This is a genomic window from Streptomyces sp. NPDC031670, from assembly GCF_055580545.1.
The window spans coordinates 1-217,317 of the sequence record NZ_JBVILC010000014.1 but is presented as its reverse complement, the minus strand read 5'-3'; the positions used below and the strand labels follow the sequence as shown (position 1 = coordinate 217,317).

General features: G+C 70.0%; 209 protein-coding genes, 5 pseudogenes and 1 riboswitch. Of the genes and pseudogenes, 78 read left to right on the top strand and 136 right to left on the bottom strand.

Annotation, left to right across the window (positions count from 1 at the left end):
* Positions 1–124: 124 nt before the first annotated feature.
* Entirely contained in the window at positions 125–2,113 is a 1,989-nt protein-coding gene (locus tag ACZ5ID_RS25565; protein ID WP_468902156.1) for an acetoacetate--CoA ligase, read from the bottom strand.
* Between the two features lie 218 nt (positions 2,114–2,331).
* Between ACZ5ID_RS25565 and ACZ5ID_RS25560 the strand changes: the two genes are divergently transcribed.
* The gene (locus tag ACZ5ID_RS25560; RefSeq protein WP_468902153.1) at positions 2,332–4,689 is read left to right on the top strand and encodes a glycoside hydrolase family 31 protein; all 2,358 of its coding nucleotides are present in this window, start codon (positions 2,332–2,334) and stop codon (positions 4,687–4,689) included.
* 11 nt (positions 4,690–4,700) lie between these two features.
* Here the strand turns inward: ACZ5ID_RS25560 and ACZ5ID_RS25555 are convergent, their stop codons facing one another.
* A complete protein-coding gene (locus ACZ5ID_RS25555; RefSeq protein ID WP_468902150.1) occupies positions 4,701–5,228 on the bottom strand; it encodes an NUDIX domain-containing protein in 528 nt (175 codons plus the stop codon).
* Between the two features lie 92 nt (positions 5,229–5,320).
* Between ACZ5ID_RS25555 and ACZ5ID_RS25550 the strand changes: the two genes are divergently transcribed.
* The 4 genes from ACZ5ID_RS25550 to glpK all read left to right on the top strand — a co-directional run bounded on the left by ACZ5ID_RS25550 (position 5,321) and on the right by glpK (position 9,701).
* The gene (locus ACZ5ID_RS25550) at positions 5,321–6,127 is read left to right on the top strand and encodes a M15 family metallopeptidase (RefSeq protein ID WP_468902147.1); all 807 of its coding nucleotides are present in this window, start codon (positions 5,321–5,323) and stop codon (positions 6,125–6,127) included.
* Positions 6,128–6,232: 105 nt separating this feature from the next.
* Entirely contained in the window at positions 6,233–6,661 is a 429-nt protein-coding gene (locus ACZ5ID_RS25545) for a Zn-ribbon domain-containing OB-fold protein (RefSeq protein ID WP_468902205.1), read from the top strand.
* Positions 6,658–7,854 carry a lipid-transfer protein gene (locus ACZ5ID_RS25540; RefSeq protein WP_468902145.1) on the top strand — a complete coding sequence of 399 codons (1,197 nt, stop codon included), beginning with the start codon at positions 6,658–6,660 and terminating at the stop codon, positions 7,852–7,854. The genes ACZ5ID_RS25545 and ACZ5ID_RS25540 overlap by 4 nt, the downstream gene beginning before the upstream one ends.
* Before the next feature lie 335 nt (positions 7,855–8,189).
* Positions 8,190–9,701: a glycerol kinase GlpK gene (gene glpK / locus ACZ5ID_RS25535; protein ID WP_468902143.1), complete on the top strand. Its 1,512-nt coding sequence runs from the start codon at positions 8,190–8,192 to the stop codon at positions 9,699–9,701.
* A 95-nt stretch (positions 9,702–9,796) separates the two neighbouring features.
* Here glpK and ACZ5ID_RS25530 read toward each other — a convergent pair whose 3' ends face one another.
* Genes ACZ5ID_RS25530 through ACZ5ID_RS25515 form a run of 4 tightly spaced genes read right to left on the bottom strand, consistent with a single transcriptional unit; the run spans position 9,797 to position 14,015 of the window.
* The gene (locus tag ACZ5ID_RS25530) at positions 9,797–10,402 is read right to left on the bottom strand and encodes a GTP-binding protein (RefSeq protein WP_406555443.1); all 606 of its coding nucleotides are present in this window, start codon (positions 10,400–10,402) and stop codon (positions 9,797–9,799) included.
* Positions 10,383–10,820: a DUF742 domain-containing protein gene (locus ACZ5ID_RS25525; protein ID WP_406555444.1), complete on the bottom strand. Its 438-nt coding sequence runs from the start codon at positions 10,818–10,820 to the stop codon at positions 10,383–10,385. Before ACZ5ID_RS25525 ends, ACZ5ID_RS25530 begins: the two co-directional genes overlap by 20 nt.
* A gap of 10 nt (positions 10,821–10,830) precedes the next feature.
* Positions 10,831–11,271, bottom strand: a complete 441-nt coding sequence (locus tag ACZ5ID_RS25520) for a roadblock/LC7 domain-containing protein (protein WP_468902140.1) — start codon at positions 11,269–11,271, stop codon at positions 10,831–10,833.
* Positions 11,268–14,015, bottom strand: coding sequence for a sensor histidine kinase (locus tag ACZ5ID_RS25515; RefSeq protein ID WP_468902137.1), 2,748 nt, complete (start codon positions 14,013–14,015; stop codon positions 11,268–11,270). The genes ACZ5ID_RS25520 and ACZ5ID_RS25515 overlap by 4 nt, the downstream gene beginning before the upstream one ends.
* Positions 14,016–14,367: 352 nt before the next feature.
* On the opposite strand from ACZ5ID_RS25515, the gene ACZ5ID_RS25510 reads away from it, so the two are divergent.
* The 8 genes from ACZ5ID_RS25510 to ACZ5ID_RS25475 all read left to right on the top strand — a co-directional run bounded on the left by ACZ5ID_RS25510 (position 14,368) and on the right by ACZ5ID_RS25475 (position 25,557).
* Positions 14,368–14,802 (top strand): hypothetical protein, encoded by a 435-nt coding sequence (locus ACZ5ID_RS25510; protein ID WP_468902202.1) that lies wholly within the window; start codon positions 14,368–14,370, stop codon positions 14,800–14,802.
* Between the two features lie 18 nt (positions 14,803–14,820).
* Positions 14,821–15,621, top strand: coding sequence for an IclR family transcriptional regulator (locus ACZ5ID_RS25505; protein WP_468902134.1), 801 nt, complete (start codon positions 14,821–14,823; stop codon positions 15,619–15,621).
* 165 nt (positions 15,622–15,786) lie between these two features.
* Positions 15,787–18,249 (top strand): GcvT family protein, encoded by a 2,463-nt coding sequence (locus ACZ5ID_RS25500; RefSeq protein WP_468902132.1) that lies wholly within the window; start codon positions 15,787–15,789, stop codon positions 18,247–18,249.
* Positions 18,250–18,361: 112 nt separating this feature from the next.
* The gene (gene solA, locus ACZ5ID_RS25495) at positions 18,362–19,561 is read left to right on the top strand and encodes an N-methyl-L-tryptophan oxidase (protein ID WP_468902129.1); all 1,200 of its coding nucleotides are present in this window, start codon (positions 18,362–18,364) and stop codon (positions 19,559–19,561) included.
* A complete protein-coding gene (locus ACZ5ID_RS25490) occupies positions 19,558–20,700 on the top strand; it encodes an aromatic ring-hydroxylating oxygenase subunit alpha (RefSeq protein ID WP_468902126.1) in 1,143 nt (380 codons plus the stop codon). Before solA ends, ACZ5ID_RS25490 begins: the two co-directional genes overlap by 4 nt.
* Positions 20,701–20,814: 114 nt before the next feature.
* Positions 20,815–22,284 carry an aldehyde dehydrogenase family protein gene (locus tag ACZ5ID_RS25485; protein WP_468902124.1) on the top strand — a complete coding sequence of 490 codons (1,470 nt, stop codon included), beginning with the start codon at positions 20,815–20,817 and terminating at the stop codon, positions 22,282–22,284.
* An 80-nt stretch (positions 22,285–22,364) separates the two neighbouring features.
* Entirely contained in the window at positions 22,365–23,960 is a 1,596-nt protein-coding gene (locus ACZ5ID_RS25480) for an APC family permease (RefSeq protein ID WP_468902121.1), read from the top strand.
* Between the two features lie 19 nt (positions 23,961–23,979).
* On the top strand, positions 23,980–25,557 hold the full coding sequence (locus ACZ5ID_RS25475) for a GMC family oxidoreductase (RefSeq protein ID WP_468902118.1): 1,578 nt from the start codon (positions 23,980–23,982) through the stop codon (positions 25,555–25,557).
* Positions 25,558–25,611: 54 nt separating this feature from the next.
* Here ACZ5ID_RS25475 and ACZ5ID_RS25470 read toward each other — a convergent pair whose 3' ends face one another.
* The 4 genes from ACZ5ID_RS25470 to ACZ5ID_RS25455 all read right to left on the bottom strand — a co-directional run bounded on the left by ACZ5ID_RS25470 (position 25,612) and on the right by ACZ5ID_RS25455 (position 33,916).
* Positions 25,612–30,273 (bottom strand): hypothetical protein, encoded by a 4,662-nt coding sequence (locus tag ACZ5ID_RS25470; protein WP_468902115.1) that lies wholly within the window; start codon positions 30,271–30,273, stop codon positions 25,612–25,614.
* A gap of 55 nt (positions 30,274–30,328) precedes the next feature.
* Positions 30,329–31,174 (bottom strand): hypothetical protein, encoded by an 846-nt coding sequence (locus ACZ5ID_RS25465; RefSeq protein ID WP_468902199.1) that lies wholly within the window; start codon positions 31,172–31,174, stop codon positions 30,329–30,331.
* A 414-nt stretch (positions 31,175–31,588) separates the two neighbouring features.
* Positions 31,589–33,112, bottom strand: a complete 1,524-nt coding sequence (locus ACZ5ID_RS25460; RefSeq protein ID WP_468902112.1) for a hypothetical protein — start codon at positions 33,110–33,112, stop codon at positions 31,589–31,591.
* A 99-nt stretch (positions 33,113–33,211) separates the two neighbouring features.
* Positions 33,212–33,916: a GntR family transcriptional regulator gene (locus ACZ5ID_RS25455; protein WP_468902109.1), complete on the bottom strand. Its 705-nt coding sequence runs from the start codon at positions 33,914–33,916 to the stop codon at positions 33,212–33,214.
* A 189-nt stretch (positions 33,917–34,105) separates the two neighbouring features.
* On the opposite strand from ACZ5ID_RS25455, the gene ACZ5ID_RS25450 reads away from it, so the two are divergent.
* From ACZ5ID_RS25450 to ACZ5ID_RS25435, 4 genes are read left to right on the top strand one after another with little or no spacing between them, the layout of a single operon-like run.
* Positions 34,106–35,383, top strand: coding sequence for an MFS transporter (locus tag ACZ5ID_RS25450; protein WP_468902106.1), 1,278 nt, complete (start codon positions 34,106–34,108; stop codon positions 35,381–35,383).
* A complete protein-coding gene (locus ACZ5ID_RS25445) occupies positions 35,380–36,150 on the top strand; it encodes a LamB/YcsF family protein (RefSeq protein WP_468902103.1) in 771 nt (256 codons plus the stop codon). Before ACZ5ID_RS25450 ends, ACZ5ID_RS25445 begins: the two co-directional genes overlap by 4 nt.
* Before the next feature lie 14 nt (positions 36,151–36,164).
* A complete protein-coding gene (gene pxpB, locus ACZ5ID_RS25440) occupies positions 36,165–36,794 on the top strand; it encodes a 5-oxoprolinase subunit PxpB (protein WP_468902196.1) in 630 nt (209 codons plus the stop codon).
* Positions 36,791–37,684 carry a 5-oxoprolinase subunit C family protein gene (locus ACZ5ID_RS25435; RefSeq protein ID WP_468902100.1) on the top strand — a complete coding sequence of 298 codons (894 nt, stop codon included), beginning with the start codon at positions 36,791–36,793 and terminating at the stop codon, positions 37,682–37,684. Before pxpB ends, ACZ5ID_RS25435 begins: the two co-directional genes overlap by 4 nt.
* On the opposite strand, the gene ACZ5ID_RS25430 is transcribed toward ACZ5ID_RS25435, so the two are convergent.
* From ACZ5ID_RS25430 to ACZ5ID_RS25420, 3 genes are all read right to left on the bottom strand, one after another.
* Positions 37,672–41,247: a hydantoinase B/oxoprolinase family protein gene (locus ACZ5ID_RS25430; RefSeq protein WP_468902097.1), complete on the bottom strand. Its 3,576-nt coding sequence runs from the start codon at positions 41,245–41,247 to the stop codon at positions 37,672–37,674. The two genes, ACZ5ID_RS25435 and ACZ5ID_RS25430, sit on opposite strands and share 13 nt — an antisense overlap.
* A gap of 149 nt (positions 41,248–41,396) precedes the next feature.
* Complete coding sequence (locus ACZ5ID_RS25425) at positions 41,397–42,815, bottom strand: HEAT repeat domain-containing protein (protein WP_468902095.1); 1,419 nt, start codon at positions 42,813–42,815, stop codon at positions 41,397–41,399.
* A 257-nt stretch (positions 42,816–43,072) separates the two neighbouring features.
* A complete protein-coding gene (locus ACZ5ID_RS25420; protein WP_468902093.1) occupies positions 43,073–43,465 on the bottom strand; it encodes an ankyrin repeat domain-containing protein in 393 nt (130 codons plus the stop codon).
* 320 nt (positions 43,466–43,785) lie between these two features.
* Here ACZ5ID_RS25420 and ACZ5ID_RS25415 point away from each other — a divergent pair, with 320 nt between their 5' ends.
* Together ACZ5ID_RS25415 and ACZ5ID_RS25410 are read left to right on the top strand one after the other, a co-directional pair.
* On the top strand, positions 43,786–43,980 hold the full coding sequence (locus ACZ5ID_RS25415; RefSeq protein WP_067155558.1) for a hypothetical protein: 195 nt from the start codon (positions 43,786–43,788) through the stop codon (positions 43,978–43,980).
* Positions 43,981–44,016: 36 nt separating this feature from the next.
* Positions 44,017–45,570 carry an ATP-binding protein gene (locus ACZ5ID_RS25410; protein WP_468902091.1) on the top strand — a complete coding sequence of 518 codons (1,554 nt, stop codon included), beginning with the start codon at positions 44,017–44,019 and terminating at the stop codon, positions 45,568–45,570.
* A 72-nt stretch (positions 45,571–45,642) separates the two neighbouring features.
* On the opposite strand, the gene ACZ5ID_RS25405 is transcribed toward ACZ5ID_RS25410, so the two are convergent.
* Positions 45,643–47,139 carry an SCO1417 family PLP biosynthesis transcription factor gene (locus ACZ5ID_RS25405; RefSeq protein ID WP_468902089.1) on the bottom strand — a complete coding sequence of 499 codons (1,497 nt, stop codon included), beginning with the start codon at positions 47,137–47,139 and terminating at the stop codon, positions 45,643–45,645.
* Positions 47,140–47,203: 64 nt separating this feature from the next.
* On the opposite strand from ACZ5ID_RS25405, the gene yczE reads away from it, so the two are divergent.
* The 4 genes from yczE (at position 47,204) to ACZ5ID_RS25385 (ending at position 50,722) form a co-directional block, all read left to right on the top strand.
* Positions 47,204–47,923 carry a membrane protein YczE gene (yczE, locus tag ACZ5ID_RS25400; RefSeq protein WP_468902087.1) on the top strand — a complete coding sequence of 240 codons (720 nt, stop codon included), beginning with the start codon at positions 47,204–47,206 and terminating at the stop codon, positions 47,921–47,923.
* The gene (locus ACZ5ID_RS25395) at positions 47,920–48,684 is read left to right on the top strand and encodes a glycerophosphodiester phosphodiesterase (protein ID WP_468902084.1); all 765 of its coding nucleotides are present in this window, start codon (positions 47,920–47,922) and stop codon (positions 48,682–48,684) included. Before yczE ends, ACZ5ID_RS25395 begins: the two co-directional genes overlap by 4 nt.
* Before the next feature lie 56 nt (positions 48,685–48,740).
* A complete protein-coding gene (locus tag ACZ5ID_RS25390; RefSeq protein WP_468902193.1) occupies positions 48,741–50,093 on the top strand; it encodes an MFS transporter in 1,353 nt (450 codons plus the stop codon).
* A gap of 254 nt (positions 50,094–50,347) precedes the next feature.
* The gene (locus ACZ5ID_RS25385; RefSeq protein ID WP_067155573.1) at positions 50,348–50,722 is read left to right on the top strand and encodes an RNA polymerase-binding protein RbpA; all 375 of its coding nucleotides are present in this window, start codon (positions 50,348–50,350) and stop codon (positions 50,720–50,722) included.
* A 133-nt stretch (positions 50,723–50,855) separates the two neighbouring features.
* Here the strand turns inward: ACZ5ID_RS25385 and fxsA are convergent, their stop codons facing one another.
* From fxsA to ACZ5ID_RS25365, 4 genes are all read right to left on the bottom strand, one after another.
* Positions 50,856–51,437, bottom strand: a complete 582-nt coding sequence (fxsA, locus tag ACZ5ID_RS25380; protein WP_468902081.1) for an FxsA family membrane protein — start codon at positions 51,435–51,437, stop codon at positions 50,856–50,858.
* An 87-nt stretch (positions 51,438–51,524) separates the two neighbouring features.
* Positions 51,525–52,292, bottom strand: coding sequence for a polyprenol monophosphomannose synthase (locus tag ACZ5ID_RS25375; protein WP_358837701.1), 768 nt, complete (start codon positions 52,290–52,292; stop codon positions 51,525–51,527).
* A 412-nt stretch (positions 52,293–52,704) separates the two neighbouring features.
* Positions 52,705–54,384 carry an amidohydrolase gene (locus ACZ5ID_RS25370; RefSeq protein ID WP_468902076.1) on the bottom strand — a complete coding sequence of 560 codons (1,680 nt, stop codon included), beginning with the start codon at positions 54,382–54,384 and terminating at the stop codon, positions 52,705–52,707.
* Positions 54,385–54,393: 9 nt separating this feature from the next.
* Entirely contained in the window at positions 54,394–54,834 is a 441-nt protein-coding gene (locus tag ACZ5ID_RS25365; RefSeq protein WP_468902074.1) for an Lrp/AsnC family transcriptional regulator, read from the bottom strand.
* Positions 54,835–55,037: 203 nt separating this feature from the next.
* Here ACZ5ID_RS25365 and ACZ5ID_RS25360 point away from each other — a divergent pair, with 203 nt between their 5' ends.
* Positions 55,038–55,472: a hypothetical protein gene (locus ACZ5ID_RS25360; RefSeq protein WP_468902071.1), complete on the top strand. Its 435-nt coding sequence runs from the start codon at positions 55,038–55,040 to the stop codon at positions 55,470–55,472.
* Here the strand turns inward: ACZ5ID_RS25360 and ACZ5ID_RS25355 are convergent.
* The 6 genes from ACZ5ID_RS25355 to ACZ5ID_RS25330 form a co-directional block, all read right to left on the bottom strand.
* Complete coding sequence (locus tag ACZ5ID_RS25355) at positions 55,469–56,575, bottom strand: phosphotransferase family protein (protein WP_468902068.1); 1,107 nt, start codon at positions 56,573–56,575, stop codon at positions 55,469–55,471. The two genes, ACZ5ID_RS25360 and ACZ5ID_RS25355, sit on opposite strands and share 4 nt — an antisense overlap.
* A 61-nt stretch (positions 56,576–56,636) precedes the next feature.
* Positions 56,637–57,758, bottom strand: coding sequence for an Rv3169 family protein (locus ACZ5ID_RS25350; RefSeq protein ID WP_468902065.1), 1,122 nt, complete (start codon positions 57,756–57,758; stop codon positions 56,637–56,639).
* Between the two features lie 108 nt (positions 57,759–57,866).
* On the bottom strand, positions 57,867–59,039 hold the full coding sequence (locus ACZ5ID_RS25345) for an acyl-CoA dehydrogenase family protein (RefSeq protein WP_468902062.1): 1,173 nt from the start codon (positions 59,037–59,039) through the stop codon (positions 57,867–57,869).
* A 247-nt stretch (positions 59,040–59,286) separates the two neighbouring features.
* On the bottom strand, positions 59,287–59,916 hold the full coding sequence (locus tag ACZ5ID_RS25340; protein ID WP_468902059.1) for a TetR/AcrR family transcriptional regulator: 630 nt from the start codon (positions 59,914–59,916) through the stop codon (positions 59,287–59,289).
* 103 nt (positions 59,917–60,019) lie between these two features.
* Positions 60,020–60,181, bottom strand: coding sequence for an SCO1431 family membrane protein (locus tag ACZ5ID_RS25335; protein ID WP_107503676.1), 162 nt, complete (start codon positions 60,179–60,181; stop codon positions 60,020–60,022).
* Between the two features lie 91 nt (positions 60,182–60,272).
* Positions 60,273–61,655, bottom strand: coding sequence for a C39 family peptidase (locus ACZ5ID_RS25330; protein ID WP_468902057.1), 1,383 nt, complete (start codon positions 61,653–61,655; stop codon positions 60,273–60,275).
* Between the two features lie 174 nt (positions 61,656–61,829).
* Between ACZ5ID_RS25330 and ACZ5ID_RS25325 the strand changes: the two genes are divergently transcribed.
* Together ACZ5ID_RS25325 and ACZ5ID_RS25320 are read left to right on the top strand one after the other, a co-directional pair.
* Positions 61,830–62,459, top strand: a complete 630-nt coding sequence (locus ACZ5ID_RS25325) for a uridine kinase family protein (protein WP_468902054.1) — start codon at positions 61,830–61,832, stop codon at positions 62,457–62,459.
* Between the two features lie 359 nt (positions 62,460–62,818).
* Positions 62,819–64,705 carry an AAA family ATPase gene (locus ACZ5ID_RS25320; RefSeq protein WP_468902190.1) on the top strand — a complete coding sequence of 629 codons (1,887 nt, stop codon included), beginning with the start codon at positions 62,819–62,821 and terminating at the stop codon, positions 64,703–64,705.
* Between the two features lie 316 nt (positions 64,706–65,021).
* Here ACZ5ID_RS25320 and ACZ5ID_RS25315 read toward each other — a convergent pair whose 3' ends face one another.
* The 10 genes from ACZ5ID_RS25315 to ribD form a co-directional block, all read right to left on the bottom strand.
* Entirely contained in the window at positions 65,022–66,089 is a 1,068-nt protein-coding gene (locus tag ACZ5ID_RS25315; RefSeq protein ID WP_468902051.1) for a hemolysin family protein, read from the bottom strand.
* Complete coding sequence (locus ACZ5ID_RS25310; protein ID WP_468902048.1) at positions 66,086–67,426, bottom strand: hemolysin family protein; 1,341 nt, start codon at positions 67,424–67,426, stop codon at positions 66,086–66,088. The genes ACZ5ID_RS25315 and ACZ5ID_RS25310 overlap by 4 nt, the downstream gene beginning before the upstream one ends.
* 204 nt (positions 67,427–67,630) lie before the next feature.
* Positions 67,631–68,086 (bottom strand): PH domain-containing protein, encoded by a 456-nt coding sequence (locus tag ACZ5ID_RS25305; protein ID WP_468902187.1) that lies wholly within the window; start codon positions 68,084–68,086, stop codon positions 67,631–67,633.
* Between the two features lie 43 nt (positions 68,087–68,129).
* Positions 68,130–68,978: an ATP phosphoribosyltransferase gene (gene hisG, locus ACZ5ID_RS25300; RefSeq protein WP_468902045.1), complete on the bottom strand. Its 849-nt coding sequence runs from the start codon at positions 68,976–68,978 to the stop codon at positions 68,130–68,132.
* Positions 68,979–69,023: 45 nt separating this feature from the next.
* Complete coding sequence (locus tag ACZ5ID_RS25295; RefSeq protein WP_188275085.1) at positions 69,024–69,305, bottom strand: phosphoribosyl-ATP diphosphatase; 282 nt, start codon at positions 69,303–69,305, stop codon at positions 69,024–69,026.
* A 35-nt stretch (positions 69,306–69,340) separates the two neighbouring features.
* On the bottom strand, positions 69,341–69,826 hold the full coding sequence (gene ribH, locus ACZ5ID_RS25290; RefSeq protein WP_358836079.1) for a 6,7-dimethyl-8-ribityllumazine synthase: 486 nt from the start codon (positions 69,824–69,826) through the stop codon (positions 69,341–69,343).
* 50 nt (positions 69,827–69,876) lie between these two features.
* Positions 69,877–71,166: a bifunctional 3,4-dihydroxy-2-butanone-4-phosphate synthase/GTP cyclohydrolase II gene (locus ACZ5ID_RS25285; protein ID WP_468902040.1), complete on the bottom strand. Its 1,290-nt coding sequence runs from the start codon at positions 71,164–71,166 to the stop codon at positions 69,877–69,879.
* A complete protein-coding gene (locus ACZ5ID_RS25280) occupies positions 71,163–71,807 on the bottom strand; it encodes a nicotinamide mononucleotide transporter family protein (protein ID WP_468902038.1) in 645 nt (214 codons plus the stop codon). Before ACZ5ID_RS25280 ends, ACZ5ID_RS25285 begins: the two co-directional genes overlap by 4 nt.
* Positions 71,804–72,412 (bottom strand): riboflavin synthase, encoded by a 609-nt coding sequence (locus ACZ5ID_RS25275; RefSeq protein WP_468902035.1) that lies wholly within the window; start codon positions 72,410–72,412, stop codon positions 71,804–71,806. Before ACZ5ID_RS25275 ends, ACZ5ID_RS25280 begins: the two co-directional genes overlap by 4 nt.
* A 2-nt stretch (positions 72,413–72,414) precedes the next feature.
* On the bottom strand, positions 72,415–73,497 hold the full coding sequence (gene ribD, locus ACZ5ID_RS25270) for a bifunctional diaminohydroxyphosphoribosylaminopyrimidine deaminase/5-amino-6-(5-phosphoribosylamino)uracil reductase RibD (protein WP_468902033.1): 1,083 nt from the start codon (positions 73,495–73,497) through the stop codon (positions 72,415–72,417).
* Between the two features lie 160 nt (positions 73,498–73,657).
* Positions 73,658–73,788: riboswitch (FMN riboswitch) on the bottom strand.
* Between the two features lie 287 nt (positions 73,789–74,075).
* Here ribD and ACZ5ID_RS25265 point away from each other — a divergent pair.
* On the top strand, positions 74,076–76,493 hold the full coding sequence (locus ACZ5ID_RS25265) for a chitinase C-terminal domain-containing protein (protein ID WP_468902030.1): 2,418 nt from the start codon (positions 74,076–74,078) through the stop codon (positions 76,491–76,493).
* Between the two features lie 112 nt (positions 76,494–76,605).
* Here the strand turns inward: ACZ5ID_RS25265 and ACZ5ID_RS25260 are convergent, their stop codons facing one another.
* Positions 76,606–77,739, bottom strand: a complete 1,134-nt coding sequence (locus ACZ5ID_RS25260) for an ROK family transcriptional regulator (RefSeq protein WP_468902028.1) — start codon at positions 77,737–77,739, stop codon at positions 76,606–76,608.
* A gap of 121 nt (positions 77,740–77,860) precedes the next feature.
* Here ACZ5ID_RS25260 and ACZ5ID_RS25255 point away from each other — a divergent pair, with 121 nt between their 5' ends.
* A complete protein-coding gene (locus tag ACZ5ID_RS25255; protein ID WP_468902026.1) occupies positions 77,861–79,090 on the top strand; it encodes an MFS transporter in 1,230 nt (409 codons plus the stop codon).
* A 145-nt stretch (positions 79,091–79,235) separates the two neighbouring features.
* Here the strand turns inward: ACZ5ID_RS25255 and ACZ5ID_RS25250 are convergent, their stop codons facing one another.
* Positions 79,236–80,543: an alginate lyase family protein gene (locus ACZ5ID_RS25250; RefSeq protein ID WP_468902023.1), complete on the bottom strand. Its 1,308-nt coding sequence runs from the start codon at positions 80,541–80,543 to the stop codon at positions 79,236–79,238.
* Positions 80,544–80,731: 188 nt separating this feature from the next.
* Here ACZ5ID_RS25250 and ACZ5ID_RS25245 point away from each other — a divergent pair.
* Positions 80,732–80,887 (top strand): annotated as a pseudogene (locus tag ACZ5ID_RS25245) (nitrate reductase); the annotation flags it as partial.
* 86 nt (positions 80,888–80,973) lie between these two features.
* A complete protein-coding gene (locus ACZ5ID_RS25240; RefSeq protein ID WP_468902020.1) occupies positions 80,974–82,755 on the top strand; it encodes a recombinase family protein in 1,782 nt (593 codons plus the stop codon).
* Here the strand turns inward: ACZ5ID_RS25240 and ACZ5ID_RS25235 are convergent.
* The 3 genes from ACZ5ID_RS25235 to ACZ5ID_RS25225 form a co-directional block, all read right to left on the bottom strand.
* Positions 82,752–82,874 (bottom strand): hypothetical protein, encoded by a 123-nt coding sequence (locus tag ACZ5ID_RS25235; RefSeq protein WP_468902017.1) that lies wholly within the window; start codon positions 82,872–82,874, stop codon positions 82,752–82,754. The two genes, ACZ5ID_RS25240 and ACZ5ID_RS25235, sit on opposite strands and share 4 nt — an antisense overlap.
* A gap of 157 nt (positions 82,875–83,031) precedes the next feature.
* A complete protein-coding gene (locus ACZ5ID_RS25230; RefSeq protein WP_267830073.1) occupies positions 83,032–83,223 on the bottom strand; it encodes a DUF397 domain-containing protein in 192 nt (63 codons plus the stop codon).
* Complete coding sequence (locus ACZ5ID_RS25225) at positions 83,220–84,122, bottom strand: helix-turn-helix domain-containing protein (protein WP_468902014.1); 903 nt, start codon at positions 84,120–84,122, stop codon at positions 83,220–83,222. The genes ACZ5ID_RS25230 and ACZ5ID_RS25225 overlap by 4 nt, the downstream gene beginning before the upstream one ends.
* Positions 84,123–84,157: 35 nt before the next feature.
* On the opposite strand from ACZ5ID_RS25225, the gene ACZ5ID_RS25220 reads away from it, so the two are divergent.
* The 8 genes from ACZ5ID_RS25220 to ACZ5ID_RS25185 all read left to right on the top strand — a co-directional run bounded on the left by ACZ5ID_RS25220 (position 84,158) and on the right by ACZ5ID_RS25185 (position 89,332).
* Entirely contained in the window at positions 84,158–84,397 is a 240-nt protein-coding gene (locus tag ACZ5ID_RS25220) for a hypothetical protein (protein ID WP_468902012.1), read from the top strand.
* Complete coding sequence (locus tag ACZ5ID_RS25215) at positions 84,397–84,633, top strand: hypothetical protein (RefSeq protein WP_468902009.1); 237 nt, start codon at positions 84,397–84,399, stop codon at positions 84,631–84,633. Before ACZ5ID_RS25220 ends, ACZ5ID_RS25215 begins: the two co-directional genes overlap by 1 nt.
* A gap of 272 nt (positions 84,634–84,905) precedes the next feature.
* Complete coding sequence (locus ACZ5ID_RS25210) at positions 84,906–85,094, top strand: hypothetical protein (RefSeq protein ID WP_468902007.1); 189 nt, start codon at positions 84,906–84,908, stop codon at positions 85,092–85,094.
* Positions 85,095–85,516: 422 nt separating this feature from the next.
* On the top strand, positions 85,517–85,819 hold the full coding sequence (locus tag ACZ5ID_RS25205) for a hypothetical protein (RefSeq protein WP_468902005.1): 303 nt from the start codon (positions 85,517–85,519) through the stop codon (positions 85,817–85,819).
* Between the two features lie 333 nt (positions 85,820–86,152).
* Positions 86,153–87,367 (top strand): radical SAM protein, encoded by a 1,215-nt coding sequence (locus tag ACZ5ID_RS25200; protein ID WP_468902003.1) that lies wholly within the window; start codon positions 86,153–86,155, stop codon positions 87,365–87,367.
* Positions 87,364–87,975, top strand: a complete 612-nt coding sequence (locus ACZ5ID_RS25195) for a 3'-5' exonuclease (protein ID WP_468902001.1) — start codon at positions 87,364–87,366, stop codon at positions 87,973–87,975. The genes ACZ5ID_RS25200 and ACZ5ID_RS25195 overlap by 4 nt, the downstream gene beginning before the upstream one ends.
* Entirely contained in the window at positions 87,972–88,559 is a 588-nt protein-coding gene (locus ACZ5ID_RS25190; protein WP_468901998.1) for an AAA family ATPase, read from the top strand. The genes ACZ5ID_RS25195 and ACZ5ID_RS25190 overlap by 4 nt, the downstream gene beginning before the upstream one ends.
* Positions 88,556–89,332, top strand: coding sequence for an aldo/keto reductase (locus ACZ5ID_RS25185; RefSeq protein WP_468901996.1), 777 nt, complete (start codon positions 88,556–88,558; stop codon positions 89,330–89,332). Before ACZ5ID_RS25190 ends, ACZ5ID_RS25185 begins: the two co-directional genes overlap by 4 nt.
* A 59-nt stretch (positions 89,333–89,391) precedes the next feature.
* Here ACZ5ID_RS25185 and ACZ5ID_RS25180 read toward each other — a convergent pair whose 3' ends face one another.
* The 25 genes and pseudogenes from ACZ5ID_RS25180 to ACZ5ID_RS25060 all read right to left on the bottom strand — a co-directional run bounded on the left by ACZ5ID_RS25180 (position 89,392) and on the right by ACZ5ID_RS25060 (position 102,812).
* Positions 89,392–89,769 (bottom strand): Lsr2 family DNA-binding protein, encoded by a 378-nt coding sequence (locus ACZ5ID_RS25180; RefSeq protein WP_468901994.1) that lies wholly within the window; start codon positions 89,767–89,769, stop codon positions 89,392–89,394.
* 50 nt (positions 89,770–89,819) lie between these two features.
* A complete protein-coding gene (locus tag ACZ5ID_RS25175) occupies positions 89,820–90,227 on the bottom strand; it encodes a deoxycytidylate deaminase (protein ID WP_468901992.1) in 408 nt (135 codons plus the stop codon).
* A complete protein-coding gene (locus ACZ5ID_RS25170; protein ID WP_468901989.1) occupies positions 90,224–90,475 on the bottom strand; it encodes a thioredoxin family protein in 252 nt (83 codons plus the stop codon). Before ACZ5ID_RS25170 ends, ACZ5ID_RS25175 begins: the two co-directional genes overlap by 4 nt.
* Entirely contained in the window at positions 90,472–90,660 is a 189-nt protein-coding gene (locus ACZ5ID_RS25165) for a hypothetical protein (protein ID WP_267842183.1), read from the bottom strand. The genes ACZ5ID_RS25170 and ACZ5ID_RS25165 overlap by 4 nt, the downstream gene beginning before the upstream one ends.
* The gene (locus ACZ5ID_RS25160) at positions 90,657–90,890 is read right to left on the bottom strand and encodes a hypothetical protein (RefSeq protein WP_468901986.1); all 234 of its coding nucleotides are present in this window, start codon (positions 90,888–90,890) and stop codon (positions 90,657–90,659) included. Before ACZ5ID_RS25160 ends, ACZ5ID_RS25165 begins: the two co-directional genes overlap by 4 nt.
* The gene (locus tag ACZ5ID_RS25155; protein WP_468901983.1) at positions 90,887–92,710 is read right to left on the bottom strand and encodes a DNA polymerase; all 1,824 of its coding nucleotides are present in this window, start codon (positions 92,708–92,710) and stop codon (positions 90,887–90,889) included. The genes ACZ5ID_RS25160 and ACZ5ID_RS25155 overlap by 4 nt, the downstream gene beginning before the upstream one ends.
* 36 nt (positions 92,711–92,746) lie before the next feature.
* A complete protein-coding gene (locus ACZ5ID_RS25150; protein WP_030706525.1) occupies positions 92,747–92,974 on the bottom strand; it encodes a hypothetical protein in 228 nt (75 codons plus the stop codon).
* Positions 92,974–93,102, bottom strand: a complete 129-nt coding sequence (locus ACZ5ID_RS25145; RefSeq protein WP_468901981.1) for a hypothetical protein — start codon at positions 93,100–93,102, stop codon at positions 92,974–92,976. The genes ACZ5ID_RS25150 and ACZ5ID_RS25145 overlap by 1 nt, the downstream gene beginning before the upstream one ends.
* The gene (locus tag ACZ5ID_RS25140) at positions 93,092–93,526 is read right to left on the bottom strand and encodes a hypothetical protein (RefSeq protein WP_468901978.1); all 435 of its coding nucleotides are present in this window, start codon (positions 93,524–93,526) and stop codon (positions 93,092–93,094) included. Before ACZ5ID_RS25140 ends, ACZ5ID_RS25145 begins: the two co-directional genes overlap by 11 nt.
* Positions 93,527–93,659: 133 nt before the next feature.
* Positions 93,660–93,806: a hypothetical protein gene (locus ACZ5ID_RS25135; protein WP_468901975.1), complete on the bottom strand. Its 147-nt coding sequence runs from the start codon at positions 93,804–93,806 to the stop codon at positions 93,660–93,662.
* Positions 93,803–94,486 carry an FAD-dependent thymidylate synthase gene (gene thyX, locus ACZ5ID_RS25130; protein WP_468902184.1) on the bottom strand — a complete coding sequence of 228 codons (684 nt, stop codon included), beginning with the start codon at positions 94,484–94,486 and terminating at the stop codon, positions 93,803–93,805. Before thyX ends, ACZ5ID_RS25135 begins: the two co-directional genes overlap by 4 nt.
* Before the next feature lie 17 nt (positions 94,487–94,503).
* The gene (locus tag ACZ5ID_RS25125) at positions 94,504–94,644 is read right to left on the bottom strand and encodes a hypothetical protein (RefSeq protein ID WP_158754261.1); all 141 of its coding nucleotides are present in this window, start codon (positions 94,642–94,644) and stop codon (positions 94,504–94,506) included.
* A 72-nt stretch (positions 94,645–94,716) separates the two neighbouring features.
* On the bottom strand, positions 94,717–95,238 hold the full coding sequence (locus tag ACZ5ID_RS25120) for a hypothetical protein (protein WP_468901972.1): 522 nt from the start codon (positions 95,236–95,238) through the stop codon (positions 94,717–94,719).
* Positions 95,239–95,296: 58 nt separating this feature from the next.
* Positions 95,297–97,300 (bottom strand): ribonucleoside-triphosphate reductase, adenosylcobalamin-dependent, encoded by a 2,004-nt coding sequence (gene nrdJ / locus ACZ5ID_RS25115; protein WP_468901970.1) that lies wholly within the window; start codon positions 97,298–97,300, stop codon positions 95,297–95,299.
* Positions 97,301–97,310: 10 nt separating this feature from the next.
* On the bottom strand, positions 97,311–97,499 hold the full coding sequence (locus tag ACZ5ID_RS25110; RefSeq protein WP_030706512.1) for a hypothetical protein: 189 nt from the start codon (positions 97,497–97,499) through the stop codon (positions 97,311–97,313).
* Positions 97,496–98,062, bottom strand: a complete 567-nt coding sequence (locus tag ACZ5ID_RS25105) for a hypothetical protein (protein WP_468901967.1) — start codon at positions 98,060–98,062, stop codon at positions 97,496–97,498. The genes ACZ5ID_RS25110 and ACZ5ID_RS25105 overlap by 4 nt, the downstream gene beginning before the upstream one ends.
* The gene (locus tag ACZ5ID_RS25100; RefSeq protein ID WP_468901964.1) at positions 98,059–98,868 is read right to left on the bottom strand and encodes a hypothetical protein; all 810 of its coding nucleotides are present in this window, start codon (positions 98,866–98,868) and stop codon (positions 98,059–98,061) included. Before ACZ5ID_RS25100 ends, ACZ5ID_RS25105 begins: the two co-directional genes overlap by 4 nt.
* Positions 98,869–99,135, bottom strand: coding sequence for a DUF3310 domain-containing protein (locus tag ACZ5ID_RS25095; RefSeq protein ID WP_468901962.1), 267 nt, complete (start codon positions 99,133–99,135; stop codon positions 98,869–98,871). It lies immediately after the preceding gene.
* Entirely contained in the window at positions 99,132–99,818 is a 687-nt protein-coding gene (locus ACZ5ID_RS25090) for a toprim domain-containing protein (RefSeq protein ID WP_468902208.1), read from the bottom strand. Before ACZ5ID_RS25090 ends, ACZ5ID_RS25095 begins: the two co-directional genes overlap by 4 nt.
* A gap of 46 nt (positions 99,819–99,864) precedes the next feature.
* Positions 99,865–100,035, bottom strand: a pseudogene (locus tag ACZ5ID_RS25085) (CHC2 zinc finger domain-containing protein); the annotation flags it as partial.
* 1 nt (position 100,036) lies between these two features.
* Positions 100,037–100,285: a hypothetical protein gene (locus ACZ5ID_RS25080; RefSeq protein ID WP_468901959.1), complete on the bottom strand. Its 249-nt coding sequence runs from the start codon at positions 100,283–100,285 to the stop codon at positions 100,037–100,039.
* Entirely contained in the window at positions 100,282–100,710 is a 429-nt protein-coding gene (locus ACZ5ID_RS25075) for an endonuclease VII domain-containing protein (protein WP_468902181.1), read from the bottom strand. Before ACZ5ID_RS25075 ends, ACZ5ID_RS25080 begins: the two co-directional genes overlap by 4 nt.
* 65 nt (positions 100,711–100,775) lie before the next feature.
* A complete protein-coding gene (locus tag ACZ5ID_RS25070; protein ID WP_468901956.1) occupies positions 100,776–101,597 on the bottom strand; it encodes an AAA family ATPase in 822 nt (273 codons plus the stop codon).
* Between the two features lie 31 nt (positions 101,598–101,628).
* Entirely contained in the window at positions 101,629–102,471 is an 843-nt protein-coding gene (locus ACZ5ID_RS25065; protein ID WP_468901953.1) for a RecB family exonuclease, read from the bottom strand.
* The gene (locus tag ACZ5ID_RS25060) at positions 102,468–102,812 is read right to left on the bottom strand and encodes a hypothetical protein (RefSeq protein WP_453198081.1); all 345 of its coding nucleotides are present in this window, start codon (positions 102,810–102,812) and stop codon (positions 102,468–102,470) included. Before ACZ5ID_RS25060 ends, ACZ5ID_RS25065 begins: the two co-directional genes overlap by 4 nt.
* Before the next feature lie 535 nt (positions 102,813–103,347).
* Between ACZ5ID_RS25060 and ACZ5ID_RS25055 the strand changes: the two genes are divergently transcribed.
* Both ACZ5ID_RS25055 and ACZ5ID_RS25050 read left to right on the top strand, forming a co-directional pair.
* The gene (locus ACZ5ID_RS25055) at positions 103,348–104,196 is read left to right on the top strand and encodes a helix-turn-helix transcriptional regulator (protein ID WP_468901949.1); all 849 of its coding nucleotides are present in this window, start codon (positions 103,348–103,350) and stop codon (positions 104,194–104,196) included.
* A 31-nt stretch (positions 104,197–104,227) separates the two neighbouring features.
* On the top strand, positions 104,228–104,632 hold the full coding sequence (locus tag ACZ5ID_RS25050; RefSeq protein ID WP_453198085.1) for an acyl-CoA thioesterase: 405 nt from the start codon (positions 104,228–104,230) through the stop codon (positions 104,630–104,632).
* A gap of 98 nt (positions 104,633–104,730) precedes the next feature.
* On the opposite strand, the gene ACZ5ID_RS25045 is transcribed toward ACZ5ID_RS25050, so the two are convergent.
* On the bottom strand, positions 104,731–105,216 hold the full coding sequence (locus ACZ5ID_RS25045) for a hypothetical protein (RefSeq protein WP_468901946.1): 486 nt from the start codon (positions 105,214–105,216) through the stop codon (positions 104,731–104,733).
* Between the two features lie 671 nt (positions 105,217–105,887).
* Here ACZ5ID_RS25045 and ACZ5ID_RS25040 point away from each other — a divergent pair.
* The 25 genes and pseudogenes from ACZ5ID_RS25040 (at position 105,888) to ACZ5ID_RS24920 (ending at position 129,655) form a co-directional block, all read left to right on the top strand.
* Positions 105,888–106,217, top strand: a complete 330-nt coding sequence (locus ACZ5ID_RS25040; RefSeq protein ID WP_468901943.1) for an HNH endonuclease — start codon at positions 105,888–105,890, stop codon at positions 106,215–106,217.
* Positions 106,218–106,251: 34 nt separating this feature from the next.
* Positions 106,252–106,437: a hypothetical protein gene (locus ACZ5ID_RS25035; RefSeq protein ID WP_030706481.1), complete on the top strand. Its 186-nt coding sequence runs from the start codon at positions 106,252–106,254 to the stop codon at positions 106,435–106,437.
* Complete coding sequence (locus ACZ5ID_RS25030; protein ID WP_030706478.1) at positions 106,437–106,874, top strand: phage terminase small subunit; 438 nt, start codon at positions 106,437–106,439, stop codon at positions 106,872–106,874. The genes ACZ5ID_RS25035 and ACZ5ID_RS25030 overlap by 1 nt, the downstream gene beginning before the upstream one ends.
* Before the next feature lie 34 nt (positions 106,875–106,908).
* The gene (locus ACZ5ID_RS25025) at positions 106,909–108,468 is read left to right on the top strand and encodes a hypothetical protein (protein WP_468901939.1); all 1,560 of its coding nucleotides are present in this window, start codon (positions 106,909–106,911) and stop codon (positions 108,466–108,468) included.
* A gap of 88 nt (positions 108,469–108,556) precedes the next feature.
* Positions 108,557–109,993, top strand: a complete 1,437-nt coding sequence (locus ACZ5ID_RS25020; RefSeq protein ID WP_234323403.1) for a phage portal protein — start codon at positions 108,557–108,559, stop codon at positions 109,991–109,993.
* A 63-nt stretch (positions 109,994–110,056) separates the two neighbouring features.
* Positions 110,057–110,617, top strand: a complete 561-nt coding sequence (locus ACZ5ID_RS25015; RefSeq protein WP_468901936.1) for a hypothetical protein — start codon at positions 110,057–110,059, stop codon at positions 110,615–110,617.
* Between the two features lie 72 nt (positions 110,618–110,689).
* Positions 110,690–111,799 carry a phage major capsid protein gene (locus ACZ5ID_RS25010; RefSeq protein WP_199808011.1) on the top strand — a complete coding sequence of 370 codons (1,110 nt, stop codon included), beginning with the start codon at positions 110,690–110,692 and terminating at the stop codon, positions 111,797–111,799.
* Between the two features lie 35 nt (positions 111,800–111,834).
* On the top strand, positions 111,835–112,176 hold the full coding sequence (locus ACZ5ID_RS25005) for a hypothetical protein (protein ID WP_468901933.1): 342 nt from the start codon (positions 111,835–111,837) through the stop codon (positions 112,174–112,176).
* Positions 112,173–112,502 (top strand): hypothetical protein, encoded by a 330-nt coding sequence (locus ACZ5ID_RS25000; protein ID WP_468901931.1) that lies wholly within the window; start codon positions 112,173–112,175, stop codon positions 112,500–112,502. The genes ACZ5ID_RS25005 and ACZ5ID_RS25000 overlap by 4 nt, the downstream gene beginning before the upstream one ends.
* Positions 112,502–112,831 carry a hypothetical protein gene (locus ACZ5ID_RS24995; RefSeq protein WP_468901928.1) on the top strand — a complete coding sequence of 110 codons (330 nt, stop codon included), beginning with the start codon at positions 112,502–112,504 and terminating at the stop codon, positions 112,829–112,831. The genes ACZ5ID_RS25000 and ACZ5ID_RS24995 overlap by 1 nt, the downstream gene beginning before the upstream one ends.
* The gene (locus ACZ5ID_RS24990) at positions 112,831–113,214 is read left to right on the top strand and encodes a hypothetical protein (RefSeq protein WP_030706463.1); all 384 of its coding nucleotides are present in this window, start codon (positions 112,831–112,833) and stop codon (positions 113,212–113,214) included. The genes ACZ5ID_RS24995 and ACZ5ID_RS24990 overlap by 1 nt, the downstream gene beginning before the upstream one ends.
* Before the next feature lie 110 nt (positions 113,215–113,324).
* Positions 113,325–114,236, top strand: coding sequence for a phage tail tube protein (locus ACZ5ID_RS24985; RefSeq protein WP_063754706.1), 912 nt, complete (start codon positions 113,325–113,327; stop codon positions 114,234–114,236).
* 80 nt (positions 114,237–114,316) lie between these two features.
* Positions 114,317–114,607 (top strand): hypothetical protein, encoded by a 291-nt coding sequence (locus tag ACZ5ID_RS24980; protein ID WP_030706459.1) that lies wholly within the window; start codon positions 114,317–114,319, stop codon positions 114,605–114,607.
* Positions 114,608–115,019: 412 nt separating this feature from the next.
* Positions 115,020–116,546: pseudogene (locus ACZ5ID_RS24975) on the top strand (tape measure protein); the annotation flags it as partial.
* A gap of 3,768 nt (positions 116,547–120,314) precedes the next feature.
* Positions 120,315–120,560: pseudogene (locus ACZ5ID_RS24970) on the top strand (transglycosylase SLT domain-containing protein); the annotation flags it as partial.
* A gap of 441 nt (positions 120,561–121,001) precedes the next feature.
* Entirely contained in the window at positions 121,002–121,883 is an 882-nt protein-coding gene (locus ACZ5ID_RS24965) for a phage tail family protein (RefSeq protein ID WP_468901923.1), read from the top strand.
* Positions 121,884–121,885: 2 nt separating this feature from the next.
* On the top strand, positions 121,886–123,259 hold the full coding sequence (locus tag ACZ5ID_RS24960; protein ID WP_468901921.1) for a Gp37-like protein: 1,374 nt from the start codon (positions 121,886–121,888) through the stop codon (positions 123,257–123,259).
* A complete protein-coding gene (locus ACZ5ID_RS24955) occupies positions 123,259–124,329 on the top strand; it encodes a hypothetical protein (protein WP_468901918.1) in 1,071 nt (356 codons plus the stop codon). Before ACZ5ID_RS24960 ends, ACZ5ID_RS24955 begins: the two co-directional genes overlap by 1 nt.
* Positions 124,330–124,341: 12 nt before the next feature.
* Positions 124,342–125,109, top strand: a complete 768-nt coding sequence (locus tag ACZ5ID_RS24950) for a hypothetical protein (protein WP_468901916.1) — start codon at positions 124,342–124,344, stop codon at positions 125,107–125,109.
* A gap of 13 nt (positions 125,110–125,122) precedes the next feature.
* A complete protein-coding gene (locus ACZ5ID_RS24945; RefSeq protein ID WP_158754259.1) occupies positions 125,123–125,947 on the top strand; it encodes a hypothetical protein in 825 nt (274 codons plus the stop codon).
* A gap of 335 nt (positions 125,948–126,282) precedes the next feature.
* Positions 126,283–127,122 carry a hypothetical protein gene (locus tag ACZ5ID_RS24940; protein WP_468901913.1) on the top strand — a complete coding sequence of 280 codons (840 nt, stop codon included), beginning with the start codon at positions 126,283–126,285 and terminating at the stop codon, positions 127,120–127,122.
* A complete protein-coding gene (locus tag ACZ5ID_RS24935) occupies positions 127,123–127,692 on the top strand; it encodes a hypothetical protein (protein WP_030706444.1) in 570 nt (189 codons plus the stop codon).
* A complete protein-coding gene (locus tag ACZ5ID_RS24930; RefSeq protein WP_234323402.1) occupies positions 127,689–127,970 on the top strand; it encodes a hypothetical protein in 282 nt (93 codons plus the stop codon). The genes ACZ5ID_RS24935 and ACZ5ID_RS24930 overlap by 4 nt, the downstream gene beginning before the upstream one ends.
* A 307-nt stretch (positions 127,971–128,277) precedes the next feature.
* Entirely contained in the window at positions 128,278–129,375 is a 1,098-nt protein-coding gene (locus ACZ5ID_RS24925; RefSeq protein WP_468901909.1) for a LysM peptidoglycan-binding domain-containing protein, read from the top strand.
* Positions 129,365–129,655, top strand: a complete 291-nt coding sequence (locus ACZ5ID_RS24920) for a hypothetical protein (protein ID WP_453198126.1) — start codon at positions 129,365–129,367, stop codon at positions 129,653–129,655. Before ACZ5ID_RS24925 ends, ACZ5ID_RS24920 begins: the two co-directional genes overlap by 11 nt.
* 195 nt (positions 129,656–129,850) lie before the next feature.
* Here the strand turns inward: ACZ5ID_RS24920 and ACZ5ID_RS24915 are convergent, their stop codons facing one another.
* The 14 genes from ACZ5ID_RS24915 to ACZ5ID_RS24850 form a co-directional block, all read right to left on the bottom strand.
* Complete coding sequence (locus tag ACZ5ID_RS24915) at positions 129,851–131,299, bottom strand: YfjI family protein (RefSeq protein WP_468901906.1); 1,449 nt, start codon at positions 131,297–131,299, stop codon at positions 129,851–129,853.
* Positions 131,300–131,314: 15 nt separating this feature from the next.
* Positions 131,315–131,497 carry a hypothetical protein gene (locus tag ACZ5ID_RS24910; protein ID WP_158754258.1) on the bottom strand — a complete coding sequence of 61 codons (183 nt, stop codon included), beginning with the start codon at positions 131,495–131,497 and terminating at the stop codon, positions 131,315–131,317.
* A 77-nt stretch (positions 131,498–131,574) separates the two neighbouring features.
* Complete coding sequence (locus ACZ5ID_RS24905) at positions 131,575–132,333, bottom strand: histone-like nucleoid-structuring protein Lsr2 (RefSeq protein ID WP_468901903.1); 759 nt, start codon at positions 132,331–132,333, stop codon at positions 131,575–131,577.
* A 110-nt stretch (positions 132,334–132,443) separates the two neighbouring features.
* A complete protein-coding gene (locus ACZ5ID_RS24900) occupies positions 132,444–132,779 on the bottom strand; it encodes a hypothetical protein (RefSeq protein WP_468901901.1) in 336 nt (111 codons plus the stop codon).
* Positions 132,780–133,315: 536 nt separating this feature from the next.
* Entirely contained in the window at positions 133,316–133,771 is a 456-nt protein-coding gene (locus ACZ5ID_RS24895; RefSeq protein WP_468901898.1) for a hypothetical protein, read from the bottom strand.
* Positions 133,768–134,001, bottom strand: a complete 234-nt coding sequence (locus ACZ5ID_RS24890) for a hypothetical protein (protein ID WP_030706430.1) — start codon at positions 133,999–134,001, stop codon at positions 133,768–133,770. Before ACZ5ID_RS24890 ends, ACZ5ID_RS24895 begins: the two co-directional genes overlap by 4 nt.
* A 106-nt stretch (positions 134,002–134,107) precedes the next feature.
* Positions 134,108–134,641 (bottom strand): antirestriction protein ArdA, encoded by a 534-nt coding sequence (locus ACZ5ID_RS24885; RefSeq protein WP_051836229.1) that lies wholly within the window; start codon positions 134,639–134,641, stop codon positions 134,108–134,110.
* A gap of 220 nt (positions 134,642–134,861) precedes the next feature.
* Positions 134,862–135,197, bottom strand: a complete 336-nt coding sequence (locus tag ACZ5ID_RS24880) for a hypothetical protein (protein ID WP_158754255.1) — start codon at positions 135,195–135,197, stop codon at positions 134,862–134,864.
* A 13-nt stretch (positions 135,198–135,210) separates the two neighbouring features.
* Positions 135,211–135,435 (bottom strand): hypothetical protein, encoded by a 225-nt coding sequence (locus ACZ5ID_RS24875; protein ID WP_468901893.1) that lies wholly within the window; start codon positions 135,433–135,435, stop codon positions 135,211–135,213.
* Positions 135,436–135,470: 35 nt separating this feature from the next.
* Complete coding sequence (locus ACZ5ID_RS24870; protein WP_037805401.1) at positions 135,471–135,662, bottom strand: hypothetical protein; 192 nt, start codon at positions 135,660–135,662, stop codon at positions 135,471–135,473.
* A gap of 2 nt (positions 135,663–135,664) precedes the next feature.
* Positions 135,665–135,910, bottom strand: coding sequence for a hypothetical protein (locus ACZ5ID_RS24865; protein WP_158754251.1), 246 nt, complete (start codon positions 135,908–135,910; stop codon positions 135,665–135,667).
* A 97-nt stretch (positions 135,911–136,007) separates the two neighbouring features.
* Positions 136,008–136,817 carry a hypothetical protein gene (locus tag ACZ5ID_RS24860; RefSeq protein WP_468901888.1) on the bottom strand — a complete coding sequence of 270 codons (810 nt, stop codon included), beginning with the start codon at positions 136,815–136,817 and terminating at the stop codon, positions 136,008–136,010.
* 88 nt (positions 136,818–136,905) lie between these two features.
* Positions 136,906–137,073 (bottom strand): hypothetical protein, encoded by a 168-nt coding sequence (locus ACZ5ID_RS24855; protein WP_468901885.1) that lies wholly within the window; start codon positions 137,071–137,073, stop codon positions 136,906–136,908.
* Between the two features lie 1,264 nt (positions 137,074–138,337).
* Entirely contained in the window at positions 138,338–138,547 is a 210-nt protein-coding gene (locus tag ACZ5ID_RS24850; RefSeq protein ID WP_468901882.1) for a hypothetical protein, read from the bottom strand.
* 648 nt (positions 138,548–139,195) lie between these two features.
* Between ACZ5ID_RS24850 and ACZ5ID_RS24845 the strand changes: the two are divergent.
* Positions 139,196–140,491: pseudogene (locus ACZ5ID_RS24845) on the top strand (uracil-xanthine permease family protein); the annotation flags it as partial.
* Here the strand turns inward: ACZ5ID_RS24845 and ACZ5ID_RS24840 are convergent.
* Positions 140,473–141,657, bottom strand: a complete 1,185-nt coding sequence (locus ACZ5ID_RS24840) for a glycoside hydrolase family 6 protein (RefSeq protein WP_468901879.1) — start codon at positions 141,655–141,657, stop codon at positions 140,473–140,475. The pseudogene ACZ5ID_RS24845 and the gene ACZ5ID_RS24840 overlap by 19 nt on opposite strands.
* 108 nt (positions 141,658–141,765) lie before the next feature.
* Here ACZ5ID_RS24840 and ACZ5ID_RS24835 point away from each other — a divergent pair, with 108 nt between their 5' ends.
* Positions 141,766–142,533, top strand: coding sequence for a DUF5995 family protein (locus tag ACZ5ID_RS24835; protein ID WP_468901876.1), 768 nt, complete (start codon positions 141,766–141,768; stop codon positions 142,531–142,533).
* A gap of 95 nt (positions 142,534–142,628) precedes the next feature.
* On the opposite strand, the gene ACZ5ID_RS24830 is transcribed toward ACZ5ID_RS24835, so the two are convergent.
* From ACZ5ID_RS24830 to ACZ5ID_RS24815, 4 genes are all read right to left on the bottom strand, one after another.
* A complete protein-coding gene (locus tag ACZ5ID_RS24830) occupies positions 142,629–144,338 on the bottom strand; it encodes a flavin monoamine oxidase family protein (RefSeq protein ID WP_468901874.1) in 1,710 nt (569 codons plus the stop codon).
* 58 nt (positions 144,339–144,396) lie between these two features.
* Positions 144,397–145,194: a carbon-nitrogen hydrolase family protein gene (locus ACZ5ID_RS24825; RefSeq protein ID WP_468901871.1), complete on the bottom strand. Its 798-nt coding sequence runs from the start codon at positions 145,192–145,194 to the stop codon at positions 144,397–144,399.
* A gap of 184 nt (positions 145,195–145,378) precedes the next feature.
* Positions 145,379–145,834, bottom strand: coding sequence for an Lrp/AsnC family transcriptional regulator (locus tag ACZ5ID_RS24820; protein ID WP_406554686.1), 456 nt, complete (start codon positions 145,832–145,834; stop codon positions 145,379–145,381).
* Between the two features lie 10 nt (positions 145,835–145,844).
* Positions 145,845–147,329: an amino acid permease gene (locus ACZ5ID_RS24815; RefSeq protein ID WP_406554685.1), complete on the bottom strand. Its 1,485-nt coding sequence runs from the start codon at positions 147,327–147,329 to the stop codon at positions 145,845–145,847.
* 360 nt (positions 147,330–147,689) lie between these two features.
* Here ACZ5ID_RS24815 and ACZ5ID_RS24810 point away from each other — a divergent pair, with 360 nt between their 5' ends.
* A complete protein-coding gene (locus ACZ5ID_RS24810) occupies positions 147,690–148,721 on the top strand; it encodes a GDSL-type esterase/lipase family protein (RefSeq protein WP_468901867.1) in 1,032 nt (343 codons plus the stop codon).
* Between the two features lie 69 nt (positions 148,722–148,790).
* Here the strand turns inward: ACZ5ID_RS24810 and ACZ5ID_RS24805 are convergent, their stop codons facing one another.
* The 3 genes from ACZ5ID_RS24805 to ACZ5ID_RS24795 form a co-directional block, all read right to left on the bottom strand.
* A complete protein-coding gene (locus tag ACZ5ID_RS24805) occupies positions 148,791–150,233 on the bottom strand; it encodes a GuaB1 family IMP dehydrogenase-related protein (protein WP_468901865.1) in 1,443 nt (480 codons plus the stop codon).
* A gap of 137 nt (positions 150,234–150,370) precedes the next feature.
* Positions 150,371–150,715 carry a barstar family protein gene (locus ACZ5ID_RS24800; protein WP_468901862.1) on the bottom strand — a complete coding sequence of 115 codons (345 nt, stop codon included), beginning with the start codon at positions 150,713–150,715 and terminating at the stop codon, positions 150,371–150,373.
* The gene (locus ACZ5ID_RS24795) at positions 150,712–151,143 is read right to left on the bottom strand and encodes a guanyl-specific ribonuclease (RefSeq protein ID WP_468901859.1); all 432 of its coding nucleotides are present in this window, start codon (positions 151,141–151,143) and stop codon (positions 150,712–150,714) included. Before ACZ5ID_RS24795 ends, ACZ5ID_RS24800 begins: the two co-directional genes overlap by 4 nt.
* Before the next feature lie 58 nt (positions 151,144–151,201).
* Here ACZ5ID_RS24795 and ACZ5ID_RS24790 point away from each other — a divergent pair, with 58 nt between their 5' ends.
* The 3 genes from ACZ5ID_RS24790 to ACZ5ID_RS24780 are packed head-to-tail and all read left to right on the top strand — an operon-like array spanning position 151,202 to position 155,283.
* Entirely contained in the window at positions 151,202–152,746 is a 1,545-nt protein-coding gene (locus ACZ5ID_RS24790) for an ATP-dependent DNA ligase (protein ID WP_468901856.1), read from the top strand.
* Positions 152,747–152,750: 4 nt separating this feature from the next.
* Positions 152,751–154,079 carry a type I glutamate--ammonia ligase gene (locus tag ACZ5ID_RS24785; RefSeq protein ID WP_468901853.1) on the top strand — a complete coding sequence of 443 codons (1,329 nt, stop codon included), beginning with the start codon at positions 152,751–152,753 and terminating at the stop codon, positions 154,077–154,079.
* A gap of 1 nt (position 154,080) precedes the next feature.
* Positions 154,081–155,283: an amidohydrolase family protein gene (locus ACZ5ID_RS24780; RefSeq protein ID WP_468901851.1), complete on the top strand. Its 1,203-nt coding sequence runs from the start codon at positions 154,081–154,083 to the stop codon at positions 155,281–155,283.
* A 163-nt stretch (positions 155,284–155,446) separates the two neighbouring features.
* Here the strand turns inward: ACZ5ID_RS24780 and ACZ5ID_RS24775 are convergent, their stop codons facing one another.
* The gene (locus ACZ5ID_RS24775) at positions 155,447–156,499 is read right to left on the bottom strand and encodes a sugar-binding transcriptional regulator (protein WP_079125786.1); all 1,053 of its coding nucleotides are present in this window, start codon (positions 156,497–156,499) and stop codon (positions 155,447–155,449) included.
* A gap of 79 nt (positions 156,500–156,578) precedes the next feature.
* Positions 156,579–157,262, bottom strand: coding sequence for a ribulose-phosphate 3-epimerase (gene rpe / locus ACZ5ID_RS24770; RefSeq protein ID WP_468901848.1), 684 nt, complete (start codon positions 157,260–157,262; stop codon positions 156,579–156,581).
* A gap of 309 nt (positions 157,263–157,571) precedes the next feature.
* Here rpe and ACZ5ID_RS24765 point away from each other — a divergent pair, with 309 nt between their 5' ends.
* A complete protein-coding gene (locus tag ACZ5ID_RS24765; RefSeq protein WP_468901846.1) occupies positions 157,572–159,644 on the top strand; it encodes an MMPL family transporter in 2,073 nt (690 codons plus the stop codon).
* Positions 159,645–159,696: 52 nt separating this feature from the next.
* Here ACZ5ID_RS24765 and ACZ5ID_RS24760 read toward each other — a convergent pair whose 3' ends face one another.
* Positions 159,697–161,154 (bottom strand): RsmB/NOP family class I SAM-dependent RNA methyltransferase, encoded by a 1,458-nt coding sequence (locus ACZ5ID_RS24760; protein WP_406554817.1) that lies wholly within the window; start codon positions 161,152–161,154, stop codon positions 159,697–159,699.
* A gap of 89 nt (positions 161,155–161,243) precedes the next feature.
* Positions 161,244–162,173, bottom strand: a complete 930-nt coding sequence (gene fmt / locus ACZ5ID_RS24755) for a methionyl-tRNA formyltransferase (RefSeq protein WP_468901842.1) — start codon at positions 162,171–162,173, stop codon at positions 161,244–161,246.
* Positions 162,174–162,467: 294 nt separating this feature from the next.
* Here fmt and ACZ5ID_RS24750 point away from each other — a divergent pair, with 294 nt between their 5' ends.
* On the top strand, positions 162,468–162,998 hold the full coding sequence (locus ACZ5ID_RS24750; RefSeq protein ID WP_406554819.1) for a hypothetical protein: 531 nt from the start codon (positions 162,468–162,470) through the stop codon (positions 162,996–162,998).
* Between the two features lie 97 nt (positions 162,999–163,095).
* On the opposite strand, the gene ACZ5ID_RS24745 is transcribed toward ACZ5ID_RS24750, so the two are convergent.
* The 14 genes from ACZ5ID_RS24745 to pyrR form a co-directional block, all read right to left on the bottom strand.
* On the bottom strand, positions 163,096–165,243 hold the full coding sequence (locus tag ACZ5ID_RS24745; protein ID WP_468901839.1) for a primosomal protein N': 2,148 nt from the start codon (positions 165,241–165,243) through the stop codon (positions 163,096–163,098).
* A 99-nt stretch (positions 165,244–165,342) separates the two neighbouring features.
* A complete protein-coding gene (metK, locus tag ACZ5ID_RS24740) occupies positions 165,343–166,551 on the bottom strand; it encodes a methionine adenosyltransferase (protein WP_468901836.1) in 1,209 nt (402 codons plus the stop codon).
* Between the two features lie 241 nt (positions 166,552–166,792).
* On the bottom strand, positions 166,793–168,010 hold the full coding sequence (gene coaBC / locus ACZ5ID_RS24735; RefSeq protein ID WP_468901833.1) for a bifunctional phosphopantothenoylcysteine decarboxylase/phosphopantothenate--cysteine ligase CoaBC: 1,218 nt from the start codon (positions 168,008–168,010) through the stop codon (positions 166,793–166,795).
* Positions 168,011–168,089: 79 nt separating this feature from the next.
* A complete protein-coding gene (rpoZ, locus tag ACZ5ID_RS24730) occupies positions 168,090–168,362 on the bottom strand; it encodes a DNA-directed RNA polymerase subunit omega (protein ID WP_003970369.1) in 273 nt (90 codons plus the stop codon).
* A gap of 25 nt (positions 168,363–168,387) precedes the next feature.
* The gene (gene gmk / locus ACZ5ID_RS24725; protein ID WP_468901830.1) at positions 168,388–168,981 is read right to left on the bottom strand and encodes a guanylate kinase; all 594 of its coding nucleotides are present in this window, start codon (positions 168,979–168,981) and stop codon (positions 168,388–168,390) included.
* 38 nt (positions 168,982–169,019) lie between these two features.
* Positions 169,020–169,343 (bottom strand): integration host factor, encoded by a 324-nt coding sequence (locus ACZ5ID_RS24720; protein ID WP_016638838.1) that lies wholly within the window; start codon positions 169,341–169,343, stop codon positions 169,020–169,022.
* 275 nt (positions 169,344–169,618) lie between these two features.
* Entirely contained in the window at positions 169,619–170,458 is an 840-nt protein-coding gene (gene pyrF / locus ACZ5ID_RS24715) for an orotidine-5'-phosphate decarboxylase (RefSeq protein ID WP_406552614.1), read from the bottom strand.
* Positions 170,455–171,564 carry a quinone-dependent dihydroorotate dehydrogenase gene (locus ACZ5ID_RS24710; RefSeq protein ID WP_468901826.1) on the bottom strand — a complete coding sequence of 370 codons (1,110 nt, stop codon included), beginning with the start codon at positions 171,562–171,564 and terminating at the stop codon, positions 170,455–170,457. The genes pyrF and ACZ5ID_RS24710 overlap by 4 nt, the downstream gene beginning before the upstream one ends.
* A gap of 57 nt (positions 171,565–171,621) precedes the next feature.
* The gene (carB, locus tag ACZ5ID_RS24705) at positions 171,622–174,930 is read right to left on the bottom strand and encodes a carbamoyl-phosphate synthase large subunit (RefSeq protein ID WP_468901823.1); all 3,309 of its coding nucleotides are present in this window, start codon (positions 174,928–174,930) and stop codon (positions 171,622–171,624) included.
* The gene (gene carA, locus ACZ5ID_RS24700) at positions 174,923–176,062 is read right to left on the bottom strand and encodes a glutamine-hydrolyzing carbamoyl-phosphate synthase small subunit (RefSeq protein WP_468901820.1); all 1,140 of its coding nucleotides are present in this window, start codon (positions 176,060–176,062) and stop codon (positions 174,923–174,925) included. Before carA ends, carB begins: the two co-directional genes overlap by 8 nt.
* Entirely contained in the window at positions 176,059–176,649 is a 591-nt protein-coding gene (locus ACZ5ID_RS24695; protein WP_468901817.1) for a PH-like domain-containing protein, read from the bottom strand. The genes carA and ACZ5ID_RS24695 overlap by 4 nt, the downstream gene beginning before the upstream one ends.
* The gene (locus tag ACZ5ID_RS24690) at positions 176,646–177,932 is read right to left on the bottom strand and encodes a dihydroorotase (protein WP_468901814.1); all 1,287 of its coding nucleotides are present in this window, start codon (positions 177,930–177,932) and stop codon (positions 176,646–176,648) included. Before ACZ5ID_RS24690 ends, ACZ5ID_RS24695 begins: the two co-directional genes overlap by 4 nt.
* A 2-nt stretch (positions 177,933–177,934) precedes the next feature.
* The gene (locus tag ACZ5ID_RS24685; RefSeq protein WP_468901811.1) at positions 177,935–178,921 is read right to left on the bottom strand and encodes an aspartate carbamoyltransferase catalytic subunit; all 987 of its coding nucleotides are present in this window, start codon (positions 178,919–178,921) and stop codon (positions 177,935–177,937) included.
* A 94-nt stretch (positions 178,922–179,015) separates the two neighbouring features.
* Entirely contained in the window at positions 179,016–179,591 is a 576-nt protein-coding gene (gene pyrR, locus ACZ5ID_RS24680) for a bifunctional pyr operon transcriptional regulator/uracil phosphoribosyltransferase PyrR (RefSeq protein WP_358834420.1), read from the bottom strand.
* 228 nt (positions 179,592–179,819) lie between these two features.
* On the opposite strand from pyrR, the gene bldD reads away from it, so the two are divergent.
* Positions 179,820–180,320: a transcriptional regulator BldD gene (gene bldD, locus ACZ5ID_RS24675; RefSeq protein ID WP_067155757.1), complete on the top strand. Its 501-nt coding sequence runs from the start codon at positions 179,820–179,822 to the stop codon at positions 180,318–180,320.
* Positions 180,321–180,572: 252 nt separating this feature from the next.
* On the opposite strand, the gene nusB is transcribed toward bldD, so the two are convergent.
* The 14 genes from nusB to ACZ5ID_RS24605 all read right to left on the bottom strand — a co-directional run bounded on the left by nusB (position 180,573) and on the right by ACZ5ID_RS24605 (position 193,852).
* Positions 180,573–181,004, bottom strand: a complete 432-nt coding sequence (gene nusB / locus ACZ5ID_RS24670; protein WP_468901807.1) for a transcription antitermination factor NusB — start codon at positions 181,002–181,004, stop codon at positions 180,573–180,575.
* Positions 181,005–181,006: 2 nt separating this feature from the next.
* On the bottom strand, positions 181,007–181,573 hold the full coding sequence (gene efp, locus ACZ5ID_RS24665) for an elongation factor P (protein ID WP_329397139.1): 567 nt from the start codon (positions 181,571–181,573) through the stop codon (positions 181,007–181,009).
* A gap of 58 nt (positions 181,574–181,631) precedes the next feature.
* Positions 181,632–182,738, bottom strand: a complete 1,107-nt coding sequence (locus tag ACZ5ID_RS24660) for a M24 family metallopeptidase (protein WP_468901802.1) — start codon at positions 182,736–182,738, stop codon at positions 181,632–181,634.
* A 71-nt stretch (positions 182,739–182,809) separates the two neighbouring features.
* Positions 182,810–183,694: a Pro-rich N-terminal domain-containing protein gene (locus ACZ5ID_RS24655; protein ID WP_468901799.1), complete on the bottom strand. Its 885-nt coding sequence runs from the start codon at positions 183,692–183,694 to the stop codon at positions 182,810–182,812.
* A 126-nt stretch (positions 183,695–183,820) separates the two neighbouring features.
* On the bottom strand, positions 183,821–184,273 hold the full coding sequence (aroQ, locus tag ACZ5ID_RS24650) for a type II 3-dehydroquinate dehydratase (protein WP_468901796.1): 453 nt from the start codon (positions 184,271–184,273) through the stop codon (positions 183,821–183,823).
* Positions 184,270–185,364, bottom strand: coding sequence for a 3-dehydroquinate synthase (aroB, locus tag ACZ5ID_RS24645; protein WP_468901793.1), 1,095 nt, complete (start codon positions 185,362–185,364; stop codon positions 184,270–184,272). The genes aroQ and aroB overlap by 4 nt, the downstream gene beginning before the upstream one ends.
* Positions 185,361–185,879: a shikimate kinase gene (locus tag ACZ5ID_RS24640; protein ID WP_468901790.1), complete on the bottom strand. Its 519-nt coding sequence runs from the start codon at positions 185,877–185,879 to the stop codon at positions 185,361–185,363. Before ACZ5ID_RS24640 ends, aroB begins: the two co-directional genes overlap by 4 nt.
* Positions 185,876–187,060 (bottom strand): chorismate synthase, encoded by a 1,185-nt coding sequence (gene aroC / locus ACZ5ID_RS24635; protein WP_468901787.1) that lies wholly within the window; start codon positions 187,058–187,060, stop codon positions 185,876–185,878. Before aroC ends, ACZ5ID_RS24640 begins: the two co-directional genes overlap by 4 nt.
* A gap of 192 nt (positions 187,061–187,252) precedes the next feature.
* A complete protein-coding gene (locus ACZ5ID_RS24630) occupies positions 187,253–188,098 on the bottom strand; it encodes a shikimate dehydrogenase (RefSeq protein WP_468901785.1) in 846 nt (281 codons plus the stop codon).
* The gene (gene mltG / locus ACZ5ID_RS24625; protein WP_468901782.1) at positions 188,095–189,831 is read right to left on the bottom strand and encodes an endolytic transglycosylase MltG; all 1,737 of its coding nucleotides are present in this window, start codon (positions 189,829–189,831) and stop codon (positions 188,095–188,097) included. Before mltG ends, ACZ5ID_RS24630 begins: the two co-directional genes overlap by 4 nt.
* Positions 189,832–189,932: 101 nt before the next feature.
* On the bottom strand, positions 189,933–190,397 hold the full coding sequence (gene ruvX / locus ACZ5ID_RS24620) for a Holliday junction resolvase RuvX (RefSeq protein WP_468901778.1): 465 nt from the start codon (positions 190,395–190,397) through the stop codon (positions 189,933–189,935).
* On the bottom strand, positions 190,397–193,081 hold the full coding sequence (alaS, locus tag ACZ5ID_RS24615) for an alanine--tRNA ligase (protein ID WP_468901776.1): 2,685 nt from the start codon (positions 193,079–193,081) through the stop codon (positions 190,397–190,399). The genes ruvX and alaS overlap by 1 nt, the downstream gene beginning before the upstream one ends.
* Positions 193,081–193,422: a DUF6167 family protein gene (locus ACZ5ID_RS24610; protein WP_358831894.1), complete on the bottom strand. Its 342-nt coding sequence runs from the start codon at positions 193,420–193,422 to the stop codon at positions 193,081–193,083. Before ACZ5ID_RS24610 ends, alaS begins: the two co-directional genes overlap by 1 nt.
* 7 nt (positions 193,423–193,429) lie before the next feature.
* Positions 193,430–193,852 carry a DUF948 domain-containing protein gene (locus tag ACZ5ID_RS24605; RefSeq protein ID WP_406552000.1) on the bottom strand — a complete coding sequence of 141 codons (423 nt, stop codon included), beginning with the start codon at positions 193,850–193,852 and terminating at the stop codon, positions 193,430–193,432.
* A gap of 161 nt (positions 193,853–194,013) precedes the next feature.
* Here ACZ5ID_RS24605 and ACZ5ID_RS24600 point away from each other — a divergent pair, with 161 nt between their 5' ends.
* Complete coding sequence (locus ACZ5ID_RS24600) at positions 194,014–196,176, top strand: ATP-binding protein (RefSeq protein WP_468901771.1); 2,163 nt, start codon at positions 194,014–194,016, stop codon at positions 196,174–196,176.
* Between the two features lie 14 nt (positions 196,177–196,190).
* Here ACZ5ID_RS24600 and rpsD read toward each other — a convergent pair whose 3' ends face one another.
* Positions 196,191–196,805: a 30S ribosomal protein S4 gene (gene rpsD / locus ACZ5ID_RS24595; protein WP_101392271.1), complete on the bottom strand. Its 615-nt coding sequence runs from the start codon at positions 196,803–196,805 to the stop codon at positions 196,191–196,193.
* A gap of 243 nt (positions 196,806–197,048) precedes the next feature.
* Here rpsD and ACZ5ID_RS24590 point away from each other — a divergent pair, with 243 nt between their 5' ends.
* The gene (locus tag ACZ5ID_RS24590; protein ID WP_468902176.1) at positions 197,049–197,747 is read left to right on the top strand and encodes a DUF2470 domain-containing protein; all 699 of its coding nucleotides are present in this window, start codon (positions 197,049–197,051) and stop codon (positions 197,745–197,747) included.
* Positions 197,748–197,800: 53 nt separating this feature from the next.
* Here the strand turns inward: ACZ5ID_RS24590 and ACZ5ID_RS24585 are convergent, their stop codons facing one another.
* The 4 genes from ACZ5ID_RS24585 to ACZ5ID_RS24570 form a co-directional block, all read right to left on the bottom strand.
* On the bottom strand, positions 197,801–199,153 hold the full coding sequence (locus ACZ5ID_RS24585) for a replication-associated recombination protein A (RefSeq protein WP_406552003.1): 1,353 nt from the start codon (positions 199,151–199,153) through the stop codon (positions 197,801–197,803).
* Positions 199,154–199,254: 101 nt separating this feature from the next.
* Positions 199,255–199,887, bottom strand: a complete 633-nt coding sequence (locus ACZ5ID_RS24580) for a vitamin K epoxide reductase family protein (protein WP_468901767.1) — start codon at positions 199,885–199,887, stop codon at positions 199,255–199,257.
* Between the two features lie 193 nt (positions 199,888–200,080).
* Positions 200,081–201,343 carry a histidine--tRNA ligase gene (gene hisS / locus ACZ5ID_RS24575; protein ID WP_468901764.1) on the bottom strand — a complete coding sequence of 421 codons (1,263 nt, stop codon included), beginning with the start codon at positions 201,341–201,343 and terminating at the stop codon, positions 200,081–200,083.
* Positions 201,344–201,357: 14 nt separating this feature from the next.
* Positions 201,358–202,068 carry an MBL fold metallo-hydrolase gene (locus ACZ5ID_RS24570; RefSeq protein ID WP_468901761.1) on the bottom strand — a complete coding sequence of 237 codons (711 nt, stop codon included), beginning with the start codon at positions 202,066–202,068 and terminating at the stop codon, positions 201,358–201,360.
* Positions 202,069–202,217: 149 nt separating this feature from the next.
* Between ACZ5ID_RS24570 and ACZ5ID_RS24565 the strand changes: the two genes are divergently transcribed.
* Both ACZ5ID_RS24565 and ACZ5ID_RS24560 read left to right on the top strand, forming a co-directional pair.
* Positions 202,218–203,003, top strand: coding sequence for a peptidylprolyl isomerase (locus ACZ5ID_RS24565; protein WP_406552007.1), 786 nt, complete (start codon positions 202,218–202,220; stop codon positions 203,001–203,003).
* A 175-nt stretch (positions 203,004–203,178) separates the two neighbouring features.
* Positions 203,179–204,408, top strand: coding sequence for a DUF349 domain-containing protein (locus ACZ5ID_RS24560; RefSeq protein ID WP_406552008.1), 1,230 nt, complete (start codon positions 203,179–203,181; stop codon positions 204,406–204,408).
* A gap of 89 nt (positions 204,409–204,497) precedes the next feature.
* Here ACZ5ID_RS24560 and ACZ5ID_RS24555 read toward each other — a convergent pair whose 3' ends face one another.
* The 12 genes from ACZ5ID_RS24555 to ACZ5ID_RS24500 form a co-directional block, all read right to left on the bottom strand.
* On the bottom strand, positions 204,498–206,987 hold the full coding sequence (locus tag ACZ5ID_RS24555; protein WP_468901755.1) for a RelA/SpoT family protein: 2,490 nt from the start codon (positions 206,985–206,987) through the stop codon (positions 204,498–204,500).
* A gap of 290 nt (positions 206,988–207,277) precedes the next feature.
* Positions 207,278–207,820, bottom strand: coding sequence for an adenine phosphoribosyltransferase (locus tag ACZ5ID_RS24550; protein ID WP_468901752.1), 543 nt, complete (start codon positions 207,818–207,820; stop codon positions 207,278–207,280).
* The gene (secF, locus tag ACZ5ID_RS24545; protein ID WP_468901749.1) at positions 207,817–208,929 is read right to left on the bottom strand and encodes a protein translocase subunit SecF; all 1,113 of its coding nucleotides are present in this window, start codon (positions 208,927–208,929) and stop codon (positions 207,817–207,819) included. The genes ACZ5ID_RS24550 and secF overlap by 4 nt, the downstream gene beginning before the upstream one ends.
* A 1-nt stretch (position 208,930) precedes the next feature.
* Positions 208,931–210,718: a protein translocase subunit SecD gene (gene secD, locus ACZ5ID_RS24540; RefSeq protein ID WP_468901746.1), complete on the bottom strand. Its 1,788-nt coding sequence runs from the start codon at positions 210,716–210,718 to the stop codon at positions 208,931–208,933.
* Between the two features lie 144 nt (positions 210,719–210,862).
* Entirely contained in the window at positions 210,863–211,351 is a 489-nt protein-coding gene (yajC, locus tag ACZ5ID_RS24535; protein WP_468901743.1) for a preprotein translocase subunit YajC, read from the bottom strand.
* A 169-nt stretch (positions 211,352–211,520) separates the two neighbouring features.
* A complete protein-coding gene (gene ruvB, locus ACZ5ID_RS24530; RefSeq protein ID WP_468901741.1) occupies positions 211,521–212,606 on the bottom strand; it encodes a Holliday junction branch migration DNA helicase RuvB in 1,086 nt (361 codons plus the stop codon).
* Positions 212,607–212,661: 55 nt separating this feature from the next.
* Positions 212,662–213,267, bottom strand: coding sequence for a Holliday junction branch migration protein RuvA (gene ruvA, locus ACZ5ID_RS24525; protein ID WP_468901738.1), 606 nt, complete (start codon positions 213,265–213,267; stop codon positions 212,662–212,664).
* The gene (ruvC, locus tag ACZ5ID_RS24520; protein WP_468901735.1) at positions 213,264–213,809 is read right to left on the bottom strand and encodes a crossover junction endodeoxyribonuclease RuvC; all 546 of its coding nucleotides are present in this window, start codon (positions 213,807–213,809) and stop codon (positions 213,264–213,266) included. Before ruvC ends, ruvA begins: the two co-directional genes overlap by 4 nt.
* Before the next feature lie 118 nt (positions 213,810–213,927).
* Positions 213,928–214,680 (bottom strand): YebC/PmpR family DNA-binding transcriptional regulator, encoded by a 753-nt coding sequence (locus ACZ5ID_RS24515; protein WP_406554627.1) that lies wholly within the window; start codon positions 214,678–214,680, stop codon positions 213,928–213,930.
* A 62-nt stretch (positions 214,681–214,742) separates the two neighbouring features.
* Complete coding sequence (gene pdxT / locus ACZ5ID_RS24510; RefSeq protein WP_468901731.1) at positions 214,743–215,330, bottom strand: pyridoxal 5'-phosphate synthase glutaminase subunit PdxT; 588 nt, start codon at positions 215,328–215,330, stop codon at positions 214,743–214,745.
* A 19-nt stretch (positions 215,331–215,349) separates the two neighbouring features.
* Positions 215,350–216,264 (bottom strand): pyridoxal 5'-phosphate synthase lyase subunit PdxS, encoded by a 915-nt coding sequence (gene pdxS, locus ACZ5ID_RS24505; protein WP_358837583.1) that lies wholly within the window; start codon positions 216,262–216,264, stop codon positions 215,350–215,352.
* A gap of 160 nt (positions 216,265–216,424) precedes the next feature.
* Positions 216,425–216,970 (bottom strand): LemA family protein, encoded by a 546-nt coding sequence (locus tag ACZ5ID_RS24500; protein WP_406557580.1) that lies wholly within the window; start codon positions 216,968–216,970, stop codon positions 216,425–216,427.
* Positions 216,971–217,317: the final 347 nt, after the last annotated feature.

Here is a 217,317-nt window from a genome sequence, read left to right as displayed (position 1 = left end):
CAACCTCACCTACTCCTGGCCACATCCTCCTGCCCAGCCGTGGGGTCCACGAGAGGAAGGGACCGCTCCGGGTTCAAGGCCGACCCCAGAGGGCTCCGCGCGGAGCCGCCGGGGTGCGCTCTCGTCAGGCGCGGTTGCGCGCGACCGCCTCGTAGAAGCGCAGCAGATCCAGGTTGTCCACCGAGCCCGGGTTCACCGCCTTCTCCAGCGGGGTCCCCTGGAGCAGACGCTTGACCGGCACCTCGATGCGCTTGCCGGTGAGTGTGTGCGGCACGCCCGGGGCTTCGATGATCTCGTCCGGGACATGGCGGGGGGAGAGCTGCTCCCTGATCGCCTGCTTGACCTTCGCACGGAGGGCATCGTCCAGGACGGCGCCCTCGGCGAGGTGGACGAAGAGCGGCATCCAGTAGCCGCCGTCCGGCTCCTCCAGGCCGATGACCAGGGACTCGCGGATCTCGGGGAGGCGTTCGACGACCTCGTAGATGTCGGCCGAACCCATGCGGACGCCCTGGCGGTTCAGGGTGGAGTCGGAGCGCCCGTGGATGACCACCGAGCCGTGGTCGGTGAGGGTGATCCAGTCGCCGTGGCGCCAGACGCCGGGGAACATCTCGAAGTAGCTGTCGCGGTAGCGGCTGCCGTCCGGATCGTTCCAGAAGCGGATCGGCATGGACGGCATCGGGTTGACCACGACCAGCTCCCCCACCTCGCCCACCACGGGCTTGCCCTGCGGGTCCCAGGCCTGGAGGTCGGTGCCCAGGCAGGGGGCCTGGAGTTCGCCGATGTGCACGGGCAGCGTCGGGACGGCCCCCGCGAAGCAGGAGCACACGTCGGTGCCGCCGCTGACCGAGGCGATCCACAGGTCCTCGCGGACCTCGTCGTGGAGCCAGCGGAAACCGTCCGGCGGGAGCGGCGAGCCGGTGGTGGCGACGCACTTCACCCGCGAGAGGTCGTGGTCGCGGGAGGGGTGCACGCCCGCCTTGCGGCAGGCCATCACATAGGCGGCGGAGGTGCCGAAGAGGGTGGCGCCGGTCCGCTCGGCGACACCCCACTGGGCGCCGGTCTCCGGGAAACCGGGGCTGCCGTCGTACAGGACGACCGTGGTGCCGGTGAGCAGGCCGGAGACGAGGAAGTTCCACATCATCCAGCCGGTGGAGGTGTACCAGAAGAACCGGTCCTCGGGGCCGAGGTCGCAGTGGAGGCCGAGCTGCTTGAAGTGTTCGAGGAGGATGCCGCCCTGGGACTGGACGATGGCCTTGGGCAGTCCGGTGGTGCCGGAGGAGTAGAGCACCCAGAGCGGATGGTCGAAGGGAACTTGCTCGAAGACCGGCTCGTTGTCACTCTCAGTGAGCGATGACCATTCGAGGGTTCCTTGGGGGGCAGGGGTGCCGAGCAGCGGGATGTGGACGACGGCGCGCAGGGTGGGCAGTTCGCGGCGGAGCTCCGCGACGACATCGGTCCGGTCGTGCTCCTTGCCGCCGTAGCGGTAGCCGTCGACGGTGAACAGGACGACGGGTTCCACCTGCTGGAACCGGTCGAGGACGCTGCGCGCGCCGAAGTCGGGGGCACAGGAGGTCCACACGGCGCCGACCGCGGCGGTGGCCAGGAGGGCGGTGACGGCCTGCGGGATGTTCGGCAGATAGCCACTGACGCGATCCCCGGGGCGTACGCCGAGGGCGCGCAGCTCGGCGGCGAGCGAGCCGACCTGCCGGCGCAGCTCGGCCCAGCTGGTGGCGACGGGCTCGTGCGTCTCGTCGACGTGCAGAAGGGCGGCGTCCTCGGCGCGGGCCGGGTCCTCGGCGGTGCGCAGGGCATGCTCGGCGTAGTTGAGGGTGGCGCCGGGGAACCACTGGGCGCCCGGCATCGACCGGTCGGCGAGCACCGTCTCGTACGGGGTCGAGAAGCGCACGTCGAACCAGTCGGCGACGGCCTGCCAGAAGGTGGCGAGTTCGCTGACGGACCAGTGGTGCAGCGCCTCGTAGCCGCCGTCGGCCGGTGCGCCGTACCGCTCGGCGGCCCAGGTCTGGAACGCGGTGATCCGCGCCCCGGCGATGCGGTCGGGGCCCGGTTGCCACAGGGGCGCGGGCTGCGGCGCGGCGTTCGCTGGTGAGGTCATGGGTCGGCTCCCGGGCTGGTACGCGTGGTGTGCGTGTGCCGCGCGCACACGCGTAGGGGTGTGCGCATGCGGCGGCTCACAGGGACGATGCCATGTGATCGTCTTGCGCACCAGGGTGTGCCGCCCATAGTCAGGCACCTGTCCATGTGGTGCCACCACGGATGAACGGAAGTTGAACGGAGCACACGGCTCATGATCCGGATGGCAGGGTGAGCCGCATGGACGGCAATGACCTGGTGCGCTCGGTGAAGGCGGTCGGCTCGGTGCAGGGGCTGCGGGCGGTCCGCTCCGCCCTGCGGCGGCGCCGCGCGGACGCGTGGGGGCTGCCCGCGCGCGGCCCCGAGCGTGCGCGGGTGCCGGGTCGGGTGCGGGGCGCGGAGCCCCGGCCGGGCGGCGGAGTGGTGCGGTTCGCGCGCTCCGACCTGGAGGTGCGGGTGGCGGCGGGCGGCGCCGTGTTCTGGGGCTGGGACGGGGCCGGACCCGAGCCGTCCTACGCGCTGGCCGGGCCCGCGCCCGAGCCGGACGGGCGCGCGGTCCTGGAGCCCGACACGGACGGCGGCTGGCGGGTGGTGTCCGAACGGGTGATGGTGACCGTGTCGCGGTACGGGGCCGTGGAGGTGCGCACCCCCGGCGGGATGGTGCTCCGCCGCGAGCTGCCACCGCGCTGGTGGGAACCGGCCGATGGCGGCCCGGGGCGGTGGGTGCAGCGCTCCGAAATCGCCGCCGACGCGCGCGTGTTCGGGCTCGGCGGGCGCGCGCACGGCCCCCGGCTGCGCGACGGGACGTACCGGCTGTGGAACACCGACCCGCGCGGCGGTTTCGCCCCGGGCGACGACCCGCTGTACATCACGATGCCGGTGCAGCTGGTGGTGGCGGACGCCGGGACCCATCTGGCGTTCTACGACAACACCTGGGACGGCCGGGTCCGACTGCGCGAGGGCGAGGAGGGCGCCGGTTCCGGTCATGACCGGGCCGGACACAGCGAGGTGCGGATGGAGGGCGGCCCGCTGCGCTGCTGGGTGGTGGCGGGCACCCCCGCGCGCGTGCTGCGGGGGTGGACGGCGCTGACGGGCGCGCCCGCGGTACCGCCGTCCTGGGCACTGGGTCCGCAGCACGCGCGCTGGGGCTTCGGCAGCGAGGCCGAGGTCCGGCGGGTGGCCGCCGGGTACCGCGAGCACCGGCTGCCCCTGTCCGCGCTCCATCTGGACATCGACCACTACGACGCCCACCAGGTGTTCACGGTCGACCGGGAGCGGTTCCCGGATCTGCCGGGCCTCGCCCAGGACCTGGCCGAGGACGGGGTGCGGCTGGTGTCGATCGTCGATCCGGCGGTGAAGGCGCGGCGCGGCAACGCGGTGTACGAGAGCGGTCTCGCGGCGGACGCGTTCGTACGGGACGCGCGCGGGGGCGAGGTACGGGGTGTGGTGTGGCCCGGCGAGTGCGTCTATCCCGACTTCACCGAGCCCCGCGCGCGCGAGTGGTGGGGCGGGCTGTACCGGGAGCGGCTGGACCAGGGCTTCGCCGGGGTGTGGCACGACATGAACGAGCCGACGTCGTTCGCGCCCTTCGGCGATCCGACGCTGCCCCGCTCGGCGCGGCACGCGCTGGAGGGACCGGGCGGCGACCACCGCGAGGCCCACAACGTGTACGCCCTGGCCATGGCGCGGGCGGGCTACGAGGGGCTGCGCAGGCTGCGCCCCGACGAGCGGCCGTTCCTGTTCAGCCGCTCCGGCTGGGCCGGGATGCAGCGCTACGGAGGCACCTGGTCGGGCGATGTCAGCACCGGCTGGCCGGGGCTGCGGGCCTCGCTCGCCCTGGTGCTCGGGCTGGGGCTGTGCGGTGTGCCGTACTCGGGCCCGGACGTCGGCGGCTTCGACGGGAGTCCCTCGCCGGAGCTGTATCTGCGCTGGCTCCAGCTGGCGGCGTGGCTGCCGTTCTTCCGTACGCACTCGGCGCTCTGGGCCGGGCGCCGCGAGCCGTGGGAGTTCGGTACGGAGGTGCTCGGCCACGCGCGCGTGGCGCTCACCGAACGGGAGCGGCTGCGCCCGTACTTCATGACGCTGGCGCAGCTCGCCCGGCTGGCCGGGGCGCCCTACGTCCGGCCGCTGTGGTGGGGCACGCCGGGCGACCGGGCGCTGCGGGACTGCGAGGACGCGTTCCTGCTCGGTGAGGCGCTGCTGGTGGCGCCCGTCTTCGAGCGGGGCACGGACCGGCGGGCGGTGCGCCTGCCGCGCGGGCGCTGGTACGACACGGCGACCGAGAAGCCCCACGAGGGCTCCTGCCAGGCGCTCCTGGACGCGCCCCTGGCCCGTATCCCGGTGCTGGCCCGGGCCGGTTCCGTGATCCCGGTGCGCGGCGCGGACGGGGAGGTGGAGCTGGAGGTGTGGGCTCCGGCGGAAGGGCGCCCGGGTGGCGGACTGGTCGTACGGGACGCGGGCGACGGGTGGGAGCCGGCCGTGGTGGAGCGTTTCACCACGCGGATGGCGGGGGGCCGGGTGGTGGTGGAGCGCGTGACGCACGAGGGCGCGACCCGGGAGCTGGGGTACGCGGTGCGGATGCGGGGTGGGGGCGGGTGAGCCGGCCGCACTCACCGCCCCGCGAACCACCCCCGTACCACCTGCGTGTGCAGGGGGAACGCCAGCTCCTGCGGGCGGTGCAGGATCTGCCAGCCCGCGGTCTCGTCCGTCGGCGCGGACGGCGGGAGTTCGGCCGCCGGACGGGACGGGAGCAGGCCGAACAGGAGCACGTGGCGCGGGGAGCTGAGTGCGTCCGCGAGGCGGACATCGGCGGCGGATGCCTCGATCCCGGTCTCCTCGTACAGCTCGCGGACGACCGCCTCCTGCCAGAGTTCGCCGTCGTCGACGAAACCGCCGGGCAGGGCGAAGCGGCCGATGTGGGGTTCGATGGCGCGGGTGATGACGACCAGTCCCGTACCGCGCGCGTCCGTCACCGGAAGGAGGGCGACGGCGACGGGCAGGGGGTTGCGGTAGGTGACGGTCCCGCAGGCCGCGCAGAGGCGTGGCCAGCCGGCCGGGGCGGCGGGGTAGGGCGATCCGCACGCCGCGCAGTGCGAGTCCTTCACAGGCTGCTTCGAGGTCTTCGGGGTCCCGGTCACGCGCGGACTTTAACCGACGGTCTTCGGCCATCGGGTCACATTGCCCCAACTCCGCCTATCCGTCGCCCTGTTGTGTGCTGAAGGGTGTGCCCATGACGATTCGATCAACCGTGCGCGGCGTGCTCGCCGCTGCCGCCGCCCTGCTCGCCGTGACCGCCGCCTCGTCCCCCGCGCGGGCCGTGCCCGAACCGAAGGCGCCGGCCGAGTTCGTGGCGCTGGCCACCGTGGACCCGACGATCATCCAGGAGATGCGCTACATCACGCCGCACAACTTCGTGGGCCGACCCATCGACGGCTACCGCCAGCCGGTGTGCATCCTGACCCGCCACGCGGCCCAGGCGCTCCACCGGGCGCAGCTGAAGCTGCTCCGCGAGGGCTACTCGCTGAAGGTCTACGACTGCTACCGGCCGCAGCGGGCCGTGGACACCTTCGTGAACTGGGCGAAGGACCTCGACGATCAGAGAATGAAGACCGAATTCTATCCGCTTGTCGACAAGTCGAGACTGTTCGAGGACGTGTACATCGCGGCCAAGTCGGGGCACAGCCGGGGCAGTTCGGTGGACATCACCCTCGTCAAGCTGCCCGCGCGGCCGACGCCGCCCTACCGTCCCGGGCAGCCGCTCGTGCCGTGCTTCGCGCCGAAGGACCAGCGCTTCCCCGACAACTCCGTCGACATGGGCACCGGGTTCGACTGCTTCGACACCCTGTCGCACACCGACGACCCCCGCGTCCAGGGCGTCCAGCGCGCCAACCGTCAATTCCTGAAGGGCGCGCTCCAGGACGCCGGATTCATCGGCATCCCCCAGGAGTGGTGGCACTTCACGTACCAGCCGGAGCCGTTCCCGGAGACGTACTTCGACTTCCCGGTGGCCTGGCGTTCGGTGGCCGGGCACCGCTGAGCGACGCCCCCTGCCGGAGTGCGGCCACCCGTGGCACACTTCTGACGTCCCGTCAGAAATAGAGCTGCGAGCCGTGGAGGGGTTTTGACGCGCACGCGCACGCCCGTGGTGGCGGGCTGGTTCACGCAGGCGCAGGACCAGGAGTTCCGGCTGCTCGGCACCCGGTGCTCCGACTGCGCCTGCGTGTTCTTCCCCCGCGAGGACGTCCTCTGCCGCAACCCGGCCTGCGGCGGCCGGGAGTTGACCGAGGTGCCGCTGTCCCGGCGCGGGCGCGTCTGGTCGTACACCGACGGCCGCTACCGCCCGCCCGCGCCCTACGTCTCCGACCCGGAAGCACTCTGGCAGCCGTACGTACTGGTCGCCGTGGAGCTGGAGGCCGAGCGGATGGTGGTCCTGGGGCAGGCCGCGCCGGGGGTGACCACCGCCGGTCTCGCCGTCGGGATGGAGGTCGAGGTGGTGCCCGGCGTGCTCCACGAGGACGCCGGGACCGTCTGGACCACCTGGCACTGGCGGCCCGTGGAGGCTCAGGCATGAGCGGCACGCACGACATCGCGGTCCTCGGCGCCGGTCTGCACCCCTGGGGCAAGTGGGGGCGCGGCTTCGTCGAGTACGGGACGGTCGCGGCCCGGGCCGCGCTCGCCGACGCCGGGCTCGACTGGTCCGCCGTCCAGTCGGTGGTGGGCGCCGGTACCGTACGCGGCGGATACCCCGGGTATGTGGCCGGGGCGACCTTCGCGCGGGCGCTGGGCTGGCAGGGCGCGCGCGTGACGACCGTCTACGCGGCCTGCGCCTCCGGGGCCCAGGCGATCAGCACCGCGCGGGCGCAGATCCTCTCCGGCATGGCCGAGGTCGTCCTCGTGGTGGGCGCCGACGCCGCGCCCAAGGGGTTCTTCGCGCCCGCGGGCGGCGACCGGCCCGACGATCCGGACTGGCTGCGCTTCCGGGTGCTGGGCGCCACCAACCCGGCGTACTTCGGGCTGTACGCCCGGCGCCGCATGGCCCTGTACGGCGACACCGTCGACGACTTCGCGCGCGTGAAGGTCAAGAACGCGGCGGCCGGCGCGCTCAACCCGTACGCGCGCTACCGCAAGGCGGTGACCGCCGAGGAGGTGGCCGCCTCGGCGGTGGTCGCCGATCCGCTGCGGCTGCTCGACATCTGCGCGACCTCCGACGGGGCCGCCGCCCTGGTGCTGTGCGGCATGGACTACGCGCGCGGACACGGAGCCGCGGACCCGGTCCGGATCCGGGCCGTCTCCACGGTCACGCCCACCTACCCCAACACGGTCCTGGACCTGCCGGACATCGCCACCGACTCGGCGCTCGCGGTGGAGCCCCCGCCGTACTCCTTCCGTGCCTCCATCGCACGGGCCGCCTACGAGGAGGCGGGGCTCGGGCCCGAGGACCTGTCGCTGGCGGAGGTGTACGACCTGTCGACCGCTCTGGAGCTGGAGTGGTACGAGGATCTCGGGCTGTGCGGTGCGGGCGAGGGCGCGAAGCTCCTGCGGGAGGGCGCGACGGCGCTCGGAGGTCGTGTTCCGGTCAACGCGAGCGGGGGTCTCGCATCGTTCGGTGAGGCCGTGCCCGCCCAGGCGATCGCCCAGGTCTGCGAGCTCACCCGGCAGTTGCGGGGCACGGCGGGCGAGCGGCAGGTCCCCGGGGCGCGGGTGGGGATCACCGCCAACCAGGGCCTGTTCGGGCACGGCTCGTCGGTGATCGCGGTGCGCTGAGCGCCGGGCCGCCGGGCGCCGCGGGCCCCCGGCGGCCGGTGCTGTCGGCGACCTTGACGCTCCATCACGGCCGGTGAACACTTCCCGTTGTCTCTCGGCGTCGCCGTTCCCCGGCTCCCGGCCGCGTGCCCCGTACGCGGTCGCCGGGCCGCTCCCCCACGGGGCGATTCCGCCGGACGGGCACGCTCGTCACGGATGCCGGGCGGGGACCGACGGGCCCTCGTCCCCGGCTCCGCAGCCACGCACAGCGCCCACCCTGCACGGAGGACCGGGGCCTTCCCGGTCGGACCGGCCCGCGATCTCGGCCCGCGCAGCCTTCAGACCTAGGGGTAGCCATGACGGAGAAGTTCGTCGCAGCCATCGACCAGGGCACCACCTCCAGCCGCTGCATCATCTTCGACCGCGGCGGCGCCGTCGTCGCCGTGGACCAGCGCGAGCACCGCCAGATCTTCCCGCGGCCCGGCTGGGTCGAGCACGACGCCACCGAGATCTGGTCCAAGGTGCAGGCGGTGGTCGCGGGCGCACTGGCCAAGGCGGGGATGCGCGCCGACGAGCTGAGCGCGCTGGGCATCACCAACCAGCGCGAGACGACCGTGCTCTGGGACCGGGCGACCGGCAAACCGGTGCACAACGCCATCGTCTGGCAGGACACCCGGACCTCCGCGCTCTGTGCCCGGCTCGGCGGCGAGGACGGCCAGGACCGCTTCCGGGACGCCACGGGACTGCCGCTGGCGAGCTACTTCTCCGGCCCCAAGGCGGCCTGGCTGCTCGACGACGTACCCGGTCTGCGCACCCGCGCCGAGCGTGGCGAGATCGCGTTCGGGACCGTCGACTCCTGGCTCATCTGGAACCTCACCGGCGGCACGGACGGCGGTGTGCACGTCACCGACGTCACCAACGCCTCGCGGACCATGCTGATGAACCTGGAGACCCTCCAGTGGGACTCCTCGATCCTGGCCGCGATGAACGTCCCGGAGGCGATCCTTCCGGAGATCCGGTCGTCGGCGGAGGTGTACGGGACGGCGGTCGGCCGGCTGGCCGGCGTGCCGGTGGCCGCCGCGCTCGGCGACCAGCAGGCGGCGGTCTTCGGGCAGGCCTGCTACGACACCGGCACGGCCAAGAACACGTACGGGACCGGGAGTTTCCTGCTGCTCAACACCGGCGGGCGGCCCGTTCCCTCCAAGAACGGCCTGATCACCACCGTCGGCTACAAGATCGGTGAGCAGGCGCCGGTCTACTGCCTGGAGGGCTCGATCGCGATCACCGGCGCCCTCGTCCAGTGGTTCCGCGACCAGCTCGGTCTGATCCGCACCGCCGCAGAGATCGAGACACTCGCCGCGAGCGTCGAGGACAACGGCGGCGCCTACATCGTCCCCGCCTTCTCCGGCCTCTTCGCTCCCTACTGGCGCTCCGACGCGCGCGGTGTCGTCACCGGGCTGACCCGGTACGTCACCAAGGCGCATCTGGCCCGCGCGGTCCTGGAGGCCACGAGCTGGCAGACGCGCGAGGTGGTGGACGCGATGTACCAGGACTCCGGGGTGCGGATCACCACGCTCAAGGTCGACGGCGGGATGACCGTCAACGGGCTGCTGATGCAGCACCAGGCGGATGTGCTCGGTGTGCCGGTGATCCGGCCGAAGGTCTCCGAGACGACCTGTCTGGGAGCGGCGTACGCGGCCGGGCTCGCCACCGGGGTGTGGTCGGGCCTGGACGAGCTCAAGGCGCACTGGCGGCAGGACGTGGAGTGGCGGCCCGCGATGGAGGCCGGGGCGCGCGAGCGCGAGTACGGCAGGTGGCGCAAGGCGGTGGAGCGCAGCCTGGGCTGGCACGAGGAGGACACGCCCTAGGGCTCCGGGGCAGCCGCCGCCCCCTCACAGCGCACGGCCCGTACCCCGGTCGGCGGGGGTACGGGCCGTGTCCTCGCGTACGGGACGCGCGGGCCTCAGATCGAGACCGCCCGGCGGCGCCGCTCGGAGAGGACCATGGCGTGCTCCACGACCGCGACCAGGACGTCCTTGACGGCCTCGCGGTCGCGCGCGTCCGTCATCAGCAGCGGTACCTCGGGGTCGAGGTCGAGCGCGGAGCGCACCGCGTCGGCGGGGTAGCGGGCCGCTTCGTCGAAGCAGTTGACGGCCACCGTGAAGGGCAGCCCGCGGCGCTCGAAGTAGTCGATCGCCGCGAAGGAGTCCTCCAGGCGCCGGGTGTCCGCGAGGACCACCGCGCCCAGCGCACCCTGGGCCAGCTCGTCCCAGAGGAACCAGAAGCGGTCCTGGCCGGGTGTGCCGAAGAGGTAGAGCACCAGGTCCTCGCGGAGCGTGATGCGTCCGAAGTCCATCGCGACGGTGGTGGTGCTCTTCGTCTCCACCCCCGCGACGTCGTCGACCGGCCGGCCGGCCTCGCTGAGCCGCTCCTCGGTGCGCAGCGGCCGGATCTCGCTGACCGCGCCCACCAGCGTGGTCTTGCCGACGCCGAAGCCGCCCGCCACCAGGATCTTCAGGGTCACCGGTTCGACGGGCCGCTTTCTGCGGCTAGAGCGCCCGAAGGCCATTGATCACCTCGCGGAGAAGGGACTCGTCCGGCAGCTCGGCCGGCGGAACGGGTCGGGAGACGTGCACCAGCTGGTCCTGGACGAGATCGCCCACCAGGACGCGGACCACGCCGACGGGAAGGTCGAGTCCGGCGGCGAGTTCGGCGATGGACTGCGGGGTGCCGACGCAGCGTTCGACGATCTCGACGTGTTCGGGCGACAGCGAGTGGTCCCGCCCCGGGTCGTCGGCGGCCGGTTCGGGCACCACCACCGCGATCAGGTCGAGCCGGTGCTGTCCGACGCTGCTGGTGCGGCCCCGGGTCATCGCGTACGGCCGCACCACCGGTCCGGCGTCGTCGTCGAACCAGTGGTGCTGCTGGGGCACCCGGTCCGGCTGCTGCGGGCCACCGCCCGGCGCCCGCTGGTCTGCGTCACTCATACCGTCGCGCTCACCCTGCGGTGGGCAGGCCGGTCCGTGGTGCCGTGGTGAGGTGGGCCCCGACCCGCTTGACCATCAGGGTCATCTCGTACGCCACCTGACCGACGTCGGCCTCGGCGTCGGTGAGGACCGCCAGACAGCTGCCGTCCCCGGCGGCCGTCACGAACAGGAAGGCGTCGTCGAGCTCCACGACCGTCTGGCGGACACCGCCCACGTCGAAGTGGCGGCCGACGCCCTTGGCGAGGCTGTGGAAGCCGGAGGCGACGGCGGCCAGGTGCTCGCCGTCCTCCCGCGTCAGGTCCCTGGACGTGCCGGTGGGCAGGCCGTCACTGGACAGGACGAGCGCCTTGCGGATGGAGCCGACCCGGTCGACCAGCTCGTCCAGCAACCAGTTGAGTTCCCCGGCGCCCTTCTCGATGACGTCGTGTGCTGCGGACTTCGGTGCGGTCATCGACCGTCCCCCTCCGATGTGTTGCGTCGTACGCCGCCCAGGGCCTGGTCGGGCCCGTCGGCTGTGGTCTCTGCGCTGGTCATCGCGTTGTGCCGACGCCCGCGCTGCCAGCCACGCTGCATCGACGCCATACGGTTGCGCACTTCCTCTGCGTCGCGCTCGGGCTGCGGCTGAGCGCCCGGGCCGCCCGGCCCGGTGCGGTCCGCGGGCTCGGCGGAGGTCTCTTTGAGCTGCGGGGCGAGGCTGGCCTGACGGACCCGGCGGGGCAGGGCGCCCGGCGCGGCGGTCGCGTCGGCGCTCTCGCGGCCGGGGGCGGGCCGCCGCAGCGGCTCGGGCGCCGGGGCGGGCACGAGCCCGCTGGCGCGCAGCGCGTCGGCCCGTCGCCGCTCCAGGCCCGGCCCGACGGGGCGGAACGGCTCCGGCGCGGGCGCGGGGTGGTCGCGGCCCGGCTGGTCGTCGACCCGGCGCCCGTGGTCGCTGACCAGCGTCGGCGCGGGCGGACGGCGCCGGGGCAGCGGCACCGGGCCGAGGGCGTGGGCCGGTGCCCCGGCGCCCTCGTCGGCCGTCTGCTGCTGCCGGCGGCGCTCACCGGGGAACTCGCGGGCCGCGCCGGGGAAGCCGCCGTGCACGGCGTCGCGCTCGTCGGCGCCCTGGCCGTCCGGGGCGTCCAGCTCCAACGGGTCCACCGGAGCCTCCAGTTCTACCGGGCCGTCGAGCAGGGCGCGGTCGGGGACGCCCAGCGGGAGCGGGGAGAGCGCGCGGGGTCCGGCGTCCCGCTCGCGGCGCCGGGCCGCGTCGCCCTGGGCCGCCGCCTTGCGGTCGAGGCGGAAGCCGGTGCCGTTGGTGTCCGGCGCGTCGGTGAGCAGGACCGCCGGGATGAAGACGACGGCGGTGGTGCCGCCGTACGGGGAGGGCTGGAGCGAGACGCGGACGTTCTGCCGCTGGGCGAGCCGGCTGACCACGAACAGGCCGAGCCGGTCGGTGTCGGAGAGCTCGAACTCGGGGGTCTCCGCCAGGCGCAGGTTGGCGTCGAGGAGCGCTTCGGGCGTCATGCCCAGCCCCCGGTCGTGGATCTCCAGGGTGAAGCCGTTGGCCACCCGCTCGCCGTGCACCTGGACGGCGGTGTGCGGGGGCGAGAACACCGTGGCGTTCTCCAGGAGTTCGGCCACCAGGTGGGTGAGGTCGGCGACGGCCGGGCCGCCCACGCCGAGCCGGGGCAGCCGGCGGACCTCTATGCGCTCGTAGTCCTCGACCTCGGCCACGGCCGCCCGGACCACGTCCATCAGCTGGACGGGCTTGCGCCACTGGCGGGAGGGGGCGGCGCCGGAGAGGATCACCAGGCCCTCGGCGTGGCGGCGCATACGGGTGGTGAGGTGGTCGAGCCGGAAGAGGTCGGCGAGCTCGTCGGTGTCCTCGGTGCGGCGCTCCATGGTGTCCAGGAGCGTGAGCTGGCGGTGGAGCAGGACCTGGTTGCGGCGGGCCAGGTTGACGAAGACCTCGGCCACCCCGCGCCGCATGTCGGCCTGTTTGACCGCGGCCTCGACGGCGGCGCGCTGGAGGGTGTTGAGGGCCTGGCCGACCTGGCCGACCTCGTCCTTCTCGAAGTCCAGACGCGGTGCCTCGGTCTCCACGTCGACGTGTTCACCGGCGGCGAGGCGGCGCATGACGCTCGGCAGGCGCACGCCGGACACCTCGTGCGCCTCCTTGCGCAGCCGGGTGAGGTCGCGGATCAGTTCGCGGCCGATGCGGACGGAGAGGAAGAGCGAGAAGACGAGGGCGAGGAAGCCGAGGACGCCCGCGACGCCGGCCTTGATGAGGACGTTGAAGGCGACGGGGTGGACGCGGTCGCGGTAGCGGTCGTCGGCGTCCGAGACGGCCTGGGAGAGGCGGCCGAGCAGCGGGGTGGCCGTCTGCTGCCAGCGGGCCAGGTCGATGCGCGGGTTCTTGGTGGGCCCCGCGGTGATGATGCTCTGTTCGGCGGCGCGCAGCGACTCGGAGCCGGCGGCGGCCCAGAAGCGCTCGAAGATCTCGCGCTCGCCCCCGGGCAGGTTCTCCAGGCTGATCTCGTACAGCAGGGTGCGGTTGGCCACCAGGTTGACCACCTCGCGCAGTTCGTTCCAGGTGAACTGGGGCGGGGCGACGAGCGCGGAGGCGACGAGCGCGTCCTCGCGGGCCAGCATCTCGCGGGCCCGGGCGAGGCCGACGACCGCGCGGCCCTGCTTGTCCATGTCCACGTTCTCGAGCGCGTGGAGGTTGGTGAGGAAGGTGTAGCAGGGGTCGATGATCCCGCTATACGCCTCCAGGGCCCGGGCGCGGTTCACACTGCGCCGGTCGACCTGGCGGCGCAGATCGCCGATGCCGTCGAACTCCTCCAGGACGGTCTTCAGCCGCGCCCTGGCCGCCGGATGCAGATCGTCGCGGACCTGGGAGTCACCGGCGGCGGAACGAATCTTCGCCACGGCGCGGTCGGTGTCCCGGCGGCGGCCCTGCAGCGCGGCGAGCGCGTCGGCGGCCCGCTGGTCGGCGAGGTAGACGAGCGTCTGGCGGCGTTCCTCCTGGATCACCTGGACGGTGTCCTCCATCGGGGAGCCGACCTTGTCCACGATGTACGTGACGTTCAACAGCTCGTTGGCCTCGCGGCCGGTGATGTAGGTCGTGAATCCCCACAGGGCGGTGAGGGAGACGAGCGGCACCAGCAGCAACGCCACGATCTTCCTGCGGATGGACTTCCCGCGAAAGCGCATGGCCTCCCCCAGATCAACCGTCAACAAACGGCGTGAGCCTACTACTGCCACACAGCCGACTCGAAGGCACGTCCGGACGATTTTCGGCCGCGCTCAAGGGAGTTGATCATGGGTTGTCCTGGTATTACGTGAGATCACCTACCGGCGTTGGCCGAGTACGTCCCCCGGCCCGCCGGTTCCCTCCGCCGACCGGTTGGCTGGAATTCTGCCTTTCCCGTAAATCCCGGGAATCTTGGGGGAGTTTGGTTCGTCCTTCTGTACGGGGGTTGCGACGGGGATGTACGGACCCGTGCGAATCGGCACGCATCGATGCGCCGATGGTGGGGAGGGAGTATGCATGGGCACTGAAGGCATGTGTGCGGACGGTGAGACGGTTCGGGGCGCGCGAGGGGGTGAACTGCCGCCGCTGTGGGTGGAGGAGCCCGCGGTGCGGCCACGGCTGCCCGACCCGATCAGGGACGCGGCCGTGCGGTCGGTGCTGATCGTCGCGTTCACCCTGATCCAGGCGGTGATCGCGTTCCTGTGCACGATGGCGGGCTCCTGGCTGGCGTTCCCGATGGTCCTCAGCAGTGTGGCGAGCACGGTCGTGGCGACCTGGGCGGTCCTGGACGTCTGGGTCACCCGCCAGGTGTGGAACCAGCGCAACGGCGTGGTGTCGGTGCCGAGCAGCACCGCGCGCGAGCGGCGCCGGGAGCGGAGGCGGGTGCGCCACGCGGCCGGGGCGACCGAGCGGCCGGGCGCCGGCCGCATGGGGCAGCACAAGGCGGGCAGCCTCTCCCGGGCATAGCGGCCCCGAGGAGTGCTGGTGGGTGAGGTGCGGGAGCCGGACGCGGTCGCGGGCAGACGCCGGGGCGACGGATCACTGCGGTCGGTCGACCGCGCGGTCAGCGTGCTGGAGGCGCTGGCCCGGCTCGGCGAGGCCGGGGTCACCGGGATCGCCGATGAGCTGGGGGTGCACAAGTCGACCGCGTTCCGGCTGCTCGACGCGCTGGAGAGGCGGGGTCTGGTCGGCCGGGAGAAGGAGCGGGGGAAGTACTTCCTGGGCGCCGGGATGCTGCGGCTGGCCGGTGCGGCGGCCGTGCGGCTGGACATCTCCCAGGAGGGCGTCCCGGTCTGCCGTGCGCTCGCCGAGGCCACGGGCGAGACCGCCAACGTCGCCGTGCTCGACGGCGACGCGGCCGTCAACATCACGCAGGCGCGCGGCGCGGCTGCCGTCACGGCCTTCAACTGGCTGGGCCGGCGCACCCCTCTGCACGCGACGGCGAGCGGCAAGGCGCTGCTCGCCCACCTCCCCGAGGAGCGCCGGGAGGCGCTGCTCGGCCAGGGGCTGGCGCGCTTCACCGCGCACACCGTCACGGATCCGGCCGTGCTCCGCGCCGAGCTGGCCGAGGTGGTGGAGCGGGGGTATGCCCGGACGGCCGAGGAGTTCGAGGACGGGCTCAACGCCGTGGGCGCGGTGGTGCGCGGCCATGAGGGCTCGGTGGTCGGCTCGATCGGCGTCTCGGGCCCGGTGTACCGGCTGCCGGAGGAGACGCTCGCGGAGGTCGCCGGGCGCGTCCGGGAGGCCGCCCGGGACCTCTCGCGTCGCATGGGCCATCCCGGGTAACACGGGCCTGACCAAACGTCACAACCCTTTCCGGCCAGGCGCTTTCCCCCTCCCGGGACCCTTCGGCCGCGACCGGTCCGACCCTCTTGACGCTCCCCCGGGCCTTCCTCAGGATGTCTCACATCGCGCAACCGGTAGTGCTCTGCGCAACAGGAGGGTGAGGCCGTGTCTCACGAGGTCCGCACCACCCCCGCCCCCGACCCCGCCCACGCGCATGTGGTGATCATCGGCGCCGGGATCGTGGGCTGTTCGCTCGCCGACGAGCTCACCGCGCGCGGCTGGTCGCACGTCACCGTCGTGGAGCAGGGCCCGCTGCCCGCGCCGGGCGGCTCCAGCTCGCACGCGCCCGGCCTGGTCTTCCGCACACATGTCTCCCGGACCATGACGGCCTTCGGCGTGTACACGGTCGACACCCTCCGCGGGCTGAGCGTGGCGGGCGAGCCGTGCTTCCGCGCGGTCGGCGGTCTGGAGGTCGCCACCACCCCGGAGCGCTGGGCCGATCTGCACCGCAAGGCGGGGCTGGCCGCCGCCCACGGCGTCCGGGGCGAGCTGCTCACCACCCACCAGTGCGGGGTGCTGTGGCCGCTGCTCGCCGGGGAGAAGGTCCTCGGCGGCTTCCACACCCCCGACGACGGGATCGCCGACGCGCTGCTCGCCTCCCGGGCGCTCCAGGCCCGCGCCCAGGCCCGGGGCGCCCGGTTCCTGGCGCGCCACAAGGTCACCGCCGTCGAACAGGAGGACGGCCGGGTCACCGCGGTCGTCACCGACCAGGGCCGTTTCCCGGCCGATCTGGTGGTCTCGGCGGCCGGTTTCTGGGGCCCGGTGATCGGCCGGACGGCCGGGGTGGCCGTGCCGCTGCTGCCGCTCGCCCACCAGTACGTGCGGACCGCCCCGCTGCCCGGACTCAACGCGCGGGCGGCGGCCCTGCCCATCCTGCGCCACCAGGACCGCGACCTGTACTTCCGTACGCACACGGACGCCCAGGGAGCACGGCTGGGCATCGGCTCCTACGCCCACCGGCCGCTGCCGGTGGACCCGTGGGCGGTCCCGGCGTACGACGACGCGCCGGTCATGCCCTCCTCGCTCGCCTTCACCCCCGAGGACTTCGCGCCCAGCTGGGAGGACGCCACCGCGCTGCTGCCCGAACTCGCGGACAGCGCGGTCGCGGACGGCTTCAACGGTGTCTTCTCCTTCACGCCCGACGGTATGCCGCTGCTGGGCGAGTCCCGCGAGCTGCGCGGGTTCTGGCTGGCCGAGGCGGTGTGGGTGACGCACTCCGCGGGGGCGGCCAGGGCAGTCGCCGAGTGGATGACGTACGGGCGCCCCTCGCTCGACGTGCACGCCTGCGACATCCGGCGCTTCGAGGACGTCCAGCTCACGGACCGGTACGTCGGGGAGCGCTCGGCGCAGAGCTTCGTCGAGGTGTACGACATCGTCCATCCGCTCCAGCCGCCGGCTCGTCCGCGCCCGCTGCGGACGAGCCCCTTCCACCCGCGCCAGCGTGAGCTCGGGGCGTACTTCCTGGAGGGCGGCGGCTGGGAGCGACCGCACTGGTACGAGACGAACGCGCCCCTGGTGGACGGGCTGCACATCCCCGTGCGCGACGCCTGGTCGGCGCGGTACTGGTCGCCGGTCGCGGCGGCCGAGGCGAAGGCGACCCGGGAGCGGGTCGCGCTCTACGACATGACGCCGCTGCGGCGTCTGGAGGTGACCGGACGCGGCGCTTTGGCGTTCCTCCAGCGGATGACCACCAACCAGCTGGAGAGGAAGCCGGGTTCGGTGACGTACACCCTGATGCTGGACGGGGCGGGCGGTATCCGGTCCGATCTGACGGTGGCGCGTCTGGGCCCCGACCGCTTCCAGGTGGGCGCCAACTCCCCCGCCGACCTGGACTGGCTGCTCGCGCACGCGCCGGACACCGTCACCGTCCGGGACATCACCTCCGGCACCTGCTGCGTCGGCGTGTGGGGTCCGCTCGCCCGCGACCTGGTCCAGCCCCTGACCCGCGACGACTTCTCGCACAGCGCGTTCGGCTACTTCCGGGCGAAGGAGACGGTCCTCGACAACGTCCCGGTCACGGCCCTGCGGCTGAGCTACGTCGGCGAGCTGGGCTGGGAGCTGTACACGAGCGCCGATCTCGGGCTGCGGCTGTGGGACACGCTCTGGGAGGCGGGGCAGCGGCTCGACGTGGTCGCGGCGGGCCGCAGCGCGTTCGAGTCGCTGCGCCTGGAGAAGGGCTACCGCGCCTGGGGCCGTGACATGACGAGCGAGCACACCCCCTATGAGGCGGGGCTCGGCTTCGCGGTCCGGCCCGGCAAGGGCGAGTTCGTGGGCCGGGCCGCGCTGGGCGATCCGGCGGCGGTGACCCGCAGGCTCACCTGTCTGACCCTGGACTCCCGGTCGGCGGTGGTCCTCGGGGGCGAGCCGGTGCTGGTCGACGGTGTGCCCGCGGGTCATGTCACCAGTGCCGCGTACGGCTACACGATCGGCCGGTGCGTGGCGTACGCGTGGCTGCCCGTGACGGCGCCGGGCACGGCGGTCCATGTCGAGTACTTCGGTGAGAAGGTCCCCGCGACCGTCGCCGAGGAACCCCTGTTCGACCCGCGGATGACGCACCTCATGCGGTGAGGGCCGGGCCCGGCGGGTCCGGGCGCCGAGCGGCCCATGCGTGGAACGGCACCGCGTCGACCCGTAACGCGCCAGTCGGGTCCGGCCGGGCACCGACCCTCCGGGAGGAAACATGGCTCCGACGTACGACGTGATCGTCCTCGGCCTGGGCGGCATGGGCTCGGCCGCCGCCCGGCACCTCGCCGCGCGCGGGGCCCGCGTCCTCGGCCTGGAGCGCTTCGGGCCGGCGCACGCGCACGGCTCCAGCCACGGCGGCTCGCGCATCACCCGGCAGTCCTATTTCGAGGACCCGGCGTACGTGCCGCTGCTGCTGCGGGCGTACGAGCTGTACGAGCAGGTCGAGCGGGACTCCGGGCGCGAGATCGCGCTGCTGTGCGGCGGGATGATGGTGGGCCGTCCCGACTGCCGTACGGTCGCGGGCGCGGTGCGCTCGGCCCGCGCGTGGGATCTGCCGCACGAGATGCTGGACGCCCACGAGATCCGGCGCCGCTTCCCGACGATGAGCCCGCGCGACGACGAGGTGGCGCTCTACGAGACGCGGGCGGGGCTGCTGCGGCCGGAGGCCATGGTGGCGGCCCACCTCGGGCTCGCGGCCGGGGCGGGGGCCGAGCTGCGTTTCGAGGAGCCGGTGACCCGCTGGGAGGAGCTGCCGGGCGGCCGGGGGGTCCGCGTCCACACGGCCGGGCGCAGCTGGACGGCCGGGCAGCTGGTGGTCTGTCCGGGCGCCTGGGCGCCGGAGCTGCTGGCGGACCTCGGGGCGCCGGTCCGCGTCGAACGGCAGGTCATGTACTGGTTCGGGCCCGAGGGCGGCACCGAACCCTTCCTCCCCGGGCGTCAGCCGGTCTTCGTGTGGGAGGAGGCGGACGGGGTCCAGGTGTACGGCTTCCCGGCCATCGACGGGCCCTCGGGCGGCGTCAAGACCGCGTTCTTCCGCAAGAACGGCGCCCCCTGCACACCGGACACCCTCGACCGTACGGTCGCCCCGGCCGAGGCCGAGGACATGGCGTCGGCGATGCGCCAGGTGGCCCCCACCCTGCCCGGAACGTTCCTGCGGGCGGTGACCTGCATGTACTCGACCACACCGGACGAGCACTTCATCATCGGCCGGCACCCCGCGCACCCCGAGACCACCACCGTGGCCTGCGGTTTCTCCGGGCATGGCTTCAAGTTCGTGCCGGTGGTCGGCGAGATCCTCGCCGATCTGGCCCTGGACGGCGGCACGGCCCATCCGATCGGGCTCTTCGACCCGCTCCGGTTCGGCGCTGGCGCGGCTGCCGGGACCGGCGCGGGCGCGGCGGGGGGCGCGCGGTGACCGCCGGGGCCACCGAGCGCACGCTGAGCCTGCTGCGGACGCTGCCCGGCCGCTACTACTGCGACCCGGCCGTCTTCGCCCGCGAGCAGGAGCGGATCTTCGAGGCGCTGTGGTTCTGCGCGGTGCGCGCCGCCGACCTCGACCGGCCGGGCGCCTTCCGCACGGTCCAGGTGGGCCGCGAGAGCGTGCTGGTGGTGCGGACCCGCGAGGGCGCCCTGCGCGCGTTCCTCAACGTGTGCCGGCACCGGGGCGCCCGGGTGTGCGCCGAGGAGAGCGGCAGGGTCCGGCGCACCTTGCAGTGCCCGTACCACGCCTGGACGTACGACCTCGACGGGCGGCTGGTGGCGGCCCCGAACCTGGCCCGGATGCCGGACGTGGACCGCGAGGAGCGCGGGCTGCTGCGGGTCGCGCTGCGCGAGTGGCTCGGCTACGCGTGGGTGTGCCCGGCCGAGGAGCCGCCGTCGTTCCAGGACACGGTGGTCGGCGCCGCCACCGAGCGTCTGGGCGACCCGGCGGCGGTGGAGCGCTACGGGGCGGCGGAACTGGCCCTGGGCCGCCGGATCTCGTACGAGGTGGCCGCCAACTGGAAGCTGATCGTCGAGAACTTCATGGAGTGCTACCACTGCGCCACGATCCACCCCGAACTCACCCATGTGCTGCCGGAGTTCGCCAAGGGCTTCGCCGCGCAGTACTACGTGGGCCACGGCGCCGCCTTCGCACGCGGCGCCGAGGGGTTCACCGTGGACGGCGGCGCGGGCTTCGGACGTCTGGCGGGCCTCGCGGACGAACAGGACCGCCGCTACTACGCGATCACCGTGAAACCGCAGGTGTTCGTGAACCTGGTGCCCGACCACGTCATCGTCCACCGGATGTTCCCGCGGGCCGTGGACCGTACGGTCGTCGAGTGCGACTGGCTGTACGCGCCACGGGTGGTGGCGGACGGGGCCGACGTCTCCCGGTCGGTGGAGCTGTTCCACCGCGTCAATCTCCAGGACTTCGAGGCGTGCGAGCGCACCCAGCCCGCCATGGACTCGCGGGCGTACCGCGAAGGGGGCGTGCTGGTGCCCAGCGAACACCACATACGCGCCTTCCACCAGTGGGTCCTGGAGCACTTGGGACCCGACCCGGACGGCCCCTGAACACCGCGGTTCCCGCGCGGTTCCGCCGCTCAAACTATCGGCATCGTCACATGCCTGAAGTGTGCGTACCTGGGTAGCGGCGCCTCTGTTCGTGACCAGAAGTCAAGGAGCGTCATGCCTGATTTGTTCATCGGTGGCCGGTGGAGCGCCGCCGTCGACGGGGAGACCCGCGAGATCCGCTGTCCGGCGGACGGCTCGCCGGTCGCCGTGGTCGACGAGGGGGGTCCCAAGGACGCGGCGGCGGCGGTGGCCGCGGCCCGTGAGGCCTTCGACCGGGGCCCCTGGCCCCGGACGACGGCCGCCGAGCGGGCCGCGCTCCTGCTGCGCGTCGCCGGTCTCATCGAGCGTGACGCCGCCGCGCTGGCCCGCGCCGAGTCCCTGGACACCGGCAAGCGGCTGGTCGAGTCGGAGTACGACATGGCCGACATCGCCAACTGCTTCCGGCACTTCGGCCATCTGGTCGCCTCGCAGGACCCGGGCCGGGTCGTCGACACCGGCAACCCGGAGACCGACAGCCGTACCGTCGTCGAGCCGGTGGGCGTCTGCGCGCTGATCACGCCGTGGAACTACCCGCTGCTCCAGACCGCCTGGAAGGTCGCGCCCGCCATCGGCGCGGGCAACACCTTCGTCCTCAAGCCCAGTGAGCTGACCCCGCACACCGCGATCATCCTGATGCGGCTGCTCACCGAGGCAGGGCTGCCGGAGGGCGTCGCCAACCTGGTCCTCGGCACCGGCCCCGCGGTCGGCGCGCCCCTCACCGAGGACGCGCGCGTGGACCTGGTGTCGTTCACCGGCGGACTGTCCACCGGGCGGCGCGTGATGGCGTCGGCCGCGGCCACCGTCAAGCGCACCGCGCTGGAGCTCGGCGGCAAGAACCCCAACATCGTCTTCGCGGACGCCGACTTCGACACGGCCGTCGACTACGCGCTGACCGCCGTGTTCCTGCACTCCGGCCAGGTCTGCTCGGCGGGCGCCCGCCTGCTGGTCGAGGACTCGCTGCACGACCGCTTCGTCGACGAAGTGGTGCGCCGCGCACGGGAGATCAGGCTCGGCGGCCCCTTCGACGAGCAGGCCCGCTCCGGCCCGCTGATCTCCGCCGCCCATCTCGCCAAGGTCGAGGCGTACGTGGCGGACGGGCTCGCCGAGGGCGCGGTGCTGCGCTGCGGCGGCGCCCGCCCCGACGACCCGGCGCTCGCGAACGGCCACTACTACCTGCCCACGGTCCTGGACGAGTGCACGGCCTCGATGTCCGTGGTCCGCGAGGAGTCGTTCGGGCCGGTGCTCACCGTGGAGCGGTTCCGCGACGAGGACGAGGCCCTCGACCTGGCCAACGACACGATCTACGGCCTGGCCGGCGCCGTGTGGACCCGCGACGAGGCACGTGCGCGCCGCGTGGCGGCCCGGCTGCGCGCGGGCACGGTGTGGATCAACGACTTCCACCCGTACGTCCCGCAGGCCGAGTGGGGCGGGATGAAGCAGTCGGGGACGGGCCGCGAGCTCGGCCTCGCCGGGCTCGCGGAGTACCAGGAGATCAAGCACATCTGGCGCAACACCGACCCGCGCCCGCAGCGCTGGTTCGACTGAGCGGCCCGGCCGGCGAACGGCCGCCGTTCGCCGGCCCCCTGCCCCTCCCGCCGCCCGACCCCGTACGAGGAGTGATCCAGATGACCGCCACCAGTCCCCCGTCGCCCTCTCCCTCCCCAGCCCCGGCGGGCGCCGACGCCGATGACGCCGCGCTCGCCGAACTCGGGTACAAGCCGGGCCTCAAGCGCACCCTCGGCAACTTCCACACCTTCGCCGCCGGGATCAGCTACATCTCGATCCTGACGGGCACGTTCCAGATGTTCTACTTCGGCGTCAGCCTCGGCGGCCCGGCCTACTGGTGGTCGTGGCCGCTGGTCTTCGTCGGCCAGCTGATGGTGGCGCTCTGCTTCTGCGAGCTGGCCGCCCGCTACCCGGTGGCCGGATCGGTCTACAACTGGGCCAAGAACCTGGGCGGTCCGCACGTCGGCTGGCTGGCCGGCTGGATGATGACGCTGGCGAGCATGGTGTCGCTGGCCGCCGTCGCCCTGGCCCTCCAGCTGACGCTTCCTCAGATCTCCTCGTGGTTCCAGTTCGTCGGCGACGGCAGCGGGAAGTACGACGCGGCGGCCAACGCCGTGGTGCTCGCCTGCGGGCTGGTCCTCTTCACCACCCTGGTCAACGCCTTCGGCGTCAAGCTGATGGCCCGGATCAACACCGCCGGCGTCTTCATCGAGCTGGTCGCGGCCGTGATCCTGGTGATCCTGCTGGCCGCGCACATCACCCGCGGCCCCAGCGCCATCGTGGAGACCCACGGCATCGGCGCCGGCCAGAACCTGGGCTACTTCGGCGCCTTCCTCACCGCGTCGCTCGCCTCCGCGTACGTCATGTACGGCTTCGACACCGCGTCCTCGCTCGGCGAGGAGGCGGTCGACCCCAGCCGCAACGCGCCGCGCGCGATCCTGCGGGCGCTGATCGCCTCGTTCGTCATCGGCGGCCTCATCCTGCTGTGCGCGCTGCTGGCGACGCCCGACCTGAGCGCGCCCGAACTCTCCGTGGACGGACTCCAGTACGTCGTCCTGAGCACACTGGGCCACACCATGGGCCAGGCACTGCTGTGGTGTGTGGTGATCGCGGTCGTCGTCTGCGAGCTCGCCGTGCACACCGCCGGCATCCGGCTGATGTTCGCGATGGCCCGGGACAACAACCTGCCCGGCGGCAGCCGGCTCGCCCGGATCAGCCCGCGCTTCCAGACCCCGATCGCGCCCGCCGTGGTCTGCGGCCTCGTCGCCATCGGCATCCTGCTGGTCAACATCAAGCAGCCGCAGATCTTCTCGGTCGTCACCAGCATCGCGATCATCATGATCTACGTGGCGTATCTGCTGGTCACGATGCCCATGCTGGTCCGCAGGCTGCGCGGCACCTGGCAGCCCGCCCCCGGGCGCTTCTCGCTCGGCCGCTTCGGTCTGCCCGTCAACATCCTCGCGGTGCTGTGGGGCGCGGGCATGACGGTCAACCTGCTGTGGCCGCGCGCCGCCGTCTACAACGCGGCGGCCCCGTACCACTGGTACCTGCGCTGGGGCGGGGTGCTGTTCGTCGGCGCCGTCACCGTCGGCGGGTTCGCCTACTACTGGTTCGTCCAGCGCCACCGCACCGGCGTCCTGGCCGACCACGCCGCCGAGAAGCAGGACACCGACCCCACCGCCACCACCGCGAACCCCGCCGCCGCCACCGGCTGAAGCAAGGAGCGAAGCAATCATGAACGAGGCCAACACCCCTGTGGCCACGGAAGAGTTCGACTACGTCGTCGTCGGCGGCGGCACCGCGGGCAACGTTGTCGCGGCCCGGCTCAGCGAGGACCCCTCGGTGACGGTGTGCGTCCTGGAGGCCGGTCCCTCGGACGTCGGCGACGACAACGTGCTGCGCCTGGAGCGCTGGATGGGGCTGCTCGAATCCGGCTACGACTGGGACTACCCGGTCGAGCCGCAGGAGCGCGGCAACAGCATGATGCGCCACGCGCGCGCCAAGGTGCTCGGCGGCTGCTCCTCGCACAACTCCTGCATAGCCTTCTGGGCGCCCGCCGAGGACCTGGACGGCTGGGCGGCCGGGGGCTGTACGGGCTGGGGCGCCGAGGACGTCTTCCCGCTCTACAAACGGCTGGAGAACAACGACGCGCCGGGCGAGCACCACGGCCGCAGCGGTCCCGTGAAGCTGCGCACCATCAAGGGCGAGGACCCCTGCGGCAGCGCGCTGCTCGACGCGTGCGCCCAGACGGGCATCCCCACCACGCCGTTCAACACCGGCCGTACGGTCATCAGAGGCGCCAACTGGTTCCAGATCAACTCCGACGAGAACAACATCCGCCAGTCGTCGTCGGTCGCGTATCTGCACCCGATCATCGGCAAGCGTCCCAATCTGACCGTACGGACGGGAATCCGTGCCAAGCGGCTGGTGATCGGTGAGGACCGGCGCTGTACGGGCGTGGAGTACCTGGACCCCGACCTGATCCACACCCGTACCGTCTCCGCGCGGCGCGAGGTCGTCGTCAGCTGCGGCTCGATCGACACGCCCAAACTGCTGATGCTCTCCGGCATCGGCCCCGCCGACCATCTGCGCGAGGTGGGCGTCCCGACGCTGGTGCACTCCCCGGGCGTCGGCGAGAACCTCCAGGACCACCCCGAGGGCGTCATCATGTGGGACGCCAAGCGGCCGATGCCGACCCGCTCCAACCAGTGGTGGGAGATCGGCATCTTCGCGGACACCGAGCCGGGTCTGGACCGGCCGGACCTGATGTTCCACTACGGCTCGGTGCCGTTCGACATGAACACCGCCCGGCACGGCTACCCGACCAGCGAGAACGCGTTCTGTCTGACGCCGAACGTCACCCGCGCCAAGTCGCGCGGCACGGTACGGCTGCGCACCCGCGACTACCGCGACAAGCCGATGGTCGACCCGCGCTACTTCACCCATGAGCACGACGTACGGGTGATGACGTACGGGCTGAAGCTCGCCCGGGAGATCGTGGCGCAGCCCGCGCTCGCGGACTGGGCGGGCGCGGAGCTGGCGCCCGGCCCCGACGTGCGCACCGACGACGAGCTGTTCGAGTACATCCGCACCACGCACAACACCGTCTACCACCCGGCGTGCACGGTGAAGATGGGCGCCGACGACGACGCGATGGCCCCGCTCGACGCCCGGCTGCGCGTCAAGGGCGTCAGCGGACTGCGCGTCGCCGACGGTTCGGTGATGCCGGAGCTGGTCACCGTCAACCCGTGCATCACGACGATGATGATCGGCGAGAAGTGCGCGGACATGATGAAGGCCGACGCGGCCTGAGCGGGGCCGCGGGAGCGTGAGAAGAAGGGGGGCGCCGCGGCCCCCCCCTTCTTCTCACGCCGGCTTCCTGAACATGCGGGTCGCCGTGATCTCCCCGTGCACCGATCCGTCGGGGTCGGCCGGCAGACCCGGCCGCAGATGCTCCTCCACGCTGATGTACTTCAGCCCCGCCCGCAGGTCCGCGTCGTTGCGCAACCGGATGACCAGCGGGAACTCCGCGAGCGCCGTGGTGTCGAACAGACCCGTGGTGTACAGGAGCTGCACGCCCAGCGCGTCGGACACGGCCCGCTGGAGTTCGAGCAGATATGTGGCGTTGGCCCGGCCGATCGGGTTGTCCAGGAACAGCGTGCCCGCGTGGCGGTGCTTGTCGCGGCCCCGGTCGTTGCTGCGCAGCGCGGCCATGGTGCAGTACAGCGCGATCGCCGCGGTGAGCAACTGCCCGCCGGAGAACACATCGCCCATCTGCCCGACCGGGACGCGCTCGGCGCGCAGCACCGCGTCCGGCTTGAGGATCTCCACGGCGATGCCGCGCGGCTCCAGGGCGGCCGAAACTCCGCGCAGCAGCAAGGACATCCCGTCCCGGCGCATGTCCGAGTTCTTCTTCAGGGCCGCGCGCGTGGCCTCGTCGACGACCTCGCCCAGACGCTCGGTCAGCGTCGCCTGGTCCGGCTCCTCGAAGCGGATCCGCAGGAACTCCTGCCCCGACCACTCACCGAGCCCTTCCGGCAGCCGCGAGAGCCGCTGGGCCGAGCGCAGGGTGGTCAGCGCCGACTCGACGAGTCCGCGCAGCCGGTCCACGATCGAGTCGCGGTTGCGCTCCAGCTGCTCCAGTTCGTCGGTGAGGACCCGCAGCCGGGGCGCGAACGCCGTCGCCCAGGCCGCCGCGTGCTCGGGCAGCGCGGCGGCGGGCAGCTCCCGGATCTGCTGGCGGGCGGGGGTGCGCACCTGCTCGTAGCGGGTCGCGTTGGCGTGCCGGACCAGGATGTCCGAGGCCTCGCGGACGGCGGCCTCGGCGGCCGACAGATCCCCCGCGCAGCCGCGCAGCGACCGGCGTGCCTCGGCCGCCGACCGGCGCGCCTCGGCGAGGTCGCCGGGGAACGGCTCGGGTTCCCGCTCGTCCTCCTCCTGCTGGTGGTCGCGGAGCAGGTCGCGCAGGAGCGCGGCCGTCTCCTCGAAGCCCCCGGCCGCGTCCTCGGCGGCCCGGTGGGCCGTCAGGAGCTCGGCGTGCGCGGCCCGCGAGGTCTCCAACGCGTCGGTGCGGGCGGCCAGTTCCGCCGTGGCCGTCCGCAGGAGGGACTGTGCCTGCTCGGCGTCGCCGGGCACCATTTCCTCGGGCAGTTCGGTGTGGGCCGCGCCGTCCTCGGGGGCGAGGCGCTCGGCCTCGCCGCGCAGCCGGCCCAGTTGCTCGCTCGCCGCCGACGCCCTGGTCTCCAGGAGCTGGACGAGGGACTCGGCGCGGGCGGCGGCGGCCTGCCGGGACGGGCCGTCGGCGCCGTCGGTGCCCTCCAGCAGCTGGGCGGCGCGGGTGCGGACCTTGTTGGTGAGGCGGTCCAGTTCGGCGAGCGCGGCGCTCTCGTCGCTCTCCGCGCGCGCCTGTTCGGCGCGCAGGTCGGCGCCGACGCCGACCTTCTCGTACAGCTGGGACGCGGCCCGGTAGGCCTCGCGCAGGGCGGGCAGCGCGGTCCTGGGGGCGTCCGGGTCCGGTTCCGGCAGGGTCTCCGGGGCGCCCGCGATCTCGGCGCGCTCCGCGCGCAGCGCGCGCGCCGTGCGGTGGGCGTCGTCGGCGGCGCGCTGGGCGGCACGGCGGTCCTCGTCGGCGGCCCGGGCGCGCTCCAGGAGGGACTGGGCGCGGGCCTCGGACTCCGCTGCCTCGTCGACCAGTTCGCGCAGGGTGGCCTGCCAGCCGGCGCGCTCGCGCAGCCGGAAGGCGAGCCCGGCCAGCGCGTCGGCGGCGCGGCGGGCGCGCTGGGCGGCCTCCTGGCGCTCGTCGCGGACCCGGGCCGCCTCGGCGGCGGCCTCGTCGGCCTCCGCACGTGCCGTACGGGCCTCGGTGAGCTCCTCCACGGCGGTCCGGGCCGCCTCGCGCGCGTCCCGCGCGGCCGTGGCGAGTTCGTCGAGCATCCCGGGCGGGCAGTCGGCGCGCCAGGAGCCGAGCCGTGCGGCGAGGCCGCGGTCGCCCGCGAGGCGCGCGGCGAGGACCCGGATCTCCTCGTCGCGGGCGGCGGCGCGGGTGCGCAGCGCCTGCCGCTCCTCGTCGGCGGCGTGCTCGTCGTGCATGGCGGGGTTCGGCGGGACGAGGAAGACCTCACTGTCCCCCGCGCCCGCGCCCTGCCGGGGCACCGGGGCGAGCAGGGCGGCGGCGGTGCCGACGGCGACCGCCGACCGGGGCAGCAGCGCGGCCCCGGCCAGCACCTCGCGGGCCCGCACGTGCGAGGCCGGGTCGGTGATCACCACACCGTCGACCAGCTCGGGCCGGGCCGCGAGCACCGAGGCGTGGTCGGCCGGGTCGACGGCCTGGGCGAGGTAGCGCCAGCCCGGCAGCGCCGGGATGCCGTGCTCGCCCAGGTACTCCACGGTGGCCAGCACATCGGGGCCCGGCGGCAGCAGTCCGCCGTCACCGAGCGCGCCGAGGATGCGGGAGTCGTCGGCGGCGGCGGTCCGCAGCTCGAAGAGCTGCCGCTCGGCGGAGGCGATGTTCTGGTCCAGGAGCCGGCGCAGCTCGTCGGCCTGGCGGTCCAGCTCCTCGGCGGTCAGCGGGGTGTCCGCGCCGTCCGGGGCCGAGGGGGCGGGGGTGCCGCGGACCGCCGCGTGGACGGCCTCCGCCGCGTACATGGTCGCATTACGGGGCTGCGGGACCCCGGCCGCCGGGGCGGAGGGGAGGCCGAGGAGCTCGGCGAGGCGCTCTTCGGAGGCGATGGACTCGGCGGCGCGGCGCTCGGCGTCGTAGGCGTTGCCCGCCGCCTCGGCCGCGTCCTGGGCGCGGGCGGCGGCCAGTTCGGCGCGCGCCTCGGCGGCGGCGGCCTCCCGGGCGCGGTCGGCGGTCGTACGGGCGCTCTCGCGGGCGGTGTCCCAGGCGGCGACCGCCGTCTTCTCGGCGTCGCTGGCGGCGAGCGCGGCCCTGGCCGGGTCGGCGTCCGGGGCGCTGTCGTCCAGCCAGCCCGCCCGCACGGCCTCGGCGGTCTCCTGCTCGACCTCGCCCAGGCGCTGGCGCAGATGCCCTGCCTCGCTGCGGGCGCGCTGGGCGTCGGTGGCGGCGGCCGTGGCGTCGCGGTGGGCGGCCTCGCTCGCCTCCTGGAGCGCGGCGGACCGCTCCTCCTCCTCGGCCGCGAGCCGCTCGCCGTCCTCGGCGGCGGTGTGCAGCGCCCGTACGAGATCGGCGGCGGCGGTGGCGCGGGCGGCGAGCGCGGGCGCCGCGTCCCGCTCGGCCTCCCGGATCGCGGCGGCCACGCGCGCGGAGCGGTCGGCGGCGGCCCGGTGGCGCAGCACCGCCTCGGCGGCCTGCCAGGCGGAGTGCAGCGTCCGGGCGTCGGCCAGCTCGCGGCGCTGGGCGGTGGCGGCCTTCTCGGCGACGGCGAGCGCCAGCGAGGCGTGCCGGTAGGCGAGTTCGGAGGCGATCAGGGCGCTGCCGCCGCGCGCCCGCTCGGCCTCGGTGACGGTATGCGCGGCGGCGGTGACCCGGGCGGCGAGGTCGGTGGCGCGCCCGCGCTCCTGCCCGGCGCGCGCGGAGAGCCTGCGCGCCAGCGTACGGGTACGGCGCTCGGCCCCGGCGTGGATGTCACGCGCGCGGGAGCGGGCCTCGGCGGCCTCGACGATCTTGTTGAGCAGGTCCACCGAGCCCGCGGTGAAGTCGCGCTCCGCGGTCAGCTCGGCGCGCCGGCCCAGTTTGTTGCCGAAGCCGCTGACCAGGTCGGCGAGGCCGTCGGTGTCCCGGGTGTCGGTGACCGCGCGCAGCAGCAGGTCGGTGAAGTCGGAGTCCTTCTTGACCGCGAAGAGACCGGCGGCCTCGCCCTCGTCGGCGTTCATCTCGCGCTGGTAGCGGAAAAGTTCGGGGTCCAGGCCCAGGTCGCCGAGGTGCTCGTTCCAGCGGTCGTGGATCTCCTCCCACACCACGTCGAGGTGCGGATAGGCCTTGCCCGCCTCGGTGACCGCGTCGCGGAAGCCCTTCATGGTGCGGCGCCTGCCCTGGGCACCGGAGGCGCCCTCGGCGGTGGGGCGCATCGCGCTGGACTCGGCGACCGGCAGCGAGTCCAGGCTCAGGCCGGGGCCCGGCCGGAACGAGTACCAGGCCTCGGCGAACTTCCGCGGGTCGTTGGAGACCTGCCGTCCGCGCCACTCGCTGACCTTGCCGACGACGACCAGCTCGCCGGTGAGGGTGTGCTGCCACTCCAGGGCGACATGGCCGCAGTCGTCGGCGAGCAGGAACTTGCGCAGCACGCCGGAGCTGGCGCCGCCGAGGGTGTTGCGGTGGCCGGGCAGCATCACCGAGAAGATCAGCTTGAGCAGGACGGACTTGCCGCCGCCGTTCTCCAGGAACAGGACGCCCGCGGGGGCGGGGCGGCGGGGCGGGCCGACCGGCTCGTCCTCGAAGAACTCCGCCTGGGCGGGCGCCGGGTGGGGCACGGGCGCGCCCACGCCTCGCAGGTCCAGCACGGTGTCGGCGTAACGCGCACCGGCGGGACCGATGGAGTAGAGGCGGACCCGGGACAGCTCGTACATGGCGGACTCTCGTGGATGTGGCGGGTGGGTGGGCGTGGCGGCGGACGGGCGCCGGTCAGGCGTGGAAGGGGAGCCCGGCGTCGGCGGCCAGGTCGAGGTCGTCGCCGTCCGGGGGCGGCAGCAGGGTCGCGGTGCCGTCGCTGACCGCGACGACACCGAGCTCCAGGAGCTCGGCGAGGGCGGCGCTGCCGGCCATGTCGCGGACCTGGAGCTGATAGCGGGCGGTCGTGCGGTACGCGCCGCCCGCGTCGTCGCCGGTCCGCTGGAGGAAGCCGGACTCGGTGAGGAACGCGACGGCCTTGGCCACGATGCCGGTGGTGGAGCCGGCGAGGCGGCGGGCGTCCTTGGTGGCGCCGGTCGAGCTGCGCCGGGCGTAGATGCGCCAGGCGGCCTCCAGGCCGGGCGCGCCGGTCTCGGGGTCGGTGTTCTCGCCCTGCTCGGCGGCCTTCTCCTCCAGCCGGCGGCAGGCCTGGCGGACGAACGCGTCGACGCCGTTGACGGTGATCCGCCCGATGTAGCCGTCGTCGGCCAGGTCCTCGGGGCGGGGGAAGGCCATCGCGGCCACGGCGAGGTGCGCGAGGCCGTGCAGGAAGCGGTCGGCGGCGTCGGTGGCGGCGCGGCGGGCGTAGTCGCCCATCCGGACCGCGAAGACGGAGTCCTCGGCGGCGGTCACGGCCATGCCGGCGCGCGGGGAGACCTCCAGGACGACGAGGCCGAGCCCGGCGGCGACGGCGTCGGCCAGCCGCGCGAACGCGGGGTCCTCGCGGTGGCGGCGGAGCAGTTCCGCGTACTCCGCGTCGCGGGCGGGGAGCAGTTTGGGCTGGAGGCCGAAGGCGACGAGTCGGGCGGCGTCGGCGGCGTCGCCCGGGGTGATCCGGCGCTCGCCCCCGTCCCGGGACACCTCGACGAGACCGTCGCCGGCCTCGGGCTCGCGCTCGGGGTGGTGGTCGGTCACGGGGCTACTCCTTGCGGGGGGTGTGCGGTGGGGGGTGCGGTGCGGGGTGGGGGCGCCTGCGGCGTGTGCGTCGGTAGGTCGATAGGTCGGTAGGGGCTGGTCGCGCAGTTCCCTGCGCCCCTGAAGGAACGGGGCTCCGCCCCGGACCCCGCTCTCGGACGCCCGAGGGGCCGGAGGTGGCTGGGGCCGCTGTTGCCTAAGGGGCGCGGGGAACCGCGCGGCCAGTCCCCACCGGCCCGCAGGTCACCACAGAAGCGGGCCGCAGGCCCCGCAGAGGGGTCCGGGGGCGAAGCCCCCAGGGGACCGGCCTCACCCCCACCCACCCCCGGAGGGTCTCGGGAAGGGGCGGGGCGGTGGACATCACGCCGCCTCCCGGTCCGCCGCCATCCCCGCCGCGTCCAGCCGCGCCGTTCCGACGATCAGATCCGCCCCGCCGAACTCCGGGTCGTCCAGCTGCGTCCCGTCGTCCACGGCGAACAGCAGGCGCTCCTCGCCCTGGCGGTACGCCGTGCCGACCGGCGGGCTCGCGGCGTGGACCGCCAGCAGCGCGACCAGGTACGGCAGGTCGGGGTCGAGGCCGCGGGCCTCGGCGAGGAGGCCGGAGAGGCGGCGCGGCGCGTCGTGCTCCAGGTCGAGCAGCTCCATCGCCGCGGCGAGCTGCTCCTCACTGAAGCGGCTGTCGTCCGGCGTGGCGATCAGATCGGGCTCGGGCATCTCCGCGCCGAGGTGCTCCCGCTCCATCGGCGGCGTCAGCAGTATGTCGACGAGGTCGGCCACCCGCACCGAGACCGGCGTCCGCAGCCCCGTCCCGCGCGCGAAGAAGGCGTCCGTCACCCGCGACGCGTCCTCCACGGGCAGCGGCAGCAGGGGCGCGACCAGCTGCCCGTACAGATCGAGGCCGGTCCGGGCGGCCGGGCGCGCGAAGGCCTGGCGGTCCTGCTCGGCCCGGAACAGCGGCCCGGCCTCCAGCAGCCGCGACTGCAACTGGGTGTGGCGCCGGATGCAGTCCTTGACGATGTCGACGAGCTCGGCGGCCCGCCGCTTGTTCTCGGGCTCCTCCGCCTCGTCCCGCGCCTTGCGGATGTTGGTGAGGATCGCGTTCTCGTGCCGGTAGCGGTCGGCGACGTGGTCGAGCGCCTCCGCGATCATGTCCGGGACCGCGTTCAGCCAGTCGACCGCGCGGACGTTGCGCCGGGTCGCCTCCAGGGTGCGGCGCAGGGTTTCCGCGTACTGCACGGTGCGGTAGCGGGCCTGCTCGGCGGCGAGCTGGGCGTCGGCGAGGCGGCCCCGGCTGATCAGCACCTCCAGCTTCACCTCGGCGGCGATCTGGGCGCTGGTGACATCCGTGTCGAGCGCGCCCACCAGCACGTTCACGGCCTCGTCGGTGGTGCGGAGGTAGACGCTGCCCCCGTACCCGGGGACCTCCTCGATCAGCTTGAAGTCGTAGTCCCGGCGGACATAGACGCCGTCCGGGCTGAAGGTGCCGTACACCGCGCGGAAGCCGCGGTCCACGCTGCCGACGTTGATCAGGTTCTCCAGGACCCAGCGGGCCACCCGCTCGTGCTCCGCGGCCGGGCGGCCCGGCGCCTGGGCGGCGACGCGCGGGGTCAGCCTGGCCACGATCTGCTCGTGGTCGGCGCCGGTGTCGAAGTCCATGTTCAGCGTGACGAGGTCGATGGAGGCGAGGGCGACCTCCGCCATCGCGTAGACCGAGTACTCCCCCGCGAGGTTCGCCTTGCGCACGTCCAGGTCGTGCAGCGGGGCGGTGCAGGCGAGCGCGCGCAGCCGACGCGCCAGCCCCTCGTCGGCGGCCGGGCCCGCTGCGGGGCGCGGCCCCGCGCTGAGCTGGGGCGGAACGGGTTCCGTCGAGGCAGGCGAAGTCACGCTGCACAGATTAGGTCCTCGCACTGACAACGGTCGAAACGGCGCAGATACGACCGCCCGCCGCCCCCTGCCCCGCCCGGTCCCGGCCTCCCGCCGCGTCTAGCCGCTCTCCGCCACCCGCTCCGCGTACGCCTCCACCAACTGCTCGCGGGAGTCGTCGAGATAGCCGGCCAGCAGCCGGGCCACCGCGCTCCGGCCGCCCGCCCGGAGCGCTTCCAGAATCTCCCGGTTCCGTATGAGATAGGGCTGATGGAGCAGTTTCGGATCGTCCACCACATGGAAGGCGAGCCGCAGTTCGGCCAGGACCCCGCGCATCAGCTCGTCCGTGCGCGCGCTGCCCGCGAGGGCCACCAGCTCCCGGTGGAAGTGGATGTTGGCGGTGGACACGGCCTGCCAGTCGTGGCGGCGGGCCGCCCGCTCCCCGGCCGCCACCGCCGCGTCCAGCGGCTCCAGCGCGTACGGGGGCGCCCCGAGGCCCTGGACGACGGCGCACTCGACCAGGCGCCGGGTGCGGTAGATGTCCTCGACGTCCTCGACCGCCAGGATCCGTACGAAGACCCCGCGGTTGAGCTCGTGGACCAGCAGCCGCTCATGGGTCAGCAGCCGGAACGCCTCGCGCAGTGTGTTGCGCGAGACCCCGAGCGCCTTGCCGATGGCGTCCTCCGCGAGGCGTTCGCCCGGCGGGAAGTAGCCCTCCGCGATCCGGCCGCGCAGGATGTCCGCGACCCGCTCGGCGGTACTGGTGCGGCCGAGCAGCGGGCGGTCGTCCGCCAGCCCCCCGGCCCCGGACCCGGTGGTCCCCACGGCAACCTCACTCCCCCGCCGGGCTTCCGGCGACGCACTGCCCGCCATCGTAGAAGCGCCATCGTAGAAGAACGCGGCGACACGGCCCTTGTCGGATTGTTCAACGATCCTCTAGCTTGGGCGTCAGCCCGGAGCCCCCCACCCCTCCGCTCTCGACCGCACCCTCCCCCCTTCCCCTGCGAGGTGCAGATGAGCACAACCCAGGACCGGCCGAAGCAGGACGAACTGCCCGGCGGCGGCGGCCCGTTCGGCTGGCTGCACGCCCTCGGCCCGCGCGGCCGGCGCGCCTTCGGCGGCGCGTTCGGCGGCTACGCCCTCGACTCCTACGACTACTTCACCCTGCCGCTGAGCATGGTCGCGATCGGCGCGTACTTCGGCCTCGACCACGGCCGGACCGGTCTGCTCACCACCGTGACCCTGGTCGTCTCGGCGGTCGGCGGCGCGCTCGCCGGGATCCTCGCCGACCGCGTCGGCCGGGTGAAGGCCCTGATGATCACGGTGATCACCTACGCGGTCTTCACCGTGGCCTGCGGCTTCGCGCCCACGTACGAGACGCTCATGGTCTGCCGCGCCCTCCAGGGCTTCGGCTTCGGCGGCGAGTGGGCCGTCGGCGCGATCCTGGTCGCCGAGTACGCCTCCACCAAGGAGCGCGGGCGGACGCTGGGCGCCGTGCAGAGCGCCTGGGCGGCGGGCTGGGCGCTGGCCGTCCTCGTCTACACGCTGGTCTTCCACTACGTGGACGCCGACACCGCCTGGCGCGTGATGTTCTGGACGGGCGCGCTGCCCGCCCTTCTGGTGATCTACATCCGGCGCAACGTCAGCGACGCCCCCGAGGCCGCCGCGCGGCGCGCGGCCGACGCCACCCGCGGCTCCTTCACCGCCATCTTCAAGAAGGACCTGCTGCGCGCCACGTTCTTCGCGACGCTGCTCTCCACCGGCGTCCAGGGCGGCTACTACACGCTCGCCACCTGGGTGCCGACCTACCTCAAGACCGAGCGCGGGCTGACCGTCGTCGGCACCGGCGGCTACCTGACGTTCCTGATCTCCGGCGCCTTCCTCGGCTACCTCACCGGCGGCGTCCTCAGCGACCGGCTGGGCCGCAAGCGGAACATCCAGCTCTTCGCCGTGCTGTCGGCGCTCTGCATCCTGGTGTACACACACATCCCGTCCGGCGCTAACACCCTGCTGCTCGTGCTCGGCTTCCCGCTGGGCTTCTGCATGTCCGCGATCTTCAGCGGGTTCGGCTCGTTCCTCAGCGAGCTCTATCCGACGGCGGTACGCGGCACGGGCCAGGGCTTCACGTACAACAGCGGCCGGGCCGTCGGCGCCTTCCTGCCCACCTTCGTGGGCTACCTCTCGGACAGCTGGGGCGTGGGCGGCGCGCTGGCCCTGGGCGCCGTCGGCTACGCGCTGGCCGTCGTCGCCCTGTTCGGGCTGCCCGAGACCCGCGGCAAGGAGCTGACGTGACCCCGTTCCCCTCCCGTATCGACCTCAACGCCGACCTCGGCGAGGGCTTCGGGCGCTGGCGGCTGACCGACGACGAGCAGTTGCTCTCCGTCGTCACCAGCGCCAACGTCGCCTGCGGCTTCCACGCGGGCGACGCGGCCACCATGCGGCGCGTGTGCGCGCTCGCGGCCGAGCGCGGGGTGCGGATCGGCGCCCAGGTCTCCTACCGCGACCTGGCCGGGTTCGGACGGCGCAGCATGGACGTGCCGCCGGACGAGCTCGCCGCCGAGGTCGCCTACCAGATAGGCGCGTTGGAGGTCTTCGCCCGGGCCGCCGGCAGCCGGGTCTCCTATGTGAAGCCGCACGGCGCTCTCTACAACCGCGTCGTCCACGACGAGGAGCAGGCGGCGGCCGTCGTCGAGGGGGTGTCGCTGGCGGCCGGCGCGCTGCCGGTGCTCGGGCTGCCCGGCTCGCGCCTGCTGGAACGCGCCGCGAAGGCCGGACTGCCCGTCGTTACCGAGGCGTTCGCGGACCGCGCCTACACCGCGCGCGCCACCCTCGTCCCGCGCGGCCAGGAGGGCGCGCTCATCACCCAACCGGGCGCGGTCGTCCAGCGCTCGGTCGCCCTGGCCCGCAACGGGACGGTGACCGCCGTCACGGGCGAGAGCGTGGAGGTACGCGCGCGTTCGCTCTGTCTGCACGGCGACACCCCGGACGCCGCCTCGCTCGCCCGCCTGGTGCGGGCCGAACTGGAGGGCGCGGGCGTGCGGGTGGAGGCGTTCACGTGAGCCGTGCCCTGCCGATGCGGACGCTGCCGGTCGGCGACCGCGCGCTCCTGGTCGAGCTGGAGAGCGGTGAGGACGCCGAGGCCCTCCACGCCGAGCTGCTGCGCCGCCGGGCCGCCGGAAACCTGCCTCCCGTACGGGAGATCGTCCCGGCGGCCCGTACGGTCCTGCTCGACGGTCTGGAGGACCCGGCGCGGCTCGCCGCGCTGCTGCCCGGCTGGGAGGTCGCCGCGCCACGCGCGGACGCGGGCGCGGTGGTCGAGATCCCGGTCCGCTACGACGGCCCCGACCTGGCCGAGGTGGCGACGGTGTGGGGGGTCTCGCCCGAGGCGGCGGTACGGATCCACAGCGCGACCGCCTTCCGGGTGGCCTTCTGCGGCTTCGCGCCCGGCTTCGGCTATCTGACCGGTCTGCCCGAGCGGTACGCCGTGCCCCGCCGCGCCACGCCGAGGACCGCCGTTCCGGCCGGGTCGGTCGCGCTGGCGGGCCCGTACACCGGCGTCTACCCGCGCTCGTCCCCGGGCGGCTGGCAGCTCGTCGGCACCACGGACACCGTCCTGTGGGATCCGGGCCGCGAGCCCGCCGCGCTCCTGGCGCCGGGCACCCGGGTGCGTTTCGTCCCCCTGGGCGCGGCGGGCGCGGCATGACGGACCGGGCCTTGTGCGTGGTGCGGTCCGGCGCGCTCACCTCCGTCCAGGACGAGGGCCGCCCCGGCCACGCCCATCTGGGCGTACCGCGCTCGGGGGCGCTCGACCTGCCCGCGAGCCGCCTCGCCAACCGGCTGGTGGGGAACCCGGCGGGCGCCGCCGTGCTGGAGACGACGCTGACCGGATGTGCGGTGCGCCCCCGCCGGGCGGTCACGGCCGCGGTGACGGGGGCGCCCTGCCCGGTGACGGTCGACGGGCGCCCGGCGGCGTGGGGCGCGCCCGTGCGGGTGCCGGCGGGCGCGGTCCTGGAGGTGGGCGCGCCGGTACGGGGGGTGCGCTCCTATGTGGCGTTCGCCGGGGGGATCGCCGTCGAGCCGGTCCTCGGCAGCCGCTCCACCGACCTGCTCTCGGGGCTCGGCCCGGCCCCGCTGACGGACGGCGCCGTCCTGCCCCTGGGGCGTCCGGGCGGGCCCCACGCGCGCGTGGACGCGGTTCCCGCGCCGGGGCCGCCGGGCGAGCTGGTGCTGCGGATGCTGCCGGGGCCGCGTGCCGACTGGTTCACGCGGGCCGCCTTCGACACCCTCGCGCGCGGGCGCTACCGGGTCTCCTCCGCGAGCAACCGCATCGGCCTGCGCACCGAGGGCCCGGCGCTGGACCGGGCCGTCCACGGCGAGCTGCCGAGCGAGGGCATGGTGTGGGGCGCGGTCCAGGTGCCGCCGGACGGACGGCCGGTGGTGTTCCTGGCCGACCATCCGACCACCGGCGGCTATCCGGTGCTCGGGGTGGTCGCCGGCGCGGACCTGGCCGCCGCCGCGCAGGCCGGGCCCGGCACCCCGCTGCGTTTCGTGCCCGTCCGCCGGTCCTTCGCGCGGGGCCCTCAGGAGCCGTAGCCGCCGCCTCCGGGCGTACGGACGACCAGGACGTCCCCGGCCGCCATCTCGACCGTGTCCACGCCGTCCAGCGGCTCGACGTGGCCGTCCGCGCGCTCCACCTGGTTCACCCCGAGCGCGCCCGGCCCGCCACCCGCCATGCCGTACGGCGGGACGCGCCGGTGCCCGGTCAGCAGGGTCACCGTCATCGGCTCCAGGAAGCGGATCCGGCGCTCGGCCCCGCGGCCACCGCTCCACCGGCCCGTCCCGCCGCTGCCCTCCCGTACGGCGAAGGCCTCCACCCGCACCGGATACCGCCACTCCAGCACCTCCGGGTCGGTGAGGCGCGAGTTGGTCATATGGGTCTGCACGGCGTCCGCGCCGTCGAAGCCCTCGCCCGCGCCCGAGCCGCTGGCCACGGTCTCGTAGTACTGCACCCGCTCGTTGCCGAAGGTGACGTTGTTCATCGTGCCCGAGCCCTCGGCCTGGACTCCGAGAGCCGCGTAGAGCGCGCCGGTGACGGCCTGGGAGGTCTCGACGTTCCCGGCCACCGTCGCGGCCGGGTACCGGGGTGCCAGCATCGAGCCGGGCGGCACCCGTACCTCCAGCGGCTCCAGACAGCCGCTGTTGAGCGGGATGTCGTCGTCCACCAGCGTCCGGAAGACGTAGAGGACGGCCGCCATCACCACCGACCGGGGCGCGTTGGCGTTGCCCGGCCGCTGCGGGGAGGTGCCGGTGAAGTCCACCACGGCGCCGCGCTCCTCGCGGTCCACGGTGACCGCGACCCGGATGACGGCGCCGCTGTCCGTCTCGTACGTGTACGAGCCGTCCGTCAGCCCGGCCACGATCCGGCGCACGGACTCCTCGGCGTTGGCCCGCACATGGCCCATGTACGCCCGGACGACGTCCGCGCCGAACTCCTCGGTCACCCGGCGCAGTTCGGCGATGCCCTTCTCGTTGGCGGCGATCTGGGCGCGCAGGTCCGCGAGGTTGGTGCCGGGGTCGCGCGAGGGGTGGACGGCGCCGGTCAGCAGCGCCCGCGTCTCGGCCTCGCGCAGCCGGCCGTCGCGGACCAGCAGCCAGTTGTCGAAGAGCACGCCCTCCTCGTCGATCGTGCGGCTGAAGGCGGGCATGGACCCGGGGGTGATGCCGCCGATCTCGGCGTGGTGGCCGCGCGAGGCGACCAGGAACCGCAGCTCCTCGCCCTCGAACACCGGCGTGACCACGGTGACATCGGGCAGATGGGTGCCTCCGTGGTACGGGTCGTTGACCGCGTAGACGTCGCCGGGCCGCAGCGCGCCCTCGTTGCGGCGCAGCACCTCCTTGATGGACTCGCCCATCGAGCCCAGGTGCACCGGGATGTGCGGGGCGTTGGCGATCAGGTTGCCCTCGGCGTCGAAGAGCGCGCAGGAGAAGTCGAGGCGCTCCTTGATGTTGACGGAGTGCGCGGTGTTCTCCAGCCGTACGCCCATCTGCTCGGCGATCGCCATGAAGAGGTTGTTGAAGACCTCCAGCATCACCGGGTCGGCATCGGTGCCGACGGCCGTGCGGGTGGGGCGGGGGCGCGCCCGGGTCAGCAGCAGATGCCCGAGGTCCCCGGCGGCGGCCTGCCAGCCGTCGTCCACCACGGTGGTGGCGTCGGCCTCGGCGACGATGGCGGGCCCGGTGACGGCGGCGCCGGGCCGCAGTGCGGCGCGCCGGTACAGCGGGACCTCCCGGCGCTCGCCCGCCACGACCATGGACACCGTCGCCGCGGGTCCGTCCGCCTCCTCGCGCGCGTACTCCTCGGCCTCGGGGGCGCCGTGGGGCCCGGCGGTGCCCACCGCCTCCATCGACACGGCCTCCACGACCAGCGGTTTGTCCATGGTGAAGGCGTACCGCGCGCGGTGTTCGTCCTCGAACGCCTCCTTCATGGCGTCCGGCGTGTCCAGGTCGACCGGCAGGCTCGCGTCCGTACCGGCGTAGCGCAGCAGGACGCGCGCGTGGGTGGTGATCGCCTCGTCGGGGACGCCGTCGGCGCGCAGTTCGCCGCGGGTGCGTGCCGCGAGCTCCGCGCACAGCGCGCGCACCCGCCCGGCGCAGGCCGGGTCGAGCTCCGCCTCCACGGACCGCTCGCGCATCGCGGTCGCGTCCGCGAGGCCGATGCCGTACGCGGAGAGCACCCCGGCCAGCGGCGGTACGACGACGGTGCCGATGCCGAGCGCGTCCGCGACCGCGCAGGCGTGCTGGCCGCCCGCGCCGCCGAAGCTGGTCAGGGCGTAGCGGGTGACGTCGTGGCCGCGCTGCACGGAGATCTTCTTGACCGCGTTCGCCATGTTGCGGACGGCGATCTCCAGGAACCCCGCGGCCACGTCCTCGGGGGTGCGCCCGCCGCCGGTGCGCCGGGCGAGGGCGGCGAAACCCTCCCGTACGGCCTCGGTGTCCAGCGGCTGATCGCCGTCGGGGCCGAACACCGCCGGGAAGTGGGCGGGCTGGATCCGGCCGAGCATCACATTGGCGTCGGTGACGGTGAGCGGGCCGCCGCGCCGGTAGCAGGCCGGGCCGGGGGACGCGCCCGCGGAGTCGGGGCCGACGCGGTAGCGGCGGCCGTCGAAGTGCAGCACCGAGCCGCCGCCCGCCGCCACGGTGTGGACGCTCATCATGGGGGCGCGCATCCGCACCCCGGCGACCTGGGTGGTGAAGTCCCGTTCGAAGGCGCCCGCGTAGTGGGAGACGTCGGTGGAGGTGCCGCCCATGTCGAAGCCGATGACGCGCGCGTGGCCGGCCTGTCCGGAGGTGCGGGCCATGCCGACGACGCCGCCGGCCGGGCCGGAGAGCACCGCGTCCTTGCCCCGGAAGTGCGCGGCCTCCCGCAGACCGCCGTTGGACTGCATGAACATCAGCCGTACGCCGTGGAGCTCCTCCGCGACCTCGTCGACGTAGCGGCGCAGGATCGGTGAGAGGTAGGCGTCCACCACGGTGGTGTCGCCGCGCGGCACCAGTCTGATCAGCGGGCTCACCTCGTGGGAGCAGCTGACCTGGGTGAAGCCGAGCTCCCGGGCGACCGCGGCGACGGCCGCCTCGTGGTCGGGGCTGCGGTAGCCGTGCATCAGGACGACGGCCGCGCCGCGGAAACCCTCGGCACGGGCGGCCCGCAGCCGCTCGGTGACGGCCGCGAGGTCGAGCGGTCGGACGACGGCGCCGTGCGCGTCGACCCGCTCGGGCACCTCGACGACCTTCCCGTACACCGCCTCCGGCAGCTCGATGTGCCGGTCGAACAGGCGCGGCCGGTTCTGGTACGCGATCCGCAGGGCGTCCCGGAAGCCCTCGGTGACGACCAGGACCGTCGGCTCGCCGCGCCGCTCCAGGAGGGCATTGGTGGCGACGGTGGTGCCCATCTTGACGACCGCGATCCGCTCGGCGGGGAGGCGCTCGCCCGGCTCCAGCCCCAGCAGGAGCCTGATCCCGGCCACGGCCGCGTCCCGGTACCGCTCGGGGTCGTGGGAGAGGAGCTTGCGGCTGACCAGGCGCCCGTCCGGCCGTCGGCCCACCACGTCGGTGAAGGTGCCGCCGCGGTCGATCCAGAACTCCCAGCGCCCGGTCATCCCTCCATTCTGGCAAGGAGGGGCGGGCCCGGGGGCGCGCCGGGCGCCGCGCGCGCGGCGCCGGCCGGGCTCGTTCCACCCGGGGGCCCTGAGCCTTCAGCGGGCGCGTCCCGGGGGCGGCGCCCCCGGCCCGGCCGGGCCCGGGCGGCTCATATCGCGGGTGCGTCGGGGCCCATCCGGTTGTGGATGGCGCTCTGTACCTCGGCCTCCTCGGCCGGGTCGTCGGCCAGCCGGCGCAGCCGCTCGGCCACGCGCGCGTCGACGAGCTCGGCGTACTGCGCGGCCACCTCGCGGGTGGTCTCCTCGCAGTCCCACAGGCACTCGACGGCGAAGCCGGTGGCGAAGGAGGGGTCGGTGGCGGCGAGCGCGCGGGCGGTACGGCCGCGCAGTTCGGAGGAGGCGGTCTCACGGTAGAGGTGCCGCAGTACGGGGGCGGCGCAGCCGATGCCGAGCCGTCCGGCGCCGTCGACCAGGGGGCGCAGCAGGGGCGCGTCGGGCCCCTCGGAGCGCACGCACTCGCGCAGCGCGCCCAGGACCAGCTGGGCGTCGTCGGCCTCGCCCCGGCAGGCGAGGACTCCCGCGGCGGCGGCGCCGAGCGCGTCGGGCCGGTGCACCCAGCCGCGCGCCCGGTCGACGGCCTCGGGCCCGCACATCCGCTCGAAGGCCTGGACGGCGGTCTCGGCCACCGTGCGGGAGCCGGCGTCGACGGCTGTCTCGATGAGGTCGAGAACGCGGGGGTCGCGTGACTCGGTGAGGTAGTGCAGAGCGGCGCAGCGGGCGCCGTCCGCGCCGGCGCGTGCGGCCTCGACGATCAGGTCGCGGTCGTCGGGACCGGCGACCGCGCCCAGGCAGCGGGCGGCGGGCAGGGTGAGGTCCGCGCCCCGGTCCAGGCCCTCCTGGGCCCAGTCGAAGACGGCCCGCACGCTCCAGCCGGGGCGCGGCCCGGACGGCCGCAGCTGGCGCTGCCAGCGGTCGAAGGACCCGGTTTCCTGGGCGGCGCGCACCCGGGCGCCGACCGCGGCGCGGGTGTCCTCGGCCCACAGCCGCCAGGGCCGGGGCTCGAAGGCGTCGCGGACGGTGGCGGCCAGCTCGGCGTCGCCCTCGGGGGTGGCGGGGAAGCGGCCGAGGACGGCCTCGGCGAGGCCGCGCAGCCCCGCGTCGTCGTCACGCAGCGCGAGCTCGTCCAGGGCCCAGCCCCAGTTGGCGCCGCCCATGGCGTAGCGCCGCAGCAGCAGCAGCGCGTCGCGCCTGCCGTAGGAGGCGAGATGGCCGAGGACCGCGAGCGCGAGGCCGGTGCGGTGCTCGTCGGCGTCGAGGATGTCCTCGGCACCGAGGAGATGGGCCTCGATCTCGTCGAGTCCGCCGTCGAGATCCAGGTAGAGGCGCGCGTAGTACAGGGAGCGGTTCTCCACCTGCCAGTCCTGGCGGGGGTCGCTCAGCACACAGTGGTTCAGGGCCGCCAGGGCTTCTGGGCGCGGGGCGGCGAGCGCGTGCAGGGTGCCGTCGCCGCGGCCCCGCTGCAGCAGGCCGAGCAGCGTACCGCTCGGCGCTATGACCGGATCAAACATGGAAGTAGCCTCACATCAAGCTGTCGACGCAACCGGGAATCGTGCCCTGCCTAGTAGGCCGCGCGCCAACATGTTCGGCCGTCCGCCGTCTTCCGCTTGCCGTGGACCATCTTCCTGCCTCTCGTAGTCGGCCCCCGATGTAAGGACCCTGCCCCTGATGGAGGGGCTCGTCGTCATGATGACCCAGGCATTTCGCCACCGCGACCACATTTACGAGCCTCTCCCACCAGGTAGGCAGGGGATACCTGGCACAAACCTCAGCGGTCGCCGAAGAGTGCGAGCAGTTCCGTCTTGCCGAACATCCGTGCGGTGTCGAGCGCGGAGGGCATTCCGGCGGAAGGATCCGCTCCGCCTGCCAGCAGGGCCTTCACGACCCCATCCTCGCCCTTGAAGACCGCTCCCGCGAGCGGCGTCTGACCACGGTCGTTGGCGCGGTCGGCGTCGGCGCCGCGCGCGAGGAGCACGGAGACCGCCTCCGCGTGCCCGTGATAGGCGGCGAGCATGACCAGGGTGTGGCCTTTGTCATTGGTCAGGTCGGGCGAGACCCCGGCGTCCAGGTACGCGGCGAGCGCCTCCGCCTCTCCCCGGCGCGCCAGATCGAAGATCCGGCTCGCCAGTTCGACCACCTCGGGATCGAGGGCTTCGCTCATCGCACGGACCGCCTTCCACTGCGTGCGGCGCTCCTCGGAACGCCTGTGACCTGGCCCGTACGGCACCGGGGCCGTACGAGTGAATCGACAGGGTACTGCCCGTCGGCCGACATGGACCGGCTCGGCCGGGGCAGAGCTCACCGCGAGTGACGGCCCTCGGTCCGCCGGCCGCACAGTGTCCCTCCCGCGACCCGGATCCGTGTCCGCCACTCCAGTGAAAATCAGAGGATTTCACCCGGTTGCACCTTTTATCACATAGATACTTCCCGTGATCCTGGAAGAACTCATGGTGACTGTCCCCACAACCAGGAGAACTCCTCATGATCCTGTCCATCTCAGGCGTCGTCCTGCTCGGAATCATCGTCTTCCTCTTCTTCCGGAAAGACGGTCTCAAGGCCTCGCACGCCATGGTCTGCGCCCTGTTCGGTTTCTATCTCGCGGGCACCGCGATCGCCCCGAGCATCAAGGCCGGCGGTCAGAGCCTGGCCAGCCTGCTGGGCGGGATCAAGTTCTGACCTCCCGCAGTCCCGACCACCCCACAGGAGACCGACGTGGCCCGGCGACCACTCCCCCGCATTCTGAGCAGCACGAGCGCGCCGATCGCCCGCAGCCGCGAGCTGGCGCGCTCGGCCGCCGACAGCGCCACCGACGTCCTCCATCCGCTCATCACGATCAGCCGCGGCCTGCGGCTGATCGCCGCCGCCCTGGGCGGCAGGTGGACCGCCACTCCCAAGGAGCGCCGTGGTCCCGCGCTGTTCCTGGTGGCGGCCGTGGTCCTGGTGGTCGCGCTCATCCCGTACGGGCCGCTGCTCGCCCTGATCACGGTGATGGCCGCGGCTGCCTGGAAGGGCCGCGCGCGCGTCCCCGCCAAGACCGGCCCCGACGAGGCCGAGACCGGCCGCCTCCAGGCGCTCTACGAGGCGCTCGTGCCGTACTTCTCGGTGCCGGAGGACCCCGGCCCGCTCTTCTCCCACGGCGGCGACTGGACCGCCGTCTTCAGTGAGTACGCGTTCGACGAGGCCGGCCGCGTCACCCATCTCCTCATCCGCTACCCGGCGTACTTCACGGACGGCGAGCCCGAGGCGCGTGCCCGTATCGAACAGCTGCTGCACACCAAGTCCGGGCGCGGCCGGGAGTACCGGTTCGAGTGGGACGAGGAGGGCAACCAGCTCGTGATGCGCGTCCTCGACGCGCTGCCCACCTCCATCGCCGTCCAGCAATTCGTGGCCGGACCGGGCGAGACCGTGCTCGGGTTCACCGACGCCGACGCGGTGCAGCGGACCATGCCGGTCGCCGACGGCGAGGGCGTCCGCGACGCGCCCCCGGTCGTCTGGCGCACCGGGCCGCGCTCCACCGAGCCGCATCTGCTGGTGGTCGGCGAGCCCGGCAGCGGCACCACGACGCTGCTGCGCTGCATCGCCCTCCAGGCGCTCCAGCACGGCGATGTGCTGGTGGTGGAGGGCAGTGGCACCGGGGAGTACGCGTCCCTGGCCGGGCGCCGGGGCGTGCTCGCCGTCGAGTGCGGCCTCGCCGGGGCGCTCGCCACGCTGGAGTGGGCCGCGCACGAGACCGAGCGCCGTCTGATCGCGGCCAACCGTGCCCGCCAGGCGGGATACCCCGCCCCGGACGACATCAAAAGACCGCTGTGGATCCTGCTGGACCGGCCGAGCGTCTTCGGGCACCTGGCCGCCGCCGACGGGCGCCCCGAGCCGCAGCAACTGCTCCAGACCCCGCTGCGGCACGGCCGGGCGGCCGGGGTCACGGTGGTGGTCGCCGAGCAGTTCGACGGTCTGGAGGCGCTGACCGAACCGGTCCGTACGCACACCCGCGCGCGCGTGGTGCTCGGCCCCGCCACCGCGGCCCGGGCCGAGTGGGTGCTCGGCGTCCCGCCGCACACCACCCCGACCGCGACGGTCCCGCCCGGCCGCGGCTACGCCCGGCTGGGCACGGCGCCCGTCCTGCGCCTCCAGGTCCCGGCGACCCCGGACCCGTACGACGAAGCGACCAGCGAACAGCACCGCCAGGCGGTCCTGGACCTGCTCCCGGGGCGCGACCTGCCGTTGGAGGCGGCCCCGCACGCGCAGGCCGTACCGGCGGAGGGGTGAGACGGGACGGCCCGGTATGACCGGTCACCGACGGCCGCCGACGCCCCCGGCCCCGCGGGCCGGCGGCGCCCCTCACGCCACGAACGTCCGCGGTGACTCGCCCCCCGCGCTCACGCCCTTCTCCACCAGCCGCGCCGCCGCCGCGAGGCGGGCCGCCGCCTCCTCGGCGACCGGGCCGCTCACGGTGAAGGGGAGGCGTACATAGCCCTCGAACGCGCCGTCCACGCCGAACCGGGGGCCCGACGGCACCCGCACGCCGACCCGTTCGCCCACCTCCGCCAGGCGTGAACCGGAGACCCGGCCGGTGCGCACCCACAGCGTGAGCCCGCCCACGGGCACGTCGAACTCCCACTCCGGCAGCTCCCGGCGGACCGCCGCCACCAGCGCGTCGCGGTTCTCGCGCGCCTGGGCGCGGCGCAGGTCGACCGCCTGCTCCCAGCCGCCCGTGGCCATCAGCCACTTGACGGCCAGCTGCTCCAGGACCGGGGTGCCGAGGTCGGCGTAGGCGCGGGCGGCGACGAGGGAGCGGATGACGTCGGGGGCCGCGCGCACCCAGCCGATGCGCATGCCCGCCCAGAACGCCTTGCTCGCCGAGCCGACCGTGAGCACGGTCGCGCCCGCCGGGTCGAAGGCGCAGACCGGGCGCGGCATGTCGACGCCCTCGTCGAGCCACAGCTCGGACATGGTCTCGTCGACCACGAGCACGGTCCCGGCCGAGCGGGCGGCGTCCACCAGGGCCCGGCGCTGGTCCTCGTCGGCCAGCGCGCCCGTCGGGTTGTGGAAGTCGGCGACGACATAGGCGAGCCGGGGCGCGGAGTCGCGCAGCACCTGCCGCCACAGGGGCAGGTCCCAGCCGGCGAGCCGGTCGGCCATGGCGACCGGCACGAGCCGGGCGCCGGCCTCGCGCATCAGTTGGAGGATGTTGGCGTACGAGGGCGACTCCACCGCGATCCGCTCGCCGCGCCCGGCGAAGAGGTGGCAGATGGCGTCGATGGCGCCCATCGCCCCGGTGGTGACCATGATCTGCTCGGGCATGGTCGGGATGCCGCGCGCGGAGTACCGCTCGGCGAGCGTCCGGCGCAGCGCGGGCAGCCCGGCCGGATAGTCGCCGTGGGTGTGCGCGTACGGCGGCAGCTCCTCCAGGGCGCCCTGGACCGAACGGGTCAGCCAGGGTTCGGGCGCGGGCAGCGCCGCGCACCCCAGGTCGATCATGGAGCCCAGCGACTCCGGCGGCAGCGGCTCCAGGCCGCGCGCCGGCAGCGGGTTGCCCGCCGGTACTGCCGTCCAGCTGCCCGCGCCCCGCCGGGACTCCAGGAAGCCCTCGCCGCGCAGCGCCTCGTAGGCGGCGGCGACCGTGGTGCGGCTGACCGAGAGCGCCAGGGCCAGCTCCCGCTCGGCGGGCAGGCGCGCGGCCACCGGCACCCGGCCTTCGAGGACGAGGAGCCGGATCCCGTCGGCCAGCGCCCGGTAGGCGGGCGGCTTGCGGGCGCCCGCCGGACGGGGCTGCTGCTGTGCGTTGAGCTGCCGGGCGAGCTGGGCCGGCCCGACCGCTGAGGTCCACTGAGCCATGGAAGTCAGTCCACCTTCCCCGAATTGGCCATGGTTGGGAGAGGATTCCCAGCCACAGAGTGTCATGCATCGGTCCACCACCACCAGACAGGGGGGCGCTCACGTGTCCACACACCTCACCCGGAGGCTGCTCCAGCTCTATGTCGGCCTCACGCTGTACGGGGTGAGCTCCGCGCTGCTGGTGCGCAGCGGGCTCGGGCTCGAACCGTGGGGTGTGCTGCACCAGGGCATCGCCGAGCGGACCGGGCTGACCATCGGGGTCGTCTCGATCATCGTGGGCGCGCTGGTGCTGCTGCTGTGGATCCCGCTCCGCCAGCGCCCGGGCCTGGGCACGGTCTCCAACGTCTTCGCCATCGGCGTGGCGATGGACGCCACGCTCGCCCTGGTACCGGACGTCCACGGCCTCGCCGCCGAGATCCCGCTGGCGGCCGTCGGGATCCTGCTCAACGGTGTGGCGACCGGTCTGTACATCTCGGCGCGGTTCGGCCCCGGCCCGCGCGACGGCCTGATGACCGGGCTGCACCGGGTCACGGGGCGTTCCGTCCGGCTGGTCCGCACCTCGATCGAGGTGGCGGTGGTGGTGACCGGCTTCCTCCTCGGCGGTTCGCTGGGCGTCGGCACGGTCGCCTACGCCCTCGCCATCGGCCCGCTCGCCCAGCTCTTCCTGCGGGTCTTCGCGATCCCGGAGGCGGCGGGGGCCCGCGGGCGGGCCCCGGTCGGGGAGGCCCCGGTCGGGGAGGCCCCGGTCGGGGAGGCCCCGGCACAGGTGATACTGCCCGGGTGACTCGCGTACGCCACCCGTATCTGGACCATCCGACGCCGATCGCCTTCGCCCACCGCGGCGGGGCGGCGGACGGCATCGAGAACACCGCCGCCGCCTTCGGGCGGGCCGCTGCGGCCGGTTTCCGCTACTTCGAGACGGATGTCCACACCACGGTGGACGGCCGGCTGGTCGCCTTCCACGACTCCACCCTGGACCGGGTCACCGACGCCGTGGGCCGGATCGCCGATCTGCCGTGGGGCGAGGTGTCGCAGGCCCGGGTGGCGGGCCGGGAGCCGCTGCCGCTCTTCGAGGAGCTTCTGGAGGCGTTCCCCGAGGCCCGCTGGAACGTCGACCTCAAGGCCGAGTCGGCGCTCGTCCCGCTCGTGGAACTGATCCGGCGCACCGGCTCGTGGGACCGGGTGTGCGTGGGGTCGTTCTCGGAGGCCCGGGTCGCGCGGGCCGCGCGGCTGGCGGGTCCGCGCCTGGCCACCTCGTACGGGGTGCGGGGGGTGGCCGCCCTGCGGCTGCGCTCGCTGGGGCTGCCCGCGCCGCTGCGCCGGGGCGCGGTGTGCGCGCAGGTGCCCGAGTCCCAGAACGGCGTCCCGGTGGTGGACCGGCGCTTCGTGCGGACCGCGCACGCCCTGGGCCTGCAGGTACACGTATGGACAATCAATGATCCCGATCGGATGACGAAGCTCCTGGACCTCGGCGTGGATGGCATCATGACCGATCATCTGGAGACGCTGCGCAAGGTACTGACCGACCGGGGAACCGGGTTCTGAACTCCGCGCGCGCCCACGGGACGAACGGAAGGGCGCGGGGTTTGACCGCCGAGACCATGGGCCGGGCCGCCGCACAGGCGGTCCCGGACGCCGACCGCCGCCGCGAGCAACGCGGCTGGTACTTCTACGACTTCGCGTGCTCGGTCTACTCGACGACCGTCCTGACCGTCTTCCTGGGGCCGTACCTGACGGCCATCGCCAAGGACACCGCCGACGCGGACGGCTTTGTGCACCCGCTGGGCGTCCCGGTGCGGGCCGGGTCCCTCTTCGCGTACGCGGTGTCCGCCTCGGTGGTCCTCGCGGTGGTCCTGATGCCGGTGGTGGGCGCCGCGGCCGACCGCACCGGGCGCAAGAAGCCGCTGCTCGCGGCAGCCGCCTACACCGGAGCCGCGGCGACGGCGGGCATGTTCTTCCTGGACGGCCACCGCTATCTGCTCGGCGCGGTCCTGCTGATCGTCGCCAACGCCGCGCTGTCGGTCTCGATGGTTCTCTACAACGCCTATCTGCCGCAGATCGCGGGCCCCGAGGAGCGCGACCGCGTCTCCTCGCGCGGCTGGGCCTTCGGCTACACCGCCGGCGCTTTCGTCCTGGTCCTCAACCTCGTCCTCTACTCGGGCCACGACGGCTTCGGGCTGTCCGAGGGCACCGCCGTACGGATCTGTCTGGCCTCGGCGGGGGTGTGGTGGGGCGCCTTCACGCTCGTACCGCTGCGGCGGCTGCGGGACCGGCGCGCGCCCGCCGGGCACGTCCCGGCCGAGGGCAGGGTGGGCGCGGGCTGGCGCCAGCTCGTCGCGACCCTGCGCGACATGCGCGCGCGTCCGCTGACCCTCGCCTTCCTGCTGGCGTACCTGATCTACAACGACGGTGTGCAGACCGTGATCTCGCAGGCGTCGCTGTACGGCTCGGAGGAGCTCGGGCTCGATCAGAACACGCTGATCGTCGCCGTGCTCCTGGTCCAGGTGCTGGCGGTGGCCGGGGCGCTGGGGATGGGGCGGCTCGCCCGGACCCACGGCGCCAAGCGCACGATCCTGGGATCGCTGGCGGTGTGGGCGCTGATCCTGGGGACCGGGTACTTCCTGCCCGCGCACTCGCCGGTGCTCTTCTTCCTTCTCGCGGCGGCGATCGGCACGGTCCTCGGCGGCAGCCAGGCGCTGTCACGGTCGCTTTTCTCACACATGGTGCCGAGCGGCAAGGAGGCCGAATACTTCTCGGCCTACGAGATGAGCGACCGCGGACTGAGCTGGCTGGGGCCACTGGTGTTCGGGCTTGCGTACCAGCTGACCGGCAGCTACCGGGATGCCATCATCTCTCTCGTGATCTTCTTCGTGGCCGGCTTCGCGCTGCTCGCCAGGGTCCCGGTGAGGGCCGCGGTGGAGGCCGCCGGAAACCCGGTTCCGGCGCGGATTTAGACGTTGAAGTGAAAGGCCGGTAGTGTACGCCTTTGGCCTGCCAGGCGGACCGTTACTGCGTGCTCAACTAGTGAAGACGCTGGGTGACATCTGCTGCCAGATGTGACAAACCGGGCACTGGTGGGTACAACAAGGGGCGGCACGACGGCGACACATGACCCACAACGGGAATCTTTAACGCCGACCGGACGTTGACCGGATGACGACGACAGCGACACCTGTCCTGTGGGCGACAAGCCCGGGAGGCACGATTCATGAGTGAGCGAGCTCTTCGCGGCACGCGCCTCGTGGTGACCAGCTACGAGACCGACCGCGGCATCGATCTGGCCCCGCGCCAGGCGGTGGAGTACGCATGCGAGAACGGACATCGCTTCGAGATGCCGTTCTCGGTGGAGGCAGACATCCCGCCGGAGTGGGAGTGCAAGGCGTGTGGCGCCATGGCACTCCTGGTGGACGGCGAAGGTCCTGAGGAGAAGAAGGGCAAGCCCGCGCGTACGCACTGGGACATGCTCATGGAGCGGCGCACCCGCGAGGAGCTGGAGGAGGTTCTGGCCGAGAGGCTGGAGGTCCTGCGTTCCGGCGCCATGAACATTGCCGTGCACCCGCGCGACAGCCGCAAGTCCGCCTAAGCGCGCAAGCGCCGAAGCGCCCAAGTAGAAGAGGGCCGGTCCCACCGTTTTCGGTGGGACCGGCCCTCTTCTTGTGTCCGGTGCGACGCCGGACCGGATGCCCGGCGCGGCGGCGGCCGGCCCGTGCGGGCCGTCAGGTCAGCGGCGGCCGGGGGCCCCGCTCCTCGTGGTACGGGGAGGAGCCCGCGTCCTCGCGGATGACCTCGCCCCGCACCACCTTGCCGTCCGGCTGGTGGATACGGGCCTGCTGGAAGGCCTCGCCGAGGCCGCCGGGGCGGGCGGCGCGCATCCGCTTGTCCAGCGAGCGCTCCGCGTATCGGCCGAGCGCCCTGCGCACCGGCGGTACCAGGCAGAGCAGCCCCAGGACGTCCGAGAGCAGTCCGGGGACCATCAGGAGCAGACCGCCGAGCATCGTGAAGGTGTTGCCCTCGCTGCCGGGCCGCGGCCCGGCCTCCGGGCCCGCCGCCCCGGACTGCTGCCGCTGAAGCGTCTCGGTGAGGTTGCGGAAGGCCCGGCGCCCGGCCCGCTTGATGACGTATCCGCCGAGCACGGCGCCGGCGACCAGCAGGGCCAGCACGGTCAGCCCCCCGGCGGCGTCGGCCACCGCGATCAGCAGCGAGATCTCGGCGAGGAGCCAGGCGGCGATCCCCAGCGGAACGAGGGTACGCGCGCGGGAGCGCTTGGGCGGGGCGGAGGGCGGAGTGCCGGTCGTCATGCTCCCAGTGTGCCTGGGAGCACGACAGGACGGCGTAAGGGATCCGTCAGCGGTCGCCCGGCCGGGGCCGGAGCCGGAGCCGGACGCTCAGGAGGGCTTGCGCCCCATGAGCTTGTTGGCGCGCGAGCCGACGCCCCACGCGGTGACCCGCCACAGCGCCTCGACGATGATGTCGTTGCTCATCTTGGAGTCGCCGCGCTCGCGCTCGACGAAGGTGATGGGCACCTCGACCACGTGGTAGCCGGCGGCCACCGCGCGGCGGGCCAGGTCGACCTGGAAGCAGTAGCCCTGCGAGGCCACCTCGTCCAGGCCGAGGCCTTCGAGGGTCTCGCGGCGGAAGGCCCGGAAGCCGCCGGTGACGTCGCGGATGTCCACGCCGAGCAGCAGGCGGGAGTAGGTGGAGCCGCCGCGGGAGATGAACTCGCGGTGCTTGGGCCAGTTCACCACCCGGCCGCCCGGTACCCAGCGCGAACCCAGGACCAGGTCGGCCCCCTTGAGCGCGGTGAGCAGCCGGGGCAGTTCCTCGGGCTGGTGGGAGCCGTCGGCGTCCATCTCGACCAGGACGCCGTAGCCCTTCTCGACGCCCCAGCGGAAGCCCGCGAGATAGGCGGCGCCGAGGCCCTCCTTGCCCTTGCGGTGCAGGACGTGGACGTGGTCGTCCTCGGCGGACAGCTCGTCGGCGATCTTGCCGGTGCCGTCCGGGCTGTTGTCGTCGGCGATCAGGACATGGGCCTCGGGGACCGACTCCCGGACGCGGGAGACGATCGGCTTGATGTTCTCCGCCTCGTTGTAGGTCGGGATGATCACCAAGGCTCTGCCGAGCGGGCCGTATCGCCTCTGACCGCCGTCGTTCACTGCTGCCCCTTATTGTCCGTACGCAGGGCACCACCATAGCGAGCGGTGGGGGCACCGCCGCACCGCGAGGTCCCGGGGTGTCGGAATGGGGGCCCGGCGCCCTTCGGGCCGGCCCGGGGACCCGCTGGCTGCGGGCTGCCTGGAGCCGTTGTCTACTGAACGTCCGGGCCCCATCCGGGTCGCACGCTCCCCCGAGCTCCCGCGGAGCAGGGGGACCCCCCGGACGGCAGAAACCTTCTGTCGGCCGGACGTCCTGCGGTGGACCCGGCCGAACCTACCGGCCTCCCGCCGCGTTCTGTCAATAGCCGTTTGACCTGCGCAATCGTCCCGAACCAGCAGGTCAGCGAGGGAGATCCGCAGGTGGCGACGGCCCGGGGAGGGCAGCCTGACGGCCGTACGGAACGTCCTTACGTCACTCGTTCGGCCGGACGAAGACGGTGTGGCCGAACACCACCGTGCGCAGGCAGACCGGCAGCGCCGCACCCGGGCTCAGGTCGGGCAGCCCGGGCGTGCCCGAGCGCGGGTCGGTGGACCAGCGCGCCACCCGGTCGTCCGGCGCCTGCACCACCAGCTCGCCGGTGCGCCAGACCGCGTAGTCGGCGGGGGCGCCCGGCACCAGGGTGCCGGCGTCGTCCCGGCCGATGGCGCGCCAGCCGCCCCGGGTGTGGGCGGTGAAGGCGGCGCGGGCCGAGACCCGGTGCTCGGGGGTGCGGTGGAAGGCGGCTGCCCGGACGGTGCCCCACGGGTCGAGCGGGGTGACCGGTGAGTCGGAGCCGAAGGCGAGGGGCACCCCGGCGCGCAGCAGGGCCGCGTAGGGGTTCAGGGTGCGGGCGCGCGCGCCGCCGAGGCGCTCGGCGTACATGCCCTCCTCGCCGCCCCACAGCGCGTCGAAGGCGGGCTGCACGGAGGCGGTGAGCCCGAGCTCGGCGAAGGCGGCGATCGTCTCGGGGGTGAGCATCTCGGCGTGCTCGACGCGGTGGCGGGCGGCGCGGACACGGGCGAGGCCCACCTTCGCGGCGGCGGCCCGGACGCCCTCGACGACCGCGGTGACGGCGGCGTCCCCGATGGCGTGGAAGCCTGCCTGGAGCCCGGCCTCGGTGCAGGCGGTCACATGGGCGGCGATGTCGGCCGCGTCCAGGTGGGCGGTGCCGGTGTGCGCGGCGTCGGCGTACGGCTCGTGCAGACAGGCCGTGTGGGAGCCGAGCGCGCCGTCGACGAAGAGGTCGCCGGCCGCGCCGAGCGCGCCGAGTTCGCGGATGCGATCGGCGTCCTTGGGCCCGGTGACCTGCTCGGCCCAGTAGCCGAAGACACGCGGGCCGGCCTCCTCGCGGGCCAGGGCGAGCAGCGAGGTGAAGTCGTCCTCGTCGGAGATCTCGGGGCCGCCGCACTCGTGCAGGGTGCCGATGCCGAGGGAGGCGGCGTGGCGCAGCGCGGCCCGCTGGGCCTCCTCGCGCTGGCGCGGGGTGATCGCCGCGTGGGCGGCGGCCCGCACCGCGTGGTGTGCGGCGCCGGTCAGCGGGGCGTCCGGGTGGTAGCCGTCGAGGCCGGTGACGCCGGGGATCCGGTCGAGCAGGGCGGTGCCGGCGACCGCCGAGTGCACGTCGATGCGCGGCAGGTACAGGGGGCGCCCGCCGGTGGCCTCGTCGAGTTCGGCGCGGGTGGGCGGGGTCCGCTCGGGCCAGCGCGCCGCGTCCCAGCCGTGGCCGAGCAGCACGTCGTCGCCGGGGCGGGCCGCGGCGTACTCCCGTACCGCGGCCAGGGCCTCGGCGCGGGTGCGGGCGGTGGACAGATCGAGGCCGGTGAGCGCCAGGCCGGTGGCGGTGGTGTGCACATGCGCATCGGTGAACGCCGGGGTGACCAGGGCCCCTTCCAGGTCGACCACCTCGTCCACGCCCGCCGCGAAGGCGTCGGCCGCGCCCTCGGAGCCGACCCAGGCGATGTGCCCGCGTTCGACGACCATCGCCGTGGCGAACGGGTCGGCGGGGCTGTGGACCTCCCCACCGCGCAGCAGCACGGTGCGGTGGTCGGGCTCGCCGGCGGGCAGCGGGGCGACGGTTCGGGCCGGAAGGGCGGCGGCGCTCTCGGAACTCATGGGAACAGCCTAGATACGCGGCGGCCGTGCCTCGTACGGGGTCGAGAGAACGACGGTGGTCCGGGTGGAGACGCCGGCCAGCGAGCGGATACGGGTCAGCAGGTGCTCCAGCTCCAGCGGGGTCGCCACCCGCACCTTGAGGATGTAGTTCTCGTCGCCCGCGACGCTGTGGCACGCCTCTATCTCCGGCACCTCGGCCAGCCGTTCGGCGATGTCGTCGGGGGCGCTCGGGTCGAAGGGCTTGACCGAGATGAACGCGGTCAGAGGCAGCCCCACCGCCTCGGGGTCCACGACGGCGACATAGCCGCGGATGACCCCGCGCTGCTCCAGACGGCGTACCCGCTGGTGCACCGCCGAGGTGGACAGGCCCGTGGCCTTGCCCAGGTCGGTGTAGCTCATCCGCCCGTCCTTGACGAGCAGATCGACGATCTGACGGTCCAGCTCCTCCATGCCGGTCAACCTATTCCCCCAGGTCCCCTCCGGCACAGTCCGCGGCGACCGGAAGAGGCACCTGCGGCGGGCATGTGACGAATGCCACAGGTTTGTGACGCCCTGACGGGGGTCCACGCGGTTACGGACGGGGCGTGGCGGGAATTGCTTGCTGTGGTCGCGGCTACGGCGCCTTGCCGGCCCACCCGAGGGGGAGAATCCCAATGCAGAACATGAAGCGCGGCGGACGTGTGCCGAATGAACGCACCGACGAACGCACCGGTCCGGAGCTCGTCGCGCCTCTCGTCGAGGACGAGTACTCCGACGACGAGGCGGCGGACGCCTACGACACCTTCGAGATGTACCGGGTGATCTGCCCGGACTGCGCGCAGCCGATCGCGCTCCTCGCGGACGAGACGGTGCTGCCGGAGCACGCGCTGTGCCCGAGCCCCTGGAACCCGTTCGTCCTGACGGTGTGCGCCGGGACCGGCCGTCCCGCCTCCCAGAGCAGGCCCGCGGACATCTCCAAGGAGGTGCAGGAGCAGGACACCGCGCTGCTCCTGACGCTCCCGCAGGGCCTCGACTGGCGCACCCAGCCCTTCTCGCACGTCGGCGGCCCCGGCTCGCGCCCGATCCCGCGCATGCGCCGCGCCGCCTAGGCCGCGACCCCGCTCCAGTACGTTCCCCGCACCATCGCCTCCAGGCTCGCCCGGTGCAGGATCAGCGTGTCCGGGTCCTCGGGGACCCGGACCTCGCCGAAGTGCAGCTGACGGTAGGCGATCCTGAGCATCACCACCGCGTGCCGCAGGGCGGCGTAGAGCGTGTGGAACTCCATCGCGCGGGGCGTGTGGCCGGTCAACTCGGCGTAGCGCGCCTCGATGTGGTGGCGGGTCAGGAAGTCCGGCAGCCCCGGCTGGCCGAAACCCACCGTCAGATCCTGGAAGAAGCGGTGCAGGTAGACGGTCCAGCCGAGGTCGAGTTCGCGCGGGCCGAGCGCGGCCATCTCCCAGTCGAGGACGGCGGCGGGCTCGAAGCCGTCGTAGACGATGTTGCCGATCCGAGCGTCGCCCCAGCAGAGCACCGCCGGCCCTTCGTCGGCGGGCCAGTGCGCGTCGAGCCAGTCGAACGCGGACTCGATGAGCGGGGAACGCGGCAGGCCCTCCACCACCCAGGCGTAGTAGGCCCGTTGGGCTTCCACATGGCGCCGCAGGGGCGAGCCCTCGCCCCGCGGCAGCAGGAACGCGGCCTCCTCGGCCGGGAAGCCGTCGTGCAGCCGGGCGAGCACCGCGACGGTGGCGTCCTCCAGCCGCGCCCGCTCGGCGTCGCTCGCGGAGTGCAGCCAGTTCCCCTCGTACGTATAGGGCATGACGTCGGGCGGTACGCGCCCCTGCGCGCGCTCCATCACGAAGAAGGGCGCGCCGAGCGCGGCGGGGTCCTCTTCCAGCCAGAGCACCCGGGGCACCGGGACATCGGTGTGCTCGGCGACCAGGCGCATCACCCGGTGCTGACGGGCCATGTCGTAGACCGGGAAGACGGTGTACGCGGCCGGGTCGGCGGCGAGCCGCAGGGCGCAGGCGCGCACCGGCGCGTCGGGGTGGTCGAGGCCGAAGAGCAGGGTCTCGCTCGACATGCCGTTGGAGGACGGGGCCTCGACGCCGGTGACGCGGGCGCCGGGCAGCCGGGCGTCCAGCCAGCGGGCGAGCCTGCGGCCGATCTCCTCGGGGTCGCGCGTGGTGGTGCGGGGGCGTGGCGCCGTGGCCATGGGCGGTTCCCTTCTCGGGACGCGGAGGGGGCGGGGCGGGGAGGGGTCGGCGTTCGGACGGTCAGGGCGCGACGGAGCTGTACGTGGCGAAACCGCTGGGGTCGTGGCGGCCGAAGCTGCCGTGCTCGAAGATCCCGTACCCGGTCCGCCCTTCGAGGGTGAAGCGGGCGGCGTGGTCGGTGACGCCGTAGGCGGCCAGGGGGTGGGCGGCGGGGTCGGAGAGGTCGTGGACGCGGCGGTCGGTCCAGCCGCGCCCCTGCCAGGTGCCGTGCTGCCAGTCGTCCGCCGGCGGGTATCCGGCGCCGACGGCCAGCGGCGAGGAGGTGAGCACCTCGACGCCCAGCTCCAACGGCTCGCGGGCGGCGCCGGTGAGGTGGACCACCGCGCTTTCGGGGTGGCGGGTGCCGGAGCGGTAGGCGATGTCGGCCCGGGGCCAGCCGAGTTGGGCGTCCGGGTGACCCTCGCGCACGAGCACGGCTTCGTTGAGGGTGCGGTAGCCGTCGGCGTCCTCCTGGGCGATCACCATCAGGAAGCGGTCGTCGAAGCGGACCGGCACCCAGAGCCAGTGGAACCCCTCCGGCCGGTGCTCCTCGGCGCGCCCGTCGCTCTCGCCGGGGATCGGGCGCACCCCCCAGCTGCGGTCCCGGGTGCCGGTCCACTCCCCCGCCGCGACGGCGATCTCCTCGCCGCCGACGCGGATGGTTCCGGCGCAGTGGCCCGCCTGGACGAAGCGACGGCCTTCGAGCGTCAGCCGGTCGCCACGGCGCTGGACGTGGTGCGGCTCCCAGACGGCCGGGAAACCGGCCTGCCAGGTGATCTCGTACGAGAGCGAGGCGGGATCGGCCGGGTCGGGGGCGCAGTACAGGGTGAGGCGGCGCAGCGGCTCGTCGACGGTGATGCGCAGGGGGCCCACCGAGAGGTTCATCCGGTCGTCGGTGAGCGCGTCGCTGGCGCGGACGGCGTACAGCCGGTCGCCGAGGCGCAGGGTGGCGTAGGCGTCTATGACGCCGGTGTTGGGGTAGACGCCGAGGCCCGCGATCAGCAGGGCGCGGCCGTGGTGGTCGAAGACGTGGAAGATGCAGCGGTCGTAGGCGTTGCGGTCGCCGGTGGCGACGTGTTTCAGGGAGAGCGGGACCTGGTGGATCGGGTATTCGTCGAGTGCGATCGGACGGTCCTGGGACACGGCAACCTCCTGGACGACAGGGAAGTTGACGGTACGTCAGAAGCCGCGAAAAGCCAGCCCCCCGCGAGCCGGGGCGTACGGATCCGTACGCCCCGGACCCCCCAGGGGTCAGCGGGTCTCCGGACCCGCCAGATGGCGGGCGACGACCATGCGCTGGATCTGGTTGGTGCCCTCGACGATCTGGAGGACCTTGGCCTCGCGCATCAGGCGTTCGACCGGGAAGTCGGCGGTGTAGCCGTAGCCGCCGAGCACCTGGACGGCGTCGGTGGTGACCTTCATCGCCGTGTCCGTGCAGAAGAGCTTGGCCATGGCGGCTTCCTTGGAGAAGGGCCGTCCGGCGTCCCGCAGCCGCGCGGCCGACAGGTACAGCGCCCGGCCCGCCTCGATCTGGGTGGCCATGTCCGCGAGCATGAACCGCAGGCCCTGGAAGTCCGCGATGGGCCGGCCGAACTGCTGCCGCCCGGTCGCGTACGCCACGGCCTCGTCCAGCGCCGCCTGGGCGACGCCGACGGCGCAGGCGGCGATCCCGAGCCGGCCGGAGTCCAGCGCGGAGAGCGCGATGGCGAAGCCCTGGCCCTCCTCGCCGATCCGGCGGCTGTCGGGCACCCGGACCCCGTCGAAGTGCAGCTGGGCGGTGGGCGAGCCCTTCATGCCCATCTTCTTCTCGGGGGCGGCCGGGGTCAGCCCCTCGGCGTCGCCGGGAACCAGGAAGGCCGTGATGCCCCGGGACCCCTCGGCGCCGGTGCGGGCGAGGACGGTGTAGAAGTCGGCGACGCCGCCGTGGGTGATCCAGGCCTTGGTGCCGGTGATCACCCAGTCGTCGCCGTCCCTGACCGCTCTGGTGCGCAGGGAGGCCGCGTCGGAGCCCGAGGAGGGCTCGGAGAGGCAGTAGGCGCCGAGGAGACCGCCGCCGAGCATGGCGGGCAGATGGTCGGCCTGCTGCTGCTTGGTGCCGTAGCCGGCGAGGCCGTGGCAGGCCAGTGAGTGCACGCTGACGCCGAGGCCGACGGTCAGACGGGCGGCGGCGAGCTCTTCGAGGACCTGGAGGTACACCTCGTACGGCTGGTCACCGCCGCCGAACGCGGAGTCGTACGGAAGGCCGAGCAGTCCGGATTCGGACAGCAGTGAGAAGATCTCGCGCGGAAAGCGTCCGGCGTCCTCCTGCTCGGCGGCATGAGGGGCGATCTCCCGCTGGACGATGTCGCGTACCAGTGCGACAAGGTCCCGGGCCTCCTCGGTGGGCAGCTGTCGGTCCACCGGCTGTGGGGCGCGGTCGGGCATGGCGGCGCTCTCCTCCCTGTCGGGCGCTTCGGCGGTCGCGCGCGCAGGGTGTGGCCGCGCCGCCGGTGAATCTGCCGGACAGCCGATGCCTACCCTTCCGGATCACGGAAGCCGCAGGCTGGTGGCCGTGGCGCTGTGAGTATGCCCGATCGGACGCGTCCCGTCACTGGTTCCAAGATCACGGATTGCCCACCCGACGGTTACGGAACGAACCGCTTTCGCATGGGTGGCCGGGCGACCCGCGTCGTCAGCCGCCGGGCGCGGGCGAGGGGCAGGCCGGCTCGAACTCGGCGATGGTGTCCAGGGTCCGGCGCAGCATCCGCACCAGCAGTTCGCGTACGGTCGCGCGGTCGGGCTCCCGCGTCCGCAGCCACTCCAGGGTCACGCTCTCCACACAGCCCATCCAGCCGAGCAGCGCGAGCCGGGCGAGCACCGGGATGTCCCGTCTGCCGTAGGCGCCCTCCGCGATGGTGGCGACCAGCTCCTCGCGGACGGCGTCGCGTATCGCCTGGACCTGGGGGTCGAAGCCGACGCCGCCGGTGACGATCGTGCGGTACGCCGCCTGGTGGTGCTCGGCGTAGAGCAGATAGCCCTCCATCGTGCGGTGGACCCGGTCGGCGCGCGGCAGCTCGGTGTGGCCGGCGGCCCGGGCGACCAGATCGGCCACCGAGTCCTCGACGATGGCCAGGTAGTAGCCGCGCTTGCTCTTGAAGTAGTAGTAGATAAGGCCCTTGGCCACCCCGGCGTGCCGGGCGATGTCGTCCATCGACAGCGCGTCGTAGGACGTGTCGGCGAACAACTTCCGCCCCGTCGCGATGAGTTCGGACCGACGGACCTGCGATCGCCCGCTCGCGCCCCGCTGTTGACTGGTGCTCAAATCCGTCCCTGGTCTCCGACTGCCACAGGATCTCGGCAGTATGGCAGACCGCCCTACGGGCTGTCGGACGTGCCGGGCCGGCCTCGCGGAGCCGGCCCGTGGATCACAGCAGACCGGTCTGGGTGACCAGCATCGCCAGGACCACCACGAGGGTCCATCCCAGGAAGTGTTCCAGGATCTTGGGTCCGTCGTCCGGGCCGCCGGTACGGGCGCGGAGCTCGGCCAGGGCGCGCGGGTCGTCGGCGGTGGTGGCGTGCAGGGTCATGGGATCTCACTCGGTCGTCTGACGGTGGACGGTCCCCCCGGGTGCCATTTCAGAGTGCCAGCAGATGCGGGCGGCGAGGGGGAGACGTTGGTCACGCCCGTACGCCCACCGAGGCCAGCGCCCTGCGCCGGCGTTCTCCCTGGCGCGCGGGCCAGTACAGATAGCAGACGCCGCCGGTGCCGGAGACGACCTTGCCGGCGGCGTTGTACCGCTTGGTCCGCAGCCAGATGTTCTCGAATTCCCGCCGCCGGTAGACGCGGCGCACCTCCGGGTCGCCCGGCGACGCCGGGTCGTTGGCGATCACGTCGCCGTCTGCCGTGAAGCCGATCACCGTCATCAGATGGCCGGAGGTGCCGTAGCCGGCGCCGGTCAGCTCGGTCTTCAGGAACGACTGGGAGGTGATGGCCGGGACACCCGCCCGGATCAGCGTCTCCAGGTCGTTCAGGGAGCTCAGCCGGGTCACCACCGCGCTCATGTCCCGGTACGTGGCGGCGTACGCGGCGTTGAAGGGCCAGTTGCCGCAGCCACCGTACTGGTAGTCGTAGGTGTACCGGGCCGCGTGGCAGACCTGGGGGTCGGCGAAGGCCGGGTCGACCCAGGCGAGGTCCGCCCCCGTGGGCCCGCGGCCCCAGTACTCGATGATCATCTCCGAGGAGGTCGGGCTGCACCAGGCCTCGCCGCCGTTGTCGTACTGCGGGTACTGGCCCTTGTGGATCTCCTGCGAGTAGCGCGGGACGAGCAGCTCGCCCGAGTACGCCGGGGTGGAGGCGGGCACCGTGAAGCGGTCCGGGATGTCGGAGGCCATCGCCCCGAGCCGCCACACCGTGGGAGTGAGGCGGGTGCCGGGAGCGCGGTAGAGGGTCAGGCGGAGCCGGTAGGAGGCCAGGCGCAGGCCGCTCGCCGCGTCGTCGATGGCGAAGGTGTCGGTGTAGACCGTGCTCCTGCCGTCGCGCTGGCCGTCGACCGAGGTGCGCCGGATGTCGGCGTCGCCGTCGCCCGCGGTCCAGCGGCCCAGCACATACGCCGGGGTCGCGGCGCCGTCCGTATAGGTGCCCAGCAGCTCGACCTGGAGCCAGGTCCCGGCGGGGGTGTGCGCGTTCCAGTGGGCGATGGCCTCGGTGGCCGGGACGGGCGAGCGGTGCCGCGGCGAGGTCCAGGTGGCGTACTCCCAGGTGGCCGTCTTCCCGGTGTGCGGGTCGGTGTAGTCGATCCGGCCGGCGGGGCGGGCGATGACCAGGCCCGGGCGGCGGCCCGGGACGGCCCGCACCCCGTCGGCGTCGCCCGAGCGCCAGTCGGCGTGCGTGGTCCAGGCACGGTTGTCCACCAGGGAGGGGACGCCCTTCGCGGGCCGGCCCGGGGCGGTCCGCGAGGCCGAGGGGGCCGGGGCGGCCACCGCGGAGGCCGGGACGGCGGTGGCCGCCGCGGCGGCGAGCGCGGCGGCCAGGACGGTTCTGCGCGGAGTGGGACGGGTCATGGGCGGGACCCCCAGTCGGACGAGGATGGGGCGGTGGGCGCGGCCGTGGGCCAACTATCCCGGGTCCCGGGCGACTTCTGCCAGAGACGCGCGCCGGACCGCGCCACCAATATGGGTCTGGACCACTGATATGACCGGCGCCGCCGCCCGGGGCCGCCGATCTAGGGTGGAGGCATGGCAGAACTCGACGGAATCGCGGCGGCCGTGCGCGCCCTGCCGCCCTCCTGCGGACCGGTGCGGCTGGTCGCGGTGGACGGGCACGCGGGCTCCGGCAAGTCCACCTTCGCCGGACGGCTGGCCGCCGCGCTCGGCGGGGCGCCGGTCCTCCATCTCGACGACCTCGCCACCCACGAGGAGTTCTTCGCCTGGACGCCCCGGCTGCTCGCGCAGGTCATCGGGCCGCTGGCGCGCGGCGAGGCCGGGCGGGTCACGCCGTACGACTGGGACGCGCGCCGGTTCGGGCCGCCGGTTCCCCTGGCGCCGGCGCCCGTGGTGCTGATCGAGGGTGTGGGGGCGGGCCGGCGCGAGGTTCGGCCGTGGCTGGCGTTGCTGCTGTGGATGGAAATGGACGCCGAGGGGTCCTGGGCGCGCGGTCGCCGACGGGACGGAGCGGCACTTTCCGGCTTCTGGGACGAGTGGACGGCGGCGGAGATACGCCATTTCGCCGCTGATCCTTCTCTTCCGTATGTGGATGCGTTGGTACGACAGTGTCAGGAGGGATACGAGTGGCTGCCGAGGCGCGATTCCGCACCCCGCGCACACCGTTCCCTCACGGAGAGTGAGCGCTACCCCCCGTTGGGCTGAACCGTCGGAAAACCGCCCCTCGGACTCCCCCAACTCCGCTTGACCCGGGGGCCGTACAGGTCTTACGTTCTGAATGTGCGGCTTTCCGGAGTCGCCGCGGACGCGAAGCCCCCGGTTGTTCCCCCGTGATCGGGGGCTTCGTTCTGCCTTTTCCGGCCCTCTCACCGGGCATGTCAGCGGTTTTCGCTCACCCTCGGTCACCGGCCAGGTCGGGCTGCCGCTTGCCCCGCGCCACCCTTCGATCCGAGGCCCCCTCGCAGGTACGATGCGAGTGGTGCGGTCAGTTCCCGTCAATTCCTGCGGTCATTCCCTTGTGTGAATTGACGGTTCAGCACGGGGGCACGGTGGTGGGGGACGTGATGGACTTCGGCACGCAGGGCGCGCACGCCCCGGCCGATCTCGCCTGGCTGCGGGGCATCGACGCGTACACCATGGGCGCGTATCCGCAGGCCGAGGAGGAGTTCCGGGCCGCGGTGCGGATGGATCCGGGCATGGTGGACGGCTGGCTGGGACTGCACGCGCTGCGGGTGGACACCACCACGGCGCTGCTGCGCATGTACCGCCACCGGGAACGCTTCGGCGAACAGCGCGCCCGGCACCGGCGGACCCTCAACTCCTGGTACTGGCTGGGCTGGTGGGTCCAGCCGGTCCTGGAGAGCCCGCGCGATCTGCTGCTCGCGCACGCCTCGCACTGGCTGGACGGGCGCCATGTTCCCGAGCTGGACCGGGCGCTGGCCGGGCTGCCGCCGGTCGACGCCGACCCGCAGGTCCGCTTCCTGCACGCCTGCCGGGCGTACCTGGTCAAGGACTGGGACCAACTGGTGCGCCACACCGAGCCGTTGCTCGGCGATCCGCTGCTCGGGATCGAGGCCGGGCTGTTCGGCGGGATGGCCCGGGTGCGCCTGGAGATGTTCGGGCAGGCCGAGCCACTGCTGTCGGCGGCCCTGATGCGCTGCCGCAGCGAGCAGCCGCAGCGCAAGGAGCTGCGCTACTGGCTGGCCCGCGCCCACGAGGGCACCGGCCGCTCCGCCGCCGCGCTGCCGCTGTACCGGGCGGTGCACCGGGTCGACCCGGCGTTCATGGACACCTCGGCGCGGCTGGCCGCGATCACCGAGTCCGATGTCCTGGACGGGTCGTACGGGCCCGAGGACCCGGCCGATCTGGCGGCCGTCTCGCTCGCCGGGTTCGGCCAGGACGGCACGGTGGACGGCCCCGAGCCCGAGGCGGCTCCCCTGGAGCCGCCGGAGGGACGCGAGGTGCGGGCGCCGCTGGCCGGTCCGGCGGTGGTGGTGCCGCCGCCCGACGGCGTACGGGAGAAGGCCGGCATTCCCGCCCAGCCCGCCGCGCCGCCGGTGCCGGCCGGGCCGACCGACTCGGCGCTGCTCGCCCAGGCGCTGGCGGAGCTGGAGCGGATGGTGGGCCTGGAGCCGGTGAAACGCCAGGTGAAGGCGTTGTCCGCGCAACTGAACATGGCCCGGTTACGGGTCGGCCAGGGACTGCCCGTCCAGCCGCCGAAACGTCACTTTGTCTTCTCCGGCCCCAGCGGTACCGGCAAGACCACCGTCGCGCGCATCCTGGGCCGGGTCTTCTACGCGCTCGGTCTGCTCGGCGGCGACCATCTGGTCGAGGCGCAACGGGCCGACCTGGTGGGCGAGTTCCTCGGCCAGACGGCGGTCAAGGCGAATGAGCTGATCGACTCGGCCCTGGGCGGGGTGCTCTTCGTGGACGAGGCGTACAGCCTCTCCAACTCCGGCTACAGCAAGGGCGACGCGTACGGCGACGAGGCGCTCCAGGTGCTCCTGAAGCGCGCCGAGGACAACCGCGACCACCTCGTTGTCATCCTCGCCGGCTACCCCGAGGGCATGGACCGCCTCCTCGCCACCAACCCCGGTCTCTCCTCCCGCTTCACCACCCGGGTGGACTTCCCCTCCTACCGTCCCCTGGAGCTCACCGCGATCGGGGAGGTCCTGGCGGCGGAGAACGGCGACTGCTGGGACGAGGAGGCCCTGGACGAGCTCCGCTCGATCAGCGGCCACGTGGTGGACCAGGGCTGGATCGACGAACTCGGCAACGGCCGCTTTCTGCGCACGCTGTACGAGAAGAGCTGCGCGTACCGGGATCTGCGTCTGTCGACGTATCCCACGACACCGGGCCGCGAGGACCTGTCCACGCTGCGCCTGCCGGATCTGATGCAGGCGTACGGGGAGGTGCTGTCGGGCCGGGGCGGCCCGGTGGAGCCCCTGTAGTTTTTTTCCCCCGGCCGGGGGGACGGGCTACTGGGGGCTTCGCCCCCACACCCCCTTTTTTTGTCTGCGGCTCCGGTGGGGGTTGCTCACGCAGTTCCCCGCGCCCCTTGGGGGTTGCGGGCGCACGCAACTGCGCCAGGACCCGGCACGGCCAGCGGCCGAAAGACGCCGGGGGGATGCGGGGCGCAGCCCCCGCCAGGGGTGCAGGGGGCGCAGCCCCCGCTGGGGGTCCGGGGGCGCAGCCCCCGGGGCAAGACCCCCCTCCCCCGCCCCCGGAGGGTTTGGGGAAGGGGTGGGGAGGGGCCAACCCCTGTGCTCAGCCCGCCAGGGCCTGTTCCGCACGTGGCTGTACCGGGAACGGGCGGTGCGACGGGTCCCGTACCTCGCCCACCAGCATCTCCAGGACGTCCTCCAGGGCCACCAGCCCCAGCACCCGCCCCGACGCGTCCGCCACCTGCGCGAGGTGCGCCGCCGCCCGCCGCATCACGGTGAGCGCGTCGTCGAGCGGCAGCTCGGCCCGCAGCGTGACCAGCGGGCGCCACACCTGCTGCGGCACCGCCCGCTCCCGGTCCTCCAGGTCCAGTACGTCCTTGACGTGGAGGAACCCCATGAAGGCGCCCCCCTCCGCGCAGACGGGGAAGCGCGAGTACCCGGTACGGACCGTCAGCTCCTCCAGCTCCCGGGGCGTCACCGAGGAGCCGACCGTCACCAGGGACGACCGGGCGAGCAGCACGTCCGTCACCGGCCGGCTGCCCAGCTCCAGCGCGTCCTCCAGGCGTTCCATCTCCCGCGGGTCCAGAAGCCCCGCCTGCCCGGAGTCCTCCACCAGGCGGTTCAGCTGCTCGCTGGTGAAGACCGCTTCCACCTCGTCCTTCGGCTCCACCCGGAACACCCGCAGCACCAGCCGCGCGCAGGTGCCCAGCGCCACCGTCACCGGACGGCAGACCCGGGCGAAGGCGACGAGCCCGGGGCTGAACCAGAGCGCGGTCTTCTCGGGCGCCGCCATCGCCAGGTTCTTCGGGACCATCTCGCCGATGACGAGGTGGAGGAAGACGACCAGGGCGAGCGCGATCGCGTAACCGAGGGGGTGGACGAGTCCCGCCGGGACCCGCGCGGCCTCGAACACCGGCTCGAGGAGGTGGGCGACGGTGGGTTCGGCCACCGCGCCCAGCGTCAGCGAGCAGATGGTGATGCCGAACTGCGCCGCCGCCATCATCTGCGGCAGGTTCTCCAGACCGTGCAGCACCTGCCGCGCCCGCGCCGACTGGGACGCGAGCGGTTCGATCTGGCTGCGGCGCACGGAGACCAGGGCGAACTCGGCCCCGACGAAGAAGCCGTTCGCCAGCACGAGGAGCAGGGCGAAGAAGAGTTGCAACAGGCTCATCGCACGGCCTCCGCCACGCTCTTGACGTCGGCCGTACGGACGAAGCGCACCCGCTCCGCGCGGTACCGCTCGACCCGGCGGACCTGGATCCGCCAGCCGGGCAGCTCGGCGCGGTCACCGGGGACGGGGATGCGTCCGAGCAGATCGGCGACGAGTCCGGCGACCGTCTCGTACGGCCCGTCCGGCGCGTCCAGTCCTATCCGGCGCAGGCTCAGCACCCGGCAGCTGCCGTCGGCCTCCCACGCGGGGCGGCCGTCGTCGCTCGCCACGGCGGCGAGCTCGGGCCCGGTGTCGCCCTCGGCGTCGTGCTCGTCGCGCACCTCGCCGACGAGCTCCTCGACGATGTCCTCCAGGGTGACGACCCCGGCCGTGCCGCCGTACTCGTCGACGACCACGGCTATCGGCTGCTCGCTGCGCAGCCGCTCCAGGAGCTGCTGCACGGGGAGGGTCTCGGGCACCAGCAGGGGCGGCACGGCGATCCGCGCGGCCGGTGTGCGGTGGCGCTCCTGCGGCGGCACCGCGAGCGCGTCCTTGAGGTGGACCATGCCGACGACCTCGTCGATCCGCTCCCGGTAGACGGGGAAGCGGGAGAGCCCGGTGGCCCGGGTGAGGTTGAGGACGTCGGCGGCGGTCGCCGAGGTCTGGAGCGCGCTCACCTTCACGCGCGGCGTCATCACGTTCTCCGCGGTCAGCCGGCCGAGCGCCAGCGTGCGTACGAAGAGGTCGGCGGTGTCCTGCTCGATGGCTCCGGCCCGGGCCGAGTGGCGGGCCAGGGACACCAGTTCGCCCGGGGTGCGGGCGGAGGCCAGCTCGTCGGCCGGCTCCACGCCGAGCGCCCGGACCAGCCGGTTGGCGACGGTGTTCAGGAGGGCGATGACGGGCCGGAAGAGCCGGGAGAAGCGGCTCTGGGGGCCGGCGACGAACCGCGCGACCTGGAGGGGCCGCGACACCGCCCAGTTCTTGGGGACGAGTTCGCCGATCACCATCTGGACGGCGGAGGCGAGCAGCATGCCGATGACGACGCTCACGCCGGGCGCCACCCGGTCCGGCAGGCCGGCCGCGGTGAGCGGCCCGTCGAGCAGTCCGGCGAGCGCGGGCTCGGCGAGCATGCCCACGACGAGCGAGGTGATGGTGATGCCGAGCTGGGTGCCGGAGAGCTGGAAGGACAGCTCGCGCAGGGCCGCCACGACGGTACCGGCGCGGCGGTCGCCTTCGGCGGCGGCCTGCTCGGCGTCCGGACGCTCCACGGTGACCAGGCCGAACTCGGCGGCCACGAAGAACCCGTTGGCGAGGATGAGAAGGAATGCCGCGGCGAGCAGCAGCAGGGGGGTGGTCATGCCGCCGCCTCCTGCGAGGGGGCGGCGCGGGTACTACCGGACGATCCGTCCATTGCTGGAGGGAGTCACTCCTCGGGTCGTTGGTGCCCCGCAGGCCGATGGTGCCGCCTTCTGCGCGGGGCCGGCGCGTCGCGCGCCACGTCCACCAGGGTAGCTATTGAGATCGTCGCCGCAATGCTTGCCCCGGTGCTGAAAAGGGGTGGGTCAGCCGTCCTGGCGGGTGCCGTGCGACTCGGCGAGCGCGCGCAGCGCGCGGGCGTCGCGGATGGCCCGCTCCTTGGCGATGCCGGGCTGGATGCCGAGCGCGGGCAGGCTGGTGCCGTCGCTGAGGTCCAGGAAGACCCACGGGTCGCCGGGGCGGAGGTTGACGCGCAGGATCTCCGCCCAGGCGAGCCGCCGGGTCCGGGTGAGGTTGACGACGGTGACGCCCGTGTCGTCGGCGACGACCTTGGGGCGGCTCAGCAGCGCGAGGACCGCGAAGAAGACCGCGGCGGTGAACACGAAGCTGGCCCGCTCGCCCCCGCTCATGTTCTCCAGGAGCAGTGCGATGCCGGTGATCACGGCGAACATCACGGCGCCCACGCTCAGCAGTACGGCCCGGGTGCGGGTCGGCCGGAACGTGACCGGGAGAGCGGGGAGCTGGGGCGCGGGGGCGGACACGGGGAACGTCACTTCCGTACGGGAGTCGGGGGTCGGCGGCCGGTCAGAGCCGGCAGGCGTGGATGGCCGTGGTGAGGATGGCGCGGGCGCCCAGCTCGTACAGGTCGTCCATGATCCGCTGGGCCTCCTTGGCCGGGACCATGGCGCGCACCGCGACCCAGCCCTCGTTGTGGAGCGGCGAGATCGTCGGCGACTCCAGGCCGGGGGTGAGGGCGACGGCCCGCTCCAGGTGCTCGGCGCGGCAGTCGTAGTCCATCATCACGTAGCTGCGGGCGACCAGGACGCCCTGGAGGCGGCGCAGGAACTGCTGGACCTTGGGGTTCTCGGCGTCGGCGCCGGTGCGACGGATGACGGCCGCCTCCGACTTCATGATCGGGTCGCCGAAGACCTCCAGACCCGCGTTGCGCAGCGAGGTGCCGGTCTCCACGACGTCCGCGATGACCTGGGCGACGCCCAGCTCGATGGCGGTCTCCACGGCCCCGTCGAGGTGCACCACGGAGGCGGCGATACCGGCCTCGGCCAGGTGCTTGGCGACGATGCCCTCGTAGGAGGTGGCGATCGTCTTGCCCGCCAGGTCCTCGATGCCCGAGACGGTCCCGGGCTTGGCGGCGAAGCGGAAGGTGGAGCGGGCGAAGCCGAGCGGCAGGATCACCTCGGCGTCGGCACCCGAGTCGATCAGCAGGTCCTCGCCGGTGATGCCGATGTCGAGCTTGCCCGCCGACACGTAGATCGCGATGTCCTTGGGACGGAGGTAGAAGAACTCCACCTCGTTGGCCGGGTCGACCAGGACGAGTTCCTTGGACTCCTTGCGCATCTGGTAGCCGGCCTCATGGAGCATCGCCGACGCAGGTCCGGACAGTGAACCCTTGTTGGGGACGGCGATGCGCAGCATGAGGTCGGCTTCCTTCGCGTAAGGGGGTGGGGTATCGGGCTGTGCTCAGAGGTGCGCGTAGACGTCGTCGAGGGAGATCCCGCGCGCGACCATCATCACCTGGACGTGGTACAGCAGCTGCGAGATCTCCTCGGCGGCGGCGTCCTTGCTCTCGTACTCGGCGGCCATCCAGACCTCGGCGGCCTCCTCGACGACCTTCTTGCCGATGGCATGCACGCCCTTGTCCACCAGCTCGGCGGTGCGGGAGGTGGAGGGGTCGCCGTTGGCGGCCTTGAGCTGGAGCTCGGTGAAGAGCTCTTCGAAACTCTTGGAGGGTTTGTTCGCCATGATGCTTCTCAGGGTAAGGGGTGCGTCCCTGCCACTCAGCGCCAGGGTTCGCTGACGGTGCGCAGCGTGGCGGCCGTGGCGACGGCGGCGGTGACCGCTTCGTGGCCCTTGTCCTCGTTCGACCCTTCGAGGCCGGCCCGGTCCAGGGCCTGCTCCTCGGTGTCGCAGGTCAGCACGCCGAAGCCGACGGGTACGCCGGTGTCGATGCTGACCTGGGTGAGACCGTTGGTGACACCCTGGCACACGTAATCGAAGTGCGGTGTGCCGCCCCTGATGACGACGCCGAGGGCGACGACCGCGTCGTAGCCCCGGCCCGCGCAGACCTTGGCGACGACCGGGAGCTCGAAGCTGCCCGGGACGCGCAGCAGGGTCGGCTCGTCGATGCCGAGCTCGTGCAGGGCGCGCAGGGCGCCGTCGACGAGTCCGTCCATGACCTTCTCGTGCCACTGCGCCGCGATCACGGCGACCCGGAGGTCTGCGCAGTTGCGTACGGACAGTTCGGGTGCGCCCTTGCCACTCACGTGCTACTCCTCGGTGATCTTCGCTGTTACGGGTGTCGCTGCCGGTGCCGTCACTGGTTGCCGCAGGTCGACGCGGTCGCGTCCAGCCACGGCAGGTCGTGTCCCATCCGGTCGCGCTTGGTGGTCAGGTACCGCAGATTGTGCTCGCCCGCCGTGACCGGCATCGGCTCGCGGCCGACGACCTGGAGGCCGTGGCGGACCAGGGCGTCGGTCTTCTCGGGGTTGTTGGTCATCAGCCGCAGGCTGCGTACGCCCAGGTTCTGCAGGATCTGCGCACCGGCCGCGTAGTCGCGGGCGTCGGCGGGCAGGCCCAGCTCCAGGTTGGCGTCGAGCGTGTCGCGGCCCCGCTCCTGGAGCTCGTAGGCGCGCAGCTTGGAGAGCAGTCCGATGCCGCGCCCCTCGTGGCCGCGCAGATAGACCACGACGCCCCGGCCCGCCTCGGTGATGCGCTCCATGGAGGCCTGGAGCTGCGGCCCGCAGTCGCAGCGCAGCGAGTGGAAGATGTCGCCGGTCAGGCACTCGGAGTGGACGCGCACCAGCACGTCCTCGCCGTCACCGAGCTCGCCGTGGACGAGGGCGACGTGTTCGACGCCGTCCACGGTGGAGCGGTAGCCGTAGGCGGTGAACTCCCCGAAGGAGGTGGGGAGGTGGACCTCGGCCTCGCGGCGCACGGTCGGCTCGCTGGAGCGGCGGTAGGCGATCAGGTCCTCGATGGAGATGATCGTCAGACCGTGCTTGCGGGCGAACGGGATGAGCTCGGGCAGCCGCAGCATCACACCGTCCTCACCGGCGATCTCCACGATCGCGCCGGCCGGGGCGAGTCCCGCGAGCCGGGCGAGGTCGACCGCGGCCTCGGTGTGGCCGTTGCGGGCGAGGACGCCGCCGGGCTTGGCGCGCAGCGGGAAGATGTGCCCGGGGCGGACGAAGTCACCGGCCTGCGACTGCCCGTGGGCGAGCAGGCGCAGGGTGGTGGCGCGGTCGGCGGCGGAGATGCCGGTGGTGACGCCGTGCGCGGGGGACGCGTCGACCGAGACGGTGAACGCGGTCTTCATCGACTCGGTGTTGTGGTCGACCATCTGGGGCAGCCGGAGCCGGTCGAGCGCCTCGCCCTCCATGGGCGCGCAGATCAGCCCGCGGCACTCGCTCATCATGAACGCGACGATCTCGGGGGTCGCCTTCTCGGCGGCGACGACGAGGTCGCCCTCGTTCTCGCGGTCCTCGTCGTCCACGACCACGACCGGCCGGCCCGCCGCGATGTCGCGGATCGCCTGCTCGACGGGGTCGAGGGAGAGGTCCTCGCGGTTGTCGGTGGAGTACCAGGTGGGTGTGGTGGCGCTCATGCCGCCGCTCCTTCCAGGACGGGCTGCGCGCTCGTACGGGAGCGCAGCCACCAGTCGCGCAGGCCCCACAGGACGATTGCGCCGTAGATGACGTAGACGAAGCCGGAGAAGGCGAAGCCGTTGGCGAAGTTGAGCGGCACGCCCACGGCGTCGACGAGCAGCCAGGCGAGCCAGAACTCGACCATGCCGCGCGCCTGGGCGTACATGGCGACGATCGTGCCGACGAAGATGTACGCGTCCGGCCACGGGTCCCACGACAGCGTCGGGTAGGCGGTGAACAGGGCGCCGACCGCGAGGGTGCCGAGCGCCGCGCCCGCGACGAGCGCTCCGCGCTCGCGCCAGGTGGCGAAGCGCACCGCGATGGAGCCGTCCTGGCCCTGGCGCCGTCCGCCGCGCCACTGGTACCAGCCCCACAGCGCCACCACGATGACGACCAGCTGCTTGCCCGCGCTGCCGGAGAGGTGGGCGGTGCTGAACGCGGCCAGCAGGATGAGGCCGGACAGGAGCTGGGCGGGCCAGGTCCATATGGAGCGCCGCCAGCCGAGCGCGAGGGCGGCCAGACCGACCGTGTTGCCGATCATGTCGGACCACATGATGTGCTGGTCGAAGGCGGTGAACGCCTCGGAGTTGAGCCAGTTCACTTCGGGTCCTCCTGGCCGCGGGCGCCGAGCAGGCGCTCGACGTACTTGGCGATCACGTCGACCTCCAGGTTGACCGGGTCGCCGGGCTGCTTGCGGCCGAGCGTGGTCAGCGCGAGGGTGGTGGGGATGAGGCTGATGGTGAAGTAGTCGGGGCCGGCGTCGACGACCGTGAGGCTGACGCCGTCGACGGTGATCGAGCCCTTCTCGACGACGTACCGGGAGAGCTCCGCGGGCAGCGAGACCTTGACGATCTCCCAGTTCTCCGAGGGCGTGCGCGCCACGATGGCGCCGGTGCCGTCGACATGGCCCTGGACGATGTGGCCGCCGAGGCGCCCGCCCACGGCCATCGGCCGCTCCAGGTTGACGCGGGAGCCCACGTCGAGGGCGCCGAGGCTGGAGCGCTTCAGCGTCTCCTCCATGACGTCGGCGGTGAACTCGCCGTCGCCGCTCTCCACCACGGTCAGACAGACTCCGTTGACGGCGATCGAGTCGCCGTGCCGGGCTCCCTCGGTGACGACGGGGCCGCGCAGACGGAAGCGGGAGGAGTCGCCGAGCTTCTCGACGGCGGTGACCTCACCCAGCTCTTCGACGATTCCGGTGAACACGCTCAACGCTCCTTGGGAGTGGCACTGATACGGAGATCGGGGCCGATGCGGACGGTCTCGGTCAGTTCGAGCCGCAACGCCTCGGAGATCGTGGTGATTCCGCCGCCGGCCAGGGCCGCCGGGCCCGCGCCGAGCAGGACGGGTGCGAGGTAGCCGACGACCTTGTCGACCGCGCCCGCGGCGACGAAGGCTCCGGCGAGGGCCGGGCCGCCCTCCAGGAGCACGGACCGCACGCCCCGGCCGTGCAGGGCGGCCAGCAGCGCCGGGATGTCCAGACCTGTGGCGGCGCGCGGCAGCCGCAGCACCTCGGTGCCCGCCAGATGGGCGGTGTCGGCGTCCTCGGCGACCGCGATCAGGGTCGGCGCGGCCCCGTCGAGCACCCGGGCGCCGGGCAGTACGGCCGCGGCCTCGGTGTCGACGACGACCCGCAGCGGCTGGACGGCGCCGTCGATCCCGCGTACCGCGAGATGGGGGTCGTCGGCGCGGGCGGTGCCGGAGCCCACGACCACGGCGTCCGCCTCGGCGCGCAGCCGGTGGACGTCGGCGCGGGAGGCGTCCGAGGTGATCCAGCGGCTGCTGCCGTCCTCGGCCGCGATCCGGCCGTCCAGGGTCGCCGCGTACTTCCACAGGACGTACGGGCGGCCGAGCCGTACGGAGGTGAGCCAGGCGGCGTTGCCCGCCTCGGCCTCGTCCGCGAGCAGCCCCTGCTCTACCTCGACGCCCGCCGCCGCGAGCGTGTCGGCGCCCCCGGTGGCCTGCGGGTTCGGGTCGCCGACCGCGTACACGACACGGGTGACGCCGGCCTCGATGAGCGCCTGGGCGCAGGGGCCGGTGCGACCGGTGTGGTTGCAGGGTTCGAGGGTGACGTAGGCGGTGCCGCCCCGGGCCCGGTCGCCCGCGGCGGACAGGGCGTGGACCTCGGCGTGCGGGCCGCCGGCCTTCTGGTGGAAGCCCTCGCCGACGACGGCGCCCGAGGCGTCGGTGATGACACAGCCGACGACGGGGTTGGGGCTGGTGGAGCCGAGTCCGCGCGCGGCGAGCTCGACGGCTCGGCGCATGGCGTCTGCGTCGGCTGCGGTGGCCACCGGGTCCTCCTGCCTCTTCGGGCACGGACTCCGGGGCTGTCGATGAACGACAGAGAGCGGGAACAGGGCCGTACGGACAGCTCACGCATGGCCGAAGGACACCGATCGCCGGTGACGGCGATCAGCGGAACGGCCGGCATGAGCCCTCGGGGCCCGCCCGCCGCGCACTGCCTCCCATCCGGACTTTCACCGTCGGTCCAGGAATTCCACCTGGTCAACCGGCCACTGGATGCGGCCGGGTCGCGGACTATTACCGCCGGTTCGGAATTACACCGACCCCGGAGTGCGCTGCTGCTGGTACAGGGTCAGTGTGCCACGCCTGATCGTCGGCCATACGGGCGAACATCTATGGCCTGGGTCACAGTGTGGTCGCGGACGGTAGCCGAGGTCACCGTCCGTCACCTCGCCCGCTCTGCCGGAGCCCGGCATTGGTCCATACCTATTGACGCTTTGGTCTAGTCCTCTTAATCTCCGTGTCACCTCCGAGGTGAGGCCCGCCGGTGTGCGCACACCGGGGCCGACGCACGACCGCCCGCAGTCCGCCGTGTCACATCGACCTCCCCCAGGAGGAACAGACCGTGCTGTCCCCCACTCGTACGAGAGCCACTCTGCTCGCGACCGGTGCCGCGGTCGCGGGGCTGCTGCTCTCGACGCTCTCCGCGGGCGTCTCGCACGCCGCCGACAACGAGGTATGCCGCCCCGACGGGCTCTACCGGACCCCGGGCGTCGACGTCCCGTACTGCTCCGTGTACGACATTGAGGGCCGCGAGAAGATGGGCGCCGACCATCAGCGCCGGGTCATCGGGTACTTCACCGGCTGGCGCACCGGCCAGGACGGGACCCCTGCCTACCTCGCCTCCGACATCCCGTGGGACAAGGTCACCCACGTCAACTACGCCTTCGCGCACATCGGTTCCGACAACAAGATCTCCGTCGGCGCCGACGGCGAGAAGAACGCGGCGACCGGGATGACCTGGCCCGGCGTGGCCGGGGCGGAGATGGACCCCGCGCTCCCCTACAAGGGCCACTTCAACCTCCTGAACAAGTTCAAGAAGCAGCACCCGAACGTGAAGACGCTGATCTCGGTGGGCGGTTGGGCCGAGACCGGCGGCTACTTCGGGGACGACGGCAAGCGTGTCGCCTCGGGCGGCTTCTACTCGGTGGCCACCAACGCCGACGGCTCGGTCAACCAGCCCGGCATCGACACCTTCGCGGACTCGGCCGTCGCCTTCGTGAAGAAGTACGGCTTCAACGGCGTCGACATCGACTACGAGTACCCCACGACGATGAAGGACGCGGGCAACCCGCTGGACTGGACGCTGTCCAACGCGCGCCGGGCGGGCCTGGTCAAGGGCTACGCGGCGCTGATGAAGTCGCTCCGCGAGCGGCTGGACCGCGCGGGGGCGGCCGACGGCAGGCACTATCTGCTCTCGGTCGCGGCCCCCTCCTCCGGCTATCTGCTGCGCGGCATGGAGACCTTCCAGGTCCAGAAGTACCTGGACTACGTCAACATCATGTCGTACGACCTGCACGGCGCCTGGAACGAGTACGTGGGCCCCAACGCCTCGCTCTTCGACGACGGCAAGGACGCGGAACTCGCCGCGGCGGGCGTCTACTCGACCTCCCAGTACGGCGGGACCGGCTATCTCAACGCCGACTGGGCCTACCACTACTTCCGGGGTTCGATGCCGGCCGGGCGCATCAACATGGGCCTGCCGTACTACACGCGGGGCTTCAAGAACGTGACCGGCGGGACGGACGGGCTGTGGGGCCGGGCCGCCTCCACCAGCTGTCCGGCCGGGTCGGGGCTGACCAAGTGCGGTGACGGCGCGACCGGCATCGACAACCTCTGGCACGACCTCGACGACAACGGAAAGGAGGCCCCGGCGGGCTCCAACCCGATGTGGCACGCCAAGAACCTGGAGAAGGGCGTCGTCGGCGACTACGTCACCAAGTACGGCTTCCCCGCCGACACCAGGCTGACCGGCGCCTACGCGCGCCAGTACAGCTCGACGCTGGTCGCGCCCTGGCTGTGGAACGACCAGAAGAAGGTCTTCCTGTCCACCGAGGACGAGCAGTCGGTGAACGCCAAGGCCGACTACGTGGTCGACAAGGGCATCGGCGGCACGATGGTCTGGGAGCTCGCGGGCGACTACCGCTACAACGCCGCCAAGGGCCAGTACGAGCCGGGCTCGACGCTGACGTCCGCGATGTACGACAAGTTCAAGTCGGCAGCCCCCTACGGCGCCAGGCGCTCCTCGGTGACCCTGCCGACGCAGGCGCTCGACATCGGGGTGGACTTCGGGCAGTTCCCGCTCGGCGACTCCAACTACCCGATCAGCCCGAAGGTGACGCTCACCAACCGGACACGGGCGGCGCTGCCGGGCGGTACGGAGTTCCAGTTCGACTACGGCACCTCGGCCCCGGCGAACGCCAAGGACCAGTCCGGCTTCGGTACGACGGTCGTCCGCAGCGACCACAGCGGCAGCAACGTGGGCGGCCTGAAGGGTGACTACAACCGGGTCTCGCTGAAGCTCCCGGCCTGGCAGTCGCTGGCCCCGGGCGCCTCGGTGACGCTGGACTTCGTCTACTACCTGCCGGTGTCCACACCCTCCAACTGGACGGTGGCCTTCGGCGGCCGGACCTACGCGGTGACCGGGGACCTCACCCGGGGCGCGACGCCCACCGAGCCGGACACCGGCACGACCGGCGGCACCACGGGCGGGACGACCGGCGGCACCACGGGTGGCACGACCGGCGGCACCACGGGCGGGACCACCGGCGGCACCACGGGCGGGACCACCGGCGGGTCCACCGGGGGCACCACCGGCGGGGGCTCCTGTGCCGCGCCCGTCTGGTCGGCCACGGCCGAGTACGGCGGCGGCACGAGCGTCGCGTACAAGTCCCGCACCTGGAAGTCGAAGTGGTGGACGAAGGGCGAGGAGCCCGGGACCACCGGCGAGTGGGGCGTCTGGCAGGACCTCGGCGCCTGCTGAAGCCCCGCCCCCCGAACGCCCGGCGGCGCGACCTGAGGCCCTTGCCGCCCCGCCGGGCACCCGCCCCGGACACCCGCATCCCGGCCGGACTCCCCGGCCGGGGTGCGGTGCGTCAGGGCGCGAACAGCTCGTCCTGCGCCGCGTCCCGGGCCGCGAGCAGGGCACCGCGCAGCACCGCCCGGTCCCCGAGTTCGCTGGGCCGGACCTCGGCGTCGAGGGGGGTGAGGGCGGCGAGCCGGGTTCGCACCCGGGCGGCCAGCGACGCGCCGCCAGCGTGGCCGAGTTCGCCGCCCAGGACGATCAGACCCGGGTCCAGTACGGAGACCACGGCCGCCGCGCCGATGGCGATCCGCTCGGCGAGCGCGTCGAGGAACGGGCCGTCCGCCTCGCGCACCAGGGTCTCGGCGCCGCCCCTCAGCCCGTGCCGGGCGGCGAGCCGCACCACCGCCTCGGCGCCCGCGAGCGCGTGGAACCCGCCGTCGCAGCCGGTCGCGGACGGCAGCCGCCCGGTGCCCGGGACGGGCAGGAAGCCGATCTCGCCCGCGCCGCCGGAAGCGCCCCTGCGCAGCTTCCCGTCCAGGAAGACCGCGGCCCCCACACCCTGGCCCAGCCAGAACAGCACGAAGTCGGACTGGCCGCGCGCGGCGCCCAGGCGGTGTTCGGCCATCGCCGCCAGGTTCACCTCGTTCTCGACGAGGACCGCGGCCGACAGCCGTCCGTGCAGGGCCGGGACCAGGGCCCGGTGCCAGGCGGGCAGCCCCGTGCTGTCGCGCAGCTCGCCCGTCGCCGGGTCGATCAGGCCGGGCGCCCCGATCCCGATGCTGTGCAGCCGCTCGGCGCCCGCCTCCTTCGCGGTGCGCTCCAGGAGCGCCACCGCCTGTTCCACGGCCGGCCCCGTCCCGGCCTCGGCGTCGATCGGCAGGGCGGCCCGGGCGAGGGTCGCGCCGAGCAGGTCCGCCACGACGACGGTGACGCTGTCGGTGCGCACGTCGAGGGCGGCGAGATGCGCCCGGTCCGCGACGATCCCGTACAGCTTGGCGTTGGGTCCGCGCCGCTCGGCGCCGGACTCCCCCACGACCTGGACCAGCCCCGAACCCTGGAGCCGTTCGACCAGGTCGGCGACGGTGGGCCGGGACAGTCCGGTGAGCTTCTTGAGCTGACCCGCCGTCAGCGGCCCCTCGTCCTGGAGCAGACGCAGGGCGAGGCGGTCGTTGATGACCCGGGCGGTGCTCGGTGATGCGGGCATGCCGGAATCCTTCCAGACGACCGAAAGCCGATGGACGGCGGAGTATTTATCAGGCAGGGTTCCTGATAGTTTATCGCGGGCACCGGACCACAGCGACCATTTCCAGGGGAGGACCGGCCGGATGAGGACCGAAGCGAACGTCGGCGCACGGCAGTTGAGGCGGGCCAGGATCGCGATCGCCGCGGTGTTCTGCGTCCACGGCACCGTCACCGGGAACTTCGCCACCCGGGTCCCGTGGATCCAGGAGCACACCGGCATCTCCACCGGGCAGCTCGGTCTGGCGCTGGCGTTCCCCGCCATCGGCTCCTCGCTGCTGATGCCGCTCTCGGGCGCGGTCACGCACCGCTTCGGCGCGCGCCGGGCACTGCGCGGGCTGCTCGCCCTGTGGACCCTGGCACTCGCCCTCCCGGCGCTCGCGCCGAACCTTTACACGCTCTGTGCGGCGCTCTTCGTCCTCGGGGCGACGGCCGGCCTGTCGGATGTGGCCATGAACGCGTTGGGCGTGGAGACCGAGGACCGGCTGGGGCGGTCCATCATGTCGGGGCTGCACGGCATGTGGAGCGCGGGCGCCCTGATCGGCTCGACCGCCGGCACGCTCGCCGCGCACCTCGGCGTCGACGCGCGCGTGCACCACCTGGTCGCGGCGGCCGTCCTCACCGCGCTGGGCGCGCTCGTCTGCGGCGCCGTGCTGGATCTGCGCAGCGCGCCCGGCGAGGCGCCGCCGCCGCGCTTCACCCTGCCGCCGAGGACGGCGGTGGTGATCGGCCTCGTCGCGTTCTGCGCGGTCTTCGCCGAGGGGGCGAGCCTGGACTGGTCGGCGGTCTACCTGCGGGACACCCTGGACGCCTCGGCGGGGCTCGCCGCCGCCTCGACCACCGCGTTCACCCTGACCATGACGGTGGCGCGGATCGCGGGCGACCGGGTCGTGGACCGGTTCGGCGCGGTACGGACGGTCCGCTGCGGCGGCGTCCTGGCCACGGCGGGCGGGCTCGCGGTGGTCCTGGCGCCCGCGCCGGCCGTGGCGATGGCCGGATTCGCCCTGGTGGGCCTGGGGGTCGCGGTCGTGGTGCCGCTCGCCTTCGCGGCGGCCGGGCGCAGCGGCCCGAACCCGAGCCAGGCGATAGCGGGCGTCGCCACCATCACGTACACCTCGGGCCTGGTGGCCCCCTCGACGATCGGCGGCATCGCCGATCTGACCTCCCTGGTGGTGTCGTTCGGCCTGGTCACGGTGTTGGCGCTGGGGCTGGTGGCGGGCGCGGACGTGCTGCGTACCGGAGCGCGCGCCCGGAAGGCGGGCGGCGGGGACGCCGTGGAGGCGGCGCCGGCGCGGTCCACCGGCGCCGCCCCGTAGCCCGCGGCTGAACCGTATGGGGGGCGGTTCAGGCGGGACGCTCGTCGCGCGGCGGGTCTTTCCCTGTCAGGCCTCAGACATCCCCCGCGTCGGGCATCAGACATCGGGCACCAGACATAACGGCGTCGGGCGCTCGCGCTCCGCCTCAGCCGGCGATCGAGTCCAGTTGTTCGGCGGCGGGCCGCAGCGCCCACAGGTCGCCGCCGGGCGGGGCCTGGAGCCTCGGGACGGCCGCGCGGGCCCTCCGGTCGCCCGCGTCGGCCGCCGCGTGCACCACGTCGCTCGCCGCGTACCGGTAGAACTCCAGCTCCGGGTGGGGCCAGGCGGACGCCCCGGTGGCCGCGGGCAGCAGATAGTCCACGGCTTTGAACAGGCTCTGCCCCTGCGGCCCCCGATAGCCCCACAGGTCCACACCGACATGCCGGCCGATCGCGGCGAGCCTGCTGTACGCCACCAGGTCGAAGGCGGAGTAGTGCCAGCTGCGGGTGCGGGCGAGTTCCTGGGGCTGGCTGCCGTCGGCGGCGATCTGCGGATCGACCCTCAGCTTCGCGGCGGCCCGGACGGTGTCCGCGGCGAGCGCCCGGTCGCCGGTGGCGAGGGCGAGCGCGGCGATCTGCATGTCCTGGAAGGTGCCGTGGTTGTTCTTCGCGGCCGACTCCTCCTTGCCGAAGGGCGAGGTCAGCAGCCAGTTCAGGAACTCCTTGTTCCAGTCGCGCATCCGTGTGCTGTCCTCGGCCCGCCAGCCGGGCGCGCCCAGGTCGAGGACGGCGACCGCGTCCAGGACCCCGGTGTACTGCTGGGAGAAGTCGATGATGCCGATCGCCCGGCCGTCGTACTTGCAGGGGATGAACTGGCCGTGGTCGAGGTTGGGGTTCATCCGGGTCGCCGGGTCCAGGAACCAGGTGCGCAGGGCGGCCGAGGCCTGCTCGGCGTACCGGGCCCGGCCGGTGTAGTACCAGGCGAGGCTGAGCGTGGTCACCGAGCTCACCATCCTGCCGAGGTCCGGGCGGTCGGTGCCGGTGTCGACCTCGGGGTTGCGCTGCCCGTCCTTCTGTACGTACGGGCAGCCCCGGGGGTTGTCGGCGGTCCGGGGCCGGGAGGGCCACCAGTACGGCGCCTGGCTGAGGTAGTCGTGGGGGTCGCCGCCGGGTGCGGGCTCCGGTTTGTCCACCACCGTCCAGGGCCCCTGGCCGAGCCAGCCGTCGGCCGCCGTGGTCAGCTTCCCGACGGCGGTGCGCAGTGCGGGGTCGCCCGCGTCGAGCCGCAGCCGCGCCTCCCTCATACGCGCGCCGTCGACGACCACGGTGTGCGGGGCCCGGAGGGGGGCGGGACGGGGAGCGGCGGCGTGCGAGGCCGTCGGGACGAGCGCCGAGGCGACGGCCGCCGCGGCGGCCAGCAGGGCCACCAGCCGGCCGCGTGCCCTTCCGCCACCCATCTCGGATATTCCACCCATAGAGGCACCTTCCCCACCTAGGAACTTCACATGTATGAACTCTGTTCACGAGCAAGGCCGTTGGAGCGTAGGGCCCGCAGTTCCGGGTGACAATGCTCCGCGCGGAATTCACGGATGGGACCTGACCTCCTGGGTCCCACTACCATGGCGCTGATTCTTCTCAGCACGGAACGAACTGGAGCGAACCCATGGGCCTCGGCGTGCGCTGGACCCTGCACGGTGACGGGCGGACGCCCGCCCCCGGCGCCGTCGTCCGCCCGGACGAGCGGCTCTCCTGGCCCCGGACGATCGGGCTCGGCGCCCAGCACGTGGTGGCCATGTTCGGCGCGTCCTTCGTCGCTCCGAGTGTGCATCACGGGACCTAGGCACTGCCTGGTCGGGACTTTGGTCCGTCAGCGACGGGTGTATCCATCACCTATCGTTGGAGGACGTGACAACCGTGGTTCCCGCACCTGCCCCCATCCGACTCCGCCCCGCCGAGGACGACGGAATACCCGCATCGTTCCGGCGTAAGAAGCGCGGCATCATCTACGTCCGCGTATCTCAGGCTCGGGCGGACATGATCAGCCCGGAACTCCAGGTCGGCCACGGCATGAAGCTGGCCGATGCAAACGACATCGAAGTGACCATCGAGCCGATCATGGACCTCGGTGAGTCTGGCCGAGAGTTCGAGGACCGGAAGATCTCCGAGATCAAGGAGATGGCCCGGAACAAGGAATTCGATGTCCTGATCCTCTGGATCTGGTCGCGCTTTGGGCGCAACCTGCGTGAGTCGCTGCAACACCTTGACGATCTCCTGGCCTACGGGATCGAGGTCCGGGCAGCTCACGAGGACTTCGACGGCAAGACGACGATCGGCCGCTTCGCCATCGCTCAGATGCTCAACATTGCCGAGCTGGAGTCCAACCAGAAGTCGGACATGTGGAAGGCGGCCATCGAGCGCCGCAAGAATCACGGCCTCCCCCACGGTTCGGCTGGCCGCGGAAAGTTCGGTTACTACCGCTGCGACACATGCCCTACACCCGAACCGGGCAAGCCTATGGACAAGTGCCCGAACTGCAAGGACGGCGTCCTCAAGCGCGACAGGGTCACTAACCCCATCTACGGCCAGCTCTACCTTGACGCCATCAAGGGCAAGTCGGCACGGTCAATGGTTCTGTGGCTGCGCGCGAAGGGAGTCGTTCACTGGACGGGCCGGGAGATCGACGCCGGGGACCTCTACTCGATCTTGGATTCCGGCTTCGGGCTTGGCTACGTCCGGTACACGCTTCCGGAAGAGCTCCATGTCGTGATCACACGCGAGGACGGGACCACCAAGAAGAGGCGTAAGAGCGCGCACAGGGACATCACCTCGTACCTCTATTACCGAGGCAAGCATCAGGCGATCTGGGACGATCCTGTCTACTGCGAGCAGGTCTGGGATGCGTACGTTGCGCGTCGCCTCAAGGGCAAGCAGGACGACGACAAGGCCCACGACCACTCAGCTAAGTACGAAGTCTCGGGAGCCCTGACATGCTCGGGCTGCGGCAACAATATGCACGCCATGCTTCGCGCCAAGAAGGTCCAGAGGCCCTGGAAGGACGGGAAGCCCAACCCCTTCGACGTGCTGTTCCGATGCACACGGCAGATGAAGTTCAAGGACTGCCCTGGCGGGGGTGTCTACGTCTCGCTGGAGACGGTCATGACAGTCGTCAAGGACTGGCTGTTGAAGCGCGTTGAGGAAGATCCGCAGGGCGCTGGAAGCGTGCCGGCCCGCGTGGCTCAGCTCCAGGCGCAGCAGATCAAGGAGAAGGCCACCGAGGAGACGATTCGGTTGGATCAGATCACCCGGGAGCTGACGGAGCTACGGGCCAAGGAAGACAAGCTGACGGATGCCGTCCTCAACGAGTTGATCTCGGACGAGGCCGCCCGTCGCCGCCGGGCGGAATACGACGGTATGAAATACCGCCTCAAGGAGGAGCAGGCCACCCTCAAGAAGAAGATCAAGGACGCTCCGGTAATTACGCCGAAGCCCGAGATCGAGGACTTCGCGACGGTCATGAAGCTGCTGGAGGTGGCAGATGTGGCCGACCAGCGAAAGTTGATCAAGACCTTGGTGCGGGAGATACGGGTGAACCGTGGCCGGAAGGTCGCAACCAAGTGCACGATCTGGCCCATGTGGGTTCCGCCGCCGCCGAAGCCCGCCAAGAAGGACCAGGAGCTGGCGGCCTAGCCCTCCGCAAGGCGGTCGGCGTACTTGATGGTCAACTCGGCAACGGTCTGCCAGAAGGCGTCCAGGCAGTCTTCCTGCGTCACGACCTCGCCCCGGTCACCCACAGTGTCACATCCCAACTTTAACCGCTAAGCGAGGCCCCTCCCCAGGGAGGGGCCTCCGTGCATTTACGACCGTACCACGAATGTCACATTCCAACTTGCGGAGGTGAACTAACCCCCTCCGCGGCACTGGCTGCGGAGGGGGTCAGTTCGTTCATACAGACGTGACGGGGGCCTAGAGTTCGCCACCCTTGGCGTAGCCGAGGAACGCGGACCAGGCCGCAGGCGACGCCGTCAGCAGTCCCTTGCCGTGGTCCTTGGTGTCGCGCACGTGGACGACGGGAGCGTCGCCCGCAGCGACCTCAACGCAGTTGTCCGGGTCTCCACCGCTGTAACTGGACTTGCGCCACACCAGGTCAGCACTCACTTGCGGTACTCCTCAATCACTGCACGGATCAGTTCGATCGACCGAGTCTTCGGCAGCGCGCTACTCAGGACGCGATCGTAGAGGACAGCGTAGCTATCAGCCTCACTGCCTTGGAACATTCTTCCCGTTGACGGGCCTTCGGTGTAGGCCACCGTGGTACCGCTCCGCATGGTCAGTACGGACAGACTGCCCGTCAGGACTGCGGGGACGGTCTCACCGAAGGACAGCACGTGGACCTCAATCCGCGGCCTCTCGCTCAACTTGATCAGGTGCTCAAGCTGCTCAACCATCACCGACTTCGATCCGACCACACGTCGGATCGCCGCCTCGTCCAGGACGGCCAGGAACCATGGGGCAGAGGGGCCCGTGAGTATGGCCTGACGTTCGACACGACTTTCAGCCACGGCCACCGGGTCTCGGCCGTTCACGAAAGACATGGATTCAGCAAGGGCGAACGCGTAGTCGTGAGTCTGGAACAGACCAGGCACGACCTGCGAGTACTCCTGGATCTTTTTGGCTCGCTTCTGGTGGTCCAGAAATCCTTCGGCGTACTCAGTGACGGTCTTGATGGCCAGGAGCGGCCACAGCTCGTTCAGCTCGTCGCCGGCGTCGAAGACCTTGTCGAGCTTGGCTACCAGCCCTTCCGACGGACTCGCCTGACCCCGCTCCAGCTTCCTGATCAGGGATTCGTTGCTGAAAACCTCGTCTGCAAGCCGCTTCGGGGTCCACCCACGCGCGTCCCTCATTCGGCGCACTTTGGACCCGAGCAGTCCAGCAGGTGTCGACGTGTCCAGATCTAGTCGCGGTCGGCCGCGCGGAGCAGTCCCCATCTTTTCTGCCTTCTCCAACTCATCCCAATAAAACTCCTGTTCAGCGTAGCCGCGCGGGCCGAAGCTCATACCCAGACCGGGAAGATGGACGGAACGGAGCGACGATGCCCCCCACGGATATGCCCGCGCTGCCGATCAGGGCCGTCACGGAGCAGGAAGCCACGCAGGTCTTCGAGGAGCTTCGGGCGACCCTGGCGGCTGCTGGCTACGACACCCGCGACATGCGTCGTGAGGTGCTGCGGAATCACTCCGGACCGGACGCCTTCATGTTCAGCATCGGCCTCCTGTCGGTGACTGGTGCACGGAAGCTGGCCCGCGACTTGCAGGTTCCGAGGCGCCCCTGATGACGTACAAGAAGGGTGACGTCGTGGTTGACGGCCGGAGCATCGTGGGCGAGGTCGAAGCGGTCGACGTTGATAAGAGCCAGCTGACCCTCGTTCGACCGCCGGGGTCGCAGCGCTGGACGGTTATGGAAGTCCTGTGCCGGTACGCCTCGGAGGCGGAGGCGCAGACGATCCGCGGTGAGCCGGCCCTGCGAGTAATCGGGAACAACGAGCCCCCGGCTAGGAGGTCGTCATGATGCGCGTGGGCACCCGAATGATCACGCCCAGGAATCCCTTCCCGTTCAAGATCGGCGACCGAGTAATCGACACGGAACGAAACCGGCCCGGAAAGGTCGATGCGGTCGAACGTGGGGTTCTGTGGCTGCTGAGCGACGGCGGGGGGAAGTTCGCAGCCCGCACTGCGGTGTGCATTCTTGACCCCGGTGTAGAGGCTGCGCGAAAGCGAGCTCGGATCATCGCGGCCACCCCGAAGAAGAAGGACAAGGCTCCGAGTCGCCCCCTCCCCCCTGTGGGTACGACCAAGGCGCAGGTCCTTCCCTGGGACGTGCACATAGACGACTACCTGTACCTCGGCGGTCAGTTCCATCTCGTCAGGGACATGCGGGTACGGGGCGGTACCGGCCGGGTCCTTCTCTTCCGCACCCGCCCGCCGCTGGTGGTCGGCAAGCCCGTCGAGGTCTACCGCCGCAATTCCTAGGACTCCTCGCCCCGGCAATCAAGGCTTGCCATAACGCCGCCACAGCCCACGTCTGGCGTGTCGGCCGCCTTGATGGGAGGGCCATCCCCGCCGGGGCGAGGGCAAGACCCTGGCCGGGTCCAGATCACTCCTGCGTGGGCCCGGCCAGGCTCCAAAAGCAAGGAAGACCCATGCGCCGCAGGGACGACGACAAACTCACGGTCTTCTTGCAGAACTGCCTCACCGCCTTGTCCCTTACGGCCTTCGCCTTGGCTGCACTGCTCATAACGGCGCGCTAGGGAGGCCGCAGTGACGCTCGGGCGGCCCCCATGGGATCTCGTGCTGGACGGCAACAAGGTCTGGCACATGCGGGCAGCGCACAACGTATTTCGCCCCATCTAGGGGCCGACCAGGCCCCTTTCAAAGGAGAGAGGTAGCCGACTGTGGCCGCCTTCTGGAATCTCAAGCGCATCCGTTCCCTGATCGGACTTCGGCGCCAGCTCGGACGATACGACGAGATCGACGCCATGCTCGACATGCACCTGGAGTCCGACGACCCGGCAGAGCACGCCCAACTCCGCGTTTCCCTCTTTGGCTTCAAGGCCGAGGCCGGCGGTAAGACGGGTTTCGCCGCCTTGAAGGTTCTCCGCAAGGACAACCCCGTTCTGGTCCGCATCCTGTACGCCTACCTCGCTGTGCTCGCGTTCGTGTCCGTGGCCGCCGTCGTGGCTCTGGCTCGGAGGTGACGTGTCGATGCGTCTGCGCCAGCCGATGAAGGTACGTCGGAAGAGACCGCCCCTCACCAACTACGAACGGAATGTTCGGAGAATCCTCATCCCTCCGGTGCCGACCCTCCGCGACCGAGCCGGTCATGTGCTGTGGGTGCTGGTGACCTTTGTGTGTCGCCACGTAACCCATCGCGCCCTGTACCGCCGCCTCGACGCGGTGATCCCCATTTTGGATCGCGCGATTCTCCTCCAGCGCGAGTCGGACTTACTCAAAGCAGCACCCCCGCTGCCAGGACCGCAGCCATTCAATGAGCCCGGCGGGGACCTGACTGACCAGAAGAGGTGCACCTCATGACACAGACCGAGATCACCATGTCCCCGCTGCCGGCCTACGGCCGGAGGTTCCTGCCGCGCATGACCCCGGCTCAGATTGCACTGCTCCAGCCGGACCTGGCCGACCCGATCGAGTACCGGAAAAGCGGCCTGTCTCTGAACCACGTCATCGGCTGCCCGCTGGAGTGCGGATACTGCATCCGCCACCTCTACAAGAACTTCGACATGAAGGCGCCGCGGGCGTTGATGTCGGACGAGGACGCCGTGGCCGCCCTGACCGGTCACGGGTACTTCCGGCCGCACGTCACACCGATCCAGGTCTTCAACAAGGCGACGGACCCCATGCTCCCCGTGGTGAAGCCGCACACGTTCAACACGCTGCGCCTCTTGGACGAGCGCGGCCTGACTAACCACGTCCTGGTCATCACCCGGTGGAGGGTCGAGCCCGAGGACTGCGCCATCCTCAACTCGTTCAAGAACATCAAGGTGACGGTCCTGGTCACCTACTCCGGCATCCAGCACTCGGGCATCGAACCGGTGGACTCGAACATCGCCGCCAAGAGCCTCAAGACGCTCTATGCCCACGCGAAGTCGTACCGGACGATCTTTTACTGGCGGCCCATCGTGCCGGGCCTCAACGACACGGACGAGCACCTGGCCACGGCCAAGGACCTGTCCCAGTACGCGCACGCGTCGGTGTTCACCGGCTTGTTCTTCCGCGACGAAATCTCCGCGTACTACGAGGAGAACGAACTTCCCTCCCCGTACGAGGGCACTGCTCGCCGCAAGATCATGCCCGAGCAGCTTGAGGATCGCATCCTCAACCTGTTCCAGCGGCCGGCCGACAGCGAAGAGCCGTGGGGGCCGCTTTTCCGAAAGACCTCCTGCGCCGTCGCATACGCCCATGGCCTGGCTGACTACAACGGCCACTTCGGCATCAAGGATTTGTGCGACATCTGCCCGAAGCGTCAACTCGGGCTGTGCGCGGCAGCGTGGAAGGCGCCGTCGAAGGCTGACGCTGACAAGCTCGCTGCTGAACTGGGCGCCACAGGGCCGGTGGAGATTACCGAGCGGGCGATCATCACCGCCGGACTCAAGGAGCAGCCGCGCTACTTCATGCAGCACGGCTACGGTTTCCAGGTCCATGACCGTGCCCACCCCCACCGCGAACGCCGTCACGGCCGCGCCGAGATCGGCTGGAGCGGAGGGGAGCAAGGAGCCCCCGCCTCGTGAACTTCGCCTCCTGGCCTAGCCCACTGTTCGTCGTTGACGTGGAGGGCAACGGAGCTACCCCGCCCGACCTCGTGGAAGTAGCCGCCGTTCCCGTCCAAGACGGCCTTCCCCGGCCGGAAGCGACGCGCACCTGGCTGATCAAGCCGTCCACGCCCATCCCTCCGCGGATCAGCCGCATCCACGGCATCAGCAACGACATGACCGCCGAGGCCCCGGCATGGTCCGAGGTTGCCGAACAGGTACAGGAGCTACTGGACGGCGCCTGGATCTGCGCCCACTCGGCCACGGTCGAATACAGCGTCCTCACACGGCACATGCCTTCCTGGAAGCCCGCAGGGGTGATCGACACGCTTCGGCTGGCACGAGCCACCCTCACAGGCCACAGGGGTTTCAGCCTCGATGCATTGATCACCCACACCCGGATCAGTTTGGACGGAGTGGCCGGCACGCGACACCGCGCCGGGTACGACGCCCACGCCACCGCTCTCCTACTGCACAACCTCGCCGGTCACTACGGCTCGTGGCAAGACCTTGCCGCAAAGGCCGTACCGCCCGGCATGCCTGGCCTGTCCACTCACCCTGAACACGAGGAGCAAACACTGTGGTGACTACCCCCGTCCGGGTCGCTCTGACCGGCACTCACTCGACCGGCAAGACCACTCTCCTCAAGCGCCTGGAGATGGAGCTGCGGGCCACCGGACTCACCGTGGCCCGCACCCCTGCTTCCTTCGCTGCGAAGGCCGCCGAGCTCGGCTTCCCGAAGCTCCAGAAGCAGACGCCTGAGTGCACCGAGTGGATCATTGCCGCTTCTGCGGCGGCAGTTGCCGAGGCCACCCTGAACGCGGACGTCGTCCTGATCGACCGCTCCGCTATCGACCCGCTCGCCTACTACATGGCCGCGCTCGAACGCTCCGGTCAGGACCCGGACCCGAAGATCGCAGACCGGCTCCTGGGCCTGGTGAAGGCCCACGCCGACACGTACGACCACATCGTGGCTACCGTGCTGGACCCGGCGATCCCGCTGGGCGACACCCGAGACCGCGACCTGGAGTACCGAGCGGCCGTGGACCGCAACGTGCACTCCCTGATCTACAGCCTCAACCTGCCGCACAAGAAGCTCACGAGCGCCGACTACAACGGCGACGCCGTGACCGTGCTGGTCAAGCGCATCACGATCGGGATCGCGGCGTGACGCCTCCAGGCGGCACCATCGCCATCGCCGGAAGGACTGTCTCTCGCCTTGGCCTTGGCACCATGCGCCTGGCGGGACGCGACTCCTGGCACATGCCCGCTGATCGCGTCGGCCCGAGCATGGTTCTCCTGGAGGCCGTCCGCGTCCACGGGATCACGCACATCGACACCGCCGACGCCTACGGCCCCTACACGGTCGAGGAGCTGATCCATGACTGCCTGGCGCCCGCTCGGCTGGACACGGAGCTGCTGATCGCCACGAAGGTCGGCATGGTTCGGCCCGGCCCCAACATGTGGGCCCCTCTGGGCCGTCCGGCCTATCTGCGTGCGGCCGTGGAAGGCAGCCTGCGGCGTCTCGGCGTGGACCAGCTCGACCTGTGCTACCTCCACCGCAACGACCCCGAGGTGCCATTCCTGGATCAGGTCGGCGCGCTCGCAGAGCTTCGATCCGAGGGAAAGATCGCGCACATCGGACTCTCAAAGGTCGGGCCGGCCGAGATCGACCGCGCCACGGAAGTCATTCCGGTGGCAGCCGTCCAGAACAAGCTCAGCCTGGAAATGCAGGACGACCTCAGCACCGTCGAGCACTGCCGGAAGCTGGGTATTCCGTTCGTGGCCTACTCGCCTCTGGGTACCGGTGTGCTCGCAGAGCGCGGAGAGGCCGGGAAGGCTCTCCGGTGGCTCCTCGACCTCGGCCCACATGTCATCCCGATGCCGGGCACGAGCAGCCCCCGGCACCTCAGCGAGCTGGTTGACAGCCTCGCTGCGGGCTGAGTCCACCTACACAGAAGGGCCCCCTCCGCGGAGGGGGCCCTTCTCGTTTTCACTGACTGCTAGTCGCCCTGGTGCTCTGCGACCAACGCCTTGAGAGCAGCGCCAGACACCTTCTTCTCGTACGCCTCGTACAGCCAGTCCTTGAGACGGCCACGGTCAGGAACGGACACGCCCTGGTTGATCGCCCACGCCCGAACGTCGGACGTTTCAGGACCAGAGGCGGTTTTCTTCTTGGAGCTCACGGCAACCTTCGGAGCCGGGCTATCACGGTAAACGCGGTTCACCCCTGCCTCTTCGAGGACTGCGTGAAGCCCTTCGAGGGCCTTCTCGTAGGCGTCGCTCGCCTTCTGGATCTGGGCAACAGTCTTCGGGTCTTCGACGTGGCCCTCGTACTCCTCGCCCTCGACCTCAAGCTGAACTAGCTGTACTACCTTCATGCGGGGCTCCCAACCGCCATGCTTCACAAACTTGCGGTCACGATAGCGCATCAAATCACCTTACGACTCACCCTTTCGGCGGACGGGTAGACAACCTCCTCGATACCGGCAGACCGGATCAGTTTCATGCAGTCACGGCACGGTGCCCGTGTTATGTAGATCGTCGCGCCCTGGCAGTCAGCCCAGTCCGCGTAGAGGAGAGCATTCGCTTCGGCGTGGGTTTCAACACAGTCCTGGTATGAGGAGCCGGAGGGGACGCCCGAGAGGCAGCGCGGGCATTCTCCACGGCTACACGACGGGCCACCTGGATACGATCCGTTGTATCCCGTAGAGCGGATTCGCCGGTCAGGACCGACCACCACAGATCCGACGCGGCAGCGGCAACAATCACCCCGTGCAGCGACAGCCTCGGCGATTCCGAGGAAGTACGTGTCCCAGTCCGGGCGGTCATCCGTCAACTCGTTTCCTCGAAGAACACGATGAGGTCTGCCTGACTCTTGAGGCCGGTCAGGCGGCCGACCTCGCGACCGTCCTTCATGGCGAGAAGGGTCGGGACGCTGCTCACGTCCAGGACCTCGAAGAGGTCATCGGGGGTAACGACGTCAGACACGGTCACGTCGGCCGTGATGGATTCCTGGGCGATCAGGGACTTCATGCGCTGGCAGGGGACGCAGGCCGGCGAGGAGAAGAGGAGGTATGAGGTCACTCCGCGGCCTCCTTCTCCTTGTAGCCCCAGTGGGTCTTGGCCGCGTTCATCAGGTCGGTCAGAGTGACGTCGTTGTCGCCGCAGCATGAACAACCGCCCTCGGCGATCGGGTCGTCTCGGTCCTTCATCCAGAGGACGATGCCGCCGTTCTCCATGCCTTCGACAGTGAAGTGGTCGGTGTTCATTCGGTTGCCTCCACGACAGGGGTGCCGATCATGAGGAGCTGCCAGACATCGGCGCCCATGACTTCGGCCAGATCCTTTGGGACGCCCCAGTCCTTCGCCTCCTTGATGACGGTTCCTGCGATCCTGGCTGACTTGATGGCCGCGAGCCCGGTGTTCTCGATGACTCGTTCGTGGATCTCCTTACTGATTCCGCCGACGAGTTCGTCAAATGGGTCGTGTTCGTTACTCATTCATTCTCCTTGTGGATGGTGCCGCAGAGGTCGCAGTACTGGCCGGCGGCCATGTAGCCGCATCCCCAGCTCTTTCCGTAGACCGATACATCGGTATCGATGAGGACGCCGTTCATCGTTTCCTTCATGATTTGGGCGGCCTTGGTCGTCGCCTTCACGGCATGCTCTTCCGGAAACTGGAAGATCACCTCGTCGTGAACCGGGAGGAGACAGTACGGTCCGTATCCGGCTTTCTGGAGGCGCAGGATTGCCCGCCCCGTCACGTCCCGGCTGGCGCTTTGCACCGCATAGTTCAAGGCGGCGTACGGACGCCGCTTGTCGACCAGGAGCTGGCGTCCCGTGTTGGTGGTGATGAAGCCGGTGCGGCGCGCTTCCTTCTGGAGTTCTTCGGAGTACTCGCGAACCCTGGGGAAGGCGTCGAAGAATCCGTCGATCGCGCGGCGTGCTGTCTCTTCGCTGACTCCGGCCTGGGCGGCCAGGGCGGCCCAGCCGCCGCCGTAGACGGTGAGGAACCCGGCCATCTTGCCGGTGGCTCGGTCGACACCCGCCGAGTCCGCAGTGATTTGGTGAAGGTCGGCTCCTTCCCTGAACGCCCGCTTCATGGCCTTGTCTCCCGACAGGGCCGCCAGTACGCGGAGTTCCTGGGCCTTGTAGTCGACCGCGCAAACGAGGTGTCCTGGGTCGGCGACAAATCCGCGGCGGACCAGTGAATCCTTCGACGGGAATGTCTGGGCCGGTATCGCCCCGGAAATCGACATGCGGGCCGTGCGGGCGCCGGTCGAATTTATCGAGGCATGCAACCGATCTTCGCTGTCACGGTTGGCCAAGGCATTGTCGAACCAGGTCGACTTAGCCTTGGCGGCCTTCTTGCCCTGGTAGATGGCCTCGCACAGTGGGTCGCCGAGATGGGCCTTGAGGAGCTGGTCATCGACCTTGGGCTGTCCGGTGGGGGTCTTGCCGGTGGGCCGGATTCCCCGGCTGATGATCGCCTCCCCCACCTGCTTGGGAGAGTTGATGTTCTCCAGCCCGAGTCTGGCGGCCACTTCCTTGAAGTGGACCTCGGTGCGGGCCAGTTCATTGGCGCGAGCCTCGATGTACGGGACGTCCGCCTTGATGCCTGTGCGGACCATGTAGGCACATGCGGCGGCGAGCTGGTGTTCGTAGTCGAGGAGCTTTCGGGCAGAGGTCGGTATGAGGGGCTTGAGCTTGCGGGCCAGGCGGAACGCCAGGATGGGGTCCATGCCGGCGTAGAGGTTGAAGCCTTCATGTTCCAGCGGGACGATCGGCCACACCTCGGCCTTCTTGACCCTCAACTCCTTGGCGATGCCGGTCATGCTGCTCTTCACTTCATCGGCCACGTCTGCGGAGAGGTAGTGGCGGGTGAGTTCTTCGAGCGAGTGACCGACGCCGCCGTCTTTCCGGCCCCGGCTGTCTACGAGGTGGGCCACTATCCGGCTGTCGAGAAGCCGTGGAAAGACGGATTCGGCCTTGACTCCCCAGACCCGGTCCATGCAGAGGATGTCGTAGGTGCCGTTCTGCATGACGAGCTTCTGCACCCAGCCCACAGCCTTGATGGCGTCGTCCTGAAAGAGGCCGCCCTTCTCCACGGGAAGGACGTAGCTCTCGTGAGCGTTTCCGAACTGTGCGAGCCTGATTCGGAATCCGTCTTCCCACCAGGAGAGGCCATCGGTCTCGGTATCGAATCCGAGTGCGCGCCGATTGGTAACGATGAACTGGCGGAAATCGAGGAGATCTTCTTCGGTCTCGACCACATTGATTCGGATGCTGTCGCCGTTGAGGCTGTAGTCGATGACCTTCACATAGATCTCCCAGTGTCACATTCCAACTTTGAGCGCTTAAAGAGGCGGCTCCTTACCTCGGCGTCGATCCCGCTCGGCCACGAGGGCGTCATACCGAGCTTCGAGGCTGGTGTACTCGCGTACGGCGACGTCGAGTTCCCGTTCCAGCTCGTCTGCGTAGAGGTTGAGCCGGTTGGCAATCTGCTGGTGCTTCATCGCGGCACGCTGACTCAGCGCCAGCTCCGCTTGCACCTGTCGTAGCGCGGCAGCCTTTGTCCCGAACATCAGTAGGTGCCCTCCAGGATCGGCGGGAACTCCGACTCCTCGGTGATGGGGCCCACCCGCCGCTCGACGGTCATGTTGTTGTGGACGTAGACGTGAAGAGGGACCTCGTCCCAGATCTCAAAGAACACCGGCAGCTCGCAGAGCAGTCTGGATCTCGTCAAGGTGGGCTTGGGCGTCCGCGGCCCCGGCCCACCGCTTGTCGCGCTGAGCTCGCTCGGCGACGCCTTCGAGGGCGCGCTTGCGGTCCGAGAGGTGCTTGACGAGCTGCACGTAGCGGTGACCAGCCCCTTCGGTCTTGCGGGCGCGCTCCATCTCGTAGCGTCGTCGCCAGCTGGCCGAGACGCGCCTCTGGTCGTCGAGGCGCTGGGTCCAGTACTTCTGGCCGTCGGTCAGTTCCTTCACCTTGGCCTCGGCCAAGGCGAGCTGGTCTCGCAGGGAGGTGATCAGTGCCGTGTTCTCCTCCTTGACCTCGATGGTCACCTTGTCAAGAGGGACGTTCAGAAGGTCCATCTGAGAGTTCTCGCGCTCGTAGGTGGCGCTCCACAGGGTCATTCGTTGGCTCCAGGTATCTCGCAAGCCGTGCAGGCCGCGGGTTCTTCGGGGGTTTCGTCAGCGGAGTAGTCCAGGACGAAGGACATTCCGCAGGGGCACTGGTAGAAGGCCAGGAGGCTCACCAGCTCTGCCATCAGGGGAGGTGAATGACGCAGCGGGCCGGAGTGTCTCCGGCCTTCGCGTACGTCCACAGGCCGCAGGGGCCCTTGGTCCAGATCAGGAATGAACTAACTGCGGCCACGGCCAGAAGGAGCGCGGCCAGGGCGTTGCCGAGCCTCACGGCGCCACCCGGCCGTGCTGCACGAAGGTCTCGTGGGTCATCGGCATGTGAGCCTTGAAGTGCTCTTCCATCCGGTCCGCGACCATCTGAATCTCGGCCTGGGGAAAGCTCGGGTAGACGGCCTGGTCGCTCTTGGTCCGGAGCGAGAGGAAGTGCATGAGGCTCCGCGGATTGCAGGTGACGTAGAAGGTGGAGAACGTTCCGACCGGAAGGACACTGCGGGCGATCTCGCGGGCGACGCCTTCTCCCAGCATGGCCTGGTACTGGGTCCACGCCTCGGTGTAGGCCATCCGCAGGGACTCCGCGACAACGAGGGCCTGGCGGAAGGTGCCGGGCTTGTAGTCGTACGCGCCGGCCTTGCCGATCTGGACCAGGGCCCGGTCCCCTGCGGGGACGTAGAAGACGGGCTCCAGCTCGCGGTAGCGCCCGGATTCCTCGTTGTAGCTCATGCCGGCCCGGTGCCTCATGAACTCCCGGACGACGAAGATGGGGGCGGAGATCCGGAAGGTGAAGGTGCCGTGCTCGAAGGGGCTGCCATGCCGGTCTCGGACCAGAAAGTTGATCAGGCCCGCGTCCTTGTCGCGGCTGTGCGACTGGGCCTTGGCCCCGACCGTGGAGACCCGGGCGGCCGTGCACACCATCTCGTCGGTGGCGAGCTGCTGCACGAGCTCTACGTCCATGGCGCTCTTGAACTGGATCACGGGGCCTCCTCGTAGTCCGGGGCGCACCCGTAGCAGGCCAGTTCCTCCACGCCGTCGATGTCCACCGATGCCAGGTCTTCCGGCGGGTAGGTTGCGGCGCACACGTAGCACTGTTCGTGCTCGGTGTCGTAGCGCATTTGCTCTCCTCGGATACGGGGGCCGGACCGGTTGCCCGGCCCCCGGTTCTCACATTCCAACCTTGATGGCTGCTACTTCTGGACGTACTTGCCGGTCTTCTTGTCCAGGAAGGCCGGGGGGCACTGGTCGGACTTCTCGCGCTCGGTGCAGAACATCGCCTCCCAGTCGCCCTTCGCGAAGTGCTTGCGCCCGTGGGCGCAGGTGTCGCCGACGACCGCGTTGCCGCCCTCCTGCTGGACTCGGCCGCCGGAGAAGACGTTCTTGCCTGCGGCCTTGGCCGCGACGCTCTTGTCCTTGGTGTTCAGCTCGGTGTTGAAGGACTGGATCTTGGCCATCTTGCGGAGCATCGATGCGATGGCCGGCCCCTCCTCCTCCAGGAGGTTGTCCATGTCGGCGACGGTCGGGGCCCGCAGCACGGCGAGGGAGGCGTCGTAGCCGAGGCCGCCCTTGAAGGAGACGGTGACGCCCTCGGGCGCGGCGGTCGGGGCGGGGGCGGCAGTGGTCACAGGCGACTCCGTGTTGGTCTCGTTCGTGGTGGTGTTGTCGGTGGGTTCATCCCAGGGGGAACCGCTTCCGAAGGGGTTTTCACTCATGTCTTCATCCTCGCATTTCTTGTGTCACATTCCAACTTGATGGTGCGTGATCTAACTCTCAGATAGGGCAGGCGCCTGAGGCGCAGACCTCGTCGTATCCGGTATCCGCGACGACTTCTCCGATTTCGAACATGCGCTTCTCGTACTCCTCCTTGGAGATCCGCTCGTACGGGGACTGCGGGCGGCTCATCTCCGGGAAGATGGTGGTCCCCTTGAGGACCGGCAGGAAACCTCGCAGCGTCTCGTACACGTCCGTGACGGTGTAGGTCTCCGGGTTCACCGAGGCCGTGTAGGACACGGCCTGGTCGGCCCACAGCTCCTGGTACATCCGCTGTACCGAGAGCATCTGGTCCAGGGTCAGCTCCCCCGAGTGCTCGAAGGCGTCCGCGCACTCGGGATAGTCGGGCAGGAGCGGATCGACGGTCGGGATCTCGACCACAACCGTGTTGGCCGAGTACACGCACGGTTCGGTGCGGTAGCCCTTCCTCTCGTACGCCTCGATCTGGGCCTTCTCCGTGGGCTCGATGGACGAGAAGCGAATCCGGCGCAGGAAGAAGTCCGCGAAGGGCGGGTGGATGCCTTCACCCGAAGCGCTGGCCAGCTTGGATGTGGTCCCGGTTGGCGCGATCACCCTCTTCTTGATGGGTACGGGGATGCGCAGTTCGTTGGCGTATTCCGCGGCGGCCCGGTCCACTGTGTCCGCGAAGTGCGCCAGGTCGAATCGGACACTGGGGTTGTAGGGGGCCCGGCTGTACTTGATGCCCAGCTTGAAGAGGTAGTCCGCGAACCCGAGGTGTCCGACGCCGATTCGCCGGTACTTCTGGATGGCCTTGGCGGACTTAGGGTCCGCCACTTCGGCGAAGGTCGCTCGGATCAGGTAGCGGGTGGCAAGCCGGTGGGCGTCTTCAAGATCGGTGAAGTCAGCTTCCCCCTCATGAACGAACTTACCGAGGTTGACCGATCCGAGGTTGCACGGCTCCCACGGATTCAAGGTCGCCTCTCCACACGGGTTGGTGGTGTAGGTCCCATCCACCTCACCCTCGGCAGTCAGCGTCGAATTCCAGAACCCAGGCTCCCCATTCCCAAGGGCACCCTCGGCAATCGCCTTCATGATCTTCTGGGCACGAGGGTTCTTCTCGTCCAGGGCCTTCATGAAGGTCGCGTCGACCTCGACGGAGATATTCGTCGTCCACATCGCCGCGGTGTCCGAAGACTTGCACGTCAAGAACTCCTCGATCAGGGAGTCGTCCCAGTGCATGATGCTCATGCGGGCCGACCTGCGAACTCCGCCCGCGACGATGGCCATCGCGATCTGATGGTCTATCGCCATCGCGTCCATGCCGTTGAGCGGCCAACCGGCAGCCTCCGAGAGAATCTGGCCGACCTCGATCATCATCCGTGCGAACGGCTCGGGACCCGAAGCCGTTCCTCCGAAGCTGCGCAGCGGAGCTCCCTTGCCGCGGATGCGGCTGACGTCGAAGACGCGATTGTGGTGCTTCAACGCCGGCTCGTGGGCTGAGCGGATCAGGTCGCCAAGTGCCCAGGCCCAGCCTTCCCGCGAGTCCTCCACCGAGTAGGCCCCAGCCCATGCGTAGTCGTACTCGGTACTGATGAGCCCGGCCTTGTTCAGGTCCTCATAGTCGGGGTGTGCGGGGTCGCACACGATGTGCGTAGTCACGCAGTTCTCGACGGTAGGGGCGCGGTCGAGGTACCGGCCGCTGTAGTTGCTGCCGACGCCGCCACCCTCGGCCAGGCGCAGGAGCGTGAACGTGTAGTGCTCGGCGGGGTCCTCGGACCATCCGGCGGCCCAGCAGTTGTTCAACGCGAAATTGTTCACCCCGCTGCTCTTGAGGTGCCGGCCCGCAGGCAGGAACTTGAAGTTCTGGATCAGGTCGATGAGGGCCTGGCGCTCGTCGTCCTCGATGTAGCGGGGATCGACCAGGCTCAGGTTTCCGTCTACGACACGAGCGACGGTCTCGGGCCAGGTCTCCTGTGACCCATCGGGCTTCTTGCGGGAGTAGGTGCGGAGGAAGACGGTTTCGGCGGTTTCGGTCTGGAACAAGCGATATCCCTTAGCGGTTGGCCGCGAGAGCGGCGGTCAGCATTTCGATGACCTTGGGGAGGTCTTGGCGGTCGATGTTGAACTCCGCGCTCTCCGTTGCGTTATGGAGTCCCAGGTAGACGGGAGAGATGGTGCCGGAGTCGTAGATCACGTCGCAGACGGTGTCGTGTCGGCCGTAGTTGTGTCGGGTCTCGATCACTTCTGGATCTTTCGTCGGAGGGAGCGGTTCATCTCGTAGGAGAGGGCGATGACTGCCCGCTGGCAGGCTTTCTGGTCCGCGTCGGAGGCGAGGGGGATGCCGAGGACGTAGCGGCTGTGGAGGAGTCGCTGATACCGCTCGTTGATCCGCCTCATGGCGTCCTCGGCATCGAGGCGGGCCGTGTGCAGGTTCTCGCTCACGGTGCAGTGGTTGAGGTCGTCCTTCTTCCCGATGAGTCCGCTGAACTCCTCGGCGGTGTAGATCATCGTCAGGAGGGCGGTCTTGGCCTCGTCGGCGGTGTAGAAGTACTCACCGTCCACCAGGTCGCGGTAGAGCCGCTCCTTGGAGGCGTACCGCTTGCCGGCCGTCCAGAAGATCCGCTTGAGGAGGGCTTGGTCATCGACGGCGAGGGCGACGTTCTTCCGTTCCCGGATGGCGTGTTCCAGGATGGCCTGCTTCACGTCGTCGACCTCAACTATGTGCCAGCGTTCCGCGATGGAGTAGGCGACCTTCCCGGCGAGGTCTGCCAGGTAGGACCAGTCGAGTTCGGAGTGCTCTGTCACGCGGCGGCCTTCCTGGCGAACTGCCCGTTCTCTCCGCGGTGCAGGGCTCCGTAGCGCTGGCCTTCGACCGTGAAGGACCCGTCACTGGCCATGGGGACTAGAACCGGTGTCACGTCGCCGTACTTGCCGATGTAGAGCACGGTGAAGCCGGCCTGCCAATTCGTCGCTCCGCGCTTCAAGTAGGTCGCCTTGTTGATGTCCATGAAGTGACCCACCTCGACGCCGGTGAGCGTCTGGAGGTTGCCCTTGTAGCCGCGGCTTTCGTTGATGAGCCCGAGCTTGTGTACGTGGCCCATCACCACCGACTTGCCCATGGCCCGAGCTGCTGCCATGGCGGCGCCTCCGGCGTACCTGCTGGACGAGAAGCCGAGGTGCCCGTGTGTCGCTGTCCAGCCGTCTGTGAAGTCGTAGAAGTCGCCGAGATCGGTGATGTCGAGGTCGTCGTAGCCGAGCAGTTGCGGCTCATCGAAGGCGCCTGTCTTGGCCAAGGCCGGCGCGTACTTCCGGAGGTAGTCACGGGGTCGGTCGCCGTGGTTCGAGCGGAGGATACCGAACCGGCCGTCGAAGACCTCTCGCACGGGGGCGAGCACCTTCCGCTTGGTGTAGGCGGCCTGTTCGTAGACGTCGTCCTCGAACTCTCCGCGGCCTCCCTTGTTCCAGCGGGAGGGGGCGGTGAAGTCGCAGGTGTCACCGATCCCAAGGACTTCGTCCGGCTCGAAGTCCTTCACGAAGGCGATCCAGTTCCGGACCATGCGGGGGTCTTCTAGGGGTGCCTGAACGTCAGGCAGAACAACGATTCGCTTCATTCACTTCTCCACGGGGATGCTGGCGATGTACTTGTTCGCGTACCAGATGAGCTTTCGAAGGTCTTGATTTCCGCCGTCCTGGTGCTTGTGCTGGCAGCGCATCAGGTACTTGATCTGGTTGCCGAGGAGGTAGCCGAGGAAGGCTTCGTGGGTCATCGACGCCTGGATGATGTCGATGACTTCATATCGGCCCCGGGTGTAGTGCGATGGGTGATCAATCTCGGAACTGTCACATTCCAACTTCTTGTCCGTGAAAAGGGGACTCACGACAAACCACACTTCTCTCTGAGTGCTCGGGCGCCGAATTCGTTCACGAATCGGCACACGTCGTACTTCTTCTCGAAGTAGATGGGGACGAGGTTGGGCAGACGTTCGGCAAGCTTGGCTATGAACTGCTCCCCCGGACCGTCGCCGTCAGTGAACCCGAAGACCCTCTCGTACCCGAGGAAGGCTGGGTCGAAGTGGTCCCGCCAGGAGGACACGCCGGATGAACCGGCGCAGGGTATCTCGGCGATCTCCGACGCCATGGTGTCGAACTCTCCCTCGCTGATGCCGATGTACGGTGACGGCCGAATGAGGGCCCGGGTGTTGTAGAGCATGGGCTTCGAGCCCGGAAGGCTCTGGTACTTGCCGTGACCTTCGTGGTCCTCCTCGTCCCGCCAGGTGCCGTCAGGATGCTTGACGCATCGCTCGGCGATGCACCGAAACCGGATGGTCGCCACCCCGTACTCGCCGCCTGCGGGGCGGAGGTAGGGAATCGCGAGCCGGCCGTCCTGCTTCTCATGACCCGTAGCGGGGTGCTCGACGTAGCCGAGGCCCATCTTCGTTGCGATGCTGTCCAAACCTCGGCGCCTGATGTACTCCGCGGCTGGGCTTCCGGGGAAGCTCAGGCTGTAGCTCTGGGCTATGTCCACCAGCGAAGTGGAGGGTGGCGAACTCTTGAGCAGCACGGAACCCGATCCCTTCCTTCCTCATGATGACGTCGTAGCCGTCTTCGCTGATGTCGCAGACGAAGCACGACCAGCGACTCTTGAATGAACTAACTGACGCGCTGGGGTTGCTCTCGGCGTGCTCGGGGCAGTGGATCTTCTCCCAACCGCCTTTCCCCTTCACGTCGACCTCGGGGTAGTAGCGCCGGAAGACCTGGACGATGTCCGGCTTGGTCATCTCACATTCCAACCTTGAGGGCGGACTCAAGCCGGAGCTGAGCCACGATGTCCACCTCGGCGCGAACCAGCTCGGCCAGGGCGGGAATCCCCATCTCCTGACGCATGGCGTCCCGACGACCCTTGTAGATGGCCACGGCCCGCTCGTGCAGGCCGAGCTGAGCTTCGGCCTCCAGGAGCCGGAGGAGCTTGGTCAGGTTCGTCTTTCGGGTGAAGGTGACGTACAGGGTGCCGCCGTCGAAGCTGATCATTTGCCGTCTTCCTTGTGATATCGCTTGCCGATGATGCGGATGGCCGGCGGGTTGTCCAGGTAGTCAGCCGCGTTACGGAGAATCACCGGACTGTCCTGAGCGCCTTTTGCCAGCAGGTAGTTGTTGCAGCGGCGGCAGAGGAGTCCGCGACACAGCCCGGTTCGGTGGTCGTGATCAACACTGAGGCGCTGCTGTCGGGACTGGCGACAGATGGCGCACTTCCCGTCCTGGTCTTGAAACAGGACCGAGTATTCGCCCGGCCCAAGTCCGTAGGTGGACTGAACCCGGGCCTCATGGGAACTCGCACTGCGAGTGCGCTTCCTGCACGATGCACACACCTTGCCACGCGTGGAGGTGTAGAACTTCTCCGCCCGACTCCGGTCGCACTTCACGCACTTCCGGTAGCCCTTCCTTGGAGGACTCATTCCCCCGCCCTTCTTCTTCCAGTGTGTCACATTCCAACTCGGCCACCAAGCGGAGAGTCTGTGATCTAGAACTCGTCACTCAGGTCGGAGATTTGAAGGTTCGACGTGTTGACCTCGAAGGAGGCGTACGTCTCGCCAGAGGGGTCCGCGAACCCTTCACGATTTTTCACGGGCGACATATGCAAGGTGCGTCCGTTCATCCCATCAACCTCGGCATGGATGGTGCACACAAGCGCGGGTACACGGCCGATCTTCCCCTTGACTCCGTCAAGGGGAATCGGCTTGATTCCGGAGCTGTACTCACCAACGACGTGATGCATGGCCATCACGTGAGCGTGAGTCTCCCGCGCCATCTCGTTGAAGTAGTCGCAGAGCCCTTCGAGGCCGAACGTGTACTCCTCGGCGTTCGAGGAGCCGCCCCCGTCGACATTGGTGATGTTGTCCACGATCACCAGGTGCGGGTAGATGCCGAACACTTCCCGGTAGCACTCAAGGTGCAGCTCGATCTCCTTCGGAGTCGGCCGGGCCTGATAGTTGAACCGCAGCCACCAGCGCTTCGCGAGGGCGGCCTCGTACTCCGCGAACGACCCATCGTCGGCGACGAGCTTCTTCTTGATGTCCCGGGCGTTGTCACCCGTGATCATCGCCGTCGCGCGGGAGAGCTGGGTGGCCGCTGTGCTGTCGGCAGAGAAGTACATCGTAGGGACGTTCGACCAGACGGCCAGCCACAGCGCGGCGAGGGACTTTCCGGTACCGCCTCCAGCACAGACGACGGAGAAGTCTCCGCGACGGAACTCCACTTCGAGCTTGGAGAGTCCGGTAAATGGGTTCTTGAGGGGTTCGCCGGCCGCGCCACGGACGAGGATGGATTGATTCAGGCTGAACAATTCGACACCTCCATAATGTCACATTCCAACTTCAGCGCCGCGCAAATGCGCAGGCGTATGACACGTCGCAAAACCGGCATCCGAATCCGGGCTGAGGCGGGAAGTCGCCGGCCTTCACGCCCTGGTCCATCCGTACGATGCGCTCGGTGATTTCATCCGGATCTGCGTCAGCCAGCTTTACGGGCCGGGAGACCTTGCCGGTCTTGGCCAGGTACCAGTCCCCGTTCGTGACGGGAGCCTCTTCGGGGTACAGCTGGTTCACCGCGAGGCCATAGACCCAGAGCTGGAACTTCGACTTGGTGGAGCCAGTCTTGAGGTCCCGGACGCGACGACTCATGTCCGCGTTCAGGAGGACCTGGTCGATGAAGCCGCGGACCTTGACTCCTCCGAACTCGGCCATGAAGTAGAGCTCGACGGCCGGCGTGCCGTCAGCCACCTGCCAGACGCCATCCCGGTGGTGCTTCTTCGGGTGCCACAGCACGGGCGCGTTCTCCTGGACGTACGCCACGTACTCACGCGTCTGGCGTGAGCCCACCTCGTACCGCTCCTCCAGGTCGTCAGCGGCGCTGCCCTTGTTAGCCCTCATCCACTGTCCGATGTCGTTGAGCTTCCCCATGTCACGGTTGATGCCGTCGCAGTACTCGTCCTGGAAGACCCGCACCACGTCGTCCGCGGCCATCTCACGCCCGGACTTCTCGAACTCCTCGGCGGCAGTGTGGAAGGAGGTTCCGTGGGTACTCCAGGCCGCCGGCCGGGGCTCCACTTTCTCCGCCCGCTTGAGCCAGCCCTTGTACGGGCATTCTTCGTACTCGGTGATCTGACTGACCGAGCGGGGCATGCCCGCCCACCGCTCGTAGTTGGCCTCAACGGTCACGCGCTCTCCTCCTGAAAGATTCCGAACTGAATGAACGACGTGGACCCCTTCATCCTGGGGTGGGGCCATTCACAGATGTCGCTGTAGACGATGACGCAGTCCCGCAAGGGCCGCCCTGCCCCCTTTTCAAGAAGGGCGAGCTGCTGCTGCTCGACGGCTCCCATGGTGTTTCCGAGGGTCACCGTGGTGATCTTTCCGTAGCCGACCGCAGTGGTCGTCACTATTCCGGACGCGGTGGTTTCCGCGGGCGGCTCCGACCACTGCTCGCACTGCGCGAAGGCAGTGACAATTTCAGCAGCCCGAACATGGACCTTCACGCCTTCGAAGGTTTCGAACACCATGCTCCTCTTTCGCTTCCGACGGCACCGGCCGCCGCGCCTTGAACCCTACCGGCGCAGGTCAGCCTTGTGTCACATTCCAACTGTGTTGACGGTCACAAATCGCACGCCTTCACGTAACGATGCGACCGATCCGGCAGTGTGACGATCGCCACGGCAGCGCAAACGCATATCTCTCCCCCTGGGGGCATGCACCCCCCTAGCGGGCCGGCCTTCAAAACGGCCGGACCCTCACCCCGACACCAACTCCCCAAATACCGGGCGGAGTCGGCCGCACGGCGCCGGGGCGCTTCCATGATTCTTACCCATGCCGGACCGGAACGACGTTTCCGGAAGTCGCGCTCCGCAAGTTACCTGCGTTACATCTTCGGTTGAGCGCACAACCATCCCGCCTCCTCGATCGTCTTCGCAAAAATGCCTTCTGCCCAACGGGCTCGATCTGCCTTCCGCACGGCCAAAATCCTGAGCTGACTGTCAGTGGGCTCCGGTAGGGTCCTCGGTAAAGAGACGCTAAAACGACTCATGGGAGATAAAGCAAATGCAGGCTGGTTTGGCAGGGAGCTCTCACACCGACTCTGAATTCGGTGACGAGAATTCCGGTCTGCCTCGGTTCTTGCGCGCATGGCGGGCGGCAGCAGGTCAGAAGATGGGCCTCCACAAGCCCATGCCGCAGGCCCTTGTAGCCCAACGCTGCAAGATGAGCGACCGTTGGTACAGGGACATGGAGAAGGGCTACATGCCCCGACCCGACCGCGAGGCCATGGAGCGCCTGGCCGACGCCTTGCTCCTGGAGCCCGACCAGCGACTGACGCTCTTCCTCTACACCGTTGGCTGCACCCCGCCCGCAGGCGTGACGGCCATTCACGACTCTCCGGAGCACAGGGCCATACAGCTGGTTCTGGACCAGCAGGACCCCCGGCCGGCCTACGTCTCCGACGCCGACTGGAACGTCATCGCGTACAACCGGCCCATGGGCGAATGGTTCCCGTGGGTACGGGAAGAGGGCGCGAACCTGATGCACTGGGGGCTGATCAACCCCGAGTCCCGCGACCAGCTCGTGAGCTGGGAAAGCCATGCCCGCGTGTACCTGAGCATGATCCGTCTGGAACTCGCTCGGGGCCGCAGTACCAGCGTCCTGCCCCAGATCCTTGAGCAGGCCCTTGAAGACCCGCTGATCCGCGACTACTGGGCCGAGGACACGACCGTGGTCGCCAACCGGGACGGCCACCACTTCCGGCTCCGCATACCGCGGTTCCAGGGGGAGATCGACCTCATCTCCCAGGTCTTCATTCCCGCGCGCTTCGAGAACCTGCGCCTGGTCCTGCTCACCTGGCCCCACGAGGCGGAGAGCCCCACCGGCTTCATGGTTCCGCCCGTCATCGGCTGAACCTCACCCACACACAAGCGAGCCCTTCAAGATGAACGCATTCACCTTCCAGTGCCAGATTCGCTGGTCCGACATGGACGCGAACGGCCACGTGAACAATTCGGTGTACTCCCGGTACCTCGAAGAGACCCGCATGAACATGTTCGCGGACCTCGTCCCCGCGGACCCGGACGAACGTCTGGCAGCTAACTTCGTCGTCTCCGAGCAGTCGATGAAGTTCGTCCGACCGCTGGTCTACAGCACCGCCCCCGTGACCATCACCGCGCGGGTAACGGGAATGAAGGCCGTGTCCTTCTCGCTCGACTGCGAGATTCACGATGCCGATACCACCTACATCAAGGCCAGCACGCTCATGGTGGCCTTCGACTCGAAGGCGGGCCGGGTCCGCCGGATGTCGGACACCGAGCGGCACTCCCTTGAGCGGTTCATGAACTAACTAACCCGCGCCGCCGCATAGCAGGCAGACAGCCAACGGGCCCCCGGTACACACCAGGGGCCCGTTGCCGTGTCCGAAGGCCGGCTCGCGGCCGTGTCTCACTCGTCGGCGAGGGTGATCGCGTTCAGGTGCTCGCCCTCGGGAAGCTCGCGGTCCCTGGGCCACCGCACGATCAACGCACCGTCCGCTTCCGTCCTCGGCTCCAGGCCGAATCCCCCTGCGGCCTCACGGTCGTACGTGACGATCAGGTTCTTATCCCTGATCTTCTTCTCGAACCGGGCCGCTGCCAACAGGTGCGTCTCGTTGAGCTGGTCATCACCCAGCGCCGCCCGCAGATAGGCCCGCAACTGCTTCGCCAAGTAGGTGTTGTGGTGCGAGCCCTTCTCCTTGGTCGTCAGCACATCCCACGGGATCAGCTCCGTGATGACCGTCTTGGAGACCTGCCGCCGGTAGTACCCGCCCAAAGTGAGTGCCTTGTTCACGGCCTGGCCCGAGACCTCGTAGCGCTTCCCGATCTGCTCGTCGGTCAAGCCCTGCTGCGAGAGACGGATCAAGGTGTTGAGATCCGGCAGACGCTTCTCCACGGGCCCGACTCCTTCCATGTGACGTGCACCGAACGCGCTTACATGATCGAAGGTAGCACTGGGATCGACTCGCGAAGCGCCAGGAAGTTGCATCACACTCCAACCTGAGAGCCATGTCACATCCCAACTCGAATGTCCGTTCGATCGGTCGTTCGGTAGCGTGTGCCGCGTGTCACATCCCCACTTGGAGGTGTCCGCTTGCCATCCCCCGGACACCGACATAGTTAGTGAGAAGAAGAAAGAAGAGTCAGTAAAAGCTGATTCATTATCCCTAAGAAGCATCCTCTCTGACTTACAAGAGTCAGAGAGAGATTCCTTCCTGTTAGATCTCCTGTCGAGTATTCCAGTAGAGGTCCAGGAAGGCATTGGCCCCGGAGCCAGATCAGAAACCTCCGGGGCCTCTCATTCAACCGACCGAGAATGATCACCTTGAGTCGGCCAAGGCAAGGTAGCTCCTTGCTGGCGTGGTGGTGTACGGCCGCACCCCGACAATAGGGGCTTTGAAAGCCCCGACGATAGGAAGACCGGGTTCAACTCCCGGCCAGCGCACGAGCGGTACGGAGTCCTGACAGGGAAACCCGGCGTTGTCAGGCCCTCGCAAGGGAGCGGCCCCGAAAGGGGCAGCGGTTCGAATCCGCCCTACCGCCTTACAAGTTCACAGAGGAGGACCAATGCCGAGAGCCAAACAGATTTGCCTCGTGAGCGGGTGTACCTCTGTGACCATTCGTTCCGGCCGGTGTGAGGAGCATGCTCCCCCAGCCCGAAAGGGCTGGGACCGGCCTTCTGCCCGGAACCAGACCCGCCCAGGTGACTGGTCGTCCCGAAGGGCGAAGGTCCTGACCCGTGACCGGTTCACCTGCCAGAAGTGCGGGACGCGCGAAAACCTCCAGGTCGACCACCTCATCCCCGTCTCCCGGGGCGGGAGTTGGGAACTGGACAACCTCTGGACGCTATGTGGCCGTTGCCACGCGCTCAAGACCTACTACCAAGACCGAGGCTGAGCCCCGGTTAGTTCATGCATGGAGCCGTGATGTGATGACCGACCCCGAACCGTGGGATGCCTGGGCCGACGAACGCGACCAGGAGTACGCCCCGTACCGAGGGCGTCAGCCCTCGAAGGCCGCGGTGAAGCGGCGGTGGCACCAGGACGCGAGGACCGAGCTGCACGAGCTCGGCGAGCTGTACGGGGTCTCTCCTGACGTGGCGAACGGAGCGATCTGATGCCTGCTCGGCGCGGGCCTGCCCCGAACCCCAACTCCGCTCGAAGGAACACGGACCATGCCCTGGGCGAGCGCAAGCTGTCCGGCCAGATCGGTGCCGGCCGTGAACTCCCCAAGGCCCTCGGCATCACCACCTCCGGAGCCAAGCGCTTCTGGAAGACGTGGGCCTCAGCTCCTCAGACCGAGGACTGGATGGATACCGACTGGACCGAGCTGGAGATCGTCACGAAGCTCGTGGATGCCTTCTACCTCGGAGACATGAAGCTCGCCGGGGAGATTCGCCAGCGCGTGGGCAAGTGGGGCGCCACCACCGAGGACCGGGCCAGACTCCGGATGTCCTTCGACAAGCAGGCCCAGGGCGAGGCTGCGGGACCGCCCCAAACCACTTCGCACGCAGACATGGATGCGGAGCTGTTCAAGCTTCTCAGCGAGGGTTGAGCACAGTTCTCCCCTGATCCCGAGGGGAGTTCAGATGCAGACCGGAAACCTTCCCAAGGGTGTGCCGGCCCCTCACGAAACCCTCGGCTACGGCATCATCCGCTGGGCCCAGACCTACATCGTGCAGCCTGACGGAGACAGCGCGGGCGAGAGCTGGAAGTTCACGAACGAGCAGCTTCGCTTTGTTCTTTGGTTCTACGCGATCAACTCGGATGGGACCTGGAAGTACTCGGCCGGCACCCTGCGTCGGGCAAAAGGGTGGGGAAAAACGCCCCTGCTCGCGGCGTTGGCGATCGTAGAGTTCATCGGTCCCTGCCGGTTCAGTCACTTTGATGAGTACGGCCTTCCTGTCGGTAAGCGTGTTCCCTTGCCTGTCGTCCAGCTCGGCGCAACCGCGCTGGACCAGACACAGCAGACCCTCGACATGATCCGCGGAATGCTGTCCGAGTCTCCGGCCGAGAAGGAATACGGCCTGGAGATCTCGAAGTCGATGGTTCAGTTCAAGTCCGGCAAGCCGGGCTCGATCACGCCGAAGGCGACCAGCGGCCGAACAAACGAAGGTAACCGTCCAACTTTTATCGTGATGGACGAGGTCCATCACTGGGTGAGTTCCACAGGCGGCCCTGATTTCTATCAGGTGTTGAAGCGAAATGTCGAAAAAACCACGAAGGCTGGTAGCCGGTGGGTGACGACAACGAATGCATTCAACCCCAACGAAGACTCAGTAGCTCAGATCATCTTCGAATCCGACATGGTGGCCCAGGGTTATTGGCTCTACGACTGCCTTGAGGGCTCCCTAGAAGTAGAAGACATCCGGGACGAAGAGAAGGTGTCCGCAGCCCTTCGGGAAGCTTACGGGGATGCCCACTGGGCCGATATCGAGGGTCTGACGAAAACGATCCTCTACGACCGCACGACTCCCGACTCGACATACTTCCGCTTCTTCTTCAACCAGATCGCCGAGTCGAGTGATGGCTGGATGTCCAAGGCCGAGTGGGACGCCTGCGAAGCCGAAAACGACATCGAGGCCGGCGAACAGATAGCAATCGGTTTCGATGGAAGTGTCCGAGGCGACGGAACCGCTTTGGTAGGCGTCAGATTGCGCGATGCCAAACTGTTCGTCCTCGGCAAGTGGTTGCGCCCCGAGCACGCGAAAGATGACTGGGAAGTCGATGTCCTCTCGGTCGAAGCCGCCGTCAAACGGGCTTTCAACACCTATCGCGTGGAATGGATGTACGCCGACCCTCCATGGTGGCAAGAGAATATCGGCCGCTGGGCGGTGGAGTGGGGCGACGATTACGTTTTTGAGTACTGGACCAATAAGCCTACTCGCATGGTTCAGGCCGTCGAGAGATTCCGTACCGCTGTCATGGTCGGTGACCTCTCCCACGTTGGCGATCCCGAAATGACTCGCCATGTCCTCAACGCCGTTGTTCGTGAAGTCCCTCAAGGTGATCTGATCGTCAAGGACTCACCTCGATCTAAACGCAAAATCGATATCGCGGTGGCCGCCGTACTTGCACTTGAAGCACGCGCGGACGCGATTGCGGATGGGCGCCTCCAAATCAAAAGGAGGCGAGTAGTCGGTTTCTGAGCCCCGCTCGAAAGGGGTTCGGATGGTAGCTGCTCTTGATAAGTCGATAGGACAGGAAGGCGTGATGTCGCCTCCGTCCACTCCACAGATGTGGATGGACTACCTGTCATCGAAGCTCTCCTCCCGAGCAGGTCGCTTCAAGCGATTTGGAGAATATTACGACGGTAAGCATCAGAAGATGCTCTTCTCTCAGTCGAAGTATCGGACCGAGTTCGCCCATGTCTTCGACCGCTGGAACGACAACTTCTGCGGCTTGATCATCGACAGCGTCAACGAGCGTATGTTCATCGACGGCTTCCGACTGTCGAAGGAACCGGCGGAAGACGACCTTGCCCGAGAGATCTGGCAGCGGAACCGCATGGACTCGGAGTCCAACTCCGCCCACCTGGACGCCATGATCCAGGGAGCCGCGTACGCGGTCGTCTGGGGCGACGAGTCCGGCAAGGCCGTGATCTCCGTCGAGTCCGCTGAACACGTCGCGGTGCAGTACAAGCCGGGCTCGCGTCACGAGATCGAGGCCGCGGCCAAGTTCTACGTTGATGACTGGGGCCGCCAGTTCTGCACTCTTTGGCTCGCGAACTCCGTCCACGTCGGCAACTGGAAGATCGGCGGCTACACCATCGATGGGCCGGCCAAGCCGAACCCCCTTGGTGTCGTACCCGTCGTTCCCATCCAGAACAGAACGCGTCTCGTTGGCGAACCCATGTCGGACCTGGCCACGGTCATACCGATTCAGGACGCTATCAACAAGACCGTTTCAGACTCTCTTGTCGCATCCGAATACGCAGCCTGGCCCCAGCGATACGTAACCGGTCTTGAGATTCAGGAAGACGAGAACGGCAACCCGATTGAGCCCTTCAAGGTTGCCGTCGACAAGCTCCTCCAGGCCGAGGACCCGGCCGCCAGCTTCGGCCAATTCGAAGCCGCGAATCTCTCGAACTACGTCGACCTCGTGGACATGCTGACCATGCACATGGCCAGTATCGCGAGGGTCCCGTTCCATTACATGCTCAAGGGCGGCCAGCCTCCGAGCGGTGATGCGATCACTTCGGCCGAAGCCGGTCTGGTATCGAAGACCCGAGAGCGGATGCTGCATTTCGGTGAAGCATGGGAGCGCACCATGAGGCTCGCCATTGCCGTGGAGAATGGCGGGAAGCTACGCGAGGAGTATGAAGCCGCGGAGGTCATCTGGCGCGATCCGGAAAATAGGACCGAGGCCCAGCATATTGATGCGCTTCTCAAGCTCCAGCAGCTCAACGTTCCAAAGCAGCAGCTCTGGCAGGACGCTGGCTACACCCCTTCTCAGATCGCACGATTTGATCAGCTCCTGGAAGAAGAGGCCAAGACCGAAATGGAACGGGCCGACAAGTATCAGACCGATGCTCAGAAGCAGGAGCTTGCCATCGCCCAGCAGGGCGCCGACGACAAGTCGGCCGTCTCCGGCGCAAAGGCCAAGGCTCAAGCCATGAAGCCTGCGCAGGGGAACTCCGGCAATGCGAACCGTCAACGTTTCGAGAAGAAGTAGCAGAAACGTTCCCTCTACGGCCGCCGAAATGGTGGCCCTTCCCAATCCGAAATGGATGATCACATGAGCGACGACCAGACGACCACTGATACCGGCACCACGGTCAGCGTGCACGATGGTGCTGACGCTGCCGCGTTTCAGGCGGAGATCGACAAGTGGAAGGCCCTGTCCCGCAAGAACGAGGACCGCTTCAAGCAGGCGTCCACAGAGCTTGAGGGATACCGCCAGTCCCACATGTCCGACACCGAGAAAGCCATCGAAGCGGCTCGGGCGGAGGCCCGAAACGCGGCCCTCTCCGAGGTGGGGACCAAGCTCATCAGCGCAGAGCTTCGTGCAGCCTCCTCAGCGGCCGGAGTGACACTTCCCGGCGCCGAGTATCTGAACCTTGACTCGTTTCTCGGCGAGGACGGAAACCCGGACTCGGTACGTATCGAGGCGTTCGTGTCGTCCCTTCCCAAGCCGAGCACCACGCAGCCTTACGCGCAGGATCTCGGCCTCGGTCGTCAGGGGAGCCCGGCTGCCGGCCAGCTCACTCGTGAGGACCTTTCCCGCATGTCTCCGAGGGAGATCAACGAGGCCCGTAAGGCGGGCAAGTGTGAAGCCCTCATGCGAGGCGAAATCTAGAGCAGGCCCCTTTTTTGCGCTCAAAGTTGGAGTGTGAGATTCGGGCGCCTGCCTTTTCTCTAAGGAATCTATATGGCTGGTAACGACTTCACTACTCAGGCAGCTTCGGGCCTTCTGACCGGCGGCCCTGCTGGGCAGGACCCGACACTCAAGGGTCACGGCGTCTTCGTTCCGGAGCTGTGGACTGCCCAGCTCCTCCAGGACCTTGAGGACAATCTGATCCTCGGTTCCGCGGAGATCACCAACCGGAACTATGAGGGCGAGTTCCGGCGTGAAGGTGACCGCATCCGCATCCCTCACTTCGTCGACACCGTTGAGGACAAGGGCCTGGTGAAGGCTTACGGCGAGATCGGCGACAAGGACCACGCGGCTCTTGAGTACATTCCGATGACCGTAGGCAAGGGTTCCTCGTTCCACATCGAGATTGACGCACTTCACCAGCTCCAGACGAAGAGCGGCATCGACCTCATGTCGGAGCTGGTACGTCAGCGTGGCCGCCAGGCGGCCGTCTCCATCGACCGGATGCTGGCTCAGACCCTGACCGCGGCCGTCGTCGGCAAGGACCTGAACGGCGCGGAAGCCATGCCGGCCGACGCGTCCACCCTGCCCGCCCTTCACGGCAAGATCGACACGGTTACGCCGAACGCTCTGGAGTCCGAGGTCATCGGCGTCTATGACTACGTGGTGGCGATGCTGGAGAACCTGGACCTCAAGAACGCTCCCGACTCTCGGTACCTGTTCATCTCGCCGCGTCTGCGGTCGCTGCTTCTGCGCGACCCGAAGTTTGTCGACGCCAGCCACTTCGGTGGCGGCGCGGTCATGCCGTCCGGCGCCATCGGCACGATCCTCGGCATTCCCGTCCAGGTCTCGAACACCCTGGGCAAGGAGCGGCCGACCGAGGCCAAGTTCGTCAAGGGCCGCCGCCACGATGCCCTCAACAGCATCGACATGTTCATGGGCTCCACTTCGGCCACCAGCCTCGTCATCCCGTTCGCGCAGATGGAGGCGTACAAGCCGGAGAAGAGCTTCACCGACGCCATCAAGTCGCGCGTGATCTACGACGCCAAGGTGATCCGGCCGGAGCAGCTTCTCGTTGCCACGGGGGTCGAGAAGGCGATCGTGGACCACAACAAGGTGGCCGTGGAGAAGAACCGGACTGTGGCCGTGCAGGCAGCCAAGTAGCCCCCTTTTCTGTGCCCAAAGTTGGGATGTGACACATGAGCACCACCGTGGACGACATCTCTGTTCGCCTGGGGCGCACGATCGGGGACGACGAGAAGCCGAGAGTGGAGGCGTTCATTGAGGACGCCTCCGCCCTCGTGCAGGATTACTGCGGCAGTGGTTACGCGCAGACTGCGGGCATCAAGGCGGTGATCTGCGCCGAGGTCATCCGATGGCTTGCCGTTGCCCCAGGCATCGTGAGTGAGCGTGTCGGAGACATCCAGGTCGAGTTCGGATCCTCCGCGACCACCCAATCCCTCTCCCCAGCAGCCAGAGCCTCCCTCAAGAGGTACCGCAGGAAGCTCGCCTCCATCTCCCTGATCCGGGAGGCGGAATGAAGAACCTGTTCACCGATGAGGTCCAGGTCCTCCGCGCCGGCCTGACGGACACGGCCTACGGAAGGAAGCGGGACTGGGACCACGCGAACGTGGTTTTCAAGGGGCTCGGCAACGTCCAGCCTGACCGCTCCTTCGAGGTCCGCTCCCCGGAACGGGAGACCGCCCAGGAACGGATTCTGGTGTACCTGCCCTTCGGGGCCGACGTGGGTTCCGCGGATCGGATCCGTTTTGGATCACGGCTGTACGAGGTGGACGGTGTCCCGTCGCCCTGGGGGCACAGCTCCCTGCGGCACGTATGCGCTCGGGCCTGGCGGGTGGAGCACTGATGGCCGCCCGCGTCCGCTTGATCCTCGACGAGGCCGCCATTCATCGACTCATGTCCTCAACCGAGACGGCTCGGGTGCTCGCCCAGAAGGCGTCGGCCATCGCGGCGAGCGCCCGCGGATCTGCCCCCAAGAACCGCAGGGGCTCGTGGAACATGTACGCCCTCTCCCTCTCCGTCACCGCGTTCGAGGTCGAGGGGATCGTTCATTCAGCGGTGCAGGCAGACCGGCATGCCCTCCTCATTGAATACGGCTGGCGGGACAAGAGCGGCCGACGCCATCCCGGCAGTCACACCTTGAAGGACGCCCTGATGAAGGAGCGTGAGAGCTGATGCGCCTCGACCCCGTGTCGGTGGTCTTCGACTACCTCAAGGGCCTGAATGAACTAACCAACTTCGTGACCGGTGATCTGGTGGGACGCGAACCGGGAGACACCACGATCTACCTGGAGCACGCCGGGGGGCACCGCGTGATCCGGGCCCGCATGGACCGGGCCGACATCACGTACCAGGTGTACGCGAAGGATCGGGCCGAAGCCTCGGCCGTCGCCTACCGGGTCCGTGAGCTGCTGCTTGAAGACCTGCCGGCCCGCGTTGTGGGTGGCGCCCTGGTGCTCGACGTGGACGAGGCAATCAGCCCACGCTACTTCCCCGACGCGACATCCCGCGAGCACACCTATCAGGGCGAAGTGATCCTCTTCCTGACCGACGCGTAAGCCTGCGTACGGCCTCTCTTTTTTGCCCTCGAAGTTGGAATGTGACATTCGCGCCAGCTTCTCAGCCCCCTGCCCGGGGGCTTTTTTCATGCCCATTCACAGGAGGCCCCATGGCTGAGAACTCCGGCAATTCCAAGAAGATCCGCTTCGCACCCTCGGGCGAGATCTACGTCGCACCGGCCGAGCGGGTTGCGAACATCCTGCCCCGGGACACTGTCCCGTTCACCGCAGACGGCGACTTCCGTGCCCTGGGCTACGTGGACGAGGGCGGCGTGACCATTACCCCGTCCATCGAGACCGACCCGGTCAACGTGTGGCAGTCCGCAGTACCCGTCCTCTACAACGTGAAGTCCGCATCCTTCCAGGTCAAGGCAACCCTGATGGAAACGAATCAGCTCACGACCGAGCTGTTCTTCGGAGCCAAGTGGGTACCGGCCACCGACAAGGAGGGCAAGGTCATCGCGGGCACCTTCCGCCTCGACCTCAAGTCCACTCCTGAGCTTTCCGAACTCGCTCTCGTCGTGGACTGGTCGCAGACCGTTGATGGTCGGCCGGTCCGATACCGCTGCGTCATCGGTCGAGCCATGATTTCGGACCGTGGTGCAATTCAGCTCCAGCGGGCCGAGAACGGCAAGTTCGAGCTGACGATTGACGCCCTGGACCGCTCCGGAAACCTCGGCTACGTCCTCACCGACGACCAGGTCATCGATGGCCCCGTCGAGGTGGCCACCAAGGTGACCCTCCAGCCGGGAATCGTTGAGCAGAGCGGCCACTTCGATGTGGTCGGCCAGGGCTTCCCCAAGGGCGAGGCCGTCACCCTGACGTTCTCCTCCGAGACCGGCAAGTTCACCCGGACGGCCAAGGCCGTCGAGGAGAACGGCTCCTTCGTCGTACCGGTCACGGTCGCGACGGATACCCCGATCGGCCAGTACACCGTCAAGGCCAGCGCCGGATCGGTGGTCAACGTGGAAGCCATCGGCAAGCTGACGGTGAACGCCAAGCAGGCGGAGCCCGGCAAGTAGCAGAAACCTTTCCCCGTGGCGGGGAGGGATAAATCCCCGCCCCCTTCTCATCATCCCCACCTGTCATCCCTGGAGTTCCCATGGCCACTGCCAAGAAGACCACGACCGCCGCCAAGTCCGCCGAGGCGAAGGACCAGGACACTGCCTTCGAGTTCAAGGGCGAGCAGTTCCTCATCAAGTCCCCCATGAACCTTCCGGACGAGGTCCTGGACGTGATCGAGGAGGGTGCCGGCGAACGGGCCATCACGCGGGCCATCGTCGGCCCGGAGCAGTGGGCCAAGTACCGGGCTCTGCGCTGCACCATCGGCGAGTTCAACGAGTTCCTGGAGAAGGTCACCGAGGCCGCGGGCTTCGGTGAGCCGGGAAACTGATACAGACCGTCCGCATCCTGCACGAGTACAGCGACCCCCTTGAAGCCGACCTTCTGTCGCACTTCGGGGTTGACCTGCTCGACCTGTGGTCCGGGCGGCTGTCTCTGCGCCGTGTCCATGTCCTAATCCAGGCTCTCTTCAAGAAGCCTGGAGAATCGCTGCTTCTCATCGAGATCGATGACGCAACTTCCTGGACCGAGACGAATCACATTCTTGCCCGGATCTCCGATGGTCTCGAACTGTCGAACTATCTCTTCATCAAGGCCAACTCAGGCGAGGACGACGACCTCGCGCCCCCGGAGCCACTTCCCCGCCCTGGGCGGGTTGCAGAGAAGCCGAAGCCTCGCGAGTTCGCCTCCGGCGATGACGTGGCTTCGTTCTTCAACACCTTCGGCAACCCCTAGGAGGCTGCATGGCTACGCGAGGAAGGGCGCCGGTCAAGGTCGGCGCCGGTTACATCGAGATATACCCGGAGCTTTCGAAGACTGCGCTGGCACGGCTCCGAACGGACCTCACCACACAGTTGACCGCCATGGGTAAGGCCGGGGCCGCAGCCTTCTCCAAGGGCCTCACGGGCGGATTCCAGGGAATCGCCACTGCCACTTCCAAGGCAGCGAAGCAGGCCGGGAAGGCGACCGAGAAGGAAGCGGTCGACACCTCTAACAAGCTCCGCCAGATCGAACGGAGCTTGACCCGCTTCCACGGTGAGGAGGCCGGCACTCAGTTCCGCACCTATCGCAACCTGGCAAGGCAGCGCGAGCAGCTTGAGGAAGGTACCTCCCGTGTAACCCGTCAGGCGATTGCCGACACTGTTCGCGCAAACCGCCAGGCCACTCAGGACACAATCCGCCAGGCCCGCGAGGAGCAGGAACAGAAGGCCCGCCTCCAGCGCGAAGCCCTGGCCGAGACCCGTCGACGCGTCCAGGCGGAGCGGACCGAGGAACGGGCCCTGGCCCGCGATGTCGCGCAGGTCAGGCGCGAGCAGGCCACCGCGGCTCGGCAGGCTGCCGCTGAGCAGAGGGCCGCCCAACAGGAGCTGGCTGCCGCTGTGCGTCGGCGGCTCGCCGAGGAGCGCGCAGCCAATCAGGCCCGCGTCGGTTTTCTGCGTGATGAGCTGCGCGGTCTCCAGCAGACCCGCTCGGCGTACGCCGACACGATCACCAGCAACCGTCGCCAGGTAGCCACCTGGGACCGCGAACACCGCGCGTCCACGCGGTCCGCTGGAGAGCAGTGGAAGTCCCTCTCGCAGTCCACGGAAACCTACGGCCAGAACCTTGAGCAGGTCGGCCGGAGCATCACACAGAACCTCGTAGCCCCGCTGGCCATCGCCGCCGGATACGTCACCAAGATCGGTGCCACGAGCGCCGACATGCAGTTCTACTCCTCGGAGGGCCTGAACCGGGCCGGCTTCAACCAGAAGGAAGTAGCCAAGGGACTCCAGGCAATCCAGGACTTCGCGGTTCACACCCCGTTCTCGCTGGAGGACATGACCGACAAGTTCTCCCAGGTTGCGCGCAACTTCGAGTCCTACGGCAACTCGACTTCGGATTCCCTCAAGAAGTCCGAGCTGCTGATCAAGGGCATCGCGGACTACGCCGCCTCTTTCGGTGTCACCAGTCCGGAGAAGGTCAAGGGCGGCATGATGGCCGCCGACATGATGATGGACCAGGGCAAGCTGTCCACCCGGTACCTTCGTCAGTTCGTCCGAGGCACCGGTATCCCGATGAACGAGCTCGGCAAGATCGCCGGGTACAAGGGCGGTCCCGACTTCCTCAAGGAGGTCCAGGACCCCAAGGGCGGTGTGAACTCCAAGGAGTTCTTCGACAAGTTCATCAAGGCGTATCAGACGGCTCCCGGCGTGAAGGGCTCCGCGGAAGCTCTCGGCACTGGCTCCATCGGTGGACACTTTACGTCCGTCAAGGAACAGATGCAGTTGACCCTCGGCAAGCTCTTCGGTGGCTTCTCGGAGGAGACCGGGAAGTTCGAGTGGACCGAGCTCGGCAAGAACACACACAAGCTCGCCGACAGGCTCCAGGACCTCGTTGAGGACCCGGACTTCCAGAAGCTCGCAGGCGGCCTGTCCGGCAACCTGATCAAGGCCCTGAACCTCCTCCTCGGTGGCATCGAGAAGACCCAAGGGTTCTTGAACGACCATCCCTGGCTCAAGGATCTCGTGGCCAAGGCCGTCAAGGTCGTCGCAGTACTGGGGCCGCTGGCTATCGCCATCGGCCTGGCCACCAAGGTTCTCGGCAAGGTAGGAAAATCGTTCCTCCCGCTGATGAAGCTGACCGGTGGCCTGGCGAAGGGAGTACGCGGCGGCTACCGCACCGCGAACCAGTTCCTCTCCGGCGTCGCGGCCGGGCGGGGCAACTTCCGTGAGGCGTACCAGGCTCGACGCGCCGAGAACCACGACGGCGATGACCGGTCTCTTGCCCGGCGTGGCATGGACCGGATGCGGGGACAGGACAGCCGCTCCACCCGTCTGACGGTCGAGACGAGCGATGCCGAGAACGCCCTTCGGCAGGTGGATCAGCGAATTCAGCAGATCCAGAGCCGGATTTACAACCTCAACCGGGAACGGCTGAACTCGCTCGCCAACGAGCTGGGCGGCGAGGCCGGCACGAGTGTCCGCGGTGGTGCTCAGGGCGCTGACCGTGAGATCGATCAGACGCGCCTGTCGGTGCGGGAGCTGAACCAGGCCCCGCTGGCCGAACTGGGTCAGCGGCTCCTGTCCGTCAAGGAGAAGGCCGAGACGGCACAGTCCGGCATCAAGCAGGTCCGCCAGGCCGTGAACGACCTCAATGACGGCAAGCTCGGCATGGTCCGTCAGCAGGTCGAGTTCTTGAAGGAGAAGGCCGAGACCGCGAAGCGGTACATCGCGCAGGTGGCGTCCGCGGTGCAGGATCTCAACGGTCGTTCCCTGGACAGTCTCCGCGCGAAGTTCTCCTCGAACCTCACCCCTGCGATCAGGGAGTCGCACTCGGAGGCCAAGGACCTCAACGACCGGATCAAGGACATCAACGGGCGGGCCTTGGGGCAGATCACAGGCAAGGTTCGTACCCTGCGTGACGCGCTGGACCAGGCCGAGAACAAGGCCGGTGGCCTCGGCGGCAAGCTCGGCTCCGTCAACGAGCTCACCGGCTTCGGCGGGGGCGGCAACGGCAAGAACAAGGGCAAGGGTCACGCTCTCGGTGGCATCGTCCCCGGCTACGCGCCGGGGGTGGACAACTACCACGCGATCCTCTCCCCGGGTGAGGCGGTCCTCCGTCCCGAGGTCGCCAACGCCCTCGGCTCCGACACCATCAACGGATGGAACTCGGCTGCTGCTCGTGGCCGGATCACACGGCACGCGAAAGGCAAGGCCGGTAAGGGTTCCTCAAAGTCCGGGACTTGGCCTCTCAGCATCCTGGAAGAGCTGTACGACATCGTGAACGTGGGCCCCGGGATCGGGGCCTTCACGGGTGGTATCGGTATGGCGGGTGCCGGTCAGGCCATCGGTGGCGAGACGGGTTCGAACGTTCGCCACTGGGGTGCCCAGGCTGGCGGAGACGGGGCCGGCCGACTGGTGAACGACCGGTTCGGAAAGATGAAGGATTTCATCCTTGAGCGAGTTCCGTCGTTCCTGACCAAGGCTTCTACCGGTATCGGAAACCTGATCGGTATCGCCGCTGGCGGTATCGCACCGACGGCCGGTCAGCTTTTCTGGGATGACGTCTGGAAGGGTGACGGGAATATCCTCCAGCGTGGCGGTCACTTTATGACCGACATGGTGAAGGCGATACCTCAGATCCTAAAGGATCTCGTATCGAATATCTGGGATTCCGGTGCCGAAATCCTCGGCGCCTTGAAGGATGCGATATCCGATCCGGTCGGTTTCTTCGAGGACGCCTTGTCCTCTGTGAAGTCGATGTTCCAGGGCATGGTCGACCAGGTCAAGGAGATGGTCCGCCTACTCCAGGAAATCTGGTCGAATCCCTCCGAATATGCCGAGGAAGTATTCGACAATTTCGTCGTACGCGTCAAGGAACTGATGCCCAACACAAAGGGCCTATTCCAGTTCGCGGACGGCGGAGTCGTCCCCGGCTACTCTCCTGGCAATGACCGCGTTCACGCGATGCTGTCGCCGGGCGAAGCAGTCCTGCGCCCGGAGGCGGCCCGGTTCCTTGGCCACGCGGCCATCCAACGACTCAACGCAGGCGCCAAGTCGGGCTCTCTTTCCTCGCCCTCGAAGTTGGAAAGTGACACTTTCGCCCCCGATGCGAAGGCGTACGAGGAAGTAGTCGCCAAGATCATCGCGTCTCTGGAGGACCTGACAAAGGCCGTGGCGGCTCACCGCTTGGCGTCGGCCGCCGACTGGGACCAGGTAGCGGCGAAGGTCCGGACGGCAGTTGACGGCACGATCACCCCGGCACAGGTCAGGTGGGTCCAGCACATGTCCGGACCCCTGGCCCAGACGGAGCGGGTCTTCCAGTCCACGAACCAGGGCGTCTGGGTCAGCGTGGCGGCCCAGGTCTCCTCGTCAGTCTCGGACGTGTCCAGCTCCCTGACACGGCTCCGCGGCAACGTGGATGCGACCAAGCGGTTCTTCGAGACCTCCGGGTCTGAGATTCGGACCGCGTGGGGACAGGCCATGTCGTACGTGGACTCGTCCACCAGGAGCACGGTCACCGGCCCCTACAACAGGGGTGCTGTGCCGATGCTGTCCTCGATGGCGAAACTGGCCGGCACGGGGGCTCCCCTGTCTCCGGTGCAGTTCTCGACCGGTGGCATCGTGCCGGGCTACCAGCCTGGCGTCGATACGGTCCCGGCCATCCTGTCGAAGGGTGAGGGAATCCTTCGCCCCGAGGTCGTTCGGTCCCTCGGGCCGGACACCATTCTCCGCTGGAACGAGCAGGCCCGAAAGGGCGGCCACGTCTACGCGAAGGGCGGGATTGTCGGCCAGGCCGCGTTCACCGGCCCGACCGGTGCGGACTGGGTGGGCAAGCACAAGGAAGACGATTTCGACGGCTACACCTCCGCCCTCAAGGCCGGGTGGTCGTCGGTCGTCAAGCCGATGCTCGACACCGTGACCCGCACCTTCGGTGTTCCTGGGGACCTCAGCTCCAGGGGCTTCGAGAAGACGCAACCGTGGGCACAGACGTGGACCAAGTGGGTTGATGACCACACCTCCGGGGGTGGCGGTGCGGCCGTCAAGGTCGCCCTGGACGAGTTCCGCACCGAGGCCCCGATGGTGGGCGGCTCCAAGTACAGCCTCGGCACCGGGGAAGCCTGGTGCGCCGACTTCATTTCCTACGTGGTCGATAAGGCCGGGGCGAATACGGCGTACGGAAACAGTCCCCAGGGGGCGCCGCGGAATCGGTGGCCGGCCGTAGCTACCTGGAACGGGGCCATGCGTCACGTGCCGGTTTCGCAGTCCCAGCCGGGTGACCTGATGACCTACCAGGGCAACGGGCACATCAACATCAAGACGGGCTCGGACGAGACGGTTGGCGGCAACGAATCCAACTCGTTGAAGCGCAGTCGGGGCTACTGGCGCAACGCGACAGCGGCCCTGCGGCCCACGGGTGGAGTCGCCTCGACTGACGGTCCCGTATTGAACGCGTGGCCGGGCTCGATCCCGAAGTTCACCGGCACCCTCGGGGGTGGTGTGGACTCCGCGATCGGCCAGTACATCGCACAGGCAATGGGACTGACCAGCGTGAGCGGGCCGAAGTGGTCGGACGGCCTTGCGACGATCATCCGCCGTGAGTCCGGAGGCAACGTCCGGGCGGTGAACAACTCGGACTCCAACGCGAAGGCCGGGACCCCGTCCAAGGGCCTTGCCCAGGTGATCGATCCAACCTTCCGGGCCTACCACCAGGCCGGCACCTCGTGGGACATCTTCGATCCGGTCGCGAACATCTCTGCCGCGATCAACTACATCAAGGCCCGGTACGGCGACATCTCACGGGTTCAGCAGGCCGATCCCACCAAGCCCCCCAAGGGCTACTGGACCGGAACACCGTACGCGTCACCGGGCCTCGCCCTGGTCGGAGAACGAGGCCCCGAGCTGGTCGACTTCCGTGGCGGGGAGAGGGTCTACAACCACGGCGATACCCGAGACCTTCTCGGTAACCGATACGAAATCCACATCCACGAAGCCAAGGCCGAGGACACCACTCAGGCAGTGATTCGCGGACTTCAATACGTGGAGACCATGTACGGAATATAGCGGGAACGAAAGCCCCGGCCCCATCGGCCGGGGCTTTCGCTTGCCCCGAATTGAATGAGGTGCGCTATGCCAGTTCCGGGATACAGGCAACCCAAATGGGAAGAGAACATACCCGTTGTCGGGAAGCCCCCGTCCCCGGATGTCTGGGGGCACACCAACGTGACGATCACCGGGCACAGTGGTATGGGCGAGACCATCTCCCTCACCGACTTCTCCGGCCGGGCCTGGCCGGCCATCTTCCTCCAGGACGGCGCACAGGGCCTCGACATGCCTCCCATGGAGGTCTTCTCCGACACGAGCCCCAACCTCGACGGAGGCTCCTTCCGGTCCACCAAGGCCGCGGCTCGGGAAATCATGCTTCCGCTCTACCTGTACGGCGTGGACCGTAGGACTCTTCTCCGGTTGAAGCGGAACCTCACTCGGACCTTGAACCCGAAGAACGGGCACTGCGTACTTCGCTTCACCGAGGGCGACGGCACGTCCCGATACATCACCGCCTACTACAAGGGCGGCATGGAGGGCAAGGAAGGCCCCGACGACGCCGGGTTCACCTGGTGCCGGTACGGCGTCCAACTGACGGCCTTCGACCCCTGGTTCTACGGAGCCAACGAGGTCATGGCCGAGTGGAAGACCGGAGCGGGGAAGGTCTTCCTCAAGGGGCCGGGCAAGCCCTTCCTGCCCATGGAGATAAGCCGGGGCACGATCACCTCCTCGGGTGTACCGGTCAGCAATCCGGGCGATGTCGAATGCTGGCCCGTGTGGGAACTGGTGGGACCTATCCGGTCCTTCACCATATCCAACGAGGACGGGCAGAAGTTCGGCATCAACAAGGGAGACGGAACCAGGGACATCATCGCCGGAGATGAGGTCCTGACCGTCGACACCCGTCCAGGGTTCAAGACAGTCCGCAGCAGCACAGGTAAGAACTTCTGGCCCGATCTCGACAAGGCGCCGTCCCTGTTCTCAATCCCGTCTGGCGAATCCAAGGTCAGCGTGAAGATGAACCCGGGAGCATCCAGCGCGGCTCTTCGCCTACGGATGCTCCCTCGATACGAAAGCTACTGACCATGGGATACCGAATTGAGGTACGCGACAGGAACCTGAACCGGATAGGCGAGCTGGACACATGGATGAAGATGGACCTGGTCCTCCGTTTGAACCGGGCCGGCTCCTGGCAGCTCCTCGTACGCGATGGGACTCCACAGGCGAAGCTCCTGGAGAAGGGCGGGGGGATCGCCGTCTGGATGGACGAGCGCCCCGACAAGCCAATCTTCTCCGGACAGATCGAAACCTTCCAGAAGTACTGGACGACCGAACAGCACACCGGAGTTGGGTCCGTCTACGTCGGCGGGAAATGCGACAACAAGGTTCCCTACGGATACCTTGCCCTTCCTGGCACCACTGGCGAGGGCGACGCCCGCAAGGTACTGCCCGTCGACCAGCAGTGGAAGGGAGAGGACCGCCGGACCTACGGGTTCGAGGCGGGTCAGGCGTTGTGGGTCGAGTACGACTTCGCCTTCGGCAACCGCGGCCTGCCCGGCCGCAGGGTCCCCGGGGTGGACATGGGCCCGAAGCCCACCACGGCCGGCCTCCCCCCGAAGGTCGGCAAGCCGATCGGTGGGACCCTCCGCTACGACTCGATCGGCACCCTCGCGGAGAACTGGACCAAGGAAGGCGAGATCGCCTACCAGTTCCTCTGGAACCCGGACACACGAAAGATCGAACTAACCGTCTTCGCCCCTGCCGACAAGTCGATGGACGTCCGCTTCTCACCCGAGCTGGGGAACCTGCGCGAGTACATCGCGACCCTGACGGCGCCCCGCGTAACGCGGGTGGTCGTCGCCTGCCAGGGCGAGGGCCAGGAGCGCTTCATCAAGCAGTTCCCGGAGAAGTCCGCGCTGGACGACGACGGTCGGCCGCTGTGGGTGAACGACCTCACCGCGGACGAGCGGGAGTGGGGCTTCGTCATCGAGCAGTTCGTAGACCGGCGCGACGTACCGCTAAAGACAGGCAAGGACGGCGGGCCCGAGCTCGTCACGAAGCTCACGGACGGCAAGGAAGACCTCGGCACAGACCCGGATGGGAAGCCGTGGAAGGACAAACCCACAGCCGTGAAGCACTACCTGGACTCCATCAAGTCCGCAGCTGATGGCGTGTTCAAGGAAAACCAGAAGAACGGCAACTTTCAGGTATATCCCATCGAAACCCCGCAATGCAGGTTCGGACGGGACTACTACCTGGGAGACAAGGTCAGCGTCGATATCGACGGAGAGACCTATGTCGATGTGGTGCGAGAGGTAACCATAACCGTTGAGGACGGCGGTCGCGTCTCGACCGTTACGCCGAAGATCGGTGAACAGGGAACGGGTGAACCGCTCAACCTCTACAAGCATGTGAGTGAGCTTCGAGAGAAGCTGCGCAAGCTGGAAGCGAGACTGTAATGACGGAGACCAGTTACCCCTTCGAAAAGGATGCCGCGGGCGGTGGCCGTACCGCCGTCACCCAGAACGACTGGCAAAGCATGGCCTCGATGTGGTCTGGCGACCGGATCAACATGTTGCTGACCTCAAGCAACCTAGTGCCCGAGGCCATGCCGTTCTACGCTCGCGTGACCGACGTGAACACGATCACCGTGCAGCCGGGCGAGGCATTCGTGGGCGGCTTCTATTACAAGCTGGACGCCCCGGCCGCGATCCGCATCGACAGCAACCTGTCCAAGGACAAGGCCCGCGTCGACCTCCTTGTCCTCCGCGCAGACCTGGCGAAGGGGGCGGTGAACCTCGCTGTCCGACGCGGCGCCGAGTCCACCTCTCCGAAGATCCCGAAGCCGGCCCGACAGCCGGGCGGCGAATGGGAACTCCCCCTGTACGTCATCCGCGTTCCGAAGGGCGGGGGCGGCAACCCCGTCGCAGAGCCGGTCCACCCCTATATGACTGGCGACGACGCTGCCTCGGTCGCCCCTGCTCAGTCCGTCGCCTACCACCAGCCACAGGGCACCTTCATCCGATGCCTGGACCCGAAGAACCAGTACGAGGCATTCAACGGCTCGGACGGATACACCGTGACCCGGGACCTTGGAGCGACGAAGACCTACACGCCCAAGATCCTCAATACTCGCGTCAGCACGGATGACAAACTCCAGGCGCGAGGGCGGTGGAGGTGGATCGCCCCCAATACGATCTGGTACTCCGTCGACATCGCCAACAGCACGGCAACCGATTTCTGGAACAACGCCCAGGACGACTGCATATCGTTCACGCTTCCCATGCCGTTTCACGGCGACATCGGGCAAGTTCTGTCGGGACAGATGACGAACGGCGGATACGACGCGGGAATGTCCAACTTCGTTGACCTCCGCGGCTACACGTGGGGGGGCAACCGTACCAACGTCGCACGAATCCTCTATCAGAATCCCAAGTATCTCCATGAGGGACTTGACTATCTGCGGGTGTTCCCCCGAAATTCATACATCCTCTTCTCCGGCGTCTACGAAACGCAGGGACTCGCCTAACCAGGAGATCCGATGGCACGCAACTACTTCGGCGGTACCTCGGCTGACGTCGCAGAAGACGAGGCTGGTTCCCGACTTCCCAACCTCCCCGGCCGGGTATACCTGACCGCCACCGACCCCGACCCCGTCAAGGACGTCCTGGGCCCCAACGACGAGCCCCTGGACGGCCTCCTCTCCGACGAGCGCGGCATGATTCCTCAGTTCCAGGGGCCTGACGGAACCGAACAGCTCTGGGTTGACTTCGGCAAGGGCCGCACCATGCTGACCGCCAACAACGTCGGCCTGCGCTTCCGATCGCACCTGATGCCGAATGCCGACCCTCACGGCGACCGCGCCTACGCACGTGAGCTTCTGGATCAGGCCGTACTAAAGACCGGCCGAAATGACTGTCGGACGATCCCATCTGATGCACTGTTCAACGTTGATGTACCCGCCGGCACCAACGACGTAATCCGCATGAATCGTGACGGAAAGATAGGCACGAGCCTCAAGTCCAGTGGCGCTCTCTACCTTGATCCATTCAGCGATAACACTGCACTGGTCATTAACAGTACCAACATGACCGATGCCAAGCCGTTGATCACCTTGAACGGGAGCACACCTTCCACGCTCCGAGTCATGAAGAACGGTGACATCCGAACCAGCGGCGCCTTGATTTCCGCCTCACCGGTTCAGGCTCCGAATGTAGGCGACGCCCGCGTATTCTCCGGTCCTGCTGATCCCGCCACGCTGGGAATCACGCTCCGACCCGGTGACGTTTGGGTTTCCTATGGCGTCTAACTACAACCGCGTAATGCAGTGGACCGGTACAGCCTGGCGCGAGGGTACGAAGAAGATGTGGGACGGATCCAAATGGACCGACAAGCCCGCGGTGAAGGTCTGGGACGGACAAGCGTGGATGTTCAAGTACCCGGATCCAGTTCAGTATCCGTCCTTCCAGGCAGCCAACGGGGCACCCAAGGAAGACAGTGAGTATCGGACGTACAAGCTCCCCACAGGCGTCCGCCTTGGGGACTTGGTGGTATCCATCTGCGTCGCCAGGAACGATATGCCGCAGCTCCTGAACCCCACCCTGTCCATACCGCAGACGAAACGGCTGGCAACTGGGTCCTGGATCGCCTGCGTGGTCTTCCGGTACGACGGGCCACGGGAGCTGAGCGACGGCGAGTCAGTCAGGTGGCGCATCCCTGCGGGGGGTGACTCGACGGTCGTCAATTATGTATACCGGTTCGCGAGCACAATGAATCTTCCTGTCACCCCCCTACAAGAGATCAAGGAATACAAGAACGTATTCGAAGTGCCGATGAACTCTCCTCGCGGAAATACATCTCTCTTCACTGTCATTTCCGAGTCCAAGAATCTTTCTACAGTTCAGTTCCCGGAGGGTCTGATTTCGCGCCATTCCATCGGGGGAAAGTTCGGCGAGAATCAGATACGAGTCCACGCGGCTGACACACCGGGTTCAGGGGCAAGCGTAGGCACCGCAAAACTCGATACGACAGTGCCGGCCGCAGCGGTAGTCACCATCAAGATTCCCGGGGCTGATGACGGCCTCCCAACTTGGATCCTGGGCGACGCAGCGGCTTCTGTACTCGGCAAGACTACGTATCTCCAGTGAGGTGAACTATGCCTAAACCGACTCTCACGAAGTGGCAGTCCCGAGAGATTCCCAGCCCCGCCCTACTGAATGCCCGCCTGACGTTGCCGCAGAAGTACTACGCCAAGATGCCGTACTTCTCGGCCCGTGGCGTTAGCGTTGGAAGCTCATTCCCTGGTGGAGTTCCGCCGAATCAGGCCCTCATGGCGGGCCAGCGTCGGGATATCACCTGGGACAGTTCTCGACATAACCTAAACGGATTTACCAGTGGCGACAACATCCGATACCGAATACCCGAAGATGGCGTCTACCACATCACCTTCAACGCCTCAGTGTGGGGGAACACTGTCCGCAACGTGGGAGAGAACCTGAACGCCTACATCACCGCGGAGGGTTCGGCCGGGCAGGGCGCTACCGGAGTCATCGCTCATACGACGTACCAGCATCAGCAGGCCAACGGCTACACAACCATCCGCGTCAGCGTGACCGAATACTTCACCAAGGGAAGCTCTGTTCGCGCGCAGATCTATCTTGACTCAGGAGCTACGGGCACATGGGGAATCGCCGCTAACAACTACGACGCCAATTTCAATGGTTTCATGATCAGCCCGAGCGACAACGGCTGGGCACAGCCGGCCGTCAAGCCTCCCTCGCTGTCCGCATGGAAGGACGACAGGGTTGTAAGCGTCTCGGACATGAACGAGACAAGCCGCGATGTCTTTGCCCACCTAGAGAACAGACCACGCTTCACGGCCCGAGGCACGTCCTTCAATGTCGCATCCGGCCAGGAGAAGGTTGCCCTCTCCTGGTCCGGAATGTACGCCAACGATCCGGGTTTCGTGCTGCAACGGCTCACCGACGGATATGCGGACCAAACCGCAATCACAGTCCCCTACTCGGGGATGTATCTGATCCACTTCTTCTGTTCTGCGAAACACGCGGATGGCACGGAAGCTGCGTCTTACGGCTTTCAGTTCAAGATATACGGGAATAGCGATGAAGCCCGAATCCTTTCCCAGAATAGTACGACCCGCATCAACCAGGACTGTTCCGTTGCCGTGGACGACCTTGTCTACCTGACGGCCGGCGAAGTGTTGAACGTCCGCTTCTACGGCTGGGGGGCAAATACCCGCTGGGTGAGCGGGGACGGCGACGGCCGAATCAGCACCTTGGGAGCCGTCTACATGGGGGCCTAAATGCTCACTTACCCTTCCTGGTCCTCCCGGCAACTCCTGTCGGCGGTGGACATCAATCCGTACACCTACGTGAACAATCAGCAACTGACCAGTCCCAGCGCCTTCCGCGTGAAGGGTCTGGATTCTCTGGCCAACTTCTCCGCCAGAACCGAAGCTAAGTGGGACACCTGGGACTTCCAGAGGCAGGGTTGGACGTCTCCGAATATGGCCAAGTTCCGTTGCCCGTCGACTGGCACCTACTTCATCGCGTCCAACCTGACCTTTCGCCCGCCGAGCGACATGGACGGCAAGAAGTCCGCGATGCTCGACAGTGTGGTCACCGTTCAAGCCCCACAGGACGACAGCACGAATGACGTGCTCAAGGCTCTGAACAGCACGAAGATTATCGGTTCCTACTTGAGTATAAATTGCTCCGGTTTGGTCCACCTCATCGAGGGCTCTTTCGTGTCCGTCCGCGTGGCCGGCTGGGGTGGCGAGTGGACCAAGGCCGCCTCCGAGAACAAGAGCTCTTCCATGAACTCCTTCGCTGCGGTTCAAATCGCTCCCGACGCAAAGGGGTTGGCAGGTTGAACACCACCACACTCATTCTCAATACCTTCGGCCTATGCGGCATCCTCGCCACCATCGTCGGCGGCTTCGTTGTCGTGCGAGCCACGAAGGAAGCCAAGACCGCCGAAGTTTGGAAGGCCGAGGCCGAAGCGCAGAAAGCTCGCGGAGACCGGCTAGAGCTGGACCTGACCGAGATCAAGGACCGCCTCAAGCGGATCGAGCAGGAGAACGCCCGGCTCATCCAGATACTCACCGCGATCGATCCCGAACGGCTGGTCGTTCTGCGCCGAAACGAATGAACTAACTAACCGCTGCCGGTTAGTTCACGCATAGGGCTGCCCATCAGGGCGAGCCCTTTTTTCATGCCCGAAAGGCGGAAACATGAGTCAGGTTACGCAGGTTCTATCCATAGCGAAGAACGAGGTCGGCTACCGCGCGGAACGCGCAGCCGGTGAACGGCCCTCGGGCCACCAGAAGTACTCCCCACAGGTCCCGGGCCTTGAATGGTCGAACTATCAGCCTTGGTGCGCAACTTGGACGAGTTGGGTTGCCATGAAGGCTGGCGTCGCCAGTCTCTTTCCCCGTACCGCTAGCGTCTGGACCGCGATGGAGTGGTTCAAGCAGCGGGCCCGCTGGAGTGAGTATCCCGCTGTGGGGGCCCAGGTCATCTACGGCACCTCGGGCAGTACGCACACCGGACTTTGTTACGCGTACGACGACACCTACATCTACACCTACGAGGGCAACACCAGCCTCTCCAACGACGCGAACGGCAACGGCGTCATGGCCCGCAAGCGTCTTCGCCGAGATTCCTACGTCCACGGCTACGGTCTACCGCAGTACAGCGAGGGCATCGTCACCGCGGACCCCTCGAAGAAGGGCAAGCTTGGCTTCGCGTACGCGGCTACCGCTTCGACGCCGGCCTCCGACTCGGGCGGCTCCACTGGTGTCCCGAGCGGCAAGTACAAGGTGAGCAAGGGGCAGACTCTCGGGGCCGTAGCAGCCTTGCTCGGCGTCTCCCTGGCGGCCCTCCTTGCAGCCAACCCGGACATCAAGAACCCGGACGTGGTGTACCCGGACCAGGAGATCAACGTTCCGGCGAAGCCCGCTACGCCCACCCCGACCGAGAAGCCGACCGAGAAGCCGACCGTGCCTCCGCAGAAGCCGGAGCCTTCCACGCCTCCGGCCAGTGGGGGCACCTACACGGTTGCCAAGGGTGACTCACTCTCCTCGATCGCCGAGCGGTTTGGCGTGAGCCTGGCCCAGCTCACGAGCTGGAACGAGGGCCTGGCCGCCAACCCGCATCTGATCTACCCCGGCCAGAAGGTGAAGGTCCAGGCAGGCAAGCACGCTGCCACCCCGATCGCAGTGAAGGAACCGAAGACCCGTGAGTATGCCCGCCCCTCGAAGCCTGTTGCGCCTGCGATTCAGAAGCCCTCGCAGGATGACCGTTTGGCACGAATTGAGCGCGAGCTCCGAGAGGTCAAGGACAAGCTCAGCGAAGTCTCCGAGAAGCTCGACAAGGTGACCCCCAAGCCCGATCCGAAGCCTTCGGAAAGGCCGAAGCCGGATGTCGAGGCCAAGCCGAAGGAGCCGAAGCCGGACGTGCCAGCTCCGGTCCATCCCGAGGTCTCCAAGCCCACAGACGTCCCCGTTGTCCCCCAGCTCGTCATCCCGACCCCGGAGGTCACCCATGTTCCGTAAGCACGTCGTGCGCCTGCTTGGCGCCCTGGCCGCCCTCACTCCGTGGCTGGTAATCCAGTTCCCGGACATCCCCTGGGAGGCACTGATCCCGTTCTCGCTCGCACTGCTCGGTGGTGCCGAGGTCGTACAGCGCGTCGAGGACCGTAAGACGGAGACCGCACTCTTCGAGCCCTCCCCCGAGGAATCCGCCTCCGCCGCACACCTTCGACTCGCCCTCTACGAGGCGGGACTTGCAGCCTCGCCCAGCACCTCGAAGGCACCTCTCCTCGATCGAGAATGAACTAACTAACCGTGGTACATAGGTTGGTACAAAATTGATAGCAAAAAAAGGCCGGGACCCCGTCAGGGGTCCCGGCCTTTTTTATTTGGTCAGACGGTCAGTCCTTCCACTTACCATCGGACCACTTCCTGACCAACATGGAAAAGCGGCCCTGCACGATGCGTGCGGGCCGCTTCTGTGGCATCTGGTCCGGACTCACAGGAGCCCAGCAAGCGGGTTGGCGCTCTCCTCCTTCGGAGGCTCGACCGCCTTCTTCGCGGCTGCCTTCCGCGGGGCCGTCCTCCGTGCCGGCTCGCTCGCCTTCGTGGAGGGTGGCGGTGTAGCAGCGGTCTTCCGCTGCGGCGGGACTACGGTCAGCTTGGGCCGCTCCTCCGCCTCCGTCTGCTCCTGGGCCTGCTGGACGGCTGGCCGCTCATGCTCGCGCGTCGCGTCCACGAACCTCACCACCACGGGCTTCGGACCCCCCTTGGCGGAACCCGCTCGCTTCTCCATGACGACATCAGGCATCGCCTCGATGGCGGCCTCCATCGAATCGGCGTTACCTCGCGTACCGAGGGACCGCAGGATCAGGGTCCGCGTCGCCTCACCCCCATAGCGGGTCAGCGACTCTCGAATGATCTGCTCGACAGACTTCATCTGCCTCCCGGTGCCCTGCTGCGATTCGTTGACGAGCTGTTCCGTGCACGCCATCGAGTACTCGATCATGGCCTCCGCAGCCTCCCACGCCTTGACGGAGATCACCGTCTTGCGTTCGGCGGCCACCAGGAGACAGGCAATCCGCAGAAGGTTCTCGTCGCCGCGCTCGAAGAAGCACGAGACCGCCTCGGGCAGGGACGCCATGCGCGCATCGAACGCCTTCCGATATGCGTCATGCCGATCGGCCGCTTCCGGAGACAGCTCCATCTCGCGAGCCTTTTCCCGTGCCCAGCGGTAGGCCCGGGTGAGGGCCGGCGTCTCCTTCACGGCGTCGAGCGGCCTCTTGACGCTCGAAGGCAGAGACTTCGACTGGGACACCACGAAGTGTGGGATGCGGTTGAAGGCACCACCGAGAGCAAATTCGGGCTTGACCAGGGGCGCCCATCGACCCGGCTGAATGTGCACGTGGTAGCCGAGAAGGGGTACGTCGATCCTCTGCTCCTCGCGCTTGCCGCCCTTGCCCTTGGTCGTGTTGACGACCGCTTCGCCATCCCAGGCGTTGATCAACTGGTCATGGTAGGTCGCATCGCGATTAGCCCTCTTGAGGACGGAAGCCCATTCGCCTTCCGCGATCATTACCCGCCCGTCCCTGCCCTCCTCCGAGGTAAGGGACTCCTGCTCGACCTCGAAGAGGGCCGTCACCAGGGACGGCCCGCTGCTGATGCCCTTGCGCATCCGGGTACCGAGGAAGCTTCCGATGGAGGGGTCCAGGACCGCTCGCGCTGTAGCGAGCGCGAAGCCCTTGCGTCCCACCCTTGTCCGGCCTACAAGCGCCGACCAGAAGACGGTCGGCCGGCCCGACGGCTGGAATACCTTGCCGGCCACCGCAGCGGACCAGAGAGACAGCGTGGCGGCGTACACACCGATCGGGTCCGCCTCCGAGTGCGGCATTGCCGCTGCGACTGCCTTGCCCAGGGGGCCGTACTGCATCGCCTTGAACGTGGTCACTTTTACTTCTCTCCCCTAAGCCGCGACGGCCGCGACAGAACCGAACAGATCCTCGAAGTAGGCCGCGAACTTATCGCCGTGCTCCTGGCACAGGTCGTAGCTCACCGAGCCTATAGCAAGCTCGATCACCCCTATTTGCTCTCTCCCTTTAACTGAGCAGGCGTCACAAACGACCGCTTCGACCACTTTCCGCGCCATGCGTCCTCCTATGACCGATAGACCATGGCCAAAAGGCCGTCCTTTCGGACGACCTTTGACCAAAAACCATCGGTTGGTTATGCGTTGTCCCTCTGTACGCGAACGCCGTACGCGTACCGGCCGAAGGGCGTGATGAAGTCATCGCCGTCGATGAACTCGAAGTTCAGGAGCCTCGCGCCCGAGGTTCCGAGCCCCTTGATCTTTCCGTTCTTGACCGGGATGTCTCCGGCGAGCTGGCCAAGTACGTTGAGGTTGAAAGGTGTAAGGGCGTCGATTCGCTCCATGAGCGTCATCTCTGCGATCTTGTGCGTCCGCTCGCACCCGGAGCCCTCACGCTTCGCCCAGTTCTTCTCTCGCCCGGCAGGAACGGGCAGCTCCTTGTAGTGGTTGGCCGCCTCCTCCTCGCTCACGATCAGGTCGACAGCATCAGATGCCGTTACCTCACGCTCGATGCCGTTCGGCTGCGACGCCTGGCCACCGGCCAGGGTCGTCCTGTACGCCTGCTGCACGTCCAGAGGGATGCGCCCCCGGTTGGACAGCGTGTACCCCTGCGTCTTGGCCCAGGCCCGTACGGCCTTCGCGTCCAGGGCGTCACCTTCACGAGCGGAAGGGCGGGCCGCGGGACGGCCGGCCTGGGCCTGGTGGTGCTCCACGCGCCGTGCGGCCCCCTTGTACGGGGCGAGCAGTTCCCGGAGCGTGTCCGCGTTCGCGTCGGTCAGGTCGATCTCGTACAACGTCCCGTCGATCCCGAAGAACACCGTTCGGATCTCGTAGGGGTTGGTGGTCTCGGTGCCGTCAAGGTCGTCTATGTAGGTCGTGATCTGCTTCGTGGCCATGGTGTGTCCCTCTGTTCGTCCGATCGTGTTTCGATCAGCCATGACGAAGGGCCCGGCCGAAGCCGGGCCCTCATCAAAGCCACCGAAGCCGGTTAGCCGTACTTCTCCTCTTACTTTCCTTGGACTGGGTTGGGGTGTTCGGCATCAGGGCCGGGGCAGTGGCGGACTGTGCACCAGTGCAGGCCCGCGAAGGTGGCACCGCCCCAGGCGACCAGGGCACCAGCGGCCAGCCCTCGGGCGAGCGCGTTGAACGCCTTCGCCGTCTGTCCGCGCTTGGTCGACCGGAACTGCAATACGTCGCCATGTGACCCGACGATCGTGGCGGACCCCGCCGCGATGCGGATCAACTCCTCCGGCGATCGAGAGGCGAGCTGCGTCATGTGCAGCGGGACCGCCACACGAAGCGACTCGACCAGGACCACGTTTTCGGCTGCGGCCTCCATCACTGCGGCCTCCCCTTGCGTACTTCCCGCATGGGAATGGAATGCTCGTGACCACCGGTCAAAATGGTTCCGTCATCGTGGTAGGTGCGAGGCGTCCGGATTGCGAGCGTCATGATCCGAGCTTGATGCTCGTCTTTCATGTGGCGGACCGTGCCGCCTACGACGTGCCCGCATACCATCTCGCCTGTGTAGACATCGGGGCCGTGTACGAGAATCCCGTACCACTGCACAAGCACCGTGGGCGTGATCATTCGGGCTTACCTGCCTTCGTCCACTCGTGGTGCCAGTGTTCAGGGTCCAGGGAACGGCCGGCCTCGGCGCTGGCCTTGGCCCATGCCGCGTGACTCTCGGGGTAATACACCCGCCAGTCGTCCACGAACCTCATGGCCCAACAAAGCGAGTCGAGTCGTTCCGACAGGTCGGCCTCGACCAAGTAGGCACGGCCGTTGGTGTCATAGACCCACTTCTTCGATCCGGGGGCGGAAGCTCGCCAGGAGTCGGCAGCGTTACGGATCACTGTTTGTTCAGTCGGTCGCACTTCATCGCTCCAGTTCGACCGGATCGGCAGCGAAGAACTTCACGTAGAGCGCCTTCAACTCAGCGCGTCGCGCCCGACGTTCCGGACGGTTGGACGTGCCGGGGAGGACGGCCACCACGCGATCCAGCAACAGATGAAGCGTCCGCCTTCGGATGTGTACGGCACATCGCTCACACGCCGCCCACGGCTCGGAGAACACATGTGTGTTGGGTCCCTGGATCATTACGATTGCTTTTCGTGTCTCGAAGATGGCCGCCGTGGTACCGGCAGAGCAGAAGTCGCAGACCTCGGCCAGCCGTTCAGGGTCAACGGGAACAGGTGCCGGATCGTGATCCCAGGTGACCCCCTGCCAATCCGGGTGGCGGAAGGACACATCGCGGAAGACCGTCCCCACATGCTGATTCAGCGCGACGCAACAAACGTCACACATTCGACGGTCGGGGGCGAAGAAGTTCATGCGGCGACCCCATCGAGAATGAGCGCGGTCCGGGAGTCGAGGAAGGCGGACACCGCTTCCTTCACCAGCATTTCAGCCACGGCAGGCGGGCAGTGGTAGCCGTTCGCGGCTATGCCACACATTCCCCAGACCACCTCCATGTGAGCCATGCGGTCATCGTGCGTCGGCTGGTGCGCAGCCTCTTCCGCTTCCTCGCGCACCGCTGCGCGGTCACCCTCATACGCCTTCATGCGTCCCACTGTGTAAGTTCCTTCCCTGCTTCGAAGTGAGTCATTAGAGACTCGAAACCAGGGGCTCACATTCCAACTTGAGCCCCTGACTTCCAGCCGCTATGCCTCAGTAGTCCCGGACGAAGTGCCAGGTACCCGCACCCTCGTAGAGCGCAGTCTCACCACAGATCAGCCGTTCCTCGGCCTCACTGACTGCGATAGCCCGCATGTGACTGTGGTACTGCTTCGGAAGCTCATCCCAGAAGTGGTCTTCCTCCGCCAGGATGTACGCGGCGTATGCGTTCTCTTCCGGCCCAATCTCTTCTGTGACCGTTCCGATGAACCGGTCTTGGCACGTCTCGTAGAGGTCGGCGACATCGACGTCCCCATGGAAGTGGCGGACAATCACGGCCGGGAAGTCATCCAGAGCGAGCGCAATCAAGTGCAGATCTTCCAAGGACTCGTACTCGCCGAGTTCCAGGCCCCCGAAATCATCGTAGTCATGTATCGCAAACTCTTCCGCCCCCGGTATCGGCGAGGCGTCCAACATGAGCTGAATCTCGTGACCGATTGAGTCCGGGTCTTGGGTGGCATCGATCCATTCGCCGTGAAGGATTCCGTTGTTGTAAGACGCGAGACAGGCGGCGTAAATCTGGTGCATGGTTAGCGGACCTTCCAAACATCCTTGAGTGGGATCACGTTCATATCGTGCGAGCGCTCTACAGGCGCCGTATCGTACGAGCCCTGAATGACCACGTGCGTAATGTTGTCGCGTTTCATTTTGGGTGCGCCGTAAATGACTCCCCGGATCGTTCCGGCGAGCTTGTGTCCGAACATCGACCGGTACCTGACTGGCATACCGATTTGAACGCTGGCGGGGGTTACCATCCCGACCACCACGAGCGAACCTCTTCGGGCTCTTCCTCGTAGTTCTCCCGGATCACTTCATCAAGCGACGCGTTCGGATTTTCGAGGACGTGCAGGACCGCATTTACGACCATGTTCATCAGGTCCTGATCACGTTCTGATCCGGCCAGCTCTTCCGCAACGAGATCCACGCCAGCGTTCACCGCCGTCGAGATATCTTCCCGAGTCCAGACGTAGACCGTCTTGTGAACTCCAGCCCGAAGCGTTCCCGCATGCTTGCCCACTTTCACGATTGAAGGCGCGAGCGCTTCGAGAGCTGTCCCACGGCCGGCCTGGGGTTCCTGGTGCATCAGTGTCACTGTCTTACTCTCCATCTCGTACGAGCGGTGCATGGCCGTGCATGATTGCGATGTGTTTCAGGTAGGTCGCGACACTCTTGCCGAGCAAGGAGTCCGCCTCTTCATCTGCGAGGTCACTCGCATCGCAGGCATTTTCAGCCCAGACATGGAAGACCACCGGGTCGTCATGTCCACCGGTGGCGCGGACCTTATCCGCCCCCTCCTCCCACCAATCCGATTCCCAATCCATGACTACGGTGTAGGGCCGCTGCGAACCAACGCGCATCACGCACCGTCCTTCAAGGTCACGTCGTTTATGTATCGCTCGTCGGCATCGTCGTAATAGCGGTGCTCCTCGGATACAGGAAGGGCCTCCCAGAAGTCCCAGGCCGCTTCGGTGGCCTCTTCCTCACTTTCCGCCTCGACCTCAAATCGATATGTCACCTGCTGGACATATTCAACTGCGTACGTCTTCATGATCAGCGGCCCTCAATCCACGTACCGGTTTCGTCCATACGCGCCGCACCTGTCAGGAATCCAGCCGCCTCACTGCGCCCCTTCATGGGCACATAGATTCCAACATGGTCACCCTTCACATACTGAATCAACCCACGATAGGTACCAGCCTGACGACGGCTGTACTCGCAGTACGGAAGTCGTACCTGCACCCGCTTCCCGTAGGTCAGCTTTTCGCGGTCCATCTGATTCAGGTGAGTTGTCTTCATTGACTTACCCTTTCGTTCGCACTCTCGCCTGTCTGAGAGTCCATAGCCGCGCCCGCATGTCACATTCCAACTTGCGGGCCCGACTAAAGGCCATCAGCTATGCAGCCATTCGGTAGGGGTAGCGAGCCCTGGAGCACTTGACGCAAGCCCGCATCATGACTTTCACTTCTGCGACGCTTCCATACGATCCGGAATGCTTGAGCGTGTCGACGTAGACACTCAAGCAGTCACAGTCGCCTTCGGCGTAATCCTCCGTGCAACCCCAGCAGAGCGCACTAACCTTTTCCGTCTTCAACCACTCATCACAGTGCAAGCACTTCTGATACCCGAGATACCCCATCGCATCTTCTACGTCGCATGATGAGCAGTTAGAGCAATGCGGGACCTCAGGCATATTGTTGATGACGTCCCCAGGCTCAACACCCGTGGGCAAGGTGTATTGGTCCGCAATCATCGCGCATGCACCGTCCCACTCCAGTTCGGACAGTCGCTCATCATCGAGAATGGGATACCCGGCCAACTTGTTGGATATCTGGCGGGCAATCCTTAGTCCTCGGATGTCGCCAGCATCGAAGGCAACCAGGCCGCGCCAGTCCCAATGCTCGACTCCGGCCGCGTCAAAGGCAGCGTGCGCGGCCTCTGCGTTGACCCTGATTACATTCTCTCGACAGTCGCAGTTGTAGTAGCCCCCCGAATTCCAATCAGACAGGGGTGACCCGTCCGAGTCTTCGATAAGTCCGAACCCCTTGGCTACAGTGAGACCTTCCACACTGTCGCGCATGTCCCACATGCCATACATTCCGAACTCCCCGCCACCATAGGTGTGCGGCGAACGCTCGGCATACTCACGGGCGAATCGGCTGATGCGAAAGCCCTTACGGGGTGAGTCGTCCGCAATCTTTCCCATAGTTGCTCCCTTGTTTTCCTCGCTACGAGCTAGCGAGCCATAGCCAGTCTCACATTCCAACTTGTGAGCCTGACTAAGGCGCCCTAGATCACTCGTTACCAGTCAGGCATGCGTTACCCATGCCATCTTCGATGCGCTCTCCCGACGGTCGACACAGGGCATCCGCGAAGCCGTCGTTGTACGTCGCTACCACATCAGCCTGAATCGCTGTTTCTGCATAGAGATATCCCCCCATGAAGGCCAGGGTGGAGAACATGAACACACACAGCATGAGTACGGCCCTGTCGCGCATCCTGCATGCCCCTCTCGCTTGTTCTGAGTGCCTTACTGTCACTCACCCCCACACATCCACTCTCAGACGCTTAGAGACGCACTGCGGGCCGTTGCTCATGGCTTTGGTCCTGTGCGCTGGATACGTCGTATCGATTGGGTGTGTGAGAGTCAATCTCAGTAGTGCATTGATCTATCCATGCCGGGGCGATCACATCCCGCTATCCGCTCACTCTCCTATGACGTACTCCGAACCACGCTGCAACACATGCAGATATAGGGACGGGCGCTCTAGGTTCATCCCGGTTATTCGCTTCGCCGGGTGTGGCCTATGTGATGTTCCTAGTCGGTTTCCCTGTAAGCCCTAGGGGCTCTTACACAGGGACCTAGTCCTAGTACCTAGGTTGTGGTCCGTACTGCCTTTGGGAGCCGTTCTAGCGCTCCTGTCGCGGCCCTGACGCCCGGATTCAGATTCAGGCCCCGTATCCACATCCCCGCTTGGCGGGTGGGTCTCGGTTGGCCTTTCCGGTCGGTGTCTCGCTGACAAGAAGAACACTGTCACACTCCAACTTGACTGTCCACCTCATGTACGCGTCAACGTTATGTATCACCCTTTGTATCAATAGGCCCCGAGCCCTTGTTATCAAAGGAGACGCACGCGAAACCACACAGCAGGCTCAATGTCAATAGTGAAACGAATGATTACCGTCACACAAATAAGGCGGTGGATGCATAGTGGATACGGCCTGTCTATGTGGAGACACCACAATGGATGGCCTTACCCTCTAGCCACTCCCTACACAATGCGCTCACCTAGAAGCCCGTGCCCCATAGTGACGCAATACACATCTCCACTGCCCTCTATCGCATTCCTTCGTGTGCTAGCGCGTCAATAGGATATGACGTTCACCACTCCATATCGATACGTGACGACACTGCGCGCGGAGTGCGTATCTCGTAACGCTCCGGATGTGCTCGAATACCTACCGATTACAGTTAGTTCATGCAGTCTCAGGAGATATTGACCGCTAGTTGGAATGTCGCCAGAGATATTGCGCATTCGCTCGCCGCCTAATGAATGAACTAACTCACCCGCACGTACACACATATACATATGGGGGTAATACCTGTGCATTCATTCAAAGGACCCACCAGGGGTGCCTTCCTCCCATCGTGTACGGGTATGAACTAACTAACCGCGGAAGCAAGAGAGGCGCCTGCCGGCGCCTCTCTGTCCCCTTCGACCCCCCTTACTGTTTACGCAGCCCGAATCCCAGGATGGCCGTGGCGAGTAGATCGTGAATCAACGTCTCCCCTTCTCTCTTCGACGCACACGAACGTGATTTCTCAACTCCCCCGATATTCACGGTCGCTTGCCACCTTCCGAAGGTGTCCTGATGGACCCCTCCGAGGTTCACCCAGGCTTTTCCATCTTCATCGATCTTGATCCGGTCATCCATGTCGACACCTTATCAAGGTGATCTAGGTCTCATTGGGTTGTTTCGGTGTCCATGCAGAGCCCTTGAGACACCGACATTTCTTGTGAGGGGGTTACATACCCCCGAACAGCCGGGGAGGCGCGAGACCCGCGCCGAGATGGTCACCCAGCTCGTATCCCCACCCCGCCCCGAAGCGGGGGTGGAGGTTGAAGCATCACCCATGAATGAATGAACTAACTGCCACACAAACGTTGATACAAAGTTGAGCCTCGTGAGTATCGAAACCCTTCTGGCAAAGATCATCTTTGGCTAACATCGGGCTATGGAACTCGGTGAACCCATGGCGATAGGTGGTAGGTCCCTCCCGCAGCCGGCCTGTGAGGAGCGCAGCGCGGCAGACGTGTTCCTGCTGAACACGCTCGCCAACATCGCGGCGTGGCGAGGTGCTGAGGGGGCTTCCAAGGTCGAGGAAGGCGCCCAGGACGAGGTTGCGGTGCGGCTGACCCCTCAAGAGTTCGAGCATGTGATGAGGCTCCTCGCGGGGGACGGTTCGGGCCTCTCCAGGGGGATCTTGGAGGCTGTCACAGACCCCGAGCAGGAGCGTCTAGGCAACGTTTCCGCAGGTGAGTGGGTGTCTCTGCCTCTCCCGACCTCTCATGATGTACTGTCGGAGCCACATTCGTGGCGCCCGTCCTCATGGGCCTGGACCCCAACCTCGCGATCATGATGTCCGGTGTCGCCACGGTCATCTTCCTGCTCGCCACCAAGGGCCGGGTCCCCAGCTATCTGGGCTGCTCGCTCTCCTTCGTCGGCGTCGCCGCCACGATCCGGGCCACCGGCGGCACCAGCGCCACCGTCACCGGCGCGGTCCTCGTCGTCGGCGCCGTCCTGTTCGCGGCGGGCCTCGCGGTGCAGCGGTTCGGCGCGCGGGTCATCCACGCCGCGATGCCGCCCATCGTGACCGGCGCGGTCGTCATGCTGATCGGCTTCAACCTGGCGCCGGTGACGGCGGCCACCTACTGGCCGCAGGACCAGTGGACCGCGCTGCTGGTGATGCTCTTCACCGGCCTCGCCGTGGTCTGTCTGCGCGGGTTCTGGTCCCGGGTCGCGATCTTCCTCGGACTGCTCTTCGGCTACGGGATCTCCTGGCTCTTCGACCGCGTCCTCGGCAGGATCCACTCCGTGCCCGGCTCGGGCGAGGCCACCGACCACTGGCGCCTGGACCTCTCCGGCGTCGGCAGGGCCGACTGGATCGGCCTGCCGTCCTTCCACGCCCCGCACTTCGAGTGGTCCGCCATCCTGGTCGCCCTCCCCGTGGTGATCGCGCTGATCGCCGAGAACGCCGGACACGTCAAGGCCGTCGGCGAGATGACCGGCGACGACCTCGACGACAAGCTGGGCACCGCGATCGCCGCCGACGGTGTGGCCTCGATGCTCTCCACCGCCGTCGGCGGTCCGCCCAACACCACCTACTCCGAGAACATCGGCGTCATGGCCGCCACCCGTGTCTACTCCACCGCCGCCTACTGGGCCGCCGCCGGATTCGCGCTGCTCTTCGGCGTCTGCCCCAAGTTCGGCGCGATCGTCGCGGCCATCCCCGGCGGCGTCCTCGGCGGCATCACCGTCATCCTGTACGGCATGATCGGCCTCCTGGGCGCCCAGATCTGGATCAACGCCGGGGTGGACCTGCGCAACCCGCTGAACCTGGTCCCGGCGGCGGCGGGCATCATCATCGGCATCGGCGGCGTCAGCCTGAAGTTCACCGACGACTTCCGCCTCAGCGGGATCGCCCTGGGCACCATCGTGGTCATCACCGGCTACCACGTGCTGCGCGCCCTGGCCCCGGCCCATATGAAGGAGCAGGAGCCGCTGCTCGACGAGGGCACGTCGTCCTACGGCGAGCGCGATGACGAGCGCGGCGACGGGCAGGGGACGACGGACGGGCCTCAGCGCGCCAAGTCGTAGGCGTAGTCGGGGGCGAAGGTGCCCGCCGCGCCCCGGCAGCCGTCGGACTCGCCGGGCACCTTCACCCACAGATAGGCGTCGACGCGCGCCTCGCCCGTGTGCGTGGTGGGAGCGCGTCCCACGGCCCGCCCCGCCGGGTCGCACCACTGCCCGTCCGGCGGCGCGCCCCTGCCGTTACGGCTGGTGTCGATCACCGCGCCGAGCCGCGCGGGCCCGCCGAGCGCCTTGAGCACCCGGCGCGCGTACGCCACCTCGTCCACCGTGGCGTTGAAGTTGGAGACGTTGGTGAAAATGCCGTCGCCGCTGGTGGCCGCGCCCGCCGCGCGCAGCAGCCCGGCCATCTCCCCGGCGTCGCGCCAGCCGGAGTGGCCCGCGTCGAAGTACACCCTGGCCCGGGCGTCCGCCGCGTGGAGCGCGCGCCCCGCCCTGGCCAGCGAGGCGAACCGGGCGGCGCGCTCACCCTCGGAGAGGCAGTCCGACTGGGCGATCGCGTCCGGCTCCAGGACCACGACGACCGGTGAACGCCCGAGCCCCGCCGCGAAGTTCCCCATCCACCTGTCGTACGCGGCGAGGTCCGGCGCGCCGCCCTGCGAGGCGCCGCCGCAGTCCCGGCCGGGTATCGCGTACGGGACGAGCACCGCCACGCTGCCCTGCCCGGCCGCCGCCGAGGTCACCGCACGCACCTCGCGCGTGATCGAGCCCGGGTCGTACTCGGTGAACCAGACGGCCGTGGGCCGGTCCGCGATCCGGCGCTCGATCAGCGGGCGCCGGGGGTCGTCGGGGTGCGCCCGGACCCAGTCGAGGACCTGCGAGTCGGGCGAGCGGTAGAGCGGGGCGGAGATCGCGCCCGGTGCGGGCGAACGGGTGGCGGAGGGCCGGGGAGCGGCGGACGGCCGGGCGGGGCGCGGGGTCGCGCGCGTGGGCGACGGGGCCGCGGACGCCGGGGTGGGGACGGCGGGCAGGGTCACCACGGCGGACGAGACGGACGGTGCGGGCCGTGCCGTGCCGTGGCCCCCGCCCCCGAGGGCCGTCACCGCGCCCGAGACCGCGCCGACGCCCACGACCGCGCAGGCCAGCGCCACCATGGCGGTGCGCCGGGCGGCCGAGCGGCGCGCGGCTCTGTCCGCACCGCGCCGACGCGCGCGTGCGGGCGGTGTTCCCGACAACCGTGAACTCCCCTTCTCCCGGGCCCCACTGGCCCCCTGTTCACCCGTTCCGGGGAAGCCCCGGGCACGGCGGCGTCCCCGGAAGCACCGGACTGGGACGCTGCCCCCATGGTGCGGATCGGAGAGCGGGCAGGTACCACGGGGCTCGCCGGGGCGTCGGTGGACACCGTAGCGGGGCGGATGCGGGCGCTGCGCGCGAGCCTGCCTCCCAAGGACGGCCTGGCCGTCTTCAACCGGGTCTATCTGGCGGTCACCGAGGAGATCGGCCGCTCCCTCACCCGGGGCGCGTTCGAGGACCCGGGGGCCGCGGCGACGCTGGACGTGCTGTTCGCCGGACGCTATCTGCGGGCGGTCGACGCGGTGGCGGCGGGGGCGCGCCCGCCCGCCTGCTGGCGGCCCCTGTTCCAGTACCGGCGCCACCCGGGCGTGCGCCCCCTGCAGTTCGCGCTCTGCGGCATCAACGCCCACATCGGGCACGACCTGGCACTCGCCGTCGTCGACAGCTGCCGCGCCCTGGAGTGCGGGCCGGACGGCCTGGAGCGGGACTTCGAGCGGGTCGGCGACATGCTGGTGGCGCTGGAGGAGCGGGTGCGCGAGGAGCTGATGCCGGGGCCCGACCTGCTGGAGGTCGCGGATCCGCTCACGCATCTGCTGGCGTCGTGGAGCCTGGAGCGGGCGCGCGACGCGGCCTGGTCGTCGGCGCGGCTGCTGTGGCGGCTGCGGGAACTCCCCGACCTGTTCCGGGAGTTCAGGGAGCGGATGGACGCGGGTGTCGGCCTGGTGGGGCGGTGCCTGCTGACGCCGTACGCCGCCCCTTCCACCGCGCGAGGAGTTCACCTATGGCGATCCCACCCGGACTCGGCCCTTCCGGGGTGAGCCGTCCCGCCCGGCGGGGCCGCGAGCGGGCGACGGCACGGAAGGGGCCCGGGGACCGCGACCCCCGAGCCCCCCGCGCACGGTCCGCGCCGCCGTCAGTCCTCCGGCAGCTCGACCGGCGCGATCTCGTCGTACAGGTCGCCCGGGCCGGGGTTGGTGCCGTCCGTCGCGCCGCCGAGGTGGTGCATGACGCCCCACACCGCGTTCAGGGCGGTCTGCACCGCGCCCTCGGCCCAGCCGGCCGTCCAGGAGATGTCGTCGCCCGCGAGGAAGATGCCCCGCTTGTCCTCGGGCAGCGAGTCCTGCATGAAGTGCGTGAACAGACGGCGCTGGTAGCGGTAGTGGCCCGGCAGGTTCGCCTTGAACGCGCCCATGAAGTAGGGCTCGTTCTCCCACGAGACGGTCACCGGGTTGCCGATGATGTGCTTGCGGATGTCGACGTTCGGGTAGATCTCGCCGAGCGACTTGAGCATGACCTCCATGCGCTCGTTCGCCGACAGCGGCAGCCACTTCAGGCTGTCGTCGCACCAGGTGTAGGAGAGGCAGATGACCGCCGGCTTGTCCGGGCCGTCGTCCAGCAGGTAGGTGCCACGGGTCATCCGGTCGGTGAGCGTCATCGACATGACGTCCCGGCCGGTCGGATTCCCCCTGTCGTCGACGGCCTTGTCCAGCCAGAACGGCCGGTCCACCGGCACGAAGAGCTTGCTCGACTCCATGTAGTGGGTGCGCTCGATCGCCGTCCAGTGGTCGATCGGGAAGAGCGAGTCATCGCACTCGATCTTGGAGAGCAGCATCCAGGACTGCGCGGTGAAGATCGCCGCGCGGTAGGTGCGGATGTCGCCCGACGCGTCGGTGACGGTGATCCGGTTGCCCGCGGTGCGGGTCAGACGGGTGACCGCCGGGCGCGGCGCGCCCTCGTGCAGCGAGGAGAGCGAGGTGCCCTGCGCCCAGTGGACGATCTTCTCGGGCTCGCGCTCCCACAGCCGCAGCGGCAGCTGCTGGGAGCCGCCGACGATGCCGCGGTGGTGGTCGTCCGCCTCGGTGTAGACGACGCGCAGGATCTCCAGGATGGAGTTGGGGAAGTCGGTGTCCCAGCCGCCGGTGCCGAAGCCGACCTGACCGAAGATCTCGCGGTGGCGGAAGGACTTGAAGGCCTGCGAGTCGCAGAGGAAGCCGTAGAAGGTCTGGTTGTCGAGCTTCTCGACGAGCTTGGCCCAGATCTCCCGGATGCGCGGGACGTCCCGCTCGCGCATCGCGGTGTTCATGTCCGAGAAGTCGGCGCCCTCCTCCAGACAGGCGTTCCACGCGGCGGCCACGTCGCGGTAGACCTGCGGCAGGTCGGCGATGGTCTCGGCGTAGTGCGACTCGCCCTTGAGGTCGACGACGGTCGAGGGGGTGGCCTCGGCGAGCGGGTTCGGGAACGGCTCGGTGACCAGGCCGACCAGGTCGATGTAGTGCTGGAGGGCGGTCGAGGAGGGCGGGAAGCGCATCGCGCCCATCTCGGCGGTCAGACCGTCCGTGCCGGGGCCGTCGAAGCCGACGGTGCGCAGCCGTCCGCCGATCTGGTCGGCCTCGTACACGACGGGCTTGAGGCCCATCTTCATCAGCTCGTACGCCGAGATGATGCCGGACAGACCGCCGCCGATGACGGCGACCTCGGTGCCGTGCTCGGTCGCGGGTATCTGGCCGAGCCCGGCCGGGTGGGCCAGGAAGTCGTCGTACGCGTAGGGGAAGTCCGGACCGAACATGGTGATCGGCGGCTGGCCGTCGGCGTGCGGGACGGCGGTGGGCACCGTGGACGTCATGGGGTACGGACTCCTTGCACAGTACGAGGGGGGTAGGGGGCGGCCGGAAGGGTCCGGGTCAGACGAGGGAGGTGTAGAGGCCGGGGCGGCGGTCGCGCAGATACGGGTTGTTCGCGCGCGAGGCGGCCAGGAACTCGGGGTCGGCGTCACCGACGACGAGCTCGGCCTCGCGGCCCGCGCGGGCCCGGGCGGTGCCGTCGGGGCCGGCCAGGCAGCTCAGCCCGACGAACTCGAACTCGCCCTCGGGGCCCGTCCGGTTGACGTACGCGATGTACATCTGGTTCTCGAAGGCGCGCACCGGCACCACGGACTCGGCGACGAACTGGAAGGGGTGCATCTGCGCGGTGGGCACCAGGAGGAGGTCGGTGCCGGCCAGCGCGTGCGCCCGGACGTTCTCGGGGAACTCCACGTCGTAGCAGATCATCATGCCCAGCCGCAGGCCGTTCAGCTCGGCCTGGACGACCTGCTGGTCGCCGGGGGTGAACCACTTCTGCTCGAAGCAGCCGAAGAGGTGGGTCTTGCGGTAGTTCGCCAGGCGCTGCCCGTCGGCGGCGATCAGCTGCGCCGAGTTGTAGACGGTCCCGCCGTCCCGCTCGGGGTAGCCGTAGAGGACCGCGAGGCCGTGGCGGCGGGCGATCTCGGCGATGGCGCACGCCCCGGGGCCGTCGGCCGTCTCGGCGAGCTCGGGCACCTCGTCCCCGATGGCGTAGCCGGTGAGGAACATCTCCGAGGTGACCAGCAGGCCCGCCCCGGTCGCCGCGGCCCGGCCCGCCGCCTCCTCCAGCACCTTCAGATTCGCGGCGACGTCACCCGGACGGCCGGAGCTCTGGAGCAGGGCGGTACGCAGCGGGGGCATGGCGGTCCTCGGGGCGAAAGTGGTTGAAGGGGTCACCTAGACGGTACGTTCCGCCGCTCGACCCCGACAAGGCACGACTGTTGCGCGCCGGAGGAGTATTCGTTGCGCGTGAGAGGCCCTCTGCGGCGATTCGTTGCGTGTCCGCCGTGCGGCCCGTACGCCCCCGGGACCCCGACCCGAACGATCAGGCGGGCGAGCCGGAGGAGAAGCGCCTGAGCAGGGGCGAGAGCACCAGGACCGACTTGGTGCGCTCCACGTACGGCTCACCGGCGATCCGTTCCAGGACCCGCTCGAAGTGGCGCATGTCGGAGGCGAAGACCTGGACGATCGCGTCCGCCTCACCGGTGACGGTGGAGGCGGACGCGACCTCGGGGTACCTCTCCAGGCCGCGCTTGATGGCCTCGGGCGAGGTGTTGCGGCGGCAGTACAGCTCGATGAAGCCCTCGGTCTCCCAGCCGAGCGCGGCGGGGTCCACCCGGACGGTGAATCCGGTGATGGCCCCCTCGGCGCGCAGCCGGTCCACGCGCCGCTTCACGGCGGGCGCGGAGAGGCCGATCAGCGAGCCGATGTCGGCGTAGGAGCGGCGGGCGTCTTCAGCGAGCGCGTGGACGATGCGCTCGTCGAGGTCATTGAGTCGCACTGCGGGTGGATCACTTCTCTGCGGATACGGTGTCCGTGGCCGTGGCCAGTCGGGAGCGGCGGATGCCGTATCCGAAGTAGATCACGAGACCGACGGCCATCCAGACTCCGAACACGGTCCAGGTCGACGCGCCGAGGCCCTTCATCATGTAGATGCAGAAGAAGAAGCCGAGGATCGGGCAGACCCAGCCGAGCGGGGCGCGGAAGGTGCGCGGCATGTCCGGGCGGGTCCGGCGCAGCACGATGACCGCGATGTTGACCAGCGCGAAGGCGAAGAGCGTGCCGATGCTGGTGGCGTCGACGAGGTCGCCGAGCGGGACGGCCGCGGCGAGCACACCGCAGAACAGCGACACGATGACCGTGTTGGCGCGGGGGGTGCCGGTCTTGGGGTTGACCTTGCCGAAGACCTTGGGGACCAGGCCGTCGCGGGACATCGAGAACAGGATGCGGGTCTGGCCGTAGAGCACGGTCAGCACCACGCTGGCGATGGAGATGACGGCGCCGGCGGCGAGCAGCGTGCCCCAGAAGGTCTGGCCGCTGACATCGTTCATGATCGCGGCGAGGGTCGCCTCGCTGCCCTCGAAGGTCTTCCACTGGCGGGCGCCCACGGCGACGGCGGCGACCAGGACGTACAGCGCGGTGACGATGATCAGCGAGAGCATGATCGCGCGCGGCAGGTCGCGCTGCGGGTTCTTGGCCTCCTCACCGGCGGTCGAGGCGGCGTCGAAGCCGATGTAGGAGAAGAAGAGCGAGGAGCCCGCGGCGCTGACACCGGCCATGCCCAGCGGCATGAAGTCGGAGTAGTTGCCGGACTTGAAGCCCATGATGCCGATGGAGCAGAAGAGCACCAGGGTGACGATCTTGACCGCCACCATGATGGTGTTGGCGCGGGCCGACTCACGCGCCCCCCCGAGCAGGAAGACCATCGCGAGCAGGACGACGATCAGCGCGGGCAGGTTGAATATCCCGCCGTCGCCGGGCGGCGCGGAGAGCGCGTCCGGGATGGTGACGCCGATGGTCCCGTCGAGCAGTTCGTTGAGGTACTGGCCCCAGCCGACGGCCACGGCCGCGACCGAGACGCCGTACTCCAGGATCAGGCACCAGCCGCAGACCCAGGCGACGAGTTCGCCGAGCGTTGCGTAAGCGTACGAGTACGACGAGCCCGCGACCGGGATGGAGCCGGCCAGTTCGGCGTAGGAGAGCGCGGAGAACAGCGCGGTGAGTCCGGCGAGGACGAACGAGAGGGTGACCGCCGGTCCGGCCTTCGGGACGGCTTCGCCCAGGACGACGAAGATGCCGGTGCCGAGCGTGGCGCCAATGCTGATCATGGTGAGCTGCCACATGCCGAGGGTGCGGCGCAGACTGCCGCCCTCGCCCTGGCCACCCTCGGCGACCAGCAGTTCTACCGGCTTGCGCCGCAGCAGCGGGTTGCCGGGGCGCTGCGCCCCGGTGGCCGGTGCTGCTGCGGTGGGGGGCGCTGTGCCGTGGTCCAACACTTCAGTGGGCTCCTTGTCGCTGCCTTCGGACGTCGGCGACCCACGACGGTCCGGCCCATTCGGTAGGAAGGGCAATCCGGGCATGACTGAGCACACCGTGGTCGGTACCGCCGAGCAGGCGGTCGCCGCCACTCCACGTATCGCGAGAAGAGTAGAGGGTTCCGCTTCCCGCTCGTAATGCAGCAACCTTGCGCATCGGTGAATGATCATTGCGCACAAGCGCGACGGATGGGTGTTTGTTGCGCATCAGCGTTCGATCCGTGCGTCAACGGTGTGATCAGGCCGTGCGCGGCGGGGTAGGAGTGAGGTCCCCGACACCCCGGCCGGCGCGGTGTCCGGGTACCCCGATCGGAGGCTTCGATGACCTGGCTGGACCCGGAACCGTTCCTGCGCGGAGTGGCGTGGCGGGACGCCGAGGGCCTGCCGGTGCGGGCGGACCCGGACGATCTGGCGCGGCTGCCGTGGGACACCGCGGAGCGGGCCGGGCTGCCGATCGGGGTGCGGCTGGAATTCGTCGCCGAGGGAGCGCCGGCGGTGGAGATCCACTACCGCGCCGAGGTGCCCGCGCCGGGCGAGGCGATGCGCTCCCTCGCCCACACCTTCGCGCTCTGGGCGGACGGCCGCCTGGTCCACGAGGCGGCCGTCACCCCGGCCGAGGAGGCGGTCGTGGTCCTCGAACTCCCGCCCGGCGGCGGCCCGTTCACGGTCCATCCGCCGCAGGACCGCTCGCCGCGCGTCCTCGCCCTGCGCGGGGTCGGCGGCACGCTCACGCCCGCCCCGCCCGGCCCGCGCTGGCTGGTCCACGGCGACTCGATAACCGAGGGCTGGTGGTCGACCCGGCCCGCCCACGCCTGGCCCGCGGTGGCCGGGCGGACGCTCGGCTGGGACACCGTCAACCTCGGTTACGCGGGGGCCGCGCGCGGCGAACTCGCCACAGCCCAACAGCTCGCGTCCCTGCCCGCCGACGCGCTGACCCTCGCCTTCGGCACCAACTGCTGGTCGGGCGTGCCCAGTTCGGCGCCGCTGCTGTACGAGACGACCAGGGCGTTCCTGGCCCTGGTGCGCCGGGGCCACCCGCACACCCCGCTGCTGCTGCTCTCGCCGCTCCTGTGTCCCGCCGCCGAAGACACCCCGAACGCCCTGGGCGCCACGCTGGGCGCCCTGCGCGCGGCGATGGAGGCGGCGGCCCGCGACCGCGTCAAAGACGGCGACAGCCACCTCCGCGTGCTTCCTGGCCGCGCTCTGCTGACCCCCGAGGACCTTGCGGACGGTCTCCACCCGAACGACACCGGCCACGAGAAGATCGCGAGGGCGGTGACAGCGGCGCTGGGCCCGCTCATACAGAAGCCGGCCCCCCGCACCTACGGCACGGGGGGCCGGCTCTTCACCTGAGGGGCGCGGGGGACCGCGCGATCAGCCACGGCGAACCCGCGGACGAAGGACCAGGCCCCCGTGGGGCGCCTAGCTCCAGCTGGCGTGCAGCGGCTTGCCCTCCGCGTAACCGGCGGCGGACTGGATACCGACGACCGCCTTCTCCTCGAACTCCGCCAGCGAGCCGGCGCCCGCGTAGGTGCAGGAGGAGCGGACGCCCGCGATGATCGAGTCGATCAGGTCCTCGACGCCCGGCCGGGCCGGGTCGAGGAACATCCGCGAGGTGGAGATGCCCTCCTCGAAGAGCGCCTTGCGGGCCCGGTCGTACGCGGACTCCTCGCTCGTGCGGTTGCGCACGGCGCGGGCCGAGGCCATGCCGAAGGACTCCTTGTAGAGCCGGCCGTCGGCGGTCTGCTGGAGGTCGCCCGGGGACTCGTACGTACCGGCGAACCAGGAGCCGATCATGACGTTGGAGGCACCGGCCGCGAGCGCCATGGCGACGTCGCGCGGGTGGCGCACACCGCCGTCGGCCCACACGTGCTTGCCGTACTTCTTCGCCTCGGCCGCGCACTCCAGGACGGCGGAGAACTGCGGACGGCCCACGCCCGTCATCATCCGGGTGGTGCACATGGCGCCGGGGCCCACACCGACCTTGATGATGTCGGCGCCGGCGTCGATGAGGTCGCGCACGCCCTCGGCGGCGACGATGTTGCCCGCGACGATCGGGACCTGCGGGTCCAGGCCCCGGACGGCCTTGATCGCGGCGATCATCGACTCCTGGTGGCCGTGCGCGGTGTCGACGACGATCGTGTCGGCGCCGGCGTCCAGGAGCTGCTTGGCCTTGCCCGCCACATCGCCGTTGATACCGACGGCGGCGGCGACGCGCAGCCGGCCGGAGGCGTCGGTGGCCGGGGCGTACAGGGTCGCGCGCAGGGCGCCCTTGCGGGTGAGGATGCCGGCGAGGCGGCCGTCCTTGTCCACGGCCGGGGCGTAGCGGCGGTTGGCGTGGTCGAGCTTGTTGAACGCCTCGCGCGGGTCGATGTCCGCGTCGAGCAGCAGCAGGTCCTTGGACATGACCTCGGAGAGCTGCGTGAAGCGGTCGACGCCGGTCAGGTCGGCGTCGGTGACCACACCGACGGGGCGCTGCTCGGCGTCGACGACGACACCGGCGTTGTGGGCGCGCTTGGGCAGCAGCGCCAGCGCGTCGGCGACGGTCTGGGTCGGCGCGAGGACGATCGGGGTGTCGAGCACGTGGTGACGCGTCTTGACCCAGGTGATGACGTCGGTGACGACCTCGATCGGGATGTCCTGCGGGATGACGACGATGCCGCCGCGGCGCGCCACGGTCTCGGCCATCCGCCGTCCCGCGATGGCCGTCATGTTGGCGACGACGAGCGGGATCGTGGTGCCCGAGCCGTCGGGCGAGGCCAGGTCGACGCCCTGGCGGGAGCCCACCGCGGAGCGGCTGGGGACCATGAACACATCGTCGTACGTCAGGTCGTACGGCGGCTTGATGTCATTGAGGAAACGCACGTGCAGAACATCCCAGTCGATCGGAGTGACCCCAGGCATTTCAGCCGGGGCTAAACGCACGTACTTCATTGTCCCATGTTCGTATGATTGCGCCGCCAGGGCCGATCATCCAGGGCTTGGACAGCACCCTGGTGCGATCACACGAAGGCGCCGAGGGCGAGCACCACGGCCAGGGTGCCGGCGTCGCCGTCGACCGCCGCCTCGTCCAGCACCTCCCGCGCGGTCTCCCACTCCTGCGGCCGTGCCGCCGCGTACCCCTGCCAGCGCCGCACCACCAGCAGCCGGCCGGGGTCGGCCGGGCCCCAGTCGGGGTCGCCCAGGCAGTCGGCCAGGGCGTCCCAGTTGCGGCCGAACCACTCCGGCAGGCGCAGCGCGCGGGCGCAGCGGTCCATGAAGCCGGCCCGGTCGGTGACCCCGGCCAGGTCGAGGACGTCGACCTGCCAGCCGGTGGCCCGTACGGCGTCGAACGGGTCGGTCGTCATCGCAGCACCGCCAGATACGTCTTGTAGTGGTCGCCGGTGTAGTAGATCTCGCCGCCCTGCCCGGTGACCAGCCGCCGGGCCCCGCGGTCGCGCGACTTCGGGGTGTTCACCGTGTACTCGTGGTAGTAGCCCCGCTTGTGCTGCGGCAGGGCCTTCTCGAAGTTCGAGAAGACCGTGCCGTCCTTGGCGTACGGGAAGGGGCCGCCCCGGTCGATGAGCTTCAGGGTCTGCTGGGCCTCGGCCGGCAGTGCGCCGGCGCGGACGGTCGCCATGTCCCGGGCCCAGCCGGGCGTGGCGGCGCCCGCGGCGGTGGCGGTGGCCCGGGGCGCCTCGCCGTCCTTCTTCGCCGTCCCCCCGCACCCCGTGAGCAGGAGCGCCAGGCAGGCCAGCAGGGCGGCGGCGGTCGTTCGGGCGGACCTGGTGAGCATGCGCCGATGCTGCCACCTCGGACCTGCGGACGCGAACGGACCGGGTGACGATGGGGACATGCTCCTCGCCGATGTGGCCGCGACCTCCCGGGAGATCGCGGCGACCTCCTCCCGTACCAAGAAGGCCGCCCTGCTCGCCGCGCTGTTCCGCGAGACCGCCCCGGCCGAGGCCCCGCTGGTGGTCACCTATCTGGCGGGACGGCTGCCGCAGCGCCGTACGGGCCTGGGCTGGAGCACCCTGAAGGACGGTCCGCCGCCCGCCGGGAGCCCCTCCCTGACCGTCCAGGAGGTCGACGCGGCGCTCGACCGGATCGGCGCGCTGGCGGGCAAGGGCGCGCAGGGCGAGCGCAGACGGCTGGTCCGCGAGCTGATGGCCGCGGCCACCGAGGAGGAGCAGCGCTTCCTCATCGGTCTGATCACCGGCGAGGTCCGTCAGGGCGCGCTCGACGCCGCGGCGGTGGAGGGCCTGGCCGAGGCGACCGGCGCCCCGGCGGCGGACGTGCGGCGCGCGGTGATGCTCGGCGGCTCGCTGGGGGCGGTGGCCCAGGCGCTCCTGGGCGGTGGCGGCGACGCGCTGGCCGCCTTCCGGATGGACGTGGGCCGGCCGGTGCTGCCGATGCTGGCGCACACCGCCAAGGACGTGGACGAGGCGCTGGACCGGCTGGGTCCGTGCGCGGTGGAGGAGAAGCTCGACGGCATCCGGGTGCAGGTCCACCGCGACGGCGACGGGGTACGCGTCTTCACCCGTACCCTCGACGAGATCACCGCCCGGCTGCCCGAAGTGGTGGCCGCCGCGCGCGAGTTGAACGCCGACCGGGCGATCCTCGACGGCGAGGTGATCGCGCTCGACCTGGAGGGGCGCCCCCGGCAGTTCCAGGACATCGCGGGCCGGGTCGGCTCCCGGCTGGATGTGGCCGGTGCCCAGGACCGGTTGCCACTGTTTCCGGTCTTTTTCGATCTGCTTTCCCTGGACGGCCGCGACCTCCTCGATCTGCCGGTACGGGAGCGCTGCGCCGAGCTGGTCCGGGTCGCGCCGGAGCCGCGCCGGGTGCGGCGGGTCGTGGTGGAGGACCCGGCCGATCCCGAACAGCGGGCGGCGGCACGGGAGTTCGCGGCGCTGACGCTGGAGCGCGGCCACGAGGGCGTGGTGGTGAAGGCGCTGGACTCGGCGTACAGCGCGGGCCGCAGGGGCGCCTCCTGGCTCAAGGTCAAGCCGGTGCACACGCTCGACCTGGTGGTGCTCGGGGCCGAGTGGGGGCACGGCCGGCGCACCGGCACGCTCTCCAATCTGCACCTGGGCGCCCGGCGCCCGGACGGCTCGTTCGCCATGCTGGGCAAGACCTTCAAGGGCCTCACCGATGTGCTGCTCGCCTGGCAGACCGAGCGGCTGCGGGAGCTGGCGGTGGCCGAGGAGCCGTGGGGGGTGCGGGTACGGCCGGAACTCGTCGTAGAGATCGCCTTCGACGGGGTGCAGAGATCGTCGCGCTACCCGGAGGGGGTGACACTGAGGTTCGCACGGGTAGTGCGCTACCGCGAGGACAAGAGCGCCTCGGAGGCGGACACGGTCGCCACGGTGAAGCAGCTGGGCGGCGGGAGGGACTGAGGCAGTGGGGTCGGAGCAGGTGCGGGAGCGGGTACAGCGGGCGCGGCAGGAGGCGGCGCGGCTCGCCTCCGAAGGGGTCCGCGCGGTGGCGCTGACCTCGGTGGACAACGCGGGCATCGCGCGCGTGAAGGTGGTGCCGGCGGCCCGGCTGCCCTCGGTCGTGGAGCGCGGGGTCGGGATGTCGCCGTGCTTCGACGCCTTCCTGGTCGACGACTCGGCGACCTCCAGCCGTTTCAGCGGCGGCCCGGACGGCGATCTGCGGCTCTTCCCCGACCTGGACCGGCTGACCGTGCTCGCCGGGCAGCCCGGCTGGGCCTGGGCCCCGGTCGACCGCTACGACCAGCTGGGCGGTGAACACCCGGGCTGCCAGCGGCTGTTCGCCCGGCGGATGACGCTCCGGGCCGCCGAGCGAGGGCTCTCGCTGCGGATGGGCTTCGAGACGGAGTGGACGGTCTCGCCCGCGCTCGAAGGCCCGGCGTACGGGATGGCGCGGGTCGTGGAGCGGTCCGGGTATCTCGGCGATGTGCTCGGCGCACTGCTGGACCAGGGCGTGGATGTGCTGCAGATCCACCCCGAGTACACCGAGGGCCAGTTCGAGGTGTCGGTGGCGCCCGCCGATCCGGTGGGCGCCGCGGATCTGGCGGTCCTGGTGCGCGAGACGATCCGCGCGGTCTCGGTACGGCACGGGCTCACCGCCTTCTTCGGCCCCGTGGTCACCCCGGGCGGCGTCGCCAACGGCGCCCACCTCCACCTCAGCCTCTGGCAGGGTGGCCGGAACCTGTGCGGCGGCGGAGACGGCCGCCTCGGCATGACCGCCGACGGCGAGGCGTTCCTGGCGGGGGTCCTGGCGGCCCTGCCCGCCCTCGTCGCCGTCGGCGCCCCCTCCCCCGCCAGCTACCTCCGCCTGGAACCCTCCCGCTGGGCCGGCGCGTTCCAGTGCTGGGGGCACGAGAACCGGGAGGCCGCCCTCCGCTTCATCACCGGCGCCCCCGACGACCCGGACGCAGCCAACGCCGAGGTCAAGTGCTTCGACCCGGCCGCCAATCCGTATCTCGCGGTGGGCACGGTGATCGCGGCGGGGCTCGCGGGCCTCGATACCAAGGCGATGCTGCCCGACCCGGTCTCCGGCGACCCCGCGGTGGTCGGCGGCCGGCCCCGCCTGCCCGCCTCCCTGCCGGAGGCACTGCGCCACTTCACCGCCTCCGGCGTCCTGCGCGAGGCGATGGGCGACCCGCTCTTCGAGGCCTTCGCGGCGGTCCGCCAGGCGGAGTCGGCCCTGTTCGAGGGCAAGTCCCCGCAGGAGATCGCGGACGCGACGCGGGGGCGGTACTGAGATGGGCGGCACCGAGACGGGCGGCACCGAGACGGGCGGTCAGGAGGCGGCCCCGGCGCGGCCCGGGGAGGCGGCCACCGACCGGCCCCGGCGCGCCCCCGTCGAGGTCCCCGCGGGCACGCTGCTCGACCACCACTGCCACGGCGTGCTGCGCACCGACCCCGGTCCCGCCGCCTTCGAGGCGTTCCTGACCGAGGCGGACGGCCCCGCCGCGCCCGGGACCAGCTTCTTCGACACCCAGCTCGGCTTCGCGGTGCGCCGCTGGTGTCCCCCGCTGCTCGGGCTGGAGGCGCACTGCACCCCGGAGCGCTACCTGGAGCGGCGGCGCGAACTCGGCGCCCGGGAGGCGACCCGGCTGCTCCTGCGCGGCAGCGGCATCGGCGCGTACCTCATGGACACCGGCCTCCCCGGCGACATCACCGGCCCCGACGAGCTCGCCGAGCTGAGCGGCGCCCCGGTCCACGAGATCGTGCGCCTGGAGCGGCTGGCCGAGCTGGCGGCCGACACGACCCGGGACGCGGACGCGTTCCTGGCGGAGCTGGCGGCGCGGATCCGCGCGGCGGCGACCACGGCCGTGGGGTTCAAGTCGGTGGCCGCCTACCGGTACGGGCTCGACCTCGCCCCCGAGCCGCCCGCACTCCACGAGGTGCGGGACGCGGCGGCGAATTGGCTGAAAAAACGGCCGAAGGGCGACCGTCTCAAGGATCCGGTGCTGCTGCGCCATCTGCTGTGGTCCGCGGTCGCGACCCGGCTCCCGCTCCAGCTGCACACCGGCTTCGGCGATACGGACCTCCGGCTGCACCGCTGCGACCCGCTGCTCCTGACGGACTTCATCCGGGCCACGCGCCCCTCCGGCACCCCGCTGATCCTGCTGCACGGCTACCCGTACCACCGCAACGCGGCCTATCTCGCCCATGTGTACCCGCATGTGTACGCGGACATGGGGCTCACCCTCAGCCACACGGGCGCCCGGGCCGGCGCCGTACTGGCCGAGATGCTGGAGCTCACCCCGTTCGGCAAACTCCTCTTCTCCACCGACGCCTACGGACTGCCGGAGCTGTACGTGGTCGGGGCGCGCCTCTTCCGGGAGGGCCTGGACGAGCTCCTGGAGACATGGACGACCTCGGGCGCGTGGTCGCACACGGACGCGCACCGGGTCACCGGCCTCCTGGCGAGCCAGAACGCGGAACGCGTGTACGCCTGACCGAGGGCGCTGGGGGCGGCGGGCCTACGTTGGTGCGGCACCCCCGTCCCCCCTGGGGCGCGGGGAACTGCGCGATCAGCGCCCACCAGTCCGCAGACAAAACACCAAGAACCGGGGCGAAGCCCACAAGGGGCCCGGGCGCGCCCCGGAGGGGGCGGTGGACTCAGTCCCCGTCCGGGTCCGCCCGGTCCAGCGCGGGCCGGGGCTGCACACCCGTCTCGTGCAGCAGGAAATCCGCCGCGGCAGTGTCGGTCACGAGGCTCGTGACCAGCCCCGACCGCAGCACCGCGTCGATCGCGGACGCCTTCCGCGCACCCCCGGCGATCGCCACGACCTCGGGAATCCGCCGCAGCCGGTCCGCCTCGACCGTGATGCACCGCTCCCCGAGATCGCGGCCGACGCGCCGCCCCTCCGCATCGAAGAGATGGGCGGACATCTCGGCCGCGACGCCGAGGGAGGCGTAGTGCGCCCGCTCCTCGTCGGTCAGCATGTCGTGCACCGTGGAGATGCCCGGCTCCCACGAACCGATGGACACGGCCGCCACGGTCACCTTGTCGAAGTACTCGAAGGCCCGCGCGATCCCGGTCTGGTTGCGCAGGGCCGCCGCGGTGGCGGCGTCCGGCAGCAGCATCGGCGCGTAGATGGGGTGGGCGTCACCGCCGGACACCTGGGCGGCGCGCCGTACGGCCTCGACCGAGCCGCGCTCGGCGGTGCCCGCGTCGTACACCCCGGTGAGCTGCACGACCGTGCAGGGCGGCAGCCGGTCGAGGGCCGCGGCCATGTGGATGGTGGACCGGCCCCAGGCCAGGCCCAGCACATCGCCCTCGCTGACCAGCTCGCCGAGGAGATCGGCGGCGACCTCGCCCAGGTTCTCCGGGTCGGGGGACGACTCGTCCTCGCCCGCCTCCGGGGACTCGACGACGACCGCGTGCCGCAGCCCGTACCGGGCGCGCAGCGCGTCCGAGCGCTCCGCGTCCAGCTCCGCCGGGACGCGGATCTCGATCCGCACCAGGTCGCGCTCCAGGGCGGTCTCCAGGACCCGGGCCACCTTGAAGCGGCTGACGCCGAACTCCTCGGCGATCTGGATCTTGGACTTGCCCTCCAGATAGAAGCGGCGGGCCATCGCCGCCGCCTGCACCAGCTCCGCGGGTCCCATCCGCAGGGCTGACCGACCCGCCGACATTGCAGACACCGCGATCTCCTCACTGCTGTTCACACTCTGGACTCGCTGTTCATCCTGTCAGATCCAACGGTCCTTGATCAGCCCCGGAGGGCCGCGTTCACCGAGCCGTGGCTCAGTGGCCGCATGCCCATGGGGCGCTCGCCGTGCTGCGTTCCGCCATGGAGCGCAGAGTACGCACCGCGTCGGCGGGGTCCTGCGCTCCGTAGACGGCCGACCCGGCCACGAAGACGTCCGCGCCCGCCTCGGCGCACCGCTCGATGGTCGTCGCGGAGACCCCGCCGTCCACCTGGAGCCACAGTTCGAGGCCGTGCTTGGAGATCAACTCCCGGGTGCGGCGGATCTTCGGCAGCATCACGTCCAGGAACGACTGACCGCCGAAGCCCGGCTCCACGGTCATGATCAGCAGCATGTCCAGCTCGGACAGCAGGTCCTCGTACGGCTCGATGGGCGTCGCGGGCTTGAGCGCCATCGACGCCCGCGCCCCCTTGGCCCGGATCTCCCGCGCGAGCCGCACGGGCGCGGCGGCGGCCTCGGCGTGGAAGGTGACCGAGCCGGCCCCCGCCTCGACGTACTGCGGGGCCCACCGGTCCGGGTCCTCGATCATCAGATGGCAGTCCAGCGGGATGTCCGTGGCCCGGCGCAGGGATTCCACCACCGGCACACCGAGCGTGAGGTTCGGTACGAAGTGGTTGTCCATGACGTCCACGTGCAGCCAGTCGGCGCCTTCGACGGCCTTGGCCTCTTCGGCGAGGCGCGCGAAGTCGGCGGAGAGGATGCTGGGGTTGATCTGAGCCATGCCCCAAGCCTGCCATGCCTCGCAGCACTTGCCTGCCACGGTACGGACTCGGTGCCCGCGGGGGGCGAGACCTACGTCTCTCCTACGCCTCTCCCACGACTCGCCGGACCGGGACGCTCCGTGTAATCCTGGTGTTTCAGGCCATTTCGGGAGCGGCAACCCGCGCCGACCGCGGGCCCCCTGGGGGACGTGATGTCCGACGCGCACACGCACCGGAACCCGCATGAGAACCACTCCGCGCCCCCCGGGCGACGACCCGGCGGGCGCTCGGCCGCGTGGTTGGTGTGCGGTCGCCGGACGAAGTGGCTGGTGCTCGTCCTCTGGCTGATCGTGGTCGCGGTCGCCTTCCCGCTCGCCTCGAAGCTCACCGACGCGCAGGACAACGACGCCACCTCCTGGCTGCCCGGCAGCGCCGAGTCGACCCAAGTCTTCGACTCCGCCAAGGCGTTCAGGCCCGAGGAGGTCCCGGCGGTCGTCGTCTACGCGCGCGAGGGCAGCCTCACCGTCGCCGACCGGCAGAAGATCGCCGCGGACGCCACGGCGATGCGCGCCCTGAGCGCGGACGGCATCCAGGGCGCCCGCGTCCAGGGCCCGCTGTTCGACCCCGCGAACACCGCCGCGCAGGTCCTGGTGCCGATCAAGATGGACAAGAACGGCTGGAACCACATCGCGGACGCGGTCGACCGGCTGCGCGAGAGGTCCGGCGCCTCGGACAACGGGCTCCAGGTGCACATCACCGGCCCCGGCGGCACCTCGGCCGACTTCGCGAAGGCCTTCTCCGGCATCGACTCCACGCTGCTCTTCTCCGCGCTCGCGGTGGTCGTGGTGATGCTGCTGATCACGTACCGCAGTCCCACCCTGCTCCTGGTGCCGGTGATCTCCGTGGTCTGGGCGCTCGCCGCCGCGCAGGCGGTGATCTACCTGCTGGCCCGGCACGCAGGCCTGACCGTCAACGGCCAGAGCGCCGGCATCCTCACGGTGCTGGTCTTCGGCGCCGGCACCGACTACGCGCTGCTGCTCGTCTCCCGCTACCGCGAGGAGCTGCGCCGCCACGAGGACCGCCATGAGGCGATGGCGCTGGCCCTGCACCGGGCCGGGCCGGCGGTCCTGGCCAGTGGCGCCACCGTCATCCTCGGGATGCTGGTCCTGCTGGTGGCCGAGATGAACTCCACGAAGGGCCTCGGCCCGGTCGCCGCCATCGGCGTGGCGGTCGCGCTGCTCGCCATGCTCACGCTGTTCCCGGCGCTTCTGGTGATCTTCGGCCGCTGGATCTTCTGGCCGGCCGGACCCGTCTTCGGCTCCGCCGACCCGACCGCGCGCGGGGTGTGGGCGCACACCGGCCGCCGGATCGCCACCCGCCCCCGAGCGGTGTGGGTGACGACCGCCGTGGTGCTGGCCGCGTGCTCCTTGGGCCTGCTCCAGCTGAGGGCGGACGGACTGAGCAACGCGGACTCCTTCACCGGCAGACCGGACTCGATCGTGGGCGCCGAGGTGCAGGCGAAGCACTTCCCGGCGGGCAGCGGCGACCCCCTGGTAATCATCACGGCGGCGCGGCAGGCGCCGGAGGTGCGCCGGACGGTGGCGGCCACCGACGGGGTGGTACCCGCGTCCGTCGGCGTGCCGCCGGGCACCGCGGCCGGGCACGACGGGGAGGTCCTGCTCGAAGCCACCATGACCGCGCGCCCGGACAGCGCCGCCGCGCACGCGACCGTGGAGCGGGTACGGGACGCGGTCCACGCGGTGCCCGGGGCCCACGCGCGCGTGGGGGGCGGCACCGCGGCCGTCCTGGACATGGAGAAGGCCACCACCCACGACAACAAACTGGTCATCCCGCTGGTGCTGCTCGTGGTGCTGTGCGTCCTGGGTGTTCTGCTGCGGGCACTGGTGGCACCGCTGCTGCTGATCGCCACGGTCGTGCTGTCCTTCGCGGCGGCGCTCGGCATCAGCGCGCTCGCCTTCCGCCATCTCTTCGACTACGCGGGCGAGTCCACCGACTTCCCGCTCTTCGTCTTCGTCTTCCTGGTGGCCCTGGGCATCGACTACAACATCTTCCTGTCCACCCGTATCCGCGAGGAGGCGGCCCGCCAGGGCACCCGCCGGGGCGTCGTGACCGGCCTGGCCGCCACCGGCGCCGTGATCACCTCGGCGGGCCTGGTCCTCGCGGGTACCTTCGCGGTCCTCGGCACGCTCCCGATGACGGCGTTCGCCGAGATCGGCTTCGCGGTGGCGCTGGGCGTGCTGCTCGACACCTTCGTGGTCCGCTCGATCCTGGTGACGTCCCTGTTCCTGGACGTGGGCCGACGGGTGTGGTGGCCGCACCGGCTGTCCCGGGAGGCGGAGGAGGGCCCGGCCGCGCCGCCGGCCGGGGTCCGTACGCCCTAGCGCCCGACGAACCCGAAAGGGGCCCGGAGTTCGCGGCTCCGGGCCCCTTCTCTCACGCCGTGCGCCGCAGCAGCGCCAGATACATCGCGTCCGTCCCGTGCAGATGCGGCCAGAGCTGTACGTCGGGCCCGTCGCCCAGCCCCGCGACGCCCGGCATCAGCGGCCGTACGTCGATCCACTCGGCCTCGACGGGAGCCCCGCCCCGGCCCTTGAGCACGTCCTCCACCACGATCCGCGTCTCGGCGAGGTGCGGTGAGCAGGTCGCGTACCCGACGACGCCGCCCACCCGCACCGCCGACAGCGCCTCGCGCAGCAGCCCGCGCTGGAGCGGCGCGAAGCCCTCCAGGTCCTCGGGCCGGCGGCGCCACCGGGCCTCGGGGCGGCGGCGCAGCGCGCCGAGCCCGGAGCACGGCACATCCATCAGGACGCGGTCGAAGGAGCCCTCCCGCCACGGCGGCCGGGTGCCGTCCGCCGTGATCACCTGGTACGGGCCGGGGTTGCCGGCGAGCGCGCGCTCCACCAGCCGGGCCCGGTGCGGCTGCTTCTCGGAGGCGAGCAGGGCCGCCCCGCGCCCGGCGGCCAGCGCGGCGAGCAGCGCCGCCTTGCCGCCGGGGCCCGCGCAGCCGTCGAGCCAGCGCTCGTCGCGCCCCTCGATCGGCGCGTTCGCGAGTGCGACGGCCACCAGCTGACTGCCCTCGTCCTGCACACCGGCCCGGCCGTCCTTCACGGCGTCGAGCGCGCCCGGCTCGCCGCCCTCGGCCATCCGTACGGCGTACGGGGACCAGCGGCCCGGCAGCGCGCTGTCCTCGCCGACCGCGTCCATGAGTTCGTCGGTGGTGGAGCGGCCGGGGCGGGCGACCAGGGTCACCTCGGGCCGCTCGTTGTCGGCCTCCAACAGGTCCTCGATGCCCGCACGGCCACCGCCCAGCGCGTCCCAGAGCGCCGAGACGACCCATCGCGGGTGCGAATGCACCAGGGCGAGGTGGTCCTCGGCGTCCTCCTCGTACGGAGGTGCGATCTTCTCCAGCCAGCCGTCCAGGTCGTTCGCCGCGATCTTGCGCAGGACGGCGTTGACGAAGCGGGCCCGGCCGTCGCCGAGCACCACCCGGGCGAGCTCCACGCTGGCGGAGACCGCCGCGTGGCTGGGGATGCGGGTCCCGAGCAACTGGTGCGCGCCGAGCGCGAGAACGTCGAGGACCGGCGGGTCCACCTCGCGCAGCGGCCGGTCGATGCAGGCCGCGATGATCGCGTCGTAGGTGCCCTGGCGGCGCAGGGTGCCGTAGACGAGCTCGGTGGCGAGCGCCGCGTCACGGCCGTCGAAGTTCCCGCCCTCGCGGGCCTTGCGCAGCAGGGGCGGCAGCACGAGGTTGGCGTACGCGTCCCGCTCGTCGACGGCGCGCAGCGCCTCGAAGGCGAGGATGCGGACGGGGTCCTTCTTGGGGCGGCGGTACGGCTTGCCGCCGCCCTTGCCGTCGCTGCTGCGGGGACGGCCGTGCGGCTGATCGTTCACGTGGAAGGTGCTCCGCTGGTCAGATGGTGCGAACCCGACCAGCCTACGACTGTTCGCCGCACGCCCCCACCCGGGTCCGCGCGCCCCGTTCAGCCGAGGTGCTCGCCCGGGGCGATGCGCACACCGCGCGCCCAGTCCGCGCCCTTCATCGGCTTCTTGCCCTGGGGCTGGACCCACAGGAGCTCGACGGCGTGCGAGCCGGTGCCCACGTACACGTTGTTCTTGCCCGCGGACAGCTCGCCGGGCGCCAGGTCCGTACGGTCCGGGACCGGCGCCGCCTGGACGAGCTTGAGCCGCTCGCCCCGGAAGACGGTCCAGGCACCCGGGGCCGGGGTGCAGCCGCGCACCACGCGGTCGACCCGGAGCGCGGGAGCGGCCCAGTCGATCTGCGCGTCCTCGACGGTGATCTTGGGGGCGAGGCTGATCCCGTCGGCGGGCTGCGGAACGGCCTTGAGCGTGCCGTCCTCGATGCCGTCCATGGTGGCCGCCAGCAGTCCGGAACCGGCGAAGGCGAGCCGGGTCAGCAGATCGCCGCTGGTGTCGGTGGGACGGACGGCCTCGGTCACCGTCCCGTACAGCGGGCCGGAGTCCAGGCCCTTCTCGATCTGGAAGGTCGAGGCTCCGGTGATCTCGTCGCCCGCCATCAGCGCGTGCTGGACGGGGGCGGCGCCCCGCCAGGCGGGGAGCAGCGAGAAGTGCAGGTTGACCCAGCCGTGCCGCGGGATGTCCAGCGCCTCCTGGGGGAGCAGTGCCCCGTAGGCGACGACCGGGCAGCAGTCGGGGGCGATCTCGCGCAGCCGCGCCAGGAAGTCCTCGTCGCGCGGCTTCACCGGCTTCAGCACCTCGATGCCGGCCTCCTCGGCGCGCTGGGCGACGGGGCTGGCCACCAGCCGACGGCCGCGTCCGGCGGGCGCGTCGGGCCGGGTCACCACGGCGGCGACCTCGTGCCGGCCGGAGGCGATCAGGGCGTCAAGGGCGGGAACGGCGACCTCGGGGGTGCCTGCGAAGACGAGCTTCACTGGGGAGTACCTCGCTTTGTAGAGAGCGACGCCCAGTCTATTGCGTGTCCGGGCCCGCACGTTGGGTGTCCCGGCCGTGCCGTCGCGCAGGACGTTCGAGTGAGCTGTTCGGGTTTCCTTTCGCGGTATCGGGACAGGGGCGTACGCCACTTCGCGCGCCCTGCGCTCATACCCATACGCCCCCGCAGCGTGACCACAAGAGCGGGTGGCGCGTTGGTCAAGAGAGATTGACCGAAACGGGCCGCGCGGGCGGCCCGATCCCTTTTCAACAACGCCGGTCCGAGAGGCTTGTTCATGGCCGACCACGCAACCCACGACGCCCAGGCACGGGCCAGTCTGCACTTGTTGGTGCGGGACATCGAGCGGGTCCGCCGGCAGGTGGACGCGCTGCGCACCCTCACCGCCCAGCTCGGCAACGTCTACCGTCCGCGCCGCTCCGGCCCCTCCACGGGCTTCGTCGTCTACGGCCGGGCCCCCGCCCCCACCGTCCGGCTCGCCCAGGAGCTGCGGGACAGCGTGGAGACCCTGGTCACCGCCGCCGTCGACTTCGACCGCTCCCTGGGCTTCTCGTGGGACGCGGTGGGCTCGGCGCTCGGGGTCACCAAGCAGGCCGTGCACCGGCGTTACGGGGCGCGGCGGGCCGCCGCGCAGAGCGCCGAGGCCGAGCGCCCGGCGGAGACGACCGTGACGCGCACGCTGCCGGTGCCCGCCGTGATCCCCGCGGTGCCGGCCGCGCGTTCGATGCCGCCCCAGCCGACGGCGACCTCGCAGTCGCTGCGCGAGGAGGCCCGTACGACGGCGTTCCCGGGCCCGCGCAACGGCTGACCGCCCGCGCCTCCCCGTGCCCTCGTCGCACCTGGGCCTTGCGCCGGGGGCACCCTGTCTGCGAGGGCTGCGTGGGCGTACGGGCGGGGGGTCGGGTTCAGCCGATGTCCGGCGGGTCCACCCTGATCCGTACCGGATCGCCGCCCCCGCGAGCCAGCCGTCCCGCCTGGGCGGTCTTGAGCGCGGTGGCCAGGGCGGCGCCGCTGCCGGGTGGCACGCGCAGCAGCGCCCGCTCCCAGGTCTCCCCCACCGGAGGGTCGCCGGGGCGCCGGGCCCGGCCCGGCTCGGTCGGGCGCATCAGCACCGGGCCCAGGATCTGCGCGTCGGGCGGCAGCGGAACGCTGGTCAGGAACGACTCCACCGCCTCCGCGCGCCCGGTGACCTCGGCCATCCGGGAGACCGGGGGGAAGCCCAGCTCGGCCCGTTCGGCCAGCTCGCGCAGGGCGTGGCCGACCGGGTCCCAGCGGACCAGGGCCTGGACCGGCCGCAACGTCGGCTCGGCGACGACCACCACCGTGCCGCCCTCGTCCTGGCCGCGCACCAGTGAGGCCGCGCCGATCCAGCGGCGCAGCGCCTCCTCCCCGGCGCGCAGATCGGGGCGTCCGAGCATCGCCCAGCCGTCCAGGAGCAGCGCCGCCGCGTATCCGCCCTCGGCGACCGGCTCGGCGCCGGGGGTGGAGACGACGAGCGCGGGCCGCCCGGGCACGCTGTCCAGCACATGGTCGCGGCCCGAGGTCCGCACCGGCACCGCGGGGAAGGCCCGGCCGAGCTCCTCGGCGGTCCGGCGCGCGCCCACGACCTGCGCCCGGAGCCGGACGCCGCCGCACTCCGCGCACCGCCACTCCGACTCGCCCCGCCCGCACCATCCGCACCGCAGGTCCCGCTCGTCCGGCGCCTCCAGGGGCCCGGAGCAGTGCCGGCACCGCGCGGGGGTGCGGCACCGCTCGCAGGCGAGGCGTGGGACATAGCCCCGGCGGGGCACCTGGACCAGGACGGGGCCGCTCTTCAGGCCGTCCCGGACGGCCTGCCAGGCGAGGCTGGGGAGCCGGGCGGCCCGGGCCGCCTCGTCCCGGGCCAGCTCGCCGTCGCCGACCGTACGCACCAGGGGCGCCGCCGACCGTACGGTGGCGCGGTCCGCCACCAGCGGCGCCGCCCAGCCGCTCTCGACGAGCTGGGCGGCCTCGACCGTACAGCTCGTACTGCCCAGCAGGAACGCGCACTTGTCGTGGGTGGCGCGCAGCTCCAGCACCTCGCGGACGTGCGGGAAGGGGGCGTGGTCGTCGCTGTGGCTGGAGTCGCCGTCCTCCCAGACGACCACCAGGCCGAGCCTCTCGACCGGGGCGAACATCGCGGCGCGGGTGCCGACCACGGCCCGCACCGAGCCGCGCCGCACGGCGAGCCACTGCCGGTAGCGCTTCTCCGGGCCGGACTCGGCGGTCAGCAGCGCGTGCCGCCCCTCGCCCAGCACCGCGGTGAGCGCGGCGTCGACCCGCCCGGCGCTGCGCCCGTCGGGCACCACGACCAGCGCGCCGCGCCCGCCCGCCAGGGTCGCCGCGACGGCGCGGGCGATCTCCTCGGCCCAGGACGGGCCGGGCAGCGCGGTCCACACCGCGCGCGGGGCCCCGCCCGAGGCCAGGGCGCGCAGGAACGCGCCGCCGTTCCCGTACCGCACCCAGGTCCCCGCGTCCGGCGCCGGCGGCGGCCCCGGCGGCTCGGGCGAGGGCTTCGCCTCGGCCCGGGCGTTCCTGGGCGGCACCGCGAGCTGGAGCACGTCCGCGAGGCTGCCCGCGTACCGGTCGGCGACCACGCGGGCCAGGGCGAGCAGCCCGGGGCTGAGCACCGGCTCCGGCGAGACGACACTGGCGAGCGCGGCGAGCGGCCCCGAGTAGTCGGACTCGGCGAGGCGCTCGACCACGAACCCGTCGATCAGCCCGCCGCCCTCCCGGCGCCCGCCGCGCACCTGGCGGGCCCCGGCCCCGAACCGCACCCGCACGCGCACCCCGGGCTGGGCGTCGGCGTCCAGCTCGCGCGGGACCGCGTAGTCGAAGTAGCGGTCGAGGTGGACGCCGCCCTTGTCCACCACGACCCGCGCCACGGGCAGCCCCTCGGCCAGCGCGGCGCCACGCCAGGTCCGCGGCTTGGCTTTGGGCACCTTGGCCTTGCGCACGGTCTCCCGAATCAGCGCGAGCTGCTCCGCCCCGCCCCCCTCGGCGCCCCCGCCCGGCTTCTCGTTCTCGCTGCTCACAGCCAAATTCCTACCAGACACCACTGACAGCGGCCCGGCCCCGGACGCACCGCGGCCCCGGACCGCGCCGGTCCGGGGCCGCCGTGGAGCCTGGTTCGGTTACAGACCCGCGGCCGTGCGCAGCGCGTCCACGCGGTCCGTGCGCTCCCAGGTGAAGTCGGGGAGCTCGCGGCCGAAGTGGCCGTACGCGGCGGTCTGGGCGTAGATCGGGCGGAGCAGGTCGAGGTCGCGGATGATCGCGGCCGGGCGCAGGTCGAAGACCTCGGTGATCGCGGTCTCGATCTTCTCGTTGTCGACCGTGTTGGTGCCGAACGTCTCGACGAAGAGACCGACCGGCTCGGCCTTGCCGATCGCGTACGCGACCTGGACCTCGCAGCGGGCCGCGAGGCCGGCGGCGACGACGTTCTTCGCCACCCAGCGCATCGCGTACGCGGCGGAGCGGTCGACCTTGGACGGGTCCTTGCCGGAGAAGGCGCCGCCGCCGTGGCGGGCCATGCCGCCGTACGTGTCGATGATGATCTTGCGGCCGGTGAGGCCGGCGTCGCCCATCGGGCCGCCGATCTCGAAGCGGCCGGTCGGGTTGACCAGCAGACGGTAGCCGTCCGTGTCGAGCTTGATGCCGTCCTCGACGAGCTGCCCCAGCACGTGCTCCACGACGAACTCGCGGATGTCGGGGGCGAGCAGCGAGTCGAGGTCGATGTCGCTCGCGTGCTGCGAGGAGACGACGACCGTGTCGAGGCGGACGGCCTTGTCGCCGTCGTACTCGATGGTGACCTGGGTCTTGCCGTCGGGGCGCAGGTAGGGGATGGTCCCGTTCTTGCGCACCTCGGAGAGCCGGCGCGAGAGGCGGTGCGCCAGGTGGATCGGGAGCGGCATCAGCTCGGGCGTCTCGTCGCAGGCGTAGCCGAACATCAGGCCCTGGTCGCCGGCGCCCTGCTTGTCGAGCTCGTCCTCGTCGCCCTCGACCCGCTTCTCGTACGCGGTGTCGACGCCCTGCGCGATGTCCGGGGACTGCGCGCCGATGGAGACCGAGACGCCGCAGGACGCGCCGTCGAATCCCTTCTTCGACGAGTCGTACCCGATCTCCAGGATCTTGTCCCGGACCAGCTGGGCGATGGGCGCGTACGCCTTGGTCGTGACCTCGCCCGCGACGTGGACCAGACCCGTGGTGATCAGGGTCTCCACGGCGACACGGGACGTCGGGTCCTCGCGCAGGAGCGCGTCGAGGATCGTGTCGCTGATCTGGTCAGCGATCTTGTCGGGGTGGCCCTCGGTCACGGACTCCGAGGTGAACAGACGACGGGACACAATGCTCCCTGGGGTTGCAGCGGCTGCTGGCTGATCATGGGTGGAACGGGCCGGAGGCTGCGCCCGACGTCGTTCCACCACCAGTTTATCGGTCGGTGCCGCTCACCGGGCCACTTGTCTCGCACATTGAAAGCTCTGTGACCTGCGACACCGCGTGTCGCGGTACGGGAATCGGTCTCCACCGGCGGCTCGCGGAGCGGTTTTTGGCGGGTTTGGGACCGCTCTCGGGGCGCACGTGAATTTATCCGAAACGCGGGGCGACGAGATCCCACACCACGTCGGCGAGCGCCTCTTTCGGCCCGTACGGGACCGGGGTCTCCGTCCCGTCGGCGGCCAGCACGACCGCCTCGTTCTCCTCGGAGCCGAAGGTCTTGCGCTCCCCCACCTCGTTGACGACCAGCAGGTCACAGCCTTTTCGCGTCAGCTTGCGGCGGCCGTTGGCCAGGACGTCGTCGGTCTCGGCGGCGAAGCCGACGATCACCTGGCCCGGGCGTGTCCGGTCGGCGGAGAGCTCGGCGAGGACGTCGGGGTTGCGGACCAGGGTGAGCGGCGCGGGCTCCTCGCCGTCCTTCTTCTTGATCTTCCCGGCGGCGTACGTCTCCGGCCGGAAATCGGCCACGGCCGCCGCCATGACCACGGCGTCCGCGTCCGCGGCGGCCTTCAGCACGGCCTCCCGCAGTTGAACGGCGGTGCCCACCCGGACCACGTCCGCCCCGGCCGGGTCGGGCAGCCCGGTGTTGGCCTCGATGAGCGTGACGCGGGCGCCCCGGGCCACGGCGGTGCGGGCCAGGGCGTACCCCTGCTTCCCGGAGGAACGATTCCCCAGGTAGCGCACCGGGTCCAGCGGCTCGCGCGTGCCGCCCGCGCTGACCACCACGTGGCGGCCTTCGAGGTCCCGCTCGCCGGTCCCGCGGGCCAGCACCCTGCGGCACACCTCGAAGATCTCGCCGGGGTCGGGGAGCCGGCCCTTGCCGGTGTCGACGCCGGTGAGGCGGCCGACGGCGGGCTCGATGACGACCGCGCCGCGGCGGCGCAGCGTCGCCACGTTCTCCTGGGTGGCGGGGTGCTCCCACATCTCGGTGTGCATCGCGGGGGCGAAGACGACCGGACATCGGGCGGTGAGGAGGGTGTTGGTGAGCAGGTCGTCGGCGAGGCCGTGGGCCGCCTTGGCCAGCATGTCGGCGGTGGCGGGGGCGACGACGACGAGGTCGGCGTCCTGGCCGATCCGTACGTGCGGCACCTCGTGGACGTCGTTCCACACCTCGGTGGAGACCGGGTGCCCGGAGAGCGCCGACCAGGTGGCCGCTCCCACGAAGTGCAGCGCCGACGCGGTCGGCACCACGCGCGTGTCGTGCCCGGACTCGGTCAGCCTGCGCAGCAGCTCGCACGCCTTGTAGGCGGCGATCCCACCGCTGACCCCCAGAACGACCTTCGGCTTGTCCACCGCGTCTCCCCGCATTCGGATACGTACTCCCCTATGACACACCACAGGCCCGGCAGTCACACTGCCGGGCCTGTGGTCACACGTTTTCGAAGCCTTACTGGGCCGGGCCCTCGATGGCCTCGGAGGTCAGCAGACCCGCGTTGATCTCACGAAGCGCGATGGAGAGCGGCTTCTCGTGGACGTGGGTGTCCACCAGGGGGCCGACGTACTCCAGCAGGCCCTCACCGAGCTGCGAGTAGTACGCGTTGATCTGACGGGCGCGCTTGGCCGCGTAAATCACGAGGCTGTACTTCGAGTCGGTTGCTTCGAGCAGCTCATCAATCGGCGGGTTGATGATGCCCTCGGGCGTGGTGATGGAAGAGGACACGTCTGCCTTCCGAAGGGGTGAAAAATCAAAGAACTTTCATCAAGGCTAGCAGCTCGCGCGCTACATCCTCGACGGAGGTATTGACCAGGGTCGTATCGAACTCCGACTCCGAGGCCAGTTCCACCTTGGCGGCGGCGAGCCGGCGCTCGATGACTTCGGGCGCCTCGGTCCCGCGGCCGGTGAGCCGGCGGACCAGCTCGTCCCAGCTCGGCGGGGCCAGGAAGACGAGCTGGGCCTCCGGCATCGACTCGCGCACCAGCCGGGCGCCCTGGAGGTCGATCTCCAGGAGGACCGGCTCACCGGCCTCCAGGCGGTCCAGGACGGCGCGGCGGGGCGTGCCGTAGCGGTTTCCCGCGAATTCGGCCCATTCGAGCAGTTCGCCATTGGCGACCAGCTTGTCGAATTCCTCGTCGTCCACGAAGAAATAGTGGACGCCGTGGCGTTCGCCGGGGCGTGGCTTACGGGTCGTCGCCGACACCGAGAGCCAGACCTCGGGGTGGACCTTGCGCATATGAGCGACGACCGTGCTCTTGCCGACCCCGGAGGGGCCGGAGAGCACGGTCAGTCGCGGACGTGCGTCCGGGGGTACGGGGGAAGACCCCCGGGGTGAAGCTGCCATGCACCGATTATTCCAGCTTCCCGGGGGTGCCCGGGACGTCAGGCCCCGGAGCCGCCGAACTCACGCTCCAGGGATGCGATCTGGTTGGAGCCGAGACCCCGCACTCGGCGGCTCTCGGAGATCCCCAGCCGCTCCATGATCTGCTTGGCCCGGACCTTGCCCACGCCGGGCAGGGACTCAAGGAGGGCGGAGACCTTCATCTTCCCGATGACGTCGTTCTCCTGGCCCTGCTTGATGACCTCGTGGAGGGAGGCGCCGGAGTGCTTGAGTCGATTCTTGACCTCGGCCCGCTCCCGGCGAGCCGCGGCGGCCTTTTCGAGCGCGGCTGCGCGCTGTTCAGGGGTAAGGGGCGGAAGAGCCACGCCTACGTCACCTCGGATGTCGAACTGTCGGATACGGACCGGTGCGGAAGCTGGTCGCCCCACACCAGGCGAGCAACGAGCGACGCGCAATGCCCGTTCGCTCGTCTCTGCTCTCGTCGGAGACTAGCGGCCTGGACCGCTCCAGTCAGCGAGAACAGACGAAAAGTCCTGGTCAGCCTCTGCCGACCAGGACATTCGTGACATAACACCCCGGTTTTGGGTAAGGAATGCGTCAACCTTTGGCGCGCGGACTCGCCCGAGGACCGCGCGGACCTCTAGGCCGAGGCCACCGCCGTGCGGATCTCGTCCGCGAAACGGGCCGCCGCGTCCTGCAGCCCGACGAGGTCGGGACCGTGACGCAGAACACCCCGGCTGACGTTCGGGACCACGTTGCGCACGGCCGCGCCGAAGACCGCGGGCAGGTCCGCTGCCGTCGCGCCCTGGGCCCCGATGCCCGGAGCCAGCAGCGGCCCGTTGATGTCGAGGTCGAAGGCGGACAGATCGCCCAGCGTCGCCCCCACCACGGCGCCGAAGGAGCCCAGCGGGGCGGCGTCCGCGTTCTCGTCCGCCAGGTGCGCCAGCATCGTCGCGCCGATCGTGCGGCCGTCCTCGCGCACCGCGCGCTGCACCTCCGCGCCCTCCGGGTTGGAGGTCAGGGCGAGCACGAAGAGCCCGGCGCCGCTCTCGCGGGCCAGCTCCACGGCGGGCTTCAGCGAGCCGTAGCCGAGGTAGGGCGAGACGGTGAGCGCGTCGGAGAACAGCGGCGCGTCCGGGTGCAGGAAGGTCTCGGCGTACGCGGCCATGGTGGAGCCGATGTCGCCGCGCTTGGCGTCCATCAGGACCAGCGTGCCGGCCGCGCGCGCGTCCGCGACGGTCCGCTCCAGGACCGCGATGCCGCGCGAGCCGAAGCGCTCGAAGAACGCCGCCTGCGGCTTGAAGACGGCGACCCGCTCGGCCAGGGCCTCGACGACCGAGCGCGAGAACCGCTCCACGCCCGCCACGTCGTCGCTGAGACCCCACTCGGCGAGCAGGGAGGCGTGCGGGTCGATGCCGACGCAGAGGGGACCGCGCTCGTCCATGGCGTGGCGCAGCCGCGCGCCGAAGGGAAGACTCACTTGAGGGCCTTTCGGGTCTCGGCGCCGACCGCCTCGGCGAGGGTGGCGTACGGGGAGGCGGCGAGCCGGGCCGCGAGGCCCTTGTGGATCGCCCGGCCCCAGAAGGGGCCCTCGTAGATGAAGGCGCTGTAGCCCTGGACGAGGGTGGCCCCGGCCAGGATCCGCTGCCAGGCGTCCTCGGCCGTCTCGATGCCGCCGACGCCGACCAGGGTGAGGGAGTCGCCCACGCGCGCGTAGAGGCGGCTCAGGACCTCCAGGGAGCGGTCCTTGAGCGGGGCGCCGGAGAGGCCGCCGGTCTCCTTGACGAGCGCCGGGTCGGACCTCAGGCCGAGGCCCTCGCGCGCGATGGTGGTGTTGGTGGCGATGATGCCGTCCAGGCCGAGCTCGACGGCCAGGTCCGCGACCGCGTCCACGTCCTCGTCGGCGAGGTCCGGGGCGATCTTGACGAGCAGCGGCACCCGCCGGTCGGTCACCGTACGGTCGGCGGCCTCGCGCACCGCGGTGAGCAGCGGGCGCAGCGACTCGGTCGCCTGGAGGTTGCGCAGCCCGGGGGTGTTGGGCGAGGAGACGTTGACGACGAGGTAGTCGGCGTGCGCGGCGAGCCGCTCGGTCGACTTCACGTAGTCGGCGGCGGCGTCCGCCTCGGGGACGGTCTTGGTCTTGCCGATGTTGACGCCGACCGTCGTACGGAAGACGGCTCGGCGGGCCGCGAGGCGCTCGGCGACGGCCGCCGAGCCCTCGTTGTTGAAGCCCATGCGGTTGATCAGGGCGCGGTCCTGGACCAGCCGGAACAGCCGCTTCCTGGGGTTGCCGGGCTGGGCCTCGCCGGTGACCGTGCCGATCTCGACGTGATCGAAGCCGAGCATCGACATGCCGTCGATCGCCACGGCGTTCTTGTCGAAGCCGGCGGCGAGGCCGAAGGGGCCGTGCATCCGCAGCCCGAACGCCTCGGTGCGCAGCTCCTTGTGGCGGGGCGCGAGGACGGCCGCGACGAAGGTGCGCAGGACGGGGATCCGGGCGGCGAGGCGGATCCAGCGGAAGGCCAGGTGGTGGGCCTGCTCCGGGTCCATCCGCTTGAAGACCAGGTGGAAGAAGAGCTTGTACATGTCTCAGTCCTCATGCGGAGGGGGACACCGGATTCCGGTGTCCCCCTCGGGCGGTTGCTAGTCGCGGGCCGCGGTCAGGTGCTCCGCGTGTTCCTGGAGCGAGCGCACTCCCACGTCGCCGTGGTTGAGGGCGTCGATGCCCTGGACGGCGGCGGCGAGGGCCTGGACGGTGGTCAGGCAGGGGACGCTGCGGGCGACGGCGGCGGTACGGATCTCGTAGCCGTCGAGACGCCCGCCGGTGCCGTAGGGCGTGTTGACGATGAGGTCGACCTGACCGTCGTGGATCAGCTGGACGATCGTCTTCTCCCCGTTGGGGCCTTCGCCCTCGCTGAGCTTGCGCACGACGGTGGCGTTGATGCCGTTGCGGCGCAGGACCTCGGCGGTGCCGGAGGTGGCGAGGAGTTCGAAGCCGTGGGCGACGAGCTCACGGGCCGGGAAGATCATCGTGCGCTTGTCGCGGTTGGCGACCGAGATGAACGCCCGCCCCTTCGTCGGCAGCGGACCATACGCCCCGGCCTGCGACTTGGCATAAGCGGTGCCGAAGACGGAGTCGATGCCCATGACCTCACCCGTGGAGCGCATCTCCGGGCCGAGCACGGTGTCGACGCCGCGCCCGTGGACGTCGCGGAAGCGGCTCCACGGCATCACGGCCTCCTTCACCGAGATCGGCGCGTCCAGCGGCAGCGTGCCGCCGTCCCCGTTCCTCGGCAGCAGGCCCTCCTCGCGCAGCTCGGCGATGGTGGCGCCCAGCGAGATACGGGCGGCGGCCTTCGCCAGCGGCACCGCGGTCGCCTTGGAGGTGAAGGGGACGGTGCGCGAGGCGCGCGGGTTGGCTTCCAGGACGTAGAGGATGTCCCCGGCCATCGCGAACTGGATGTTGATCAGGCCGCGCACGCCGACGCCCTTGGCGATGGCCTCCGTCGAAGCGCGCAGGCGCTTGATGTCGAAGCCGCCGAGCGTGATCGGGGGCAGCGCGCACGCGGAGTCGCCGGAGTGGATGCCGGCTTCCTCGATGTGCTCCATGACGCCGCCGAGGTAGAGCTCGGTGCCGTCGTAGAGGGCATCGACGTCGATCTCGATGGCGTCGTCGAGGAAGCGGTCGACCAGCACGGGGCGGGTCGGGGAGATCTCGGTGGACTCCGCGATGTAGGACTCCAGGCGCGTCTCGTCGTAGACGATCTCCATGCCGCGCCCGCCCAGCACGTAGGAGGGGCGGACCAGGACCGGGTAGCCGATCTCGTCCGCAATGGCCTTCGCCCCCGCGAACGTCGTCGCCGTGCCGTGCTTCGGCGCCGGCAGCCCCGCCTCCGCCAGGACCTGCCCGAACGCACCCCGGTCCTCGGCGGCGTGGATGGCCTCCGGCGGGGTGCCGACGACCGGCACGCCGTTGTCCTTGAGCGCCTGCGCCAGGCCCAGCGGGGTCTGGCCGCCGAGCTGGACGATCACACCCGCCACCGGACCGGCAAGGGTCTCGGCGTGGACGATCTCCAGCACGTCTTCCAGGGTGAGCGGCTCGAAGTACAGCCGGTCGGAGGTGTCGTAGTCGGTGGAGACGGTCTCCGGGTTGCAGTTGACCATCACCGTCTCAAAGCCCGCCTCGCTCAGCGCGAAGGAGGCATGCACGCAGGAGTAGTCGAACTCGATGCCCTGGCCGATACGGTTCGGACCCGAGCCCAGAATGATCACCGCGGGCTTCTCACGCGGCGCGACCTCGCACTCCTCGTCGTAGGAGGAGTAGAAGTACGGGGTCTTCGCCGCGAACTCGGCCGCGCAGGTGTCGACCGTCTTGTAGACCGGGCGCACCCCGAGGGCGTGGCGGACCTCGCGCACCACGTCCTCGCGCAGGCCCCGGATCCCGGCGATCTGGGCGTCGGAGAAGCCGTGCCGCTTGGCCTCGGCCAGCAGAGCCGGCTCCAGCTTGTCCGCGGCGGCCAGCTCGTCCGCGATCTCCTTGATGAGGAAGAGCTGGTCCACGAACCACGGATCGATCCGGGTCGCCTCGAACACCTCCTCAGGGGTGGCGCCGGCGCGGATGGCCTGCATGACCGTGTTGATCCGCCCGTCGGTGGGGCGCACCGCCTCCCGCAGCAGCTCGGCCTTGTCGCCCGGCTCGCCGGTGAAGGTGAACTGGCTGCCCTTCTTCTCCAGCGAACGCAGCGCCTTCTGCAGCGCCTCGGTGAAGTTCCGGCCGATCGCCATCGCCTCACCCACCGACTTCATGGTGGTCGTCAGCGTCGAGTCCGCCGAGGGGAACTTCTCGAACGCGAACCGCGGGGCCTTCACCACCACATAGTCCAGCGTCGGCTCGAACGACGCCGGGGTCTTCTCGGTGATGTCGTTGGGGATCTCGTCCAGGGTGTAGCCCACGGCCAGCTTCGCCGCGATCTTCGCGATCGGGAAACCCGTCGCCTTCGACGCCAGCGCCGAGGAACGCGAGACCCTCGGGTTCATCTCGATGACGATGACACGCCCGTCCGCCGGGTCGATCGCGAATTGGATGTTGCACCCGCCGGTGTCCACACCCACCTCACGGATGATCGCGATACCGATATCGCGCAGCCGCTGGTACTCGCGGTCGGTGAGCGTCATCGCCGGGGCCACCGTGATCGAGTCACCGGTGTGCACGCCCATCGGGTCGAAGTTCTCAATCGAGCAGACGACCACGACATTGTCGTTCTTGTCGCGCATCAGCTCCAGCTCGTACTCCTTCCAGCCGAGGATGGACTCCTCCAGGAGCACCTCGGTGGTCGGCGAGAGCGTCAGGCCCTGACCGGCGATACGGCGCAGCTCCTCCTCGTCATGCGCGAAACCGGAACCGGCGCCGCCCATGGTGAAGGAGGGGCGGACCACGACGGGGTAGCCGCCCAGGGTGTCGACGCCCTTGAGGACGTCGTCCATGGAGTGGCAGATCACCGAACGGGCGGACTCGCCGTAGCCGATCTTGGCCTTGACGGCCTCGACGACGCCCTTGAACAGGTCGCGGTCCTCACCCTTGTTGATCGCCTCGACATTCGCGCCGATCAGCTCGACACCGTACTTCTCCAGCACCCCCTGCTCATGCATGGAGATCGCCGTGTTCAGCGCGGTCTGACCACCCAGGGTGGGCAGCAGCGCATCCGGGCGCTCCTTCGCAATGATCTTCTCCACGAACTCCGGAGTGATCGGCTCGACATACGTCGCGTCGGCGATCTCCGGGTCGGTCATGATCGTCGCCGGGTTCGAGTTGACCAGGATGACCCGCAGGCCCTCGGCCTTCAGGACGCGGCAGGCCTGGGTGCCGGAGTAGTCGAACTCCGCGGCCTGACCGATCACGATCGGACCCGAGCCGATGACCAGGACGGACTGGATATCGGTGCGCTTAGGCACGCTGGCCCTCCATGAGCTGAACGAAGCGGTCGAACAGGTACGCGGCGTCGTGCGGACCCGCGGCTGCTTCGGGGTGGTACTGGACGCTGAAGGCCGGCTGGTCGAGCAGCTGGAGGCCCTCCACCACGTTGTCGTTCAGACAGACGTGGGAGACCTCGGCGCGGCCGAAGGGGGTGTCGGAGACCTTGTCGAGCGGGGCGTCGACGGCGAATCCGTGGTTGTGCGCGGTGACCTCGACCTTGCCGGTCGTACGGTCCTGCACGGGCTGGTTGATGCCGCGGTGGCCGTACTTCAGCTTGTACGTGCCGAAGCCGAGCGCGCGGCCCAGGATCTGGTTGCCGAAGCAGATACCGAAGAGCGGGGTCTTCCGCTCCAGGACGGCACGCATCACGGCCACCGGGCCGTCGGCGGTGGACGGGTCGCCGGGGCCGTTGGAGAAGAACACGCCGTCCGGGTTGACGGCGTAGACGTCCTCGGCCGTGGCGGTCGCGGGCAGCACGTGCACCTCGATGCCGCGCTCGGCCATCCGGTGCGGGGTCATGCCCTTGATGCCGAGGTCCACGGCGGCCACGGTGAAGCGCTTCTCGCCGATCGCGGGGACGACGTACGTCTCCTTGGTGGCGACCTCGGCGGCGAGGTCCGCGCCCGACATCTCGGGGGCCTGGCGGACCTCGGCGAGCATGGTGCCCTCGTCGGGCAGCGCGTTGCCGGAGAAGATGCCGACGCGCATCGCGCCGCGCTCGCGCAGATGGCGGGTGAGCGCGCGGGTGTCGATGCCCGAGATGCCGACGACGCCCTGCTCGCGCAGCTCCTCGTCGAGGGAGCGCTTGGCGCGCCAGTTGGAGGAGACGCGGGCGGGGTCGCGCACGACGTAGCCGGCGACCCAGATGCGCCGGGACTCGGGGTCCTCGTCGTTGACGCCGGTGTTGCCGATGTGCGGCGCGGTCATCACGACGACCTGGCGGTGGTACGACGGGTCGGTGAGGGTCTCCTGGTAGCCGGTCATGCCGGTGGAGAACACGGCCTCGCCGAAGGTCGCCCCCACGGCCCCGTAGGCACGGCCGTGGAAGGTACGGCCGTCCTCCAGGACGAGTACTGCGGGAGCCTGGGCTCCTCTGGTGGAGGTCGTCATCGTGCGGCGCCTTCCGTCGTGGTGGTGGGGTGGTTCATGGAGTTGATGGCCTCGATCCAGGCGGCGTGCTCGGCCGCCCGGTCGGAGCGGAAGCCGGAGTCGATCACCTTGTCGCCGTGGGCCCAGGTGACGACCATCAGGCCGCCCTCCGGGAGCACCTTTCCGGCGATAGCCTTCTCGGACCGGGCCTCGCGCAGTGCGGCGGCCGGGATGAAGAAGTCGTTCGCCCCGGGGCGTACGACGTTCACTCCCTCGGCCGTCAGGGTGAGCTCGGCCTTGCTGCGTACACCCAGACCGTGCGCGACGATCCGGTCGAGCCACTGCCCGGCCGTGGTGGAGCCGTGGTAGCGGCCGGTCATGCTCAGTGTGGCCGGGCCGGTCGCCTTGGGCACGGCGGGCAGCTCGGGCAGGTCCGACTGGAGGGTGCCGCGCCACTTCCAGCCCTGGCGCATCAGCCAATAGACGAAGCCGATGAAGATCAGCACGCCGACGACCCAGGCGATCCGGGCCCCCCAGTGCGTCACCTCGGCCGACTTCTGCTCCGCGGCCAGTGCCGCCCCGCCGAGATTGAAGAGTGCAGGTGTCATGCCAGCTTCCCGTCCACGACCGTCGCCCTGCCCCGCAGGAAGGTGTGGGTGACGCGACCCGGCAGCTCACGGCCCTCGTAGGGGGTGTTGCGGCTGCGGGAGGCGAAGCCCGCGGGGTTCACCGGGCCACGGTATGCCGGATCCACCAGCGTGAGGTTGGCGGGCTCGCCTGCCGAGACGGGACGGCCGTGGTCCTCGGCGCCGCCGATGCGGGCGGGCTTGAACGACATGCGCTCGGCGACGTCCGCCCAGTTCATCAGGCCGGAGTCGACCATGGTGTGCTGGACGACCGAGAGCGCGGTCTCCAGGCCCACCATGCCCATGGCCGCCGCGGCCCACTCGCAGTCCTTGTCCTCGTGCGGGTGCGGGGCGTGGTCGGTGGCGACGATGTCGATCGTGCCGTCCGCCAGTGCCTCGCGCAGTGCCAGGACGTCGGCCTCGGTGCGCAGCGGCGGGTTCACCTTGTAGACCGGGTTGTACGAGCGGACCAGCTCGTCGGTGAGGAGCAGGTGGTGCGGGGTGACCTCGGCGGTGACGTCGATGCCGCGCGACTTGGCCCAGCGGACGATCTCTACCGATCCTGCCGTGGAGAGGTGGCAGATGTGCACCCGGGAGCCGACGTGCTCGGCGAGGAGCACATCGCGCGCGATGATCGACTCCTCGGCGACCGCGGGCCAGCCGCCCAGGCCCAGCTCGGCGGAGACGACGCCCTCGTTCATCTGGGCGCCCTCGGTGAGGCGCGGCTCCTGGGCGTGCTGGGCGACGACGCCGCCGAAGGCCTTCACGTACTCCAGGGCGCGGCGCATGATCACGGCGTCGTCGACGCACTTGCCGTCGTCGGAGAAGACGGTGACCCCGGCGGCCGAGTCGTGCATGGCGCCGAGCTCGGCGAGCTGCTTGCCCTCCAGGCCCACGGTGACGGCGCCGATGGGCTGGACGTCGCAGTAGCCGTGCTCGCGGCCCAGCCGCCAGACCTGCTCGACGACGCCCGCGGTGTCCGCGACGGGGAAGGTGTTGGCCATGGCGAAGACCGAGGTGTAGCCGCCGCGGGCGGCGGCCCGGGTGCCGGTGAGGACCGTCTCGGAGTCCTCGCGGCCCGGCTCGCGCAGATGGGTGTGGAGGTCGACGAGACCGGGGAGCAGGATCTGGCCCTCGGCGTCGACGACGGTGGCGCCCTCGGCGTCGAGGCCGGCGCCGACGGCGGCGATGGTCTCGCCGTCGATCAGGACGTCCTGGACCTCGCCGCCCAGCACCTTCGCACCACGGATGAGGATCTTGCTCATGATTACTTGGTCTCCGAATCGACGGGGCGGGCGTGGCTGACGGCGGGCTCGTTGCCGCCCAGGAGCAGGTACAGGACGGCCATCCGGGTGTGGACGCCGTTGGCGACCTGCTCGACGACGGTGCAGCGGTCGGAGTCGGCGACCTCGGCGGTGATCTCCATGCCGCGGACCATCGGGCCGGGGTGCATCACGATGCCGTGCTCGGGCATCCTCGCCATCCGCTCGCCGTCCAGGCCGTACCGCCGCGAGTACTCGCGCTCGGTCGGGAAGAAGGCGGCGTTCATCCGCTCTCGCTGCACACGCAGCATCATCACCGCGTCGGACTTCGGCAGCACGCTGTCGAGGTCGTACGAGACGTCGCAGGTCCAGTGGTCCACGCCCACCGGCAGCAGGGTGGGCGGGGCCACCAGGGTGACGTCGGCGCCCAGGGTGTGGAGCAGGTCGACGTTGGAGCGGGCCACCCGGCTGTGCAGCACGTCGCCGACGAGGGTGATGCGCTTGCCGGCCAGGTCCTGGCCGAGGCCCGCGTCCCGGCCGACCAGCCGGCGGCGCATGGTGAAGGCGTCCAGGAGGGCCTGGGTGGGGTGCTGGTGGGTGCCGTCGCCGGCGTTGATGACGGTCGCGTCGATCCAGTCGGAGGTGGCGAGCCGGTAGGGGGCGCCGGAGGCGCCGTGCCGGATGACGACGGCGTCGACGCCCATGGCCTCCAGGGTCTGCGCGGTGTCCTTCAGCGACTCGCCCTTGGAGACCGAGGAGCCCTTGGCGGTGAAGTTGATGACGTCCGCGGACAGGCGCTTCTCGGCGGCCTCGAAGGAGATCCGGGTGCGCGTCGAGTCCTCGAAGAAGAGGTTGACGACGGTGCGGCCGCGCAGGGTGGGCAGCTTCTTGATCGGCCGGTCGGCGACCCGGGCCATCTCTTCGGCGGTGTCGAGGATGAGCACGGCGTCGTCGCGGGTGAGGTCGGCGGCCGAGATGAGGTGACGCTTCATCTGGTTTCTTCTCCAGGAGGGTGGAGGTCAGGGCGTGCGGGCGCGCGGAAGTACCGCACGGGCCGGTACGACCCGAACTCCGTGCGGAGGTGGACTACTGCTCGCCGGCCGGGGCGGTCCGCTTGGCACCGAGCAGCACGGCGTCGCGGCCGTCCTCCTCGGCGAGCAGGACCTTGACCGTCTCCCGCAGCGACGTCGGGAGGTTCTTGCCGACGTAGTCGGCGCGGATCGGGAGTTCGCGGTGGCCGCGGTCGACGAGGACCGCGAGCTGCACGGCGCGCGGGCGGCCGATGTCGTTGAGCGCGTCGAGCGCGGCGCGGATGGTGCGGCCGGAGAAGAGCACGTCGTCGACGAGGACGACGAGCTTTCCGTCGAGGCCGTCCCCGGGGATCTCGGTGCGGGCCAGGGCGCGCGGCGGGTGCATCCGCAGGTCGTCGCGGTACATGGTGATGTCGAGGGAGCCGACCGGGATCTTCCCGGCGGTGATCTCTTCGAGCTTGTCGGCGAGCCTGCGGGCGAGGAAGACGCCACGGGTGGGGATGCCGAGGAGGACCACGTCGTCGGCGCCCTTGGCGCGTTCGACGATCTCGTGGGCGATACGGGTCAGTACCCGCGCGATGTCGGGGCCCTCGAGAACCGGGCGTGCCGCATCGGAGTCATGCGTGTCCATACGAAACGGACCTCCTTCTCCGCCTCACGGGACGGACCTTAAAGGACGTCGGAATTACTCCGTCCACGGTACCAGGGCCACAGGCCGCCCACACACGGGGCTGTCACCCGTCTGGGGTGGGGGTATGGACCATTCGGCTTGACGCAGGCAAGTAACGCTGCGTAACCTCACAGTGAGTTACCAGCCACGCGGCGGAGCCGCACGTTGTCACAGCGTCCGGGGAGCTATATGTCCAGCGAATACGCAAAACAGCTCGGGGCCAAGCTCCGCGCCATCCGCACCCAGCAGGGCCTGTCCCTCCATGGTGTGGAGGAGAAGTCCCAGGGCCGCTGGAAGGCCGTCGTGGTCGGGTCGTACGAGCGCGGCGACCGCGCCGTGACCGTACAGCGCCTTGCCGAGCTCGCGGACTTCTACGGGGTCCCGGTGCAGGAGCTGCTGCCCGGCACCACGCCCGGCGGGGCCGCCGAGCCGCCGCCGAAGCTCGTGCTCGACCTTGAGCGCCTCGCGCACGTCCCGCCGGAGAAGGCGGGCCCCCTGCAGAGGTACGCGGCGACGATCCAGTCGCAGCGCGGCGACTACAACGGCAAGGTGCTGTCGATCCGTCAGGACGACCTGCGCACCCTCGCCGTGATCTACGACCAGTCGCCCTCGGTCCTCACCGAGCAGCTGATCAGCTGGGGCGTGCTGGACGCGGACGCGCGCCGCGCGGTCGCCCACGAGGACAACTGACGCCTGCGAGGCCTGCGACGCCTCAGCAGAAACGTGCCGCCGCCGGGCCGGCCGGGCCTTCGAGGTCCCGGCCGGCCCGGCGGCGTCCGGCTGCGCGGCGGTCTCCGGCCGGTCGGCCGCCCGACTGTCTGCCGGTCGGTCTGTCCGGCCGCCCGGCCGCCCGTCCGTCCGTGTGCCAGTCGCCGGGCATGCCGAAGGGGCCCGCTGTACTCGCGTACAGCGGGCCCCTTCGTGTACCGGGTCCTGCCGGGGCTAGGCGTCCCGGCGAAGACTCGGCTTGAGTTCCTTGAAACGGGCCAGCAGCCCGTTGACGAAGGCCGGGGAGTCGTCCGTGGAGAACTCCTTCGCCAGCTGCACCGCCTCGTCGATGACGACGGCGTCCGGCGTCCCGTCCTCCCAGACCAGCTCGTACGTCCCGAGCCGGAGGATGTTCCGGTCGACGACCGGCATCCGGTCGAGCGGCCAGTCGACGGAGTACGTGGCGATGAGGTCGTCGATACGCTCGACGTACTGCGCGTACCCCTCGACGAGCTCCATCGTGTACTCGTTGACCGGCGGCTGGCGGTCGTCCGACCGCGAGTGGCGCACCCAGTCCGCGAGGACCGTCTGCACGGACTCACCGCGCTGGTCGGCCTCGAAGAGGATCTGGAAGGCGCGCTTGCGCGCCTTGTTCCGGGCAGCCACGGTTAGCTGTTCACCCGGCCGAGGTAGTCGCTGGTGCGGGTGTCGACCTTGACCTTCTCACCGGTGGTGATGAAGAGCGGGACCTGGATCTGGTAACCGGTCTCCAGGGTGGCGGGCTTGGTGCCACCGGTGGAGCGGTCGCCCTGGACACCCGGCTCGGTCTCCTGGATGACGAGCTCGACGGCGGCCGGCAGCTCCACGTAGAGCACCTCGCCCTCGTGCTGCGCCACGGAGGCGGTGAAGCCCTCGATCAGGAAGTTGGCGGCGTCGCCGACGGACTTGCGGTCGACCATCAGCTGGTCGTAGGTGTCCATGTCCATGAAGACGAAGTACTCGCCGTCCATGTACGAGAACTGCATGTCACGGCGGTCGATGGTGGCGGTCTCGACCTTCGTGCCGGCGTTGAAGGTCTTGTCGACGACCTTGCCGGAGAGCACGTGCTTGAGCTTGGTGCGCACGAAGGCCGGGCCCTTGCCGGGCTTGACGTGCTGGAACTCGACGACGGACCAGAGCTGGCCCCCGTCGAGCTTGAGCACCATGCCGTTCTTGAGGTCGTTCGTGGAAGCCACGGTTGCGGAATCTCCTGGACTGAAGCTGGTGGGACCGAGGGTGCGCGGCACAGCGGGGCTAGAGCGCGAGCAGTTCCTTGGTCGTGATGGTGAGTAGCTCTGGCCCGCCATCCGCTTCGGGGCGGACGACGAGCGTGTCATCGATTCGGACACCACCCCGGCCCGGGAGGTGGACCCCCGGTTCGACGGTGACCGGCACGCAAGCGTCCAGTTTACCCATGGCTCCAGGTGCGAGCTGCGGGTCCTCACTGATTTCGAGCCCGACACCGTGTCCGGTGCACGCTCCCAGGCCCTCGCCGTGGCCCGCCGCGTCCAGCACCTGCCGCGCCGCGCGGTCCACCGCGCGGTACTCGGCGCCGGGCGCCAGCGCCTCCCGCCCGGCCCTCTGAGCGGCGAAGACGACGTCGTAGAGCTCGATCTGCCAGTCCGCGGGAGTCGTCCCGATGACGAAGGTACGGCCGATCTCGCAGCGGTAGCCGCGGTACGTGGCGCCCAGGCAGACCGAGAGGAAATCGCCTTCCTCCACCCGCCGGTCCGAGGGCCGGTGGCCGCCGCGGCCGGAGTTGGGGCCGGTACCGACGGAGGTGGCGAAGGCGGGGCCGTCCGCGCCGTGGTCGACCAGCCGGCGCTCCAGCTCCAGGGCGAGGTGGCGCTCGGTGCGGCCGACCAGGATCGACTCCAGGAGCTCACCGAGCGCCTGGTCGGCGATCTCGGCCGCGATCCGCAGACACGCGATCTCCTCCTCGTCCTTGACGAGCCGCTTCTGCTCGACCGCTCCCCCGAGGTCGCTGAGCAGCAGCCGGGGCGCGACCGAGCCGATCGCCCGGTGCCGGGCCACGGTGAGGTCGTGCTCCTCGACGCTGAGCGAGTCGGCCCCGCTGGCCTGGGCGAGGTCGGCCGCGGCCACCGCCGGGTCGCCCGAGGGCGTGGGCAGCACGGTGACCCGCAGCAGCTCGTCGAGCCGCCCCTCCACGAGGTCGCCGGTGGGCGTACGGGGGCAGAGCAGGACGTCCTCGGCGGGCCCGAGCAGCAGGACGGCGCCGGGCGGGGCGCCGCCCGCGAGATAGCGGACGTTCGCGGGGCGCGAGACCAGTGCCGCCGCGCTGCCGGCGGCGGCGCAGCGGTCGCGCAGCCAGCCTCGGCGGAGGCCATACACCTCTGACATGCGACGAGCGTATGAGGGGCCCGTGGGATCGGCCGTTTCTGCGCGTCCGACCGGGGGCGGTCCGGCCGTCTCTACCAGCTCGGCGGGCTGGCGATCGCTCTCGCCAGGATGTCGTCGAGGAGGCGGGCCGTGGTGGGGACGTCGTACTGGGAGTTGTCGATGATGGGCAGCCCCGAGCCGTACCAGCCCGCCATCCGGCCGTGGATGCCCGCCACCTCCTCGTCCGAGAGGCGGCGGTTGCCGGAGCGCTCGGCGTTGCGCTCCAGGACGACGTCGAGACCGGGCAGCAGGACCACCGGCAGCAGGCCGGGGCCGACATGGCGCTTCCAGCCGCCGAGGCCGACGACCGGGCGGTCCGGGAAGACCGCGTCGTCGAGGATGCAGGAGATGCCGTTGGCCAGGAAGTTCCGCGCGGCGAAGCCGCAGGTGCGGCGGGCCAGGCGGTACTGCGCCTCGGAGTGGTCGTTCCAGCCCGCCTGCGGGTCGGCGAAGCCCGCGCAGACCCACTCGCGCACGTCGTCGAGGCTGATGTGGGCGGTGGGGACGCGGCGGTGCTGGGCCCAGTAGCGGGCGACCGTGGTCTTGCCCGCGCCCGCCGGCCCGATCAGCAGCACCGCCAGCGTGGTGACGCCGGTGCCCTCCGGGGCCTGCGGAAGCGGGACGGGTCCGCCCGGGGGCAGCGCCACGTGCCCGGTGGTGTCCCGGTACGGCGCGGGGGCCTGCTGGGGCGGCGGGGCGTGCCACCCCGCGGCCGGCTGGGCCGGCGCCGCCGGCGGGAGCGGCGGGCCGGGGACGGGGGGCGGCTGGGCGCCGGGAGCGAGGGGCGGGTGGGCACCCGGGGCCGCGGGCCCGCCGAGGGGCGCCGCGGACTGGTGGGCGGCGAAGGCCCAGTCCGCCCCGGGGCCGCACCCAGGGGCGTGGGGCGGCGGAAGCGGCGCTCCCGCTTCGTGCTGCATCCGGTGCCACTCCGTCTCGTACAAGGCAACTGGCGCTGGTTCGACGCCCGTCGGGCGTCCGGTCCAGAACCGTACCTTCCCCGGCCGCCGCAGTGTGAACGGCCGGGGTGCGGCGAAGGTGCCCGGTCAGCCGCCGAGTTCGCCGGTGAGTTCGTCGGCGAGGGCGCGCAGCGCCAGGCGGTAGGAGCCGATGCCGAAGCCCGCGACCGTGCCGCTGGCCACGGCCGCCACCACGGAGGTGTGACGGAACTCCTCGCGGGTGTACGGGTTCGAGATGTGCACCTCGATGAGCGGGGCGGTGCGCTGGGCGGCGGCGTCCCGCATTCCGTACGAATAGTGGGTGAACGCGCCCGGGTTGAGAACGACCGGAATCTTTCCGTCGGCCGCCTCGTGGAGCCAGCGGATCATGTCACCCTCGTCGTTGGTCTCGCGGACCTCCACGTCGAGCCCGAGCTCCTCGCCGAGGCTCCGGCAGACCTCGACGAGACCGGCGTACGTCGTCGCCCCGTACACGTCCGGCTCGCGCGAGCCCAGCCGGCCCAGGTTCGGGCCGTTCAGGACCAGGACGCGGCGGCTCACGACGACACCTCGCCGTAGGCGGCGAGCAGCACCGCCGGGTCCGGGCCCTCCAGGACCGTCGGCTTGGCGAGGCCGTCCAGGACGATGAAGCGCAGCAGGTTGCCCCGCGACTTCTTGTCCAGCTTCATGTTCTCGACCAGCTTGGGCCACTGGTCGGCGCGGTAGGTGAGCGGCAGGCCCACCGACTCCAGGATCGAGCGGTGCCGGTCGGCGGTGGCGTCGTCGAGGCGCCCGGCGAGCCGGCCCAGCTCGGCCGCGAAGACCATGCCGACGGAGACGGCGGCGCCGTGGCGCCACTTGTAGCGCTCGTTCTTCTCGATGGCGTGCGCGAGGGTGTGCCCGTAGTTGAGGATCTCGCGCAGCCCCGACTCCTTGAGGTCGCTGGAGACGACCTCGGCCTTCACCCGGATCGCGCGCTCGATCAGCTCGGCCGTGTGGGGGCCCTCGGGGGTGCGGGCGCCCGCCGGGTCGGCCTCGATCAGGTCGAGGATGACCGGGTCGGAGATGAAGCCGGCCTTGATGACCTCGGCCATGCCGGAGACGAAGTCGTGGACCGGCAGCGAGTCGAGCGCGGCGAGGTCGCACAGGACGCCCACGGGCGGGTGGAAGGCGCCCACCAGGTTCTTGCCCTCGGCGGTGTTGATGCCGGTCTTGCCGCCCACGGCGGCGTCGACCATGCCGAGCACGGTGGTCGGGACCGACACCCAGCGCACCCCGCGCAGCCAGGTCGCGGCGACGAAGCCGGCGAGGTCGGTGGTGGCGCCGCCGCCGACGCCGACGACGGCGTCGGTCCGGGTGAAGCCGGACTGGCCGAGCGCCTTCCAGCAGTAGGCGGCGACCTCGTAGGTCTTGGCCTCCTCGGCGTTGGGCACCTGGATGGCGATGGCCTCGTAGCCCTGCGCGGCCAGGTCCTCGCGGAGGGCGTCGCCGGTGCCTGCCAGCGCCTCCGGGTGGATGACGGCGACCTTGCGGGCCCCGGTGCCGATCAGGCCGGACAGTTCGGCGAGGAGGTTGCGGCCGACGAGCACGTCGTACGGGTCCGTCCCGGCGGTGGCGCCGACGTGGATCCGGGTGGGTGCCTGCTCGCTCATGCGGATTTCAGCTCCAGTGCGTCGAGGACCGCCTGCGCGACCTCTTCGGGGGTACGGGCGTCGGTCTCGACGACGACCCTGGCGACTTCGGTGTACAGATGGCGCCGGGCTTCCATCAGCTCGCGCCACTGGCGGCGCGGGTTGACGGCCAGGAGCGGGCGGGCGGTGTTGAGGCCGACCCGCTTCACCGCCTCCTCGACGTCCATGGACAGATAGACGACCGGCAGACCGGCGAGCAGCGCGCGCGTGGACGCGTCCAGGACGGCGCCGCCGCCCAGGGCGAGCACACCGGTGTGCCCGGTGAGCGCGGCGCGCACCGCCTCCCGCTCCAGTTCGCGGAAGTACGGCTCGCCCTCGTCGACGAAGATGTCGGCGATCGGGCGGCCCTGGGCGGCCACGATGTCGGCGTCGGTGTCCCGGTAGGGCGCGCCGAGCCGCTCGGCGAGCAGCGCGCCCACGGTGGACTTGCCCGAGCCCATCGGGCCGACCAGGACGACCAGCGGACCGGTGCTCACCGGATCTGGAGGTTGTCGAGGTAGGACCGGACGTTGCGGCGGGTCTCGGGGACCGAGTCGCCGCCGAACTTCTCCGCCACCGCGTCCGCGAGGACGAGCGCGACCATGGCCTCGGCCACGATCCCGGCGGCGGGCACGGCGCACACGTCCGAGCGCTGGTGGTGCGCCTTGGCCGCCTCGCCCGTCACCACGTCGATGGTGGCCAGGGCGCGGGGCACGGTCGCGATCGGCTTCATGGCGGCGCGGACGCGCAGCAGCTCGCCGGTGGTCAGACCGCCCTCCGTACCGCCCGCGCGGCCCGAGGTGCGCCTGACGCCGTCGGCGGTGCGCACGATCTCGTCGTGCGCCTGGGAGCCGGGGACGCGGGCCAGGTCGAAGCCGTCGCCGACCTCGACGCCCTTGATCGCCTGGATGCCCATCAGGGCGGCGGCGAGGCGGGCGTCCAGACGCCGGTCCCAGTGCACGTGCGAGCCGAGGCCCACCGGCACGCCGTACGCCAGGACCTCGACGACACCGCCGAGGGTGTCGCCGTCCTTGTGGGCCTGGTCGATCTCCGCGACCATCGCCTTCGACGCGTCCGCGTCCAGGCAGCGCACCGGGTCCTCGTCCAGCTTCTCGACGTCGGCCGGGGTCGGGTAGACGCCGTACGGAGCCTTCGCGGATGCAAGTTCGACCACGTGCGAGACGATCTCGATGCCGGCCGTCTCCTTCAGGTAGGAGCGGGCGACCGCGCCCAGGGCGACCCGGGCCGCCGTCTCCCGGGCGCTGGCGCGCTCCAGGATCGGACGTGCCTCGTCGAAGCCGTACTTCTGCATGCCCGCCAGGTCCGCGTGGCCCGGCCGGGGACGCGTCAGCGGCGCGTTGCGGGCGAGGTCCGCGAGGATCTGCGGGTCCACCGGGTCGGCCGACATGACCTGTTCCCACTTGGGCCACTCGGTGTTGCCGACCATGATCGCGACGGGCGAGCCCATCGACAGGCCGTGGCGGACGCCGCCGAGGAAGGTGACCTCGTCGCGCTCGAACTTCATCCGCGCGCCGCGTCCATAGCCCAGGCGCCGCCGGGCCAGGTGGTCCGCCACCATCTCCGTGGTGATCGGGACGCCTGCCGGAAGGCCCTCCAGCGTCGCCACCAGTGCGGGGCCGTGCGACTCCCCCGCGGTCAGCCAGCGCAACCTGCTCAACGGTGCTCCTCGTCGCTCGCGCGTCCTGGTCCTACGAGCGCGGCCGGGTGCGCGGCCCTGGCCCGCCACCCCTGATCCTCCCACGTCCGCGAGGGTGGGCCGGGACCGGTCCAGTCGGCGGACGGGGTTCCCGGCCGGGTGCGGGCCGCCGGGGCCCGTCCCGCGGGTCCCCGCGCCCCCGGGAGGTACGGCTCAGCGGGCGGCCAGGGCCCGCTCGCCGGCCTCGCGCATGACCGCCAGCGGGGCCTTCGCCACGCCGGTCATCTGCTCCACCTGGAGGACCGCCTGATGCACCAGGAGGTCGAGGCCGCCCACGACCGCTCCCCCGCGCCCGGACCAGGCGCCCGCCAGCGGGGTCGGCCAGGGGTCGTAGAGGACGTCGAAGAGGGTGCCGGGCCGCTCGGGCACAGCCGCCGCGAGCGCGTCGGTGGTGCCCGCCGGGGTGGTGGCGACGACCAGCGGGGCCCGGAAGGCCTCGGCCGCGTCCGCCCAGTCGGCGGTGCGCACGGCCACCCCGAGCCGCTCGCCCCAGCCCCGCATCTCCGCCGCCCGGGCGGCGCTGCGCACATAGGCGGTGACCTCTCCGGTGCAGATACGGGCCAGGGCGGCGAGCGCGGAGGACGCGGTGGCGCCCGCGCCGAGCACCGCGGCCGAGCCGACCCGTTCCACACCGCGCTCGCGCAGGGCGGCCAGCATGCCGGGGATGTCGGTGTTGTCGCCGTAGCGGCGCCCGTCGGCGGTGAGGACGACGGTGTTGACCGCCTCCACCGAGGAGGCGGTGTCGCTGATGCCGTCGAGCAGCGGGATGACCGCCCGCTTCAGCGGCATCGTGAGCGAGAACCCCGCCCACGACCGGTCGAGTCCGCCGAAGAAGCCGGGCAGCGCGGCCTCGTCCACTTCGAAGCGGTCGTAGGACCAGTCGGTGAGGCCGAGTTCCCGGTAGGCGGCGCGGTGCAGCACCGGGGAGAGCGAGTGGGCGATGGGCGACCCCAGTACGGCCGCCCGTCGCGCACCGCTCTCCTGGCTCGTAGCGCTCACTGGCCGGCTTTCTCCTCTTCGTACTTCCTGCGGTTCTGCTCGTGCTCTTCGTTGGTGACCGCGAACAGTGTGTTGTTCTCGGTGACGGAGACGAAGTAGTACCACGGGCCGGGCGTCGGGTTGAGCGCCGAGTGCAGCGCGGACTCACCGGGGTTGCCGATGGGACCGGGCGGCAGGCCGTGGATGTAGTACGTGTTGTACGGGTGCTTGAAGTCCCGCAGGTGCTTGACCGCGCCGATGTCCAGGGTCGACTGGCTCTTGGCGTAGTTGACCGTGGAGTCGAAGTCGAGCAGGCCGTAGGTCTCGGTGTTGTTGGGCTTGAGGCGGTTGTAGACGACCCGCGCGACCTTGTCGAAGTCGTGCTTGTACTTGCCCTCCGCCTGGACGAGGCTCGCGACCGTGATGAGCTGGAGCGGCGACTTCAGGCCGAGCTTGGTGGCCATGCCCTTCAGGTCGACCTTGCCGTACTCGGTGTTGGCGCGCGCGACCATCTTGCGCAGCACCTCCTCGGGCTTGGTGCCCTTGGCGACCGGGTAGCTGGCCGGGTAGAGGAAGCCCTCCAGCGGGTCCTGGATGTCCTTGTTGTCGTTGGCCCAGTCGGGCAGGCCGAGCTTCGTCGCCTGACTCTTGGCGATGTCCTTGGTCGTGCCCGCCTTGAGTTCGAGGCGCTTGTCGATCTGCTCGTAGACCCAGGCGTTGCGTTTGCCCTCGGGAATGATGAGGTTGTTGCGGCTGGCCGGGTTGAGCATGGCGGCGACCGCGTTGGCCGCCGACATCCCCTTGTTGAGGGTGTAGACGCCGGCCTGGAGGGTCTTGCCCTTGGGGTTCTCGTTCTGCGCGGAGACGAAGGCGCCCTGGCTCTTGACCACCCCGGCCTTCGCCAGGATGCTGCCGATCTCGTAGCCGCCGGCGCCCTGCGGGATCTCCACCTGGATGGGGGTGGAGCCGGCTCCCACGTAGTCGGGGGCCGCGCCGAACTTCTTCTGCCAGAACTGGTAGCCGAAGTAGCCCGCGCCGCCCACGCCGAGCGAGAAGACCACCACGAGCACCAGGCAGGCGCGTCCGCTCTTGCCCTTCTTCTTGCTCTTGCCCCGGCGGTCACGGCCGCCGCCGCGCCGGGAGCGCGGCTCGTCCTCGTCCTCGTCGGCGTCGGGCCTGTCACCGTCGCCGCCGAAGAACGGGTGCTTCTCCTCCTCGGACTCCGGCTCCTCGGGGTTCCACTCGGGTGCCTGCTCGGGCACCGTCCGCCGCTGCCCGGGGGGCTGCGGCGGCGGATACGCCTCGGGCGTGCCGTAGTAGTCCTGGGTCTCGGTGCCGTAGCCCGGGTAGCCCTCGGTCTGCTGGCCCGCGTAGGGCATGGCGGCCTGCTGGCCGGTGGCCCAGCCCGCGTGGTACTGGGCCTGCTGGGCGTACTGCTGCTCCTGCGGGTAGCCCTGCTGGGGCTGTTCGCCGTAGTGCGGCTGCTGGCCGTAGGGCTCCTGCGGCTGCTGCGCGTACTGCTGCTGAGAGTGCTGCTGGTGCTGCTGGTGCTGTTGCTGCTGCTGGTGCTGTTGCTGCTCCGGATGCTGCTGGTGCTGGGGATGCTGCTGGGCGTACTGCTGCTGAGGGTGCTGCTGATCGCCGTGCGGAGCCTGACCGGGCGCGGTCTGCTGCGCGCCCCATCCCTGGTCCCCGTAGAGAGGATCCTCGGGATGCCACGGTTCGGAGCCTGCGCCCCGGCCATACTCAGTCATCGGTCCCCTAGAGCCGCGAGGCATCCGGACGGTCCGCCTCTTTTGCCGTGCGGCTGCTGTTCGAATGTCGCCGCATCGCGCGGAACGTTACCGTATCGCGATCAGATAACCACTTCGACGCCCTCGCCGGGCGGGCGTCCTGACACCCGTTCGGCCTCAAGCGCGGTCTGAAGAATGATCACCGCGGCGGCCTGGTCGATGACCGACCTGCCCTTCTTCGCCTTCACCCCGGAGGCGCGCAGCCCCTGGGTGGCCGTGACCGTCGTCATACGCTCGTCGACCAGCCGGACCGGGACCGGAGCGATCCCCTTGGCCAGTTCTTGGGCGAACTTCCGCACCTTGACGGCCGCCGGCCCCTCGCCCCCGCTGAGGGAGCGAGGCAGCCCCATGACGACCTCGATGGGCTCGTACTCCTCGACGAGCAGGCGCAACCGCCGGTGGGCGGCCGGGACGTCACGTCCCGGCACGGTCTCCACCGGCGTGGCGAGGACCCCGTCGGGGTCGCACGAGGCGACCCCGATCCGGGCGTCCCCGACGTCGATCGCGAGACGTCGTCCGCGTCGCATCAGACGGTCTCGCCGACCTGGCGCTCGACCGCGTCGACGGCGTCGCCGATCGCGTCCGGGTTCTGGCCGCCGCCCTGGGCGACGTCGGGCTTGCCGCCACCGCCGCCACCGAGGGTCTTGGCGGCGGTACGCACCAGCTCACCGGCCTTGAGACCGCGCTCGCGGGCGGCCTCGTTGGTGGCGATCACCGTCACCGGGCGGCCGTTGGCCGTGCTGAACAGGGCCACCACGGCCGGGCGGTCCGAGGCACCCGAGCGCTGATCCAGCCGGCCGCGCACGTCGAGGACGAGCTTGCGCAGGTCGTCGGCGGAGGTGCCGTCCGGCACCCGGCCGGTGACCAGGGCGACGCCCCGGACGTCCTTGGCGCCCTCGGCGAGCCCGGCGGCGGCCTGGAGCACCTTCTCCGCGCGGAACCTCTCGATCTCCTTCTCGGCGTCCTTCAGCTTGCCGAGCATGGAGGAGATCTTCTCGGGCAGCTCCTCGGGGCGTCCCTTGACCAGCTCCTGGAGCTGGGCGACGACCGTGTGCTCACGGGCGAGGAAGTTGTACGCGTCCACGCCGACCAGAGCCTCGATACGGCGCACGCCGGAGCCGATGGACGACTCGCCGAGCAGCTTCACCAGGCCCAGCTGGGCGGTGTTGTGGACGTGCGTGCCGCCGCAGAGCTCCTTGGAGAAGTCCCCGATGGTGACCACGCGCACGCGCTCGCCGTACTTCTCGCCGAACTCGGCGATGGCGCCCTGCTTCTTGGCCTCGTCGATCGACATGACCTCGGCCTGGACGTCCAGTTCGCGGGCGAGCACCTCGTTGATCTTCTGCTCGACATCGGTGAGGACCGTGCCGGGAACGGCGGCGGGCGACCCGAAGTCGAAGCGGAAGCGGCCCGGCGAGTTCTCCGAACCGGCCTGGGCGGCCGTCGGGCCGAGCGCGTCGCGCAGGGCCTGGTGGGTGAGGTGGGTGGCGGAGTGGGCGCGGGCGATGGCGCGCCGGCGCCGGGTGTCGATGACGGCGTGGGCCGAGGCGCCGAGGGTGACCTCGCCGACCTGGACGACACCCTTGTGGACGTGGACGCCGGGGACCGGCTTCTGCACGTCGCGGACCTCGATGACCGCGCCGCTGTCGAGCTTGATGCGGCCCTGGTCGGCCTGCTGGCCGCCGCCCTCGGCGTAGAAGGGGGTGCGGTCGAGGACGACCTCGACCTCGTCGCCCTCGGAGGCGGCGGGCGAGGGCACGCCGTCGACGAGCAGACCGACGACCCGCGACTCGTTCTCGGTGTGCGTGTAACCGGTGAAGTCGGTCGCGCCGGAGACGTCGGCCACCTCGCGGTAGGCGGACAGGTCGGCGTGGCCGGTCTTCTTGGCCTTGGCGTCGGCCTTGGCCCGCTCGCGCTGCTCCTTCATCAGACGGCGGAAGCCGTCCTCGTCCACGGAGAGGCCCTGCTCGGCGGCCATCTCCAGGGTGAGGTCGATCGGGAAGCCCCAGGTGTCGTGGAGCAGGAAGGCCTTCTCACCGGCGAGGACCGTGCCGCCGCCGGCCTTGGTCTCGGTGACGGCGGTGTCCAGGATGTTGGTGCCGCCCTTGAGGGCCTTGAGGAACGCGGCCTCCTCGGCGAGCGCGACCGTCTCGATGCGCTTGCGGTCGGTGACCAGCTCCGGGTACTGCTGCCCCATGGTGTCGATCACGACGTCGATGAGGTCCTGGACGACCGGGCCGGTGGCGCCCATCAGGCGCATGTTGCGGATGGCGCGGCGCATGATGCGGCGCAGCACATAGCCGCGGCCCTCGTTGCCGGGAGTCACACCGTCGCCGATGAGCATCACGGACGTACGGATGTGGTCGGCCACCACCCGCATGGAGACATCGGTGTCGTGCTTGTCGCCGTAGCGGACGCCGGTGAGCTCGGTGGCCTTGTCCATGACCACGCGCAGGGTGTCGGTCTCGTACATGTTCCGCACGCCCTGAAGGATCATGGCGAGTCGTTCGAGGCCGAGACCGGTGTCGATGTTCTTCGACGGGAGGTCACCGAGGATCGGGAAGTCCTCCTTGCCGTCGCCGGCGCCCCGCTCGTACTGCATGAAGACCAGGTTCCAGATCTCCACGTACCGCTCGTCGTTGACGGCCGGGCCGCCCTCGACGCCGAACTCGGGGCCGCGGTCGTAGTTGATCTCGGAGCAGGGGCCGCAGGGGCCGGGGACGCCCATGGACCAGAAGTTGTCCTTCTTGCCCAGGCGCTGGATGCGCTCGGCCGGGACGCCGACCTTCTCGCGCCAGATCCGCTCGGCCTCGTCGTCGTCGAGGTAGACGGTGATCCAGAGCTTCTCCGGCTCCAGGCCGAAGCCGCCGTCGGCCACGGGGCTGGTCAGCAGCTCCCAGGCGAGCTGGATCGCGCCTTCCTTGAAGTAGTCGCCGAAGGAGAAGTTGCCGCACATCTGGAAGAACGTGCCGTGCCGGGTGGTCTTGCCGACCTCTTCGATGTCCGGCGTACGCACGCACTTCTGCACGCTGGTGGCGCGCGGGGCGGGCGGCTTGGTCTCACCCAGGAAGTACGGCTTGAACGGCACCATGCCCGCGTTGACGAGGAGCAGAGTCGGGTCGTCCGCGATGAGCGACGCCGAAGGGACGACGGTGTGACCGCGCTCCTCGAAGAAGCTCAGCCAGCGGCGGCGGATTTCAGCCGACTCCATCAGTGGTCCTCATTCCGGTTGTACGAGATCTTCTTGTAGGAGATCTTCGGGTTCTGCTGGTTGGGTTGGTCGATGGCCGCGAGGCGGCGCTGCGCCGGGAGTTCGCGCACGTTGGACGCGTTCAGGCCCAGCGCGTCGTTGAGTTCGGACTCGCGCTGCGCCATGCCCGCCTTCACGTCGAGCGCGAAGTCCTTGAGCCGGTGGCCCGCCTCGATCGCCTTGTCGGCGGTGCGCGCGGCCAGCGACTCGGGGGTCAGCTGCTTCAGCTTCCGGTTGACCTTGGTGGTGGCCCACACACCGGCCGCGGCGCCCGCGGTGAACCAGAACGTACGGCGGAACATCGCAGCCTCAGCCCTTTCGCTTCCTCCGCCGCGCGGACGGCAGAGTCCGCCCGACGATCACCGTACGAGGCGGCTCGGCGGGCTCGGTTTTCCGTCCGATGGCCCGGCGCACCCCGTACCCGAAGGCCGCGACCTTCACCAGCGGGCCGCCGAAGGTCGAGGCGACCGTGGTGGAGAGCGCCGAGGCGTTGGAGGTGACCTCCTGGACGTCCGAGGCGATCGCGTCGACCCGGTCGAGCTGGGTCTGTGCCGAGCGCACCGCCGTCGAGGCGTCCGCGAGCAGCGGGACGGCCTGTTCGGTCACCTCGGCCACCAGCTTGGTCGTCGCCTTCAGCGTCTGGGCCAGCCTCACGAGGACTACGGCGAGGAAGGACACCAGGATCGCCCAGAAGACGGCCACCAGGATCCCGGCCACCTCTCCACCGGACACTTCGCACCGCTCCCTGCGCATCGACCGTCGGACAAGAAAAAGTTGTCCCCCGACCCTATCGCGCCGAGGGTCTTGCCCCCTACCGCATTCGGGGCCCGCGCGAGCGGAGTCCCGTCACCCGCTTGTACGCAGTGCTAGCCCTTGAGTACTCTGCGTGTCCCATGCGCTCCCCTGTGCCCTCAGAGCTGAATCGCTTCGTCGGGCGAGAACGTGAACTGGCCGCGCTGCACGGGCTGCTGGCCGAGGCGCGGCTGACCACCGTGGTCGGGGTCGGCGGCGTCGGCAAGACGCGGCTGGCGCTGAACGCCGCCTCCACCGCGGCTGTGCAGGAACGCTACTGCGACGGCGTCGGGGTCGCGGACCTGTCCACGGTCACCGACCCGGACCTGCTCGACCACGCGGTGGCGGAGGCGCTCGGCCTCACCGACCACACCAGCCGCCCGCCGCGCCGCGCCCTCCTGGACCACCTCGCCGACCGCACCCTGCTCCTGGTGCTGGACGGCTTCGAGCAGGTCGTGGAAGCCTGCGCGGAGCTGGTGTGCGCGCTGTTGCGCCACTGCCCCGGGCTGCGGGTGCTCGCCGCCGGGCGGCTGCCGCTGCGGCTGGCCGGCGAACGGCTGCTGGCGCTGGCTCCGATGGACGACGAGGACGCGGTGGCCCTCTTCGCCGACCGGGCCGCCGCGGTCCGCGGGGGCTTCGCCCTCACCGGTGAGTCGGCCGCGACCGCCCTGGAGCTGTGCCGCAGGCTCGACGGGATCCCACTGGCCCTGGAGCTGGCCGCGGGACGGCTCGGCGCGCTCTCGGTGGAGCAGGTGCTGCGCCGCCTGGACGACCGGTTCCGGCTGCTGACCGGCGGCGGGCGCGGGGTGCTCGCGCGCCACCAGACGCTGCGCACCACGATCGGCTGGAGCCACGAGCTGTGCACCCCGGCCCAGCGGCTGCTGTGGGCCCGGCTCTCGGTGTTCGCCGGGCAGTTCGACCTGGAGGCCGTCGAGTACATCTGCGTCGGCCCGGACCTGCCGCCCGAGTCCGTGCTCGACGTGCTGCAGGAGCTCCTGGACCACTCGCTGGTGGTGCGTGAGGACGGCCCGGCGGGGGTGCGCTACCGGATGCTCGACACCGTACGGGAGTACGGCGCCGACTGGCTGGCGGCGACCGGGGACGCCGAGCGGCTGCGCCGGCGCCACCGCGACTGGTACCTGGGGCTGGCCACCTGGTGCGAGCTGGACTGGTTCAGCCCGCGCCAGGCGGAGGTCGCGGTGCGGGTGGAGGCCGAGCTGCCCAATCTGCGGGCGGCGATGGAGCACTCGCTCGGGTGCGGGCAGGACACCCGTCTGGCGCGGTATCTGGCGGCCACGCTCTGGTTCTGCTGGGTGGGCTGCGGGCGGCTCGCCGAGGGCGCGCACTGGCTGGCGCTGGTCCTGGAGGCCGAGGACGGCGGCCAGGACGGCGCCCGGCTCAAGGCGCTGTGGGTGTTCGGCTACGTCTCGGTGCTGCGCGGCGACACGGCGGCGGCGGTCGCGGCCCTGCACGAGTGCCGCGAGGAGGCCGAGCGCACCGGCGACCCGGTGGCGCGCGCGTACGCGGTGCACCGCCTGGGCTGTCTGGCGCTGGTCTCGGACGACATGCCGGGGGCCGAGGAGCTGCTGCGGGCGGCGCTCGCGCAGTACGCGGAGATCGGCGAGCTGAACAGCAACGTCGTGATGGCGCGGATCGAGCTGGCGATGGCGGTGGCCTTCCTCGGTCATCTGGAGGAGGCCGTGGTGATGTGCGAGCAGGCGGTGGAGGTCTGCGAGGACCACGGCGAGCGCTGGGCCAGGGCGTACGCGCTGTATGTGCTCGGGTACGCGGCCTGGCACGCCAAGGATCTGGAGCGGGCGCGGGCGCTGCTCGGCGAGTGCCTGGAGATCGACCACGCCTTCCACGACCTGCTGGGCACGGTGCTGGCGCTGGAGCTGATGGCCCTGGTCGCGGTGGACGGCGGCGATCCGGCGGAGGCGGCCGTGCTGCAGGGGGCGGCCGAGGGGATCTGGCCGTCGGTGGGGCTGCCGCTGTTCGGCTCGCAGTGCTTCAACGCGGCCCATGTGCTGTGCGAGCGGCGGGCCCGGGAGCGCCTGGGCGAACCGGCGTACGAGACGTTCCGTCGCCAGGGCCGCGGGCTCGGCGTGGACGCGGCGGTGGCCCGGGCACGGGCGGGCACGGCCGGAGGCGTCCCCGGGGCGCCCCCGGCCCGTGAGGAGGCGGCGGCCCCGAGAACGCGAGAGCCCGCCGCCTCCCGCTCCGTACGGAGCGAGGGGACGGCGGGCCGCAGCGCGGAACGCTGACTACCGCACCCGGATCAGCGGGCGTAGTACTCGACGACGAGCTGCTCGTCGCAGATGACCGGGATTTCCTTGCGGTTCGGGTCACGGTCCAGGCGGAAGGCCAGAGCCTTCAGGTTCACCTGGAGGTAGCGCGGGGTCTCGCCCTCGCCGGCGTAGCCACCCTCGCGGGCAACCTGGAAGGGGTGCTTCTCACGGCTGCGCTCGCGCACGGTGATGACGTCGTCCGGACGGACACGGAACGACGGCTTGTCGACCTTGCCACCGTTGACCTCGATGTGGCCGTGGACGACCATCTGGCGGGCCTGGTAGATGGTGCGGGCGATGCCCGAACGCAGGACCAGGGCGTCGAGGCGACGCTCGAGCTCGACGACCAGCGCCTCGCCCGTCTTGCCCTCGGCCTTCTTGGCGCGGTCGTAGGCACGCGCCATCTGACGCTCAGAGATGTCGTACTGGGCGCGCAGACGCTGCTTCTCGAGCAGACGGACCTTGTAGTCCGAGTTCTGCTTGCGGCCACGGCCGTGCTCGCCCGGCGGGTACGGACGGGCCTCGAAGTACTTGACGGCCTTCGGCGTCAGCGCGATACCGAGCGCACGGGACTTCTTGACCTTGGGACGCGACTGGTTAGGCACGTTCTCCAAACCTCCATGGTTGGGTTAGGTTAGGCTCACCTTACTCAAGGAGATCGTATGTCTCGTCCGGGGAACACCAGTCACATCACGGACAGCACGAAGAAGGCCGGACCCGCAGAAGGGGCCGGCTCCACCGGCCCGCAGAACGGGGCCGGTACCGGTGCGCAGCATGCCACCGGTCACGTGACGGAGGTCCGATCAGATCGTGGTCAGCCGCGTCCCAGCGGACATGAAATCGCGCGGATGCCGTCAGCAGCCGAGCGCACACGAACTCTCGTACATAGTACCTGCTCGTCCGTGCTGCTTCCGACCGGCCTGGCGGGCGCCCGCCCTGAGCTGCTGACGCCCAGGCTGCGCAACGTCGGACCCGAGGGCGATCTGTTCCTGCTCTTCCCCGCCGACTCCCCCGCCGTACGGGCCGCGACCCACGCCCAGGACGACGAGCTCTCCGCCGTCCTGGAGATCACCGATGTGGCGCCGGTATCCGTCCCCCACCGTATCCGGGGCCGCGCCTGGATCACCGGCTGGCTCACCCGCGTGCCCGGCCTCGCCCCGCCCGGCAGCATGACGCTGCGCCTGGAGGTGAACCAGGGGTACGTGGACGATCTGTGGGGCGCGAGCGCGGTGGAGCCCGAGGCGTTCGCCGCCGCCGAGCCCGATCCGCTGGTCCGGGACGAGGCCGAGCTGCTCCAGCACCTCCACGCGCACCACGGGGAACAGGTGCGCTCGCTGTGCGCTCTGGTGGCCCGGCTCGGGCCCAAGGGGGACCGGGGGATGACCTCGGTCACGCCGCTGGCGCTCGACCGGTTCGGGCTGCGGGTGCGGTTCCGGGACAGCGCCGGGCGCTGCTTCGACGCGCGCTTCGAATTCCCGGAGCCGGTGACCGGGCTCGTCCCGCTGCGCCGGGCCATGCGGCGGCTCTTCGAGGCGGCGACGGGCTGAGGACTGCCGTATCGGGCCGGGCGGCCCAGGGCGCGAAGTCGCCGGGGCGGGGCCTACTCCCCCCGGCCGAGCCTTTCGCGGACCTTCTCCACCACGTCCGCGTAGCGCGCCTCCGCGCCGTAGCGCGTGGGTTCGTAGTAGCGCCGGTCGGCGACCGCGTCCGGCGCGTACTGCTGGGCGGCGATCGCGCCCGGCACATCGTGCGGGTACACATACCCCTGGGCGTGGCCGAGCTTGGCGGCGCCCTTGTAGTGGCCGTCGCGCAGATGCGGCGGGACCGGGCCGGCCAGGCCCTTGCGGACGTCCTCCATGGCGGCGGCGATCGCGGTCGTCGCCGCGTTCGACTTGGGGGCCAGGGCCAGGGCGATGGTGGCGTGGCTGAGGGTGAGGGCCGCCTCGGGGAAGCCGATCATGGCGACCGCCTGGGCGGCGGCGACGGCCGTCGGCAGCGCGGTCGGGTCAGCGAGACCGATGTCCTCGCTCGCGGAGATCATCAGCCGACGGGCGATGAACCGCGGGTCCTCGCCCGCCTCGATCATCCTCGCCAGATAGTGCAGCGCCGCGTCCACGTCCGAGCCGCGGATCGATTTGATCAGGGCGCTCGCCACGTCGTAGTGCTGGTCGCCGTCCTTGTCGTACTTCACGGCCGCCCGGTCGACCGTCTCCTCGACGGTCCGGAGCGTGATCTCCCGCTCCTCCTGGGCCAGGGCGGAGCCCGCCGCCGCCTCCAGGGCGGTCAGCGCGCGCCGGGCGTCGCCGCCCGCGATCCGCAGCAGATGCGCCTCGGCGTCCTCGGCCAGCGTGACCGCCCCGCCGAGCCCGCGCTCCTCCTCGACCGCCCGGCGCAGCAGGGCGCGCAGGTCGTCGTCGGTGAGCGGCTCCAGGGTCAGCAGCAGGGAGCGGGAGAGCAGCGGGGAGATCACCGAGAAGTACGGGTTCTCGGTGGTGGCCGCGATCAGCGTCACCCAGCGGTTCTCCACCGCGGGGAGCAGTGAGTCCTGCTGGGCCTTGGAGAAGCGGTGGATCTCGTCGAGGAAGAGGACGGTCTCCTTGCCGAAGCCGCCGATGGCCCGGCGGGCCCCGTCGATCACGGCCCGCACTTCCTTGACGCCCGCGGTGATCGCCGAGAGCTCGACGAACCGCTTGTTGGTCGCCTTCGACACCACATACGCCAGCGTCGTCTTGCCCGTTCCGGGCGGGCCCCAGAGGATCACGGAGGAGGGCCCGGCGGGGCCGCCGCTCCCCTCCCCCACCAGGCGCCGCAGCGGCGAGCCGGGCCGCAGCAGATGCTGCTGGCCGACGACTTCGTCGAGGACGCGCGGGCGCATCCGGACGGCCAGAGGGCTGCCCGCCGGGTCTTTCTCCTGGCGGTCCTCTGCGGCTGCGGTGAACAGGTCGGGCTCCACGTCAAGAACCCTATGCCACCCCACTGACAATGCCGTCAGGACGGGAAAAACCCCTGTTCAGGCCCTGCCGGGCCGGAACAGGGGTTTCCCCGTCCGCCGCGTCAGCTGGTCCAGAAGTCCCACCAGCGGGTCAGGATCAGCATGCCGATGATCCCGACGTGCACCACCGGCAGCACCCAGGTGAACTCCGACAGGAACGACTTCAGCCAGCCCGGGGCCGGCAGCAGGCCGCGGCGGATGTTGTGCGAGGTCACGTACCAGAACATGAGGATCGTGGCGACCCAGGCCAGGCAGCACCACAGGCAGAGCGCGTTGATCCGGTACAGCGACTGGAACTGGAGCCAGGTGCAGAATCCGACGCCGAAGAGCGTGCCCGCGTTCAGGGTCAGCCAGTACCAGCGGCGGAAGCGGGCGCCCGCCAGCAGGCTCATGCCGACCGCGATGACGATCCCGTAGGCCACCAGGCCGAGCATCGGGTTCGGGAAGCCGAACGCCGAGGCCTGGTCGCTCTTCATGATGTTGCCGCAGGAGACCACCGGGTTGAGGCTGCACCCCGGGGTGAAGTTCGGGTCCTCCAGCAGCTTGAACTTGTCGAGCGTGATGACCCAGGCCGCGAGCAGTCCGGCGGCGCCCGTGATCACCAGGAGCCACGCGAACGCGCGGCCGGCACCGACGGTGCCCTCGGTGCTCATCTGCTCCCGGCCGGAGGAGACGTCGTCAACTGTTGTGGTCATATCGCCGTTCCGTCATTCCGTGGCTGCTGGGCACGGGCCATTGTGCCGCAATCCGTGGCCCGGCCACCGTTCGATGGGGATAAGGACGACGGCATCGGTCGCGCCGAGTCCGGCCCGCGTGGACCGGACTTGGCACTTCGCCGTCGGCGTCATCCATCAGGACGACGCCGTACGTACCGAGTTGACCGGGATGTCAGACCAGGCGCGCGCGCACGGCCTCGACGGCCTGGGCGACGGGCACCGCCACCTGGTCGCCGGACTCCATGTCCTTGAGCTGCACCACGCCCTCGGCCAGGTCCCGTTCGCCCGCGACGAGGGTCAGGCGGGCGCCCGAGCGGTTGGCGTTCTTCATGGCGCCCTTGAGGCCCTTGCCGCCGTAGCTGAAGTCGGCGGCGACCCCGGACCGGCGCAGCTCGGTGACCACGCGGAACAGCACCCGTCGCGCCTCCTCGCCCAGCGGCACGGCGAACACGCTGGTCGCGGAGGGGATGTCGAGGGTGACGCCCTCGGCCTCCAGCGCCAGGACCGTACGGTCCACACCCAGCGCCCAGCCCACCGAGGGCAGCGCGGGGCCGCCGATCATCTCGGAGAGGCCGTCGTAGCGGCCACCGCCGCCCACCGCGGACTGCGAGCCCAGGCCGTCGTGGACGAACTCGAAGGTGGTGCGGGTGTAGTAGTCCAGGCCGCGCACCAGCCGGGGGTCGTCCTCGTAGGCGACGCCCTCGGCGTTCAGGAGCTCGCGGACCTCCTCGTGGTACGCCTTGCACGCGTCGCACAGGTAGTCGCGCAGCAGCGGCGCCCCCGCCAGCTGCTTCTGGACCGCGTCCCGCTTGTCGTCGAGGACGCGCAGCGGGTTGATCTCGGCCCGGCGCAGGGTGTCCTCGTCGAGGTCGAGGCCGCGCAGGAAGTCCTGGAGCGCGTCCCGGTAGACGGGCCGGCACTCCTGGTCGCCCAGCGAGTTCAGCAGGATGCGGAAGTGGCGCAGGCCCAGCGAGCGGTAGGCGTCGTTCGCCAGGATGATCAGCTCGGCGTCGAGCGCCGGGTCCTCCGCGCCGATCGCCTCGGCGCCGACCTGCGAGAAGTGCCTGTAGCGGCCCTTCTGGGGGCGCTCGTAGCGGTAGTACGAGCCGGAGTACCAGAGCTTGACGGGGAGGTTGCCCGCCTTGTGCAGATTGGCCTCCAGGGCCGCGCGCAGCACGGACGCGGTGCCCTCGGGGCGCAGGGCGAGGCGGTCGCCGCCCTTGGTCTCGAAGGCGTACATCTCCTTGGTCACGATGTCGGTGGACTCACCGACGCCGCGCGCGAAGAGCTCGACGTTCTCGAAGCCCGGGGTCTCGATGTAGCCGTAGCCCGACCGCCGCAGGGGCGCCGCGATGGCCTCGCGCACCGCGAGGAAGCGGGCCGAGTCGGGCGGGAGCAGGTCGTAGGTGCCCTTGGGAGCCTGGAAGGTACTCATGGGGAAGCTTCTCGTCACATTCCTCGTCGGGGAGAGGCGATGCCTTCTCCCGGGCCGGCGGCCACCTGCCGCAGATACGGGTTGGTGGCGCGCTCCTGGCCGATGGTGGTCTGGGAGCCGTGGCCGGACAGCACCACGGTCGAGTCGTCGAGCGGCAGGCACACACGGCCCAGCGACTCGAGGAGCTCGGCGTGGCTGCCGCCGGGCAGGTCGGTGCGTCCGACGGAGCCGGCGAAGAGCAGGTCGCCCGAGAACAGGATCGGAGGGATGTCCTCCGCCTCGGGCAGCCCGAACGTCACCGACCCCTTGGTATGGCCGGGCGCGTGCGACACGGTGAGCTCCATACCGGCGAGCTCCAGCGTCGAGCCGTCCGTCAGCTCCTTGACGTCGTCCGGTTCGCCGATGGTCAGCTCGCCCATGATCTGCGCGCCGAAGGAGCGGCCGAGGGCCTTCTCCGGGTCGCTCATCATGTACCGGTCCGAGGGGTGGATCCAGGCGGGGACGTCGTGGGCGCCGCAGACCGGGACGACCGAGGCGCAGTGGTCGATGTGGCCGTGGGTGAGGACGACGGCGACGGGCTTGAGCCGATGCTTCCTGAGTACGTCCTCGACTCCCTGGGCGGCCTGGTGGCCCGGGTCGATGATCACGCACTCCTCGCCGGCGGCGGGGGCGACCAGGTAGCAGTTGGTCCCCCAGGCCCCGGCGGGGAACCCGGCAATGAGCACGATCGTCCTCAGTTTCTCGTACGGCGGGTGATTGCGGCTGTTCAGAGCCTACCGGCGCTGCTCCTGTCACAGCGAACCCATATACGGTACGGGCACAGTCCGCGCGTACACGCGTCCGTACGCCACTACACCGCACAAGGAGACCACCGGTGGTCAGCAGCGATCAGCGCCGGCGCCAGCTCGCCCGGGAGAAGTTCGAGCGTCAGCAGCGCCGCCGCGAGGAGGCCCGACGCAAGGCCAAGCGCCGCAACACCGTCATCGCGGCCACCCTCGCGGTGGTCGTCGCGGCGGGCGGGGCGGCCTTCGCGACGGGAGCCTTCGACAGCGACGACAAGAAGTCGGACGCCGCCTCCCCCTCCCAGACGCCGACGCCCCCGGCGAGCAAGGACTCGGCTCCGGAGCCGAAGATGGCGATCGACCAGAAGGCCTCGTACACGATGTCGCTGAAGACCAGCGCGGGCGACATCGCGTTCACGATGGCGGCGGCGAAGACCCCGCACACGGTCAACTCGTTCAAGTCCCTCGCCGACAAGGGTTACTTCAACAACACGAAGTGTCACCGCCTGACCACGCAGGGCATCTTCGTCCTCCAGTGCGGCGACCCCAAGGGCGACGGCACCGGCGGCCCGGGCTACACGATTCCGGACGAGAACCTGACGGCCCTGGGCAAGGCGGGCGCGGACGGTACGGTCACCTACCCGGCGGGCACCGTCGCGATGGCCAACACCGGCCAGCCGCACACCGGCGGCAGCCAGTTCTTCCTGGTCTACAAGGAGACCAAACTGCCGCCCACCTACACGCCGTTCGGCACGATGGACGCCGCCGGGCTCAAGGCCGTCCAGGAGGTCGCGAAGGCGGGTGTGGCGGGAGGCGCCGGGGACGGTGCGCCCAAGACGGCCGTCACCATCACGAAGGCCGCCGTCAACAAGGACTGACCCGCGGAATTCGGCCGCGCTGAGTGCGGACAGCCGGGCGGCCGGTCGCCTAGATTGGCGTTGTGCAGCGCGGTGACAAACGCGTTGTGGAGGGCGGGCGAGGCCCGTCCCGGAAACTGTGGACGATGCCATGAGGGCCGGACCCCTCGTGCGGGCATCATGTGGAGGAGGCGCTGTGAGCAGCGACCCGTGGGGCCGCGTCGATGAGACGGGCACCGTGTATGTGCGTACAGCCGAGGGCGAAGTCGTCGTCGGATCGTGGCAGGCGGGGACTCCCGAGGAGGCCCTGGCCTACTTCGAGCGCAAATACGAGGGCCTGGTTGTCGAGATCGGCCTCCTCGAACGGCGGGTGAGGACCACCGACCTGTCGGCGAAGGACGCCCAGGCGGCGATCGACCACCTGCGCACCCAGGTGGACGAGCACCACGCGGTGGGTGACCTCGACGCGCTGCGCAAGCGGCTCGACAAGCTCGTCGAGACCGTCGAGTCGCGGCGCGAGGAGCGCAAGGTCCAGAAGGCCAAGCAGACCGACGAGGCCAAGCACGCCAAGGAGGCGCTGGTCGCCGAGGCCGAGGAGCTGGCGCAGAGCGAGCAGTGGCGCTCGGCCGGTGAGCGGCTGCGGGCGCTGGTGGACACCTGGAAGGGCCTGCCCCGGCTCGACCGGAAGTCCGACGACGAGCTGTGGCACCGTTTCTCGCACGCGCGCTCGGCGTTCTCCAAGCGCCGCAAGGCGCACTTCGCGTCGTTGGACGCACAGCGCGAGGAGGCCCGCAAGGCCAAGGAGAAGCTGGTCGTCGAGGCCGAGTCGCTGTCGTCTTCCACGGACTGGGCCACCACGGCGGCCCGCTACCGCGAGCTGATGACGGACTGGAAGGCCGCGGGCCGCGCCCAGCGCGAGGCCGAGGACGAGCTGTGGAACCGCTTCCGCGGCGCCCAGGACGTCTTCTTCGCGGCGCGCGGCGAGGTCTTCGCGGAGCGTGACGCCGAGCAGACCGAGAACCTCAAGCTCAAGGAGGAGCTGGCCGTCGAGGCCGAGAAGCTCCTGCCGGTGACCGATCTGAAGGCGGCCCGCGCGGCCTTCCGCGGCATCAACGAGCGCTGGGAGGCCATCGGCCATGTGCCGCGCGACGCGCGTCCCAAGGTCGAGGCCCGGATGCACGCCGTGGAGCGGGCCCTGAAGGAGGCCGAGGAGTCGGAGTGGCGCCGCACCAACCCGGAGGCACGCGCGCGTGCCGCGGGTCTGACGGGCCAGCTCCAGGCGGCCGTCGACAAGCTGCGCGGCCAGATCGACGCGGCGCGCGCGGCGGGCAACAACGCCCGGGCCGACAAGCTCGCCAAGGAGCTGGAGGGCCGCCAGGCGCTGCTCGACCAGGCTCTGAAGGGGCTGGAGGAGTTCGGCGGCTGACGCGCGCAGCGCAGCCTGCGGCATCACACGAACGAGGGCCCGCCCGTGTCACCACGGGCGGGCCCTCGTTCGTGTGTGCCCCGGGAGGGTTACGGCCGGCGGGCCGACGTCACCCGGTACACGTCGTACACGCCCTCCACTCCCCGCACGGCCTTCAGGACGTGCCCGAGGTGCTTGGGGTCGCCCATCTCGAAGGTGAAGCGCGAGGTGGCCACCCGGTCGCGGGACGTCTGGACGGCCGCGGACAGGATGTTGACGTGCTGGTCGGACAGGACGCGGGTGACGTCCGACAGGAGCCGGGAGCGGTCCAGCGCCTCGACCTGGATGGCGACCAGGAAGACCGACGACTGGGTGGGCGCCCACTCGACTTCGAGGATCCGCTCCGGCTGCTGGGAGAGCGAGTCGACGTTGACGCAGTCCGCCCGGTGCACCGAGACTCCGCTGCCGCGCGTGACGAAGCCGATGATCGGGTCGCCGGGGACGGGCGTACAGCAGCGGGCCAGCTTGACCCACACGTCGTCGACGCCCTTGACCACCACGCCCGGGTCGGCGTTGGCCCGGCGCTTGCTGCGTCCGCGCGAGGGCGGCGCCGACTCGGCGATGTCCTCGTTGGCCGCCTCCTCGCCGCCGAGCGCCTGCACCAGCTTCTGCACGACGCCCTGGGCGGCGACATGGCCCTCGCCGATCGCCGCGTACAGCGAGGAGATGTCGGGGTAGCGCATCTCGTGGGCGAGGGTGACCAGGGAGTCGCCGGTGAGGATGCGCTGGATCGGCAGGTTCTGCTTGCGCATGGCGCGCGCGATGGCGTCCTTGCCCTGCTCGATCGCCTCGTCGCGGCGCTCCTTGGAGAACCAGCCGCGGATCTTGTTGCGGGCGCGCGGCGACTTGACGAAGCCCAGCCAGTCGCGCGAGGGCCCGGCGCCGGCCGCCTTGGAGGTGAAGACCTCCACCAGGTCGCCGTTGTCCAGGGTCGATTCCAGGGGCACGAGCCGGCCGTTGACGCGTGCGCCTATGGTCCGGTGGCCGACCTCGGTGTGGACCGCGTACGCGAAGTCGACGGGCGTGGCACCCGCCGGAAGCGCTATGACATCGCCCTTGGGGGTGAAGACGAAGACCTCGTTGCGCGACAGGTCGAAGCGCAGGGACTCCAGGAACTCGCTGGGGTCCTCGGTCTCCTTCTGCCAGTCGAGCAGCTGGCGCAGCCACGCCATGTCGTTGATGTGGTCGTCCTTGCCGGCCTTCTTCGGCACGTCGGTGCGCACCTTGGAGGCACCGGCGACGGCCTCCTGCTTGTACTTCCAGTGCGCGGCGATGCCGTACTCGGCGCGGCGGTGCATGTCGAACGTACGGATCTGGAGCTCGACGGGCTTGCCGTTGGGGCCGATGACCGTGGTGTGCAGCGACTGGTACATGTTGAACTTGGGCATCGCGATGTAGTCCTTGAACCGCCCCGGAACCGGGTTCCAGCGGGCGTGGACCGTGCCCAGCGCCGCGTAGCAGTCGCGGACGGTGTCCACCAGGACGCGGATGCCCACCAGGTCGTAGATCTCCGCGAAGTCACGGCCGCGGACGATCATCTTCTGGTAGACGCTGTAGTAGTGCTTGGGGCGGCCGGTGACGGTCGCCTTGATCCGGGCGGCCCGCAGGTCGGACTGGACCTCGTCGGTCACTATGGCGAGGTACTCGTCGCGCTTGGGCGCCCGCTCGGCCACCAGCCGCACGATCTCGTCGTACATCTTGGGGTAGAGGATCGCGAAGGCGAGGTCCTCCAGCTCCCACTTGATGGTGTTCATGCCCAGGCGGTGGGCGAGCGGAGCGTAGATCTCCAGGGTCTCGCGGGCCTTCTTCTCCTGCTTCTCCCGCTTGAGGTAGCGCATGGTGCGCATGTTGTGCAGGCGGTCCGCGAGCTTGATGACCAGGACGCGCGGGTCCTTGGCCATGGCGACGACCATCTTGCGCACGGTCTCGGCCTGCGCGGCATCGCCGAACTGGACCCGGTCGAGCTTGGTGACGCCGTCGACGAGCAGGGCCACCTGGTCGCCGAAGTCGCGGCGCAGGGTGTCCAGGCCGTACTCGGTGTCCTCGACGGTGTCGTGCAGCAGCCCGGCCATCAGGGTCGCCGGGTCCATGCCGAGCTCGGCCAGGATGGTGGTGACGGCGAGCGGGTGCGTGATGTACGGGTCGCCGCTCTTGCGCTTCTGGCCGCGGTGCCAGCGCTCGGCCACCTGGTAGGCCGTCTCGACCTGGCGCAGCGTGGCGCTCTCGATCTTCGGGTCGTTGCTGCGCACTATCCGCAGCAGTGGTTCGAGGACCGGGTTGTACGCGGAGGTGCGCTGCACACCGAGACGGGCGAGCCGGGCGCGGACCCGGTTGGAGGAGCCGCCGCCCGAGCGGGCCGGCGGGCTCGCGGAGGACGTGGTCTTGGGGGCCGGGGTCGCCGCGAGGGGCCGCTGGGGCGTCTGCGGCGCGACCGGCTTGGGCTCCGCCGCGGGCTGCTGGGGCGCGGCGGGGGCCGCCTTGGGCTGCTCGGCCTGCTGGTCGGGCCGCTCGGCGGAGAGTGGCTGGGCCTCGTCTGGCAAGAGCGCTCCTCTGGGGTCCCCCCGGACGGGGTCTGGGGGAGGATCCGGGTCCCCCGGTCAGGCCCGGAAGCCCATGGTATCGATCCTCGGCGGCCGGTTCGTGTCGGGCGGGGGTGACCGGCTGTAGCCGGGGCGCCGCCTCCCCGGGGGGAACCCCCGTTCCCGGGGGGGGCGGGACGGGCGGGGGGCGCGGCTGCCGGACCGGCCCTCACCAGGCACAACCGCGTCAACGCTGAAGGCGGGCACCGGATTCCCCCGGTGCCCGCCTTCCGCGTCTTCGCCGCTCTTGATCAGAGCGTGATGAGGGCCTCCAGCGGAGCCCCGCGCAGGGCGGCTTCCAGCCGCTCACGTCCGGCCAGGAAGCCGAGCTCCATCAGGACCGCCACTCCGGCCACCTCGGCCCCGGCCCGCCGGATGAGCTCCAGCGAGGCCTCGGCCGTGCCGCCGGTGGCCAGGACGTCGTCGATGACCATGACGCGGTCGCCCGCGGCCAGGTCCTCGGCGTGCACCTCGATCTCGGCCGTGCCGTACTCCAGCTCGTAACGCTGGGAGAGCGTGGCTCCGGGGAGCTTGCCCGCCTTGCGTACGGGGATGAAGCCGATGCCCGCGCGGACCGCGACCGGGGCGGCCAGGATGAAGCCGCGCGCCTCCAGGCCGACGATCTTCGTCGCGCCGTGGCGGACGCACAGCTCGGCGAGGGCCTCGGTGAGGGCCGTGAAGGCGGCCGGGTCCGCGAGCAGCGGCGTGATGTCCTTGAACAGCACGCCCGGCTTCGGGTAGTCCGGTACGTCACGGATCCGGCTGAGCAGCAGCTCCTGGGTGGTGACCGTCATCGGCGCTTCCCCCGGTTGTTGCGGGAGGGCTGACGGCGCTGGCCGACGACCGCGCCGGCGGTCGCGGTCGCGTCCTCCGCGTCCTCGGCGCCGTCCTGCGGCTCGCCGTCACGGGGCTCGTCGGCGGTCTCGCCCTTGGCCGCGGCGGCGGCCCGCTTGGCGAGCACCCGCTTCTTGAGGGCCTTCATCTGCGGGTCGCGCTCCTTGAGGTCGGCGACCAGCGGGGTGGCGATGAAGATCGACGAGTACGCGCCGGCCGCGAGGCCGACGAAGAGCGACAGCGAGATGTCGTTCAGCATGCCGGCGCCCAGGACGCCGCCACCGATGAACAGCAGACCGGCCACCGGGAGCAGCGCGACGACCGTGGTGTTGATGGACCGCACCAGGGTGCCGTTGAGGCTCTTGTTGGCCATCTCGCTGTAGGTGAGCCTGGTCTGCTTGGTGATGCCCCGCTGGCCCTCCTTGAGACCGTCGAAGACGACGACGGTGTCGTAGAGCGAGTAACCGAGGATGGTGAGCAGACCGATCACGGTGCCCGGGGTGACCTCGAAGCCGACCAGTGCGTAGATACCGACGGTGATCGTGATGTCGTGGATCAGCGCGACCAGGGCCGCGAGCGCCATGCGCCATTCGAAGGCGATCGCCAGATAGATCACCACGAGGATCATGAACACGATCAGACCGGTCCATGCCTTGTTGGCGATCTGGTCGCCCCAGCTGGGACCGACGAGGTCGGCGTTGATGTCCTCGGCGGGGACCTTCAGGTCCTTGGAGAGCTCGGTCTTGATCGCGTCCGACTTCGCGGTGTCGATGCCGCTGATCTGGATGCGCAGACCCTTGTTGCCGAGCTTCTGGACGATGGCGTCGTGGCCGGAGGCGCGCTCCGCGACCTGCTCCGCCTGGGCGACCGAGACCGAGGTCTTCGGGGTGGTGAAGACCGCGCCGCCCTCGAACTCGATACCCATCGTCAGACCCCGCACCGCCAGGCCCAGGATGGCCGTGATGGTGATCAGGATCGAGATGCCGTACCAGATCTTCCGCTTGCCGACGAAGTCGTAGCCGACCTCACCGCGGTAGAGCCGGGCGCCGAGATGACCGAGTCGCGACATCTCACGCCTCCTTCGGGTCGGTGGGGGCGGCGGAGGTGCGGCGGGAGCGGCGCAGCGGCGGCTTGGCGCCCAGACGCTGCGGATCCAGACCGGACCACGGGTGGCCGCCGGCGAAGAACTGCTTGCGCGCCAGGAGCGTCATCACCGGCTTGGTGAAGAGGAACACCACGACGATGTCGAGCAGGGTGGTCAGGCCCAGCGTGAAGGCGAAGCCCTGGACCTTGCCGACGGTCACGATGAACAGCACCGCGGCGGCGAGGAACGACACGAAGTCGGAGACCATGATCGTGCGCCGGGCGCGGGGCCAGGCACGCTCGACGGCCGGACGCAGGGTGCGGCCCTCGCGGATCTCGTCCCGGATCCGTTCGAAGTACACGATGAACGAGTCCGCCGTGATGCCGATGGCGACGATGGCGCCGCAGACCGCGGGCAGGTTCAGCGCGAAGTTGATGGCCGGACCGAGCAGCGCCATGATCACGTACGTGAGGACCGCGGAGACCACGAGGCTCAGGAGGGCGACCAGCGCCAGACCCCGGTAGTAGAGCACCAGGTAGAGGATGACCAGCGCCAGACCGATGGCGCCGGCGATCAGACCGGCGTGCAGCTGGTCGGCGCCGAGCGCGGCGGTGACGGTGGTGACGCTCTGCTCCTCGAAGGAGAGCGGCAGGGCGCCGTAGGACAGCACGTTCGCCAGGTCGTTGGCGGAGCGCTGGTTGAAGCTGCCGGAGATCTCGGCGCTGCCGCTGAGCGTCTGGCTCACCGACGGGGCGGAGACGACCTGGTTGTCCAGCGCGATGGCGAACTGGTTCTGCGGGGACTGCTGCTTCGACAGCTTGCCGGTGATCGACTGGAACTTCTTCGAGCCCTTGCCCGTGAAGTCCATCTGGACGATCCACATGCCGCGCTGCTGGTCGATGACGGCCTTGGCCTTCTTGACGTCCGTGCCCTCGATCTCGGCCGGGCCCAGGATGTACTTGGCCTCGCCGGTCTGGTCACAGGCCGCGATGGTGTCCGTGGCCTTGCTGCCGAAGGCGGCCTTGGCGCGCGACTCCTTGGTGGAGCAGTCGAGCGACTCGAACTGCTTCTGGAGCTTGGCCACCGCCGCCGCGTCGCCGGTGGGCGGTACGGGCGGCGTCGCGCCCGGCGTCGTCCCCGGCTTCGGGGGGGTCGCCGGGAGGCCCGGCGTGGTCTTCGGGGAGGGCTTGCCGTCCGCCTTCAGCGCGTCGGTGAGGGCGCGGCCCTGCGGCGTCGACTTCGCGCTCGGCTTGGCCGACGGCGTCGAGGACGGCTTGTTCTTGTCGCCGTTCTTGTCGGTCTTGCCCGCGCTCTTGCTGGCCGTGGGGCTCGGCGAGCCGCTGGGCTGGGGCTTGGCGGGGGTGCCGGCGGCGACCGTCAGGACGGGCCGGAAGTACAGCTTGGCGGTGGTGCCGACCTGCTGGCGGGCCTGCTCCGAGTTCGTCCCCTTGGGGATGTTGACGATGATGTTGCGATCGCCCTGGGTCTGGACCTCGGCCTCGGAGACACCCAGCCCGTTGACACGGCGGTTCATGATCGAGACCGCGGTGTCCATGTTGTTCTTGTTGATCGCCTTTTCCTGGCCGGGCTCGGCCTTCGCCCTGAGCGTGATGCTCGTACCGCCGGCGAGGTCGATGCCCAGGCGGGGCGTGTTGTGCCCGGAGGCGAACATGCCGCCCGCGAGGGCCACCATGGCGATCAGGAACAGGACCAGGGTGCGCCCCGGCCTGCCCTGGGCCCCCGCCGGCCTTCGGCCCTTCTTCGGTGCTGCCACCTTGTCGTTTCTCCCTGTCCAACCGCCCGCGCCGGGTGTGCGCCTGGGCGGCCACGAAGTGTTGTGGGGACGTCCCCCGTGGAAGTCGTCACCCTCGACGGGACCGGCGGGCGCTCGCTGGCGCCCGCCGGTCCCCGAGAGCGGCTACTTCGCGTCCGACCCGCCGTCTGCCTTGCCGTCCTTGGGCGCGGCGGCGTCGTCCGCCTCGTCCTTCTTGCCCAGGTCGATCTTGTCCGCCGGGGCGGCCTCGGCCACGTCGGCCGCCTCGGCCTCGTCGGCCGGGTGTCCGGCGGTCCCGGTCAGCGACGAGGCGTCGTCCGGCACGGCCGGGAGGTCGGCGACCTCGTCCGTGTCACCGTGCACGATGCGGTTGTACTCCTCGTCGGAGAGGACCGCGCCGATCGCGTTCTTCGCGTAGACGGCGTGGACGCCCGGCGCCACCTCCAGATGGATCGTGTCGTCGCCGATCTCCTTCACCGTGGCGTACATACCGCCGATGGTGCGGACGCCGGTGCCGGGCTGGATGTCATTCCGCATGGCCGCGGCCTGCTGCTGCTTCCTCTTCGCGGAACGGGTCATAAGGAACATGGCCCCGATGAGGATGATGAAGGGGAGAAGGGTCACGGGATTCACGGGACGAACTTCCTTCGCACGACCGCGCAAGGAGTGCGGCCTGATCTGGGGGTGGGTATGCCGACCGGCAAATACGAGGGCGGCATCGGCGGAGTCTAAGCGAGTCCGCACAGCTGGAACAACGCCCAGCATCGCACCCGGGTTCCTCCCCGTGCACCCACCCGCGCCGTCACGGCCCGAAGAGCCCCTGTTGTCCGCCTCCCGGGACGCCTCCCTGACCCTGCTGGGGCGGGACCAGGCCCAGGTGGGCCCAGGCGGCGGGGGTGGCGACGCGCCCGCGCGGGGTGCGCGCCAGCAGGCCTTCCCGTACGAGGAAGGGCTCGGCCACCTCCTCGACGGTCTCCCGCTCCTCCCCCACCGCGACCGCCAGCGTGGACAGGCCGACCGGGCCGCCACCGAACAGTTTCAGCAAGGCCTGGAGCACCGCCCGGTCGAGGCGGTCCAGGCCTCGGCCGTCCACCTCGTACACCCCCAGGGCCGCCGCGGCGATCTCGCGGGTGATCACGCCGTCGGCCTTGACCTGCGCGTAGTCCCTGACGCGGCGCAGCAGGCGGTTGGCGATACGGGGCGTGCCGCGCGAGCGGCCGGCGATCTCGGCCGCGCCCGCCGGGTCGATCTCCACGTCGAGCAGCCGGGCCGAGCGGTGGATGACGCGCTCCAGCTCGGCCGGCTCGTAGAACTCCATGTGCCCGGTGAAGCCGAAGCGGTCGCGCAGCGGGGGCGGCAGCAGGCCCGCGCGCGTGGTGGCGCCGACCAGGGTGAAGGGGGGCAGCTCCAGCGGGATGGCGGTGGCGCCGGGGCCCTTGCCGACGATCACGTCGACCCGGAAGTCCTCCATCGCCATGTAGAGCATCTCCTCGGCGGGCCGCGACATCCGGTGGATCTCGTCGAGGAAGAGGACCTCACCCTCCTGGAGGGAGGAGAGGATCGCGGCGAGGTCGCCCGCGTGCTGGATGGCGGGGCCGCTGGTGATGCGGATGGGGGCGCCCATCTCGGCCGCGATGATCATCGAGAGCGTGGTCTTGCCGAGGCCGGGGGCGCCGGAGAGCAGCACGTGGTCGGCGGTGGCGCCGCGGGCGCGGGCGGCCCGCAGCACCAGGTCGAGCTGCTCGCGCACCTTCTCCTGGCCGACGAACTCCTCCAGGTCCTTGGGGCGCAGGGCGGCCTCGACGGCCTGGTCCTCGCCGTCGGCCACCGAGTCGACCAGCCTCGGGTCGGTGGCGTCGGCTTCGGATCCGGTCTCGTCCCAGTTCATCAGTACGGTTCTCTCGTCGGGTCGGGCGGCGTCGGGCAGGGCGGGGCCGGTCGGCTCAGCGGGCGCGGTTGAGGGTCTGGAGCGCGGCCTTCAGGAGCGCCCCGATGTTCGGCGACCCGGTGGCCTCGGCCTGGGGCGCGACGGCGGTGACCGCCTCGTCGGCCTCGCGGGTGGCGTACCCGAGGCCGATCAGGGCGGCGTGCAGCTGGTCGCGCCAGCCCGCCGTGACCGGGGCGCCGACGGCGGGGGCGCTGCCGACGGGTGCGCCGAGCCGGTCCTTCAGCTCGATGAGGAGCTTCTGGGCGCCCTTCTTGCCGATGCCGGGCACGGCGGTCAGCGCCTTCTCGTCACCGGAGGCGAAGGCCCGGCGCAGCGCGTCGGGGGTGTGCACGGACAGGACCGCCTGGGCGAGCCGGGGGCCCACCCCGTTGGCGGTCTGGAGCAGCTCGAAGACCTGCTTCTCGTCGTCGTCCGCGAACCCGTAGAGCGTGAGGGAGTCCTCGCGGACGACCAACGACGTGGCGAGCTTGGCCTGTTGGCCGACGCGCAGGGTGGCCAGGGTGTTGGGCGTGCACTGCAGGGCCATGCCGACGCCGCCGACCTCGACCACCGCGGCGTCGGGAGCGAGGGCGGCGACCGGGCCGCTGACGAAGGCGATCATCGCGTGACCTTCTTTACGGAGAGGTGGGCACGGCGGGCCTGCTCGTGCGCCTGTTGCAGGCGGTTGACGGCGGGGGCGCGCCAGATGTGGCAGATGGCGAGGGCCAGCGCGTCCGCCGCATCGGCCGGCTTGGGCGGGGCGTCCAGCCTCAGCAGGCGGGTCACCATCGCCCCGACCTGGGCCTTGTCGGCCCGGCCGCTGCCGGTGACGGCGGCCTTGACCTCGCTGGGGGTGTGCAGGGCGACCGGGATGCCGCGCCGGGAGGCGCAGAGCATGGCGACGGCGCTGGCCTGGGCGGTGCCCATCACCGTCCGGACGTTGTGCTGGCTGAACACCCGCTCCACCGCGACGAATTCGGGCCGGTGCTCGTCGAGCCACTGCTCGATGCCCCGCTCGATGGCGACCAGGCGGTGGCCGAGCTCCGCGTCCGCGGGCGTGCGGACCACGCCGACGCCGAGCATCGTCAGCGGGCGGCCCGCCACGCCCTCGACGACACCGACACCGCACCGGGTCAGCCCCGGGTCCACGCCCAGTACCCGCACGCGCCCTCCCCTGGTGATCTTTGACTTGCTGCCAGGCTATCCGCTGCCACCGACAACGGCGGCGGGCCGGTGGGAGGTGTCCCACCGGCCCGCCGGAAAACGCCCGCGTACTACGGCGTCACGCGTCGACCTTCTCCATGACCTCGTCCGAGACGTCGAAGTTGGCGAAGACGTTCTGCACGTCGTCGCTGTCCTCCAGCGCGTCGATCAGCTTGAAGATCTTGCGCGCGCCCTCCTCGTCCAGCTCGACCTGCATGGTCGGGACGAAGTTGGCCTCGGCCGAGTCGTAGTCGATGCCGTTCTCCTGGAGCGCGGTGCGCACCGCGACCAGGTCGGTGGCCTCGGAGATGATCTCGAAGGACTCGCCGAGGTCGTTGACCTCCTCGGCGCCCGCGTCCAGGACGGCGCCCAGGACGTCGTCCTCGGTGAGCTCGCCCTTGGGCAGGACGACGACGCCCTTGCGGTTGAAGAGGTACGAGACGGAGCCCGGGTCGGCCATCGAACCGCCGTTGCGGGTCATGGCGACGCGCACGTCCGAGGCGGCACGGTTGCGGTTGTCGGTGAGGCACTCGATGAGCACCGCGACACCGTTGGGACCGTAGCCCTCGTACATGATCGTCTCGTAGTCGGCGCCGCCCGCCTCGAGACCGGCGCCGCGCTTGAGCGCGGAGTCGATGTTCTTGTTGGGCACCGACTGCTTCTTCGCCTTCTGCACGGCGTCGAAGAGGGTCGGGTTGCCGTCGATGTCGGCGCCCCCGGTGCGGGCCGCGACCTCGATGTTCTTGATCAGCTTCGCGAAGAGTTTGCCGCGCTTGGCGTCGATCACGGCCTTCTTGTGCTTCGTCGTAGCCCATTTAGAGTGGCCGGACATCTGCCTGTCTCCTTCGCGTAACCAATTCTGCGTCGTTCGCCAGAGATCCTACCGGGAGCCGGTCACCGGGCGGCGCGCACCATGTCCACGAAGAGAGCGTGCATCCGGTGGTCGCCGGTCAGTTCGGGGTGGAACGAGGTGGCGAGGGCGTTGCCCTGGCGGACCGCGACGATGTGGCCGCCGTGCTCGGCGAGGACCTCGGTCCCCGCGCCCACCGACTCCACCCAGGGCGCCCGGATGAAGACGCCCTCGACCGGGCCGACTCCGGTGACCTCGACGGTGGCCTCGAAGGACTCGTTCTGCCGTCCGAAGGCGTTGCGGCGCACGATCATGTCGATGCCGCCGATCGTCTCCTGGCCCGAGCGCGGGTCGAGGATCTTGTCGGCGAGCATGATCAGGCCGGCGCAGGTGCCGTAGACGGGCATGCCGTCGGCCACGCGCGCGCGAAGCTGCTCCATCAGCCCGAACAGGACCGCGAGCTTGGAGATGGTGGTGGACTCGCCGCCCGGGACGACCAGGCCGTCCACCTCGGCGAGCTCCTCGGGGCGCCGGACCGGCCTGGCCACGGCGTCCGCCGAGGCCAGGGCGATCAGGTGCTCCCGTACGTCGCCCTGGAGGGCCAGGACGCCGATGACGGGTGTGTTGCTCATGTCCTTCGGTACCTGTGCCTTACCAGCCGCGGTTGGCGTAGCGCTCGGCCTCGGGGAGGGTGTCGCAGTTGATGCCGACCATGGCCTCGCCCAGGTTGCGGGAGGCGTCCGCGATGATCTTCGGGTCGTCGTAGAAGGTGGTGGCCTTAACGATGGCGGCGGCGCGCTTGGCCGGGTCGCCCGACTTGAAGATGCCGGAGCCGACGAAGACGCCCTCGGCACCGAGCTGGCGCATCAGCGCGGCGTCGGCGGGAGTCGCCACACCACCGGCGGAGAACAGCACCACGGGGAGCTTGCCGAGCTCGGCGACCTCCTTGACCAGCTCGTACGGGGCGCGCAGGTCCTTGGCGGCGGCGAACAGCTCGTTGTTGTCGAAGCCGCGCAGACGGGCGATCTCGTTCTTGATCTGGCGCAGGTGGCGGACGGCCTCGACGACGTTGCCGGTGCCGGCCTCGCCCTTGGAGCGGATCATGGCCGCGCCCTCGGCGATACGGCGCAGGGCCTCGCCCAGGTTGGTGGCACCGCAGACGAAGGGGGTGGTGAAGGCCCACTTGTCGGAGTGGTTGACCTCGTCGGCCGGGGTGAGGACCTCGGACTCGTCGATGTAGTCGACGCCGAGGGACTGCAGGACCTGGGCCTCGACGAAGTGGCCGATACGCGACTTGGCCATGACCGGGATGGAGACCGCCTCGATGATCTCCTCGATCATGTTGGGGTCGGACATCCGGGCGACGCCGCCGTCCTTGCGGATGTCGGCCGGGACCCGCTCCAGGGCCATGACGGCCACGGCGCCCGCGTCCTCGGCGATCTTCGCCTGCTCGGCGTTGACCACGTCCATGATCACACCGCCCTTGAGCTGCTCGGCCATACCGCGCTTCACGCGCGCGGTGCCGGTCTCGGGGTTCTGGGCGGTGGTGGGGAGGGTGCTGGACACGGGACCTCGCTGGGGTGGAGAAGGGGGTTTCCTACTGCCCCAGAGGGTCACCCGCCGGACCAGTCCACAGCAAGGGCCAATGTGGAGGCGGTGGATCGTTTTGGCCTGGTGGGGGGCGGGCGGGGTGGCCCGGGGGCGGGGCGGTGTCCGCTGGCGGCGGTTATGTGCCGGGGCGGTCCGCGAGCGCGGTCGGGGGCTCGTCGTCCATCTCGAAGGCGAGCGGGAACGGGGCGTGGCCGGCCAGCCGGAACCAGCGGACCTTGCGGTGCCTGCGCAGGGCGCGGGCGGCGCGTACGGCGTCGTTGTGGAAGCGGCGGGCCATGGGGACGCGGCGTACGGCCTGGGCGAGCTCCTCCGCCGCCTCCACCCCGCCGGGGGCCTCGCGGACCGCCTCGACCTGGGCGGGCTCGCCGAAGACGGCCCGCAGCGCCTGGCTGAGCTCGCTCTCGGCTACCTCCCGCTGCTCCTCCTCGGCCTGGCGGGCCGCGTGCGCGGCCTCGTACAGCACGATGGAGGCCGCCGGGTCCAGGACGCCGGAGGTGGCCAGTTCCTGGGTGACCGAGGCGCGGCGCAGCAGCTGGGCGTCGAGGGCGGCGCGGGCGGCGTCGATGCGGGCGTGCAGGCGGTCGAGGCGGCCGGCGGTCCAGCTGAGGTAGAGGCCGGTCGCCGCGAGGGCCACGGCGATCCAGATGAGGGTTACGGTCACGGGCGGCAAGGCTACCGGGCCCCCACCCCGCCCCTTCCCTTAACCCTCCGGGGGTGGGCGGGCGTTGGTGTGGGCTCCCCGGGACTCCGCCCCGGCCCCCGAGCGGGGCCTGCGGCCCCTGCACCCCACGCCCTTCCGTCTGCGGACCGTGCCGGGCTGGTCGCGCAGTTCCCCGCGCCCCTGGGCACCTGCGCGACCAGCCCGACAGGCCACGGGGAGCCGGGGCAGGGGCCGCAGGCCCCGCCTGAGCACTTAGACCGTGTCCTACATGGTCAGTTGAGCGTTGTTCTGGCATGGGGAGTGGGCGGTGGGGTTGGATCGTTCCGGACGGGCTGTGGGAGCTCGCC

Excerpts from the sequence above, each read along its gene's own strand:
- coaBC (WP_468901833.1), bottom strand. The coding sequence starts at position 168,010 with ATGCGGGGAGACGCGGTGGACAAGCCGAAGGTCGTTCTGGGGGTCAGC.
- ACZ5ID_RS25560 (WP_468902153.1), top strand. The coding sequence starts at position 2,332 with ATGGACGGCAATGACCTGGTGCGCTCGGTGAAGGCGGTCGGCTCGGTG.
- ACZ5ID_RS25365 (WP_468902074.1), bottom strand. The coding sequence starts at position 54,834 with ATGGAGGAGCTGGACCGTCAGATCGTCGATCTGCTCGTCAAGGACGGG.
- ACZ5ID_RS25255 (WP_468902026.1), top strand. The coding sequence starts at position 77,861 with ATGAGGACCGAAGCGAACGTCGGCGCACGGCAGTTGAGGCGGGCCAGG.
- ACZ5ID_RS24890 (WP_030706430.1), bottom strand. The coding sequence starts at position 134,001 with ATGAAGGCGTATGAGGGTGACCGCGCAGCGGTGCGCGAGGAAGCGGAA.
- ACZ5ID_RS24810 (WP_468901867.1), top strand. The coding sequence starts at position 147,690 with ATGACCTGGCTGGACCCGGAACCGTTCCTGCGCGGAGTGGCGTGGCGG.
- ACZ5ID_RS25020 (WP_234323403.1), top strand. The coding sequence starts at position 108,557 with ATGTGGATGGACTACCTGTCATCGAAGCTCTCCTCCCGAGCAGGTCGC.
- pdxT (WP_468901731.1), bottom strand. The coding sequence starts at position 215,330 with ATGAGCAACACACCCGTCATCGGCGTCCTGGCCCTCCAGGGCGACGTA.
- ACZ5ID_RS24710 (WP_468901826.1), bottom strand. The coding sequence starts at position 171,564 with ATGTACAAGCTCTTCTTCCACCTGGTCTTCAAGCGGATGGACCCGGAG.
- ACZ5ID_RS25260 (WP_468902028.1), bottom strand. The coding sequence starts at position 77,739 with ATGCCCGCATCACCGAGCACCGCCCGGGTCATCAACGACCGCCTCGCC.
- ACZ5ID_RS25510 (WP_468902202.1), top strand. The coding sequence starts at position 14,368 with ATGTGTGCGGACGGTGAGACGGTTCGGGGCGCGCGAGGGGGTGAACTG.
- aroB (WP_468901793.1), bottom strand. The coding sequence starts at position 185,364 with ATGAGCGAGCAGGCACCCACCCGGATCCACGTCGGCGCCACCGCCGGG.
- ACZ5ID_RS25055 (WP_468901949.1), top strand. The coding sequence starts at position 103,348 with ATGCAGGCTGGTTTGGCAGGGAGCTCTCACACCGACTCTGAATTCGGT.
- glpK (WP_468902143.1), top strand. The coding sequence starts at position 8,190 with ATGACGGAGAAGTTCGTCGCAGCCATCGACCAGGGCACCACCTCCAGC.
- ACZ5ID_RS25475 (WP_468902118.1), top strand. The coding sequence starts at position 23,980 with ATGAACGAGGCCAACACCCCTGTGGCCACGGAAGAGTTCGACTACGTC.
- ACZ5ID_RS25540 (WP_468902145.1), top strand. The coding sequence starts at position 6,658 with ATGAGCGGCACGCACGACATCGCGGTCCTCGGCGCCGGTCTGCACCCC.
- ACZ5ID_RS25120 (WP_468901972.1), bottom strand. The coding sequence starts at position 95,238 with ATGAGTGAAAACCCCTTCGGAAGCGGTTCCCCCTGGGATGAACCCACC.
- ACZ5ID_RS24875 (WP_468901893.1), bottom strand. The coding sequence starts at position 135,435 with ATGGATTGGGAATCGGATTGGTGGGAGGAGGGGGCGGATAAGGTCCGC.
- ACZ5ID_RS25565 (WP_468902156.1), bottom strand. The coding sequence starts at position 2,113 with ATGACCTCACCAGCGAACGCCGCGCCGCAGCCCGCGCCCCTGTGGCAA.
- ACZ5ID_RS25100 (WP_468901964.1), bottom strand. The coding sequence starts at position 98,868 with ATGAAGCGAATCGTTGTTCTGCCTGACGTTCAGGCACCCCTAGAAGAC.
- ACZ5ID_RS24830 (WP_468901874.1), bottom strand. The coding sequence starts at position 144,338 with ATGACGTCCACGGTGCCCACCGCCGTCCCGCACGCCGACGGCCAGCCG.
- ACZ5ID_RS25520 (WP_468902140.1), bottom strand. The coding sequence starts at position 11,271 with ATGACCGCACCGAAGTCCGCAGCACACGACGTCATCGAGAAGGGCGCC.
- ACZ5ID_RS25530 (WP_406555443.1), bottom strand. The coding sequence starts at position 10,402 with ATGGCCTTCGGGCGCTCTAGCCGCAGAAAGCGGCCCGTCGAACCGGTG.
- ACZ5ID_RS25390 (WP_468902193.1), top strand. The coding sequence starts at position 48,741 with ATGGGCCGGGCCGCCGCACAGGCGGTCCCGGACGCCGACCGCCGCCGC.
- ACZ5ID_RS24600 (WP_468901771.1), top strand. The coding sequence starts at position 194,014 with ATGCGCTCCCCTGTGCCCTCAGAGCTGAATCGCTTCGTCGGGCGAGAA.
- ACZ5ID_RS25485 (WP_468902124.1), top strand. The coding sequence starts at position 20,815 with ATGCCTGATTTGTTCATCGGTGGCCGGTGGAGCGCCGCCGTCGACGGG.
- ACZ5ID_RS24590 (WP_468902176.1), top strand. The coding sequence starts at position 197,049 with ATGCCGTCAGCAGCCGAGCGCACACGAACTCTCGTACATAGTACCTGC.
- ACZ5ID_RS24610 (WP_358831894.1), bottom strand. The coding sequence starts at position 193,422 with ATGTTCCGCCGTACGTTCTGGTTCACCGCGGGCGCCGCGGCCGGTGTG.
- ACZ5ID_RS25200 (WP_468902003.1), top strand. The coding sequence starts at position 86,153 with ATGACACAGACCGAGATCACCATGTCCCCGCTGCCGGCCTACGGCCGG.
- ACZ5ID_RS25515 (WP_468902137.1), bottom strand. The coding sequence starts at position 14,015 with ATGCGCTTTCGCGGGAAGTCCATCCGCAGGAAGATCGTGGCGTTGCTG.
- ACZ5ID_RS25040 (WP_468901943.1), top strand. The coding sequence starts at position 105,888 with ATGCCGAGAGCCAAACAGATTTGCCTCGTGAGCGGGTGTACCTCTGTG.
- ACZ5ID_RS25360 (WP_468902071.1), top strand. The coding sequence starts at position 55,038 with ATGCAGAACATGAAGCGCGGCGGACGTGTGCCGAATGAACGCACCGAC.
- ACZ5ID_RS25370 (WP_468902076.1), bottom strand. The coding sequence starts at position 54,384 with ATGAGTTCCGAGAGCGCCGCCGCCCTTCCGGCCCGAACCGTCGCCCCG.
- ruvA (WP_468901738.1), bottom strand. The coding sequence starts at position 213,267 with ATGATCGCCTTCGTCAGCGGCCCGGTCGCCGCCCTCGCTCCCGACGCC.
- ACZ5ID_RS25225 (WP_468902014.1), bottom strand. The coding sequence starts at position 84,122 with ATGAGCTTCGGCCCGCGCGGCTACGCTGAACAGGAGTTTTATTGGGAT.
- fxsA (WP_468902081.1), bottom strand. The coding sequence starts at position 51,437 with ATGACGACCGGCACTCCGCCCTCCGCCCCGCCCAAGCGCTCCCGCGCG.
- ACZ5ID_RS24795 (WP_468901859.1), bottom strand. The coding sequence starts at position 151,143 with ATGCTCACCAGGTCCGCCCGAACGACCGCCGCCGCCCTGCTGGCCTGC.
- ACZ5ID_RS25005 (WP_468901933.1), top strand. The coding sequence starts at position 111,835 with ATGAGCACCACCGTGGACGACATCTCTGTTCGCCTGGGGCGCACGATC.
- ACZ5ID_RS24960 (WP_468901921.1), top strand. The coding sequence starts at position 121,886 with ATGGGATACCGAATTGAGGTACGCGACAGGAACCTGAACCGGATAGGC.
- thyX (WP_468902184.1), bottom strand. The coding sequence starts at position 94,486 with ATGGACGTAGAGCTCGTGCAGCAGCTCGCCACCGACGAGATGGTGTGC.
- mltG (WP_468901782.1), bottom strand. The coding sequence starts at position 189,831 with ATGACTGAGTATGGCCGGGGCGCAGGCTCCGAACCGTGGCATCCCGAG.
- ACZ5ID_RS25335 (WP_107503676.1), bottom strand. The coding sequence starts at position 60,181 with ATGACCCTGCACGCCACCACCGCCGACGACCCGCGCGCCCTGGCCGAG.
- bldD (WP_067155757.1), top strand. The coding sequence starts at position 179,820 with ATGTCCAGCGAATACGCAAAACAGCTCGGGGCCAAGCTCCGCGCCATC.
- ACZ5ID_RS25050 (WP_453198085.1), top strand. The coding sequence starts at position 104,228 with ATGAACGCATTCACCTTCCAGTGCCAGATTCGCTGGTCCGACATGGAC.
- pxpB (WP_468902196.1), top strand. The coding sequence starts at position 36,165 with ATGCGGACGCTGCCGGTCGGCGACCGCGCGCTCCTGGTCGAGCTGGAG.
- ACZ5ID_RS24895 (WP_468901898.1), bottom strand. The coding sequence starts at position 133,771 with ATGAACTTCTTCGCCCCCGACCGTCGAATGTGTGACGTTTGTTGCGTC.
- ACZ5ID_RS25000 (WP_468901931.1), top strand. The coding sequence starts at position 112,173 with ATGAAGAACCTGTTCACCGATGAGGTCCAGGTCCTCCGCGCCGGCCTG.
- ACZ5ID_RS25060 (WP_453198081.1), bottom strand. The coding sequence starts at position 102,812 with ATGGTGTTCGAAACCTTCGAAGGCGTGAAGGTCCATGTTCGGGCTGCT.
- ACZ5ID_RS25010 (WP_199808011.1), top strand. The coding sequence starts at position 110,690 with ATGGCTGGTAACGACTTCACTACTCAGGCAGCTTCGGGCCTTCTGACC.
- hisS (WP_468901764.1), bottom strand. The coding sequence starts at position 201,343 with ATGAGTACCTTCCAGGCTCCCAAGGGCACCTACGACCTGCTCCCGCCC.
- ACZ5ID_RS24920 (WP_453198126.1), top strand. The coding sequence starts at position 129,365 with ATGTTCCGTAAGCACGTCGTGCGCCTGCTTGGCGCCCTGGCCGCCCTC.
- ACZ5ID_RS24865 (WP_158754251.1), bottom strand. The coding sequence starts at position 135,910 with ATGAAGACAACTCACCTGAATCAGATGGACCGCGAAAAGCTGACCTAC.
- ACZ5ID_RS25215 (WP_468902009.1), top strand. The coding sequence starts at position 84,397 with ATGACGTACAAGAAGGGTGACGTCGTGGTTGACGGCCGGAGCATCGTG.
- ACZ5ID_RS24690 (WP_468901814.1), bottom strand. The coding sequence starts at position 177,932 with ATGAGCAAGATCCTCATCCGTGGTGCGAAGGTGCTGGGCGGCGAGGTC.
- ACZ5ID_RS24995 (WP_468901928.1), top strand. The coding sequence starts at position 112,502 with ATGGCCGCCCGCGTCCGCTTGATCCTCGACGAGGCCGCCATTCATCGA.
- ACZ5ID_RS24980 (WP_030706459.1), top strand. The coding sequence starts at position 114,317 with ATGGCCACTGCCAAGAAGACCACGACCGCCGCCAAGTCCGCCGAGGCG.
- ACZ5ID_RS24880 (WP_158754255.1), bottom strand. The coding sequence starts at position 135,197 with ATGCACCAGGAACCCCAGGCCGGCCGTGGGACAGCTCTCGAAGCGCTC.
- ACZ5ID_RS24965 (WP_468901923.1), top strand. The coding sequence starts at position 121,002 with ATGGGCGAGACCATCTCCCTCACCGACTTCTCCGGCCGGGCCTGGCCG.
- ACZ5ID_RS25405 (WP_468902089.1), bottom strand. The coding sequence starts at position 47,139 with ATGGCTCAGTGGACCTCAGCGGTCGGGCCGGCCCAGCTCGCCCGGCAG.
- ACZ5ID_RS25125 (WP_158754261.1), bottom strand. The coding sequence starts at position 94,644 with ATGCGCTACGACACCGAGCACGAACAGTGCTACGTGTGCGCCGCAACC.
- ACZ5ID_RS24910 (WP_158754258.1), bottom strand. The coding sequence starts at position 131,497 with ATGGCGCGGAAAGTGGTCGAAGCGGTCGTTTGTGACGCCTGCTCAGTT.
- ACZ5ID_RS24860 (WP_468901888.1), bottom strand. The coding sequence starts at position 136,817 with ATGGGAAAGATTGCGGACGACTCACCCCGTAAGGGCTTTCGCATCAGC.
- ACZ5ID_RS25415 (WP_067155558.1), top strand. The coding sequence starts at position 43,786 with ATGATCCTGTCCATCTCAGGCGTCGTCCTGCTCGGAATCATCGTCTTC.
- ACZ5ID_RS25430 (WP_468902097.1), bottom strand. The coding sequence starts at position 41,247 with ATGACCGGGCGCTGGGAGTTCTGGATCGACCGCGGCGGCACCTTCACC.
- gmk (WP_468901830.1), bottom strand. The coding sequence starts at position 168,981 with ATGGCAGCTTCACCCCGGGGGTCTTCCCCCGTACCCCCGGACGCACGT.
- alaS (WP_468901776.1), bottom strand. The coding sequence starts at position 193,081 with ATGGAGTCGGCTGAAATCCGCCGCCGCTGGCTGAGCTTCTTCGAGGAG.
- ACZ5ID_RS24850 (WP_468901882.1), bottom strand. The coding sequence starts at position 138,547 with ATGGATGACCGGATCAAGATCGATGAAGATGGAAAAGCCTGGGTGAAC.
- ACZ5ID_RS25220 (WP_468902012.1), top strand. The coding sequence starts at position 84,158 with ATGCCCCCCACGGATATGCCCGCGCTGCCGATCAGGGCCGTCACGGAG.
- solA (WP_468902129.1), top strand. The coding sequence starts at position 18,362 with ATGGCTCCGACGTACGACGTGATCGTCCTCGGCCTGGGCGGCATGGGC.
- ACZ5ID_RS24950 (WP_468901916.1), top strand. The coding sequence starts at position 124,342 with ATGGCACGCAACTACTTCGGCGGTACCTCGGCTGACGTCGCAGAAGAC.
- ACZ5ID_RS24935 (WP_030706444.1), top strand. The coding sequence starts at position 127,123 with ATGCTCACTTACCCTTCCTGGTCCTCCCGGCAACTCCTGTCGGCGGTG.
- ACZ5ID_RS25030 (WP_030706478.1), top strand. The coding sequence starts at position 106,437 with ATGCCTGCTCGGCGCGGGCCTGCCCCGAACCCCAACTCCGCTCGAAGG.
- ACZ5ID_RS25325 (WP_468902054.1), top strand. The coding sequence starts at position 61,830 with ATGGCAGAACTCGACGGAATCGCGGCGGCCGTGCGCGCCCTGCCGCCC.
- ACZ5ID_RS25180 (WP_468901994.1), bottom strand. The coding sequence starts at position 89,769 with ATGAAGGTAGTACAGCTAGTTCAGCTTGAGGTCGAGGGCGAGGAGTAC.
- ACZ5ID_RS24905 (WP_468901903.1), bottom strand. The coding sequence starts at position 132,333 with ATGGCCACGAAGCAGATCACGACCTACATAGACGACCTTGACGGCACC.
- ACZ5ID_RS25080 (WP_468901959.1), bottom strand. The coding sequence starts at position 100,285 with ATGATCAGCTTCGACGGCGGCACCCTGTACGTCACCTTCACCCGAAAG.
- ACZ5ID_RS25250 (WP_468902023.1), bottom strand. The coding sequence starts at position 80,543 with ATGGGTGGAATATCCGAGATGGGTGGCGGAAGGGCACGCGGCCGGCTG.
- ACZ5ID_RS24660 (WP_468901802.1), bottom strand. The coding sequence starts at position 182,738 with ATGTCAGAGGTGTATGGCCTCCGCCGAGGCTGGCTGCGCGACCGCTGC.
- ACZ5ID_RS25295 (WP_188275085.1), bottom strand. The coding sequence starts at position 69,305 with ATGGCGAACAAACCCTCCAAGAGTTTCGAAGAGCTCTTCACCGAGCTC.
- ACZ5ID_RS24925 (WP_468901909.1), top strand. The coding sequence starts at position 128,278 with ATGGAGTGGTTCAAGCAGCGGGCCCGCTGGAGTGAGTATCCCGCTGTG.
- ACZ5ID_RS25310 (WP_468902048.1), bottom strand. The coding sequence starts at position 67,426 with ATGACCACCCCCCTGCTGCTGCTCGCCGCGGCATTCCTTCTCATCCTC.
- ACZ5ID_RS24825 (WP_468901871.1), bottom strand. The coding sequence starts at position 145,194 with ATGCCCCCGCTGCGTACCGCCCTGCTCCAGAGCTCCGGCCGTCCGGGT.
- ACZ5ID_RS24800 (WP_468901862.1), bottom strand. The coding sequence starts at position 150,715 with ATGACGACCGACCCGTTCGACGCCGTACGGGCCACCGGCTGGCAGGTC.
- ruvB (WP_468901741.1), bottom strand. The coding sequence starts at position 212,606 with ATGAACTGGGACGAGACCGGATCCGAAGCCGACGCCACCGACCCGAGG.
- ACZ5ID_RS25330 (WP_468902057.1), bottom strand. The coding sequence starts at position 61,655 with ATGACCCGTCCCACTCCGCGCAGAACCGTCCTGGCCGCCGCGCTCGCC.
- ACZ5ID_RS24695 (WP_468901817.1), bottom strand. The coding sequence starts at position 176,649 with ATGACACCTGCACTCTTCAATCTCGGCGGGGCGGCACTGGCCGCGGAG.
- ACZ5ID_RS25355 (WP_468902068.1), bottom strand. The coding sequence starts at position 56,575 with ATGGCCACGGCGCCACGCCCCCGCACCACCACGCGCGACCCCGAGGAG.
- ACZ5ID_RS25015 (WP_468901936.1), top strand. The coding sequence starts at position 110,057 with ATGAGCGACGACCAGACGACCACTGATACCGGCACCACGGTCAGCGTG.
- ACZ5ID_RS24550 (WP_468901752.1), bottom strand. The coding sequence starts at position 207,820 with ATGACGGTCACCACCCAGGAGCTGCTGCTCAGCCGGATCCGTGACGTA.
- ACZ5ID_RS25315 (WP_468902051.1), bottom strand. The coding sequence starts at position 66,089 with ATGAGCCTGTTGCAACTCTTCTTCGCCCTGCTCCTCGTGCTGGCGAAC.
- ACZ5ID_RS24885 (WP_051836229.1), bottom strand. The coding sequence starts at position 134,641 with ATGCACCAGATTTACGCCGCCTGTCTCGCGTCTTACAACAACGGAATC.
- ACZ5ID_RS25035 (WP_030706481.1), top strand. The coding sequence starts at position 106,252 with ATGACCGACCCCGAACCGTGGGATGCCTGGGCCGACGAACGCGACCAG.
- ACZ5ID_RS24780 (WP_468901851.1), top strand. The coding sequence starts at position 154,081 with ATGGGCGGCACCGAGACGGGCGGCACCGAGACGGGCGGTCAGGAGGCG.
- ACZ5ID_RS25025 (WP_468901939.1), top strand. The coding sequence starts at position 106,909 with ATGCAGACCGGAAACCTTCCCAAGGGTGTGCCGGCCCCTCACGAAACC.
- ACZ5ID_RS25165 (WP_267842183.1), bottom strand. The coding sequence starts at position 90,660 with ATGAACACCGACCACTTCACTGTCGAAGGCATGGAGAACGGCGGCATC.
- carA (WP_468901820.1), bottom strand. The coding sequence starts at position 176,062 with ATGACGACCTCCACCAGAGGAGCCCAGGCTCCCGCAGTACTCGTCCTG.
- secF (WP_468901749.1), bottom strand. The coding sequence starts at position 208,929 with ATGTCGCGACTCGGTCATCTCGGCGCCCGGCTCTACCGCGGTGAGGTC.
- ruvX (WP_468901778.1), bottom strand. The coding sequence starts at position 190,397 with ATGCGACGCGGACGACGTCTCGCGATCGACGTCGGGGACGCCCGGATC.
- ACZ5ID_RS25470 (WP_468902115.1), bottom strand. The coding sequence starts at position 30,273 with ATGTACGAGCTGTCCCGGGTCCGCCTCTACTCCATCGGTCCCGCCGGT.
- ACZ5ID_RS24955 (WP_468901918.1), top strand. The coding sequence starts at position 123,259 with ATGACGGAGACCAGTTACCCCTTCGAAAAGGATGCCGCGGGCGGTGGC.
- ACZ5ID_RS24985 (WP_063754706.1), top strand. The coding sequence starts at position 113,325 with ATGGCTGAGAACTCCGGCAATTCCAAGAAGATCCGCTTCGCACCCTCG.
- yczE (WP_468902087.1), top strand. The coding sequence starts at position 47,204 with ATGCATCGGTCCACCACCACCAGACAGGGGGGCGCTCACGTGTCCACA.
- ACZ5ID_RS25420 (WP_468902093.1), bottom strand. The coding sequence starts at position 43,465 with ATGAGCGAAGCCCTCGATCCCGAGGTGGTCGAACTGGCGAGCCGGATC.
- ACZ5ID_RS24580 (WP_468901767.1), bottom strand. The coding sequence starts at position 199,887 with ATGACCACAACAGTTGACGACGTCTCCTCCGGCCGGGAGCAGATGAGC.
- ACZ5ID_RS24685 (WP_468901811.1), bottom strand. The coding sequence starts at position 178,921 with ATGAAGCGTCACCTCATCTCGGCCGCCGACCTCACCCGCGACGACGCC.
- ACZ5ID_RS25425 (WP_468902095.1), bottom strand. The coding sequence starts at position 42,815 with ATGTTTGATCCGGTCATAGCGCCGAGCGGTACGCTGCTCGGCCTGCTG.
- hisG (WP_468902045.1), bottom strand. The coding sequence starts at position 68,978 with ATGCTGCGCATCGCCGTCCCCAACAAGGGTTCACTGTCCGGACCTGCG.
- ACZ5ID_RS25075 (WP_468902181.1), bottom strand. The coding sequence starts at position 100,710 with ATGAGTCCTCCAAGGAAGGGCTACCGGAAGTGCGTGAAGTGCGACCGG.
- ACZ5ID_RS25345 (WP_468902062.1), bottom strand. The coding sequence starts at position 59,039 with ATGCCCGACCGCGCCCCACAGCCGGTGGACCGACAGCTGCCCACCGAG.
- rpe (WP_468901848.1), bottom strand. The coding sequence starts at position 157,262 with ATGGCTCAGATCAACCCCAGCATCCTCTCCGCCGACTTCGCGCGCCTC.
- ACZ5ID_RS25320 (WP_468902190.1), top strand. The coding sequence starts at position 62,819 with ATGGACTTCGGCACGCAGGGCGCGCACGCCCCGGCCGATCTCGCCTGG.
- ACZ5ID_RS24835 (WP_468901876.1), top strand. The coding sequence starts at position 141,766 with ATGGTGCGGATCGGAGAGCGGGCAGGTACCACGGGGCTCGCCGGGGCG.
- pyrR (WP_358834420.1), bottom strand. The coding sequence starts at position 179,591 with ATGGACACGCATGACTCCGATGCGGCACGCCCGGTTCTCGAGGGCCCC.
- ACZ5ID_RS24790 (WP_468901856.1), top strand. The coding sequence starts at position 151,202 with ATGCTCCTCGCCGATGTGGCCGCGACCTCCCGGGAGATCGCGGCGACC.
- ACZ5ID_RS24945 (WP_158754259.1), top strand. The coding sequence starts at position 125,123 with ATGCAGTGGACCGGTACAGCCTGGCGCGAGGGTACGAAGAAGATGTGG.
- ACZ5ID_RS25150 (WP_030706525.1), bottom strand. The coding sequence starts at position 92,974 with ATGTTCGGGACAAAGGCTGCCGCGCTACGACAGGTGCAAGCGGAGCTG.
- ACZ5ID_RS25450 (WP_468902106.1), top strand. The coding sequence starts at position 34,106 with ATGAGCACAACCCAGGACCGGCCGAAGCAGGACGAACTGCCCGGCGGC.
- ACZ5ID_RS24855 (WP_468901885.1), bottom strand. The coding sequence starts at position 137,073 with ATGTTCTCCACCCTGGCCTTCATGGGGGGATATCTCTATGCAGAAACA.
- ACZ5ID_RS24515 (WP_406554627.1), bottom strand. The coding sequence starts at position 214,680 with ATGTCCGGCCACTCTAAATGGGCTACGACGAAGCACAAGAAGGCCGTG.
- ACZ5ID_RS24750 (WP_406554819.1), top strand. The coding sequence starts at position 162,468 with ATGGCCGACCACGCAACCCACGACGCCCAGGCACGGGCCAGTCTGCAC.
- ACZ5ID_RS25140 (WP_468901978.1), bottom strand. The coding sequence starts at position 93,526 with ATGACCCTGTGGAGCGCCACCTACGAGCGCGAGAACTCTCAGATGGAC.
- ACZ5ID_RS25285 (WP_468902040.1), bottom strand. The coding sequence starts at position 71,166 with ATGAGCGCCACCACACCCACCTGGTACTCCACCGACAACCGCGAGGAC.
- ACZ5ID_RS25160 (WP_468901986.1), bottom strand. The coding sequence starts at position 90,890 with ATGAGTAACGAACACGACCCATTTGACGAACTCGTCGGCGGAATCAGT.
- ACZ5ID_RS24870 (WP_037805401.1), bottom strand. The coding sequence starts at position 135,662 with ATGAAGACGTACGCAGTTGAATATGTCCAGCAGGTGACATATCGATTT.
- ACZ5ID_RS25525 (WP_406555444.1), bottom strand. The coding sequence starts at position 10,820 with ATGAGTGACGCAGACCAGCGGGCGCCGGGCGGTGGCCCGCAGCAGCCG.
- ACZ5ID_RS25385 (WP_067155573.1), top strand. The coding sequence starts at position 50,348 with ATGAGTGAGCGAGCTCTTCGCGGCACGCGCCTCGTGGTGACCAGCTAC.
- ACZ5ID_RS25550 (WP_468902147.1), top strand. The coding sequence starts at position 5,321 with ATGACGATTCGATCAACCGTGCGCGGCGTGCTCGCCGCTGCCGCCGCC.
- ACZ5ID_RS25480 (WP_468902121.1), top strand. The coding sequence starts at position 22,365 with ATGACCGCCACCAGTCCCCCGTCGCCCTCTCCCTCCCCAGCCCCGGCG.
- ACZ5ID_RS25435 (WP_468902100.1), top strand. The coding sequence starts at position 36,791 with ATGACGGACCGGGCCTTGTGCGTGGTGCGGTCCGGCGCGCTCACCTCC.
- ACZ5ID_RS24655 (WP_468901799.1), bottom strand. The coding sequence starts at position 183,694 with ATGCAGCACGAAGCGGGAGCGCCGCTTCCGCCGCCCCACGCCCCTGGG.
- ACZ5ID_RS24990 (WP_030706463.1), top strand. The coding sequence starts at position 112,831 with ATGCGCCTCGACCCCGTGTCGGTGGTCTTCGACTACCTCAAGGGCCTG.